At 69.1% G+C, this 228,290-nt stretch carries 190 protein-coding genes and 13 pseudogenes (2 of these 203 cut by a window edge); 123 read left to right on the plus strand and 80 right to left on the minus strand.

Translation table 11 applies throughout. The features are described from left to right. Positions 1-167, minus strand: partial view of a hypothetical protein gene (locus tag I8J32_RS05010; RefSeq protein ID WP_207526799.1) — the beginning only. The gene continues 709 nt to the left of window position 1, outside the view; the window shows 167 of its 876 coding nt (coding positions 1-167); it begins with the start codon at positions 165-167; the stop codon falls past the left edge of the window. A 425-nt stretch (positions 168-592) separates the two neighbouring features. On the opposite strand from I8J32_RS05010, the gene I8J32_RS05015 reads away from it, so the two are divergent. Continuing rightward, on the plus strand, positions 593-1,255 hold the full coding sequence (locus I8J32_RS05015) for a peroxiredoxin (protein ID WP_200614708.1): 663 nt from the start codon (positions 593-595) through the stop codon (positions 1,253-1,255). Between the two features lie 42 nt (positions 1,256-1,297). Here I8J32_RS05015 and I8J32_RS05020 read toward each other — a convergent pair whose 3' ends face one another. Next, positions 1,298-3,277 carry a UvrD-helicase domain-containing protein gene (locus I8J32_RS05020; RefSeq protein WP_200614706.1) on the minus strand — a complete coding sequence of 660 codons (1,980 nt, stop codon included), beginning with the start codon at positions 3,275-3,277 and terminating at the stop codon, positions 1,298-1,300. Between the two features lie 167 nt (positions 3,278-3,444). Between I8J32_RS05020 and I8J32_RS05025 the strand changes: the two genes are divergently transcribed. Next, entirely contained in the window at positions 3,445-4,074 is a 630-nt protein-coding gene (locus tag I8J32_RS05025) for a thymidine kinase (protein ID WP_200614704.1), read from the plus strand. A 30-nt stretch (positions 4,075-4,104) separates the two neighbouring features. On the opposite strand, the gene I8J32_RS05030 is transcribed toward I8J32_RS05025, so the two are convergent. From I8J32_RS05030 to mutM, 3 genes are all read right to left on the minus strand, one after another. Beyond that, positions 4,105-6,939, minus strand: coding sequence for a serine/threonine-protein kinase (locus I8J32_RS05030; RefSeq protein ID WP_200614702.1), 2,835 nt, complete (start codon positions 6,937-6,939; stop codon positions 4,105-4,107). Positions 6,940-6,951: 12 nt separating this feature from the next. Beyond that, positions 6,952-7,512 (minus strand): ECF-type sigma factor, encoded by a 561-nt coding sequence (locus I8J32_RS05035; RefSeq protein WP_200614700.1) that lies wholly within the window; start codon positions 7,510-7,512, stop codon positions 6,952-6,954. A 101-nt stretch (positions 7,513-7,613) separates the two neighbouring features. Then, positions 7,614-8,426, minus strand: a complete 813-nt coding sequence (mutM, locus tag I8J32_RS05040) for a bifunctional DNA-formamidopyrimidine glycosylase/DNA-(apurinic or apyrimidinic site) lyase (protein WP_200614699.1) — start codon at positions 8,424-8,426, stop codon at positions 7,614-7,616. Between the two features lie 268 nt (positions 8,427-8,694). Between mutM and I8J32_RS05045 the strand changes: the two genes are divergently transcribed. Further along, positions 8,695-9,882: a DesA family fatty acid desaturase gene (locus I8J32_RS05045; protein WP_200614698.1), complete on the plus strand. Its 1,188-nt coding sequence runs from the start codon at positions 8,695-8,697 to the stop codon at positions 9,880-9,882. Positions 9,883-9,940: 58 nt separating this feature from the next. Further along, on the plus strand, positions 9,941-10,306 hold the full coding sequence (locus I8J32_RS05050; RefSeq protein WP_407061013.1) for an EF-hand domain-containing protein: 366 nt from the start codon (positions 9,941-9,943) through the stop codon (positions 10,304-10,306). Positions 10,307-10,327: 21 nt separating this feature from the next. On the opposite strand, the gene I8J32_RS05055 is transcribed toward I8J32_RS05050, so the two are convergent. Further along, positions 10,328-11,992 (minus strand): MFS transporter, encoded by a 1,665-nt coding sequence (locus tag I8J32_RS05055; protein WP_200614697.1) that lies wholly within the window; start codon positions 11,990-11,992, stop codon positions 10,328-10,330. Between the two features lie 140 nt (positions 11,993-12,132). Between I8J32_RS05055 and acs the strand changes: the two genes are divergently transcribed. Beyond that, positions 12,133-14,106: an acetate--CoA ligase gene (gene acs, locus I8J32_RS05060; protein ID WP_200614696.1), complete on the plus strand. Its 1,974-nt coding sequence runs from the start codon at positions 12,133-12,135 to the stop codon at positions 14,104-14,106. 5 nt (positions 14,107-14,111) lie between these two features. On the opposite strand, the gene I8J32_RS05065 is transcribed toward acs, so the two are convergent. From I8J32_RS05065 to I8J32_RS05080, 4 genes are all read right to left on the minus strand, one after another. Next, on the minus strand, positions 14,112-14,795 hold the full coding sequence (locus I8J32_RS05065) for a nucleotidyltransferase family protein (protein WP_200614694.1): 684 nt from the start codon (positions 14,793-14,795) through the stop codon (positions 14,112-14,114). Positions 14,796-15,001: 206 nt separating this feature from the next. After that, on the minus strand, positions 15,002-15,991 hold the full coding sequence (locus I8J32_RS05070; protein WP_200614692.1) for a lysylphosphatidylglycerol synthase transmembrane domain-containing protein: 990 nt from the start codon (positions 15,989-15,991) through the stop codon (positions 15,002-15,004). Further along, positions 15,988-17,226 (minus strand): cardiolipin synthase ClsB, encoded by a 1,239-nt coding sequence (gene clsB, locus I8J32_RS05075; RefSeq protein ID WP_200614691.1) that lies wholly within the window; start codon positions 17,224-17,226, stop codon positions 15,988-15,990. Before clsB ends, I8J32_RS05070 begins: the two co-directional genes overlap by 4 nt. Beyond that, positions 17,223-17,978, minus strand: a complete 756-nt coding sequence (locus I8J32_RS05080) for an endonuclease/exonuclease/phosphatase family protein (protein WP_200614689.1) — start codon at positions 17,976-17,978, stop codon at positions 17,223-17,225. Before I8J32_RS05080 ends, clsB begins: the two co-directional genes overlap by 4 nt. A 216-nt stretch (positions 17,979-18,194) precedes the next feature. Between I8J32_RS05080 and I8J32_RS05085 the strand changes: the two genes are divergently transcribed. Next, positions 18,195-21,194, plus strand: coding sequence for a bifunctional diguanylate cyclase/phosphodiesterase (locus I8J32_RS05085; protein WP_207526800.1), 3,000 nt, complete (start codon positions 18,195-18,197; stop codon positions 21,192-21,194). A gap of 12 nt (positions 21,195-21,206) precedes the next feature. On the opposite strand, the gene I8J32_RS05090 is transcribed toward I8J32_RS05085, so the two are convergent. Further along, on the minus strand, positions 21,207-22,361 hold the full coding sequence (locus I8J32_RS05090) for a GGDEF domain-containing protein (protein WP_200614685.1): 1,155 nt from the start codon (positions 22,359-22,361) through the stop codon (positions 21,207-21,209). 74 nt (positions 22,362-22,435) lie between these two features. Further along, complete coding sequence (gene pdxR / locus I8J32_RS05095; RefSeq protein WP_200614683.1) at positions 22,436-23,887, minus strand: MocR-like pyridoxine biosynthesis transcription factor PdxR; 1,452 nt, start codon at positions 23,885-23,887, stop codon at positions 22,436-22,438. Between the two features lie 151 nt (positions 23,888-24,038). Between pdxR and I8J32_RS05100 the strand changes: the two genes are divergently transcribed. The 5 genes from I8J32_RS05100 (at position 24,039) to I8J32_RS05120 (ending at position 33,969) form a co-directional block, all read left to right on the plus strand. Next, positions 24,039-24,842 (plus strand): MBL fold metallo-hydrolase, encoded by an 804-nt coding sequence (locus I8J32_RS05100; protein WP_200614681.1) that lies wholly within the window; start codon positions 24,039-24,041, stop codon positions 24,840-24,842. Between the two features lie 165 nt (positions 24,843-25,007). Further along, positions 25,008-26,180, plus strand: a complete 1,173-nt coding sequence (locus tag I8J32_RS05105) for a GAF domain-containing protein (RefSeq protein ID WP_207526801.1) — start codon at positions 25,008-25,010, stop codon at positions 26,178-26,180. A gap of 425 nt (positions 26,181-26,605) precedes the next feature. After that, a complete protein-coding gene (locus I8J32_RS05110) occupies positions 26,606-28,741 on the plus strand; it encodes a proprotein convertase P-domain-containing protein (RefSeq protein ID WP_200614678.1) in 2,136 nt (711 codons plus the stop codon). Positions 28,742-29,060: 319 nt separating this feature from the next. Further along, positions 29,061-31,562: a M4 family metallopeptidase gene (locus I8J32_RS05115; protein WP_200614676.1), complete on the plus strand. Its 2,502-nt coding sequence runs from the start codon at positions 29,061-29,063 to the stop codon at positions 31,560-31,562. A 196-nt stretch (positions 31,563-31,758) separates the two neighbouring features. Then, complete coding sequence (locus I8J32_RS05120) at positions 31,759-33,969, plus strand: M20/M25/M40 family metallo-hydrolase (RefSeq protein WP_200614674.1); 2,211 nt, start codon at positions 31,759-31,761, stop codon at positions 33,967-33,969. A gap of 83 nt (positions 33,970-34,052) precedes the next feature. Here the strand turns inward: I8J32_RS05120 and I8J32_RS05125 are convergent, their stop codons facing one another. The 10 genes from I8J32_RS05125 to I8J32_RS05170 all read right to left on the minus strand — a co-directional run bounded on the left by I8J32_RS05125 (position 34,053) and on the right by I8J32_RS05170 (position 41,491). Further along, positions 34,053-34,535 (minus strand): hypothetical protein, encoded by a 483-nt coding sequence (locus I8J32_RS05125; protein WP_207526802.1) that lies wholly within the window; start codon positions 34,533-34,535, stop codon positions 34,053-34,055. A gap of 410 nt (positions 34,536-34,945) precedes the next feature. After that, positions 34,946-35,110 carry a 50S ribosomal protein L33 gene (rpmG, locus tag I8J32_RS05130; protein WP_200614670.1) on the minus strand — a complete coding sequence of 55 codons (165 nt, stop codon included), beginning with the start codon at positions 35,108-35,110 and terminating at the stop codon, positions 34,946-34,948. Positions 35,111-35,125: 15 nt separating this feature from the next. Further along, on the minus strand, positions 35,126-35,362 hold the full coding sequence (rpmB, locus tag I8J32_RS05135; RefSeq protein WP_200614668.1) for a 50S ribosomal protein L28: 237 nt from the start codon (positions 35,360-35,362) through the stop codon (positions 35,126-35,128). Positions 35,363-35,923: 561 nt separating this feature from the next. Continuing rightward, positions 35,924-36,265 carry a lipid-A-disaccharide synthase N-terminal domain-containing protein gene (locus I8J32_RS05140; RefSeq protein WP_200614666.1) on the minus strand — a complete coding sequence of 114 codons (342 nt, stop codon included), beginning with the start codon at positions 36,263-36,265 and terminating at the stop codon, positions 35,924-35,926. Between the two features lie 4 nt (positions 36,266-36,269). Beyond that, a complete protein-coding gene (locus I8J32_RS05145; protein WP_407060989.1) occupies positions 36,270-36,998 on the minus strand; it encodes a glycosyltransferase family 2 protein in 729 nt (242 codons plus the stop codon). A gap of 136 nt (positions 36,999-37,134) precedes the next feature. Then, complete coding sequence (locus I8J32_RS05150) at positions 37,135-38,103, minus strand: NAD-dependent epimerase/dehydratase family protein (protein ID WP_200614663.1); 969 nt, start codon at positions 38,101-38,103, stop codon at positions 37,135-37,137. Positions 38,104-38,267: 164 nt separating this feature from the next. Next, entirely contained in the window at positions 38,268-39,167 is a 900-nt protein-coding gene (locus I8J32_RS05155; RefSeq protein ID WP_207526803.1) for a ParB/RepB/Spo0J family partition protein, read from the minus strand. Beyond that, positions 39,164-39,985: a ParA family protein gene (locus I8J32_RS05160; RefSeq protein WP_200614659.1), complete on the minus strand. Its 822-nt coding sequence runs from the start codon at positions 39,983-39,985 to the stop codon at positions 39,164-39,166. The genes I8J32_RS05155 and I8J32_RS05160 overlap by 4 nt, the downstream gene beginning before the upstream one ends. A gap of 197 nt (positions 39,986-40,182) precedes the next feature. Further along, positions 40,183-40,830 (minus strand): 16S rRNA (guanine(527)-N(7))-methyltransferase RsmG, encoded by a 648-nt coding sequence (rsmG, locus tag I8J32_RS05165; RefSeq protein WP_200614657.1) that lies wholly within the window; start codon positions 40,828-40,830, stop codon positions 40,183-40,185. A gap of 49 nt (positions 40,831-40,879) precedes the next feature. Beyond that, complete coding sequence (locus tag I8J32_RS05170) at positions 40,880-41,491, minus strand: 4'-phosphopantetheinyl transferase family protein (RefSeq protein WP_200614655.1); 612 nt, start codon at positions 41,489-41,491, stop codon at positions 40,880-40,882. A gap of 92 nt (positions 41,492-41,583) precedes the next feature. Between I8J32_RS05170 and I8J32_RS05175 the strand changes: the two genes are divergently transcribed. Both I8J32_RS05175 and I8J32_RS05180 read left to right on the plus strand, forming a co-directional pair. Continuing rightward, complete coding sequence (locus I8J32_RS05175) at positions 41,584-42,984, plus strand: AMP-binding protein (RefSeq protein ID WP_407061014.1); 1,401 nt, start codon at positions 41,584-41,586, stop codon at positions 42,982-42,984. 223 nt (positions 42,985-43,207) lie between these two features. Then, positions 43,208-43,480, plus strand: coding sequence for a GlsB/YeaQ/YmgE family stress response membrane protein (locus I8J32_RS05180; RefSeq protein ID WP_200615092.1), 273 nt, complete (start codon positions 43,208-43,210; stop codon positions 43,478-43,480). Between the two features lie 108 nt (positions 43,481-43,588). Here I8J32_RS05180 and xth read toward each other — a convergent pair whose 3' ends face one another. Next, positions 43,589-44,377: an exodeoxyribonuclease III gene (gene xth, locus I8J32_RS05185; protein WP_200614651.1), complete on the minus strand. Its 789-nt coding sequence runs from the start codon at positions 44,375-44,377 to the stop codon at positions 43,589-43,591. Between the two features lie 90 nt (positions 44,378-44,467). On the opposite strand from xth, the gene I8J32_RS05190 reads away from it, so the two are divergent. The 7 genes and pseudogenes from I8J32_RS05190 to I8J32_RS05220 all read left to right on the plus strand — a co-directional run bounded on the left by I8J32_RS05190 (position 44,468) and on the right by I8J32_RS05220 (position 52,205). Continuing rightward, positions 44,468-45,040 (plus strand): gamma carbonic anhydrase family protein, encoded by a 573-nt coding sequence (locus I8J32_RS05190; RefSeq protein WP_200614649.1) that lies wholly within the window; start codon positions 44,468-44,470, stop codon positions 45,038-45,040. Between the two features lie 163 nt (positions 45,041-45,203). Beyond that, positions 45,204-45,897, plus strand: a pseudogene (locus I8J32_RS05195) (RDD family protein). Beyond that, positions 45,894-46,881: pseudogene (locus I8J32_RS05200) on the plus strand (stage II sporulation protein M); the annotation flags it as partial. The pseudogenes I8J32_RS05195 and I8J32_RS05200, both read left to right, overlap by 4 nt. A gap of 101 nt (positions 46,882-46,982) precedes the next feature. Further along, positions 46,983-48,587: a DUF4129 domain-containing protein gene (locus I8J32_RS05205; RefSeq protein ID WP_200614646.1), complete on the plus strand. Its 1,605-nt coding sequence runs from the start codon at positions 46,983-46,985 to the stop codon at positions 48,585-48,587. Continuing rightward, entirely contained in the window at positions 48,584-49,816 is a 1,233-nt protein-coding gene (locus tag I8J32_RS05210; protein ID WP_200614645.1) for a DUF4350 domain-containing protein, read from the plus strand. Before I8J32_RS05205 ends, I8J32_RS05210 begins: the two co-directional genes overlap by 4 nt. Continuing rightward, entirely contained in the window at positions 49,813-50,853 is a 1,041-nt protein-coding gene (locus tag I8J32_RS05215) for an AAA family ATPase (RefSeq protein WP_200614644.1), read from the plus strand. The genes I8J32_RS05210 and I8J32_RS05215 overlap by 4 nt, the downstream gene beginning before the upstream one ends. Continuing rightward, positions 50,850-52,205, plus strand: coding sequence for a DUF58 domain-containing protein (locus I8J32_RS05220; protein ID WP_200614643.1), 1,356 nt, complete (start codon positions 50,850-50,852; stop codon positions 52,203-52,205). The genes I8J32_RS05215 and I8J32_RS05220 overlap by 4 nt, the downstream gene beginning before the upstream one ends. A gap of 274 nt (positions 52,206-52,479) precedes the next feature. On the opposite strand, the gene I8J32_RS05225 is transcribed toward I8J32_RS05220, so the two are convergent. The 4 genes from I8J32_RS05225 to aroE all read right to left on the minus strand — a co-directional run bounded on the left by I8J32_RS05225 (position 52,480) and on the right by aroE (position 56,857). Further along, positions 52,480-53,328, minus strand: a complete 849-nt coding sequence (locus I8J32_RS05225; RefSeq protein WP_200614642.1) for a right-handed parallel beta-helix repeat-containing protein — start codon at positions 53,326-53,328, stop codon at positions 52,480-52,482. Between the two features lie 421 nt (positions 53,329-53,749). Continuing rightward, positions 53,750-54,592, minus strand: coding sequence for a right-handed parallel beta-helix repeat-containing protein (locus I8J32_RS05230; protein WP_200614641.1), 843 nt, complete (start codon positions 54,590-54,592; stop codon positions 53,750-53,752). 199 nt (positions 54,593-54,791) lie between these two features. After that, positions 54,792-55,487: a right-handed parallel beta-helix repeat-containing protein gene (locus I8J32_RS05235; RefSeq protein ID WP_207526804.1), complete on the minus strand. Its 696-nt coding sequence runs from the start codon at positions 55,485-55,487 to the stop codon at positions 54,792-54,794. A gap of 512 nt (positions 55,488-55,999) precedes the next feature. Then, on the minus strand, positions 56,000-56,857 hold the full coding sequence (aroE, locus tag I8J32_RS05240; protein WP_200614638.1) for a shikimate dehydrogenase: 858 nt from the start codon (positions 56,855-56,857) through the stop codon (positions 56,000-56,002). Positions 56,858-57,079: 222 nt separating this feature from the next. Here aroE and I8J32_RS05245 point away from each other — a divergent pair, with 222 nt between their 5' ends. After that, complete coding sequence (locus tag I8J32_RS05245; RefSeq protein WP_245156422.1) at positions 57,080-58,006, plus strand: TolB family protein; 927 nt, start codon at positions 57,080-57,082, stop codon at positions 58,004-58,006. A 138-nt stretch (positions 58,007-58,144) separates the two neighbouring features. Here the strand turns inward: I8J32_RS05245 and hemB are convergent, their stop codons facing one another. The 5 genes from hemB to I8J32_RS05270 all read right to left on the minus strand — a co-directional run bounded on the left by hemB (position 58,145) and on the right by I8J32_RS05270 (position 63,345). Next, the gene (gene hemB, locus I8J32_RS05250; protein ID WP_200614629.1) at positions 58,145-59,137 is read right to left on the minus strand and encodes a porphobilinogen synthase; all 993 of its coding nucleotides are present in this window, start codon (positions 59,135-59,137) and stop codon (positions 58,145-58,147) included. 143 nt (positions 59,138-59,280) lie between these two features. Continuing rightward, the gene (locus tag I8J32_RS05255) at positions 59,281-60,321 is read right to left on the minus strand and encodes a sulfate/molybdate ABC transporter ATP-binding protein (RefSeq protein WP_200614627.1); all 1,041 of its coding nucleotides are present in this window, start codon (positions 60,319-60,321) and stop codon (positions 59,281-59,283) included. A 235-nt stretch (positions 60,322-60,556) separates the two neighbouring features. After that, positions 60,557-61,435: a sulfate ABC transporter permease subunit CysW gene (gene cysW, locus I8J32_RS05260; RefSeq protein WP_200614625.1), complete on the minus strand. Its 879-nt coding sequence runs from the start codon at positions 61,433-61,435 to the stop codon at positions 60,557-60,559. Next, positions 61,428-62,291, minus strand: coding sequence for a sulfate ABC transporter permease subunit CysT (cysT, locus tag I8J32_RS05265; RefSeq protein ID WP_200614624.1), 864 nt, complete (start codon positions 62,289-62,291; stop codon positions 61,428-61,430). The genes cysW and cysT overlap by 8 nt, the downstream gene beginning before the upstream one ends. A 25-nt stretch (positions 62,292-62,316) precedes the next feature. Next, entirely contained in the window at positions 62,317-63,345 is a 1,029-nt protein-coding gene (locus I8J32_RS05270) for a sulfate ABC transporter substrate-binding protein (RefSeq protein ID WP_407061015.1), read from the minus strand. A gap of 694 nt (positions 63,346-64,039) precedes the next feature. Between I8J32_RS05270 and I8J32_RS05275 the strand changes: the two genes are divergently transcribed. After that, positions 64,040-64,876, plus strand: a complete 837-nt coding sequence (locus I8J32_RS05275) for an ABC transporter permease (RefSeq protein WP_200614621.1) — start codon at positions 64,040-64,042, stop codon at positions 64,874-64,876. Continuing rightward, a pseudogene (locus I8J32_RS17550) lies at positions 64,873-66,132 on the plus strand (ATP-binding cassette domain-containing protein); the annotation flags it as partial. The gene I8J32_RS05275 and the pseudogene I8J32_RS17550, both read left to right, overlap by 4 nt. 317 nt (positions 66,133-66,449) lie before the next feature. Here I8J32_RS17550 and I8J32_RS05290 read toward each other — a convergent pair. The 4 genes and pseudogenes from I8J32_RS05290 to I8J32_RS05305 form a co-directional block, all read right to left on the minus strand. Continuing rightward, positions 66,450-66,699, minus strand: a pseudogene (locus tag I8J32_RS05290) (hypothetical protein). Positions 66,700-66,794: 95 nt separating this feature from the next. Then, complete coding sequence (locus I8J32_RS05295; RefSeq protein ID WP_200614615.1) at positions 66,795-67,802, minus strand: chorismate transformation enzyme, FkbO/Hyg5 family; 1,008 nt, start codon at positions 67,800-67,802, stop codon at positions 66,795-66,797. Then, the gene (locus tag I8J32_RS05300) at positions 67,799-69,199 is read right to left on the minus strand and encodes an NAD(P)/FAD-dependent oxidoreductase (protein WP_200614613.1); all 1,401 of its coding nucleotides are present in this window, start codon (positions 69,197-69,199) and stop codon (positions 67,799-67,801) included. The genes I8J32_RS05295 and I8J32_RS05300 overlap by 4 nt, the downstream gene beginning before the upstream one ends. Before the next feature lie 94 nt (positions 69,200-69,293). Beyond that, entirely contained in the window at positions 69,294-70,712 is a 1,419-nt protein-coding gene (locus I8J32_RS05305; protein ID WP_200614612.1) for an NAD(P)/FAD-dependent oxidoreductase, read from the minus strand. Positions 70,713-70,800: 88 nt separating this feature from the next. On the opposite strand from I8J32_RS05305, the gene I8J32_RS05310 reads away from it, so the two are divergent. The 9 genes from I8J32_RS05310 to I8J32_RS05350 all read left to right on the plus strand — a co-directional run bounded on the left by I8J32_RS05310 (position 70,801) and on the right by I8J32_RS05350 (position 78,367). Then, positions 70,801-71,085 carry a phosphopantetheine-binding protein gene (locus tag I8J32_RS05310; protein WP_200614610.1) on the plus strand — a complete coding sequence of 95 codons (285 nt, stop codon included), beginning with the start codon at positions 70,801-70,803 and terminating at the stop codon, positions 71,083-71,085. 5 nt (positions 71,086-71,090) lie between these two features. After that, positions 71,091-71,795, plus strand: coding sequence for a COG4648 family protein (locus I8J32_RS05315; RefSeq protein WP_200614609.1), 705 nt, complete (start codon positions 71,091-71,093; stop codon positions 71,793-71,795). Between the two features lie 137 nt (positions 71,796-71,932). After that, complete coding sequence (locus tag I8J32_RS05320) at positions 71,933-72,220, plus strand: beta-hydroxyacyl-ACP dehydratase (RefSeq protein ID WP_200614607.1); 288 nt, start codon at positions 71,933-71,935, stop codon at positions 72,218-72,220. Then, positions 72,217-73,188 carry an LpxL/LpxP family acyltransferase gene (locus I8J32_RS05325; RefSeq protein WP_200614606.1) on the plus strand — a complete coding sequence of 324 codons (972 nt, stop codon included), beginning with the start codon at positions 72,217-72,219 and terminating at the stop codon, positions 73,186-73,188. Before I8J32_RS05320 ends, I8J32_RS05325 begins: the two co-directional genes overlap by 4 nt. Next, positions 73,112-73,798 (plus strand): LolA-related protein, encoded by a 687-nt coding sequence (locus I8J32_RS05330; RefSeq protein WP_200614604.1) that lies wholly within the window; start codon positions 73,112-73,114, stop codon positions 73,796-73,798. Before I8J32_RS05325 ends, I8J32_RS05330 begins: the two co-directional genes overlap by 77 nt. Before the next feature lie 188 nt (positions 73,799-73,986). Continuing rightward, complete coding sequence (locus tag I8J32_RS05335; RefSeq protein WP_245156423.1) at positions 73,987-76,590, plus strand: MMPL family transporter; 2,604 nt, start codon at positions 73,987-73,989, stop codon at positions 76,588-76,590. Beyond that, positions 76,587-77,033 (plus strand): phosphotransferase, encoded by a 447-nt coding sequence (locus I8J32_RS05340; RefSeq protein WP_407060990.1) that lies wholly within the window; start codon positions 76,587-76,589, stop codon positions 77,031-77,033. The genes I8J32_RS05335 and I8J32_RS05340 overlap by 4 nt, the downstream gene beginning before the upstream one ends. Positions 77,034-77,094: 61 nt before the next feature. Beyond that, positions 77,095-77,832: a 3-oxoacyl-ACP reductase FabG gene (gene fabG, locus I8J32_RS05345; protein ID WP_200614602.1), complete on the plus strand. Its 738-nt coding sequence runs from the start codon at positions 77,095-77,097 to the stop codon at positions 77,830-77,832. A 76-nt stretch (positions 77,833-77,908) separates the two neighbouring features. Continuing rightward, the gene (locus I8J32_RS05350; protein ID WP_245156424.1) at positions 77,909-78,367 is read left to right on the plus strand and encodes a hypothetical protein; all 459 of its coding nucleotides are present in this window, start codon (positions 77,909-77,911) and stop codon (positions 78,365-78,367) included. A 21-nt stretch (positions 78,368-78,388) separates the two neighbouring features. On the opposite strand, the pseudogene I8J32_RS05355 reads toward I8J32_RS05350, so the two are convergent. The 6 genes and pseudogenes from I8J32_RS05355 to I8J32_RS05380 form a co-directional block, all read right to left on the minus strand. Then, positions 78,389-79,649: pseudogene (locus tag I8J32_RS05355) on the minus strand (cation:proton antiporter). A gap of 11 nt (positions 79,650-79,660) precedes the next feature. Then, on the minus strand, positions 79,661-79,987 hold the full coding sequence (locus I8J32_RS05360; protein ID WP_207526805.1) for a hypothetical protein: 327 nt from the start codon (positions 79,985-79,987) through the stop codon (positions 79,661-79,663). A gap of 146 nt (positions 79,988-80,133) precedes the next feature. Continuing rightward, positions 80,134-81,810, minus strand: a complete 1,677-nt coding sequence (locus tag I8J32_RS05365) for an NAD(P)/FAD-dependent oxidoreductase (protein WP_200614598.1) — start codon at positions 81,808-81,810, stop codon at positions 80,134-80,136. Continuing rightward, positions 81,807-82,622 (minus strand): glycosyltransferase family 2 protein, encoded by an 816-nt coding sequence (locus I8J32_RS05370; RefSeq protein WP_200614597.1) that lies wholly within the window; start codon positions 82,620-82,622, stop codon positions 81,807-81,809. The genes I8J32_RS05365 and I8J32_RS05370 overlap by 4 nt, the downstream gene beginning before the upstream one ends. Then, positions 82,619-83,458 carry a beta-ketoacyl synthase chain length factor gene (locus tag I8J32_RS05375; RefSeq protein ID WP_200614596.1) on the minus strand — a complete coding sequence of 280 codons (840 nt, stop codon included), beginning with the start codon at positions 83,456-83,458 and terminating at the stop codon, positions 82,619-82,621. Before I8J32_RS05375 ends, I8J32_RS05370 begins: the two co-directional genes overlap by 4 nt. Further along, positions 83,455-84,648, minus strand: a complete 1,194-nt coding sequence (locus I8J32_RS05380) for a beta-ketoacyl-[acyl-carrier-protein] synthase family protein (protein WP_200615087.1) — start codon at positions 84,646-84,648, stop codon at positions 83,455-83,457. The genes I8J32_RS05375 and I8J32_RS05380 overlap by 4 nt, the downstream gene beginning before the upstream one ends. A 236-nt stretch (positions 84,649-84,884) precedes the next feature. Here I8J32_RS05380 and I8J32_RS05385 point away from each other — a divergent pair, with 236 nt between their 5' ends. Both I8J32_RS05385 and I8J32_RS05390 read left to right on the plus strand, forming a co-directional pair. After that, on the plus strand, positions 84,885-85,292 hold the full coding sequence (locus I8J32_RS05385) for a hypothetical protein (protein ID WP_200614595.1): 408 nt from the start codon (positions 84,885-84,887) through the stop codon (positions 85,290-85,292). A 58-nt stretch (positions 85,293-85,350) separates the two neighbouring features. Continuing rightward, positions 85,351-86,031, plus strand: a complete 681-nt coding sequence (locus tag I8J32_RS05390) for a YdcF family protein (RefSeq protein ID WP_207526806.1) — start codon at positions 85,351-85,353, stop codon at positions 86,029-86,031. 136 nt (positions 86,032-86,167) lie between these two features. On the opposite strand, the gene I8J32_RS05395 is transcribed toward I8J32_RS05390, so the two are convergent. The 5 genes from I8J32_RS05395 to I8J32_RS05415 all read right to left on the minus strand — a co-directional run bounded on the left by I8J32_RS05395 (position 86,168) and on the right by I8J32_RS05415 (position 96,428). Then, on the minus strand, positions 86,168-87,979 hold the full coding sequence (locus tag I8J32_RS05395; protein ID WP_207526807.1) for a DUF885 domain-containing protein: 1,812 nt from the start codon (positions 87,977-87,979) through the stop codon (positions 86,168-86,170). Between the two features lie 210 nt (positions 87,980-88,189). Then, entirely contained in the window at positions 88,190-90,787 is a 2,598-nt protein-coding gene (locus tag I8J32_RS05400; RefSeq protein WP_207526808.1) for an EAL domain-containing protein, read from the minus strand. Next, positions 90,784-91,230 carry a response regulator gene (locus I8J32_RS05405; RefSeq protein WP_200614591.1) on the minus strand — a complete coding sequence of 149 codons (447 nt, stop codon included), beginning with the start codon at positions 91,228-91,230 and terminating at the stop codon, positions 90,784-90,786. Before I8J32_RS05405 ends, I8J32_RS05400 begins: the two co-directional genes overlap by 4 nt. After that, positions 91,227-93,497 (minus strand): PAS domain S-box protein, encoded by a 2,271-nt coding sequence (locus tag I8J32_RS05410; protein WP_200614589.1) that lies wholly within the window; start codon positions 93,495-93,497, stop codon positions 91,227-91,229. Before I8J32_RS05410 ends, I8J32_RS05405 begins: the two co-directional genes overlap by 4 nt. Positions 93,498-94,229: 732 nt before the next feature. Next, positions 94,230-96,428: a S9 family peptidase gene (locus I8J32_RS05415; RefSeq protein ID WP_245156426.1), complete on the minus strand. Its 2,199-nt coding sequence runs from the start codon at positions 96,426-96,428 to the stop codon at positions 94,230-94,232. Between the two features lie 192 nt (positions 96,429-96,620). Here I8J32_RS05415 and I8J32_RS05420 point away from each other — a divergent pair, with 192 nt between their 5' ends. Together I8J32_RS05420 and I8J32_RS05425 are read left to right on the plus strand one after the other, a co-directional pair. Continuing rightward, entirely contained in the window at positions 96,621-97,697 is a 1,077-nt protein-coding gene (locus tag I8J32_RS05420; protein WP_200614587.1) for a saccharopine dehydrogenase family protein, read from the plus strand. 157 nt (positions 97,698-97,854) lie between these two features. Continuing rightward, a complete protein-coding gene (locus I8J32_RS05425) occupies positions 97,855-98,505 on the plus strand; it encodes a TIGR00645 family protein (RefSeq protein ID WP_200614586.1) in 651 nt (216 codons plus the stop codon). Between the two features lie 19 nt (positions 98,506-98,524). Here the strand turns inward: I8J32_RS05425 and I8J32_RS05430 are convergent, their stop codons facing one another. After that, positions 98,525-99,640 carry a M61 metallopeptidase family protein gene (locus I8J32_RS05430; protein WP_200614585.1) on the minus strand — a complete coding sequence of 372 codons (1,116 nt, stop codon included), beginning with the start codon at positions 99,638-99,640 and terminating at the stop codon, positions 98,525-98,527. Between the two features lie 47 nt (positions 99,641-99,687). Between I8J32_RS05430 and uvrD the strand changes: the two genes are divergently transcribed. Together uvrD and I8J32_RS05440 are read left to right on the plus strand one after the other, a co-directional pair. After that, complete coding sequence (gene uvrD, locus I8J32_RS05435; protein WP_200614584.1) at positions 99,688-101,874, plus strand: DNA helicase II; 2,187 nt, start codon at positions 99,688-99,690, stop codon at positions 101,872-101,874. Positions 101,875-102,069: 195 nt separating this feature from the next. Beyond that, positions 102,070-102,438, plus strand: a complete 369-nt coding sequence (locus I8J32_RS05440; protein WP_207526879.1) for an HU family DNA-binding protein — start codon at positions 102,070-102,072, stop codon at positions 102,436-102,438. Between the two features lie 226 nt (positions 102,439-102,664). On the opposite strand, the gene I8J32_RS05445 is transcribed toward I8J32_RS05440, so the two are convergent. Beyond that, entirely contained in the window at positions 102,665-102,862 is a 198-nt protein-coding gene (locus tag I8J32_RS05445) for a DUF2782 domain-containing protein (RefSeq protein WP_407060991.1), read from the minus strand. A gap of 409 nt (positions 102,863-103,271) precedes the next feature. Between I8J32_RS05445 and polA the strand changes: the two are divergent. Further along, a pseudogene (gene polA, locus I8J32_RS05450) lies at positions 103,272-106,050 on the plus strand (DNA polymerase I). A gap of 486 nt (positions 106,051-106,536) precedes the next feature. Continuing rightward, the gene (locus I8J32_RS05455) at positions 106,537-107,034 is read left to right on the plus strand and encodes a DUF421 domain-containing protein (RefSeq protein ID WP_200614579.1); all 498 of its coding nucleotides are present in this window, start codon (positions 106,537-106,539) and stop codon (positions 107,032-107,034) included. Positions 107,035-107,070: 36 nt separating this feature from the next. Here the strand turns inward: I8J32_RS05455 and hemF are convergent, their stop codons facing one another. From hemF to I8J32_RS05470, 3 genes are all read right to left on the minus strand, one after another. Next, positions 107,071-108,003 carry an oxygen-dependent coproporphyrinogen oxidase gene (gene hemF / locus I8J32_RS05460; RefSeq protein WP_407060992.1) on the minus strand — a complete coding sequence of 311 codons (933 nt, stop codon included), beginning with the start codon at positions 108,001-108,003 and terminating at the stop codon, positions 107,071-107,073. Between the two features lie 30 nt (positions 108,004-108,033). Further along, positions 108,034-108,765, minus strand: a complete 732-nt coding sequence (locus I8J32_RS05465) for a hypothetical protein (RefSeq protein ID WP_200614577.1) — start codon at positions 108,763-108,765, stop codon at positions 108,034-108,036. Between the two features lie 116 nt (positions 108,766-108,881). After that, complete coding sequence (locus tag I8J32_RS05470; RefSeq protein ID WP_200614576.1) at positions 108,882-111,266, minus strand: S9 family peptidase; 2,385 nt, start codon at positions 111,264-111,266, stop codon at positions 108,882-108,884. A gap of 433 nt (positions 111,267-111,699) precedes the next feature. Between I8J32_RS05470 and I8J32_RS05475 the strand changes: the two genes are divergently transcribed. From I8J32_RS05475 to I8J32_RS05495, 5 genes and pseudogenes are all read left to right on the plus strand, one after another. Beyond that, the gene (locus I8J32_RS05475; RefSeq protein WP_200614575.1) at positions 111,700-113,121 is read left to right on the plus strand and encodes a cytochrome ubiquinol oxidase subunit I; all 1,422 of its coding nucleotides are present in this window, start codon (positions 111,700-111,702) and stop codon (positions 113,119-113,121) included. Continuing rightward, the gene (gene cydB, locus I8J32_RS05480; protein WP_200614574.1) at positions 113,118-114,131 is read left to right on the plus strand and encodes a cytochrome d ubiquinol oxidase subunit II; all 1,014 of its coding nucleotides are present in this window, start codon (positions 113,118-113,120) and stop codon (positions 114,129-114,131) included. Before I8J32_RS05475 ends, cydB begins: the two co-directional genes overlap by 4 nt. Before the next feature lie 233 nt (positions 114,132-114,364). Next, a complete protein-coding gene (locus I8J32_RS05485; RefSeq protein WP_200614573.1) occupies positions 114,365-114,634 on the plus strand; it encodes a YcgL domain-containing protein in 270 nt (89 codons plus the stop codon). Then, a pseudogene (locus I8J32_RS05490) lies at positions 114,627-117,956 on the plus strand (ankyrin repeat domain-containing protein). Before I8J32_RS05485 ends, I8J32_RS05490 begins: the two are co-directional and overlap by 8 nt. 77 nt (positions 117,957-118,033) lie before the next feature. Next, positions 118,034-118,339: a hypothetical protein gene (locus I8J32_RS05495; protein ID WP_200614571.1), complete on the plus strand. Its 306-nt coding sequence runs from the start codon at positions 118,034-118,036 to the stop codon at positions 118,337-118,339. 37 nt (positions 118,340-118,376) lie between these two features. On the opposite strand, the gene I8J32_RS05500 is transcribed toward I8J32_RS05495, so the two are convergent. Beyond that, complete coding sequence (locus I8J32_RS05500) at positions 118,377-120,197, minus strand: monovalent cation:proton antiporter-2 (CPA2) family protein (protein ID WP_200614570.1); 1,821 nt, start codon at positions 120,195-120,197, stop codon at positions 118,377-118,379. 778 nt (positions 120,198-120,975) lie between these two features. After that, positions 120,976-121,836 carry a hypothetical protein gene (locus I8J32_RS17555; RefSeq protein ID WP_245156427.1) on the minus strand — a complete coding sequence of 287 codons (861 nt, stop codon included), beginning with the start codon at positions 121,834-121,836 and terminating at the stop codon, positions 120,976-120,978. On the opposite strand from I8J32_RS17555, the gene I8J32_RS05510 reads away from it, so the two are divergent. The 9 genes and pseudogenes from I8J32_RS05510 to eda all read left to right on the plus strand — a co-directional run bounded on the left by I8J32_RS05510 (position 121,808) and on the right by eda (position 130,801). After that, positions 121,808-122,134, plus strand: a complete 327-nt coding sequence (locus tag I8J32_RS05510; protein WP_207526809.1) for a hypothetical protein — start codon at positions 121,808-121,810, stop codon at positions 122,132-122,134. The genes I8J32_RS17555 and I8J32_RS05510 overlap by 29 nt on opposite strands. A gap of 104 nt (positions 122,135-122,238) precedes the next feature. Continuing rightward, a complete protein-coding gene (locus tag I8J32_RS05515) occupies positions 122,239-123,087 on the plus strand; it encodes a hypothetical protein (protein WP_200614566.1) in 849 nt (282 codons plus the stop codon). A 187-nt stretch (positions 123,088-123,274) separates the two neighbouring features. Further along, positions 123,275-124,885: an MFS transporter gene (locus I8J32_RS05520; RefSeq protein ID WP_200614564.1), complete on the plus strand. Its 1,611-nt coding sequence runs from the start codon at positions 123,275-123,277 to the stop codon at positions 124,883-124,885. An 89-nt stretch (positions 124,886-124,974) separates the two neighbouring features. Further along, positions 124,975-126,447, plus strand: coding sequence for a glucose-6-phosphate dehydrogenase (gene zwf, locus I8J32_RS05525; RefSeq protein WP_200614563.1), 1,473 nt, complete (start codon positions 124,975-124,977; stop codon positions 126,445-126,447). 52 nt (positions 126,448-126,499) lie between these two features. After that, entirely contained in the window at positions 126,500-127,087 is a 588-nt protein-coding gene (locus tag I8J32_RS05530; RefSeq protein WP_207526810.1) for a 6-phosphogluconolactonase, read from the plus strand. After that, entirely contained in the window at positions 126,994-127,209 is a 216-nt protein-coding gene (locus tag I8J32_RS18045) for a 6-phosphogluconolactonase (protein ID WP_207526811.1), read from the plus strand. Before I8J32_RS05530 ends, I8J32_RS18045 begins: the two co-directional genes overlap by 94 nt. A 23-nt stretch (positions 127,210-127,232) precedes the next feature. Further along, a pseudogene (edd, locus tag I8J32_RS05540) lies at positions 127,233-129,099 on the plus strand (phosphogluconate dehydratase). Next, the gene (glk, locus tag I8J32_RS05545) at positions 129,096-130,148 is read left to right on the plus strand and encodes a glucokinase (RefSeq protein WP_200614559.1); all 1,053 of its coding nucleotides are present in this window, start codon (positions 129,096-129,098) and stop codon (positions 130,146-130,148) included. The pseudogene edd and the gene glk overlap by 4 nt, the downstream one beginning before the upstream one ends. Further along, positions 130,145-130,801, plus strand: a complete 657-nt coding sequence (gene eda, locus I8J32_RS05550; protein WP_200614558.1) for a bifunctional 4-hydroxy-2-oxoglutarate aldolase/2-dehydro-3-deoxy-phosphogluconate aldolase — start codon at positions 130,145-130,147, stop codon at positions 130,799-130,801. The genes glk and eda overlap by 4 nt, the downstream gene beginning before the upstream one ends. A 563-nt stretch (positions 130,802-131,364) precedes the next feature. On the opposite strand, the gene I8J32_RS05555 is transcribed toward eda, so the two are convergent. Both I8J32_RS05555 and I8J32_RS05560 read right to left on the minus strand, forming a co-directional pair. Beyond that, on the minus strand, positions 131,365-132,786 hold the full coding sequence (locus tag I8J32_RS05555; protein WP_200614556.1) for a solute:sodium symporter family transporter: 1,422 nt from the start codon (positions 132,784-132,786) through the stop codon (positions 131,365-131,367). 110 nt (positions 132,787-132,896) lie between these two features. Next, positions 132,897-135,611 (minus strand): TonB-dependent receptor, encoded by a 2,715-nt coding sequence (locus I8J32_RS05560; RefSeq protein WP_200614555.1) that lies wholly within the window; start codon positions 135,609-135,611, stop codon positions 132,897-132,899. 421 nt (positions 135,612-136,032) lie between these two features. Here I8J32_RS05560 and I8J32_RS17800 point away from each other — a divergent pair, with 421 nt between their 5' ends. Continuing rightward, positions 136,033-136,395, plus strand: coding sequence for an alpha-amylase family glycosyl hydrolase (locus I8J32_RS17800; protein WP_207526812.1), 363 nt, complete (start codon positions 136,033-136,035; stop codon positions 136,393-136,395). Further along, the gene (locus tag I8J32_RS17805; RefSeq protein WP_207526813.1) at positions 136,341-138,551 is read left to right on the plus strand and encodes a glucodextranase DOMON-like domain-containing protein; all 2,211 of its coding nucleotides are present in this window, start codon (positions 136,341-136,343) and stop codon (positions 138,549-138,551) included. Before I8J32_RS17800 ends, I8J32_RS17805 begins: the two co-directional genes overlap by 55 nt. Before the next feature lie 10 nt (positions 138,552-138,561). Here the strand turns inward: I8J32_RS17805 and I8J32_RS05575 are convergent, their stop codons facing one another. From I8J32_RS05575 to I8J32_RS05590, 4 genes are all read right to left on the minus strand, one after another. Further along, positions 138,562-140,274 carry an alpha/beta hydrolase-fold protein gene (locus I8J32_RS05575; protein ID WP_207526814.1) on the minus strand — a complete coding sequence of 571 codons (1,713 nt, stop codon included), beginning with the start codon at positions 140,272-140,274 and terminating at the stop codon, positions 138,562-138,564. A gap of 183 nt (positions 140,275-140,457) precedes the next feature. After that, positions 140,458-141,165 (minus strand): DUF6445 family protein, encoded by a 708-nt coding sequence (locus tag I8J32_RS05580; protein ID WP_200614550.1) that lies wholly within the window; start codon positions 141,163-141,165, stop codon positions 140,458-140,460. Next, positions 141,165-143,201 (minus strand): glycoside hydrolase family 97 protein, encoded by a 2,037-nt coding sequence (locus tag I8J32_RS05585; protein WP_200614549.1) that lies wholly within the window; start codon positions 143,199-143,201, stop codon positions 141,165-141,167. Before I8J32_RS05585 ends, I8J32_RS05580 begins: the two co-directional genes overlap by 1 nt. A 165-nt stretch (positions 143,202-143,366) precedes the next feature. After that, positions 143,367-146,117: an alpha-1,6-glucosidase domain-containing protein gene (locus I8J32_RS05590; RefSeq protein WP_245156428.1), complete on the minus strand. Its 2,751-nt coding sequence runs from the start codon at positions 146,115-146,117 to the stop codon at positions 143,367-143,369. A gap of 136 nt (positions 146,118-146,253) precedes the next feature. On the opposite strand from I8J32_RS05590, the gene I8J32_RS05595 reads away from it, so the two are divergent. Next, positions 146,254-147,786 carry a tryptophan halogenase family protein gene (locus I8J32_RS05595; RefSeq protein ID WP_200614547.1) on the plus strand — a complete coding sequence of 511 codons (1,533 nt, stop codon included), beginning with the start codon at positions 146,254-146,256 and terminating at the stop codon, positions 147,784-147,786. Between the two features lie 19 nt (positions 147,787-147,805). Here the strand turns inward: I8J32_RS05595 and I8J32_RS05600 are convergent, their stop codons facing one another. Further along, positions 147,806-149,455, minus strand: a complete 1,650-nt coding sequence (locus I8J32_RS05600; protein WP_407060993.1) for an alpha-amylase family glycosyl hydrolase — start codon at positions 149,453-149,455, stop codon at positions 147,806-147,808. Positions 149,456-149,627: 172 nt separating this feature from the next. On the opposite strand from I8J32_RS05600, the gene I8J32_RS05605 reads away from it, so the two are divergent. Together I8J32_RS05605 and I8J32_RS05610 are read left to right on the plus strand one after the other, a co-directional pair. After that, positions 149,628-151,133 (plus strand): MFS transporter, encoded by a 1,506-nt coding sequence (locus I8J32_RS05605; protein ID WP_200614545.1) that lies wholly within the window; start codon positions 149,628-149,630, stop codon positions 151,131-151,133. Positions 151,134-151,137: 4 nt separating this feature from the next. Further along, on the plus strand, positions 151,138-152,838 hold the full coding sequence (locus I8J32_RS05610; RefSeq protein ID WP_200614543.1) for an alpha-amylase family glycosyl hydrolase: 1,701 nt from the start codon (positions 151,138-151,140) through the stop codon (positions 152,836-152,838). A gap of 9 nt (positions 152,839-152,847) precedes the next feature. On the opposite strand, the gene I8J32_RS05615 is transcribed toward I8J32_RS05610, so the two are convergent. The 3 genes from I8J32_RS05615 to trxA form a co-directional block, all read right to left on the minus strand. Next, a complete protein-coding gene (locus tag I8J32_RS05615; RefSeq protein ID WP_200614541.1) occupies positions 152,848-153,882 on the minus strand; it encodes a LacI family DNA-binding transcriptional regulator in 1,035 nt (344 codons plus the stop codon). A gap of 242 nt (positions 153,883-154,124) precedes the next feature. Next, a complete protein-coding gene (gene rho / locus I8J32_RS05620) occupies positions 154,125-155,804 on the minus strand; it encodes a transcription termination factor Rho (RefSeq protein ID WP_407061016.1) in 1,680 nt (559 codons plus the stop codon). Between the two features lie 370 nt (positions 155,805-156,174). Continuing rightward, positions 156,175-156,507: a thioredoxin gene (trxA, locus tag I8J32_RS05625; RefSeq protein WP_200614538.1), complete on the minus strand. Its 333-nt coding sequence runs from the start codon at positions 156,505-156,507 to the stop codon at positions 156,175-156,177. 248 nt (positions 156,508-156,755) lie between these two features. Here trxA and rhlB point away from each other — a divergent pair, with 248 nt between their 5' ends. The 7 genes and pseudogenes from rhlB (at position 156,756) to ung (ending at position 162,150) form a co-directional block, all read left to right on the plus strand. Continuing rightward, on the plus strand, positions 156,756-158,561 hold the full coding sequence (gene rhlB, locus I8J32_RS05630; protein WP_200614536.1) for an ATP-dependent RNA helicase RhlB: 1,806 nt from the start codon (positions 156,756-156,758) through the stop codon (positions 158,559-158,561). A gap of 201 nt (positions 158,562-158,762) precedes the next feature. After that, positions 158,763-159,450, plus strand: a pseudogene (gene ftsE / locus I8J32_RS05635) (cell division ATP-binding protein FtsE). Then, on the plus strand, positions 159,447-160,379 hold the full coding sequence (gene ftsX / locus I8J32_RS05640) for a permease-like cell division protein FtsX (RefSeq protein WP_200614532.1): 933 nt from the start codon (positions 159,447-159,449) through the stop codon (positions 160,377-160,379). Before ftsE ends, ftsX begins: the two are co-directional and overlap by 4 nt. 83 nt (positions 160,380-160,462) lie before the next feature. Next, positions 160,463-160,970, plus strand: a pseudogene (locus I8J32_RS18050) (response regulator); the annotation flags it as partial. Continuing rightward, a pseudogene (locus tag I8J32_RS18055) lies at positions 160,949-161,047 on the plus strand (response regulator); the annotation flags it as partial. The pseudogenes I8J32_RS18050 and I8J32_RS18055, both read left to right, overlap by 22 nt. Next, positions 161,036-161,306, plus strand: a pseudogene (locus tag I8J32_RS18060) (response regulator); the annotation flags it as partial. The pseudogenes I8J32_RS18055 and I8J32_RS18060, both read left to right, overlap by 12 nt. Positions 161,307-161,427: 121 nt before the next feature. Then, positions 161,428-162,150, plus strand: a complete 723-nt coding sequence (gene ung / locus I8J32_RS05650; protein ID WP_200614529.1) for a uracil-DNA glycosylase — start codon at positions 161,428-161,430, stop codon at positions 162,148-162,150. 127 nt (positions 162,151-162,277) lie between these two features. On the opposite strand, the gene I8J32_RS05655 is transcribed toward ung, so the two are convergent. From I8J32_RS05655 to I8J32_RS05665, 3 genes are read right to left on the minus strand one after another with little or no spacing between them, the layout of a single operon-like run. Then, on the minus strand, positions 162,278-163,213 hold the full coding sequence (locus I8J32_RS05655; RefSeq protein ID WP_200614528.1) for a DUF4097 family beta strand repeat-containing protein: 936 nt from the start codon (positions 163,211-163,213) through the stop codon (positions 162,278-162,280). Positions 163,214-163,270: 57 nt separating this feature from the next. Continuing rightward, positions 163,271-163,855: a hypothetical protein gene (locus I8J32_RS05660; RefSeq protein WP_200614527.1), complete on the minus strand. Its 585-nt coding sequence runs from the start codon at positions 163,853-163,855 to the stop codon at positions 163,271-163,273. Next, positions 163,852-164,439, minus strand: coding sequence for an RNA polymerase sigma factor (locus I8J32_RS05665; RefSeq protein WP_207526816.1), 588 nt, complete (start codon positions 164,437-164,439; stop codon positions 163,852-163,854). The genes I8J32_RS05660 and I8J32_RS05665 overlap by 4 nt, the downstream gene beginning before the upstream one ends. A gap of 315 nt (positions 164,440-164,754) precedes the next feature. On the opposite strand from I8J32_RS05665, the gene rpoH reads away from it, so the two are divergent. Then, a complete protein-coding gene (gene rpoH / locus I8J32_RS05670) occupies positions 164,755-165,630 on the plus strand; it encodes an RNA polymerase sigma factor RpoH (protein WP_200614525.1) in 876 nt (291 codons plus the stop codon). 57 nt (positions 165,631-165,687) lie between these two features. On the opposite strand, the gene I8J32_RS05675 is transcribed toward rpoH, so the two are convergent. From I8J32_RS05675 to tal, 4 genes are all read right to left on the minus strand, one after another. After that, entirely contained in the window at positions 165,688-167,031 is a 1,344-nt protein-coding gene (locus tag I8J32_RS05675; protein WP_245156429.1) for a M1 family metallopeptidase, read from the minus strand. Beyond that, positions 167,028-168,353 (minus strand): NAD(P)/FAD-dependent oxidoreductase, encoded by a 1,326-nt coding sequence (locus I8J32_RS05680; protein WP_200615076.1) that lies wholly within the window; start codon positions 168,351-168,353, stop codon positions 167,028-167,030. Before I8J32_RS05680 ends, I8J32_RS05675 begins: the two co-directional genes overlap by 4 nt. A 72-nt stretch (positions 168,354-168,425) precedes the next feature. Further along, a complete protein-coding gene (locus I8J32_RS05685) occupies positions 168,426-169,757 on the minus strand; it encodes an MFS transporter (RefSeq protein WP_245156430.1) in 1,332 nt (443 codons plus the stop codon). Positions 169,758-169,810: 53 nt separating this feature from the next. Then, on the minus strand, positions 169,811-170,812 hold the full coding sequence (tal, locus tag I8J32_RS05690; protein WP_200614524.1) for a transaldolase: 1,002 nt from the start codon (positions 170,810-170,812) through the stop codon (positions 169,811-169,813). Positions 170,813-170,918: 106 nt separating this feature from the next. Between tal and I8J32_RS05695 the strand changes: the two genes are divergently transcribed. Continuing rightward, positions 170,919-171,686, plus strand: a complete 768-nt coding sequence (locus tag I8J32_RS05695) for a protein-L-isoaspartate(D-aspartate) O-methyltransferase (protein WP_200614523.1) — start codon at positions 170,919-170,921, stop codon at positions 171,684-171,686. Positions 171,687-171,721: 35 nt separating this feature from the next. After that, entirely contained in the window at positions 171,722-174,172 is a 2,451-nt protein-coding gene (locus I8J32_RS05700; RefSeq protein WP_207526817.1) for a polyamine aminopropyltransferase, read from the plus strand. A 106-nt stretch (positions 174,173-174,278) separates the two neighbouring features. On the opposite strand, the pseudogene I8J32_RS05705 reads toward I8J32_RS05700, so the two are convergent. The 3 genes and pseudogenes from I8J32_RS05705 to I8J32_RS05715 form a co-directional block, all read right to left on the minus strand. Then, positions 174,279-176,464, minus strand: a pseudogene (locus I8J32_RS05705) (primosomal protein N'). A gap of 511 nt (positions 176,465-176,975) precedes the next feature. Further along, complete coding sequence (locus tag I8J32_RS05710; protein ID WP_200614517.1) at positions 176,976-177,326, minus strand: DUF4286 family protein; 351 nt, start codon at positions 177,324-177,326, stop codon at positions 176,976-176,978. Then, positions 177,323-178,558, minus strand: a complete 1,236-nt coding sequence (locus tag I8J32_RS05715; RefSeq protein ID WP_200614515.1) for a DUF3667 domain-containing protein — start codon at positions 178,556-178,558, stop codon at positions 177,323-177,325. The genes I8J32_RS05710 and I8J32_RS05715 overlap by 4 nt, the downstream gene beginning before the upstream one ends. 298 nt (positions 178,559-178,856) lie before the next feature. Here I8J32_RS05715 and I8J32_RS05720 point away from each other — a divergent pair, with 298 nt between their 5' ends. Together I8J32_RS05720 and sppA are read left to right on the plus strand one after the other, a co-directional pair. Beyond that, a complete protein-coding gene (locus tag I8J32_RS05720) occupies positions 178,857-180,272 on the plus strand; it encodes an MATE family efflux transporter (protein ID WP_200614513.1) in 1,416 nt (471 codons plus the stop codon). 126 nt (positions 180,273-180,398) lie between these two features. Further along, positions 180,399-182,246, plus strand: a complete 1,848-nt coding sequence (gene sppA / locus I8J32_RS05725) for a signal peptide peptidase SppA (protein WP_207526818.1) — start codon at positions 180,399-180,401, stop codon at positions 182,244-182,246. Between the two features lie 387 nt (positions 182,247-182,633). Here the strand turns inward: sppA and I8J32_RS05730 are convergent, their stop codons facing one another. Both I8J32_RS05730 and I8J32_RS05735 read right to left on the minus strand, forming a co-directional pair. Then, on the minus strand, positions 182,634-183,941 hold the full coding sequence (locus I8J32_RS05730; RefSeq protein ID WP_407061017.1) for a sensor histidine kinase: 1,308 nt from the start codon (positions 183,939-183,941) through the stop codon (positions 182,634-182,636). Between the two features lie 82 nt (positions 183,942-184,023). Then, on the minus strand, positions 184,024-185,373 hold the full coding sequence (locus I8J32_RS05735) for a sigma-54-dependent transcriptional regulator (RefSeq protein WP_200614510.1): 1,350 nt from the start codon (positions 185,371-185,373) through the stop codon (positions 184,024-184,026). An 848-nt stretch (positions 185,374-186,221) separates the two neighbouring features. Here I8J32_RS05735 and glmS point away from each other — a divergent pair. Continuing rightward, entirely contained in the window at positions 186,222-188,057 is a 1,836-nt protein-coding gene (glmS, locus tag I8J32_RS05740) for a glutamine--fructose-6-phosphate transaminase (isomerizing) (RefSeq protein WP_200614508.1), read from the plus strand. A gap of 147 nt (positions 188,058-188,204) precedes the next feature. Here the strand turns inward: glmS and I8J32_RS05745 are convergent, their stop codons facing one another. Then, a complete protein-coding gene (locus tag I8J32_RS05745) occupies positions 188,205-188,675 on the minus strand; it encodes a hypothetical protein (RefSeq protein WP_245156431.1) in 471 nt (156 codons plus the stop codon). Between the two features lie 709 nt (positions 188,676-189,384). Then, on the minus strand, positions 189,385-190,407 hold the full coding sequence (locus I8J32_RS05750) for an integron integrase (RefSeq protein WP_200614507.1): 1,023 nt from the start codon (positions 190,405-190,407) through the stop codon (positions 189,385-189,387). A 1,956-nt stretch (positions 190,408-192,363) separates the two neighbouring features. On the opposite strand from I8J32_RS05750, the gene I8J32_RS05755 reads away from it, so the two are divergent. The 19 genes from I8J32_RS05755 (at position 192,364) to I8J32_RS05845 (ending at position 207,965) form a co-directional block, all read left to right on the plus strand. Beyond that, positions 192,364-192,645 carry a hypothetical protein gene (locus tag I8J32_RS05755; RefSeq protein ID WP_200614505.1) on the plus strand — a complete coding sequence of 94 codons (282 nt, stop codon included), beginning with the start codon at positions 192,364-192,366 and terminating at the stop codon, positions 192,643-192,645. 413 nt (positions 192,646-193,058) lie between these two features. Next, positions 193,059-193,370 (plus strand): hypothetical protein, encoded by a 312-nt coding sequence (locus I8J32_RS05760; protein WP_200616256.1) that lies wholly within the window; start codon positions 193,059-193,061, stop codon positions 193,368-193,370. A 2,185-nt stretch (positions 193,371-195,555) separates the two neighbouring features. Further along, the gene (locus I8J32_RS18065) at positions 195,556-195,984 is read left to right on the plus strand and encodes a DUF4265 domain-containing protein (RefSeq protein ID WP_200616261.1); all 429 of its coding nucleotides are present in this window, start codon (positions 195,556-195,558) and stop codon (positions 195,982-195,984) included. 57 nt (positions 195,985-196,041) lie between these two features. After that, positions 196,042-196,485: an Imm50 family immunity protein gene (locus I8J32_RS05770; protein ID WP_200616260.1), complete on the plus strand. Its 444-nt coding sequence runs from the start codon at positions 196,042-196,044 to the stop codon at positions 196,483-196,485. Between the two features lie 787 nt (positions 196,486-197,272). Continuing rightward, on the plus strand, positions 197,273-197,755 hold the full coding sequence (locus I8J32_RS05775) for a hypothetical protein (protein WP_200616259.1): 483 nt from the start codon (positions 197,273-197,275) through the stop codon (positions 197,753-197,755). 443 nt (positions 197,756-198,198) lie between these two features. Then, positions 198,199-198,516: a hypothetical protein gene (locus I8J32_RS05780; protein ID WP_200616257.1), complete on the plus strand. Its 318-nt coding sequence runs from the start codon at positions 198,199-198,201 to the stop codon at positions 198,514-198,516. Between the two features lie 423 nt (positions 198,517-198,939). Then, entirely contained in the window at positions 198,940-199,251 is a 312-nt protein-coding gene (locus I8J32_RS05785; protein WP_200616256.1) for a hypothetical protein, read from the plus strand. Between the two features lie 530 nt (positions 199,252-199,781). Continuing rightward, positions 199,782-199,997, plus strand: a complete 216-nt coding sequence (locus I8J32_RS05790) for a DUF4287 domain-containing protein (protein ID WP_200616254.1) — start codon at positions 199,782-199,784, stop codon at positions 199,995-199,997. A 57-nt stretch (positions 199,998-200,054) separates the two neighbouring features. Further along, entirely contained in the window at positions 200,055-200,498 is a 444-nt protein-coding gene (locus I8J32_RS05795; RefSeq protein WP_200616253.1) for a hypothetical protein, read from the plus strand. A 29-nt stretch (positions 200,499-200,527) separates the two neighbouring features. Next, entirely contained in the window at positions 200,528-201,010 is a 483-nt protein-coding gene (locus tag I8J32_RS05800) for a hypothetical protein (RefSeq protein WP_200616252.1), read from the plus strand. Between the two features lie 111 nt (positions 201,011-201,121). Beyond that, positions 201,122-201,706 (plus strand): DUF7010 family protein, encoded by a 585-nt coding sequence (locus I8J32_RS05805; RefSeq protein ID WP_200616250.1) that lies wholly within the window; start codon positions 201,122-201,124, stop codon positions 201,704-201,706. A 24-nt stretch (positions 201,707-201,730) separates the two neighbouring features. Further along, positions 201,731-202,012 (plus strand): hypothetical protein, encoded by a 282-nt coding sequence (locus I8J32_RS05810; RefSeq protein WP_207526819.1) that lies wholly within the window; start codon positions 201,731-201,733, stop codon positions 202,010-202,012. Positions 202,013-203,317: 1,305 nt separating this feature from the next. Next, positions 203,318-203,749, plus strand: coding sequence for a hypothetical protein (locus tag I8J32_RS05815; RefSeq protein ID WP_200616249.1), 432 nt, complete (start codon positions 203,318-203,320; stop codon positions 203,747-203,749). Positions 203,750-204,234: 485 nt separating this feature from the next. After that, positions 204,235-204,768, plus strand: a complete 534-nt coding sequence (locus I8J32_RS05820) for a hypothetical protein (RefSeq protein WP_200616248.1) — start codon at positions 204,235-204,237, stop codon at positions 204,766-204,768. A 70-nt stretch (positions 204,769-204,838) separates the two neighbouring features. Continuing rightward, positions 204,839-205,261 (plus strand): hypothetical protein, encoded by a 423-nt coding sequence (locus tag I8J32_RS05825; RefSeq protein ID WP_200616247.1) that lies wholly within the window; start codon positions 204,839-204,841, stop codon positions 205,259-205,261. After that, on the plus strand, positions 205,258-205,752 hold the full coding sequence (locus tag I8J32_RS05830; protein WP_207526820.1) for an MmcQ/YjbR family DNA-binding protein: 495 nt from the start codon (positions 205,258-205,260) through the stop codon (positions 205,750-205,752). Before I8J32_RS05825 ends, I8J32_RS05830 begins: the two co-directional genes overlap by 4 nt. 9 nt (positions 205,753-205,761) lie before the next feature. Next, positions 205,762-206,052 (plus strand): hypothetical protein, encoded by a 291-nt coding sequence (locus I8J32_RS05835; RefSeq protein WP_200616244.1) that lies wholly within the window; start codon positions 205,762-205,764, stop codon positions 206,050-206,052. Positions 206,053-206,438: 386 nt separating this feature from the next. Continuing rightward, complete coding sequence (locus tag I8J32_RS05840) at positions 206,439-207,128, plus strand: YoaK family protein (RefSeq protein ID WP_200616242.1); 690 nt, start codon at positions 206,439-206,441, stop codon at positions 207,126-207,128. A gap of 72 nt (positions 207,129-207,200) precedes the next feature. Further along, positions 207,201-207,965, plus strand: a complete 765-nt coding sequence (locus I8J32_RS05845) for a hypothetical protein (RefSeq protein ID WP_200616240.1) — start codon at positions 207,201-207,203, stop codon at positions 207,963-207,965. Positions 207,966-207,992: 27 nt separating this feature from the next. On the opposite strand, the gene I8J32_RS05850 is transcribed toward I8J32_RS05845, so the two are convergent. After that, on the minus strand, positions 207,993-208,364 hold the full coding sequence (locus I8J32_RS05850; protein ID WP_200616239.1) for a hypothetical protein: 372 nt from the start codon (positions 208,362-208,364) through the stop codon (positions 207,993-207,995). A gap of 1,092 nt (positions 208,365-209,456) precedes the next feature. On the opposite strand from I8J32_RS05850, the gene I8J32_RS05855 reads away from it, so the two are divergent. Both I8J32_RS05855 and I8J32_RS05860 read left to right on the plus strand, forming a co-directional pair. Further along, positions 209,457-209,867 carry a hypothetical protein gene (locus I8J32_RS05855; protein ID WP_207526821.1) on the plus strand — a complete coding sequence of 137 codons (411 nt, stop codon included), beginning with the start codon at positions 209,457-209,459 and terminating at the stop codon, positions 209,865-209,867. A 27-nt stretch (positions 209,868-209,894) separates the two neighbouring features. Beyond that, positions 209,895-210,419, plus strand: coding sequence for a GNAT family N-acetyltransferase (locus I8J32_RS05860; protein ID WP_200616236.1), 525 nt, complete (start codon positions 209,895-209,897; stop codon positions 210,417-210,419). 112 nt (positions 210,420-210,531) lie between these two features. Here I8J32_RS05860 and I8J32_RS05865 read toward each other — a convergent pair whose 3' ends face one another. Further along, entirely contained in the window at positions 210,532-211,662 is a 1,131-nt protein-coding gene (locus I8J32_RS05865; protein WP_200616235.1) for a low temperature requirement protein A, read from the minus strand. 447 nt (positions 211,663-212,109) lie between these two features. On the opposite strand from I8J32_RS05865, the gene I8J32_RS05870 reads away from it, so the two are divergent. From I8J32_RS05870 to I8J32_RS06015, 30 genes are all read left to right on the plus strand, one after another. Beyond that, positions 212,110-212,589 carry a hypothetical protein gene (locus tag I8J32_RS05870; RefSeq protein ID WP_200616234.1) on the plus strand — a complete coding sequence of 160 codons (480 nt, stop codon included), beginning with the start codon at positions 212,110-212,112 and terminating at the stop codon, positions 212,587-212,589. Between the two features lie 659 nt (positions 212,590-213,248). Further along, entirely contained in the window at positions 213,249-213,638 is a 390-nt protein-coding gene (locus tag I8J32_RS05875; RefSeq protein ID WP_200616233.1) for a hypothetical protein, read from the plus strand. A 63-nt stretch (positions 213,639-213,701) separates the two neighbouring features. Beyond that, on the plus strand, positions 213,702-214,346 hold the full coding sequence (locus I8J32_RS05880) for a hypothetical protein (RefSeq protein WP_200616232.1): 645 nt from the start codon (positions 213,702-213,704) through the stop codon (positions 214,344-214,346). Between the two features lie 571 nt (positions 214,347-214,917). Further along, positions 214,918-215,280 carry a GFA family protein gene (locus tag I8J32_RS18185; RefSeq protein WP_455423543.1) on the plus strand — a complete coding sequence of 121 codons (363 nt, stop codon included), beginning with the start codon at positions 214,918-214,920 and terminating at the stop codon, positions 215,278-215,280. Positions 215,281-215,356: 76 nt separating this feature from the next. After that, positions 215,357-215,809: a DUF6714 family protein gene (locus I8J32_RS05890; protein WP_200616229.1), complete on the plus strand. Its 453-nt coding sequence runs from the start codon at positions 215,357-215,359 to the stop codon at positions 215,807-215,809. A gap of 70 nt (positions 215,810-215,879) precedes the next feature. Continuing rightward, complete coding sequence (locus tag I8J32_RS05895) at positions 215,880-216,200, plus strand: hypothetical protein (protein WP_200616227.1); 321 nt, start codon at positions 215,880-215,882, stop codon at positions 216,198-216,200. Positions 216,201-216,266: 66 nt separating this feature from the next. Continuing rightward, positions 216,267-216,707, plus strand: coding sequence for an HIT family protein (locus I8J32_RS05900; protein ID WP_200616225.1), 441 nt, complete (start codon positions 216,267-216,269; stop codon positions 216,705-216,707). A gap of 81 nt (positions 216,708-216,788) precedes the next feature. Then, entirely contained in the window at positions 216,789-217,076 is a 288-nt protein-coding gene (locus I8J32_RS05905) for a hypothetical protein (RefSeq protein ID WP_200616224.1), read from the plus strand. A gap of 88 nt (positions 217,077-217,164) precedes the next feature. Further along, positions 217,165-217,449, plus strand: coding sequence for a hypothetical protein (locus I8J32_RS05910; protein ID WP_207526822.1), 285 nt, complete (start codon positions 217,165-217,167; stop codon positions 217,447-217,449). Positions 217,450-217,572: 123 nt separating this feature from the next. After that, entirely contained in the window at positions 217,573-218,094 is a 522-nt protein-coding gene (locus I8J32_RS05915) for a DUF1993 domain-containing protein (RefSeq protein ID WP_200616223.1), read from the plus strand. Between the two features lie 64 nt (positions 218,095-218,158). Beyond that, the gene (locus tag I8J32_RS05920; RefSeq protein WP_200616221.1) at positions 218,159-218,404 is read left to right on the plus strand and encodes a hypothetical protein; all 246 of its coding nucleotides are present in this window, start codon (positions 218,159-218,161) and stop codon (positions 218,402-218,404) included. A gap of 188 nt (positions 218,405-218,592) precedes the next feature. Then, positions 218,593-218,919, plus strand: a complete 327-nt coding sequence (locus tag I8J32_RS05925) for a hypothetical protein (RefSeq protein ID WP_200616220.1) — start codon at positions 218,593-218,595, stop codon at positions 218,917-218,919. Positions 218,920-218,968: 49 nt separating this feature from the next. After that, on the plus strand, positions 218,969-219,337 hold the full coding sequence (locus I8J32_RS05930; protein ID WP_245156432.1) for a YciI family protein: 369 nt from the start codon (positions 218,969-218,971) through the stop codon (positions 219,335-219,337). Positions 219,338-219,403: 66 nt separating this feature from the next. Next, entirely contained in the window at positions 219,404-219,730 is a 327-nt protein-coding gene (locus I8J32_RS05935; RefSeq protein ID WP_200616218.1) for a nucleoside triphosphate pyrophosphohydrolase family protein, read from the plus strand. Positions 219,731-219,869: 139 nt separating this feature from the next. Next, positions 219,870-220,136: a hypothetical protein gene (locus tag I8J32_RS05940; protein ID WP_200616216.1), complete on the plus strand. Its 267-nt coding sequence runs from the start codon at positions 219,870-219,872 to the stop codon at positions 220,134-220,136. Between the two features lie 66 nt (positions 220,137-220,202). Further along, positions 220,203-220,595 (plus strand): hypothetical protein, encoded by a 393-nt coding sequence (locus I8J32_RS05945; protein ID WP_200616215.1) that lies wholly within the window; start codon positions 220,203-220,205, stop codon positions 220,593-220,595. Positions 220,596-220,625: 30 nt separating this feature from the next. Beyond that, on the plus strand, positions 220,626-220,967 hold the full coding sequence (locus I8J32_RS05950) for a hypothetical protein (RefSeq protein ID WP_200616214.1): 342 nt from the start codon (positions 220,626-220,628) through the stop codon (positions 220,965-220,967). Positions 220,968-221,018: 51 nt separating this feature from the next. After that, a complete protein-coding gene (locus I8J32_RS05955) occupies positions 221,019-221,324 on the plus strand; it encodes a cupin domain-containing protein (protein ID WP_200616213.1) in 306 nt (101 codons plus the stop codon). 50 nt (positions 221,325-221,374) lie between these two features. After that, on the plus strand, positions 221,375-221,764 hold the full coding sequence (locus tag I8J32_RS05960; RefSeq protein ID WP_200616211.1) for a VOC family protein: 390 nt from the start codon (positions 221,375-221,377) through the stop codon (positions 221,762-221,764). A gap of 251 nt (positions 221,765-222,015) precedes the next feature. Beyond that, complete coding sequence (locus tag I8J32_RS05965; RefSeq protein WP_200616210.1) at positions 222,016-222,477, plus strand: hypothetical protein; 462 nt, start codon at positions 222,016-222,018, stop codon at positions 222,475-222,477. Continuing rightward, positions 222,467-222,940 carry a hypothetical protein gene (locus tag I8J32_RS05970; protein ID WP_200616208.1) on the plus strand — a complete coding sequence of 158 codons (474 nt, stop codon included), beginning with the start codon at positions 222,467-222,469 and terminating at the stop codon, positions 222,938-222,940. The genes I8J32_RS05965 and I8J32_RS05970 overlap by 11 nt, the downstream gene beginning before the upstream one ends. A gap of 82 nt (positions 222,941-223,022) precedes the next feature. Next, entirely contained in the window at positions 223,023-223,754 is a 732-nt protein-coding gene (locus I8J32_RS05975; protein ID WP_200616207.1) for a hypothetical protein, read from the plus strand. A 175-nt stretch (positions 223,755-223,929) separates the two neighbouring features. Continuing rightward, the gene (locus tag I8J32_RS05980) at positions 223,930-224,211 is read left to right on the plus strand and encodes a hypothetical protein (protein WP_200616206.1); all 282 of its coding nucleotides are present in this window, start codon (positions 223,930-223,932) and stop codon (positions 224,209-224,211) included. 262 nt (positions 224,212-224,473) lie between these two features. Next, positions 224,474-224,842, plus strand: a complete 369-nt coding sequence (locus I8J32_RS05985; protein ID WP_200616204.1) for a hypothetical protein — start codon at positions 224,474-224,476, stop codon at positions 224,840-224,842. 93 nt (positions 224,843-224,935) lie between these two features. Next, a complete protein-coding gene (locus I8J32_RS05990; protein ID WP_200616203.1) occupies positions 224,936-225,367 on the plus strand; it encodes a bleomycin resistance family protein in 432 nt (143 codons plus the stop codon). Positions 225,368-225,489: 122 nt separating this feature from the next. Continuing rightward, positions 225,490-225,792, plus strand: a complete 303-nt coding sequence (locus I8J32_RS05995; RefSeq protein WP_200616201.1) for a hypothetical protein — start codon at positions 225,490-225,492, stop codon at positions 225,790-225,792. A 409-nt stretch (positions 225,793-226,201) separates the two neighbouring features. Continuing rightward, the gene (locus tag I8J32_RS17570) at positions 226,202-226,705 is read left to right on the plus strand and encodes a hypothetical protein (protein ID WP_245156433.1); all 504 of its coding nucleotides are present in this window, start codon (positions 226,202-226,204) and stop codon (positions 226,703-226,705) included. A gap of 87 nt (positions 226,706-226,792) precedes the next feature. After that, complete coding sequence (locus I8J32_RS06005) at positions 226,793-227,383, plus strand: alpha/beta hydrolase (RefSeq protein ID WP_200616200.1); 591 nt, start codon at positions 226,793-226,795, stop codon at positions 227,381-227,383. Positions 227,384-227,445: 62 nt separating this feature from the next. Next, on the plus strand, positions 227,446-227,799 hold the full coding sequence (locus I8J32_RS06010) for a DUF3147 family protein (RefSeq protein WP_200616199.1): 354 nt from the start codon (positions 227,446-227,448) through the stop codon (positions 227,797-227,799). A gap of 183 nt (positions 227,800-227,982) precedes the next feature. Next, positions 227,983-228,290: the 5' portion of a VOC family protein gene (locus I8J32_RS06015; protein ID WP_200616197.1), read on the plus strand. The gene runs 61 nt beyond the window's last position; 308 of the gene's 369 nt are visible here — the first part of the coding sequence; it begins with the start codon at positions 227,983-227,985; its stop codon lies off the right edge, out of view.

Genomic DNA, 228,290 nt, shown 5'->3' on the forward strand with positions numbered 1-228,290 from the left:
AGGTCGTTCCGCCGAAGGTCGTCCACCAACTGTTCCACCGCCGCCACCGGGGCGGTGGGGGCGCGCTCCCCGAACGGCGCGGAAGCACGGTCACAGCCCCCGGACAGGACGGCCAGGCACAGCACGGCGGCGCCGGCGATGGCGCGCGGGAGAGAGGGCTGGAACATGTTTCGGGTGGTTCCCCAATCGCTGGGGCATCTTCGCGGGCGGCGGGGGACCGGACAAGCGCACGCCGTCCCGCTTCACACCAGCCGCCGGAAAAGAAAAGGGAGGCCAAGAGGCCTCCCGCAAGTCCGGCCGGAGCCGGAGGACTCGGTTGTCGCAAGGGTCCGGACGCACCGGATGGGTGCAGCGTACGGCGGATCTGAACTTGATGCAACACTTGATGTTGTCACCAATAAGTCATTGATTTCATGAGAATGCATTGACAGCCGACACCCGGTCTGCCGACCGGTCACCGCCGGCGTATAACGAAGCGGCCGCTATCACCGGCGGTCACGGACCGGCGAACCGCGCGCCGCCAGGCGGCGCTCCCTGCGTGCGCGGCGCCCCCGAACTTCCCACCCCGGGCGCCCCACGCCGGAGATCCCCCATGGCACTGCGCATCGGCGACACCGCCCCCGACTTCACGGCCGACACCACCCAGGGCCGCCTCGCCTTCCACGATTGGCTCGGAGACTCGTGGGGCGTCCTGTTCTCCCATCCAAAGGACTTCACCCCGGTGTGCACCACCGAACTGGGTTGCATGGCCCGCCTGAAACCGGAGTTCGACAAGCGCAACGTCAAGGTGATCGGATTGAGCGTGGATTCGGTGGATGACCACGCGCGCTGGGCGCAGGACATCCGCGACACCCAGGGTCAGGCACCCAACTACCCGGTCATCGGCGACTGCGACCTGTCCGTGGCCAAGCTTTACGACATGCTGCCGGCCGAGACCACGGGCACGGCGACGGGCCGCACGCCTGCCGACAACCAGACCGTGCGCACCGTGTTCGTCATCGGGCCGGACAAGAAGGTCAAGCTCGAACTCGTCTATCCGATGACCACCGGGCGCAATTTCGACGAGGTGCTGCGCGTGATCGATTCGATGCAGCTGACCGCCAAGTACAAGGTGGCCACGCCGGCGAACTGGCGGCCGGGTGAGGACGTGATCATTGCCGCGTCGGTGTCGGATGCCGATGCGCGCACGATGTTCCCGCAGGGCTGGCAGGCGCCGCGCGCCTACCTGCGCATCGTGCCGCAGCCGCGCGGCTGACCGGTTCGATCAGGCCGGGCGCGACGGCCCGACGCCGCGCGCTCAGCCTTCCAGCAGGGCCTTGATCGCCGCGAAGCCCGCACTGGCGCGTTCCTGCTTGCGCACCGCGTCGGCCGCCGGATCGGCGCCGTCGCGCTGCAGTTCAGCGGGCGGCAATTCGTCCAGGAAACGACTGGGCTTGAGTCGCATCTTGTCGCCCCAGCGCGAGGCCTCGCGCGAATGGGAGAGCCACAGTTGTTCCTTGGCGCGGGTGATCCCCACGTAGAGCAGGCGGCGCTCCTCGTCGAGGCTGCCTTCCTCCAGCGCCATCTCATGCGGAAGCGTGCCGTCCTCGCAGCCGATGATGAAGACGTAGCGGAACTCCAGGCCCTTGGCGCCGTGCATCGACATCAGCCGCACCTGGTTGCCCGCCTCGCCCTTGTCGGCGTGCGACAGCAACGCCAGCTGCGCCGCAAGCTCGCCGGGGCCCGAACCTTTGCCGCCCTCGAACCAGCCCGCCAGTTCCTCGAGGTTTTCCCGCCGGCGCTGGAAGCTGGCCTCGTCCTTGCACTGGGCGCGGATGGACGCGAGCATGCCGGACTTCTCGCCCAGCACGCGGACCAGTTCGGCCGGGCTCAGGCGCTGCGCATCGGCGCGCAGGGCGCGCACGACGCCGACGAAACCATCCAGCGCATTGGCCGCGCGCGGCGCCAGTTGCTTGAGCGCGCCCACCGATTCGGCCGCGCGCGACATCGGCATGTGCGCGCCGTGGGCCAGTTCGGCCAGGCGGGCCAGCGTCGTGGCGCCGACCTCGCGCTTGGGCGCCTGCACCGCGCGCAGGAACGCCGCGTCGTCGTCGGGATTGGCGATCAGGCGCAGCCACGCCAGCGTGTCCTTCACTTCCTGGCGTTCCAGGAACGCCGTGCCGCCACTGAGGTGGTAGGGAATGCGCAGCAGCTGCATCGCCTTTTCCAGCGGCCGCGACTGGTGGTTGCCGCGGAACAGGATGCAGAAGTCGCTCCAGGGCGCAGCGTGCTTCTGCGCGATGAAGTGGATCTCCGAGGCCACCTTCTCGGCTTCATGGGCATTGTCGCGGCACTCCCACACGCGGATGCGCTCGCCGTCGGGCTGGTCGCTCCAGAGCGTCTTGGGATGCTCGTGGAAGTTGTGCGCGATCAGCGCGTTGGCCGCGCGCAGCACGCGGTTGCTGCACCGGTAGTTCTGTTCGAGCTTGACGATTTCCAACGCCGGGTAGTCCCTGCCCAGCTGCAGCAGGTTTTCCGGGTTGGCGCCGCGCCAGGCGTAGATCGACTGGTCGTCGTCGCCCACGCAGGTGAACAGGCCCTTCTCGCCTGCAAGCGCCTTGAGCAGGCGGTACTGCGCGTCGTTGGTGTCCTGGCATTCGTCCACGAGCAGATAGCCGATGCGCTCGCGCCAGCCCAGGCGCAACTCCTCGTCGGCTTCCAGCAGCTGCACCGGCAGGCGGATGAGGTCGTCGAAGTCCACCGCGTTGAACGTCGACAGCCGTGCCTGGTACCGCTCGTAGAGCAGCGCCGCCTCCATCTCGCGCGGGCTGCCCGCGGCGGCCAGGGCCTCGGCGGGTGACAGGCCGGCGTTCTTAGCGCGCGAGATCAGGTTGCGCGCGTTGTCGAGCACGTCGGGCTTGCTGCCGGGCGGCAGCAGGTCCTTGATCTGGGCGGCGCTGTCGTCGCTGTCGAAGACGGAAAAGCCGCGTCGCAGCCCCGCCCTGGCGTGCTCGATCTGCAGGAAGCGCAGGCCCAGCGCATGGAACGTGCAGATCGTCAGGCCTTCGGCCGCGTCGCCGCGGATGCGCTTGGCCACGCGCTCCTTCATCTCGCGCGCGGATTTGTTGGTGAAGGTGATCGCGGCGATCCGACGGGCCGGAAAGCGGCCGGAGGAAATCAGGTGGGCGATCTTCTCGACGATGACACGGGTCTTGCCGCTGCCGGCGCCGGCGAGCACGAGCAGGGGACCTTCGCAGTGCATCACCGCGGCGCGCTGGGGGGGATTGAGACCGTGCATGAACGAGTCCGGAGGGGCGGCCAGTTTACCCGGTCGCCGGGCGCCGCCGACGGCGCCGCGTCGCGCTTTCGCGCGGCCCCCGCAGGCGCGGGTCCGGCCACTGTCAAGCCCTCCGCGCGGGCCGCCGCGGCTGCAGTGCGGGCGCTCCGCGCGGGTAAACTGCGCGCATGGCCAAGCTGTACTTCTACTACTCGGCGATGAACGCCGGAAAGACCACCACCCTGCTGCAATCGGCGCACAACTACCGCGAACGCGGCATGCGCGTGCTGATCCTCACCCCGCGCCTGGACCACCGCGCCGGGAGCGGCACGGTGGCCTCGCGGATCGGCCTCACGGCCGCCGGCACCGCCTTCGATGCCGGTGACGACCTGCAGCGCATCGTCCAGGCCGACATCGACGCACACGGGCGCCTGCACTGCGTCCTGGTCGACGAGGCGCAGTTCCTGAGCCGCGCGCAGGTGTGGCAGCTGAGCGAAGTGGTCGATGCGCAGCGGGTGCCGGTGCTGTGCTATGGCCTGCGCACCGATTTCCGCGGCGAACTGTTCGAAGGCAGCCAGTACCTGCTGGCCTGGGCCGACGAGATCAACGAGATCAAGACCATCTGCCACAGCGGCAGCAAGGCGACGATGACGGTCCGCGTCGATGAAGCCGGCCGCGCCGTGCAGCAGGGGCCGCAGGTGGAGATTGGCGGGAACGACCGCTACGTTTCGGTGTCGCGCGCGGAGTTCAAGAAAGTGATGCGTGGCGAGAGCACGGTCGAAGGCATTCCGGAACCCCAGCAGCCGCGGCTGCTGTAGGTCCTGCAGTCCGTCGCTCCACCGCGCGCCTCAAGGCATCGCCTCCGGCGGAGCGCCGGCGCAGGCCGTGTGGATCGCCGACACCTCGCGCATGACCGCGCCGCCTTCCGGCAGCGCCGCCTGCATCTGTGCCAGCGCGTCGTCCAGCATCGCCCGGGCCTCCTCGGGCTCGCTGCCGCAGCGCAGCTGCGCCGAGTAGGCGCGCGCCAGCCAGATCACCTTGCGCAGTTCGCCGTCGGTCGACCGCCGGGCGCCGATGTCGGCGAGCAACTGCAGGGAATTGGTATGGCCTTCCGACGCCAGCAGCCTGGCCTGCGAGACCTGCGCACGCAGGGTGTGCGAATGCGCGGCGCCGTAACCGTTGGCCGTCAACCTGACCGCGCTACGCAACGCGGTGCGGGCCGCATCGTGCTCGCCGAGCGCCGCCTGCACCTCGCCCAGCAGGCGGTCGGTGTCGCCCACGATCTCGTGGTCGGCGCCGTAACGCTCCACGCGCAAGCGGCGCGCCTCGACCAGCAGCGACCTGGCGCGCAGGTCCTCGCCGGACTCGTGCAGCACCATCGCCAGGTTGAACATGCCCGCCGCGAGCAGCGCGGTGTCATCGTCCTTGCGCCAGATGGCCACGGCCTGTTCCAGCGCCACCAGCGCCGCCTTGAGGTCGCCGCGCTCCCAGGCGGTGACGCCCAGGCTGTTGTAGTTGCGCGCCACTTCCCGATGTTCCTGCCCGAGTCGCGCCACCAGCCACGACTGGGTCTGCGCGAATTCCTCCTGCGCCTGCGCGAAACGCCCCTGGTCGACGTAAAGCGCGGCCAGCTGCCGGCGCGCATCGATGCTGGCGCGATGGTCCTTGCCGTGCAGCTGCAGCGCGAGCGACAGGGCCGCGCGGCAGTCGCGTTCGGCACTGCCCTCGTCGCCCTGCGAACGGTGTAGCGCGCAGCGCGCGCGCTGGATGTCGATGGCCAGGCGATGGCGTCCGCCCACCTCGCGTTCCAGGTGGGCCATGGCGCTGTTGAGGCCCTGCAGCGCCTCGCGCGTCTTTCCCTCGTCGCCACGCAGCGTGGCCATGTCGACGAGGTTCTCGACGATGCCGACGTCGTCGGCCGGCGACTGCCTGCGGATCGCCAGGGAACGCTCGTACATCTGCGCGGCGCCCTGGCGTTCGCCCACCGCGCGCCGGCAGCGGCCCAGCTGCGAATAGAACTCGCTGACCTGCGGCGGCAGCTGGGCCTGTTCCTTGCCGGCCAGCGACAGCACCGGGTCCATCAGGTCGATGCAGTTGCGCGCCTGGCCGCCCAGGCTCATCAGGCGTCCCCGCAGCGTCAGTGACTCCAGCAGCAGGCTGGAGGGGATCTCGTCGCCAGCATCCACGATCACCGCCTGCCGCTGCAGCAGGTTCTCCGCTTCCGGATAGTCGCCCAGGCCCAGGCGCAGGCGGGCGAGCAGGCCGAGCAGTTCGGCGCGCGTGCGCGGCTGCGCAGTGGGCTGGTTGATGTCGCGATCCTCTGCGGTCCGCAACAGCGCGCGCAGGTCCATCGGCTCGCCGGGTGCGGCGCCACCGGCGTTCTCGAACAGCCCGACCATGAACTCCTGCATGGCCTGTGCGCGCGCGGCTTCGGCCAACGCCTCCTTCGCCTGCCAGGTGACCAGGCTCAGGGCGATGGCGAGCACGGCGGTCACCACCGCGGCGGTGCCCAGCGCCCAGTGGTGGCGGGTGACGTACTTGCGCACGCGGTAGCCGACGCTTTGCGGGCGCGCCAGCACCGGGCGGCCATCCTCGTAACGGCGCAGGTCGAGGGAGAGCGCCTCCACCGAGGGGTAGCGCTGCTCGGGCTTCTTCGACAAAGCCTTGAGCACGATGTTGTCGAGGTCACCCGCCAGCATGCGGGCGCGCCGACGCAGGTCGGCGGCGTTGTCCTGGTGGGTGGTGTCGTTCTCGATGCGCCGGATCACCGTCTGCGACGGGCGCACCGCGTCGTGCACCAGGATCGCCTCCTCCCACGCCGCGTCGCTGTCCCGCGCAAGCCGGTAGGGCTTGCGGTCGGTGAGCAGTTCGTACAGCACCACGCCCAGCGAGTACACGTCGGTCATCGTCGTGACCGGCTCGCCGCGGATCTGCTCGGGCGCGGCGTAGTGCAGGGTGAAGGCGCGCATGCCGGTGCGCGTCTGCTCCACCACCGGGACCTCGGTGTCCAGCAGCTTGGCGATGCCGAAATCCAGCAGGCGCACGTCGCCGGCCGGCGTGACCAGGATGTTGGAGGGCTTGAGATCGCGGTGGACGATCAGGTTCGCGTGCGCATGGCTGACCGCGTCGCACACCTGCGCGAACATGTGCAGCCGCTGCGCGAGAGGAGTGTCCATCGTGCGGCAGTAGTCGGTGATCGCCTCGCCATCGACGTATTCCAGCGCCAGGTAGGGCAGGCCGTCGGGCGAAACGCCGGCGTCGAGCAGGCGCGCGATATGGGGATGCGCCAGCCGCGCGAGGATCTGCCGTTCGCGCGTGAAGCGCAGGCGCAGGTTGGTGTCGGTTAGTCCCGGCCGCAGCAGCTTGAGCGCAACCCGCCGCTGATACAGCCCGTCCGACCGCGCCGCCAGCCAGACCTGGCCCATGCCGCCCTCGCCGAGCATGCGTTCCAGCCGGTAGGGCCCGATCTCGCTGCCGGGCTGGGCGCCGCCCAGCGAGGAGACCAGGGGTTCGGCGAGGAAGTCCGTGCGCTCTTCTTCCAGCGCGATCAGCGCTTCCAGATCGGTGGCGAGGGCTGGGTCTTCCTCGTGCAGCTGCTGCAGGCGTTGGGTGCGTGCGTCAGGCGACAGGTCGAACAGGGCGTCGAGCAGCGGAGACAGCCGTTGCCATCGCTGCGCGTCCATGGGCGGGTGCGCTCAGCTGTCGAGCGAGGCCAGGAGGAACAGGCGGGCCTTCTGCCAGTCGCGGCGGATGCTGCGCTCGGAGCGCTCCAGAAGGCCGGCGATTTCCAGTTCCGACAAACCGGCGAAGTAGCGCAGCTCCACGACCTGGGCCAGCTTGTGGTCCACCGCCGCCAGCTTGGTCAGGGCGACATCCAGGCTCAGGGTGTCTTCGTCCAGGCGCACGCCGCCTTCGACGTCCTCGGGCAGGTCGGTGACGCGATGCAGATCCCCGCCGCGCTTCTGCGCCAGGCGCTGGCGAGCGTAGTCGACGACCACGCTGCGCATGGCGGAGGCGGCGTAGGCGAAGAAGTGGGCGCGGTCGTCGAACTGCGCCTCGCGTCGGCCGATCAGCTTGAGGTAGGCCTCGTGCACGAGCGCGGTGGCGTCGAGCGTGTGGCCGTGCTGGCCGGCCAGCTGGCGCCGGGCCATTGAATGCAGTTCGGAATACAGCCGCGCCAGCACGCTGTCGAGCGCACCGCGATCGCCCCCACGGGCGGCATCGAGCAACATCGTGATGTCCGCGCTGTCGGCCATGTTTCCCCCGGAACTGACCCGAATATAAACCCTTTCGCCCACCGCGGCGGTAGTGGGGCAGTGCGGGTGAAACGCGCGGTCGCCACGGGCCGCTGAGTGGTTCAGCGCTGGCAGTGCCCGCACCACACCGTCGCGCGCTGGCCGATGGTGGCCTGCTTCAGAGGTCGGGCGCAGCGCGGGCAGGGCTGGCCTCCGCGGCCGTAGGCGGCCAGTTCCAGCTCGAAGTAGCCCGGCTCGCCGTCGGGACTGATGAAGTCGCGCAGCGTCGTCCCCCCGCGCTCGATGGCGTAGGCCAGGATGTCCTTCACGGCCGCCGCGAGCCCCGCGTAGCGCTCCCGCGACACCCGGCCTGCGGCCCGCAGGGGCGAGATGCCCGCCTCGAACAGGGCTTCGGCGGCGTAGATGTTGCCCACCCCGACCACCACCGACTGGTCCATCAGGAAAGTCTTCACCGGCGCGCGGCGGCCGCGGCTGAGGGCGAACAGGTAATCGCCGTCGAAGGCCTCCGACAGCGGTTCCGGGCCCAGGCCGCGCAGCAGCTCGTGGGTAACGCCCGGAGGCTGCCACAGCAGGCTGCCGAAGCGGCGTGGGTCGTTGAAACGCAGCACACGGCCGCCTTCCAGCGCCAGGTCGACGTGGTCGTGCGGCCCGACCGGCGTCCTCGCTGGCAGCACGCGCAGGCTGCCGGACATGCCCAGATGCAGCAGCGCGCTGCCCACGGCGGTGTCCAGCAGCAGGTACTTGGCCCGGCGCCGGACCGCGTCGATCCGCTCCCCCGGCAGGCAGCGGGCGATCTGCGGCGGGATCGGCCAGCGCAGGTCGGGCCTGCGCAGGGTGACGCCGGTGACCCGGCGACCCTCCAGATGCGGGGCCAGGCCGCGGCGGGTGGTTTCGACTTCGGGCAATTCGGGCATGGGACGCAGGTTATCCGCAGCCGGACGCCACGGGCACGGGCGGGCCCGACCAGGGGGTCTTCCCGACGGGGACGCCGTCCGTCGCCATTCATGAATGTTTTCAAGGGCGTAGACCTTGCTGAACCCCCCGGCGATCCCCATCCCATTTCATGATCCGTACGGGCGCGGACGGCACCGGGCCGATGTCATCATCCCTGCCAGGCGCCGCCCACCCTTCTTCCTCGACACGCTCCGCTCCGGCGGGGCCGGGCACGCCGCCGGAGCCTCCATGTCCGCATCGATCCTCGACTTCCTCACCGGTGGCCTGCTGCAGGCCGGTTGGGGCGCATTGGCGATCTACTTCCTGATCGCCACCCAGCTGACCATCTTCTCGGTGACGCTGTACCTGCACCGCAGCCAGGCGCATCGGGCGGTGGACTTCCATCCGCTGCTCGCGCATGTGTTCCGGTTCTGGACCTGGCTGTCGACGGGCATGGTCACGCGCGAATGGGCGGCCATCCACCGCAAGCACCACGCCAAGTGCGAGACCGAGGAAGACCCGCACAGCCCGCAGATCAAGGGCATCGGCACCGTCTTCTGGCGCGGCGTGGAGTTGTACAAGGAAGCGCGCGACGACCGCGCCTCGATCGAGCAGTACGGCAAGGGCTGCCCCGAGGACTGGATCGAGCGCCATCTCTACTCGCGCTTCCCCACTCTGGGCCCGACGGCCTATCTCCTGGTGAGCTTCACGCTGTTCGGCTTCTGGGGTGTCGCGCTGTGGGCCATGCAGATGGCGTGGATCCCGTTCTGGGCGGCGGGCGTGGTCAACGGACTGGGCCACTGGTGGGGCTACCGCAACTTCGAGACGACCGACACCGCCACCAACCTGTCGCCCTGGGGCGTGTGGATCGGTGGCGAGGAACTGCACAACAACCACCACGCCTTCCCGTCCTCGGCCAAGTTCGCCCTGCGCCGCTTCGAAGTGGACATCGGCTGGGTCGCCATCCGCCTGTTCCAGTCGGTCGGCCTGGCCAAGGTGCTGCGCGTGGCGCCGACGCTGGACGTGCGACCCAACATCGCCATGCCCGATGGCGAGACGCTGCGGGCGCTGCTGGCCATCCGCTTCCAGGCGATGACCGACTACTACCGCACCGTGACCCTGCCCGCCCTGCGCGACGCCAAGCTGCGCCTGCCGCGCGCGCTGCGGCGCGGCCTCGCGGACGGCGGCCGCTGGCTCGACGAGGACAAGCGCCAGCGCCTGCAGGCCTGGCTGGCCGAGCAGCCGCAGCTGGCCCAGCTGGCGGAGTTCCGCGCCCGCCTGGCGCAGGTGCTGGAAGAACGTTCCAGCGACGCCCAGGCCACGCTGACCCGGCTGCACGCGTGGTGCGCCGAGGCCGAAGCCACCGGCAACGCCGCGCTGCGGGCCTTCTCGATGCGCATGAAGGGCTATGCGCTGGCGCCTTCGCGCCTGGCCTGAGCCTGACGTGGCGAACGCGCGCGTGACTCCTCCCGCCAAGCCGGCCCGCATCACGCGGATGGCTGCCGCGCGGCCGCGCCTCGCGATCACCCGCGGCATGGCCGTGCTGGCGGTTGCCGCCAGCCTGTCGGCACCGGCCGCGATGGCGCAGGTGACCGGGACCGACCAGTACGTCGCGCGAATGGACATCGACCGCGACGGCCGCGTCGCCCTGACCGAATACCAAGCCTGGATGGGGTACGCCTTCGAACGCATGGACCGCAATGGCGACGGTCAGCTCACGGCCGACGAACTGCCCGGTGGCCGGGGCGCCGCGATCAGCCTGTCGGCGCATCGCGAAACCCTGGCCGCGGCGTTCCGCCGGCAGGACGCCAACCGCGACGGCTTCCTGAGCGCGCGCGAGCTGGCCGCGCCGCCGCAGTAACCGCGCGGCCCCGGAGCGGCGTCAGTCGCGCAGGTCGACGCCGCGCGTTTCCGGCAGGAACAGCGAACCCACCACCACCGTCATCAGCGCGACTCCGATGGGATACCACAGGCCCTGGTAGAGGTTGCCGCTGGCCGCCACCAGCGCAAAGGCAATGGTCGGCAGGAAGCCCCCGAACCAGCCGTTGCCGATGTGGTATGGCAGCGACATCGACGTGTAGCGGATGCGGGTGGGGAACAGTTCGACCAGCCACGCCGCGATCGGGCCGTAGACCATCGTCACGTAGATCACCAGCACCGTCAGCAACAACAGCACCATCGGCTTGTCGATGCGCGCCGGGTCGGCCTTGTCCGGATAGCCGGCTTCCACCAGTGCGGCCTTCAGCGTGCCCGCGAACGCGCCCGCCCGCGCCTTCGCCGCAGCCGCGTCGAGCCCGCCGACATCGACCGATGGCACCTGCACCGCGCCGACGTGGACGATGGCGCCATCGGTACCCGGGGCGGCCTGCACGGTGTATGGCACGCCCGCCTTGGCCAGCGCCGCCGTGGCGACGTCGCAGGCGCGTGTGAACTGCTTCTTGCCCACCGGATCGAACTGGAACGAACAGGTCGACGGGTCGGCGTGGACCACGACGGGCTGCGCCGCGCTGGCCTGCTCGATGGCGGGATTGGCGTAATGCGTGATCGCGCGGAACAGCGGGAAGTACGTCAGCGCGGCGAGCAGGCAGCCGGCCATGATGATCTTCTTGCGCCCGATCCGGTCCGACAGCCAGCCAAACACGATGAAGAACGGCGTGCCGATCGCCAGTGCGCCGGCCAGCAGCAGGTTCGCGGTGGTGGCGTCGACCTTCAGCGCCTGGGTCAGGAAGTACAAGGCGTAGAACTGCCCGCAATACCACACCACCGCCTGGCCCGCGGTCGCGCCCAGCAGCGCCAGCAGCACGACGCGGCCGTTGCGTGAGAAGAAGCTTTCGCGCAACGGCGCCTTCGACTGGCGTCCTTCGGCCTTCATCTGCTTGAACAGCGGCGACTCGTCCAGCTGCAACCGGATCCAGACCGAAATACCCAGCAGCACCGCCGACAGCAGGAAGGGAACGCGCCAGTACGTTGCTTCGAAGGCTTCGTCGCCCACCCAGGCGCGCAGGCCCAGGATCACCAGCAGCGACAGGAACAGGCCCAGCGTCGCCGTGGTCTGGATGAAGCTGGTGTACAGGCCGCGGCGACCGTCGGGTGCGTGCTCGGCGACGTAGGTGGCCGCGCCGCCGTATTCGCCGCCCAGCGCCAGGCCCTGCAGCAGGCGCAGTGCGATCAGGATCACCGGCGCCGCCACGCCGATCTGGTCGTACGAGGGCAGCACGCCCACCAGGAAAGTCGATGCGCCCATCAGCACGATGGTGATCAGGAACGTGTACTTGCGGCCGACGAGGTCGCCGAGCCGGCCGAACACCAGCGCGCCGAACGGTCGCACGGCAAATCCGGCCGCGAAGGCGAGCAGGGCGAAGATGAAGGCGCTGGTCTCGTTGAGGCCGCTGAAGAACTGCCGCGCGATGATGGCGGCGAGCGACCCGTACAGATAGAAGTCGTACCACTCGAACACGGTGCCCAGGCTGGACGCGAAGATCACCTTGCGGTGCCCGGCCGACAGCGGGACGGATGCGTCGGCAGCGGTGGCGGCAGTGCTGGACATGGGCGGCGGGCTCCGTCGTGACGGCCCGGTGCGCGCGCCCGGGCAACGCCGGGCAGTAGAACAGATCGGCGCGCGTCCGGCGTGGCCGCGATGCGGCGCTTGCGGCACACTGGTTGCCCCATGCTCCCGAGTGCGCGCGCATGACGCAGCCCCCCACGGTTTCGATCCGCCCGGCAACAGGATCCGACGAAGGCGCGGGCCGCCTGTCCCGCAGCGAGTCCGACCGCCTGTACGCGCAGTCGCTCGACGATCCGGATGGCTTCTGGCGCGAAGTCGCCGGACGCCTGGACTGGATCAGGCCGCCGACGCGGATCCGCGACGTCAGCTTCGACCTGTCCGACTTCCGCATCCGCTGGTTCGACGACGGCCGGCTAAATGCCAGCGTCAACTGCGTGGACCGCCACCTGGCCACGCGCGGCGACAAGACCGCGTTGATCTTCGAACCCGACGATGCCGCCGCCGAGGCGGTGCACGTCACCTACCGCGACCTGCACGCCCGCGTCTGCCGCCTGGGCAACGCCCTGCGCGCGCTGGGCGTGGCCAAGGGCGACCGCGTCACGATCTACCTCCCGATGATTCCCGACGCCGTCGTGGCGATGCTCGCCTGCGCACGCGTCGGTGCGATCCATTCGGTGGTGTTCGGCGGTTTCGCCCCGCAATCGATCGCCGACCGCGTGCACGACTGTGCGTCCAAGCTGATCATCACCGCCGACGAGGGGCTGCGCGGCGGCAAGCGCGTCGCCCTCAAGGCCAATGTCGACGCCGCGCTGCGCCTGCCCGGCACGAACTCGGTAGAGACGGTGCTGGTGGTGCGCCACACGGGCGCCGCGGTGGACATGCAGATGCCGCGCGATCGCTGGTTCGATGCCGTCGTGGAAGGCCAGCAGGCGCAGTGCGAGCCCGAACCGATGGACGCGGAGGATCCGCTGTTCATCCTCTACACCTCCGGCTCCACCGGCAAACCCAAGGGCGTGCTGCACACCACCGGCGGTTACCTCACCTACGCCAGCTACACACACGAAGTCGTGTTCGACCTGCGCCAGGACGACGTGTACTGGTGTACGGCCGACGTCGGCTGGGTGACGGGACACAGCTACATCGTCTACGGACCACTGGCCAACGGCGCCACGTCGGTGGTGTTCGAGGGCGTCCCGCACCATCCCGACGTGTCACGTTTCTGGAACGTCATCGACCGGCATGGAGTAACGATCTTCTACACCGCGCCCACCGCGATCCGCGCGCTGATGCGCGAGGGCGACGCCCCGGTCAAGCGCACCTCGCGGCGGTCGTTGCGGTTGCTGGGCACCGTCGGCGAACCCATCAACCCGGAGGCCTGGCGCTGGTATTTCGAGGTGGTCGGCGACGGCCGCTGCCCCGTCGTGGACACCTGGTGGCAGACCGAGACCGGCGGCATCCTGATCTCGCCGCTGCCCGGCGATGGTGCGTTCAAGCCCGGTTGCGCCACGCGTCCCTTCTTCGGCGTGCGGCCGGCGCTCGTCGACGCGCAGGGCGCGTTGATCGAGGGCGCCGCGGAGGGCAACCTGGTGCTTCTGGATTCCTGGCCGGGCCAGATGCGCACCGTATACGGCGACCACGCGCGTTTCCTGGACACCTATTTCCGCACTTACCCGGGGATGTACTTCACCGGCGACGGTTGCCGCCGCGACGCCGATGGCGACTACTGGATCACTGGCCGCGTCGATGACGTGATCAATGTCAGCGGCCACCGCATCGGTACGGCGGAAGTGGAGAGCGCCCTGGTCTCGCACCCGAAGGTGGCCGAGGCCGCCGTCGTCGGCTTCCCGCACGACATCAAGGGGCAGGGCATCTACGCCTATGTGACGCTCAAGGCCGGCGAGGCGGCGGACGAGGCGTTGCGCCGCGAACTGCTGCTGCATGTGCGGCAGGAAATCGGCCCGATCGCGGCACCCGACCACCTGCAATGGGCGCCCGGATTGCCCAAGACACGCAGCGGCAAGATCATGCGGCGCATCCTGCGCAAGATCGCCGAAGCCGGCGGCGAAGAACTGGCACCCGGACAACTGGGCGACACCAGCACGCTGGCTGATCCGGCCGTGGTGGAGACGCTGGTGCGCGACCGTCGCCGCGGCTGAGCGGCCTACACGCCGTAGCGTTCCTGCAGGGTCGGCATGAACTGCAGGGCGATGCCCGCGCCGAACTCGATCTCGTCGTCGTCGATCCAGCCGCGGTTGATCGCCGCGCGCAGATCGCAGGCGTCGTCGACGTCGAACTGGAGTTCGGGCGCTTCCAGCCGCGCCACGTCGCCGACCGGCAGCGCACTGAGCCGCGCCGCGACCCCGTGTTCCCCGCGCAACCGGGACAGGTAGCGCAGCACGCCACCGGGCACCACAGCCGGCAGGCCCACCCGCGTGCCCTCGTGTGACACGGCCGCGTAGCCGCGGGGATTGGCGGCCGCCAGTTCAACCAGCCTGCGCAGGTGGCCCAGGTGCAGTGCCGGCTGATCACAGCCCACCAGCAACACGGGACCGTAGTGGTGTCCGAGCGCCTGGCTGCCGCGAGCGAGGCTGGTGGCCAGGCCCTGCGGCCAGCGCGGATTCACGGCAATATCGAGGCGCATGCCGTCCAACGCCAGGCTCACGGTTTCCGAATGGGCGCCGACAACCACGATCGTTCGTGCCGGCTGCGTATCCCGGACCAGGCGCGCCGTGCGGTGTACCAGCGTTTCGCCGCGCCGCATCAACAGCTGCTTGGGCGAACCGCCCATGCGCACGCTGCCGCCCGCGGCCAGGATGATGGCGACGTGGCGTTCGACAGTCTTCATGGCGCCCACCCGGGCCGCCCGCGGCGATGCAGGCCGGCGCGGGGAGTGGCCTGGCAGGTGGTCCGCGCGGTACGCGGGCGTCGGCTCGCGCTTGCAACGATGCCGCGGGAGCCGTTGAAATCCGGGACGGATCCGGTCGGGAGCATGGGGCGGCCCTCGGGGGACGGGCCCGTCGAGTCTAGAACGCGGTGATGCCAAAGCGCGCGTCACCCGGATGGGGGAGCAGGCGCGCGTGAGGGCACCTGCGGGTCGGCACCGGTGCCCACCTGGGGCCGCTTTCCGCGCGCCTCGAAGACCAGGTACATCACGACGGCGACGAGCAGCGGCGCCAGGTAATACAGGCCGCGATAGCCGAGCAGGGCGGCCAGCAACTGGGCGGGCGGCACGAGGTGCCCGAGCATCGCCACGAACACGGCCTCGAGCACGCCGATGCCCGCCGGGATGTGCGCCATGGCCGAGGCGATGCCGGCCAGCAGCAGCACGCCAAGCACTGTCGGATACGGCACCGCGGGCGGCAGCAGCAGGTCGATTATCCAGGCCATGAGCGACCAGTTCGCGCACGACAATCCGAACTGCACCACCGCCATCGGCAGCGTCGGCACGCGGAAGTGATGCCCGCGCAGGTGGTACACCCGCTCGTGCAGCCAGTGGCAGGCGGCCAGGTAGGCCGCCGTCAGCAGCAGCATCGCCATGCCCACCCATTGCAGGCCGGTCGTCCCCATTTCCCAACCCGGCGGCGCAGCGACGCTGCGGGTGGCGAACAGCACGCCCCCCAGCAGCACGTAACCGAGCCAGTTGGTGGCGACGCTGAAGGCGATCACCCGGCTGATCGGGCCCACGCCGAGCCCCGAATGCGAGTACAGCCGGTAACGGAACCCGGCGCCGCCCACCAATGCGCCGATGTTGAGGCTGAACGCATAACTGATCACGGCAATGGCGACCACTCGTGGGGTGGACAGCCGGTGGTGCGCATAGCGTCGCGCTGCCAGGTCGTAACCGGCGTACACGGCGTAGCTGGCCACTACCAGCGCGCCGGCGGCGCCCAGCGTCGCCGGGCCGTAACCCGTGAGCGCCGCGCCGACCTCGTCCCACGCGATCGCGCGCGCGGCCCGCACGAGCAGCCAGCCCACGAGCGCGAGGAAGGCGAAGAACGCGATGCGCGCAACGCGCCGCCAGCGCCGATGCCGTGGCTTCATCCGGGCTTCTCCGCTCCGTCCGCAGTCGCACCCGCGTCACCCGCCGGCTGCAGCAGCGCCGTCCGGGGCGCGTGCGCGGGCAGCCAGCCGGCCCAACTGGGGAAATGCCTGAGCACATGGAACAGCAGCGGCCGCGTCAGCCACTGCCACCACCGCCGCCGTGGCACCTGGGCCGGATCGACGGTCCGGCAATGGTTCGTCAGCAGCACCTGCAGGCGGGCACGAAGCTCGCGCACGAACGCCTCGTCCCGGACGAACACATTGGCTTCCAGGTTCAGCGCCAGGCTCAGCGGATCCAGGTTGCTGGAGCCCACCGTCGCCCAGTCATCGTCCACCAGCGCGACCTTGCCGTGGAAAGGCTTCTCGCAGTATTCGTGCAGGTTGATGCCGGCGTCGACCATGTGCCGGTACAGGGCACGCGCCGCGACCAGCACCACAGGCATGTCCGGCTCGCCCTGGAACAGCAGCGTCACCTTGACGCCGCGCCGCGCCGCGCGACGCAGGTCGCGCAAGAACCAGTAGCCCGGGAAGAAATATGCGTTGGCGATGATCACTTCGCGCCGCGCCGAACGGATGGCGCGTCGATACTCGCGTTCGATGGTGCTGCGATGACGACGGTTGTCGCGCAGCGCGAACATCACCTGCGCATCGCCCGCCGCCGGCACCGCTTCGGGAGTCTGCGCAGCGCGCCAGGGTTCGCCGGTGCCGCGCGAGGCCAGCGCGGTCTTCGCGAAGCTGCGGATGTCGGCGACGATCGGCCCGCGCAGTTCCACCGCGTAGTCCTGCTTGGCCTCCGGCCCGAAGTCGGCCAGATGATCGGCCGAGTAGTTGATGCCGCCGACGAAGGCCAATTCGCCGTCGACCACCAGCAGCTTGCGGTGCATCCGGCGGAAGATGTGCAGGCGCATGCCCAGCACGGGCCGCTGCGGATCGAAGGCGCGCAGGCGCACGCCGGCATCCGTCAACGCCGCCAGGTACCCGTCGGAGAAATGCGGCGAACCGTAGCCATCCACCAGCACGTCGACCTGCACGCCGCGTTGCGCGGCCTCGATCAGCAGGCCGTGCAGCCGCTTGCCCACCTTGTCCTCGAACAGGATGAAGGTCTCGACCATCACTTCATGACGGGCGCCGGCGATCGCCTGGAAAGCGCGCGCGAAGAATGCCTCGCCGTTCTCGAGCAGTTCCACGCGGTTGCCCGCGCGCCATTGGAAGTCGCCGTCGGAAGGACGCTTCACAGCGCCACCTGGACCATCAGCGGCGCGTGGTCGGACAGGTGCGACCAGGGCCGGGCGCTGAGCACGCGCGGCTGGGTCGCCGCAAGGTTGCGCACGTAGATCCGGTCCACGGGCAACAGCGGCAGCCGGGCGGGGAAGGTCGCCGCCAGTCGGCCATGCGCGGCCAGAAACACCTCGCCCAGACCGCATTCGGCCATCCGCGCGTGGCCGCGCCTGCGCCAGTCGTTGAAGTCCCCGGCCACGACCAGCGCTGCGTCCGGCGGCACGGCCTCGCGAATCACTTCGCAAAGCAACTGCAGCTGTCGCTGGCGATGGCTTTCGCGCAGGCCCAAGTGCACGCAGATGGCGTGCACGGGCACGGCCGGCCGGCCGGCCCCACCGGGAACGCCCAGTACGCAGTGCAGCAGCCCCCGCTCTTCGTGGCCGCGGACGGACACGTCGCGGTTCTCATGGCTCAGGATGGGAAACTTCGAGAGCAGCGCGTTGCCGTGGTGGCCGTGCGGGTACACCGCATTGCGGCCGTAGGCGAACTGCGTCCAGATGGTGTCGGCAAGGAACTCGTACTGCGGACCCTGCGGCCAGTTCAGATGGCGGCGCGCATGGCGGGCGTGCTCGCCAAGCACTTCCTGCAGGAACACCACGTCGGCCGAGACCGAGCGGATCGCCTCGCGCAGCTCCGGCAACACGAAGCGTCGATTGAGCAGGTTGAAGCCCATGTGGGCGTTCAAGGTGAGCACGTTGAACGCAGGCATGAGGGGCACGCAACGGGACCAGCGGCCATTGTCGTGCCAGGCGGCGGCAGCGCAGGTGAAGCCGGCGCGGATGCGCTGGCCCAGCCGCCGGCGCCGGGCATGCGGACCGTCACTTTCAGCCCGGCCTGGCGCGGACGGGGCATCTTCACGGAGCGGGAATCGCCGACGGCGTCTGATCACGCCAGGGCCCCGCCGTCGCGGGGAGGGGGTATCTGCATGGCTGCTCCGTCGACCATCGCCACCGCGCCCAAGACCCGTGCCTGGGGCTCCGACCGCGCCGTGCTGTGGTTCGGGGTCGTGCTGGGCGTCGTGTTGGCGCTGGCCCTCGCCGCGGCGATCGCGAACGACCGCGCGTCCCGCCTGGCCGCGGCACGCCACCAGGCGTCGGCGCTCGCCAGCGGGACCGAGCGGCTGGTGTGGCTCGAACTGCGCAACCTGGAACGCGCCATGCGTGGCATCGCCAGCGACGCGGAGGCTTTCAGCGACATGTCCGACGAGGACATCGCCGTGCCGGTGGCCGCGATGATCGAGGGCGTGGCGGCGCGTCAGCACGAACTGGCGCAACTGGTGCTGCTCGACCGCGAGGGTCGGCCGCTGACGCCCGCCCCCGCCCCGGCGGACGCGACGCCGGCCTTCGAACCGCAGGCGGGACGGGCTGGACGCATGGTCATGGGGCCGCCGCAAGCAGACAGCACGGGCTGGACGCTGCCGCTGTACCTGCCCATGCGCGACGGGCGTGGACTGCTCGCGCACCTGCGCGCGGACGAACTGCAACGGCGCGTGCGCGACCTCGACGCCGGCCGCGACGGCCTGGTGCAGCTGGGCTGGATCGGTGGCGAGATCGTGGCCGACAGCCGCGGTGAGGCCTACATCGGCCGCCCGCTTGCTGCCGGCATGCCGGATGGCGAGATCGCCCACATCGTTGCCAGCCGCGACGTGCAGGGCTATCCGTTGCGCGTGCGCGCGGGCCTGTCAGAGGCGGCGGTACTCGCGCCGTGGCGCCGCGTGCTGCTGGCAGGCACCGTGCTGTACCTGCTCTACTGGGTCGGATTGGTCGTGCTGGCGCGGCAGCTTGGCCGCAACGCGCGCTCGCGCGCCCACCTGATGCGCACGCTCACCGCGACGGCCGGCGGCCTGCGCCTGGCGCAGCAGCTGGGACGCACCGGGAGCTGGGAAGTCACGCGGGGCGGGCCGATCTCCTGGTCCGAACCGGTGGCCGCCATCGTCGGTGCCGATCCCGCCCAGACTTCGGCCACCGTCGCGGAATTCTTCGGACGCGTGCACCCGGAAGACCGGCAGGCCGTCGCCCGCACGCTGCGCGGTGCCTGGCGCAGCTGCGAGCCATTCGCCATGGATTTTCGCGTGGTGGCGACGCCGGGCAACATCGTGCGCTGGCTGTCGGTGCGCGGCCAATGCATGCCCGACGAACGCGGCCGCGCGCACATGGCCGGCACCGTGGTCGATATCACCGGGCGGGTCGAGGCCGAACGTCGCCTGGCCGATGCCGAGCGGCTGTTCCGCATGCTGTTCGAACGCAACCCGTTGCCGTTCTGGGTGTTCGACGTCGGCACGCTGCGCTTGCTGGAGGTCAACCAGGCCGCCATCGATCAGTACGGCTACAGCCGCGAGGAGTTCCTCGCGATGAACATCCTGGACATCCGTCCGGTCGAGCAGCGTGGCAGCGCGGTTGCCGACGTCGCCCGGCGCGGCACGCGCGACGCCGACGACCGGCAGATCTGGCTGCACCGGCGCCGCGACGGGCAGACGCTCGAGGTACGCATCTACACCGCCGACATCGACTTCCGTGGGCGCCCGGCGAGGCTGGTCCTGGCCGAGGACGTCAGCGAGCGCATGGCGCACGAGCGCGAACTGGCGTGGCGCGCCAGCCACGACATGACCACGGGCCTGATCAACGCACGCGCGCTCGCCGACGAAATGAAGGCCCACTGCGAGCCGGGCTGTCGGGTCGCCTACGCGCAGCTGCGCGGGCTGGAGCTGATCGAGGACAGCCTGGGGCGGCGCGCCGGCGCCGACACCCTGCGTGCCATCGCCCGCCGGCTGGAGCGGCTGGGCCACCGTTACGGCAGCGCCGGGCACGTGCGCGGAGACGAGTTCGCCCTGCTCGTGCACGATCCGGCCCAGTGGCCCCAGGCGCTGGCCGATCTGCGTGCGGAACTGGCGCGGCCGGTCACCGGCGAGGACTACCTGCAACGACTGGAAGCCTGGGTCGGTACCGCCGACTATCCGGCCGACGGCGAGGATGCCGCCGTGGTGCTCGGCAACGCGGGGCTGGCGGCGCACCAGGCCCGCAGCGAAGGCACGCCCCTGCTGCGCTTCGACCGCGAGATGGCGCAGCGTGCCAGCGACCGGCTGCAGCTGGCCGGACGGATCCACGAGGCGCTGGATGCCAACCAGTTCGAGCTGTATTTCCAGATCATCCGGTATGCCGGCAATGGCCAGACCGCCGCACTGGAAGCGCTGCTGCGCTGGCCGCAGGCCGACGGCAGTTTCATCCCGCCCAGCCAGTTCATCCCCATCAGCGAGGACTCGGGAATGATCGTGCCGCTGGGCCAGTGGGTCCTGCGCGAGGCCGGTCGTGCGCAGCGCGCGATCAGCGATGCGGGATTCGCGGGCGTGCCGGTCGCGGTCAATATGTCGCTTGCCCAGTTCATGCATGGCGACCTGGCGGCCGACGTGGAACGTGTCATCGCCGAGCACGGCCTGCGCCGCGGCGCGCTGCACCTGGAGCTCACCGAGTCGATCCTGATGACGCGGCCGGAGGCGGCCCTGGGCGTGCTGCGCCGCCTGCGCCAGGGCGGCGCGTGCGTGTCGCTGGATGATTTCGGTACCGGCTACTCGAGCATGTCCTACCTGCGCCACCTGCCACTGGATGCGCTCAAGATCGACCGCTCCTTCGTCGTGGACGTGCACCAGGACGAACGCAATGCCTCGATCTGCCTGGCGCTGCTCGCGCTGGGCCGCAGCCTGGGACTGACGGTGGTGGCCGAAGGCGTGGAAACGGCCGGCCAATACGAATGGCTGCGCACGCATGGCTGCGACCAGGTGCAGGGTTTCGGTTTCGACCGGCCCGCGCCCCTGGGTCAGGTGATCGAAAGGCTGCGCACGCTGCAGCGCAACCGCGGCGCCGCGGTGGTCATGGCCGGTGCCACGCCGCCTGGCGAAGCTGCCCCGCCCGCGCGCGCGCGCGGGCCATGAACCCCACGCCGATCAGACCTGCGACACCACCATCGCGTTGCGCCCGCCCTGCTTGGCCGCATACAGCGCCTGGTCGGCGCGGCGCAGGTGCTGGCTGAAGCCCTCCCCGGGCTCGCGATGCGCCACGCCGGCGCTGACGGTGGCCTGCTGGTCGCGCGCACCCTCCTCGAACTCGCGCCGCACGCGCTGCACGTAGCCTTCGACCGCGTCGGGCGTATGGCCCACGAAGAGGGTGACGAACTCCTCTCCGCCCAGCCGCGCGCACCAGGTGTTGGCACCCGCGCGGCTCTTCATCAGGCGGCCCAGTTGCTGCAGTACGCGATCGCCGGTGTCATGCCCGTAGCGGTCGTTGACGGCCTTGAAGTGGTCGATGTCGAAGAACACCAGGCTCACCGGATGGCCCCGCCGTGCGGCTGCGGCATACGCGGCGCTGGCGTCCTGGTTCCAGCCGACCCGATTGAACAGGCCGGTGAGTTCGTCGGTGACCGCCTGCCGGCGCAGCCGGGCCTGCATCCGGAACACCGCCACCGCGAAATCGGTCTTGTAACCGGCCAGCAGCAGCCCGAAGCCGATCGAGGTGAACGCATACAGCCAGTACAGCGCCGAGCCGCTGCTGGGGTCGCCATGCAGGCGGACCCGCCACCACGACAGGCCCAGCAGCACGGCGATCATCGACAGGATCGATGTCGGCCGCGCCAGCAGTGCCAGCAGCGCGATCGGCCACAGATGGAAGAGCGCGGTGCGCAGGGCCAGCTGCGAACTCGTGCCGGGCAACGGTACCGACATGAACACGCCGATCAGGACCGTGCTCAGCAGCGTCAGCACCAGGCGCACGCGCCAGTCCTCGAGCAGCCAGACCGCCGCCGCCAATGCGCCGACCGTCAGCGCGGCCAGTTCCACCAGCCACCATGCGTAGCCGATGCCGGGCACCAGGCCGACCGCTTCGAACAGTCCGGTCAGCGACAGGATCATCGCGCCGGCGCCGATCACGCCGCTGACGATCGGGCGCGTCGCCGCGACCTGCGCATGGGTGAGCGCCTGGCGCTCCAGTGGCGACAGGTTGCGCATCGAACGGCGCATCCAGAACCCGATGACCCTCTCGCGCAGCGCCGCCCGCCCGCGCGGCTGGGCTCGCGGCGGTGCGGCCTGGGTGGAACGATCCGGCATGGTCATTCCGCGGGGAGAAGTGGCGGCATTCTTCCGGTGACGACGTGAAGGCCCGGGAAAGCTGCCCGCACGCATCAGATGGTCTCCAGCGCCGCCCGCAGGCGCGACAGCGCCGGCCTGATCGCCGCCACGTCGATGACGCCGTAGCCGAACGTCACCGCGCGCTGCGGCAGCGGCGCCATCGCGTAGTCGTCCAGGGATTGCGCGCCGGGCGCGTGCTGCCGAATCCGCGCCAGGATCGCGGACGCCTGCGCCGGATCGCGGATGCGGGCGGACAGATGCAGTCCGGCCTCCGAGGGCCAGGGCTGCAGCCAGCGCGACAGCTCCTGCTGCAGTCCGTCGAGCAGGGCCTGGCGCCGCGCCGCGTAGATCGGCCGCATGTGGCGCACGTGGCGGGCGAGGTGGCCTTCGCGGATGAAGGCGGCCAGCACGCTCTGGCTGATCGCATCGCCATGGGCATCGGCGCAGTGCTTCACCCGCACCAGCGCGTCGCGTGCCCACGCGGGCGCGACCACGAAGCCCTTGCGCAGGGCGGGAAACAGGCTCTTGGAGAACGTGCCGACGTAGAACACCCGGCCCTCGCGGTCGAGCGTCTGCAGGGCGTCCAGCGGGCGCCCGCCAAAGCGGAACTCGCCGTCGTAGTCGTCCTCGAGGATCACCGCGTCATGGGCGCGCGCGAACTCGAGCAGCGCGCGCCGCCGCGGTGCCGACAGCGCCACCCCGGTGGGCGACTGGTGCGAAGGCGTCACCGCGACGATGCGCACGTCGGCGGGCACCTGGTCCACGCACAGGCCCTGCTCATCCACGGGCACCGGCACCAGGACCGCGCCGGCGGCCAGGAGCGCCGCGCGCGCCGGCGGATACCCCGGCTCCTCCACCGCCACTCTGGTCTGGCCGGGGGTGATGAGCAGGCGACCGAGCAGGTCGAAGGCCTGCTGCGCGCCGGAGGTCACCACGACGTCGACGGGCTGGCACACCACCGCACGGGCGAAGGCGACGTGGTGTGCGATCGCCTCGCGCAGCGGCGCGAGCCCTTCCGTGGGTGGGTAGGTGAAGGGCTGTTTCGACCAGGCCCGCAGGGTCTGCGCCGACAGCCGGCGCCACACCGCATGGGGAAAGTGGTGCGGGTCGGGCACGCCGAGGCGGAAACTGCGTTCGGGCAGCGCCCGCGGCGATTCCGGTTCCAGTGCGGGCGCGCGCCACACGGGGTTCAACCGCCGGTCGCCCAGCGGCACCTCCAGCGCCGCGGCGGGCGCTGGCCGTCGCAGGGCCAGATCGGCCACCTGTGCCGGTGCACCGCGTCGCGGCTGCACGTAGCCCTCGGCCATCAGCAGGTCGTAGGCGGCGACCACCGTGTTGCGGGCCACCCCCAACGCAGAGGCCAGCGGGCGTGTCGCCGGCAGCCGGGCCCCGGGCGGCAGGCGCCCATCGAGGATCGCGGCGCGCAGCTGGCCGTGCAGGGCCTGCATCCGGGCGCCTTCGCCGCGGGGCGGCAGGTCGAGGGCGAAGGGCAGTACTGGTTCCATGCAATCAATGAAAACTGGTGTCCCAGGAGGGCCAGCATACCCCTAGCCTTAGTGGGCGCCGGACATCGCCGGCGCGGGAATCCCGGACCGCGCGGTTTGCGACGCACGCAGGTCCGGTCCCCCAGCCGCGACACCCGCCCGAGCCCACGCCATGCACGCCATCTGCGAAACCTGCGGCACCCAGTTCGACGATCGCCCGGCTGCGCCGGCGCACTGCCCCATCTGCGAAGACGACCGCCAGTACGTCGGCTGGGAAGGGCAGCGCTGGACGACCCACGAGGCGATGGCCACCCGGTACCGCAACCGCCTGGAAGACGACGGGGGGCTGCTCGGGCTCGGCCTCACGCCTGCGTTCGCGATCGACCAGCGCGCGCTGCTGCTGCCCACCCAGGGCGGGAACGTGCTGTGGGAATCGCTCAGCCTGGTCAGCGACGAGGCCGTGGCGGCCCTGCGCGCCCGCGGCGGCGTGGACTGCATCGCCATCTCGCATCCGCACTTCTACGCCTCGATGGTCGAATGGAGCCGCGCGCTCGGCGACGTGCCGATACTGCTGCACGAAGCTGACCGCGCGTGGGTGCAGCGCCCGTCGCCCGCGTTGCGCTGGTGGAGCGGCGACCGGCTCGAACTCTGGCCCGGCGTGCGCCTGCTGCGATGCGGGGGCCATTTTCCCGGCAGCACGGCGTTGCACTGGCGCGATGCACGCCGTCCGCGCGGCGCGCTGTTTCCCGGCGACGCGCTGCAGGTGGTGCAGGACCGGCGCCATGTCTCCTTCATGTATAGCTATCCCAACCTCGTGCCGATGAATGCGGCGGATGTGCGCTACATGCGCTCGCTGCTGCGGGACTGCCGCTTCGACGACGTGTACGGCTACACCTGGGGTCGCAACATACGGGGTGATGGACGCGCCGCCGTGGACGCATCGTTCGACCGCTATCTCGCCGCCGTGGCGGCATGAACGGGTAGACGGGGGCCTGCATCCGCCGCTTGCCACCCTTGCAACGCGCAAGCGTTGCGCGTGCGGAACGGACAAATCCGGGGGCACCCGCACGGGCAGGTCCCGTGGCGCCGCCAGTCGTGCAGAATGACTCGTTGAGATATACCGCGCGCCACGGCGTGGCGCGTGCTGGTCATCACCAGAAGAAAGCCGATCGCGATGGCGAGTTTCCACTCCGCGGATCGGGGGCCTTTCGTTCCAGCGTATCGGCCGGACGCGCCACTGCGCGTGCTGATGGTGGGCCTGGAGGCCCATGAATGCGAACGCGTGCAGGGCTGGTTGCGCCTGCCGCACATCGTGCTCCGCACCTGCATCGCGGAGACGGCATCGGCGCAGGCACGCGCGTTGGGTCCGAACGTTCTGATCGTGGAAGCCCGCGAGGAACTCCGCACACAGGTGCTCCAGCGTCTGCTGGACGAGTGCAGGTCGGCCGAGCCCGGCGTCCTGCTGCTGCTGGAACCGCACGACGCGGCGCCGGCCATCGCCGCCGCGCGTCCATTGTTCCTGCGCCGTCCCTTCAACCGCGCGCGCCTGGTCGCCGCGGTGGAACAGGCCGCGATGCCCTGGCAGGCGTCGGCGGCGGCGCAGTGGCACGAGCGCCAGCAACGCGAGGAAGTGGAGACGCTGCTCGATCTGGCGCTGGACCTGACCTCGCAACTGGAGTTGCCCGAACTGCTGCAGCACCTTGCGGACGCGGCGCGGCACCTCACCGGCGCGGCGTACGCCGCGCTCTTCCGCCACGGCGGCGGCGAAGGACGCCCATGCACGCTGGCGGCACTGTCCGGTGCGCCGCGCGCCGCCTTCGAGGGCTTCGGCATGCCGGGCGAGACGTCCCTGCTGGCGCCGACTTTCGCCGGCGAGCGGATCACCCGTTGCGACGACGTCCATGTCCATCCGCGCTACGGCCGTGACGAGCCCCACCATGGCCTCCCGCCCGGTCACCTGCCGGTACGCAGCTACCTGGGCGTGCCCGTCGTGTCGCGCGAGGGCCAGATATTCGGGGCCTTGCTGCTCGGCCACGGCGAGCCCCGCGTGTTCACCCGCCGCAGCGAGCGCCTGGCCGAGGCGATCGCCGCCCAGGTGGCCACCGCGATCGACCACCACCGCCACAGCGCAGGCAGCGAAGCGACGGCGGCGACGCAGGCGACGGGGCCGGGTGCGCGGGACGAGCTCGCGCGATTCGGCCTGGATGCGCCCGTGCAGGCACCCGCGCCGGCACCTGCGCCGCCCATGGGCGCGGGAGGGCGCAGCCTGTCCGGCGGACCGGGCCGCGACGCACCGCGGCCAGCCCCTTACTGAGCCGGGCGGCTGCAGCCGCTGCTGCGCAGCATGCCCCGGTGCGATGTGTGGCGGTCCGCCGACCAGCGGAATCCGGCGGCCCGCCCTGCGCGGGTCGCCGCTCGTCGAACCGCACCTGCCACCCGTCGGCCGGTCACATACGCCCCCCATTTGTTGCGGCGCGGCGTGCGCCCTTGGCAGCGGGTGTGCAGGATGCCCCGCTGCGGTCGTCAGGCCGCAGTGATTTGAGAGGGGACCTGGGCCGGTCTGCCGCTCGCAGCGGTCGTCGCTCCACGCGACGCCGGCGCCAGCTGGTGTCGTGCTCGACAAGGAAGCCACAGGGGGAAGTTCTCTCATCATCCGGCGCGCCACGCGCGCTGGCAGTGGGGCACTGTGTTTCTGCGTCCTGGATCGACGGCCAACCGCCGTCCCATCCCGGAGTCCGCATGAACCGCGTCAAGCCCCTCACCCTGCTGTCCGTCGCCGTCCTGATGGCGCTTCCCGCGCTGGCCCATGCCGGGCTGCTGCCGCGGCCAATCCGCGCCGCCGACACGCGCACCGTCGACATCCGCCTGGATGGCCGCATCGCCGGCGACGTGCGCGCCCACGCCGCGCCGGTCCGCATCGCCACGCCGGATGCCGCCTTCATCAAGGTCGAGTTCGAACATTTCCACCTGCCGCGCGGCGTGACGCTGGAAGTGTCCAACCCGGCCGGCACCGAGGTGTACCGCTACAGCAGCAGCGCACGCGATGGCTTCACCGTCGACCGCAAGGCCGGACAGAACGGCACCACCCGCTTCTCGGCGATGTCGATCACCGGCAACACGGCCCTGCTGCGCCTGGTCGGCACCGCGCAGGAGCCGTGGACGTCCGCGCATGGCGTCAGGATCAGTCGCTACCAGGAAGGCATCCCCGAGGCGCTGATGCCGCAGCTGGCCCATGAAGGCCTGCTCGATCCCGGCGCCGGCACGATGTCGCTGTGCGGCACCGACGACAAGAAGCCGGCCGTCTGCTACGCCGGCACCGACGCCGCCGCCTACGACCGCTCGCGTCCGGTCGCCCGCATGGTCACGCCCGCCGGCTACTGCACGGCGTGGCGCGTGGGCCCGACCAACCGCATGTTCACCAACAACCACTGCGCCGCCGTGGCCTCCGACATCAGCGGCTCGGAGTTCTGGTTCAACTACCAGGTCACCACCTGCACCGGCAGCACGCAGGCCACGGTCGTCAAGGTGCCGGGCGACGTGCTGCTCAAGACCGACGCGAACCTCGACTACACCCTGTTCACCGTCAAGAACTTCGACACCATCGCCAGCTTCGGCTACTACGGCCTGGATCCGCGCGCGCCGCAGCTCAACGAGGAAATCTTCATCGCCGGCCACCCAGGCGGCCGGATGAAGGAACTGGCCATTGTCAGCGACCAGGACGGCGGCGGCCGCTGCCGGGTCAACGACACCCAGACCACCGGCAACGGCGGCAACGTCGACATGGGCTACTACTGCGACACCGAGGGCGGCAATTCCGGCTCGCCGGTGCTCGCGCGCTCGAGCAACAAGGTCCTAGCGCTGCACCACCTGGGCGGCTGCCTCAACGAGGGCGCGCGCATGGAACTGATCTGGCCGCAGGTGGCCACGCACTTCGGCAACCAGGTTCCCGACGGCGACACCGGCGGCGGCAACGCGGCGCCGGTGGCGAACTTCACCTACACCGTGAGTGCCCGCACCGCCAGCTTCACCGATGCCTCCAGCGACAGCGACGGCACCATCGCATCGCGCAGCTGGAACTTCGGCGACGGCACCACGTCGACCGCCACCAGTCCCAGCAAGACCTACAGCGCCGACGGCAGCTACACCGTCACGCTCACCGTCACCGACGACGACGGCGCCACTCACACGAAGTCCCAGGCCGTGGTGATCGGCACCAGCGACACCGTGCTGGCCAACGGCGTGGCCAAGACAAACCTGTCGGCCGCAGCCGGCGCCTCGCTGAACTACACGATGGTGGTGCCGGCCGGCACCACCAACCTGGCCTTCACCACCTCGGGCGGCACGGGCGACGCGGACCTGTACGTGAAACTCGGGAGCGCGCCCACCGACAGCAGCTACGACTGCCGGCCGTACAAGTCGGGCAACGCCGAGACCTGCACCTTCGCCACGCCGGCCGCGGGCACCTACTACGTGCGCGTCAAGGCCTTCAGCGCCTTCAGCGGCCTGTCGCTGGTGGGCAGCTTCGGCAGCGCGCCGCCGCCGCTGACCAACGCCACCAACGTCAACATCACCGACAACGCCACGGTCGAAAGCCCGATCACGGCCAGCGGCCTGAGCGGCAATGCATCGGCGAGCGCCAAGGTCGCGGTCGACATCAAGCACACCTACATCGGTGACCTGAAGGTCGACCTGGTGGCGCCGGACGGCACCGTTTACACCTTGCACAACCGCGCCGGCGGCAGCGCCGACAACATCAACCAGACCTTCACCGTGAACCTCTCCAGCGAGTTGAAGAACGGCACGTGGAAGCTGCGCGTCAACGACAACGCCGGCGGCGACACGGGCTACATCGACAGCTGGAGCCTCACCCTGTAATCGCGCTTTGCGAGAAGCCGCTCCCGCCCAAAGCGGGGGCGTCCATTCCGGCGATCCAGCTCCCGGCCTCGGGTCGCCGTTCCCCTGCAGCATCTGCTCCTCCTTGCGCGCCGACCCCACCGCGGCGCGCCCTCGCACCACCCCTCGCCGGGCGCTGTGATCGACCGAAGCCAATTCCACTGGAGCCTCCATGCCGTTGGGCGGCATGGCAGGAAGCGGCCCGGTGCAGACGAGCCGCCGCGATTCCGCGGCGGCGCGGACGGCGCGCAACCCGTGCGTCGTCCGTCCCATCGGACATACCAAGGAGAGAGAGACCGTGATGAAGTCGAACAACCGCAAGCGCGGCATCGCCGTGCTGACGCCCCTCGCGCTTGCGATGGTGATGGCACCCGCCGCCCATGCCGCCCAGCGCGTCGACCTGCAGATGCAGGACGCCGCCCGCCTCAACGCCCAGTACCAGTCCGCCATCGCGCGTACCGGCGCCCCCACCCGCGCGGCCGACCGCCACGCCGAGATGCTGACGCTGGAGAGCGGCTCGGCGCTGCGCCTCGTGCGCACCACCGGCACCAACGGCGTGCGCAACCACCGCTACCAGCAGACCTTCAACGGCCTGCCGGTGTTCGGCGAGCAGGTCATCGTCAGCGAAGGCCGCGATGGCAAGGTGCGCGCGCTGTTCGGCCGCAAGGTCGAAGGCCTGGCCGCCGAAGTGCCGGCCTCGGCCGCCAAGCTCGACAAGGGACAGGCCCTGGCGATCGCCAAGAAGGCTCACCTGGGTTCGCGCCTGACCGCCATGACCACGCGCAACGAGCGCAGCGAACTGATGATCTACGTCGACGACAACGGCCGCGCCCACAAGGCCTACGTCGTGTCGTACTTCGCCGACGTCTCCCAGGGCGGCGCGCCGACGCGTCCGACGGTCATCGTCGATGCCAACAGCGGCCGCGTCCTGAAGAAGTGGGAAGGCCTGACCCACGCCCTGATCGGCACCGGCCCCGGTGGCAACCAGAAGACCGGCCAGTACGAATACGGCAGCGGCGGCGCGCACGGCTACAACGACGTGACGCAGAGCGGCAGCACCTGCACCATGAACAACACCAACGTCAAGACGGTGAACCTCAACGGTGCGACGAGCGGCAGCACCGCCTTCTCGTACACCTGCCCGCGCAACACGGTGAAGACCATCAACGGCGCCTATTCGCCGCTGAACGACGCCCATTACTTCGGCGGCGTCGTCTTCAACATGTACAGCTCGTACATGAACACCGCGCCGCTGACCTTCCAGCTGTCGATGAAGGTGCACTACAGCAGCAACTACGAGAACGCCTTCTGGGACGGCTCGGCGATGACCTTCGGCGACGGCGCCAGCACGTTCTATCCGCTGGTGAGCCTGGACGTGTCCGCGCACGAAGTCTCGCACGGCTACACCGAGCAGCAGTCCGGCCTGACCTACTCCGGCCAGTCCGGCGGCATCAACGAAGCCTTCTCGGACATGGCCGGTGAAGCCGCCGAGTACTTCATGCAGGGCAGCAACGACTGGCTGGTCGGCGCCCAGATCTTCAAGGGCACGGGCGCGCTGCGTTACTTCGACGACCCGACCCGCGACGGCCGCTCGATCGGCCATGCCTCCGACTACACCAGTGGCATGGACGTGCACCACTCCTCGGGCGTCTACAACAAGGCGTTCTACACCCTGGCCCGCAAGGCCGGCTGGGACACCAAGAAGGCCTTCCAGGCGTTCGCGGTGGCCAACCGCGACTACTGGACCAGCAGCACCAACTTCAACCAGGGCGCGTGCGGCGTGCAGCGTGGCGCGGCCGACCTGGGCTTCAACGTGAATGACGTGATCGCGGCCTTCCAGGTCGTGGGCGTCACCGCCTCGGGCACCAACTGCGGCGGCACCGGCAACGCCAACCCGGTGGCGAACTTCACCTCCAGCGTCAGCGGCCTGACGGTGGCCTTCACCGATACCTCCACCGACAGCGACGGCACCATCGCCTCGCGCAGCTGGAACTTCGGCGACAGCACCACCTCGACGGCGACCAACCCGAGCAAGACCTACTCGGCGGCGGGCACCTACACCGTCACCCTGACCGTGACCGACAACGGCGGCGCCACCAACACCAAGACCTCCTCGGTCACGGTGGGCTCCTCCGGCGGCACCGTGCTGACCAACGGCGTGCCCAAGACCGGCATCGCCGGTGCAGCGGGCTCCTCGCAGGTGTTCAGCCTGGACGTTCCGGCCGGCGCCACGGGCCTGAAGTTCGTCAGCTCCGGCGGTACCGGTGATGCGGACATGTACGTCAAGTTCAACGCCACCCCGACCACCACGTCGTACGACTGCCGCTCCATCGGCAGCACCACCGCCGAGACCTGCAACATCGCCACCGCGCAGGCCGGCACGTACTACGTGCTGATCAGCGGCTACTCCGCGTTCTCGGGCATGAGCCTCACCGGCAGCTACACCACCGGCGGTGGCGGCACGCAGACCTACAGCAACACCACCGACTACACGATCGCCGACAACGCGACCGTGGACAGCCCGATCACCGTGTCTGGCCGCACCGGCAACGCTCCGAGCACCGCCTCGGTCACCGTCGCCATCGTGCACACCTACATCGGTGACCTGAAGGTCGACCTGGTCGCCCCGGATGGCTCGCTGTACAACATCCACAACCGCACCGGCAGCAGCACCGACAACATCAACAAGACGGTCACGCTGAACCTGTCGACGGAAGCCCTCAACGGCACGTGGAAGCTGCGCGTCAACGACAACGCCAACGCCGACACCGGCAAGATCGACAGCTGGAGCGTCACGTTCTGATGACCCCGGACCCGGGCCGCTCGGCCCGGGTCCATCCCGCTGCACCCGTTGTATCCGCGTGGCCGGCCTGCGGGCCGGCCGCGCATTCCCCTTTCGCGTGGCCGCTGCAGGTCACGCGCACACGTTCCGGACCGCCGGGCAGCCAGCGCCTGGGCCAGCTGCAGGACGCCGACGGTCCCATATGGAGATGTCCCCAATGAACCGACTTCATCCGGCCGCGGCCTTCCAGGCAGCGCTCGTGGCCGCCATGGCCTGCGCATTACCGGCGCAGGCACAGCAGCGCGTCGCCCAACCTCGCGTCGAGGACGCGCACGCCCCCGTCTACATCGTCAGCTCGCGCGCCACCTTCGACCACGGCCTGCAGGCGATCGCGCTGGAAAGCAGCGCGCGCCGCGACCCACTGGGCCGCGAACTGGTGCTCTCGCGCGTGCGTGCCCACCAGGTCGGCGACCTGGCCCGACACGTGCATGAAAAGGAAAATCGTTGCGGCGGCTTCTTCGCCTTCGACAGCCAGGCGCAGGCCGAAGCCTTCATCCGCAGCGACCGGAGCGCGCGGGCGCTGACCAAGGCCGCCTTCGCCGCGCCGCCGATCGACAACGCCACCACGGTCAACCCGTGGCTGGGCGCCGTCGACGCCAGTCGCATCCGCGGCACGATCGCGTCGCTGTCGGCCTACACCAACCGCTACTACGCCGCGCCGACGGGCAAGACCTCGGCCGAATGGATCCGCGGCACCTGGGACACGCTGGCTTCCGGGCGCAGCGACGTCAGCAGCGAGCTGTTCAACTGCAGCAACTGCTCCACCCAGCCCTCGGTGATCCTGACCATCCAGGGCGCCGAACTGCCCAACGAGATCGTCGTGCTGGGCGCGCACCTGGACTCGATCAACGGCAGCGCCGGCGGCAGCACCACCCAAGTGGCACCGGGGGCCGACGATGACGCCTCCGGCATCGCGACGCTGACCGAAGTGCTGCGCGTGGCCATGGCCAACGGCTGGCGGCCCAAGCGCACGGTCAAGTTCATGGGCTACGCCGCCGAGGAAGTCGGCCTGCGCGGCTCCAACGCCATCGCGCAGTCCTTCCTGAGCGCCAACCGCAACGTCGTCGGCGTGCTGCAGCTGGACATGACGAACTACCAGACCGGTGCCACCGAGATGCGCATCGTGTCGGATTACTCCAACGCCGACATGAAGCAGTTCCTGGCCAACCTCTTCGACACCTATCTGGCACCACTGGGCATCCAGCGCGGCACCTACACCTGCGGCTACGGCTGCAGCGACCACGCGTCCTGGACCAGCGCCGGCTATCCCGCGGCGATCATGTTCGAAGGCGGCAACAGCAGCGGCGGCTACAACCCCAACATCCACACCACGGCCGACACGCTGGCCAACATGGGTGACAGCGCCGCGCCGTCGGCGCACTTCGCCAAGCTCGGCCTGGCTTTCATGGGCGAACTGGCCAAGACCGCGGGCGGGGATGCCAATTCGCCGCCGGTGGCCAACTTCAGCTCGAGTGTCAGTGGCCTGACGGTGGCGTTCACCGACACGTCCACCGACACCGACGGCACCATCGCCTCGCGCAGCTGGAACTTCGGCGACGGCACGTCCTCGACGGCCGCCAACCCGAGCAAGGCCTATGCGGCGGCGGGCACCTATACCGTCACCCTGACCGTCACCGACGACGACGGCGCCAGCCACACGAAGACCGCGTCGGTCACCGTGGGCACCAGCGGCGGCACCGTGCTGACCAAGGGCGTGCCGAGGACCGGCATCGCCGGCGCGGCCGGCAGCAGCCAGTACTTCACCCTGGCCGTGCCCGCGGGTTCGAGCGGCCTGCGGTTCACCGGTTCGGGCGGCAGCGGCGACGCCGACCTGTACGTGAAGTTCGGTTCGCAGCCCAGCACCACGGTGTACGACTGCAAGTCCGAAGGCAGCACCAACGCCGAGACCTGCAACATCGCCACCGCGCAGGCCGGCACCTACCACGTGCTGGTCAAGGGCTACTCGGCGTTCTCGGGCATGAGCCTGGTCGGCGACTACACGCAGTGCGGCGACTGCGGCCCGGGTCCCATCCCCTACACCAACAACACCGACTTCACGATCAGTGACAACGCCACGGTGGACAGCCCGATCACCGTTTCGGGCCGCACCGGCAATGCACCGTCCAACGCCACGGTGGCGGTGAACATCGTGCACACCTACATCGGCGACCTGAAGGTCGACCTGGTGGCGCCGGATGGCTCGCTCTACAACATCCACAACCGCACCGGCAGCAGCACCGACAACATCAACAAGACGGTCACGCTGAACCTGTCGACGGAAGCCCTCAACGGCACGTGGAAGCTGCGCGTCAACGACAACGCCGGCGGCGACACCGGTTACATCAACAGCTGGACGGTGACGTTCTGATCTGACCGCGACCGCAACCACAACCGTGGTACCTGAAGGCCCCCGGCTTCGCCGGGGGCCTTTCTCGTTGGAACGCGGCCTGCTCAGCCGCGCTCGCCCGGCCGGGCCACGCCATGGGCGAGGTAGTGGTTGAGGCGGTCTTCCCAGTCGCGCATGAACTGCCGGTAGTACTCAGCACTGAAGGCGGCGACGAAGGCGTCGCCGGCGGGCGTGCCCAGGCTCGTGTGCAGGTAGGTCACGGTCGCGTCGCAGCCCTGCGGCGTCGCCTCGAGCTGGATGGACAAGCGGCAGGCGGTCACGCCCGGCGTGACCTTGAGCATCTCGACGAAGCCGGCATCCGCCTCGTGCCGGGTGATGTACCAGATCGCGTCCGCGGGTTCGGCGGCGGTGACGAACACGCAGTCGCGTTCGGCCACGCCGGTGGCGCTCGTCACCTGCAGCGGGTCCCAGCCTTCTATCCAGTCGGCTTCGCGTACGGGGCACAGCAGGGGAAACACGCGATCCGGACTGGCGGCCAAGTGCTGCACATAGCTGTGCGTGGCGCGGGTGGGCGGCTGGATGATCATGTCGTCTCCTGGGCGGTGGGTGGGGCGCACAAAGAAAAAGCCCGCCTTGCGGCGGGCTTTCAAAGCTCGTCGTTCCCGCGTACGCGGGAACCCAGTGACTTGGCTTCAATGACCGCCGGTTGCTGGGATGCGGAGCTTCAGAAGCAGAAGCCCGCGTTGCGGCGGGCTCGATGACCGGACATGCGTCCGTTGAAAACTCCGCCTTCGCGGGGATGACCTTCTGACAGAGCCATGCGCGGGGCGCGTGGGTCGGGGTGTCCTAAAAGAAGAAGCCCGCCTTGCGGCGGGCTTCTTTAGGTCAACGTCCAGGGCAAAGTCCCTGGATCCCCGCTTGACCGGACATGCGTCCGTTGAAAGCCGCGGGGATGACGTTTTGACAAAGCCGCGCGCTTTGCACGCGGGTCAAAACGTCACTTGATCTTGCCTTCCTTGTACATCACGTGCTTGCGAACGACGGGGTCGTACTTCTTGACCTCCATCTTGTTCGGCGTGTTCTTCTTGTTCTTGTCCGTGGTGTAGAAGTGGCCGGTGGCGGCCGAGGAGATCAGGCGGATCTTGTCGCGCTTGGAAGCCATGGTTCAGATCCTCCTTCAGATCTTCTCGCCGCGCTTGCGCAGCTCGGCCAGAACGGAGTCGATACCGTTCTTGTCGATGGTGCGCAGGCCAGCGGTGGAAAGGCGCAGCTTCACCCAGCGGTTTTCGCTGGCAACCCAGAACCGGCGCTCATGCAGGTTCGGGAGGAAACGGCGGCGGGTCTTGTTCATGGCGTGCGAGACGTTGTTGCCAGCCGTCGTTCGCTTGCCAGTCACTTGGCATACTCGGGACATACGCACCTCGAGAGGTAATTGATGCTTCCCTTGGCCAGGGAGGCGGCGGCCCCGCCGGGCGCGGTGTTCTGCGGCCGGTTCACGATTCGGGTCGGAATGTCCGCTGCCGGCGGCGGGGCGGAATCGTGATTCCGGACCCCGCCCGGTCCCTCGCCCGACCCCGTGGGGTGGTGCCGACCGGACGCAGCGAGCCGCGCATTATGCCGCTCCGGATGGCTCCGGGCAAGGCTTATCCACAGGCCCCGGCCGGCCTGGGCTGGCGAGCCCCTCAGGCGCCGGCGCGTTCCCCGTGCTCGGCCGATCTGCCGGGGACCGGTTCGACTATTTGTTCCCCGCACGGGCCGGGAAGTCCCGGCGGAGGGGCTCGGGAGTTCCGGCGCCGGGACAAAAAGTCGCGGCCGGGGGGCGCGCGAGGCCCGGCGGCGGGGCAAAAAGTCGAACCGGGGCGGCGCGCAGACCCCGTCGCCGGGACGGGAAATCGCATCCCGCCGGGCAGCGACGAACGGCCCCGCAGCTCAACGGGCAGGGTTCCGGCCCGGGCAGGCCCGCCGGCCCCCACGCCTAGTGGCTGGCCCGGTCCCGGTGCCAGCCGCGGTGCTTGATGTCCAGGTACAGGCTGTAGGCGGCGGTGAAGGCCGGGAACAGGTTCTGGATGATCCCCACCGAGTCGCGCTTGTGGGAGAACACGAAGTAGGCCAGCGTCATGACGCTGCCGACCAGGCTCATGTACCAGAACACGCGCGGGATCACCGGCTTGCCGTGCCGGCGCGAGGCCACGAACTGGACCACCCAGCGCCCGCCGAACATCAACGCGCCGGTGAGGCCGATGATCTTCCACGGCGACATGTGCAGGCCGGTCCAGGCCAGCCACGCCACGGGAGCATTCATGAAGTCGGCGGCCATGGCGTCAGACCTCCCGGACCGAGGTGATCTTGGCCCGCCGGATCAGCCAGGCCACGCCGCGCAGGTCGGCGACGCCGACCAGTGCGCGGTTGAGGTTGTTGTACTTCGACACCCCGGTGGTGCGGGCGCGGTGGTTGACCGGGACGCTGACCGTCTGCCACCCGGCGCGCTGCATCAGCGCGGGCAGGTAGCGGTGCATGTGGTTGAAGTAGGGCAGCTCGAGGAAGGCCTCGCGCTCGAACAGCTTGATGCCGCAGCCGGTGTCGGGCGTGTCGTCGCGCAGCATCCGGGTGCGGATCGCATTGGCGATGCGCGACGCCCAGCGCTTGCTGCCCGAATCCTGCCGGTTGACGCGCCATCCCGCGAACATCCGGACCTCCGGCGGCGAGGCATCGCGCTTGGCCAGCAGGCGCGGGATGTCGGCCGGATCGTTCTGGCCGTCGCCGTCCAGCGTGGCGATCCATGGCGCGCGCGCGGCCTTGACGCCGGTGCGCACGGCGGTGCTCTGTCCGCTCTGGGTGGTGTGCTGCAGCACGCGCAGCTCCGGCACCTGGGCCTTGAGCTGCTGCAGGATCGCCAGCGTGTTGTCGCGCGAATGGTCGTCGACGTACACGATCTCGAACGGCGTGACGCCGCGCAGCGCCCGCACGATCTCCTCCACCAGGGACGCGACGTTGTCCTGCTCGTTGAACACGGGCACGACGACGGACAGCTGGGGCATCGGTGAATTCATGCGCGAAAGGTCCTGCAGGGGGCGCCGACGGCTGATGGGGGAACGTGGCGGCGGGGACGATATCAGGGCGTGAATCGTACCCGCCTGCGACGGCAATGGCGCACATGCGGCGGTTCAGCCAGGCGCCGTCGCGGGCTCAGGCCCGGCCGCCAAAATACTCGCGGCACCAGGCCACGACCTGCGGCAGTCCGGTCTGGATCGGCGTGCGCGGCTCGAAGCCCAGCGCGGCCTTCGCCCGCGAGGTGTCGGCCATGGTCTCCACCATGTCGCCCGGCTGCATGTCGCGATAAAGCTTCTGCGCGGGGCGTCCGGCGGCCTGCGCGATGACCTCGATGAAACGCTCCAGCTCCACCGGCGTGTGGTTGCCCAGGTTGAACACGCGATGGGGCGCCGGCCCGGCCGGCGGCGGATGGTCCAGTGCGGCCAGCACGCCGGCGACGATGTCGTCGATGAAGGTGAAGTCGCGCCGCATGCGTCCGTGGTTGAACACCTCGATCGGCCGACCCGCGAGCACCGCCCGCGAGAACAGCAGCGGCGCCATGTCCGGACGGCCCCAGGGACCGTACACCGTGAAGAATCGCAGGCCCGTCGCATGCAGGCCGTAGAGGTGCGCGTAGGTGTGCGCCATCAGTTCGTTGGCGGCCTTGGTCGCGGCGTAGAGCGAACGCGGCTGGTCGACGCGCTGGTCCTCGGAGAACGGCGGCGTGGCCGAATCGCCGTAGACCGACGACGAGCTGGCGTACACCAGGTGCTGCACGCCGCGATGGCGGCACAGCTCAAGCATGTTGACGAAGCCGGCGAGGTTGCTCTCGACGTACGCGTGCGGGTGCGTGAGCGAGTAGCGCACGCCGGCCTGCGCGGCCAGGTGGATGACCCGCGTGGGCGCGACTTCCTCGAACAGGGCGGCCAGCCCCTCGCGATCGGCCAGGTCCAGCGTGCGGATGTCCACCTGCGGGCACAGCGCCTGCACGCGGTCGCGCTTGAGCTGCGGGTCGTAGTAGTCGTTGTAGCTGTCCAGCCCCACGACGGACTCGCCCCGCGCAGCCAGCGCACGACAGACGTAGGCACCGATGAAGCCGGCCGCGCCGGTGACGAGGATGGTCATGGGGGCAGGAGTGAGTGATCAGGAGTGAGAAATGAGAGGGAGCAGGATGACCGGCGCGGACGGAGCTTCGCCAAATCTATTGCTTGTCACCGCAGATGAACCGGAACGACCAGCAGAACGAAACGAGATTGGCCCAGCGGCCTCCTCTCATTTCTCACTCCTGATCACTCACTCCTCGCCCTCAGCCGCTCCAGCACGCCGTCGAGCGCATCCAGGTCGTGGTAATGGATGACCAGGCGACCCTTGCCGCCGCGGCCGTGCAGCACGCTGACCTGGGTGTTGAGCGATTCGGACAGTTCGCGCTCCAGCGCGGCGATGTCGGCCTGGGGCTTGGCCTTGGCCGGCCTGGCGCGATCGCCCGTGGCGACCTTGCCTGCCGCCAGCAGCTGCGCGCGGTGTTCGACCTCGCGCACCGACCAGCCGTTCTCGGCGGCCTGGCGGGCCAGCGCGATCGCCGCCTGTGGCGCCAGCGTCAGCAGGGCGCGGGCGTGGCCCATCTCCAGCGCGCGGGTTTCCACCAGCACGCGGATCTCGGCCGGCAGCTCCAGCAGGCGCAGCAGGTTCGACACCGCCGCGCGCGAGCGGCCGACGGCGTCGGCCGCCTGCGCGTGGGTGAGGTCGAATTCGTCGATCAGCCGTTGCAGCGCGATGGCTTCTTCCAGCGGATTGAGGTCCTCGCGCTGGATGTTCTCGATCAGCGCCATCGCGACCACGGTGCGGTCGTCGACTTCGCGCACCACCACCGGGATCGTGGCCAGGCCGGCCAGCTGCGAGGCGCGCCAGCGGCGTTCGCCGGCGATGATCTCGAAGCGCTTGCCGCCGACGTCGCGCACGACCACTGGCTGGATCACGCCCTGCGCCTTGATCGATTCGGCCAGCTCGGCGAGCTTGCCCTCGTCCATCGTGCGGCGCGGCTGGTACTTGCCCGGCATGAGCGAATCGACCGGCACCGTGCGCAGCACGTCGCCCGGCGTGGCTTCCAGCGGCGGTGCCTCGGCGGCGGCCTTCGGGCCGAGCAGTGCTTCCAGTCCGCGGCCCAGGCCGCGCTTCTTGGCGACGCTCATGCCGCGGTCTCCTTGGCGGCGGTGCCGGCGGTGCCGGCCTTGCCGGCCTGTTCGCGTTCGCGCTGGCGGCGCAGCACTTCGCCGGCCAGGCCGAGATAGGCGATGCCGCCGCGGCTGGCGCGGTCGTAACCGACGATGCTCTGGCCGTGGCTGGGCGCCTCGGCCAGGCGCACGTTGCGCGGCACGATGGTGCGGAACACGCGGTCGCCGAAATGCTTGGTCAGTTCCGCCGACACCGCGTTGGCCAGGTTGTTGCGCACGTCGAACATGGTGCGCAGCACGCCCTCGATCTCCAGTTGCGGGTTGAGCCGGCCCTTCAGGGCCTCGATCGTGTCGATCAGGGCGCTGATGCCTTCCAGCGCGTAGTACTCGCACTGCATCGGCACGATGATCGAATCGGCGGCGGTCAGCGCGTTGAGCGTGAGCAACGACAACGCGGGCGGGCAGTCGATCAGGATGTAGTCGTAGTTCGCCCGCAGCGGCGCGAGCGCGGTCTTGAGCCGCTGCTCCCGCTCGCCCTGGTTCATCAGGCTGATCTCGGCCGCGGTCAGCTCGATGTTGGCCGGCAGCAGGTCGAAGTCCTCGGCGGTGCGCATGAGGATCGCGGCGGCGTCGGCTTCGCCCAGCAGGACGTCGCAGATGGTCTCCTCGATCTGGCGCTTGTCCACGCCGCTGCCCATGGTGGCGTTGCCCTGCGGGTCGAGGTCGACCAGCAGCACGCGTTTGGGCGTGCGCGCGAGCGCGGCGGCCAGGTTGACCGCGGTGGTGGTCTTGCCGACCCCGCCTTTCTGGTTGGCGACAGCGATGATGCGAGCCATGCGGCGCGTTGCCTCGGGGGTTGCGTGGGAAGACGGAGCGCGGCCGGGAGGGCCCGGGCCGGACCGGGGATTATGCGGTATCCCCTGCCCGCCAATCGGCCGGCGGGCGGCCGGCGCGCTCCAGCCTGCCGGCAATGGCCGCCGCCGTCGGTGACGCGGCGCACGCTGCGCGGCTGGCGCCGCGGCGCCCGGCCCGTTCAGACGGCGACGCGGCCCACCACGACCAGGTGGCGTTCGGCGTCCAGGCCCGGTACGGCCAGCCGATGGCTGCCGCGGGTGGCCCAGCCGGCCGGCAGGTCGGCCAGCTCCTCGGCCGGGTGGGCGCCCTTCATGGCCAGCAGCACGCCGTCGGGCTTGAGCAGGTGACCGCCCAGTTCCAGGATCAGCGGCAGCGTGGCCAGGGCCCGGGCGGTGATGGCGTCGTAGGCCCCGGGTTCGTCGACCGCCTCGATCCGCGATTCGGCCACGCGTACTTCGGCCAGGCCCAGCTGGCGCACGCACTCGCGCATGAAGCGCGCCTTCTTGCCGTTGCTTTCGACCAGCGTCACCCGCAGGCCGGGGGTGACGATGGCCAGCGGGATCCCGGGCAGGCCGGGCCCGGTGCCCAGGTCGGCCAGCGTGCCCACGCCCTGTACCCAGGGGTGCATCGCCAGCGAATCGAGCAGGTGCTTGGCCACCATCTCGCGCGGGTCGCGGACGGCGGTGAGGTTGTAGGTGCTGTTCCAGCGGACCAGCAGGGCCAGGTAATCCAGCAGCGGCGTCGCCAGGGCCGGGTCCAGCCGCAGCGTGCGCAGGCCGGCTTCCAGGGTGGGCCGCAGGTCGGGAGGGAGGGTCGGAGTGCTCATGCGCGGCGAAGTATGCGGGAGGCCCCCGCGCTTCCGGCGGACCGCGGGCTCAGCCGCGCCACGCCAGCGCCGCCACGTAGCCCGCGGCGGGCTCCAGTTCGTGCAGGGTCCAGGCGGCGGCGTCGCCCAGTTCGGGGTCGCACTCGATCAGGCGCAGCCGCTCGCCCTGCACCTCGAACCGCAGGCGTTCCAGCCCGAACGACAGCCCGTGGCCGTGGGCCTTGAGCACCGACTCCTTCGCGCACCACAGCCGCAGGAAGGCCCGGTCGCGGGGTTCGCCCGCCGGCTGGGCCGCGAGCCAGTCGTGCTCGGGGGCGGTGAAGAAGCGCCGTGCCAGCGCCAGCGCCCGCGGGCGCGCGTGCAGGCGCTCGCAGTCGGCGCCGACGATCACGCCCTGCGCCAGCACCACCAGCAGGCCCTCGCCGCTGTGGCTCCAGCTGCAGTCGATGCCGGCCGATAACAGGTGGGGACGGCCGCGGGCATCGCGCTGCAGGGGCAGGGTGTCGGGGGAGTGCCCCAGCTGGCCGGCCAGCCAGTCCCGTGCCGCCGGTTCGGCGGGTTCGCCGCGTCGATGGGGGTGCCAGGACCAGCGCAGCGGTCCGACCGGCAAGGCCGGAGGGGCCGGGGCGGTGCTGACCGGCGGATCGGGCCGAAGGGGCATCGGGTCGGTTCGGGGACGCAATGCACGTAAAATAACCGGTGGGGGAGCGGTCCGGCACCGGAGCGCGGGAAAACAGAAGAATGTCGGCAGCAATCGATGCAGTACCGGAACCGGCGCGCGGCGCCCGCAGCGCACTGGCCCTCGGCCCGGATGCGCGGGCCATCGCCTTCGGCCCGCAAGGCTCCATCGACCTGGCCCGGTTCGCGCGGGAAGTCCGCGGCGTGGCGCAGACGCTGCCGCCCGCCCGCCACGCGGTGAACCTGTGCGAGGACCGCTACCGGTTCCTGGTCGCCTTCTGCGCCGCCGCCCTGCGCGGCCAGACCACGCTGATGCCGCCCTCGCGCGCGCCGGCGGTGGTGGCCGAAGTGATGGCCCAGTACGGCGACAGCTACTGCCTGGGCGACCGCGGCCCCTGCGGCGACGAGCCGATGCCGCACGACTACCGGCTGCTGCCCGACGTGCTGCCGCAGGCCGATGGCGACGCCCTGGTCCTCGACGACGACTTCCACGTGGCGGTCGGCTTCACCTCCGGCAGCACCGGCCGGCCGAAGTCCAACCTCAAGACCTGGGCCGCCTTCCGCGCCGGCACGCTGCAGAACCTGGCCGCGCTGGCCGACCTGCTCGATGCGGACGCGGTCACGCCGCTGATCGCCACCGTCCCGCCGCAACACATGTACGGCATGGAGATGTCGATCCTGCTGCCGCTGCTGGGCGCCATCGCCGTGCACGGCGGCCGTCCCTTCTTTCCAGGTGATGTCGCGCGCGCGCTGTGCGACGCGCCGACGCCGCCACTGCTGGTCACCACGCCCGTGCACCTGCGCGCGCTGGTGGAATCGGATGTCGCGATGCCGCCGCTGGCGGGCATCGTCAGCGCCACCGCGCCGCTGTCGGCCGAACTGGCGCAGGCGGCCGAAGCCCGCTTCGGCTGCCAGGTGCGCGAGCTGTTCGGCTCCACCGAAACCTGCGTGATCGCGCGCCGCCGCACGGCGGTGGAAACCGCCTGGACGCCCCTGCCGGGCGTGCGCGTGTCACCGCAACCCGACGGCGCCGCCGTTCAGGCCACACACCTGGCGCAGGCCGTCGTCCTGTCCGACCTGGTGGAAGTGCACGCCGACGGACGTTTCGAACTGCGCGGACGCAACGCCGACCTGCTCGAGATCGCGGGCAAGCGCGCATCGCTGGGCGACCTCACGCGACGCCTGCTGGCCATCCCCGGCATCCACGACGGCGTCGTGTTCCAGATGGATCCCTGCGCGCGCACCGGCGTGCGCCGCATCGGCGCCGTCGCCGTGGCGCCGGGCCTGGACGAGGCGCACGTGCTGGCCGCGCTGCGCACGCAGCTGGACCCGGTCTTCCTGCCGCGCGCGCTGCGCTGCGTGGCGGACCTGCCGCGCAACGAAACCGGCAAGCTCACGCGCGAGACGCTGGCGAACCTGCTGCGCACCCCGGTCGCCGACGGCGACGGCGACCTTGCCGTGTCCCCCGCCTGCTGATCCGGCCGGACCTTCCACGCGGCCGCGCGCCTTCCTCGACTTGTAAAGAAGTTGTGACCGGACGCGCGCTCACTTGGTGATCACGCCAGATAAGCCGGGAAAACAAGGCAAAAACGTGCCGTTCATCTCGCTGACGCGCCCATCACGGATGCGCGCCCATGCTTCAGTCGCCCCACGACAGGGCCCCTATTTTCCGCTGTAGAACTGAAGGAGAGCGCACATGATTGGTTTCATCGTTTGGCTGATCGTCGGCGGCATCATCGGCTGGCTTGCCAGCCTCGTCATGAAGACCGATGCCCAGCAGGGTGTGTTCCTCAACATCATCGTCGGCATCGTCGGCGCGTTCCTGGGCGGTTGGCTCGGCAGCGTGATGGGCATTGGCGGCGCGGACATCAACGACGGCGCCTTCAACCTGACCAGCCTGCTGCTCTCGCTGGTGGGCGCGATCGTCCTGCTCGCCATCGTCAACCTGTTCCGTCGCGGACGCGTTCGCTAAGCAACGACAGGGTTGTGACAACAAAAGGCCCGGCTTGTCCGGGCCTTTTCTTTTTGGCGGCATTGCATCAAGGCGTCATGCCACCGGCCGCGTCCCGGCGTCGCCTCGCTACGTCACTTCCACCCACACCGGCGTGTGGTCGCTGGGCCGCTCCCAGGCGCGCGGGCCGGTGTCGATTCCCGCCCCGGTGCAGCGGGCGCGCAGCGCCTGGCTCACCAGCACCAGGTCGATCCGCAGGCCCCAGCCGCGGTCGAAGGCGTTGAGCCGGTAATCCCACCAGCTGTGGTGGCCCGCCTCGTCGTTGAACAGCCGGAAGCTGTCGTGCAGGCCCAGGTCCAGCAGTGACTTCAGCGCCTCGCGCTCGGGCGTGGAGCACAGGATCTTCTCGTGCCAGCGTTCGGGCTTGTAGACGTCGCGGTCGTCCGGGGCGATGTTGAAATCGCCCAGCACCACCAGGTTGGGGTGCTGCACCAGTTCCTCGCGCAGCCACTCGCGCACGGCGGCCAGCCAGCGCAGCTTGTACTCGAACTTCTCGCTGCCCACCGATTCACCGTTGACCACGTACAGGTTGACGATGCGCAGCGCCTGCGGCGAACCGGGCTCACTGCCCACCGTCGCGGCCAGCACGCGCTTCTGCGGATCGTCGAAGCCCGGGATGCCGGTGACGCACTCGCTGGTGAAGGGCAGTCGGCTGAGCAGGGCGACGCCGTTGTACGTCTTCTGGCCGCAGAACATGCTGCGATAGCCCAGTTCGGCCAGGGCCGCGTCCGGGAACTTGGGGTCCTCCAGCTTGGTTTCCTGCAGCGCCACCACGTCGGGGGTGGCTTCCTGCAGCCAGCGCTGCAGGTGGGGCAGGCGGACGTTGAGCGAATTGACGTTCCAGCTGGCGATCTTCATCGCGCCAGTGTAGCCGCCGCGCTCCACCCGTTCAGCCGATCGCGACGCCGCGCGAACCGCGACCCGGCCGCGCCCCTTAAACTGCCCGCCATGAGCACGCGCCCCGCCCATGTCGGCCCCTCCCATATCCGTCCCTACCTCGACCACGTCCCCGTCCTGGGCGAACGCAGCTATGTCGACCCGGCGGCGACCGTCATTGGCGACGTCATCCTCGGCGAGGACGTCTCGATCTGGCCGGGCACGGTGGTCCGCGGCGACGTCAACTTCATCCGCATCGGTGCGCGCACCAACATCCAGGACGGCACCGTGGTGCATGTGAGCCACGACGGCCCGCACGCCAAGCTGGGCGGCTTCGCCACGGTGATCGGCGAGGACGTCACCATCGGCCACAAGGCGATCATCCACGCCTGCCGGATCGAGGACGCGGTGCTGATCGGCATGGGCGCGGTGGTGCTGGACGGCGCGGTGGTGCGCAAGCACGGGTTCGTCGGCGCCGGCGCACTGGTGACGCCGGGCAAGGTGGTGGGCGAGGGCGAGCTGTGGCTGGGCAACCCCGCGCGCCTGTCGCGCATGCTCAGCGATGCGGAAATCCAGGCGCTGTACTACTCGGCGCAGCACTACGTCCGCCTGAAGGACCAGTACCTGGCGATGGCCTGCGCATGAGGGACGCGAAAGCTGGCGCCGTCGCTCCGGCGCGGTGGTCGCGGTGCGCGCGGGCCGATCAGGGTGGCCTCATCCGGGGCGCGTCGCCGGGCCGGTCCCGTCGTGGCGCCGGCATGCCCACGCCCGCCGGGGTGAAGTGATGCGTGCCAACGCCCCGCCGGCGATGCTCGACACCTTCCGCGAAGTGGTCACGCCCGAAGGCGTGCCGCTGCACCTGCCGGCGGCGGGCCCGGTCCCGCGCGCGCTGGCCTGGTCGATCGACCTGGGCATCCGCTTCGTCATCATGATCGCCACCGGGATGGTCATGGGCATCTTCGGCGTGGCCGGCAACGGGCCGTACCTGATCGTGGTGTTCATCGTGTTCTGGCTGTACCCGGTGCTGTTCGAGGTGCTGGACCGCGGCCGCACGCCCGGCAAGCGGGCGCTGGGCCTGCGCGTGATCGCGACCAACGGCGCGCCGGTCGGCTGGCTGGCCTCGTTCTCCAGGAACCTGCTGCGCGTGGTGGACATGCTGCCGGTGGCCTATGCCGTCGGCCTGGTAACCAGCCCTGGCCGACCCGTGGGGCCGCCGGCTCGGCGACATGGTGGCCGGCACGCTGGTGGTCCATGCCGAGCCGCGCGAGCCGGACGTCGGCGACCTGCAGGCGGCCCAGGCCGTTCCGCTGGCGCCCGCCGCGCCGCTGCTGCCGCACGAGCAGTCGGCGATCGTCGCCTTCGCCGAGCGCGCGCCCAATCTCACCCAGGAGCGGCGGATCGAACTGGCCGACCTGGCCGAACCGCTCGTGCGCGCACAGGGGCCGCTGGCCGTGACGCGGTTGTACGGGATCGCCAACTGGTTGCTGGGGCGTCGGGCATGAAGCAGGAAACCTTTGTCCAGCGCTACCAGGCGCAGTGGCAGGCGCTGGAGCAATGGACCCAGGCGCGCGGGCAGAACGCCCGCCGTGCCCGCAAGGAACGGCGGCAGTGGGCGGGCCTGCCCGACGACGACTTCCCGACCCGCTACCGGCGCCTGTGCCAGCAGCTGGCCCTGGCGCGCCGGCGCGGCTACAGCCCGGTGGTGACCGGCCGCCTGCAGCGGCTGATGCAGCAGGGACACGGCGTGCTCTACCGCAGCACCACCCTGCACTGGCGGCGCGCGCTGGATTTCCCTGGTCGGCGGGTTCCCGCGCCTGGTGCGCGAGGAACGGGCCGTGATGTGGGCCGCCACCGCACTGTTCGTGCTGCCGGCGATCGCCATCTTCGTCGCCATCCAGCTCGATCCCGACCTGTCCAGCAGCCTGTGGGATCCACTGCAGCTGGCCGACTTCGAGGAGATGTACAACCCCGACGATCCGGACCGCAAGCTGGGCCGCGACAGCGGCACCAACCTCGCCATGTTCGGCCTGTACGTCTGGAACAACGTCAGCGTCGGCTTCCGCGTGTTCGCCAGCGGGCTGCTGGCCGGACTGGGGCCGGTGCTGGCGCTGGGCTCGGAGAGCATCCGCCTGGGCTCGGTCGCCGGCCACCTGCAGGCCGTCGGCCACGGCGATCCGTTCTGGCGCTTCGTCTGCGGCCACGGGGCGCTCGAGCTCACCGCCATCGTCATCTCCGGCGGTGCCGGACTGCGGCTGGGCCTGAACCTGATCGCCCCCGGACAGCGCCGCCGCATCGACGCGCTGCTCGACGGCGGGCGACGCGGCGCGCTGCTGTGCGCCGGCGTGCTGGCGATGCTGGTGTTCGCGGCCTTCATCGAGGCGTTCTGGTCGTCGATCGCATGGATGCCCGCGTCGATCAAGTACAGCGTCGCCGCTGTGCTGTGGGGCGGCGTGTTCCTGTGGCTGGGGCGGGGCGGCCGCCACGGCGCGCAGTTCGACTTCACCGGCGCGGACCGCCGTGACCAGGCCAGCCGAGACGAAGCCAGCCGTCGCGGCACGGGCGGTCCACAGGCACCGGCAGGCCAGGGATGAGGATCGAAGACCTCACCGTCGCACTGCGCCCGCGCAATCCGTGGGAAGCGGTGGAACTGGGCACCGCGCTGGCGCGCCGCCACCTGGGCGCCGTGCTGCGCCCCTGGCTGGCGCTGTCGCTGCCGGTCCTGGTCCTGGTCAACCTGCTGTGCTGGTCGCTCGACGTGCTGTGGCTGGCCGCGCTTTTGATGTGGTGGCTCAAGCCGCTCTTCGACCGCGTGCCGCTGTTCGTCCTCTCGCGCGCCGTGTTCGGGCAGCCGCCCGGCGCGATGGCGACGCTGCGTGCGCAGTTCAACTGGGGCCTGCGCTGGATGCCCGGCTATCTGGTCTGGCGCCGACTGAGCCCGCTGCGCTCGCTCAACCTGCCGATCGACCTGCTGGAAGGCTCCCGTGGCGAGCAGGCCAGCACCCGGCGCAGCGCGCTGGGGGCTCCGGTCTACGGCGTGGCCTGCCTGCTCACCCTGGTGTTCCTGAATTTCGAGGCGGTGCTGCTGGCGGGCCTGTTGTCGGGCGCGCTGATCTTCGTGCCCAACGATGTGATCGTCGAGACGGCGGCGCGGATGTGGAACGTGTTCGTGTCGCAGCCGGTCTGGTTGCAGTCGCTGGTCAACCTGGCGGCGTGGCTGGTGACCACCGTGCTGGAGCCCTTCTACGTGGGCGCCGGCTTCGGCCTGTACCTGAGCCGGCGCACGCAGATCGAAGGCTGGGACATCGAGATGGTCCTGCGCCGGCTGCGGGCCCGTCTGGCCACCGCGCCCGTGGTGCTGCTTGCGGCGCTGGGCCTGGCCATCGGCACCCTGGCCGCACCGGCGGTGCACGCCGCGCCTGCGCCCGAGGAGCGCGCGCCGGTGGCGGCCGCGGCGCCCGCGGAGCCGGCCGCGCCGCGGCACCACCGGGAAGCGACGGTGCAGGAAGTTTTCGGTGACGAGACGGTGCGCGACGCGGGCTGGGAACAGGCGGTCAAGCGCGCCTACGAGGATCCCCAGGTCAGCCCGACGCGTCCGGTCAAGCAGTGGGTCCCGCGCGAGCAGGACGCGCCCCCGAAGCCTCCCTCGGGCGACTGGGCCTGGCTGGGCAAGGCGATGGGCCTGGTGGGCGAGTACGGCATGTGGGTCGTGTTCGGCGTGCTGGCGCTGGCCTTGCTGCTGACTTCGCCGCGCTGGCTGCGCTGGATGCGCGGCGCGGTGTCGCGCGAAGGTCGCGAGCCGTCGCCGGTGCAGGTGGACGCGGCGGCCGGCGAAGTCGTCCCGCTGCCTGCCGACCTTCCCGCCGCGGCGCTGCGCCTGTGGCACGAGGGCCGCGGACGCGATGCGCTGGCGCTGATGTATCGCGCCAGCGTCGAGGACATGGCGCGCCTGGCCAACGTCGTGCTGGTGCCGGGCGCCACCGAGGCGCACACGCTGCGCGCGTCGCGCCGGCTGCCGCGTGAGCACGACCGCGAGGTGTTCGCGCGCGCCGTGCGCACCTGGCAGACCGCGGCGTACGCGCACGGCCTGCCCAGCGCGCAGGAATTCGACGCCCTGCTGCGGGCGCTGGTCCACGCGTTCGGCTGGAAAACCGCCACCGGGCTGGATGCACCTGCCGCGGAGGGCACCGCATGACCGCCATCCCGCGCAAGTCCGGTGCGCGCGGTTCCGCGATCGCGCTGTGGTGCGTGCTGGCCGCGGTGGTGATCGTGGCGGTCGTGGCCTGGGTGAACCACAACTACGTCCGCGTGGAGCGCACGGTCAAGCTGCCGCGCGTCGGCGAAGCACGCAGCAATCCGCTGTTCGCGCTGAAGGTCGCACTGGTCAAGGACGGCGTCGTGGTCAACGCCCGTCGCAACCTGCAGCTGTTTCCCGACCGCGATGAACCCGCCGTGCCGCTGGGCGCGCGCGACACGGTGGTGCTCTACAACGACCCGCGCACCCTTCAGCCCCGCGAAGTGACGCGCCTGCTGTCGTGGGTGGAAGGCGGTGGCCACCTGGTCATGCGCACGCCATCGGATGGCATCTTCACCCGCGGCAGGCTCCAGGGCGCGCCGCTGCTGGAAGCGCTGGAGCTCGCGCCCAAGCGCCAGAACGAACACGCCGGTTGCCAGACCTACCTGCATGCCAACTCCGCCGACGACGATGACCCCGGCGGCCCGGCCGAGGCTTCGCGTGCGTCCGTGCACGAGCACGTGATGTTCTGCGGGGGGCAGCGTTTCACCCTGGCCGGCGCCAACCCGGTGCACAGCTGGGGCGACCTGCGGGCCGGCTATGTCTTCGCGCGCATCGCCCGGGGGCGCGGCAGCGTCGACGTGCTGTCCGACCTGGCCCTGATGAGCTCCGACGACCTGGAGTCGCGGGCCGACCAGGAGTTCACCCGCCAGCTGCTGGCGCCCAATTACCGCGCCGGCACCATCCATCTCGTGTACGCGGTGCAGATGCCCTCCCTGTGGCGCACGCTGGTCGAACGCAGCTGGATGGCCTGGGCGCCGCTGCTGCTGGCCTTCGCCGCGTGGCTGTGGCTGCGCATGCAGCGGTTCGGCCCGCGCCTGCCCGCGCCGGCGGACGAACGCCGTTCGCTGCTGGAGCACATCATGGCCAGCGGCGAGCACGCCTACCGGTACGGCTACGCGCACCTGCTCTACGACGCCGTGCGCGAAGCCTTCCTGGCCCGCCTGCGCCGCCGCGACCCGCAGGCCGCGGCATTGACCGGCGCGCCGCAGATGGCGTTGCTGCAGGCGCGTTTCCCGGACGTGCCGGCCGCGCAGATCCGCGACGCGCTGATGGCGCCCTTCGCCAACGACCACGCCAGCTTCCGTTCCCGCATCGCCACCCTGATCCGACTGAGAAACCGACTATGAGCGACACCCCGATCTCCCAGGTGCTGGTCCCGCCGCTGGCGGCCGACCACGCGGCCGCATCGCCCGCGGTCGCTCCGATCACCGGCGATGCGCTGACCCGGCGCGCCGCCGCGATCCGCGACGAAGTGAGCAAGGCCTTCATCGGCCAGGCCGAGGCGCTCGACCAGGTCCTGATCGCGCTGCTGGCCGGTGGCCACGCGCTGATCGAGGGCGTGCCCGGGCTGGGCAAGACGCTGCTGGTACGCGCGCTGTCGCGGGCGCTGGACTGCAGCTACGCCCGCGTCCAGTTCACCCCCGACCTGATGCCCAGCGACATCAGCGGGCATGCGGTCTACGACCCGAAGACGGAAACCTTCAACGTCCGCCGCGGTCCGGTGTTCACCAACCTGCTGCTGGCCGACGAGATCAACCGCGCGCCGGCCAAGACGCAGTCGGCATTGCTCGAGGCGATGCAGGAACAGCAGGTGACCATCGAAGGCCACGGTTTCGAACTGCCACCGCCTTTCCTGACCCTGGCCACGCAGAACCCGGTCGAGCAGGAAGGCACCTATCCGCTGCCCGAGGCGCAGCTGGACCGGTTTCTGCTCAAGGTGCTGATCGGCTACCCGACGCGGGAGGACGAGATGCGGATGGTCGTGGCCGTGAGCCAGGGCCGGATGGCCTCGGACTTCGACCTGAGCCAGGTGCAGCGCGTGGTCGGGCCGCAGGAGATCGTGGCGATGCAGCTGGGCACGGCGCTGGTGACGGTGGATGAGGCGGTGATCGACTACGCCGTGCGCATCGTCGCCGCCACGCGTGGCTGGGCCGGCATCGCACTGGGCGCCGGTCCGCGCGGCAGCCTGGCGCTGGTGCGCGCGGCGCGCGCGCAGGCCGTGTTGTCCGGGCGGGATTTCGTGACCCCCGACGACGTGCGCGAGATCGCCAAGCCGGCGCTGCGGCACCGCATCGCGCTGGCGCCCGAGCTGCAGCTGGAGGGCCAGTCGCCCGACGACGTGCTGCATGCCCTGCTGTCCAAGGTGGAAGCGCCGCGGCAATGAGACCGGCCGTCGTCGCCACCGCACCCGACGCCGCCCTTTCGCGGCCCAGCTGGCCGCGTCCGGCACCGCCGCTGATGGCCGGGCTCGGGGTGTGGGGTGCGCTGGGGCTGGCGGTCAGCCTGGGTTTCGCGCCCGTGGCGGCCTGGTTGGCGGCGGGCGCGGCCCTGGCCGCGCTGGCGGCGCTGGATGCCTGGCGCGTGGTCCGGCGGCCCGCCCCCACGGTGGAGCGTCAAATTCCCGACACCTGGCCCATCGGTGTCGAGCGGCCGGTGACCTTGCGGCTGCAGTCGCCGGTCGCCCAGTCGCTGGACGTGTTCGACCTGCATCCGGGCAGCTGGGCGATGCAGGGCCTGCCCAGGCGGCTGCGCCTGGCGCGCGGCCAGGCGACGAGCGTGGACTACGCCCTGCGCGCGCACGACCGCGGCGACTTCCGCTTCGACGGCGTGCAGCTGCGCCTGCATTCGCCCTGGCGCTTGTGGTCGCAGTCGCGCGTGGCCGGACCGGCCCAGAGCGTGCGGGTGTTCCCCAACTTCGCCCCGCTGGCGCGCTTTGCGATGTTCAGCGCCGAACAGGCCTCGCGCCTGGTCGGCGCGCACGTGAAGCGGCGCCGCGGCGAGGGCACCGATTTCCACCAGATGCGCGAGTACCGCGTCGGCGACAGCCTGCGCCAGATCGACTGGAAGGCCACGGCACGCGCGCGCCGGCTGATCTCGCGTGAATACCAGGACGAGAAGAACCAGCAACTGGTGCTGCTGCTGGACACCGGCCGCCGCCTGATGGCGCGCGACGGCGAACTGGCGCACTTCGACCATGTGCTGGACGCCGCGCTGGTGGTGTCCTACCTCGCCCTGCGCCAGGGCGACGGCGTCGGCCTGCTGGCCAGCGGGGGCGCGACGGCGTGGGTGCCGCCGCAGCGCGGCGTGGGGGCGATCGACAACCTGCTGCGCGCGACCTACGCCCTGCAGCCGGCGCCGGTGGCCACCGACTTCCTGCAGGCGGCGACGGAACTGTCGCTGCGCCAGCGCCGGCGCGCGCTGGTGATGCTGGTCACCAACCTGCGCGACGAGGACATGGAAGACCTGCTGCCCGCGGTGAAGATGCTGCGCCGCCGGCATCTGGTATGCGTGGCGAGCCTGCGCGAAGCGGCCCTGGACCAGGCTTTGTCGCAGGAGGTTCACGACCTGCCCGGCGCCATCCGCGCCGGCGCCACCGCGCAGTACGTCGCCCAGCGCAATGCGGCGCACGAGGTGCTGCGAGGCCACGGGGTCATGGTGCTGGACGTCGCCTGCGACCAGCTGGCCGCGGCCCTGGTCGACAAATACCTGGCGGTGAAGCGCGACGGACTGCTGTAGTCGTCCGGGCGGCTTCGCGAACGAGTCAGCGGCGGGATTGCCGGATCGCAGGCGCGGGCGACTGCGATTGCTGCATCGACAGCGGGTGACCCCGGACGACCTCGCGGGCTCGAGGATGGATCGCGGCGAACTCACCCAGGTGGTTTGTAACCCGTGCCCTGCGTGTGCCTGGCGCAGCTACCGGCGGGAGACAGGGCCGCACCGCCCACCGTCCCGCGACCCCCAAAAGCAGAACGGCCCGCCAAGGCGGGCCGTCCGGGTCGAACGTTGCGGCTTACTTCCGGCTGGAGTTGTTGCCGCCGTTGGTGCAGCCACCGACGAAGGCCCAGTTGTAGCCGATGATCTTGTTTTCCGAGCAGACGTTGCCGGCGCTGGCGTTGACGCCATAGCCCATCAGCAGCGAGCCGCTCAGCAGGACGTTGCTGCGGATCGTGCTGGCCTTGGAGTTGCCGACCGTGATGCCGCGGCTCGGACCCTGGTTCGGGACCAGGCCGGTGACCATGTTGCGGGAGATTTCCGAGGTGCCGCCGGTGGCGTTGATGCCGACCACCAGGCCGCCGGCGTTGGTCACCATCAGGCCGCTGATCAGGTTGTCATTGACCTGCGACTCCGAACCGGTGACCTGGATGGCGACGGTGCTGCCGGAGTTCGGGCGGCCGCCGGTGTCGACGATGCGGTTGCGCTGGATGACGTGGCCGCCACCATGGATTTCGATCGCGCGGTAGGTGTTCTGGTCGAAGCGGTTGTCTTCGATCAGCGTGCCGGCGTTGTTGGCGCCCGACAGCAGGATGCCGTAGGAGAAGCCGCGGATGCCGCAGCGGCGGACCGTGGTGTTGAGCTTGTCGGCCGAGAAGATGCCGACCGCGTTGGTGGCGTCGCCGGCGGGCAGGCCGCCCAGCTTGTAGTCGTTGCAGTCGATGGTCACGTTGTTGGTCGCGACGGTAATCGCGTTGCCGGTCGTGATCGCCGTCGAGAGGTTGCTCTTCAGGCACCAGGTGCCCTGGGTGCTGATGGTGGCCGGCAGCGTGGTGATCACGCCGGTGCAGTTGTCGTAGCTTTGGGCGGCGTTGGCGCACGGCACCACCGCAGCGGCCAGCAGAAGGCCGATGAACGAACGCAACATGACGATTTCCCCTGTCGAGCGCGGGCCGGGATCGGCGCGCGTGGCAGGAGTCTAGTGTGATGTGGTTCACGGTCTAGGGGTGATGCGTGTCTCGGCGTCAAAAAGCCGACGAACGGTCGAATGCCGGAAAACCGTCTTTCCTGCCACGACAGATCCCGCCAGCGGCAGGGCAGGAACTGACGCATTCGGACCCCTGCCAAAAGTCATGGTTCTCGCGGACTGCGCAAAGTCGTCGCGGCCGCGGGGCCGCCCATGAAGGCTTGCCGCCGCGCAGGTGGGCTGGCGTCCGCAGGCCTTCCCGCGTCCCATGGGCCTTGCCGGCGTCCGGGCCGTCGCCCCGGACGAACGGGCGACGGGGCTGGCTGGCCATCCCCGGACACGCCGACGGCCCGCCGGGGCGGGCCGCCGCGGGGTCTGCCGTTCAGTTGCCGAAATTGCCGCCGGCGTCGGTGCAGCCGACCACGCCGCTGTCCCAGCCGGTATGGCTGTTGTTGCCGCACTGGTTGCCGGGCCCGGACACGATGGCCGTGCCGATCACCGCCGGGTAGGAGAGCAGCTGGTTGCGGTGGATGGAGCCGCCCACGCTGGCGCCGGTGGCTATGCCGAAGGCGTCACCGTCCTCCCCGGGCACCAGGGCGCTGACGTAGTTGCGGGCCACTTCGGTGGCGTTGCCCGTGGCGGTGATGCCCACCACGTCGCCGGTGATCAGGGTCACGGTCATCCCGATGATGCCGTTGTCGGTGATCTGGCTGTGCGAGGCCGCGGAGAGAATGCCGTCGGTCTGGGCCGAGGCGGGCCGCCCGCCGGTATCCACGATGCGGTTGAAGATGACCTGGTGGTTGTTGCCCGACACCACGATCCCGGCATCGGTGTTCTGGTCCAGCCGGTTGTGCTCGATCAGCGCGCCGGAGGAGCCCGTGCCGGCCAGGCGGATGCCGATCTGGAAGCCGCGGACGCCGCAACGGCGCACGACCGTGTTGAGCATGTTCGTGGCCAGGATGCCGGTGGCATTGGTGGACAGGCCGGCCGTCAGGCCGCCGATCCGGAAGTCATTGCAGTCGATCGTCACGTTGTTGGTGTTGATGGTGATCGCCGCGCCGGTGTTGATGGCGGTGGACAGGTTCGCCTTCAGGCACCAGGTGCCCTGCGTGTTGATGGTCGCCGGAAGCGAGCTGATCGTGCCGGTGCAGTTGTCGTAACTCTCCGCCGCCTGCGCGGGCGACAGTACCGCGCAGGCAAGCAAGGCAAGAATGGTCCGCAGCATAGATACCTCGATCGATTGATTCGCTCCCCTGCATACGGGCCAACGCCGTCGGGACGATCAGGCGGTCACCGCAGATGCAGGCCACGTGCGCGGGTTCGCGCGACGCTGAACTCATTGATGAAATCCGGAAAATTCCCGGCGCCACGCCGCCGCGAAATGCGGACGGCCCGCGGGGCGGGCCGTCGCATCGCAGTGTCGATCAGTTGCCGAAGTTCCCGCCGGCATCCGCGCAGCCAACGATGCCGCTGTCCCAGCCGGTGTGGTTGTTGTTGCTGCACTGGTTGTCGACGCCGGACAGGATGGCCGTGCCATTGACGTCGGGGAACGACAGGATCTGGTTGCGATGGATCGAGCTGCCCACGCTCAGACCGGCGGAGATGCCGAACGCCTCGCCGGTATCGTCGGGCACCAGACCGGTCATGTAGTTGCGGGCGACCTCGCTGGCGTTGCCGAACGAGGAAATGCCGACCACGTCGCCTTCGTTCTCGGTCACCGTCATGCCGATGATGGTGTTGTCAGTGATCTGGGTCTCGTCGGCGGTCGAGGCGATGCCGTCGGTCTGCGTCGACGCCGGCCGTCCGCCGGTATCCACGATGCGATTGAAGCGGACCATGTGCCCGGTGCCGGCCAGCGTGATGCCCGCGTCGGTGTTCTGGTCCAGGCGGTTGTGCTCGATCAGCGCGCCCGAGGCATTGCCGGCAATACGGATGCCTTCCAGGAAGCCGCGCACGCCGCAGTTGCGGATCGTGGCGTTGAGGTGGTTGTTGACCAGGATGCCGATGGTGTCGGTCGACACGCCCGCGGCCAGCCCGCCGATGCGGAAGTCGTTGCAGTCGATGGTGACGTTGTTGGTGCCGATGACGATGGCCGCGCCGGAGGTGACGGCCGTCGACACATTGGTGGCCCAGGCACCAGGTGCCCTGGGTGTTGATCGTGGTTGGAACCGAAGTGATCGTGCCGGTGCAGTTGTCGTAGCTTTCAGCGGCCTGCGCGGCCGGCGAAAGAAGCGCGATGCCCATCAGGGCAATAAGCGGACGAATCATGGAGGAACCCCCCGTTGTGGGCCGGAGCCCGATGCTCCAGCAAGGAAGCCAACGACCTAGGTCCGCAGAAGCGGACACACACATGGGCTTCACATCGGGGCCTGAACGCTTTACAAGGCCGGCGCACGGGGCAGATGGCGGCTGCCGCCGCCATAGTGCGTGCGCATCACAAAGCCCCCGCACACATCGGCTTCACATCGTGCCGTGACGGTCTGTCGGCCGATGGCAGATGACGAGGTGGCGCGTACGCGGGCGCCGTCCGTCCCACTGCGGGGCGAGGCGATTGCACTTCAACCTGGTGCCCACGCGTTGTCCTGTGCGGCCGCGGGACGGAGCCCGACGACGCGGCCGACGACGGGCGTCCTCAGTCCGCGGTCACCAGCAGCGCGTCGTGTTCGCGCAGCTTGGCGTACACCGCGTCGGTCTCCGGGCGCACCTGGTGCCAGCGCTGGAAACTCTCGGCCGCCTGCTCGACGAGCATGCCCAGGCCATCGGTGCGCTCATGCGCGCCGGCGGCGCGGGCCCAGGACAGGAAGGGGATGGCGACCTCGCCGTAGCTCAGGTCGACGGCCGCGCTGCGGCGCCCCATCAGGCTCATGGGCAATGTCGGCAGGCCGCCGTCGCGGGTCGCCGAAGTGGCATTGATGATCAGGTCGAAGCTGCCCAGCCCGCGCAGGTCGTCGAAGTAGCGCGGATGCACCCGGCCCGGCTGGCCCAGCGCGTCGGCCAGCGCGTCGGTCCGCTCCGGCGTCCGGTTGACGATGAACAGATCGCCGATACCCGCATCGAGCAGGGCCGGTGCCACGCCGCGCGCGGCGCCGCCCGCGCCGATCAGCAGCGTGCGCCGCGATCGCAGGTCCAGGCCGTGGCGATCGGTGAGGTCGCGCACCAGGCCGGTGCCGTCGGTGTTGTCGCCGTGCCAGCCCGTGGCGCTGCGGATCAGCGTGTTCACCGCACCGGCGCGCTCGGCCGCTTCGCTCAGGTGCGTGCAGATCTGCGCGGCGCGGGTCTTGTGCGGCAGGGTGATGTTGGCGCCGACGCCGCCCTCGGCCGCGAACTCGGCGAGCACGGCGTCGAATTCCTCCGGTGCCGCATCGATGGCGACGTAGGTCAGGTTGATCCCGGTCTGGCGCGCGAACGCCGCATGGATCCGCGGCGACAGCGAATGCGCGACGGGATGGCCGATGACGGCGAAGCGGGACGGCGCGTGCGGGTCGGACATGGCGGCTCCTGGGCGGCGGCGGGGCACGGCGACGGCGCGGCCCGCAGGTGCAAAAACCGCGGGGGCCTCCACTACAACGCGAAGGTCACGCCCGGGCGGCCGCAGCGCGCGAAAAGCAGTCTACTCCGCGATGTCGCAAGTGTGCGTGCAGCCACGCTTTGCCCTTCGCCGCGACGCCGCATTTGCGGCACATTGACACCCTGCTCACACCGGTGCCCCGCCATGACCCTGCAGTGCCATTCCCCCGCGGCCCGACGGTTGCACGCGATGCGCCTGCCGCTGGCCGCCGCGCTGCTGTGCGCGTGCGCCTCGGCGGGCGCCTGGCTGGCCGAGTTCGGCATCGAAGGCATGGGCGTGGTCTCCACGCCGCACACCGAGGTGCGCGCGACGCTGTCGCCCGACGGGCAGCACATCGTCTGGGGCAGCACGGACCGTCCCGGTGGCGCGGGCGGGTGGGACCTGTGGCAGGCCACGCTGCGCGACAAGCGCTGGCAGGACGCGCGCCCGGTCGCGCTCAACAGCGCGGCCAACGACTTCGACCCGGCCTTCAGCGCCGACGGACGATGGCTGTACTTCTTCTCCAACCGTCCTGGCGGCCAGGGCGGCGACGATCTGTACCGCGCCCCGGTCAAACCCGATGGCGGCTTCGGCAAGCCCCAGAACCTGGGACCCGGCATCAACAGCCGCGGCGACGAATGGGCGCCCACGCCCAGCCGCGACGGCAAGGCGCTGCTGTTCGCCAGCGACGGCCGGGGCGGCGCCGGCCGGCACGATCTGTTCATCGCGAACCGGGACGGCGAGGTCTTCGGCGATCCGCATCCGGTGCCCGGCGTGAACACTCCGCACGACGACTTCGACGCGGCGTGGCTGGACGACGGCAGGGCGATCGTGTTCGCGCGATCCGACGATGCGGCCTCGGCGCCGATCCGGCTGCTGGTGGCCCAGTGCGAGGGCGCGCGCTACGGACGTGCCCAGCCACTGGCCGTGTCGTTCAACACCGGCGAGTCGGCCACGCTGGCGCCGGTGGTGGACTGGAACAAGCCCGGGGAACTGCTGGTCAGCGCGATGGCGAAGGCCCCGCGCGCGGGCAAGCTGGACATCTACCGGACGAAGGTGCCGGCGGTGACGGGGCAGGCCGGCTGTCGCTAGCGCCGGCCGACGCGGATGTCGGTCCTGTCCAATTCCCGGCGCGCTTCAGTCCGGTGCGCTTCAGTCTGGCGCGTTTGAGCCCGGCGCGTTTGGGTCAGGGGCGTTTGGGTCAGGCGCGTTTGAGCCAGGCGTGTCGCGTCAGTCCTGCTCGCGCAGCCACCGCGCCGCGTCGAGCGCGAAGTACGTCAGCACGCCGTCGGCGCCGGCGCGCTTGATCGAGGTCAGCGCTTCCAGGGCGCACGCGCGCTCGTCGATCCAGCCGTTCTGCGCGGCGGCCTTGAGCATCGCGTACTCGCCGCTGACCTGGTAGACGAAGGTCGGCACGCCGAACTCGTCCTTCACCCGGCGCACGATGTCCAGATACGGCAGGCCCGGCTTGACCATCACCATGTCGGCGCCTTCCTCCAGGTCGGCCGCCACTTCCTGCAGCGCTTCGTCGCTGTTGGCCGGGTCCATCTGGTAGGTGTACTTGTTGCCCTTGCCCAGCGCGCCCGCGCTGCCGACCGCGTCGCGGAACGGGCCGTAGAAGGCGCTGGCGTACTTGGCGCTGTAGGCCAGGATCCGGGTGTGGATGAAGCCCTCGCCTTCCAGCTCGCCGCGGATGGCGCCGATGCGACCATCCATCATGTCGCTGGGGGCGACGATGTCGGCGCCGGCGCGTGCGTGCGAGAGCGCCTGCTGCACCAGCGCTTCGACGGTCTCGTCATTGAGCACGTAGCCGCTGTCATCGACCAGCCCGTCCTGGCCGTGCGAGGTGTAGGGGTCCAGGGCCACGTCGGTGATCACGCCCAGCTGCGGGAACCGCTGCTTGAGCGCACGCACGGCGCGCTGCACCAGGCCGTCGTCGTCCCAGGCCGCGTGCGCGGTCAGCGACTTGGCATCCGGCGCCGTCACCGGGAACAGCGCCAGCGCAGGCACCTTGAGCTCGCTGGCCGTTTCGGCCACCCGCATCAGTTCGTCCACCGACACGCGGCTGACGCCGGGCATCGAGGCGACGGCCTCGCGTCCGGCCAGTTCGTGCACGAACACCGGATAGATCAGGTCGTTCGCCGTCAGCACGGTCTGCCGCATCAGGCGGCGCGAGAAGTCGTCGCGGCGCATCCGCCGCGGGCGCGAGTAGGGATAGGTCATGGAAACATTCTACCGGCCCCCGAGGAGCAAACACCCCGCCCCCGAGGAACACAGGCCGCCGAGGATTTGCGGGCCGCGGCGGCGGCCGACGTAGGTGAACCGCTGCGTGGCTCGGCCGCGTGGTGCTCACCCACCCGCGTCACCTACCGCGAATACACCCTGTAGCGCAGCGGCTTCACCGCGATCGTGCGCCCCACGGCCGGCGTCTCCACGTCGGGCGTCGCGGCCACGTCGAACTCCAGCGTGCGCGACTGACCCGGCAAGTCCAGTTCCAGCGTGATGCGGTCGGCCAGGCGGTGGGCGGCCAGTACGCGGGCCGGCCAGCCGTCGTGGCCCGGCGCCAGCGACAGGTCGTGGGGCCGCGCGTACAGGCGCGCGGGGCCGTCGGGCAGGTCCACCGGCACGCCGAAGCTGGTGTCGCCGGCCAGGAACCGGCCCTGCTCCACCCGCCCGTCCAGCGTGCTGGCGCGGCCGATGAAGTCGAACACGTACTCCGATACCGGCGCGCTGTAGATCTCGTCGGGCGTCCCGACCTGTTCGATGCGGCCTTCGCGCAGCACCACGACGCGGTCGGCCAGTTCGAGCGCCTCTTCCTGGTCGTGGGTCACGAACAGCGTGGTCTGCCCGGTCTGTTCGTGCAGGCGGCGCAGCCAGCGCCGCAGGTCGACCCGCACCTTGGCGTCGAGTGCGCCGAAGGGTTCGTCGAGCAGCAGCACGGTCGGATCGATCGCCAGCGCGCGCGCCAGGGCGACGCGCTGGCGCTGCCCGCCGGAGAGCTGGTCGGGATAGCGCTCGCCCAGCTCGGCGAGCTGGATCAGGCCCAGCAGCTCCTCCACGCGGCGCGCGATGGTGGCCTTGTCGGGGCGGCGCGCACGCGGCCGGCTGCGCAGGCCGAAGGCGATGTTCTCGGCCACGGTCATGTGGCGGAACAACGCGTAGTGCTGGAACACGAAACCCACGTTGCGCTCGCGCAGGCTCAGGCGCGTGGCGTCGGTCTCGCCGAACAGCACCTGCCCGCGGTCGGCGTGCAGCAGCCCCGCGATCACGCGCAGCAGGGTGGTCTTGCCCGACCCGGACGGGCCGAGCAGGGCGACCAGTTCGCCCGACGCGATGTCCAGGTCGACCGCGTCCAGCGCGGCGACGTCGCGGTAGCGTTTGCTCAGCTGGCGGATGTGCAGGTCCATCCCGCGCGCCTTGTGGGGGGGCGGCACCTGTTGTACCAGCCCGCCCCCGCCCGGCGCATGAGGGTGGCGGGGAGGCTGCGGGGTGACGGGAAGGCGGACGACGTTCATCGGCGGGACTCGAAAGGGAAGGTGCGCGAGGGCGTCGCGTAGCCGCGGCGGCAGGTCGCGTCGCCGGAGCAGGCGGCCGCCGGCGGCTGGCTGCCGGCCGGCGGGGGGAGGAATGCGGCCGACGTCATCAGTGCCTCCGGTGGGTACGCGCCAGCGCATCGCCGTGGCGCGACTCCAGCCAGAACTTCACCAGCAGCGTGACCAGCGCCATGCCCGCCAGCAGCGAGGCGACCGCGAACGCGGCGGTGGCGCCGTCGAACTGCTTGTAGAGCACCTCGATGTGCAGCGGCAGCGTATTGGTCTTGCCCTGGATGTGGCCGGACACCACCGACACCGCGCCGAACTCGCCCATCGCGCGGGCGGTGCACAGCAGCACGCCGTACAGCAGGCCCCACTTGATGTTGGGCAGGGTGACGCGGCGGAACATCGTCCACGCGCCCGCGCCGAGCGAGCGCGCCGCCAGTTCCTCGTCGGCGCCCTGCTGTTCCATCAGTGGGATCAGCTCGCGCACGACCAGCGGGAAGGTGATGAACAGCGTCGCCAGCACGATGCCGGGCGGCGCGAACAGGATCTTCAGCCCGACCTGGTTCAACCAGTCGGCGAACCAGCCGTGGGTGGGGCTGAACAACAGCACCAGGCACAGGCCGGCGACCACCGGCGATACGGCGAAGGGCAGGTCGACCAGCGACAGCAGCACGCGCTTGCCGCGGAAGTCGAAGCGCGTGACGGCCCAGGCCATCAGCAGGCCGAAGACGGCATTGACCGGCACCACGACGGCGGCGGTGAGCAGGGTGAGCTTCAGCGCGGCGAACGCATCGGGTTCGACCAGCGCATTGGCCCAGACCGCCAGCCCCTTCTCGAAGGCGGCGCCCAGCAGCATGGCCAGCGGCATCAGCAGCAGCAGCGCCAGCAGGGCGACGGCCAGCGCGGTCAGCAGCCAGCGCAGCCAGCGCGGCTCGGCCAGCGCGTCGCGGTCGTCCGATGCGATGACGGTGCGCTCAGCCACGGCCCTGTTTCCTGCGCTCGTGGGCGAACAGCAGCGGCACGGCGTTGATCACCAGCAGGCAGACGAAGGACATGCCCAGCAGCAGTGCGGCGATGGCGACCGCACCGGGGATGTTGCTTTCCTCCAGGCGGATGGTGATCAGCAGCGGGGCGATCTCGGTGCGGTAGGGCAGGTTGCCGGCGATGAAGATCACCGAGCCGAACTCGCCCAGCGCGCGCGCGAAGGCCAGCGAGAAGCCGGTCAGCAGCGCGGGCGCCAGTTCGGGCAGCACCACCCGCCGCAGCGTGGTCAGTCGCGACGCGCCCAGCGAGGCGGCGGCTTCCTCCTGTTCGCGGCCCAGCGCTTCCAGCACCGGCTGCACCGTGCGCACGGCGAACGGCAGGCCGACGAACACCAGCGCGACGACGATGCCGACGGGGGTGTAGGCGACCTTCAGCCCCAGCGGCTCGGTGATGCGTCCCACCCAGCCGTTGCCGGCGTAGATCGCCGTCAGCGCGATGCCCGCCACGGCCGTGGGCAGCGCGAAGGGCAGGTCGACCAGCGCGTCGAGCAGGCGCCGGCCCGGGAACCGGTAGCGCACGAGCACCCAGGCCACCAGCGCGCCGACTACCAGCGCCACCAGCGCCGCGGCGAGCGACGCGCCGAAGCTCAGCTTGATCGAGGCCTGCACGCGCTCGTCCTTGATCGCGCGCAGCCAGCCTTCGGCGCCGAGCCCCGCCGCGTGCACCGCCAGCGCCGCCAGCGGCAGCAGCACCACCACGCCCAGCCAGGCCATGCCCAGGCCCAGGCTCAGGCCGAAGCCGGGCAGCGGCGAGGGGCCGCGGCGTGCGTGCAGGGGCAGGGCGAGCGTGCTCATCGCGATGGCAGGACCGGACGCGCGCTCAGCGCGGCCGGTAGATGCGGTCGAAGAAGCCGCCGTCGGCGAAATGCGCGGCCTGCGCCTTCGCCCAGCCGCCGAACGCGCCGTCGATGGTGACCTGGGTGACCTGCACGAAGCGGGCACGCTCGGCGGCGGGGACCTTGTCCGGCTCGGACGGACGGAAGTGGTGACGCGCGGCCAGGCGCTGGCCCTGCGGCGAATAGAGGAAGCGCAGGTAGGCCTCGGCCTGCGCCCGCGTGCCGTGCGCATCGACGTTCCTGTCGACCAGCGCCACCGGCGGCTCGGCGCGGATGCTGACCGAGGGCACGACGATCTCGTAGCGCCCGCGGGCCTGCTCGCTGGCCAGCGTGAGCAGGGCTTCGTTCTCCCACGCGATCAGCACATCGCCGATGCCGCGCTCGACGAAGGTCGTCGTCGAGCCGCGCGCGCCGGTGTCGAGCACCGGCACGTTGCCGAACAGGCGGGTGAGGAAGTCGAGCACCTTGGCGCCGTCGCGGTATTCGCGCGAGGCCCACGCCCACGCCGCCAGGTAGTTCCAGCGCGCGCCGCCGGAGGTCTTGGGATTGGGCGTGATCACCGCCACGCCGTCGCGCGCCAGGTCGTTCCAGTCGCGGATCTTCTTCGGGTTGCCCTTGCGCACCAGGAACACGATGGTCGAGGTGTACGGAGCGCTGTTGTGCGGCAGGCGCGACTGCCAGTTCTGCGGCAGCAGGCCCTGCTTGGCGATGGTGTCGATGTCGGCCGCCAGCGCGAGGGTGACCACGTCGGCCTCCAGCCCGTCCACCACCGACCGCGCCTGCTTGCCCGACCCGCCGTGCGAGGTGCGCACCTTCACGCCATGGCCGGTGTCCTTGCGCCACTGCGCGGTGAAGGCCGCGTTGACGTCGGTGTAGAACTCGCGCGTCGGGTCATAGGAGACATTGAGCAGCTCCGGCTCCTTGGCCGACGCGCCCCACGCCACGCCCAATGCGAGCAGCAGCAGCGCGGCGCGGGCGGCCAGGCCCGGGCGCGGGCCCGGGCGCGGAATCAGCCCGCCGGGCGAGCGGAAGGCGCGCTTCACCCGCGCACCGGGGGGCGGAGGATGGCGGTCGACAGTGGGGTCATGGCGGGCTCCGGGTCGCATCCATGTGGGAGGCGCGAACCAGCCTGACGCAGCGGCTGTAAAGGTCCGGTTAGCCGTCGGGCGAGGATCGCGGGCGGCTGCGGACGATGAGTGCGCCGGGAAGGCGGCGCGGGCGGGCGCGGCAAGGGGGGCGGGCATCGTGGACGTCCGGCGGTTGGGGAGGCCCACAGTGGCCACGCGTCCGCGGGGACGGAAACGGCCATGCCTCATCTGGATATGCCCGCTGCGCATGCCGCGGCGGGCCGGGCCGACCGGGCCCGTGGGCCTGCCGGCGTCCAGGGTGGCTGTCTAATTTTTGTCCGCCAGCTACCAAAAAAGACTCGCGAGCGTCTGATTTTTGGACGCTCGCGTCCGGAAAAGACACGCTCGCGTCCCGAAAAGACACGCCGCCGAGTGATTTTTGGACGCGCGCGTCCCGAAACGAGACGCTCGCGTCCAAAAAAGACACGCTCGCGTCCAGAAATCAGACGCGAGCGTCCAGAAAAGACACGCTCGCGGGCAAAAAAGAGTAGCTCGCGAGTCTTTTTTGGACGGCGGGTTGCCACTTCCCAGGACCCGCGCACCGCCACCGGGCGCGCCGGGCCGCCGTTAAGATGCCGCGATGCTGCCCACGTCCCGACCGCTGCCGCCGCTGGCACGCACCTGCCTGCTGGTGCTGGCGGCGCTGGCCGCGGTGTGCTGGCTCGGCCCCTGGCTGACCGGGTTCGATCCGCACGCCCCGGACTGGAACGCGCTGTCGGTGCGGCCGGGCGTGGCGGGCCACGGTTTCGGCACCGACGCCATCGGCCGTGACGTGTTCGCGCGCACGCTGGCCGGAGGGCGCCTGTCGCTCACTGTCGGCCTGCTGGCCAGCGTGGTCGCGCTGGTGATCGGCGTGGGTTACGGCGCCGTCGCCGGCCTGGCCGGGGGGCGCGTGGAGCGGGCGATGGTGCGGGTGCTCGACGTGTTCAGCGCCCTGCCGTTCCTGCTGGTGGTCATCCTGCTGCTGACCCTGTTCGAGCGTTCCCTCGGCCTGTTGCTGGCCGCGATCGGCGGCTACGTCTGGATCGACCTGGCGCGGGTGATGCGCGCCGAGGCCGCGCGCCTGCGCGAAGCCCCCTTCGTGCTGGCCGCCCGCGCCGCGGGCGCCAGCTTCCGCCAGCGGCTGCACTGGCACGTGCTGCCGCACCTGCTGCCGCTGGCCTTCGTCTACCTGGGACTGATCCTGCCGCAGGCCATCCTGGTCGAGAGCTTCCTGGGGTTCCTGGGCCTGAGCGTGGACGAGCCCTCCGCCAGCTGGGGCACCCTGCTCAGCGAAGGCGTGCAGGAGCTGGACAGCGCGCCGTGGACGCTGCTGTTCCCGGCCGTGTTCCTGGTGACGACCCTGGCGGCCTTCCAGTTCCTCGGCGACGGCCTGCGCGACTGGCTCGACGTGCGCGACACGGGCACGACCGCGTGACGGCGGCGGCGCTGCGCCTGGAGGCGCTGGAAGTCCACGCCGGGGCGCGACGCCTGCTCGGGCCGTTGTCGTTGCAGCTGCAGCCCGGGTGCTGCCTGGGCCTGGTCGGCGAAAGCGGCAGCGGCAAGAGCCTGACCGGGCTGGCCCTGCTGGGCCTGCTGACGCCGGGCCTGCGTGCGACCGGCCGCCTGCACCACGAGGGCGTCGCGCTGCCGCTGGGCGGGCCGGCGCATCACGCGCTGCGCGGGCGCGGCATCGGCTGGATTCCACAGGATCCGCTGGCCAGCCTGCATCCGCTGCGCAGCATCGGCGCGCAGCTGGTCGAGACCCTGACCGCGGTCGGCGGCATCGCCCGCCGCGACGCGCACGCGCAGGCGCTCGCGCTGATCGTGCGCGTGCAGATGCCCCAGCCCGACGCGGCCCTGCGCCGGTATCCGCACCAGTTCTCCGGCGGCCAGCGCCAGCGCATCGCGATCGCCCTCGCGCTGGCGGCGCGCCCGCGCGTGCTGGTCGCCGACGAGCCCACTTCGGCGCTGGATGCGCGCATCGCGCGCGACATCCTCGACCTGCTCGACGGCCTGCGCCGCCAGGACGGACTGGCCGTGCTGCTCATCAGCCACGACCTGCCGCTGGTGGGCGCGTACGCGCAACGCGTGCAGGTCCTGCGTGCCGGCGAGGCGGTGGAGGACGCGGACACCGCGACGCTGTTCGCCCGGCCCGCGCATCCCTACACGCGGGAGCTGCTCGACGCCGACCGCCTGCCCGCGCCCGACGCCGCGCCGCCGCGCGCGCCCGCGTCGGAACCGCTGCTGCGGGCCGATGGACTGCGAGTGCGTTATCGCGGCGCGCCCAGTGACGCGCTCGACGGGGTCGCCATCGAGCTGCATCGCGGCGAAGGCCTGGCGCTGGTGGGGGAAAGCGGCAGCGGCAAGAGCACCCTGGGCCGCGTGCTGCTGCGGCTGCTGCAGGGCGCGTCCGGCCGCGTGCTGTTCGACGGCCAGGACATCACCCGCATGACCGGCCCGGCCCTGCGCCGCTGGCGGGCGAAGGTCGGCGTGGTGTTCCAGGATCCGCACGCCTCGCTGGACCCGCGCCAGCGCGTGGTCGACACGGTGGCCGAACCCCTGCGCATCCATGGCATCGGGGATGCCCGCGCGCGGCGGGAGCGCGTGGCCGCACTGCTGGCGGCGGTCGGGTTGACGCCGGACATGCTGGACCGCCATCCGCATCAGTTCAGTGGCGGCCAGCGCCAGCGCATCGCCATCGCCCGCGCGCTGGCGACCGATCCGGTACTGCTGGTCTGCGACGAGGCGGTGTCCGCGCTGGACGCGCATCACCGGGCGGGCATTCTCGCCCTGCTGGCCCGGCTCAAGCGCGAGCGTGGCCTGGCGCTGCTGTTCGTCACCCATGACCTGGCGGCCGCGGCCGCGGTGGCCGAGCGGATCGCGGTGCTGGAGGCCGGACGCATCGTCGAGCAGGGGGGCGACCGTCGATGTCCTGCGCGCGCCCCGCCACCCGCACACGCAGGCGCTGGTGGCGGCGCGCCGCCTGGCCTAGGACGCCGGAGCCGGCGTCAGATCAGGCCGCCGCCCAGGGTCAGGCGCCACATCGCCACGATGACGACGATGCCGTTGAGCACCAGTCCGGCCTTGGCGCGGCCGCGGTTTTCCCGGGCGGGTCACCGCGATGGCGATCGCGGCGATGATCGCGCCGACGGCGGCGAAGGGAATCAGCAGCCAGTTGGTGATGCCGATCAGCGGGATGAGTGCGATCACCATCCAGACCATCGCGATGATGCCCCACAGCAGGCTGACCAGTCCCATCGATGCTTCTCCAGCGCAGGCCGCGGCGCGGCCGATGCCGACACGATGCGGCCAGCGGGCCACGGGTTCAAGCCAACGTTAGGCAGGGTCGGGGCTCAAGCGCCGTGCGACCCGTCGATCTCCACCCGCAGCTCGCGGCGGCAGATCGCCGCGTGCAGGACGACGTAGCGGACCTGCGGGTCCAGCCGCGTGCGCAGCTGCTCGGCGACGGCGGCCATCTCGTCGTGCTCGCGCACGTACACCTTGAGCACCGTGCCGGCGCCCATGTGCGGCGGCAGCTCCGGGCGCAGCGCATGGGCGGTGGCCAGCAGCGTGTCCAGGTTGACCAGGGTTTCCTCGAGCTGCGCGCTCACCGATTCGGCGTGGCGCGACTCGTGGCCGACCACCGCGGCGGTGCCCGAGATCAGCAGCGGCACCTGCGCGCTGGAGGGCAGCATGCCGCGGGCGAAACTCGGCGGCTGCGGGCCGTACTGGCGCGGATAGCGGTAGGCGCTGATCTGGCGCGGGTTCTCCAGCGGGGTGCCGGGCGTGCGCGCGGCCAGCCAGTACACCAGCAGGCGACGGACGTCATCGCTGCGGCCGACCGCGGTGGCGGCGGGCAGGGCGTGGGGATCGAACTCGCCCAGGCCGCGGGCGCGGCCCACGCAGAACACGCGGTAGCGTTCGGCATCCCCGTCGCCGTGGGTGATGCCGTCCAGGTAGTTCCAGATGCGCAGCAGGTGCGGATAGCCGCGGGCGCGGGTGAAGGCGACGAGCTGTTCGTAGATCCGGCGCGAGGTGACCTCGATCTCGCCGTTGTCGGCCTCCACCGCGCCTTCGTCCAGTTCGATCACGCCGAACTGCAGCGCGCCGTCCTGCGACCACGCGATGTCGCCTTCGCGACCGGACTCCACCGGGCCCTGGCCCCGCCAGATCTCCAGCGGCGCCGGGCCCTGCGGCTGCAGGCCGACGCGCAGGTAGCGCGGGTCCGCGTGCTGCGGCGCCTGGTCGCCGAAACCGAACACCGCCAGCACGTCATCGCCGGCGAGTGCGCGCGCGGGCGTGGTGTCCTGGTAATCCACGTGCAGCCGGGCCGGCAGCACCAGCGATTCGGCCGCGCTCATCGGCCGGCCTCGGCATCGACGGCCACATGCAGGGTGTCGCCGCTGAACTTCGTGCGCGCCGCGCGCCGCCGTTCCAGCCGGCTGCGCAGCGCCGCCGGGGCCAGGCGCAGCGCGGTGAGGGCATAGATCAGCCGGAAGACGCGCAGGCGCCACAACACGGGCCGCGCCTGGAACACATCACCGGCCAGCATCGACACCACCGCTTCCTCGACGCGCAGCAGGTTGCGCGGATCGTTGAACAGCCGCTTCATCGGCGGCGCCGTGAAGCGGTAGATGAACCACTTGAACTCATCCAGGCCCGCGTCCAGGTGCCGCGCGAACGCGCGCAGCAGCGCCGGCTCGCGGGCGGGCTCGCGCAGCGCGGCGTCGACCGCGTCGGCGCCCCGCTGCGCGCCGTGCATGGCCAGGAATACCCCGGAGGAGAACATCGGATCGACGAAGCTGTAGGCGTCGCCGAGCATCAGCCAGCCCGGGCCGTGCATGCGGGTGCACTCGTAGGCGTAGTTGCCGGTGGCGTGCACCGGCGCGACACGCGTGGCGCCGTGCATGCGGGCCTTGATGGGCGCGATCGAGTCCAGCGCGCGCATCAGGAAGGCTTCGGTGTCGCCGCGGCGCTGCTTGAGCAGCTCCGGGGAGCACACCAGGCCCACGCTGGTCACGTTGTCGCGCAGCGGGATCAGCCAGGCCCAGCCATGCTCATGCCGGCAGATGGTGACGTTGCCGGCGTCGTCGCCCTCGCGGCGCACGACGCCGCGGAAATGGCTGAAGACCGCCGCGGAGGCGTGCAGCGCGTTGCGGCGCTTGAGCTTGAGCTGGCTTCCCAGCAGCGTGTCGCGGCCGCTGGCGTCCAGGACGAAGCGCGCCTGCACCTGCAGCGCATGGCCGTCGGCGGTGCGGGCGTGGGCCACGTGCGGGCGGCCGGCCGGGTCGAACTCGACACGCTCGACGGCCACGCGTTCGCGCGCATCCACGCCGTTCTCGCGCGCATTCTCGAACAGGACCTGGTCGAACTCCTCGCGCTTGACCTGGAAGGCGTAGCCGGCGCCCGGCCGCAACGTGCGGTCGAAGCGGAAGACGTTGTAGCGCTCGTCGTTGACCGGGAAGTCGGCGCCACGCTTCACCACGCCGATCGCGTGCACGCGGTCGAGCACGCCCAGCTGCTCCAGGATCGGCGTGCCCATCGGCAGCAGCGATTCGCCGATGTGGAAGCGCGGGTGGGCGTCCTTCTCCAGCATCAGCACGCGCCAGCCCTTGCGGGCCAGCAGGGTGGCCGCCGTGGAGCCGGCGGGGCCACCGCCGATCACGAGCACGTCGGTCTGGATCACCTGGGGGGGCTGGACGGCGCCGTGCGCGCCCTGCGGGATATCCGCCTGCCCGTGGTGTTGCTGGTCAGTCATTGTCGCCATGATATCGGCTGGAAATTCGGTCGCGTCCGCTACCGGGCCACGCGTGCTGAACGGTTGCCGCAGGCAGGCCCGCGGCGCGCGGACGTCACGGGTTGCCCGCCTGCAGGGTGTCGCCGCTGAAATTGTCGTTCGCAGCCCGGCGCCGGCGCAGCCATCCGCGCAGCGCGCGCGGGGCCAGCTGCAGCGAGGTGAACGCGTAGATCATGCGGAAGATGCGCAGCCGCTTGAGCACCTGCGGGTTGTCGAACACGTCGCCTGCCAGCATCGAGATCACCGCCTGTTCCACCTGCCAGATGTTGCGTGGATTGTTGAACAGGTGCTGCATGACGGGCGTGGTGAAGCGGTAGATGAACCACTGGAAGTGCTTCAGGCCGCGCTTGAGGCGCTTGACCATGGCCGCCTGCAGGGCCGCTTCCCGCCCCGGTTCGCGCAGCGCGCCGTCGACCACGTCGGCGGCCTGCTCGGCGCTGTTCATGCCCAGGTAGACACCCGAGGAGAACACCGGGTCGACGAAGGCGTAGGCGTCGCCCACCATCACCCAGCCCGGGCCGGTCATGCGCGAGCAGGTGTAGGAGTAATTGCCGGTGACGTGCACGGGCCCCACGCGCTGCGCGTCGTTCATGCGCGCCGCGACCTGGTGTTCGCCCAGCAGCGTCTTCATCAGGAACTGCTCGCTTTCCCCGCGGCGCTGCTTGAGGTACTCGGGGAAGCACACCGCGCCGATGCTCATCACGTCGTGCTGCAGCGGAATCAGCCACATCCAGCCGTGGTCGAAACGCTGCACGGTGATGTTGCCGCTGTCCTCGCCCGGGCGGCGCTCCACGCCGGTGAAGTGGCTGAAGATGGCCGCCGACTGGTGCTTGTCGTTCTTGCGCTTGAGCTTGAGCTGGCTGCCGAAGAAGGTGTCGCGGCCGCTGGCGTCGACGACGTAGCGGGGCTGGACGGTAAAGGTGCTGCCGTCGTCATTGCGCGCGTGGGCCAGGCTGGGGCGGCCGTCGGCGCCGAATTCCATCTTCTCGACCTTGACCCGTTCACGCGCGTCGGCGCCGCTGGCGCGGGCGTGGTTGAACAGGATCTGGTCGTATTCCTCGCGCTTGACCTGGTAGGCGTAGCCGAACTGCGGGTCCAGGGCGCGATCGAAGCGGAAGGTGTTGTAGTCCAGGCCGTTGCCCGTGCCGTCGCCCACGATCGGGAACTCCGCGCCGGGCTTGTAGGTGCCGATCGCCTTGACCTGCTCGAGCACGCCCAGGCGCTCGAGGATGGGCAGGTTCATCGGCAGCAGCGACTCGCCGATGTGGAAGCGCGGGTGGCTGCCCTTCTCCAGCAGCAGCACTTTCCAGCCCTTGCGGGCCAGGAACGTGGCGGCCGTGGAGCCGGCGGGCCCGCCGCCGATCACCAGCACGTCCACGGCGAGCGCAGGGGCGGCCGGGGACGCGGAATCGGAGGGGGTGGAAGGGGACGGCGAGGCCACCAAATCGGCGGCGGACGGGGTCGGATCGGTCATCGCGCCATGATAGTGGCTGTCATGCTTGCTTGTCGGGGCCTGATGCTGGATCGTTGCGCCCCTTGCACGCGAACCACTGGATTTTCCGATGTCCGATCAGCCCGCAGCCGTCCAGACGGCCCCCGAATCCGAACTGGCCCAGCTACTGGTGCAAAGTCTGAACCTGGAAGGCGTCGAGCCGTCTGGAATCGACCCGCAGGCCCCGCTGTTCGGTGAAGGCCTGGGTCTGGATTCGATCGACGCGCTGGAGCTGGCCCTGGCCATTTCGAAGGCCTACGGCTTCCAGCTGCGCTCGGACAGCGACGAGAACCGTCGCATCTTCGGCTCGCTGCGTTCGCTGTCGGCGCATATCCAGCAGCACCGGGCCGCCTGAGGCCCATGAAGGCGGCGTTGGCGCGCCTGGCGCTGGCGCTCGCCTATCCCCCCCTGGCGCACTGGGCCAGCCACGACGGCGGCGGCGTGCCGGCCGGCATCGCACTGGCGGACCTGGTGCTGGTGATCCTGGTCGAGCCGCTGCTGCGCGGGCGCCCGTGGGCGCTGGCGCTGTTTGCCGTGATCCTCGCCGCCTTGTACGCGCTGGCCGGCACCGGCCACACCCAGACCCTGCTGCTGGCCCCGCCGGTGCTGTTCCTGGGCCTGCTGAGCTGGTTCTTCGGCCGCAGCCTGCGCGCGCCGCGGACCCCGGTGATCAGCCGGATCGTGTGCGCGCTGGAAGGCTACGTGCCGGCGCGGCTGCCCCCGGAGCTGGCCCGCTACACCCGTCGCCTGACCCTGGCCTGGTCGCTGGTGCTGGCGACCCTGGCGCTGGTGAACGCCGTGCTGGCCACCCTCGCCGTGCCGGGTGGCTTCGCCGATCGGCTGGGCCTGGTCGCGGCGGGTCCGCTGCCGGCCTGGGCGGTGCCGCGGGAGCGGTGGTCGCTGATCGCCAACGTGCTCAACTACGGCATCGTCGGCGCCTTCTTCATGGGCGAGTACGTGCTCCGGCGCCGGTTCTTCCCGCATCGCCCCTACCGCCATTTCGGCGACTTCGTTGCGCAGCTGGCCCGGCTCGGGCCCGATTTCTGGCGCGGGCTGTTCCGTTAACCCCGGGCTGCGGCGGCCGATAAGGCCCTGAGACCCGCCTTCGCACAGCAATCGGCCCGCATTCGCCCCGCATTGGGGGCGGCGTGGCCCGGGCGTTGCATAATCCTCCCCGCCAGCAGTTCCGCGCGCCTTTTCCGATGTCTTTCGCCATTCCGCACGACCACCCCTGCCTTCCCGGCCATTTTCCGGGGCACCCGCTGGTGCCCGGGGTGGTCCTGCTCGACCAGGTGGTGGGCCTGATCGAATCGACCCACGGCCCGCTGCGGCCGCTGCGCCTGCCGCAGGTGAAGTTCATGCAGCCGCTGCGCCCGGACGAGCCGGCGCGCATCGAGCTGGACGGCGCGGGCCCGCGCTGGCGCTTCCGGGTGCTGCGCGAGGCCGACGGCGTGCTGCTGGCGTCGGGCGAACTGGTGGCCGGGGCATGAGCGCGAACTGGAAGCAGCGTCCCGAGGGCGGCGGCTATTTCGCGATCTGGTTGATCCGCACCATCGCCCGCCGTGGCGGACGGGTGGTGTCGCGGCTGCTGCTGTACCCGATCACGCTCTACTTCCTGGTGATGCGCGGGCCCGAGCGCCGTGCCTCGCTCGCCTACCTGGCGCGCGTGCTGCCGCACCCGCCCGGCCTGCGCCACGTGGCGCGGCACATCCACACGTTCGCCTCGACGATCCTGGACCGCGTGTTCCTGCTCAGCGGCCAGCTGCAGCGCTTCGACATCCACGTCACCGGCGTGGAACCCCTGCACGAACTGCTCGATCGCGGGCAGGGCGTGCTGGTGTTCGGTTCCCACCTGGGCAGCTTCGACGCGCTGCGCGTGCTTGCCACGCGCAGGCCGGACATCAAGGTGCGCGTGCTGCTGGACAAGAAGCACAACGCGGCCGTGCAGCACATGCTCGATGCGCTGAACCCCGAACTGGCCAACGCCATCATCGACGCCGGCCAGGATGGCCCGTCGATCGTGCTGGCGATCAAGGAAGCGCTGGATGAAGGCGCGCTGGTGGCGCTGCTGGTGGACCGCGCCGGGCCGGGCGAGCCGTCGATGGTCGCGCCGCTGCTGGGCGGCGAGGCCCGCTTCCCGACGGCGCCGTGGCTGATCGCCGCCACCCTGCGCGTCCCGGTCACCCTGGCCTTCGGCCTGTACCGCGGCGGCAACCGCTACGACCTGGTCTTCGAGTCGTTCAGCGCAGGGCTATCGATCCCCCGTCATAACCGCGCCGTGGTGCTGGCCCAACAGGTCCAGGACTACGCCCGTCGCCTGCAGCACCATGCCCAGCAGGCGCCCTACAACTGGTTCAACTTCTACGACTTCTGGCAGACCGATGACGCGACCCCTGCTCCGCATGCTCCCGGCGACGCTCCTGCTGGCCGTCGGCTTCCTGCAGGCCGCACCGCCTGAGTCGGCACACGCGCGCGCCGAAACGACCACCGCCGCGGCGGACGCCAGCTGGATCCTGGCCCGGCTCGCGCGGCCGGCGCCGATGCGCACGGCCTTCGTCGAACTGCGCGGCAGCCGCCTGCTGAAGAAGCCGCTGCGCCTGCAGGGCGAATACCGGCGGCCCGACGCGGACACGCTGGTGCGCGAAGTCACCGCGCCCTACCCGGAGACCACGGTGATCCGCGCCGGCGAAGTGGTGATCACGCGCGACGCCAGGGCGCCGCGCCGCTTCTCGCTGGCCCGCGCGCCGGAACTGGCCGGCCTGCAGGCCAGCTTCGGTGCCCTGCTCGCCGGAGACCGCGTCGCGCTGGAACGGACCTACCGGCTGGCTACCGACGGGACCCGCGCCCGCTGGACCATGACGCTCACCCCGCGCGATGCGGCGCTGGCCGCGCGCCTGCAGTCGGTCACGCTGTACGGCCGCGGCGCCGAACTGCGTTGCATCGAGACCCAGCCCACCCGCGGTGAAACCCAGCGCACGCTGCTGGCCGGCGCCGCCGAGACGGCGCGCAACGTCACCGCCGCCGGTGCCCTCGCCACGCTGTGCTACGGCGGCGCCAAGCCGCAATAGGCCAGAGCGCTGACCGATCGCGCGGTTCCGGCTGGCGCCGGGCCTGCGCGCCGACGCGGCGAGCGATAATCCGGCACCCGCCGACGAAGGATCCCGATGCGCTTCGCCTTGCCCTGTCCCCGCGCTGGAATGCCGGTACCGCCGCGCGCCGTCGCGGCTGCTGAACCGATCGCAGCCGGATCGGGCGCGTGAAATCGAACGCTTCCCGCCTGCTCGTCGCCGTGGCCTGGCTGGCCCTGCTGGTCCTCGCCGGCTGGTCGCTGGGCCAGCGCCTGGAACTGAGCGGCGACCTGCGCAAGTTCATGCCGTCGGCCGAAACGCCCGCGCAGAAGCTGCTGATCGACGAACTCGGCGAAGGCCCCGGCTCCCGCCTGCTGCTGGTCGCGCTGACCGGTGCCGATGCGCAGACGCTGGCCGCGCAGTCGACCGCGCTGCGCGCGCAGCTGGCCGCGCAACCGGATTTCAAGCTGGTGGCCAACGGGGGTGAAGCAGGACTCGATGCCTTCCCCGAGCACCTGCGTCCCTACCGCTATCTGCTCAGCGACACGCTGGACACGCAGGTCTTCGACCGCGAGTTCCTGGCCGGCGAGCTGAGCCAGCGCGCGCAGGACCTGGGCTCGCCGGCGGCCGGCCTGATCGAGCCCCTGCTGCCCGCCGACCCGACACTGGAGACGCTGCGCCTTGCCGAGTCCTGGCAGCCGGCCAATGCGCCCCAACGCCTGCATGGCGTCTGGTTCGACCGGGCCGGACGCGAAGCGCTGCTGGCGATCGAGACGCGCGCCGCCGGCTTCGACCCGACCGGGCAGCAGCTGGCGCTGGCGGCGATCCGCCAGGGCTTCGATGCCGTGCGCGGCGACACGGGCACCCGGCTCACGGTCAGCGGCCCGGGCGCGTTCTCCGAGGAGATCGGCGGCCGCACCGCGCGCGAGGCGAGCTGGATCGGCACCGTCGATGGCGTGATCTTCGCGCTGCTGCTGTGGCTGGCCTACCGCAGCTGGAAGATGCCGCTGCTGGGCGCGCTGCCACTGGCCAGCGGCGGACTGGCGGGGCTGGGCGCGGTGACGCTGCTGTTCGATGGCGTGCACGGCATCACCGTGGCCTTCGGGTTCACCCTGATCGGCGTCGCGCAGGACTATCCGATCCACCTGTTCTCGCACCAGCGCGCCGGGCTGTCGCCATGGGCCAGTGCGCGGGCGCTGTGGCCGACGCTGGGCACCGGCGTGGCCTCGACCTGCATCGCCTACCTCACCTTCATGGTCTCGGGCGTGGAAGGCCTGCGCCAGCTGGCGGTGTTCACCATCTTCGGCCTGGGCGTGGCGGCCCTGACCACGCGATTCGCGTTGCCCGGCCTGATCGATCCGGCGCCGCGCGACGCGGCGGACGCGCGCTGGGTGACCCGCGCGTGGGCGTCACTGGCGCGCATGCCGCGGCTGGGCGTCATCGGCGGCGGCGTGCTGGCCGCGCTCGCCGTGGCGGTCGCCGCGTTCGCGCCCGGGCCGTTCTGGCAGAACGACCTGTCGAAACTGACCCCGGTGCCGGCGGCGGCGCTGGCCCGAGATGCGCAGTTGCGCGCCGAACTGGGCGCGCCCGACGTGCGCTACGTGATGACGCTCGGCGGCGCCGATGCGCAGGCCGCGCTGCGCGCCAGTGAGCGCCTGCTGCCCGCGCTGGAGAAGCTGCGCGACACCGGCAAGATCGCGGGCTTCGACCTCGCCGCGCGTTACCTGCCCAGCCAGGCCACGCAGCTCGCCCGGCAGGCGCGGCTGCCCGAGCGTGAACCGCTGCGGCGGGCGCTGGCGGCGGCGGTCGCGGCCAGCCCGTTCGAGGCCGATGCCTTTGCGCCCTTCCTCGACGATGCGGCGACGGCAAAGGCCGCCGCACCCCTCGCGCCCGCCGACCTGGCGGGAACGCCGCTGGCGGCGAGCGTCGGCGGCCTGCTGCTCGAGCGCGAAGGCCACGCGACCGCGCTGGTATCGCTCAGCGGCCTGCAGGATCCCGCCGCGGTTGCGCGCGTGGCGGCCGCGCACGGGGCGCAGCTGCTCGACATGAAGGGCGCATCCGAATCGCTGGTCGCGCAGTACCGTCAGCGGGTCCTGTGGGCGCTGGCCCTGGCCGCCGTGCTGCTGGCGGCCACCGTGTGGGTCGCGCTGCGCCAGGTGCACCGTGTCGTGCGCGTGCTCGCGCCGATGGCGCTCACCACGCTGCTGCTGCTGGCGATCCTGCGCGGCCTGGGCGTGGAACTGAACCTGTTCCACCTGGTGGCGCTGATCCTGGCCGCCGGACTGGGCCTGGACTACGCCCTGTTCTTCGAACACGCCGGCGACGACCGCGCCGAACAGCTGCGCACGCTGCACGCCGTGGTGGTGTGCAGCCTCACCACGCTGGTGGTGTTCAGCCTGCTGGCGATGTCCAGCATCCCGGTGCTGCGCGCGATCGGCAGCACGGTCGCGCTCGGCGTGGCCTGCAACTTCGTGCTCGCCCTGCTGATCACCCGACAGCCGATCCCGACCCGGGAGACCCGGGAAGCCCCCAAAGGCCCCGGCGATAGCGATGCCGCGTCCGCGGCCGCCGTCAATAAAACAGCGACCCGGGAAGCACCCAAAGACCCCGGCGATAGCGATGCCGCGTCCGCGGCCGTCGCCAATGAAACGACCCGGGACGAACCCAGAATCCCCAGCGACAGCGATGCCGCGTCCGCGCCCGTCGTCAACAAAACAACGACCGGCGAGACAACTCCCGGCGAAAGCGACGCCGCGCCCGCCACCAGTGACGCATCGGCGCGTTCCCCATGACCGCACCGGCCATCATTCCCCGCGACGACATCCTGACCCTCGTCCCCCACCAGGGCGCGATGTGCCTGTGGGACGAAGTGGTCGAATGGGATGCGCAGGCCGTGCGGCTGCGCGCGTTCAACCACATCCATGCCGATCACCCGCTGCGCAGCGCGGGACGCCTGCATGCCGTGCACCTGTGCGAGTACGGTGCGCAGGCGATGGCGGTCCACGGCGGCCTGCGTGCGCGCGAAGGCGGCGGCCGCGCGGCGGCCGGCGTGCTGGTCGCGCTGCGCGGCGTGGAGCTGCACGTCGAGCGCATCGATGAGCTGCACGGTCCGCTCGAGTGCCACGCCCATGTCCTGGTGGAAGGCGAGGGCAGCCAGCAGTACGCCTTCCAGATCCACCACCGCGACACGCTGCTGGCCACGGGCCGCGCGGCGGTCATGCTGCAGCAGCCCTGAGCGGACACACGCGAATGAACGAACCCGGTTTCCCGATTTCCCCGGCCTTCCGGTGGCCGCGATGAGCGCGTCGGCGACGGTCCGGCGCGCGCTGGTCACCGGTGGCAGCGGCGACCTGGGCGCGGCCATCTGCCGCGCGCTGGCGCAGGCCGGCTGCGAGGTGGTCGTGCACGCCAATGCCCAGCTCGGGCGCGCCCAGGCCCTCGCGGATGAGATCGTCGCCGCCGGCGGCCGCGCGCAGGCCGTGGCCTTCGATGTCGCCGACGGCCAGGCCACGCGGACGGCGCTGGAAGCGCTGCTGGCGGACGGCCCGTTCCAGGTATTGGTCAACAACGCCGGCATCCACGACGACGCGCCGATGGCCGGCATGTCCGATGCGCAGTGGAAGCGGGTCATCGACGTGTCGCTGCACGGCTTCTTCCACGTCACCCAGCCGCTGCTGCTGCCGATGGCGCGCACGCGCTGGGGCCGGATCGTCAGCGTGTCGAGCGTGGCCGCGGTGCTGGGCAACCGGGGCCAGACCAACTACGCGGCCGCCAAGGCCGCGCTGCACGGCGCCAGCAAGTCGCTGGCGCGCGAAATGGGCTCGCGCGGCATCACGGTGAATGTCGTGGCGCCGGGCGTGATCGAAGGCCGGATGGCGGCGGCGGCGTTTCCGCCGGAGGCCATCCGCCAGATGGTGCCGTCCGCGCGCGCGGGCCGGCCGGAAGAAGTGGCGGCCCTGGTGGCGTTCCTGTGCTCGGACCTGGCCGGCTACATCAATGGCCAAGTCGTCGGCATCGATGGCGGGATGAGCTGAGCCACGCCCGCGCCGCGCAGCGACGCGTGGTTCATGGTCGCGGGCGGACCATGGGCCCATCTCCGCGGAGGCCGCCATGACGCGCGCGACACTGTTTCAATCATTCCGCCGGCCGCTGTCGATGGGGTGGCCGGCCCTGCTGGCCGTGATGGCGCTGGTGGTCCTGTCGGGCTGCGCCAGCGCGGGCCACGCCATGCTCGGCCCGGCGCGGCCGGCCATCGCACCCGAGCAGGTCCGGGTGTACCACGTGCCGCCCCGTCGTTACGAAACGATCGCCCGGGTCCACGCGACCAGCGCGGTCGGCTTCGGCACCCAGGGCCAGACCGACGCGACCATCGAGCGCCTCGCGCGCGAGGCGGCCAAGCTGGGCGCCAACGGCGTCCTGCTGATGGGCGTCAACACGATGGGCTCGCCGGTGGGCGTGGGCGTGGGCGGCAGCAGCTGGGGCCACCACGGCGGCGTGTCGATCGGCGCCGGCATCCCCACCGCGCAGCAGCGCGTCGAAGGCATCGCCATCCACGTGGTCGAGGAGTAGGCGGCGCGGGACTTGCCTCGGCTAGGGGCCGGGACTGGTCGCGACGCCGGCCAGCGGCGCGCGGCGCAGGCCGTCGCCGCCGAACAGCGTGAGCAGCGGCGACGCCATCACCGTCGTCACCAGCGCCATCACCAGCAGCATGGTGAACAGCTCCGGGCCGATCAGGCCCGCGTCCAGCCCGATCTTGATGACGATCAGTTCCATCATGCCGCGGGCATTCATCAGCGCGCCCACCGCCAGGCTGGCGCGCCACGGCTGACCCGACCAGCGCGCGCCGATCGCGCCGCCGGCGAGCTTGCCCACGGTGGCGACGAGCAGGATCAGCGACAGCGCGGCAAGGCTGCCGGTGCCGAAAGCGTCCGGCGTGGTGCTCAGTCCCGCGAGCACGAAGAACACCGGCATCAGCACGATCACCGCCAGGTGCTCGATGCGCTCGATCAGCGTGTGCAGCAGGCGGTCGTCGCGTGGCAGGCAGGCGCCGAACACGAACGCGCCGAACACCGCATGCAGCTGCAGCCACTCGGCCGCCGCCGCGCAGGCCAGCATCGCGATCAGCAGCGCGGCCAGCACCGACCCCGAGGGCTGCATGTCGTGCGCGTGGCGCGCCAGCAGACGGGCGAACAGCGGGCGCAGCACGCCCATCACCACCGCCACCATCGCCGCCAGGCCCAGCAGGGCACGCGCGAAGCCGCCCCAGCCACCCTTGGCGGCCAGCAGGGTCATCACCAGCGCCAGCAGCACCCAGGCCATCACGTCGGCAATGGCGGCCGAGCTCAGCGAGAGCTGGCCGATCGGCGTGCGCGTCATCCCGCGATCCTTGAGGATGCGCGCCATCACCGGGAATGCGGTGATCGCCATGGCCGCGGCCATGAACAGTGCGAACGGCCAGAAGGGGACGCCTGCGGGCGCCAGCCGCGCGTGCAGCAGCGGCGAGACCGCCATGCCCAGCGCCATCGGCAGCAGCACGCTGAGCACGCCGACGGCCCCGGCCGAGCGCAGCTGCGCGCGGATGCCGTCGGGTGCGCGCAGCTCCACGCCGACCACGAACATGAAGAGCACCAGCCCGAGCGTCGACAGCGAATTCAACGCGGCCAGCGACTGCGGCGCGAACAGCGCGGCATGCACGTCGGGCAGCGCGGCGCCCAGCACGACCGGTCCCAGCAGCAGGCCCGCCGCCATCTCGCCGATCACGGCCGGCTGGCCCCAGGCGCTTGAGCAACAGGCCGCACAGCCGCGCCACGACCAGGATGACGACGAGTTGCAGCAGGAACAGCAGGGACATGGGCGGCTACATCAAGGTGAGGGCGCCGCGCGTCGGGCGCGCCAGCGCTGGGCCAGGTGGGCGCCGGCCAGGCCGGCGACGGCGCCGAGCATGCCTGCGCCGAGCGCCAGGCTCAATGGGCTGACCAGCTGCGAGACGCTGCCCGGCATCGCGCCGTGGAAGGCCAGATCCACCACCAGCGCGCACGCCATCGCGGTGACCGCGCCCAGCCATGCCGGATAACGGCGCGCGAGCCCGCCGGCCAGCAGGGCCGGGACGATCTGCGCAAGCTGGAACAGCACGACCTTGCCCAGGTGGTACCAGACCGGAAACCCTTCGAACGCATCGGGCACGACCATGGCGCCGAACAGCTGGATCAGCAGCTCCCAGGGCGAGCCCGGCGATGCAGCCGGCGAGCACGACCAGGGCGCCGCGGGTCGCCTCGCGCAGCAACACGGGCCACCGCGACGGGCGCAGGAAGGGACGCAGCATCGGTGCGCGCGGCCTAGACCAGGGCGGCCGGTTCGACGTCGCGCACGGCATCGCCCGCGTGGTACCAGGCCTCGTCCATCGAGGGTCGCGGCGTCGGCTCGCCTTCCAGCAAGGCCGCCAGCCCGTGATCGGGCAGCTGCGGATGCTCCTGGCGTGCCAGGCCGAGCAGTTCGGCCGCCAGCGTGCGCATGCGCGCCACGTTGTCGGTGATCCGGCGGGCAAAGGCCTCGTCGTCGAGCGTGTCGTTGAGCGCCCGGTTCATCTCATGGAACCAGCCGATCTCGTGCTGGTCCAGGAAACGTCCGTCGGCCACCAGCGATGCCGCGTTGGCGCGCTGCCAGTCGCGCAGCAGCGCCTGCATCGCCAGGTTGAGTTCGCTGCCGAGCATGAACTGCGGGCGCAGCCGGCCCAGCATCGCGATGTCGGTCTGGCGCCCGGCGAAGAACACCGGCGCCAGCAGCGCCCAGTAGAAGGTGTAGTCCCAGATCACCTTCAGCGGCATGACCTGCGCATCGCCGAAGATCGGGTACTGGTCCTGGTAGAGGGACAGCGTGTTCTCGTAGAACGACATGTACAGCTTCTGGTAGATCTCGGCGTAGGGCGCGAAGGACTGGCCGCGCATGTCGCGTTCGACCAGGTCGCACACGTAGGTGTTGGACAGCGCGATGAAGTCGCTGCCGGGCGAGTAGAACGGGTCCAGGAACACGCCCGACTCGCCGGTGAGTGCCCAGCGGTCGCCCGAGAACACCTGCTTGCAGCCATGCGAGAAGTGGCGCAGGAACAGGAAGTCCTGCAGGCCATGTTCCGGGCGGTCGACCGCGGCCGCCACGCCGGGCTGGTGGCGGCGCAGCCAGTCCATCGCCTTGGCATGCGTATTCATCGTCTCCAGCGGGTGCATGTCGCCGTCGCAGACGATGCCCAGCGAGTGCGAGTCCGACGCCAGCGGGATCAGCCAGAACCAGTACCCCGGCCCGCACATGTGGTTGGTGGACCGCCAGCGTGCCGGTGGCGTGCAGCGCGCGAGCCAGGCCGGATCGTCCGACCAGTCCTCCGGCTTGATGCAGCCGTCCACGCGCCACCACGCGGCGTTGGCGTTGTGCGCGTTGGCCTGCGCCAGGTCGAGCTTGCGCTTGATCAGGCCGGCGCGTCCGGCCGCGTCGACCAGCCAGCGCGCACGGAGCACGCTGCGCTGGCCGTCGTGTTCGCAGGTGACGGCATGGTCGCCATCGCATCCGTCCAGTTCCAGGCCGCGCACGACCGTGGCATCGCGGAAGTCCACGCCCAGCGCGCGCGCCTGCTCGCCCAGGAAGTTCTCGAAACGGCCGCGGTCGATCTGCCACGAAGGCGTGGGCAGCAGCCGGCTGACGCCCAGTTCGGTGCAGCGGTCCAAGTCGGTGCGACCCTCGCTGAAGAAGAAGCGGAAGCCGAACTTGCGCAGCTGCTGGTTCTCCAGGTGCTCGCGCAGGCCCAGCACGTGCGCGAAATAGTGCGCACCGATCTCCACCGTGGATTCGCCGACCTTGAAGGCGGCCTCGCGCACCGGATGCGCGTTGCGTTCAACGACGGTCACGCGCAGCGAAGGATTGCGCTGGCGCAGCTGGATCGACAGCGTCAGGCCGGCCAGGCCACCGCCAAGAATAAGGACATCGCAGTCGTTCGTGGCGGAAGCGGGGTCGGCGTGGTCGGTCATTGTCGTACCGTCAGGTCTTCGTGGGGGTGGGCGGTCTCGAACTCGCCCGTGGGATCGTGGATCACGGGCGGGCACGCCCGCGTGCGCCGGTACTCGTCCACCACGTGGCCGTAGTTCCACACCTGCTTTACCACGTGCGACGTGATGCGGTAGAGGTCGCGCAGCGGGCGGAAATGACTCTTGCGGAACTGCGGGCCGTCGGCGTGGGCTTCCTGGTAGCGCGATTCGATCGGGATCGACACGCAGCGCACGCCCAGGCCGCGGGCGGCGGTGATCAGGATCTGCGCCTCGAACACGAAATCCTCGCCAGGCACGTCGCCCAGCGCGGCGACGTTGGCCGGGTAGAAGCGCTGGCCGCTCTGGGTGTCGGCGATGAGGAACCCGCAGCCCCAGGCGATGCCCCAGTCGCCGAACTCGTTGGCCAGGCGCCGGTAGGCCGGCTGCGAGGCCCGCCTGCGCAGGCGGGCGCCGATGACGATGTGGCCGGGGTAGGCATTGGCCGCGGCGAGCAGCCGCGGGATGTCGGCGGCATGGTGCTGGCCGTCGCCGTCCATCGTGATCACGCCGCGCGCACCGCGCCGCAGCGCCTCGGCGAAGCCATCGCGCAGGCCGGCGCCCTTGCCCAGCCGCTGCGTGTGGCGCAGCACCGTGACGGGCAGGTCGGCGATGCGCTCGGCGGTGCCGTCGTCGGAGCCGTCGTCGACGACGATCACATGCGGGCATTCGCGCAGTGCGCCCTCGACGACGCCGCGGATGCGCAGCGCCTCATTGAGGGCGGGGATGACGATGCAGATATCGTCGCGCGTGATCATGCCGGCGCTCCGGTCGGTGCATCGATGGCCGCGGCGGCCGGCACCAGCCGCAGCTGCAGGTGCTGGCCGGGACCGGCGTGCACGCTCGCCTGCGTGGCGGACTGCGCCAGCGCGTCGAACAGCGGCAGCATCGGTGCCATCGCGTTGCCGCCCAGGCGCCGGGCCAGCGGGCCGTCCGCGACGGCGCTCGTGGCGTCCGCGGCGATCTGCGCCAGTTCCAGCGTCGCGGCACCCTCGCGCGGGTGCAGCGAGAGCACCAGTGCCGCGCCCAGCACGCCGACGCTGGGCGAAACCGCGGCCAGCGGTCCGCAGGCCTGGCTGTCGTAGGCCACCAGCAGCACGGCTTCGCTGCCGCTGTGCAGCTGCGCGAGTGCGTCGAGCAGACCCTGGGCGAAGCTGGCGTCGCCGGCGCTGAGCGCCGTGGCCGGCTGCATCGCACCGGTGCCGATGGTCCAGTAGCCCGCGGCGGCGTTGTGCACGGAATTGTGGAACCGGGTGGGCGACACGCTGGCCGGATCGGCGGCCAGGGTCGCGCACATGTAATCGGTGATCGCCAGGTCGCCGTGCATCGAAGCGAACACGGACGGCAGCGCGGCAGGTTCGCGGCCGGCGGCGCGGCAGGCGGCCAGCGCGACGTCCAGCGCCACCGCGACCGTTTCCGGCGCACGCCGGCGTTCGTTGGGCGCCAGCAGTTGGGGCGATGGACGGGCCGGCGCATCGGCGGGCAGTTCGCCGTCGCGCACGAACCGGCATGCGGCTTCCCAGGTGGGCAGGCCCGGTGCCCAGAAGCCGATGCCCTCGATCGTGGCGTGCAGCGGAGTCGTGGCGGCCGTCATGCGCGACCGAACACCAGGGCGGCGTTGTTGCCACCAAAGCCGAAGGAGTTGTTCATGGCGTAGCGGATGGTCCGTTGTGCGTTGTCCAGGCGGATCTGCGGCCCGCAGGCCGGATCGGGCGTGGCGCTGTTGAGGATGCCGGGGAGTTCGCCGTGTTCGAGCGCCAGCAGCGCCACCGCGGATTCGACGATGCCCGCCGCGCCCAGCGTGTGGCCGGTCCAGCCCTTGGTCGAGCTGGCGTGCAGCGTCTCCGGGAACAGTGCCGACACCGCCAGCGCTTCGACCGCATCGTTGGCCGGCGTCGCGGTGCCGTGCAGGTTGAGGTAGCCCACGTCTTCCGGCGCGATGCCGGCGCGCGCCAGCGCGTCACGCATCGCCAGCTGCGCGCCCAGCCCCTGCGGGTGCGGCGTGGACATGTGGTGGGCGTCGCTCGACTCGCCGTAACCGCACAGCCGCAGCCCGGATTCGCCATCCCCGGCACGCTCGACCACCGCGTAGCCACCGGCTTCGCCCAGCGAGAGTCCGTTGCGCTGCGCATCGAAGGGCCGGCAGGGCTCCCCGGATACCAGCTGCAGCGAGTTGAATCCAAACAGCACGCTGCCGCACAGCGTGTCGATGCCGCCGACCAGTGCCGCGTCGCACAGGCCGGCGTCGATCAGGCGCGAGGCCTGCGCGAAGACCTTCGCACTCGACGAACATGCGGTGGCCACGGTGACGCAGGGACCGCGCAGGCCGGTCGCATCCTGCACGAAGCCGCCCAGCGAATGCGGCGTATGCACCTGCGAGCGCCGCAGGTCGGCGGGAAATCCACCGTCCTCCAGCCGCGCATAGGCTTCCTCGGTGGCGGCGATGCTCGCGGTCGAAGTGCCCAGGACCACGGCGACGCGCCCGGCGCCGTGGCGCGCGACGACGCCGGCAATCGCGTCGAGCATGCCGTCCTGCTGCAGCGCCATCCAGGCCAGGCGGTTGTTGCGGCATTCCCACTGGGCGAGCCGGCTCGGCAGCGCTTCGTCCTCGAGCCCGTCGACCCGGCCGATCCAGCAGTCCAGGGGCGCCTGCCCGGGGGCCAGCACCGGCAGGTCGTTGCGCCGCAGGCCGCCGCGCCGTGCGGCCAGCGCCGCACGCTGGGCCTGCAGGCCGCGACCCAGCGCGGTGGTGGCGGTATAGGCACGGATCGCCAGCGGCGCCATCGGCGACGGGCGGATTTGCGACGACATTGGCGACACGGAAGGCTCCCTTGGTGCAGGCCGAGTATAGCGACGCCGACCCCACGGCCGGTGCCGCGGCGACACCGGCGGTGTGAACGTGAACGGCTGAACGGCTGCGATCGCGCGGGCAACGGCTTATCCTGTGCCACTGGCCGCCGCGGTCTTTCCGGACGCCACGCGACCGCCACATTCATCCATTCATCCAGGGGAAAATCTCGATGCGTTTTGCTTCCGTCGTGCTCGCGGCTCTGTCCTTGTTCGCTTTCGCTCCGGGCGTGCAGGCCCGTTCCCAGGAACTGGTCGACCCGGCGCCGGTCAGCGTCCCGGCCGGCATGGAGCAGGAGGCGCTGGTCAAGGACATCAAGCGCGCGCTGATCGGTCGTGGCTGGGCCGTGGCCAGCGAACAGCCGGGCGTGATCGAATCCACGCTCCACCTGCGCGACCACGTCGCCCGCATCAAGGTCACCTACGACACGCAGCAGGTGCAGTTCACCTACGTCGACAGCACCAACCTCGACTACAAGGAGCGCAAGGGCAAGCGCATGATCCACGGCAACTACCTGGGCTGGATCTCCTACCTGGTGGCCGACCTGACCACCAACATGCAGGTCACCGCTCTCCAGTAACACCGACGCCGCGGGCGGATCCCGCCCGCGGCCGTTTCCGAGGCGTACCGAGTCACCCATGAGCAGCCGCACCGCCCACCGCCTGTCCATCGCCGTCGATCGCGACGTGCTGCATGCCGGGGTGGTGGCGCTGTCGGCCTGCGTGCTCAGCGCCGGGCTGGTTTACGTGGGCTACCTGGTGCACGTCTGGCGCGTCGCCCGGCGTGCGCCCTGCGCGCCTGCGCACGGCGAATGCGTGCTGCTGTTCGGCAAGAACGCGCCCGGCGGGCGCATCGACGCGGATTTCGCCGCGCGGCTGGACCGCGCGATCGCCGTCGCGCAGGCCCATCCGCCGCAGCGCTTCGTCCTGCTGGGGGGTGGCGCGCGGGACGAGCTGACCGAGGCCGAACTCGCACGCGAGCAGCTGCTCGCCCGCGGACTGGACCGTGCCTTGCCGCTGCAGCTGGAATCACGGTCCCGCGACACCCTGCAGAACCTGCGCAATGCACGCGCGCTGCTGGGTGCATTGCCCGCATCGCCCGCGCCACGGGTCACGCTGCTGAGCAGCCGCTACCACCTGGCACGCTGCGCGCTGTTCGCGCGCCAGCTCGGCTTCGACTGGGAACTGTGCGCTGCCGAACCGCGCCTGCCGGCCGGCCTGCAGACCGCATGGCGGCTGGCAGGCGAGGCCGCCTATGTGTGCTGGATCGACCCTGGGGACACGCTGGGCGCGGCTGATCCGCCACCGGCGGATGCTTGAACGGGTGACCTGAGCCGCTTCAGCTGGGTCGGACACGAAAACGGCGCGCCTTCCTGCGAAGGACGCGCCGTCGAAGGGATCGCGCCGGACCACCAGTGCGGCCGGCGCGGGTTCTCCGGATGTGGCGGGCCGGCCCTTACTTCTTCGCTGCCTTGCCGCTTCCCTTGCGCGCGGAAACGAATTCGTCGCGCACGGCCTTGGCCAGCAGGTCCGGCGGCAGCATGCCCTGGTCGAGCAGGAAGTCGTTGAAGGCCTTGCGGTCGAACTGGTCGCCCAGGGCCAGTTCGGTTTCCGCACGCAGCTGCATGATCCGCGAGTAGCCGTAGAAGTAGCTGCCGGCCTGGCCGGGTGAACGCACCGAATAGCGGTCCACTTCCTGCCGCGCCATCGCCTTCGACAGGCCCACCTCGTCGGTGAGCACGGTGAAGGCCGTATCGCGGTCGGTCAGGCCCAGGTTGATCATCGGGTCGAGCATCGCGCGCGCGGCGCGCAGCAGGCGGAACTGCAGCGCGAACAGCTGCCCTTCCAGCGGCTCGTACGGCACCATCTCGGCCTCCGCGTACAGCGCCCAGCCTTCCACGTTGACCGAGTTGAACGCGTACAGCGTGCGCGCCAGCGAAACGCCCCGCTCGACCATCGCGGTGAACTGCAGCTCATGGCCCGGACGGCCCTCGTGCGCGGTCAGCGTCCACGCGACGCCCGGGAAGTTGAAGTCGTCGTAGCCGCCGTCGGCGCCGGCGTTCGGGTTGCCCACCGGCAGGATGAAGGTGCCCTGCTGGCCGGTGTTGCCCACCAGCGGCGCCGGACGGAAATTGGGCGCCGGCTGCGCCGCGCTCTCGGCTTCGGAACTCAGGCGCATCTGCATCGGGCGCTGGGGCAGCGACACGACAGCGTGCTGCGCGATCAGGCGGTCCAGCTCCGGCATGACCACGTTGCGGTAGTGGGGCTCGATCTGGTCGTTGCGGAACTGCGGCTGCTTGAGCTCGCGGATCACGCCGATGTAGTCGGTCGACTTCAGGCCTTTTTCCTTGGCTACCAGCGGCGCCAGCTGCTGCATGGCGTTGCGGGTCTCCATGAATTCCAGCTGCGCGCGCTCGATCAGCGTGCGCGGCGCGATGTCGATGCCGAAGCCCTTGAGCTGCAGCGCGTACAGTTCGTCGGGCAGCTGGTAGGTGGTGCGCGAGGTGGGCAGCACCGTGGCCTTCGACCACGCGGCGTAGTCGGTGAGCTGCTTGTCGAGCGCGTCCAGCGCGGCGCCGGCCTCGCCGTCGAGCTTGTACTTGGCGAACAGCTCGCGGATGCCCTTGAGGTAGGTCGGCAGGTTGTCGAGCGACTGCTGCACTTCGATCTGCGTGGGCTGCACCAGGCCCGGCTGCTTGCGCTCGTCGTAGCGTTCGCGCGCGAGCGTGGCCAGCGGCGTGCTGCCCGGCGCCAGCCCGGCGTAGCGTTGCAGGCGCACCACGGCCTGGGCGCGGCGCTCGGCCGGCGTCTGGTCCGACAGCAGCGCCTGGATGCCCTGGAACACCGTCTGCCCGGCGTCGAGCCACGGGCGGGTGAGGCGCTCGTTGGTTTCGCTGGCCTCGATCGCGTCGTCGGCGGCCTGCAGCAGGATCGCGATGTCCTGCTTCACGTTCGGATCGCGCTCGCTCGCCGCCTTGGCCTGGATCGCGGCCTTGGCCTTGGCCGTGGCGTCGCGGAAGCGCCTGGCGTAGTCGGCGCGGTAGTCGAACACCTGGTCGTCGAAGCCCGGCACGCCGAAGAACGAGACCTGCTCCGGCTGGAACGGCGCCTGCGCCGCGATCAGCATCTGGGTGTATTCGTTGCTGCGCGCAACCCACGCCGGCGCGGCGGGCGCGGTCTTGTGGGCAGCGGGTGCGGCGTCCTGTGCGAAGGCAGCGGCAGGCGCGAGCAGCGCCAGGGCGACGGCGAGGGTAAGCGGCTTGAGCATGGCTGGGCACCTGGAGAGAGTCCCGGGAGCATGGCCGGGATCGCGGCTGATGGGAAACGGTCGAAGGTCACGGGTGCGGCGTCCGCCCGGGCCCCCCTTCGATGCGGAGACGGGGTGGCCCACAGCGGTCCAGGGCCATGGTCCGGCAAGCGCGGCCGGAGGGCGCGCGCGGTACCGCTGTCCGGCACGCCACCGGTCGCGGCAGTGCGCCTAGCCCTCGGCCGCCTGCAGCGGCTGTCCCAGGAACAGCCGCCGGTCGAAATCCTCGGCCGACATCGGCTTGCCCAGCAGGTAGCCCTGCAGCACGTCGCAGCGCAGCAGGCGCAGCAGCTTGGCCTGCTCGTGCTCCTCCACGCCCTCGGCCACGACCTTGAGCGACAGCGAATGGGCCAGGCCGATGATGTTGGTCACCAGCGCCAGCGTCTCCGGGCTCTCGGTGATCAGCGCGATGAACGAGCGGTCGATCTTGATCTCGTCCGACGGCAGCCGCGCCAGGTAGTTGAGCGAGGAGTAGCCGGTGCCGAAATCGTCGATCGACACCCGGCAGCCCAGGTCGCGCAGCGCATCGAGCACATGCATGCTGTGCTCGATGTCGTCGACCAGCACGCTCTCGGTGATCTCCACGTCCAGCGGTTGATCCATCGCATGCGGCTGCAGCAATGCGCGGCAGTCGTCGAGGAAGCTGGTGCTGCGCAGCTCCTGGGCCGAGACGTTCACCGCGATGCGGAACCCGGGATGCCGTTCGCGCCACGCCAGGGCGGTGCGCAGCGCCTGCGCCATCGCCCAGCGGCCGGCGTGGACGATCAGGCCGCTGTCTTCCAGCACCTGCATGAATTCGCCCGGCGACACCAGGCCGCGCGTGGGGTGCCGCCAGCGCAGCAGGGCCTCGGCACCGATCAGCGACTGGCTGGCGGCGCTGAACTTGGGCTGGTAGTGCAGCTCGAACTCCTCCGCCTCGACCGCCGCCCGCAGTTCGTGTTCCAGCCGCAGCCGGCGAGCCGCGCGGCCGCGCAACTCGTCGTTGAAGGCGTACACCCGCTGGCGCCGGCGCTTGGCTTCGATCAGCGCCGCGGCGGCGTTGTGCTCGAGCACCTCGGGATCGTCGGCCAGGCCCGCGGCCAGTGCGTGGCCGGCGCGCAGCGAAATGCGGATCTCCTCGCCGCCGATCTGGAAGGCCTCGTGGTGGATGTCCTGCAGCAGGCGTTCCACGCGCTCGCCTTCGGCCTCGGCCGGACCGGCGGCGGGGTAGGCGATGGCGAACGCGCCGGCCTCCAGGTGCGCGACCAGGCCCGCCTCGCCGATGCGGTCGTACAGGCGCTGGCCGACCTGCCGCAGCAGTGCGTCGCCGAATGCGCGGCCGCGTGATTCGTTGACGGCCGCCAGGTCGATGTCGGCCAGCACGAACACCGTCGGTCCCTGGCGCAGCCGCGCCCGCAGCCGTGCCTGGAACGCGGCGCGGTTGGGCAGGCCGCTCACGGGGTTGTGGTAGGCCAGGTACGCCAGCTGCTCGCTCTTGGCGATGAATTCGACCGCGAAGTCGATCTCGTCCACCAGGCGCTCGAACAGCGCGGCTTCCTCGGGACCGAAGGTCTGCGGCTCCGCCGCGTAAAGCCCGAGCGCGCCCCATGCCGGGCGCCCGATCGGCAACACCGCCATCGCGCCGATGCCGGATTCGCGCAACGGCTCCCGGGCCCAGTCGGGCACGACGCGATCGCGCGCCACGTTCGACACGATCGTGGCCCGTGTTTCGTCCAGCGCGCGCCGCGACGGGCCGCGCAAGGCCGGATCGGGTTCGCGCTGGGTGGCATGGCCGACCGTGGAGGTCGTTTCCAGTGCGGCCGCATCGCCGGCGCCGGCGACCATCATCAGGTGGCCCTGCGAATCCACCTCGCGGATGCATGCGGCCAGGAATCCGCCCTGTTCCACGGCCACCCGGCAGGCGGCATCGAGCACGCCCTGGCGGGTGCCGGCCCGCAGCACGGCGTTACCCAGCGCGCTGAGCACCGCATGCAGCCGCGCCAGGTGCCGGATCCGGCTTTCCTGCGCCAGGTAGGCGGTGATGTCGCGATTGATGCCGCGGAAGCCCAGCAGTTCGCCATCCGCGCCGTAGCGCGGGCCGCCGGTGCTTTCCAGCACGCGGTAGCCGCCGTCGGCATGGCGGAACCGCAGGCGCAGGCCCTGCCAGGGCGCCTCCCCTGGCTGGTACGCCTCGCCGGTGCCGTCCTCGAACAGCAGCGAGGTGCAGCTGCGGCCCAGCATCTGCTCGGGCGTGAAGCCCAGGATCGGCTGCACCGCGGGATTGCTGTAGCTGACGTGGCGGCTGGCATCCATTTCCCAGATCCAGTCCTCGCTCGATTCCACGATGCTGCGGAAGCGCTCCTCGCTTTCGCGCAGCGCGCCTTCCATGCGTTCCCGGCTACGTCGTTCCTCGGCGCTGCGCAGCGCACGCTCGACCGCGGGCGGCAACCGGCGCAGGTTGTCCTTGAGCACGTAGTCGTCGGCGCCCAGCCGCAGCGCCTCGATGGCGACGTCCTCGCCGATCGTGTTGGAGACGAAGACGAAGGGCACCCGCGGCGCCAGTTCGCTGGCCAGCGCCAGCGCATGGTGGCCGCTGAACCCGGGCATGGTGAAGTCGCTGAGGATCACGTGCGGCAGGAACGAATCGAGCGCGCTGCGCAGCTGCGGCTCGTCGGCGACGCGCCGGTGTTCGATGGGAATGCCCATCCGGGCCAGCGAATGCAGTACCAGGTCGGCGTCGGCGCGCGAGTCCTCCACCAGCAATACACGAAGGGGCGAGGGGATCTTCATGTCCGCATCGGGGTCTGGTTGGCGATCACCCAGTACATCCCCACCTGCGAGATGCGTTCGGCGAAGTCGCCGAAGTCGACCGGCTTGACCACGTAGCTGTTCACGCCCAGGCCGTAACTGGCCAGCAGGTCGCCCTCTTCCCGGGAGGAGGTCATCATCACCACCGGGATGGCGCGGGTGTCGGGGTCGGCCTTCATCACCTCCAGCAACTGCAGCCCGTCCATGCGCGGCATCTTCAGGTCCAGCAGGACCAGCTTCGGGTGTCCGTTGCGCCGCTGCGCGTACTGGTTGCGGCAATGCAGCCAGTCCAGCGCCTCCGCGCCATCGCGCACCCACTCCACGCTGTTGGCGATGCCGCGCCGCTTGAGCGTGCGCAGCGTCATCTCGGCGTCGGCGGCGGAATCCTCCACCAGGAGCACTTCAACCTGCTGGTAGCCGTTCATGCAGCCTCCCTGGGCGGGTGATCGGAGTGGACCTGGACGTGGCGGCCCTGCGCCTGCGGTTCGTGGGTGGGCAGTTCGATGGTGAACTGCGCGCCCTGGCCCGGCTGCGCACTGGCGGCCACCTGGCCCCGGTGCCGCGCGACGATGCGCTGCACGATGGCCAGGCCGACACCCGTCCCCTCGAACTCGTCCTGCGCATGCAGGCGCTGGAACACCCCGAACAGCTTGTCTGCGTAGCGCGGGTCGAAGCCGACGCCGTTGTCGCGGATGCGGTAGCGCACGTGCGTGCCGTCCACCTCGCCGTCGATCCGCACCAGTGCCCGGGCGCCCTGCGGGGCGCTGTACTTGACCGCGTTGGAGATCAGGTTGATCCACACCTGCCGCAGCAGCACCGGGTCGGCCTGCACCGGCGGCAGCGGCGCGACCTCGATGGTCGCCAGCGGATTGGGCGCGACCCCGGCGTCGGCGATGGCGTCGCGCACGACGGTGTTCATGTCGACGGCCACCAGGGTCAGCGCCTGCCGGCTCAGGCGCGAGAACGCGAGCAGGTCGTCGATCAGCGCGCCCATCCGGCGGGCGCTGGCCGCGATCTCGTCGATGTAGCGCTGGGCGGAGGCGTCGAGCTGGTGGCCGGCCTCCTCGCGCAGGATCTGCGCGTACCCGCTCATGTGGCGCAGCGGGGCGCGCAGGTCGTGGGAGACGCTGTAGCTGAAGCTTTCCAGCTCGCGGTTGGTCTGGCTGAGCTGCTCGGCCTGCTCGGTCAGTTCGCTGTTGAGCGCGCGGATCGCTTCCTGCGCGGCCTTGCGGCCGGTGATGTCGTGGATGAAGGCGTTGAAACTCAGCCGGGCATGGGTGCGCAGCGGCCACACCGTCAGTTCGATCGGGAACTCGCGCCCGCTGCGGTCCAGCGCGGTGATCTCGATGCGGCGGTTGAGCACCGGGCCGTGGCCGTCGCGCAGGTAGCGTTCGAGCCCGCGTATGTGCGCCTGGCGGAACTGCGCCGGCACCACCAGCTCGGCCAGGCTCTGGCCCACGGCCTCCTCCCGGCTCCAGCCCAGGATGCGCTCGGCCTGCGCGTTCCAGTCCTGGATCACGCCGGCCGTGTCGATGGCGATGAAGGCGTCCGAGGCCGTATCGATGATGGTGCGCAGGTGCTGCTCGTTCTGGCGCAGCAGGTCGTGCGCGCGCTCCTGCTCGGTGATGTCGTTGGCGATGCCGACGAAACCCACCAGTTCGCCGTCGGCGCCGTGCACGGCGCTGACCGCCAGCTGCACGCGCAGGCTGGAGCCGTCGCGCCGCACGTAGGTCCAGTGGCGGGTGTCCGTGCGGCCGTCGCGGGCGAGCGCGACGAAGGCCTCGAAGCCCGGCTCGACGATGCGGCCCAGTTCGGTGCTGAGCTGCGCGGCCCGGGCCTGCACTTCCACCGGGTCATGGAACAGGCCCGGCTGGTGACGGCCGATCACCTCGCCCGGGCTGTAGCCCAGGGTCTGCGAGGCCGTGCGGTTGAACACGGTGATCATGCCGGTGGTGTCGGTCGCGATCACCATCGTGCCGGCGCTGTCGAGTACTGCATGCTGCATCGCATCCGAGTGCGCCAGCGCCGCGCGCAGGCCGCGGCTTCGCCGGCGTTGCAGCCAAAGCGTGCCGGCGCCATGCAGCAGCAGCAGCGCCAGGGCGATCGCACCCAGGGTCAGCGCCTGGTTGAAACGGGCTTCGTCGGCGGCCGAATCGACGTCGATGGCCAGCAGGCGGGCCTGCTGCTGCCCGCGCAGGTCGGCCACCGCCTGTGCCGCGCGATGCGAGGTACCGGTGCCGTCGATGGTGAAGGCGTCGCGGGCCGCGGGCAGGCCCTGGGTGGCCGCGATGGTCGAAGTGCGGCGCATCTGCGCGTGACGTTCGCGTAGCAGTTGCTCGGCCCGCGCCAGCCTGGCGCGCTGCGCGGATTGCGTCAGCAGTGGGCGCAACTGGGTCGTGGCCCGCAGCGCCAGGGCGAAATCGGCTTCGCGTGCGACTTCCATGGCGGGCAGCCCCGCCACCAGGAAGCCGCGCTGGTCGGCTTCCATCCGCATCACCAGCATCTCCAGCTGCTGCGCCTGCTGGAGCGCGCGTGCAGTGAGGCCGGCGGCGGTACGCGCGGCCTCGGCGCGGCGCGCGGTGCGGTAGCCATGGACCGCCAGAGCGGCCACGGCGAACAGCGTCAGGCCAAAGCCGACGCTCCAGAGTCCCTGGCTGATGCGCCCCCGTTGAATCCTCACGGCATCCTGCATCGTGTCCCTTCCTTGGGAGTCCACGGCATGCAATCCGGATCGCGGACAGCCTAGGCCGCCACGCGGGCCGGCGCCAGTGGCCGGCCCGGCCGGATATCGTCCGTCATGGCCAGCCATGGCGCCGGCACCGCGGCCCCGAAGAACCAAAGCAGCGGGCCGGCGCCACGGACCCTACGCGGCAGGCAGGCCGACCTGCGTGAAGGCGGGGCGGGCGGGCTGGACTGCATCCGGCGACCAGGTCCAGGTGCGATGGGTCGGTAGTCCACGCCGCCATCGGAATCGACCAATGGCTGGGGCCCGCCCGTCACCGGGTGCCGACGAGCCGCGTCGTCCTGGAACCCCGGGCTGGTTGGGGTCCTGGAGTTCGACTTTCAGTCCCTCCGGCGGCGCGCGAAGTCCCGGCGCCGGGACAATCACGCGGGCCGGGTGGGACTTTTTGCGGCGCGAACGGGGTCAGGTCGTCCCGGTGCCGCGACTTCCAGTGCCGAGCGCGCCGCGAAAAGTCCCGTCGTCCCCGCTTCAAGTGCAGCGTTCGCGGCAGTGCAGTCCCGGCGCCGGCACCAAATGTCGCGCGCGCGGGACTTCGAGGTGGCGCCGGCGGGACTGGAAGTCGAACCGCCGGGGGTGCATGAGCGCGGGCGTTGGTCTTCCCGGTCTCCGCTACGTGCCCGTCCGTGACCGGGCGGCCGCGCGGCCGGGACGATCACCGGCGCGCGCAGGCCGGGGTCGGGGTCACTGTCCCGGCTTCAGGCAGCGCGCCAGGAAATCCTCCGAGGTGAGCAGGCGATGCAGCAGGTCGTTGCCCTTCAGCCCGTGCTTGGCGCCCGGATACGTCATCAGCTCGAAGGGCTGCGCGCGCTTCTGCAGGGCGCTGATCAGCCCGGTGGAGTTGGAGAACAGCACGTTGTCGTCGGCCATGCCGTGGATCAGCAGCAGGCGCGAGGTGAGGCCGTCGATGTGTTCCAGCACGCGTCCGGCGCGGTAGCCGGCGACGTTTTCCGCCGGCAGGTTCATGTAGCGCTCGGTGTAGTGGGTGTCATACAGGCCCCAGTCGGTGACCGGCGCGCCTGCCACGCCGCAGGCGTACTGGTCTGAGGCCTGGGCCAGCAGCATCAGCGTCATGTAACCGCCGTTGGACCAGCCGTGCACGCCGATGCGGTCATCGGCGACCCACGGCTGCGCCTTGAGCCACTTCACGCCTTCCAGCTGGTCGGCCACTTCGACCGTGCCCTGCTTGCCGTACAGCGCGCCACCGAAGGCGGCGCCGCGCCGCGGCGTGCCGCGGTTGTCCAGCGAGAACACCACGTAACCCTGCTGCGCCAGGTACTGGTTGAACCAGTGGTCGCCGCGGCCGGGCCAGCTGCGCGTGACCGTCTGCGCAGCCGGTCCGCCGTACACGAACACCACCACCGGATAGCGCTTGGCCGGATCGAAGTCGGCGGGCTTGAGCAGGCTGTAGTGCAGCGGCGTGCGGCCGTCGGCCGCGGTGAGCGTGCCGAACTCCAGCGGACGATGGGCGGCGCGATAGGGCGCGTACGGGTGCGCCGGATCGTCGAGGTCATTGGCCAGCAGCGTGGCGACCGGCGTGCCGTCGTTGCGGAACAGCTGCAGCTGCGGCGGCGTGACCGGGTCGCTCCAGCTGTCGACATAGATGCTGGCGTTGTCGGCGAAGCTGGCGTCGTGCTTGCCGTCGGGCCTGGATAGGCGTTCGATCGCGCCGCCGGCCAGGGGCACGCGGTAGACCTGCACGTCCAGCGGGGAATCCTTGCCCGCGGCGAAGTAGACCTGGCCTGCGGCCTCGTCCACTGCCAGCAGCTTGTCCACCGGCCAGTCGCCCGAGGTCAGGGCCGTCGCCTTGCCCTTCGCGTCGACGATGTACAGGTGCTCGAACCCGCTGCGCTCGCTGCTCCACAGCCAGCGGCCGTCCTTGAGGAAGCGAAGGTTGCTGTGCAGCGGCACCCACGTCCTGCTGGTTTCGGTGATCAGCGTGCGCTGGGCGCCGGTGGCCGGGTTGGCTTCGACCAGCTCGAGCTTGCGCTGGTTGCGCGACTGGCGCTGGAAGGTCAGGTGCTGCGGGTCGCGCCAGTCGACGCGGGCCAGGTAGATGTCGGTCTGCTTGCCCAGGTCGATCCACGTCGGCTGCGCGCCCTTGGCCGGCGCGATGGTGGCCAGCGTCACCCGTACGTTGTGGTCGCCCGCGGCCGGGTAGCGCTGTTCGACCACTTCGGTGCGGTCGGGATAGACCTCATAGCGCTTCTGCACCGGGACCGGGGATTCGTCGATGCGCGCGAACGCGATGGCCGAATCGTCCGGTGCCCACCAGTAACCGGTGTGGCGGTCCATTTCCTCGTCGGCGACGAACTCGGCCACGCCGTTGGCGATCACGTCGCTCGCATCGGAGGTGAGCTGGATCTGCTCGCCGCTGGCCAGGTCGATCACCCACAGGTTGCGCGCGCGGACGAAACTGACGAACCCGCCCTTGGGCGAGATCTTCGGATCGGTGGCGAAGCCTTCGCCATGGGTGAGCTGGCGCACCGCGTCCTTGCCGCTGCGCGCCAGGTCGTACAGGTACAGTTCGCCGCCCAGCGGAAACAGCAGCGAACGGCCATCGGGCGCCCACTGGTATTCGACGATGCCGCTCAGTGCCGCCGTGCGCTGGCGTTCCCGGCGTGCCTTCTCCTCGTCGCTGAGCACTTCCTCGCCGGGCAGGACGACGTCGCTGTCCACCAGCAGCGTCGTCTGGCCGCTGGCGACGTCGTAGGCCCACAGGTCGAGGCGGTTCTTGTTGGTCGCCTTGCCGCGCAGGAAGCTGACGCGGCTGCCGTCGGGCGCGATGCGGGGCTTCTCCAGACTTGGCCCCGACAGTGGCGCGTCGCCGGCAATGGCCTGGAGGGTGAGCTTGCGGGCGGGAGTCTGGGCGTGTGCGCTCATGGCGAATGTGACGGCAGCGAGGAAAGCGAGCCAACGCATGTGTGCGTGCTCCAAAGGTTGGATAGGATCGGATTGTAGAGGCCGGGAGGCGGGCGCACGGGCCCGCCCGCTCATGCCATTTGCGGATCGTGGCGGGAAGGCGAATCCGGCGTGGCCCGCCGGCCATCATGTTCAGCCCAGGAGGCGCGCCCCATGCAGTGGATGATCTATGGCGCCAACGGCTATACCGGCCGACTCATCGCGGCCGAGGCGGTGCGCCGCGGGTGGACGCCGATGCTGGCGGGCCGCAACGAGGCGGCGCTGCGCGAAATGGGCGAGGCCCTGGGCCTGCGCTGGCGCCAGTTCGGCCTGGAGCACGAGAGCGGCGTGCGCGAAGGCCTGCGCGACATCGGCCTGGTGCTGCACTGTGCGGGACCATTCTCGGCCACCAGTGCGCCGATGCTCGAAGGCTGCCTGGCCACCGGCACCCATTACCTGGACATCACCGGCGAGATCGACGTGTTCGCGCATTGCCATGCCCAGCATGGCCGCGCGCAGCAGGCCGGCGTGGTGGTGATGCCGGGCGCGGGCTTCGACGTCGTGCCCAGCGACTGCCTGGCCGCCCAGTTGTTCCGTGACTGCCCGCAGGCGACCTCGCTGGTGATCGGTTTCGAGGCGGGCGGCGGCTTCAGCCCCGGCACTGCCAAGACCAGCGTGGAAGGCCTGGGGCAGGGCGGGCGCGTGCGCGTGGGCGGCCAGATGCAGCGCGTGCCGCTGGCCTGGAAGACCCGCACCTTCGAACGCGACGGCGTGCGGCGCATGGCGATGACCATCCCCTGGGGCGATGTCTACACCGCGTGGGTCAGCACCGGCATCCCCGATATCGAGGTGTATACGACGGCGCCACCGAAGGCGATCGCGCGCCTGCGACGGCTGCGCATGCTGGGCCCGCTGCTGCGCACGCAGTGGGTGCAGCGATGGCTCAAGGGACGCGTCGAGAGCAGCGTCAGCGGGCCGGACGAAAACCTGCGTGCGCGGACGGAAAGCTACTTCTGGGGCGAGGTGCGCGGCGGCGGTCGCGCGCAGGTGCGGCGGATGGTGACGCCCAACGGCTATGACCTGACAGTGTCCGCGTCGCTGGGCATCGTCGACGCCTTCCTCACCCAGGACCCGCCACCGGGCGGCTACTACACGCCTTCGCAGCTGATGGGCGCCGATTACGTGCTGGAGCTGCCGGGCGTGCGAATCGACGGGCCGGTCGACGACAGCGCCGCCACCGCGGCGGAATGACGCGCGCTGCAGGACGCGGAAGCAACGAGACGCTGTTCCTGCGGCTGCGGCTGCGGCTGCGGATCGGCGCTTCCCTGCGCATCCCCCGCGCGCGTGCTTGGCACGGTCACGCCCGCCCGCTACCCTGCGGCGTCCGCACCCAGGCCCGACACCCCACATGTCCGACGTCCGCCCCAACGCCCGGCTCAACCCGCTGCCCGCGCTGATCTTCTCCTCGCGCTGGCTGCAGCTGCCGCTGTACCTAGGCCTGATCGTCGCGCAGGCGGTGTACGTGTTCCTGTTCGCCAAGGAACTGTGGCACCTGATCCACGAGACGCCCCGGCTCAGCGAGCAGGACATCATGCTGATCGTGCTGGGCCTGATCGACGTGGTGATGATCTCCAACCTGCTGATGATGGTGATCGTCGGCGGCTACGAAACCTTCGTCTCGCGCCTGCGCCTGGAAGGCCACCCCGACCAGCCCGAGTGGCTCAGCCACGTCAACGCCAGCGTGCTGAAGGTGAAGCTGGCGATGGCGATCATCGGCATCTCCTCGATCCACCTGCTCAAGAGCTTCATCGAGGTGGGCATGGTCGACGGAGTGCCGCTGTGCGGTACGGTGGACGGTCGCGCGGCCCTGGATCTGTTGCAAGCGGCTGTCGCGGCGGGCAAGGACTCGTACAAGGCGTGCACCACGGTCACCTCCGCCGGCGTGATGTGGCAGTCGATCATCCACGGCCTGTTCATCCTCTCGGCCATCGGCATCGCCTACACCGACAAGCTGATGACGGGCACCTCGAGCCGTCGCGAGAAGGAAGCGCACCACTGAGGAACAGCAGGCGCGGGCCTCACTTCGTCGTGGGGCGGCGTCCCATCACGGCCCGGCGCAGCGCGCGCGGGCCTTCGTCCGCGGACAGCTGCAGTTCGCCGTCCCGTGTCGACAGGCCCAGCGCCGCGTAGGCCTCCTCCAGCGGCGGGAACGTGGTCGCTTCGGCGTAGCGCGCAAAGCGCGAGGCAAACAGGTCGCCCCCGGCGATGCGGTCGAGTTCCGCCACAAACGTTTCGGGCGCGACCTCGCCGGTGCCGCGCAGGCAGCAGCGGTCGTATTGCGACAGGACGGCTTCCAGCGTGCTGCCGCGTTCGCGCCGCAGCGCCAGGTCGGCCTCCAGCCAGTACGCCGCGCCGGCCCAGTAGACCCGCATCGTGCCGCGATGGTCCTGGCTGAGTTCCCGCAGCGGCAGGCCGCTGTCTTCGCGTCGCCCGCGACCAAAGCCGGCGTCGAGCCGACGCCACGCGTCCTCATCATCCAGCAGGCCGGCCCGCGCGCGCAGCACGTTCTGGTAGTAGCTCGCCAGCCCTTCGGACAGCCAGCGGCCCTGCGCGCCCAGGTAGGGATGGAACAGGTGCGCCAGCTCGTGCACCGCGGTCCAGTCCTCGCGCAGTTCCTGCAGGGTGGCGTCCTCGCGCACGTACAGCAGCACGGCCACGCCGTCGCGCCGGGAGGTCTGGCCCCACGGCACGGGACTGCGCGCGTGGCTGGCCGACTGCTCGATGCGGATGCGCGCCTGTCGGAGCGGAAAGCGGCCATAGGCCGTGAGCGTCGCCCGCGCGGCCTCGGCGGCCCAGCGATGCAGGTCATCCGCGCGCTGCGGATCCGTCGTGCCGAGCACCTCGACCTGCAGGGCGCCGCCGGGCACGTCGAGGCGGCGCAGGTCGCCGGCTTCGGCCGGCTCGCGGGTGTCGTCCATGGCCCATGCGGCCGGCGCCGCGAGCTGCGCGGCCAGGCCCAGCATGGCCAGGCCACGCCCGACGGCGCCCCGCACGCGTCGGCGCACGTTGCCGGCGGCCGAGGGCACGGACATCGAGGGCGAGGACATCGACAGGGTGGGCAACGGGAGCGGGGAGCGCGGATCCTGCGACATGAACCGTTGGTCCTGGCCGATGCGAAGGAAGTTCCAGCACATGCCGGCGTTTCTCCTGTGGCGCGACGCCCGCCCGCTAGAATGCACCCATGGATGTTTCGCATTTGCTCGACGCGCTGAATCCGGCCCAGCGCGAGGCCGTCAGCGCCCCTCCCGGTCACCATCTCGTCCTTGCCGGCGCCGGCTCGGGCAAGACGCGCGTGCTCATGCACCGCATCGCCTGGCTCAACGAGGTCTTCGGCGTGCCGCCCCACGGCATCCTGGCGGTGACCTTCACCAACAAGGCCGCCGGCGAAATGCGCGCCCGCGCCGACCATCTGCTGCGCCATGGCGCGCGCGGGATGTGGATCGGCACCTTCCACGGCATCGCCCACCGCCTGCTGCGCCTGCACTGGCAGGAGGCCAAGCTGCCCGAAGGCTTCCAGGTGCTCGACAGCGACGACCAGCTCCGCCTGGTCAAGCGCGTGGTGCAGCAGCTCGAACTGGACGACACGCGCTTCCCGCCGCGCCAGATCGTGTGGTGGATCAACGCGCAGAAGGACGAGGGCCGCCGCCCCGCCCACATCCAGCCCGACCCACGCGACGAATGGGCGGACGTCATGCACCGCGCCTACGCGCTCTACCAGGAACGCTGCGACCGCGCCGGTCTGGTGGATTTCGCCGAACTGCTGCTGCGCGCGCACGAGCTGCTGCGCGACAACGCGGCCCTGCTGGCGCACTACCGCGCCCGCTTCCGTGAACTGCTCGTCGACGAGTTCCAGGACACCAATTCGATCCAGTACGCCTTCGTGCGCGTACTGGCCGGCGACACCGGCCACGTGTTCGTGGTCGGCGACGACGACCAGTCGATCTATGGCTGGCGGGGCGCCAAGGTCGAGAACATGCAGAAGTTCCTGCGCGACTTCCCGGATGCGCGCACGCTGCGGCTGGAGCAGAACTACCGCTCCAGCGCCAACATCCTCGACGCCGCCAACGCGGTCATCGCGCACAACCCGGACCGGCTGGGCAAGAAGCTGTGGACCGACACCGGCACCGGCGAGCCGATCGACCTGTACGCCGCGTACAACGAGATGGACGAGGCGCGCTTCGTCGTCGAACGCATCCGGCAGTGGGTGCGCGACGGCGGCGACCACGGCGACGTCGCGATCCTCTACCGCAGCAACGCGCAGTCGCGGGCATTCGAGGAAATCCTGCAGGAAGAGCCAAGAATCCCGTTCCGCGTCTACGGCGGCATGCGCTTCTTCGAGCGGGCGGAAATCAAGGACACCCTGGCCTACATGCGCATGGTCGCCTCGCGGGTGGATGACGCCGCCTTCGAGCGTTCGGTCAACACCCCCGCGCGCGGCATCGGCGAGCGCACGCTGGACGAGGTGCGCCGGCGTGCGCGCGAGGACGGGGTGGCGCTGTGGGAGGCGGCGCGGCGCACGGTGCACGAGACCACGCTGGCGGCGCGGGCCCGCAATGCCCTGTCCGGGTTCCTCACCCTGATCGACGAACTGGCGCAGCAGGTGGCGTCCCTGCCACTGCCCGAGAAGGTCGACCACGTCCTGGCCCGGTCCGGCCTGCGGGAGCATTACGCCAACGAGTCGCGCGGCCAGCTCGACTCGCGCACGGACAACCTGGACGAGCTGGTCTCGGTCGCCTCGCGCTTCACCGGCGCCGACTCGGACGAGGAAGCCGCCGCGATGCCCGAGCTGGTCGCCTTCCTCAGCTACGCCGCGCTGGAAGCCGGCGAGGGCCAGGCCCAGGCGGGCGAGAACAGCGTGCAGTTGATGACGCTGCATAGCGCCAAGGGCCTGGAATTTCCGCTGGTGTTCCTGGGCGGACTGGAAGAGGGCCTGTTTCCGAGCATCAAGTCCAGCGAGGATGCCAGCCGCATCGAGGAGGAACGCCGGCTGGCCTACGTGGGCATCACCCGTGCGCGCCAGAAGCTGGTGCTCAGCTACGCCGAGACCCGGCGCATCCACGGCCAGGACATGTACGGCATGCCCTCTCGCTTCATCCGCGAGATCCCGGCCACGCTCGTCCACGAGGTGCGGCCGAAGGTCCAGGTTTCCCGGCCGATGTACGCCGCCTCGCCGCGGCGCGGCGCCATGCAGTCGGTGATCGAGGTGCCGGCGTTCAAGCTGGGCGCGCAGGTCAGCCACCCGAAATTCGGCACCGGCACCGTGGTCGACTACGAAGGCGCGGGCGCCCACGCGCGCGTGCAGGTCAACTTCGACGATGCCGGCGCCAAGTGGCTGGTCCTGGCCTACGCCAACCTCCAGCCGGCCTAGAACACCCCCGCCGGGCCGGCGCGCGGCGTCCCGCGAGCCTTCCGCGGGCGCCGGTCGTCGCCGTCTGGCAAAAAAGTCTGCATTTCCCGCCGAAAATCACTTGGCGCAGCGAATCTTATGGCCTACATTCCGCTTGCCGAGGGGATTTTCCAGGCACACCTCATCAAACACACTCCATCCGGGGGATACGTAAAAATGGCGAAGAAGAAAGCTGCTCCGAAGAAGGCCGCTGCCATGCCGGCTGCTCCCAAGCCGATCAAGGAAGTCCTGGGCAAGTCCGGGCTGGTCGCCCACCTGTCCGAATCCACTGGCGTGGCTGCCAAGGACGTCCGCGCGGTGCTGTCGTCGCTGGAAAGCGCCGTGCACGCTTCGGTCAACAAGAAGGGCGCCGGTGCATTCACCCTGCCGGGCCTGCTGAAGATCAACGTGGTCAACGTTGCGGCCAAGCCGAAGCGCAAGGGCATCAACCCGTTCACCAAGGAAGAGCAGTGGTTCGCCGCCAAGCCGGCCTCGGTGAAGATCAAGGTTCGCGCCCTCAAGAAGCTGAAGGACGCCGCGGCCTGATCCTCCGGCACGGCGCGCTGACTGCGCCGTGCACCGCGATCGACACGACAGCCTGCAGTGCGAACTGCAGGCTGTCTTGTTTTGGGTGGACCTCGATCCGGCGCGTCGCGACCCGTGGCAGGAGCGGCCGCGCGGATGGTGCGCGACCCGCCGCAATCACGGCGCGCAGGGTGCGCCGGCGGGCGTCAGCCAGATCCGGACCGACCGGGGCGCTGTCGGACCTGCGTCAGTTGCCCCACTCGAACAGCTTCCACATCACCGGCGACACGGTGCCTTCGCCTTCGCTGCTGTCCAGGCGTCCATCGCCATTGCGATCGACCAGGTAGTACGTGGGGCCGCGCCGCGGGGTGACCTTGACCACGTGCAGCTGGCCCTGGACCCGGTACTCCTCGATGCGGTCGCCATCCACCTCGCGGGTGGTCACGTCCGCGCCCTCCAGGCCGGCGGTGGGATCGTTCGCTGCAGGTGTACTCGCGCAGCCGGCCAGTGCGGCCGCGAGCACGAGGATGAGGGCAGGGCGGCGCATGGACGTTCTCCTGGAGTAGGTGGGGCAGGGCCCGGGGGCCGGGCGGAACGTGCGGATCGCAGACCCATCCGCGATGCCGCCAGCATACGCCCGCGGCCATGAAGCGGCCGTCGGAATGCCGGCCGGCCATCGGCGCGCAAAGCCGCGGGGTCGACGTCCTGGCGACGCTTGTCTTCGGTGGTGGCCAAGGCGCCACGCCGGCACGGTCCATCGCGCATGCCTGTTCCGCCGTCACGCCTGCACCCGGATCGCCGCATGCCGCGCCACGGTCCGCGGCGCGGCAGGGGATCGCCGCTAGAATCGCCGGATGAAGCGACTCGTCCTGATCGATGGTTCCAGCTACCTCTACCGCGCCTTCCACGCGCTGCCGCCACTCAACAATGAGCAGGGCGAGCCTACCGGGGCCCTGTTCGGCGTGGTCAACATGCTCCGCGCCACGCTCAACGAGCGGCCCGAGTTCATCGCCTTCGTCGTCGACGCGCCCGGCCCGACCTTCCGCGAGGCGCTGGACCCGCAGTACAAGGCCAATCGGCCGCCGATGCCGGACGACCTGCGCTCCCAGGTGCAGCCGATGTGCGAGATCGTGCAGGCGCTGGGCCTGACCATCATCCGCATCGAGGGCGTGGAGGCCGATGACGTCATCGGCACGCTGGCACTGCAGGCCGCCGCCGACGGCATCGACGTGACGATCTCCACCGGCGACAAGGATTTCGCCCAGCTGGTGCGGCGCAATGAAGCCGGCGCCGGCGTGGCGCTGGTAAACACGATGAGCGGCAGCCGGCTGGATTCGGACGAGGCGGTGATGGCCAAGTTCGGCGTGCGGGCCGACCAGATCGTCGACTTCCTGGCCCTGATGGGGGATAGCGTCGACAACATCCCCGGGGTCGAGAAATGCGGCCCGAAGACCGCGGCCAAATGGCTGGCCGAATACGACACGCTGGACGGCGTGATCGCCCACGCCGATGCGATTGGCGGCAAGATCGGCGAGAACCTGCGGCGCGTGCTCGACCGCCTGCCGCTCAACCGCACGCTGACGCAGATCCGCACCGACGTCCCGCTGCCGTTCGCCCCGTCCGAGCTGGTGCTGCGCAACCGCGACGCCGATGCGCTGCGTGGCCTGTACGCGCGTTACGGCTTCCGCCAGGCGCTGCGCGAACTGGAAAACGCCGGCGCGACGGTCGAGGACACGGCGCCGCCCGGCGTGCGCAACACCGCGGCCGGCTATGCGCGCTCCAGCGCGCCGGCCGCCGAAGTGCTCGACCCCCGCGCTGGCCGCGCCCGGCAGCTACGAGTGCCTGACCAGCGCCGAAGCGCTGGACACCTGGGTGGCCGCGCTGCAGGCGGCGCCGGCGTTCGCCTTCGACACCGAAACCGATTCGCTGGACCCGATGCGCGCCACCCTGGTGGGCATCAGCTTCGCGATCGAACCCGGCCGCGGCGCCTACCTGCCGCTGGGCCACACCTATCCGGGCGCGCCCGCCCAGCTCGATCGCGCGCGCACGCTCGCCCGCCTGGCGCCCCTGTTCGCCGATCCGGCCAAGGCCAAGATCGGCCATCACGGCAAGTACGACCTGCACGTGCTGCGACGCCACGGCATCGAAGTCGCCGGCTACGCCGACGACACGATGCTGGAAAGCTTCGTGTTCAACGCGACCGCGACCCGCCACGACATGGATTCGCTGGCCAAGCGCTACCTGGGCTACGACACGATCAAGTACGAGCAGGTGGCCGGCAAGGGCGCCAAGGCGATTTCCTTCGCCCAGGTCGGCCTCGACGAAGCCACCTGCTACGCGGCCGAGGATGCCGACGTCACCCTGCGCCTGCACCGCGCGCTGTCCGCCCGCCTGGCCACCGAGCCGGCGCTGGAGGCGGTCTATCGGGACATCGAAATGCCACTGGTGGGCGTGCTCGAGCGCATCGAGGCCAACGGCGTGCTGATCGACGCGGCGGAGCTGCGGCGGCAATCGGCGGACCTGGGCAAGCGCATGCTCGCGGCCCAGCAGAAGGCCACCGAACTGGCCGGCCGGACCTTCAGCCTGGACTCGCCCAAGCAGCTGGCCGCATTGCTGTTCGACGAACTCGGCCTGCCGGCGCTGGTGAAGACGCCCGGCGGCCAGCCGTCGACCAACGAGGAAGCGCTGGAGGCCATCGCCGACCAGCACGAACTGCCGCGCGTGATCCTGGAATACCGCGGCCTGGCCAAGCTGCGCAGCACCTACACCGACAAGCTGCCGGAGATGATCAATCCCGATACCGGCCGCGTGCACACCAGCTACCACCAGGCGGGCGCGGCGACCGGCCGGCTGGCTTCCAACGATCCCAACCTGCAGAACATCCCGATCCGCACCGATGACGGCCGGCGCATCCGCCAGGCGTTCATCGCGCCAGAGGGCCGCAAGATCGTGTCCTGCGACTACTCGCAGATCGAACTACGGATCATGGCGCACCTGTCGGAGGACGAAGGCCTGGTGCGCGCCTTCGAATCCGGCGCCGACATCCACCGCGCGACCGCCGCGGAAGTGTTCGGCCGTCCACTGGATGATGTCACCGGCAACGAGCGGCGTGCGGCCAAGGCGATCAACTTCGGCCTGATGTACGGCATGAGCGCCTTCGGCCTCGCGCGCCAGCTGGGCATCGCCCGCGGCGAGGCGCAGGACTACATCGCGCTGTACTTCTCGCGCTATCCGGGCGTGCGCGAGTTCATGGAACGCACGCGGCAGCAGGCCCGCGAACGCGGGTTTGTCGAGACCGTGTTCGGCCGGCGCCTGTACCTGGACAACATCAATGCCCGGAACCAGGGCCTGCGCGCCGGCGCCGAGCGTGCTGCCATCAACGCGCCGATGCAGGGCACCGCCGCCGACATCATCAAGCGGGCCATGGTGGACATCGACGCCTGGCTGGCCGACCACGGCGACGCGGCCCGGATGGTCCTGCAGGTCCACGACGAACTGGTCTTCGAGGTGGATGCCGGTTTCCTGAACACGCTTCTGGAGCAGGTCCCCCGCCGCATGGTCGAGGCGGCCCGCCTGCGCGTCCCGCTGGTCGTGGACAGCGGAGTGGGCGACAACTGGGACCAGGCGCACTGACTCGACAGTGGATGACAGCCCATCCGCCACGAAATCCCTGTTCAACTCCGATCGCACCAATTGCGGTAAAAAACCGCGCTATTTGCAGAGAATTGTGGGAATGAACACCCCCTGAATCCAACAAATTATTAACTGTTTTCTTCACGAACCATCCATGCGCGGGATGGTCATATTGTTCGCGACAGGTGCAACGCCTGTCGTGATCCTCCCTCCCCTGGAGCGATCCCGGAAGCGACGACCCCTCCCCAGGTCCCGCTTCTCCAGCCCCGCCGGCCCCCCCTGCCTGCGGGGCTTTTTATTGCCCGCGTTTTCCAGTGACGCTGTGTCGTCCGCGATTTTCCGGCGACGGGATGCTCCTCGTGGTGGCGTTCTCCGCCATGATGTTCCCGGCCGCGGCCGCGGCCGTGGGCGGCCACGAAGCGGTCGGGCATGCAGGCGCTGCCGACGCGCGCGCAGGTACAGGACATCCAGGCTCCGGGGGGTTGCATGAGCGATCTGTTTGACATGGCGATGCCGTGGTGGGAGTTCGTCCTGCGGGCCGTCATCGTGTACACGGTGCTGCTGCTGCTGATCCGCGTGTCCGGCAAGCGGACGATGGGCCAGTTCACGCCCTTCGACATGGTCCTGATCGTGCTACTGGGCAACGCCGTGCAGAACTCGCTGCTGGGCCGCGATACCTCGCTGGCGGGCGGCCTGCTGCTGGCGGCCACGCTGATCAGCATCAACTGGCTGGTGGGCTACATCACCTCGCGCAGCCGGCGCGCCGAACGCGTCCTGGAAGGCGCGCCGGTGGTGCTGGCGCGCGACGGCAAGCTGTTTCGCGGCGTGCTGCGCCGGGAACTGGTGAGCGAGGACGACTTCAACGAAGCGCTTCGCCAGAACGGTGAACTCGACCTTGCCGACGTGCGCATGGCCCTGCTGGAAACCAACGGCGCCATCAGCATCGTTCGGCGCGAGGGAAACGGCCGGAATTGCGGCGAATAGGACGCCGCACACGCGCCGGTGCAGGCCACCCGACCGTCAGGTCGTCGTGTCGATCTCGTCCACGAGCCAGTCCCGCGGCTTCAGGTAGTCCGCCAGGCGCGCTTCCGCACTGCCGGCGGCGGGCTCGAAGCCGTATTCCCAGCGCACCAGCGGCGGCAGGCTCATCAGGATCGATTCGGTGCGGCCCCCACTCTGCAGGCCGAACAGCGTGCCGCGGTCGAAGACCAGGTTGAATTCCACGTAGCGTCCGCGGCGGTACAGCTGGAACTGGCGCTCGCGCTCGCCCCACGGCATGTCGCGGCGCCGTTCGACGATCGGCATGTAGGCATCGAGGAAACCGTCGCCGACCGCGCGCAGGTAGGCGAAGTCGCGGTCGAAGTCCTCGTGCAGGTCGTCGAAGAACAGGCCGCCGACGCCGCGGGTCTCGTTACGGTGCTTGAGGAAGAAGTACTCGTCGCACCATTGCTTGTGTGCCGCATACCGGCCCTGTCCGCCGAACGGCTCGCACAGCGCGCGCGCCGTGCGGTGCCAGTGGCGGACGTCCTCGTCGACCGGATAGAACGGGGTGAGGTCGAAGCCGCCACCGAACCACCAGGCCACCGTCTCGCCATCGCGCATGGCGCGGAAGTGGCGGACATTGGCGTGGGTCGTGGGCAGGTGCGGATTGCGGGGATGGAACACCAGCGAGACGCCGGCCGCACGCCAGGTGGCCCCCGCCAGTTCCGGGCGCGCCGCGCTGGCCGAGGGCGGCAGGCGCGTGCCCGACACGTCGGAGAATCCGATCCCCGCCTGCTCGAACACAGCGCCGTCGCGCAGCACGCGGGTGCGACCGCCGCCGCCCTCTTCGCGCCGCCAGGCATCCTCCACGAAGCGGGCGCCGCCATCAGCGGCCTCGATCCGGGCGCAGATCCGATCCTGCAACCCGGTCAGCCAGGTGCGGATTTCGTCGAATTCGGGCAATGCGGTCATCCGCGCATTGTAGCGACGCGTCGCCCGGTTTCAGCCCGCTGGCTTGCCGTCCAGCACCAGCCGGGCAAGCGCGGCCTCGCCCTGCGAGAGCAGCTGCGCGGGCGTCTGCTGGAACCCCGTCAGCACCATCGCCTCGCCAATGCACCATTCGCGCTCGTGCGTGGACAGCGCGCGCTGCCCGTCCACGACCGCCTGCAGGGTGGTGCGCGTGGGTGCATGGCCGCTCTCGGGCGTGGCCAGCTGCTTGCGCAGGCCGCCTCCGGTGGAGACCGCCTGCAACAGGATCTGCATGCGCTCCTGCGCCAGCGCGGCCTCGGAGCCGCCGACGGTGTCGGCCAGCGGCACCGCATTGGCGAGCGCGGCGCGCAGCGCCGACAGTTCGGCCACCGCCTTGCTTTCCTGCGTGTCGCGCAGACGCAGTTCGTCCTCGAGCGCCTGGATCTCGTCGCTCGCGTCGCCGATCACTTCCGTATCCAGGCGCTTGAGCACGCGCGTGGACAGTTCCTGGAACAGCGCCGGGTGGGAATGTCGCAGTTCGCGCGTCACGCTCTGCCAGGCATACGCCACGCGCTGCGCGGCGGGCGCGTCCTGCGCGCCGGCGCGCCGGACGAGCTGCTGGCGGTCACGCGATTCGCCCAGCGCGATGATGGTGTCGTCGAGCAGTTCGCGCAGCGCCGACTGTTCGAAGTTCTTGTCGGCCTTGCGCAGCGCCGTGCGGCAGTCAAGCAGAAGGTTGCGGAGGTTGACCGGGGTGATTTCCATCGCGGGGACCTCCCGGAGCCTGAGCCAATGCCGGCTGTCATCCTCTCAGAACGCAGGACGGTCCGCACAGTCGCCACCGCTCCCCGGACAGGGGTGGGGGAGCGGTGGCGGCGGTTCTACTTCAGCACCCGTCCGAACAGCTCGTGGATGCGGCGGTACTCGTCGTACCAGGCATCGGAGTGGCTGAACGCGTGCCGCTCAAGCGGGTAGCCGGCAAGCTCCCACTTGTCCTTGTGCAATTCGATCAGGCGCTGCGCGAGCATCACCGAATCCTTGTAGAACACGTTGTCGTCGATCATCCCGTGGGCGATCAGCAGATGGTCCTGCAGCCCCTGGGCGTACTCGATGGGCGAGGAACGCAGGTAGGCCTGCGGGTCGAGCTCGGGCGTGTTGAGGATGTTGGAGGTGTACTCGTGGTTGTACTGTGACCAGTCACTCACCGGCCGCAGGGCGGCGCCGGCCTTGAACGTGCCCGGCTCGCGGAACAGGGCCATGAAGGTCAGGAAGCCGCCGTAGGAGCCGCCGTAGATGCCGGCGCGGTCGCGGTCGCCCTGGCGCTGCGCGACCAGCCAGTCCAGGCCGTCCAGGTAGTCCTCGAGCTCGGGATGGCCCATGCGCTGGTAGATCGCCGTGCGCCAGTCGCGGCCATACCCTTCCGAGGCGCGGTAATCCAGGTCGAGGACGATGTAACCCTCGTCGACGAGCAGGTTGTGGAACATCTGCTCGCGGAAATAGTTCGGATAGCGGTGGCTGACGTTCTGCAGGTAGCCCGCGCCGTGCACGAACATCACCACCGGATAGCGGCGGCCCGGCTCCAGCGTCCTGGGTCCGTAGAACTTGCCCCAGATGGTGCCCGCGCCGTGCTTGCTGGGCACCTGCACGTACTCGGGCTGGATCCACGGATACGCGCGGAACTTCGCCGAGCGCGTGTCGGTGAGCTGGCGCGGCTGGCTGCCGTCGATGCCCACCACGGACACCTGCGGCGGCAGGTAGCTGCGCGAGTGGCGCGCCAGGACGCGGCGGCCATCGGGCGAGAGCGCGAAGTCCTCGACGCCGTCCAGCGCGGTCACCTCACGCACTGCGCCACCGGCCCGGTCGACCGCGCACACCTCGTAGTCACCCGGGGCGCTGTGGTTGCACACGAAGAAGAAGCCCTGGCCGTCGGCGGACAACTGCGGCGCGGAAACTTCCCACTGACCCGAAGTCAGCGCGCGCGGCTTGCCGGCCGCGTCGAGCACGTACAGGTGCGAGTAGCCGCTCTGCTCGGAGAGGAACCACAGCGTGTTGTCCGGCGTCCAGCCGAAATCGTTGAAGCCCCAGTTGATCCAGGCTTGATCGGTCAGGCGGTGGCGTGGCTCCAGGCGGGCGCCGTCGATATCCACCGTCGCTATCCAGCGGTCCTTGTTGTCCACCGCGCGCACCAGCACCGCGGCCTGGCGGCCGTCGTCGCTCCAGTGGATGGCCGGACCGGTGCCGTCGCCGTCGGTCTCGATGCGCACCGCGCGCGCGCCCTTGAGCGGCTCCTGCTTGGCCGCCTTGCGCATCGCCGCGAGCGGGTCGGTGGTGATGCCGGGCAGCACGTCGAACTTCAGCTCCTTCACGCCGCCCGTGCGGGTATCGACCAGCCACAGCCGGTGCGGCAACGGGTTGCCACGGCCCACGCGGGTGCGGACTTCCTCGAACTCCTCGTAGCCCGATTCGGTGACATAGCGCGGCATCTTGCCGGCCTGGCCCGCATCGGCGTCCTTGGGCTGGGTGACCACCAGCAGCAGGCGGCCATCGGGCGCCAGCGCGCTGTCGACGATGGCGACGTCGGCGCCCAGGTAGGCGGTGGCGGGCGCGCGGGTCGGGTCGGCCTGGCGCCAGGCCTTTTCCTGCGCACGGGCGGCTTCGTTGCGACTGCGGTCGTCCTGCAGCGTACGGATCAGGCGCAACTGGCGCTCGCGCAGGTCATCGGGCTTGGGCGCCGCGTCGGGATCCTTTTCGGCCTTCACGATCGCGGCCTGGCTCACCCCGGCGCCGGCGCGCCACTGGAACCAGTCGTTGCCGGCGCGGAAGACGAGATTGCCGTCACGGCTGAACTGCGGCAGCGCCTCTGCCGCCTCGGTCCGCGTGACCTGCGTCAGCCCGCCGCTGCGCAGTTCGCGCACGAACACGTCGCCGTTGCGCACGAAGGCCATGCGCGTGCGCGCGGCATCGAAGACCGGGGCGGCGGCGTCGAGTCCGGCCAGCGCGGCGCCATCGACCTTCGTCCCGCTCGTCTCCTCCACGCCCTGTTGCCAGGTGTCGCGGATCGCCGTGCCGCTGCGCTTGAGCAGGTACTGCACGTGCTGTCCATCCCATGACCACCAGGCCTGTTCGACGGTCGGTCCGATCCAGTCCGGATCGGCCATCGCCTGCTCGAGCGTGATGGACACCGGTGCGGCCGGGGCGGCGGGCTGGGGTGTCTGCGCGAAGGCGGGGACGGCCAGGAGCAAGGCGGACAGCGGCAGCAGACGCATCGACGGACTTCCGGAAAAATGACCGCCGCAGCGTATCAGTCCGGCCGCGGTCGGACCGGGCCGGAAGTCATGGCCTGGCCCAGTGGAGAGTCGGCACAGGCGTGGGACGACTGCGAGGGTTTCGCCGAACGGATCCGGCAGGCCTGCGTGCCACGCGCGGGCATGCACCGCCGCACGTCTGGCGGCCTTGTGACTGGGCCGACTTTGCCGGATCAGCTGTGCCCGATCGACCTGGCCGGACCCGCTTTGCCAGATCGGCCTTGTGAGATCGTCCTTGTGAGATCGGCCGTGTGAGATCAGCCCTGTGAGATCGGCGTTGCCAGATCGGCGTTGTCAGATCAGGGCACGCGCGCATCGCGGATTACAATAATTCGCCTTGCAGCGCACAATGTCCGGCGCGGCGCCCCACCTGCGCGCCGCGGAGGCGTGATGCGTGGACGCGTTGCTGCTGTCGCGGATCCAGTTCGGGTTCGTCATCTCCTGCCACATCGTCTTTCCGGCCTTCACCATCGGCCTGGCGAGCTGGCTCGCGTTCCTTGAGTGGCGCTGGCTGCGCACGCGCGACGCCCTCTGGCGCGACCTCTACTTCTTCTGGCTGAAGATATTCGCCGTGTCCTTCGGCATGGGCGTGGTGTCGGGCATCGTGATGAGTTTCCAGTTCGGCACGAACTGGTCGGTGCTCTCCGAGAAGGCGGGCAACATCCTGGGGCCGTTGCTCTCGTATGAGGTGCTCACGGCATTCTTCCTCGAAGCCACGTTCCTCGGCGTGATGCTCTTCGGCTACAAGCGGGTGCCGGAAAAGCTGCATTTCCTGGCCACCTGCATGGTGGCGCTGGGCACGCTGATCTCGACCTTCTGGATCATCTCGGCCAACAGCTGGATGCAGACGCCGCAGGGCTACACCCTCACGGCGCAGGGCGTGTTCGAACCGGCGGACTGGTGGGCGATCGTATTCAATCCGTCGTTCCCCTACCGGCTCGCGCACATGGTGCTGGCCGCCTTCATCACCACCTGCTTCGTGATTGGCGGTGTGAGCGCGGGCTATCTGCGGCGCGGCCAGCATGTGGCGGCGGCGCGACGGATGCTGGTGCTTGCGGTCGCCTTCGCGGGGATCGCGGTACCGCTGCAGGTGTTCGTCGGCGACCTGCACGGCCTCAACGCCCGCGAACACCAGCCCACCAAGGTCGCCGCGATGGAAGCGCACTGGCGCGCGGGCGAGCCCGGCGAGGGCGTGCCGCTGGTGCTGTTTGCCGTGCCCAACCCGGCGGCGGAGCGCAATGACTACGAAGTGGCGATCCCGCGCGTGGGCAGCCTGATCCTCACCCACACGCTCGACGGCGAGATCCAGCCGCTGACCGCGGTGCCGCCCGATCAGCGCCCGCCGGTCGCCCCCGTGTTCTATGCCTTCCGCGTCATGGTGGGGCTTGGCATCGCGATGCTCCTGCTGACGCTGGCCTCGGCCTGGCTGTGGTGGCGACGCCGCCTGTTCGAATCGCGCTGGATCCTCGATGGCTGGCGCGCGATGACGCTGGCCGGTTTCGCCTGCATCCTGGCCGGCTGGTACGTGGTGGAGATCGGGCGCCAGCCCTACGTGATCTACGGCCTGCTGCGCACCGCCGACGCGGTGACGCCGACGCTGGCGGTGGGCAGCGTGCTGACCTCGCTGCTGGTGTTCGCGGCGGTTTACTTCACCGTGTTCGGCGCCGGCATTTGGTACCTGCTCAAGCTGATCCGCAAGGGGCCGCAGCCGCACGAGCCGATGCCGCAAAGCGATTCGGGCGAACGCACGCCGGCGCGACCGCTGTCGGTAGGCAATCGCACGCCCGACGACGCCACGCCGGAGGCCGCGCCATGAACTGGGCACACGTTTTGCCGGTGATCTGGTTCGGCGTGATCGGGCTGGGGGTGCTGATGTACGTGCTGCTGGACGGCTTCGTGCTCGGCCTGGGCATCCTGGCGCCCTTCGCCGAGGACGAGCACCAGCTCGACCACATGATGAACACCGCCGCGCCGATCTGGGACGGCAACGAGACCTGGCTGGTGCTGGGTGGCGCCGGCCTGCTGGCGGCCTTCCCCAAGGCCTACGCGGTGGTGCTGTCGGCGCTGTACCTGCCGGTGCTGCTGATGCTGATCGCGCTGGTGTTCCGTGGCGTCGCGTTCGAGTTCCGCTTCAAGGCCACCCGCGCCAAGCCGGCGTGGGGCGCCGCCTTTGCGCTGGGCTCGATGTTCGCCGCCTTCGCGCAGGGCGTGATCCTGGGCGCGCTGGTGGAAGGCATGCCGCTGCAGGGCGGCAAGTACCTGGGCGGCGCGTTCGGCTGGTTCAGTCCGTTCTCGATGCTCACCGGCGTCGCGGTGGTCTTCGGCTACGCGCTCCTGGGTTCCACCTGGCTGATCCTGAAGACCGAGGGCCGCATGCAGCTGATCGCGCGCACGCTGACCCGGCCCCTGGTGCTGGTCGTGGTCGCCTTCATGGGGCTGGTGAGCGCGTGGCTGCCGTTCCTGGACTCGCACATCATGGCGCGCTGGTTCGAGAGTGGAAATTTCTGGTGGCTCGCGCCCGTGCCGCTGCTGGCCCTGCTCAACGCGTTCGCGCTGTGGGGCGCGGCGATGCGCGAGGGCCGCGACGCCGCCCCGTTCCTGCTCACGCTGTGCTTCTTCGTGCTCGGGTTTGCGGGCCTGGTGCTGGGGATCTGGCCGAACATCGTGCCGCCGTCGATGAGCATCTGGGACGCGGCGTCGCCGCCGTCCTCGCAGGGCTTCGTGGCCGTGGGGCTGATCGTCCTGCTGCCGGCGATCCTGGGCTACACGTGGTGGTCCTACAGCGTGTTCAAGGGCAAGGTGGCGGCGGATTCGGGGTATCACTGAGCCGAAGCGGCGCGCGGGGCCGGGCCGGCGTGCTGGAACCGGGGCCCCCGGTCGGGCCATCCGGTCAGGCTCGGGCGCCCCGGGAACACCGACTCACCGGGGCTGATTCACGCGGATCGATCGATGTGACGCGTGTCCGCGGATCGGGGCTGTTCACGTTTCGCGTTTCCACGAGCGGCTCTCCCGGCCTATCCTGTGGCCTGTCACGCGGCCAGGCCGTCCCCCGATCCCGCATGCAAGCCTACGTCTACAAGAGCCTTCGCAAGGCCGACACCTACGTGTATCTCAGCGCGCGCGATGATTTCGCGCGCCTGCCCGAGCCGCTGCGCGCGCAGCTGGGCAACCTGCAGTTCGTCCTGGAAGTCACCCTCACGCCCGACCGTGCGCTGGCCCGCGAGGATGCCGGCGTGGTGCGGGCGAACCTCGCCTCGCGCGGGTTCCACCTGCAGTTCCCGCCGACCGTCCTGGATCCGATGACCGAGGACTGGGGCACCGATGCCTGAGGCCGTCGCCCCTCCGGCTCCGCGCGCGCGCTTGCCGATACTGGCCACGCTCGGAGCCGGTGCCCTGTTGACGCTCCTTGCCGCCCTGGGTGGCGCGGTGGCCGCGATCGCACTCGCGCTGGCCCAGCCTGCATTTGCCCTCGCCGTATCGCAGTGGCGGAGCCAGCCCATGGCACCGCGCGCCCTGCTGCGCGAGGCCGCATGGCTCGCCGCCCTGTGGGGCGCAGCGTTCGCCGTGAGCTTCGTGATCGTGGCCTGGCCGCTGCAGGCCCTGCTTCGCGGCGGCTCGCTGGCGGCCGCGCTGGGCTTGAGCTTCGCCGCCGGCCTGCTGCTGATCGCCGCGTGGCGCGTGTGGCCCGTGTGGTTCGGGCAGGAACGCGACGGCGGTCTGCTGCCGGAGCACTGGCGTGCGCTGCCCGATTTCGTTCCCGGCGCCTGGCGCGGACTGGCGGTCGCCGGGCTGGTCGCAGTGCCGGTCGCGGGCGCGGTCGTGCTGGCGTGGCCGGAGGTGCTGACCAGCGGCACCGCGCGCTGGACGCTCGCCGGGCTGCTGCTGGTCGCCTCGCCGGTGATCCATGGGGTGCTGCAGCGCGTCGCGCCGCCCGAACGCATTCCCGAGAACGAGCCTGTCCCCGCAGCCGAGGATTTCGACGGCGCCGAGGATGTCCTGCTGTCCGGCCTGCACCTGGAATCGGAGCTGTACGCCGCCGCGCGCGGCGGACGCGTCGAACAGGCCCTGCAGCTGATCGATGCCGGCGCCGACGTGCATGCCGGTCCGTCGCCCGACGAGCGCGACCAGCGCAGCCTGCCGGTGCTCGCCGCGGTACTGCCTGACCTGCGCCTGCTGCGGGCGCTGATCGCGCGCGGCGCCGACCTCAACCTCGCCCACGCCGGCATGACGCCGCTGCTGGCCGCCACGCGCGACAGCTGGCACGGCCGCCCCGACGCGGTGATGACACTGCTGGCCAATGGCGCCGACCCGCGCGCGGTCGACCATGACGGCAACACCGCGCTGCACCACGCCGCGCGCAGTTCCGACCCGGGCGTGGCGGCGCTGCTGCGCGATGCGGCCGCCGAGATCGACGTGCTCAATGTCGACGGCCTGTCCCCGCTGGGCGTGGCCTGTGCCGCCGGCAACTGGCGCCTGGCCAAGTTCCTGCTCGAGCGCGGGGCCAAGCCCGAGCCCGCCGGCGGCCAGCCGACGCTGCTCGCCGCGGCCGGCACCGAGGAGGACGACGCCGCGGGCGTCGGCCTGCTGCTCAAGCACAAGGCCAAGGTCGACGCGCGCGATGCGCAGGGCCGCACTGCACTGATGGAGGCCGCCCACGCCGGCCACGCCGAGATCGTCGAGGCGCTGCTCGCCGCCGGCGCCGACGCCGCCGCGGTCGACCGGCTCGGCCGCACGCCGCTGCTGGAGGCCGCGCGCGGTGGTCGGCTGGCCGTGCTCGAACGGCTGCTCGCGCACCTGCCGCGCGGCGGTGCCCAGGAAGCTGCGGCCGTCGACGCCCACGGCCGCGGTGCGCTCGCACTTGCCGCGATGTCGGAGAACGCCACCACCGGCTTGATCGAGCGCCTGCTGTCCCTCGGCCTGGACGCCGACGCGCGCGATTTCGAGGACAAGCGCGCGATCGACCGCGCGGCCGAATCCGGGCGCTGGGCGCTGGTGGCGGCACTCGACCGCGCCTACCCGCTGCCCTCGGCGGTGAGCGACGCCGGCGACACGTCCGACGCACCGCTGCCCGACCGTGCGCCGGCCGCCTTGCTGCGCGAAGGCCTGCACGAGCGCCGCGGCACCGAACTGGGCGGCCCTGGCACACCTGCTGTCGCCGGCCGAACTGGGCGCGCTGCTGCATGACGAGCCGCCCGCGCCGTCGCCCGAGCAGGTCGATCGCCTGCTGGCCTGGGGCGCGGATCCGGGCGTCCGTGACGTCCACGGCGACACTCCGCTGTTCGCGCTGCTGACGCGTGGCCCGTCCGCGCTGCCCGCGCTGCAGGCGCTGCTGCGCCGGGGCGTCTCGCCCGCCGGCGCCGGCGGGCTGGCGCGGTTCCTGTCCGCGTGTTCGGCCAGCGAACAGGCCGCGCGCGGGCTCGAATACTTCGCCCTCGACCTGCTCGAACGCGGCGCCGATCCCTTCGCCCCGTCGGCGTCGGGTGATCCCCCGCTGGCCCTGTCCGTGCGACTGGGCTGGTCGCGGCTGGTCGACCGGCTGCTGGCCATCGGCGTCAACCTGGATGCGCGCGACAGCCATGGCATGAGCCCGCTGCACCTCTGGCGGCGGCGCTGGGCCGCGAGGCGATGCTGAAGAAGCTGGTCGCCCATGGCGCGTCGCCCGATCTGCTGGCCGCCGACGGCCAGACCCCGCTGGGCGTGGCGCTGGCCTCGGGCCGGCGCGATCTGGCCGACTGGCTGGACTGGCGCGGCTGGCCACTGCCGCGTCGTCCACTGCACGCGCAGGACGTCCCCGCCGCCGCCATCGTCGGCGACGCCGATGCGGTCCGCCGCCTGCTCGACCTCGGCCTGCCGGTGGACGCGCTCGACAGCCAGGGTTGCAGCGCGCTGCTGCGCGCGGCCGGCGGCGGTCATCGCGCGGTGGTCGACCTGCTGCTGGCGCGTGGGGCCGACGCCCAACGCGCCGCTCATTCGGGCGCAACGCCGCTGTCGGCGGCGGTGAGCATGCGCCACGTGGAGATCGTCGATCGCCTGATCGCCGCCGGCGCCTCCCTCGAACAACGCCTGCCGGGCGACCTGACCGTCCTCATGGTCGCCTGCGCGCTCGGCCTGCCCGACATGGCCGCGCGCCTGCTCGCCGCCGGTGCCGACGTGCATGCGAGCGACGCGCAGGGCCGCATGGCGCTGCATTGCGCATCGATGTTCGGTTTCACCGCCCGCGAGCGCGCCCGCCTGGTCGCGCTGCTCGACACGCTGCTGCTGGCCGGCGCCGAAGCCGACCTGCCGGCGGGCGGCGCCACGCCGCTGCTGCTGGTGCTGGGCGCGCGCGCCGAACCGGGATCGGCGGCGGACGAAGACGTGCTGATGGCCGGCCTGGACCAGCTGCTCGATCATGACGCGCGCCTGGACGCGCAGGACCCGCGCGGCTTCGGTCCGTTGCACCTGGCGGCGCTGCACGGCCTGCTGCGCGTGACCCAGAAGCTGCTGCGCGCCGGCGCCGACCCGATGCAGCGCGACACGCTCAACCGCACGCCGCGCGAGATCGCGGTGATGCGCGGCTTCGTCGACATCGCCGCCGAACTGGCGCCGGTACCGTCCGCGCAGGGCGGCGGTAGCGACGTCTCGATGGCGCGCTACCTGCGCGACAACTGACCGCCCCGATCGCACCGAGCGCGTCGGAAGAATTTGGCGCGGCCCGGGCGCGGTCCCCTGCGTGGCACAATCCGCGCATGACGCACGACGATGAATCGCCCCGCCCCGACCGCTCCCGCGCGTTCCGCGCCCAGTGCGTGATGGCCGCCGGGTTCGCGGTGGTCGCGCTGGTGGCCTGGTGGAGCAGCGGCACGGCGCCCGACGTCGAGGACACGATCGCCGGGCAGATCCGTGCGCTGACCATGCCCGCCCTGCTGGCGGCGGTGTGTGCCACGGTCAACGCGCTGGCCCTGCATCGCGGACGCACGCTGTCGCTGATGCTGCGGGCTTCGCCGATGCTGGTCTTCCTGGCCGCCCTGGTGTCGCTGAGGCTGCTCGGCTAGCGCGTGGTGCCGTCGTCCCGGCCGCGCGCCCCGGCGTTCATTCCTCTTCTTCCTCGTCGACCTCGGTGATCGTGCCCAGCACGCCCTCGCCGACGTCGGCACTGAACAGGTTCTCCAGCTCCCGCCGCGCGTCCTGCACGGTCTGCAGCAGCGCGTCCTCGTCGTCCTGCACCAGGTACTGCGCACGCAGCAGGCGTTCGTCGTGTTCGCGGAAGCGGCGCACGTGGTCCGACGCGACCGCCGGTGCGACCCCGACGTCCACCAGCACGCGCTCACCCATGATCAGGCTGGAGTGGAGCAGCTCGCGTATCGCGTGCGCGCCGGTGTCCATCAGTTCCCAGGCGTGGCGGCGATCGCGGGCGCGCGCATAGACCACCGCCTTCGGATACAGCTGGCGGATCAGCTGCACGGTGCGCAGGTTTTTTTCCTGGTTGGCGATGGCCACCACGAACACCCGCACGTGTTCGGCGCCGGCCGAGCGCAGCAGGTCGGCCCGCGCCGGGTCGCCGTAATAGATCAGGTTGCCGAAGCGACGCGAGAAATCGACCTGCTCGATGTCGTCCTCGATGGCGATGAAGGGCGTGCGGTGGGCGGCGAGCAGGCGGCCGACGACCTGCCCGAAACGGCCGAAGCCGGCGATCAGCACCTGCGGATGCCCCTCGGGGATCGTGTCGAACGCGCGCGCCGGCCGGCGCGCCGGATGCGCGGCGAGCACGCGCGACACGGTGAACACCAGCAGCGGCGTCAGCGCCATCGACACGCCGACCGCGGCGACCAGCCGGTCCCGCACGGCCAGGTCGATGAGTCCGGCCCGACTGGCTTCGGCGAAGATCACGAAGGCGAATTCGCTGCCCAGGGCCATGATCGCCGCCAGCTGCCACGCCTCGCGCCGGTCCAGGCCGCCCGGACGCAGCCCCACCACCCACAGCAGCACGAACTTGACCCCCATGAAGCCGGCCACGAGCGCGGCGATGAGCATGGGTTCGGCCAGCACCCGGACCAGGTCGATGCTCATGCCCACGGCCATGAAGAACAGGCCCAGCAGCAGGCCCTTGAATGGATCCACCTGCGACTCGAGCTCATGGCGGAATTCCGAATCCGCCAGCAGCACGCCGGCCAGGAACGCGCCCAGGCCCGCCGACAGTCCCACCGCCTGCATCAGCCACGCCGCGCCCAGCACCGTCAGCAGGGCCGCGCCGGTGAACACCTCGGGCATGCGCGTGCGCGCCACCACGCCGAACATCCAGCGCAGCACGAAGCGGCCGCCGATCACCACGATCGCGATGGCGCCGATCGCCTTGGCGATGGCCAGCCAGGCCGGGCCGGTGCCTTCGGCCTGGGCCTGGCCCATCAACGGGATCGCCGCCAGCAGCGGGATCGCGGCCAGGTCCTGGAACAGCAGGATGGCGAAGGCCAGGCGGCCGTGTTCGCTGGTGAGCGTCTTGCGTTCGGACAGCAACTGCAGGCTCACCGCGGTCGAGGACAGCGCCAGGCCCAGCCCGACGATCAGCGCGGCGCGCCAGTCCAGCCCGCCCCACAGGCCGGCGCCGACGGCCAGCACCGCACCGCAGGCGACGAACTGCGCGCCACCGGCCCCGAACACCGGCTTGCGCATCACCCGCAGGCGCGAAGGCGACAACTCCAGGCCGATCACGAACAGCATCATCACCACGCCGATCTCGGCCGCGGTCAGTACCGGCGCCGCATCTCTGACCACGCGCGCGCCGTACGGACCCAGGGCCACGCCGGCCGCGAGATAGCCCAGCACCGCGCCCAGGCCGAAGCGACGGAACACCGGCACGGCGATCACCGCCGCGAGCAGGAATACCAGTGCCAGTTCCAGACCGCCGCCGTGCATGCGCACCTCCGTCCGGTGATTATGCCGCGCCCGGAACGTTAGACTGCGCCGTCGACAGATGGCCCGGAGGGCAAAGCATGGCGCTGTACCAATGGATGATCGCGGGAATCCTCGCACTGGGCCTCTCCACCGGCGCCCATGCCGCGGCGCGGCCGCGCGCCGAGGGCAGCATGCTGGTCCAGGGCACGATCGAGGTGGACACCCAGGGCGCGGTCACGCGCTTCTCGCTGGACCACCGCGACGCGCTCCCGGCGGACGTCGTGAAGATGCTCGACGGCACCATCCCGCTCTGGCGCTTCGAGCCGGTGCGGGTGGATGGGCAGCCGGTGGCCGCGCGCAGCGACATGAACGTGCGCGTGGTGTTGAAGCCCCTCGAGAAGGGCAAGTACTCGCTGGGCGTCAACGGCGCGACCTTCGGCGACCGATCGGCGCCGAAGGAAACCCGGCCGGTCTCGAAGAAGCTCACGCCGCCGGATTACCCCATCGGCGCCGGGATGCAGCGCGGCGAAGGCACCGTCTACGTCGTGGTCAAGGTCGGTCGCGACGGCAACGTCGAGGACGCCATCGACGAACAGGTGAACCTGACCGGCTACAACAAGTCCTACCGCGAGAGCGTCCGCGCCGAACTGGCCAAGGCGGCCCGCATGGGCGCCCGGCGCTGGCATTTCGATCCGCCCACCGCCGGCGAAAAGGTGGACGCGCCGTACTGGACGGTGCGCGTGCCGGTGGTCTTCAGCCTGGGCCTGCCTGGCCCGCCCAAGCCGGGGCAATGGGAAGTCTATGAGCCCGGCCCGCGCAAGCAGGTGCCGTGGGACGACAGCAATAAGGACATCGCCTTCAGCCCCGACGCCCTCCCGCCGGGCGCCGCGCACACGATCGGCGACGGCCTGCGGATGCTGGGCGCCGCGCCCTGAGGCCAGGGGGCGCGTGCTTGAAGCACGTGCCTTCCCGCTTCGTGCTTTTCCTGCTTCGGGTGCGTGAGCTTCCGATGCGTGCCCCATACGTCCACGCGCTCGAAGTTCTCGCCCCGCGCCGGTATCCTCGCGCGCTTCGGAATGCGGGCGAACGGAACACGATGAAGCTGCGGACGGTGCTGCTGGCGGGGCTGGCGTGGGCAATGGGCGGCGCGATGGCGATGGCGGCCGAGCCCGCGCCCATCCGCGATGGCCTGGAAGCCTCGTTGCTGGTGACCGGATTCGTCGAGGTCGACGCCTCCGGCCACGTCACCCGGTTCGGCGTGGACCGGCGCGAGATGGTGCCCCAGGCGGCACGCGCGCTGGTCGAGACGGCCGTGCCCACCTGGCGTTTCGAACCGGTGCGCGTCGACGGCCGGGCCGCCGCCGCGCGGCGCGAGATGAGCCTGCGCGTGGTGGCGCGCCCGGATGCGACCGGTCAATCCTTCACCCGCGCGATCACCAGCGCCGCGTTCGGCGAGCGCATGGACGATCGGGCGCAGCGCCGCTCCGCGGGGCGGATGAAGCCGCCGGACTTCCCGCAGCTGGCGATGCAGATGCGCGCCTCGGGCGCCGTCCACCTGCTGGTGAAAGCCGGCCCCGACGGCCGGGTGCAGGACGTGTTCGTCGAGCAGGTCAACCTGATCCACATCGACGATGGCCGCGTCCTTGGACGTGCTGCGCACGCAGTTGTCGGAGGCCGCGCGCAGCGCCGCCCTGCAGTGGCGCTTCAAGCCTTCCGCGCGCCGGGAGCCGGCGCAGTCGCCGTTCTGGCTGCTGCGCGTGCCGGTGCTCTTCAACTATTCCGGCCTGCCCTATCCGCCCTATGGACAGTGGCAGGGTTACCTGCGCGGCCCGTGGCAGTTGTCGCCCTGGTTCGCGCAGCTCGATCCGGACGATGTCGTCGCCCCGCCCGATGCCTTGCCCTCCCACATCCGGTATCGCGCGGGCAGCGGCCTGAAGCTGTTGACCCCGCTCCAGTAGCCCTCGTCACCCGGGCGCTGTCGCGCCTGCGACCTCGCCGCCGCGTCCGGAGGCCGCCGCCGATTGCGTGTAAGGTTAGGACGAAGCCAAGGGAGAGACCGGGGATGACCCGATTCGCACGCAGGCTGCTGCCGTGGTGCGCGTTGTACGGCGGCATTTTCGGGCTGTCGGTCGTGATGGCCGCCAACCCCGCCAGCGGGTATTTCCGCATCGGCGAGTCCCGCCTGGACGTGCGCCACGCGATCGCGGTGATGGTCGAGCCCAACGACAACCCCGACGATCGCCAGACCTTGATCTACCTCAGCGCGCAGCCGCTGGACGCCGCGCGCGCCGCGGCCGCCTTCGATGCCGACGACGGCGTGCGCGAACAGGAGCCCGACGGCGGCTACGTCCGCATCTGCCTGGACGCGTCGGGTGAGGATTGCGGGCTGTTCTATTCCCCAGAAGGCTTCAACAGCGGCGGCTACGGCGAACTCGCACTGGAGGCCGGCGACGCGCGCCGCGTGGCCGGCCGTTACCACCTCGACCAGCCCGAGGAGTTCTTCGGCAAGGACTACCAGTTCGACCTGCGCTTCGATGCACCCGTCACGCCGGCGCCGGGCACGGCCCTGCCGGCCGGGGGCGCCGCGCCGGGCCAGGCCTACAACGCCTATCTGGCCGCGCTGGCCAAGGGCGACCTGCCCGCGCTGCGCGCCATGGCCGGTGACGAAGGCCGCTGGCGCTATCCGGAGGACGATGCCACCGCCGCCAAGGAGGCCCTGAAGTCCGCGCGCGACGGACAACCCGTGGTGGCGGAGATCTCGCGCGGACGCCAGCACGGCGACGAGGCGGTGTTGTGGGTCACCGGCGTCGACCGTGACGAGATCCCCCGCGCCGGCCGCGTGCTGATGCGCAAGGGCCCGCAGGGCTGGGTGTACGAGGAATCCGACCTCGACAGCGTCGAGGAGCAATAGCCCGGCAGGGCCCGCCGCCCGTCGGCCGGCGGCCCCGGTTCCGCCCCCGCGCAATCGAATTCAACGTCCCGGGCCCGCCGCGCCGTTGGCGGATCGCCCCCGACAGCCCAGAATCACGGTCCGCCCGTGGAGGGATCGGGCCGATCCGCGGCTGCGAGTTCCGCCGGCTGCAGGATCCTCCCGCCCCATGCAATCCAACGGTCTGTCGTTCCACCACCCGATCGCCTTCTGGTTCGGCTGCCTGCTGATCATCGCCGGCGTGTTCTCGCATGCGCCGATGTTCCTGATGGGCCAGCACACCCACTGGCAGATGGTCGGCATGCCGATGGACGGCCTGATGATGGCCGGCATGGCGGCCATTCCGGTCGGCCTGGCCTTCGCCACCTACGGCCTGATGCCGCGGCTGGAACAGATGCGCCTGGCGCGCCAGGGCGATGCCGGCCACCTGCACTTCCACGTCGCCGATGGCGTCGCCCTCAACATCGAGCACTGGAAGCTGGTCGCCGTGCTGGTCATCGCGCTGGCCGTCGATGTGATGAAGCCGGCCACGCTGGGCTTCGTCATGCCCGGCATGAGCGCCGAATACGCCATCACCAAGCCCACCGCGAGCCTGCTGGCGCTGGTGGCGCTGACCGGCACGACGGTCGGCTCGGTGGTGTGGGGCCGCGTCGCGGACCTGTTCGGCCGGCGCGCGGCGATCCTGCTGGGTGCGCTGATGTTCATCGGCACCGCGATCTGCGGCGCGATGCCCGCGTTCGAGTGGAACCTGGTGATGTGCTTCCTGATGGGCGCCTCGGCCGGCGGCCTGCTGCCGATCACCTTCACCCTGATGGCCGAGACCGTGCCCGCCGCGCACCGCGGCTGGCTGCTGGTCGCGCTGGGTGGCATCGGCACGTCGGCGGGTTACCTGCTCGCAGCGGGCGCGGCCGCCGTGCTGGAACCGATGTTCAGCTGGCGAGTGCTGTGGCTGCTGGGCCTGCCCACCGGCGCGCTGATCGTCGTGCTCTACCGCTACATCCCCGAATCGCCCCGCTTCCTGTCCAACGCCGGCCTGGAAGAACAGGCGCGCGCGGTGCTGCGCAAGTTCACCGGCGGCGCCAGCGACGCGGTGGAGCCCGACGACGCCCGGCATCCCGGCGCACCGCACATCGACGACCAGCACCCCGTGATCGGCGTGCGCCAGCTGCTGCGCGGGCGCCATGCCAGCATCACCTGGGGCCTGCTGATGTGCGGCGTGGCCTGGGGCCTGGCGAATTTCGGTTTCCTGCTGTGGCTGCCGGTCAACCTCACCGAGCTGGGCGTGGATCCCAAGGCCGCCAGCGGCCTGCTGGCGAAGTCGGCCATCTACGCGCTGCCCGGCATCGCCGTGGTGATCTGGCTGTACCACCGCTGGAGCAGCTTCAAGTCGCTGGTGCTGTTCATCGGGCTGACCACGCTGTCGCTGCTGGCCTTCTTCGCCATGGGCATGATGTCGGTGCGTTCGGAGGCGCTCACGGTGGTGGCCACCGCGTCGCTGCTGATCAGCATCAGCGGCGTCATCGCGATGCTGATTCCGTACGCGGCCGAGATCTACCCCGTGCATCTGCGCGGCACCGGCTCGGGCGTCATCGCCGCCAGTTCGAAATTCGGCGGCATCCTCGGTGCGGGCCTGGGCGTGCTGGGCTTCTTCAGCCATTTCGCGTGGTCGGCGCTGCTGATTGCCGTGCCGATGGCCGTGGCCGCCGTGATGCTGCTGCGCAGCGGCATCGAGACCCGCGGCCACCGGCTGGAAGACATCCAGGACGCGCTCACGGGCTGAGCCGCGCCCGCGGCGCCGGGCCGCAGAGCCGTCCGGGCTGCAAACGTATGCAGCCATCGCGTCGACGCCGGCGCGGTTAGGCTGTGGGAATGACCCCGACGAGCCTGACGCGCACTTCCGCCTCGCTGCTGGTGATCTTCGGCGCCACCGGCGACCTGGCCCAGCGGATGCTGTTTCCTTCGCTGTATGGCCTGGCCCGCGACGGCCTGCTGGCCCCGGCGCTGCGCATCCTGGGCACCGCGCGCAGCGAACTGGATGCGGCCGATTTCCGCCATATCGTCGCCGGCGCCGTGCAACGCCACGTGCCGGCGGCCGAGTTCGACGCGACGGTGCTCGAAGCGCTGCTGGCACGCATCGACTACCGCAGCGCCGACACCGCCGATGCCGCGTCGATGCAGCAGCTGGGCGACACCATCACCGGGCTGCGCCACGGTGATGTGGTCTATCACCTGAGCACCGCGCCGCGCTTCTACGCCCCCATCTGCGACGCCCTGGGCGCGCAGGGCCTCGCCGGCGAGGGCACGCGCGTGCTGCTGGAAAAACCCATCGGCCACGACCTGGCCAGCGCGATCGCGATCAACGATGGCGTGACGCGCGTGTTCGACGAGGCGCGCGTGTTCCGGGTCGACCACTACCTGGGCAAGGAAGGCGTGCAGAACCTGCTGGCGCTGCGCTTCGGCAACGCGCTGTTCGAGCCGCTGTGGAACGCGCGCCACATCCAGCAGGTGCAGATCACCCTGGCCGAGACGGTGGGCGTGGAAGGGCGGGGCGACTACTACGACCATTCCGGCGCCATGCGCGACATGGTGCAGAACCACCTGCTGCAGCTGCTCTGCCTGACGGCGATGGAGCCGCCCTCGCAGTTCGAGCCCACCGCGGTGCGCAACGAGAAGCTGAAGGTGCTGCGTTCGCTGCGTCCGATCGGCGCGGCCCAGGTGGCCACCGAGACCGTCGCCGGGCAGTACACCGCCGGCGCGGTGAACGGCCAGCCGGTGCCGGGGTACCTGGATGAGCTGGGCCATGCCAGCCGCACCGAGACCTTCGTGGCCCTGCGCGCGCACGTGGACAACTGGCGCTGGTCGGGCGTGCCGTTCTACCTGCGCACCGGCAAGCGGCTGCCCAGCCGCACCACCGAGATCCACCTGCAGTTCCGCGCGGTGCCGCATTCCATCTTCGGCGGCGTGCAGATGGCACCCAACTCGCTCACCATCCGCCTGCAGCCGCAGGAGCAGATCGAGCTGCGGCTGATGAGCAAGACGCCGGGGCTGGACCGCGCGGGCCCGCGGCTGTCGCAGGTCGCGCTCGACCTCGACATGCACGAGGAGTTCGCCGCGCATCGGCGACGGCCCGCCTACGAACGTCTGTACCTGGATGCGATCGAGGGCAACGGCACGCTGTTCGTGCGCCGCGACGAGACCGAGGCCGCCTGGGAATGGGTCGACGGCGTGCTGGATGGATGGCGCCATGCCGACCTCGCGCCGCGCCCGTACGCGGCCGGCACCTGGGGTCCGTCGAGCGCGCTGGCGATGGCCGAGCGCCACGGCCACAGCTGGCGCGAATGAACACCCGCCCGCCGTCCGGCGGCGCGCGCCGCCCTGCGCAGGAGCCGACCTGATGGCCTGGTCCGAACACGAGCACCACGACACGTCCGCGCTGGCGGTCGCCCTGGCCGTCGCGCTGGCCCAGGCCGTGCGCCATGCGCTGGAGGCCCGCGGCCATGCGTGGCTGGCCCTGGCCGGCGGCCGCACGCCCCTGCCCGCGTACGTGCTGCTGGCGGCGGCCGACCTGGACTGGGCGAACGTGTCCATCCTGCCCACCGACGAGCGCTGCGTGCCCCACGCGCATCCGGACTGCAACGGACGCGCGCTGGAGGAGGCCTTCGCGGCGGCGTCGGGCGTGACCATCCAATCGCTCACCGTCGCCGACGGCGATGCCGCACGCTCGCTCGCCCATGCGCGCGCGCTGCTGGCGCCGCGCCACGCCACGCCGTTCGACGCGGTTGTGCTCGGCATGGGCGGTGACGCGCATACGGCCTCGCTGTTCCCCGGCGCCGACGGCCTGCTGCGGGCGCTCGACCCGCAGGGCCAGCAGGACGCCTGCCACCTCTGGTGCCACGGCCGCTGCCGCCGGAAGCGCCCTTCGACCGCATCAGCCTCACCGCGTCGCGCCTGCTGCGGGCGCGCGAAAGCCTGCTGGCGGTGACCGGCGAGGGCAAGCGCGCGGTGCTGCATCGCGCACAGGCGGGCGCCGACCCCGCCGTCATGCCCGTCGCGGCGATACTGCACGCGCCGTTGGCCGCCCTGCAGATCCACTGGAGCCCCTGAACGTGCCCCGCGCCCCGCATCCCATCGTCCTGCATCCCGTCGTGGAGCGCGTCACCGCCCGCATCGCGCAGCGCAGCGTCGCCACGCGTGCCGAATACCTGGCGCGCATGGACGCGGCGCGCGACCAGGGGCCCGCGCGCACGCGCCTGGCCTGCGGCAACCTCGCCCACGGCTTCGCCGCGGCGGGCCCGGACAAGCCGCAGCTGCGCGGTGGCGCCGGCGGCAACATCGGCATCATCACCGCCTACAACGACATGCTCTCGGCCCACCAGCCGATGGAGCAGTACCCGACCCTGATCCGCATGGCCGCGCGCAACGCCGGCGGCACCGCGCAGGTCGCCGGCGGCGTGCCGGCGATGTGCGACGGCGTGACCCAGGGCCGCACCGGGATGGAGTTGTCGCTGTTCTCGCGCGACACCATCGCCCTCGCCACCGCCGTGTCGCTGTCGCATGACATGTTCGATGCCGTGCTGTGCCTGGGCGTGTGCGACAAGATCGTGCCAGGCCTGCTGATCGGGGCGCTCAGCTTCGGCCACCTGCCGGTGATCTTCGTCCCGGCCGGCCCGATGACCAGCGGCCTGCCCAACAAGGAAAAGGCCGCGGTGCGCCAGCGCTACGCCGAAGGCCTCGCCACGCGCGAGGAACTGCTCGAAGCCGAGTCGGCGTCCTACCACGGTGCGGGCACCTGCACGTTTTACGGGACGGCGAATTCCAACCAGATGCTGATGGAGGTGATGGGCCTGCACATGCCCGGCACCGCCTTCGTCAACCCGGGCACCACGCTGCGCGACGCGCTCACCGTGGCCGCGACCGAGCAGGCCCTGCGCATCACCGCGCTGGGCGAGCACTACCGCCCGCTGGCGCGCACGCTGGACGAGAAGGCGATCGTCAACGGCATGGTCGGGCTGGCCGCGACCGGCGGCTCCACCAATCACGCGCTGCACCTGGTCGCCATCGCGCGCGCGGCGGGCCTGCTGATCGACTGGGACGACCTGGACGAACTGTCGCAGGTGACGCCGCTGCTGGCCCGCATCTATCCCAATGGCAGCGCCGACGTGAACCATTTCCACGCCGCCGGCGGTGTCGGCTTCGTCATCCGTGAACTGATCGGTGCCGGCCTGCTGCATCCGGACATTGCCTGCGTCCACGGCGGCGACCTCCTCGACCAGGCCCGCGAACCCTGGCTCGACGGCACCGCGCTGGCCTGGCGCGAGCCGCCCGCCGCGTCGCTGGACACGCAGATCGTGCGCCCTGTGGGTGAACCCTTCGATCGGGAAGGCGGCCTGCGCCGCCTGCACGGCAACCTCGGCCGCGCCGTGGTGAAAGTGTCGGCGGTGGCGCCCGAACTGCGCGCCATCACCGCCCCGGCGCGCGTGTTCGACGAACAGGACGCCCTGCTGGAGGCCTTCAAGGCCGGCCGGCTGACCGACGACTTCGTCGCCGTCGTGCGCGGCCAGGGGCCGCGTGCGAACGGCATGCCCGAGCTGCACAAGCTCACCCCGCCGCTGTCGGTGCTGCAGGATCGCGGCCAGCGCGTCGCGCTGCTCACCGACGGCCGCATGTCGGGCGCGTCGGGCAAGGTGCTGGCCGCCATCCACGTCTCGCCCGAGGCCGCCGACGGCGGCGCCATCGCGCGCATCCGCGATGGCGACCTGATCCGCATCGACGCCGACGCCGGCACGATGGAGGCCATCGTCGACCCGGTGGTGTGGAACGCGCGCCTGCCCGAGCACGCGCCACTGCAGCCGCATCGCGCGGGCCTGGGCCGGGGAGCTGTTCGCGCTGATGCGCAACCAGGTCGGCACGGCGGAGCAGGGCGGCTGCAGCCTGTTCGCCGCCGAGCCTGATGGACCGCGGCCGCCTGCCGCGCAGCGGGGAGTGCCGACGTGAGCGGCGCGCCGGCAGGCGCGCTTGCGCTGGTGGCCGACATCGGGGGCACCAACGCGCGTTTCGCACTGACCGACCCCGGCGCGGCCTCGGCCGAACTGCGCGAATGCCGCGCGCTGCGCAACGCCGACTTCGCCAGCCTGCAGCATGCGGCCGAGCATTACCTGGACAGCGTCGGCGTGCAGCCCGCGCGCGCCGCCATCGCGGTGGCCTGCCCGGTCAACACGGACGAGATCCGGCTGACCAACCGCGCCTGGTCCTTCAGCCGGCGCGAGCTGCAGCACGCACTGCGGCTGGACGAACTGTGCATGCTCAACGACTTCGGCGCCGTCGCCTGGGCCGTGCCCGCGCTGCAGGCTACCGACCGCGCGCACCTGTTCGGTCCCGTCGCCGCGACGCTGCAGGGGCCGGTCACGGTGATGGGCCCGGGCACCGGGCTGGGCGTGGCGATGCTGGTCGGTGACGCCGCCGAGGGCTGGCGCGTGGTGGAAACCGAAGGCGGCCACGTGACCTACGCGCCGATCGGCGAGGAAGAGGAAGCCATCGCGCGCTGGATGGCCGCGCATTTCGGCCGCGCGTCCAACGAGCGCGTGCTGTGCGGCAACGGCCTGGCCCACATCGACGCCGTGCTGCGCGGCGCGGTCAACATGGACACCGGCAAGCCGACCTCGCTGCGCGAACCGGCGCAGATCGTCGATGCCGCGCTGGCCGGCCATGACGTCGCCGCGCGGCGGACGCTGGCGCGCTTCTGCGCGGTGCTGGGCAGCGTGGCGGGCGATGCGGCGCTGATCCACGGCGCGCGCACTGTCGCCATCGCCGGCGGCATCGTGCCGCGCTTTATCCCGTTCCTGCGCAGCAGCGCGTTCCGCGAGCGCTTCCTGCTCAAGGGGCGCTTCGCCGCCTACCTCGAATCGGTGTCGATCTTCGCCGTCACCCATCCGCAACCGGGGCTGCTGGGCGCCGCCATGGCCCTGCGCACACCCGCGCCCGGTGCCGGCGCCGCGGCGCCGCGCACGCCCTCACAGGACACGCCCCTACAGAGCACGCCATGAGCCTGGACTCCGAACAGATCGCGCGCCGCCTCGACGACGTGCTGACCCAGGCGCCGGTGGTGCCGGTGCTGGCGATCGACCGCATCGACCAGGCCGGCCCGCTGGCGCGCGCGCTGGTGGACGCCGGCCTGCCGGTGCTGGAGGTGACACTGCGTACCCCGGTCGCGCTCGACGCGATCCGCCGCATCCGCATCGAGGTGCCGGCCGCCGTGGTCGGCGCCGGTACCGTGCTGACGCCCGCGGACCTCGCGGCGGTCGACGCCGCCGGCGCCGCGTTCGCCATCGCCCCCGGCGCCACGCCCGCGCTGTACGCGGCGGCGCAGACCAGCGCGATTCCGTTCCTGCCCGGCATCGCCACCGCCAGCGAACTGATGACCGGGCTCGAGCAGGGCTACACGCGTTTCAAGTTCTTCCCGGCCGAATCGGCCGGCGGCGTCGGCGCCCTGCGTGGCTTCGCGGGGCCGTTTCCGCAGGTGAAGTTCTGTCCCACCGGCGGCATCGACGCGGCGCGCGCGCCGGCCTACCTCGCCCTGAAGAACGTGATCACCGTGGGCGGCTCGTGGATGGTGCCGACCGACGCCCTGGCGGCGGGCGACTGGGACCGCATCGGCGCCCTGGCGCGCGAAGCGGCGGCCCTGCGCCCGCCGCGCTGACCCCGCCAGCCCGCGGCGGCGGTCTGGGCCCGGTCGCCTGAGCGAAGGCCGCCGGACCGCAACGTTTGGCTTTCAAACCCCGGCGTTTGGCTTTCGCAGCCCAGCGTTTGGCTTTCAAAACCCAGCGTTTGGCTTTCAGAGCCCAGCGTTTGGCTTTCAAAGCCCAACGTTTGGCTTTCAGACCCCAGCATTTGGCTTTCAAAGCCCAAGGTTTGGCTTTCGGACCCCAGCGTTTGGCTTTCAAAGCCCAACGTTGGGCTTTCAGACCCCAACGCTGGGCTTTCAAAGCCCAACGGTCGGCTCTCAAACCCCATAGGGCGGGTCTTGACCCGCCGCGGGGACCTTCGGGATGGGGGCGATGGCGGGTCGAGACCCGCCCTGTAGCAAGCGCCCAAAGGCAAGGAATCTTCGGGGGATGGGCGATGGCTGGTCGAGACCCGCCATATACCAAGAGCCCTCAAGGCAGCGGCGCTGGATCCGCTGCCTCCGGGAAAACCGTGCGCGGCCCATGTCGCGCGGTCGTCCGAAGGCAGCGGATCCAGCGCCGCTCCCTGATTCACACGTCAGCCGGCCGGGCTGGCGGCCACGTTGCGCGAGCCCAGCAGCCGGCTGCCGATCACCGCGAAGGCGATCGTCGCCACCAGCGTGATGGCCATCAGGTGCAGGTAATGCAGCGGCGTCCAGACGAAGGTGAACACCGCGTACAGCGCCACCCCGAACACCAGCGCCCAGCGCAACGCGCGCGCATTGGCGCCACGCACGAAGATGGCGACGATGAAGGCGGCCAGCACCGGCATCGAGTACAGGCCATTGAGCTGCTGCAGGGTGGCGATGATGCTCTTGGCCTGCGCGTACAGCGGCACCAGCGCCAGCGACACCAGCAGGAACACCACCTGCACGATCTGGCCCAGCCGGCGCGCGTCGGCCTTCGGGTTGATCATCGGCAGGTGCAGGTCGACGGTGTACAGCGCGGCGGCCGAATTCAGGCCGGCGTTGTAACTGGAAAGCACCGCGCCGGCGATCGCCGCGGCAAACGCGCCCGACAGCCACGGCGGCAGCACGTCGGCGACCAGCCGGCCGTAGGCCACGTCGTCGACGTCGCCGTACAGCTTGAAGGCGATGATGCCCGGCAGCACGACGATGAAGGGCGTGAGGAACTTGAACAGCACCGCCGCGTAGATGCCCTTCTGCGCCTCGCGGATGTTGCGCGCCGCCAGCGCGCGCTGGGCGATCACCATGTTGGTGCCCCAGTAGAAGATGTGCGCGAACACCATGCCGGTGAACAGCGTCGACAAGGGGATGTCCGAATCAGGCGCGCCCCACAGCGTCAGCCGCTCGGCGGGAATGCCCGAGAAGTCCCAGCCGATCGCCTGCAGCGCGAAGAAGGTGACCAGTCCGCCCATCACCAGCAGTACCACGCCCATGTAGGTGTCGGAGATGGCCACGCCGCGCAGTCCGCCCAGCGCGGCGTAGGCCAAGCCGACCAGTGCGAACAGCACCGAGATGGTCATGATCGACAGGTCCGGCTGGAACATCGACTGCATGAAGCGCGCGCCGGTGTAGAGCACCATCGGCAGCAGGATGAACATGTAGCCCAGCAGGAACAGCAACGACACCGCGCGCCGCAGGGCCGGGTCGCCCAGGCGCTTCTCCAGCAGTTCGGCGGTCGTGGTGCACTTGTACTTGTAGTACATCGGCACCAGCACGTGCGCCAGCACCAGCAGGCCGGCGGCGGCGCCGAACTCCCACCAGACCTGCAGCATGTTCTGCGCGCCGTTCATGCCGACGATCTGCTCGGCACTGATGTTGGTCAGCAGCAGCGAGCCGGCGATGAACGGCCACGACAACGTGCCGCCGGCGAGGAAGAACTCGTGCGCCGCGTCGGTCGTGTCGCGCCGGGCGTGCCGGACCTTCCACCAGGTGGCCACGGCCACCGCGGCGGTGAGCGCCAGGAACACGAAGATCTGCACTGCATTGGAATCCATGGGGTCTCCCTGGGCCGGTCAATACGCCGCGGCCACCGGCAAAAAAAAGCCCCTGCCCGCGAGGAGCAGGCAGGGGTGTTGCTTCACAGCTCGCGCATGCGCCTGCGCGGTCAGAACTTGTAGTTGACGCCGAGCAGGTAGGTGCGTCCGTATTCGGAGAACGTGTTCGGGCGACCGGAGCCATCCAGCGTCTGGTACGGCTCGTTCTCCAGGTTGTTGACCTGCAGCAGGAAGGACAGGTCCTTCATCGGGCCGCTCTGCAAGGTGTAACCCAGCTGCACGTCCGTCACGGTCTCGGCGCCGAAGACCCGCTTCTCGCGGTCGCCGCCGAAGCCCTGCACCTCGCCCACGAAGTCGGAGCGATGGCGTGCGCTCACGCGCGCCGCGAAGCCCCAGCGTTCGAAGTAGACCGTGCCGTTGGTGACGTACTTGGACAGGCCCGGCAGCGGTTCGTTGGGCCGGGTCGGGCCGTAGGGCTGGATGCTGCTGTCGTTGTCGGCGTAGTTGGCCTGGATGCCGAAGCCCAGCAGCGGCTCCCAGAGCAGGTCGAGGGGAATCGACACCGCGATCTCGTGGCCGCGGACATAGCCGCCGGTGCCGTTGGCCGGCCGCGAGAAGCGGCCGATGGGCGACAGCGACGGATCGATCAGGTTGGGCGGGAACGCGGTGTCGCGGATGTCGAAGAAGCCTTCCTGCGTGTAGATGTAGGTCTTCAGGTCCTTGAAGAAGTACGCGGCGCTGACATAGCCCTTGCTGCCGCCGAAGTACATCTCCCACGACAGGTCGTAGGCGTTGGCGAGCCACGGCTCCAGCTGGGTGTTGCCGCCGGTCATGGCGTAATGCGGGACCTGGAACTCGTCCGGGTAGTTGGGGTTGGGCGGATTGGCGAAATCGATGGCGATGTCGTTGTTCACCCGCAGCTCGTCCATGCGCGGACGCGCCATCTGCCGGGCCGCGCCGAAGCGCAGGTACTGGTCCCAGGGCAGCTGGAAGGACAGGTTGAGGCTGGGCAGGTAGTGGGTGAAGCTGGCGCTGTCGGAGACCGGACCGCCTGAGGCGCCCAGCGGCAGCGACTGGAAGCCATCCGAGCTCTGCTGCGCATTCACCACCTGCAGGCCGACGTTGCCGCGCACCGGGACCGGGCCCAGGTCGGTGTTGATGTTGCCCTGCACGTACAGCGTGGTGACTTCCTCGTGGACGTCCCAGTTCTTCTTGGAGATGTCCGGGTGGTTCTTGGGATTGAGGATGTAGACGTCGTTGAGCAGGCCCAGCGCATCCAGGCCCAGGAAGGTGATGCCGGCGAAGTTGAGGTCCGAGGAAGTGATGTACTGCGGCGGTATCGCCATGCCCTGGTTTTCCGCCGACGTGCAGCCCACCGTCAGGCACAGGGTGTTCTCGAACGACGAACGGGTCTTCTTGCGGTCGGTCAGGTTGACGCCGAACTCCAGGCTGCTGAACATGCCTTCGTCGAACGTGCGTTCCAGGTCGAAGCGCACCGAGGTCAGGTTGTCGGTGACGTCGAAGTCCTTCAGGTAACCGGCCTGCGCGCGATCACCGCCCCAGCCACCCGGATCCATCAGCAGGAAATTCGCCGGGTCGGTCAGGTCGAGGCTGAAGTCGAAATCGAAGTAGCCGTCCGGGTTGTGGGTGGCCACGACGTTGTCGTCTTCCACGCCCGGTGCCAGCCGGGCGTAGGTCTCCAGGATGCGCTCCTCGCGCTTGGTGCTGGAATTGCTGATGTCGGCACGCAGGGTCCACTGGTCGTTGAGGCGCAGCTGGTGGTTCCAGCCAATCGCGAACAGGTCGTCGTAGGACGCATTGACGTCGTTGCGGATCACGCCGAAGTTGACGTTCTGGAATTGCACGCGGGTGGCCAGGTCGGCGTCGCCTTCGCGCGAGACGACGTTGCCGGTGCCGCCGGTGGAGAACTGGAAGCCGCGCTTGGTCTCCTCGCGGTCGAACTTGGAGTAGAACAGGTCCAGCGTCGTCGAATACATCTCGTTGGGACGGAACTCCAGCACCCCCATGAAGCCCTTGCGGGTGTTGTCGCCTTCCACGTCGAAGATGTTGCCGCCGTTGATCACGCCGGAGTCGTAGCCCCAGCCCTCGAAGACGTGCGACTGGGTCGGGTTGTTGAGCTGGGCGTAACCCAGCGCCAGGCCGACGGTGTTGTCGGCGAACTGGTCGATGTAGGACGCACTGAAGCGGCTGCCGTGCAGCTTGTCGTCGTCGTGCTCGATCTCGTTCATGTCGCCGCGCAGGTTCAGCGCGACCACCGGTTCCTTGAAGTCCAGCGGACGCACCGTATGCAGGTCGATCGTGCCCGACAGGCCCTGGCCGATCAGCGAGCCGTCGGGCGTCTTGTAGACGACCACCGAGTTGATCAGCTCCGACGGGTACTGGTCGAACTCCACGCCGCGGTTGTTGCCCGGGCTGACCTGTTCGCGGCCGTTGAGCAGGGCCGTGGAGAAGTCGCCGGCGAAACCGCGGATGTTGATTTCCTGCGGGCGGTTGCCGAAGCGCTGGGCGGTCAGGCCCGGCAGGCGCGCGATGGAGTCGGCGATGGAGGTGTCGGGCAGTTTGCCGATGTCCTCGGCCGAGATCGCTTCCACGATCGAGGTCGAGCTCTGCTTGGTGTCGATCGATTTCTCGATCGAGGCGCGGATGCCGGTGACGGTCACCGTGTCCAGCGTCTTGGCATCCTCGTCGGAGCGTTGATCCGGCTGCGCCTGTTGCGGCGGCGGCGGAGTGTCCTGCGCGTGTGCCGCGGTGGCCAGCATCAGTGTGGCCGAGGCCAGCGCCATGCTCAGCAGATTACGTTTCAACTGCACCATCATCCCCTCCGGTCATGAACATCGAATCGCGCGCCGGGCCCCCTGTCGGCCCGTCGCGCGTGAACGGATCGACCGTTGCCGGGATCCGCTGCGCCCCTGTATCGCCCGGCGATGGTAGTCCCGGCGCACCCCGCACAAATTTCCCTGCATACGTATTCATGACAAGGTCATGGCAAGCGCGGGCGGTCGCGACCGCCACGGCGTGGAATAGTCCGGCGGCCGGCAGGTCGCGACCGGCCGCTGCACGCACGGGAGGAATGCCGATGGACACGCACGCACTGGGCAACGCACTGGGCAGGCGCGCGTCGGGCAGGGGCGGCGCGATCCGCGCGCGCGCATGGGCCTGCGCGTTGGGCCTGTTCGCGGGCGCCGCGAGCGGCGCTCCCGCGCCGATGGACGGCCGCCTGCACACGTGCCCTCACCCGACTGGCGCGACCAGGTCGTGTATTTCGTGATGCTCGACCGCTTCGACGACGGCGACCGCGGCAACAACGACCAGGGCGGCGGCGAGTACGACCCGGCCGATCCCGCGCGCTACAGCGGCGGCGACCTGGCCGGCGTGACGCGGCGCCTGGATTACATCGCCGGCCTGGGCGCCACCGCGGTCTGGGTGACGCCGCCGGTTGCGCACCAGTGGTGGAGCCGGGTGTCGCGCTACGGCGGCTACCACGGCTACTGGGCGCAGGATTTCAGCCGGGTCGACCCGCACTTCGGCACCCTGTGGCCGACTACCAGCGGCTCTCGCGCGGCCTGCATGCCCGCGGCATGTACCTGATCCAGGACGTGGTCGTGAACCACGTCGCCGACTACTTCGGTTACGCAGGCCAATGGAATGCGCAGGACCCGGCGGCGAACTTCGTGCTGCATCCGGCCGGGGGCGGGCCGCAGGCGCCGACGCTGCCGCCGTTCTCGCTCAACGACGCGCGCGACCCCGCGCAGCGCGCGGCGGCGATCTACCACTGGACCCCGCCGATCCGCGACTTCGCCGACCGTCGCCAGGAACTGGACTGGCAACTGGCGGGGCTCGACGACCTGAACACGGAAAATCCGCGCGTCCAGGCCGCGCTGCGCGCCGCGTACGGCAAGTGGATCGGGGCGGTCGGGGTGGATGCCTTCCGCGTCGACACCGCCTTCCACGTGCCACCCGCGTTCTTCGACGGCTTCATGCATGCGCCCGATGCGACGCAGCCCGGCATGGCGGTGGCGGCCGCCGCCGCGGGGCGCAGTGATTTCCTGGTCTTCGGCGAGGGCTTCGGCATCGACCGGGCGTTCGAGGAAGGCAATGCCCGCAAGCTGGAAACCTACGTGCGTGGCGAAGATGGCCGCGCGCTGCTGTCGTCGATGATCAACTTCCCGCTGTACGGCACGCTGGGCGATGTGTTCGCGCGTGGGCGGCCGACCGCGGAACTGGCCCATCGCATCGGCAGCGTGATGCGTGTGCACGCGCGCCCGCACCTGATGCCCAGTTTCGTCGACAACCACGACGTCGACCGTTTCCTGGCCGGCGGCAGCCAGGCCGCACTGCGTCAGGCGCTGCTCGCGCTGATGACCCTGCCGGGCATTCCGACCATCTACTACGGCACCGAACAGGGCTTCACCGCGCAGCGCGGCGCGATGTTCGCCGCCGGCGTCGACGCCGGCGGGCGCGACCACTTCGACCCCGCGAGCCCGCTGTACCGCTACCTGCAGCGCGCCATCGCCCTGCGCCGCGGCGAGCGCCTCTACTCACGCGGCGTGCCTACCGTGCTGGCGCACAACGCGGCGGCGCCTGGCGCGATCGCCTGGCGCATCGACCACGAAGGGCAGTCGGCGCTGGTCGCCTTCAACAGCGCCGACACGCCGGCCCTGCTGGACAACCTCGGCGTCGGCCTGCCGCCCGGCACGGTGCTGCGAGGCGCGTTCGCAATCGACGGCGAAGCGCCCGCGATCGTGCTCGACGCCGCCGGCCGCGCCAGCGTGGTGCTGCCGCCACGCGCCGGTTTCGTCTGGCGCCCCGACGCCGGCGCGCGCGCGGATGCCGGGGAAGCTGCGGCGGCAACACTCGCACTTGAGCCCGGTCCGGCGCGCGCCGACGAGGACTTCGATCTGCGTGGCCGCGCGACAACGGAACTGGCCCCGAAGCTGGTCGTCGACGGTGACCTCGCGCGCGCCCTGCCGCTGACCGTCGGCGCCGACGGCCGCTTCGCCGCGCGCGTGGACACCCGCGACATGCTCGATCCGGCGACGGAACATTGCGCGGTCGCCTGGGACGAGGCGAGCGGCACGACCTCGGCGCGCCACTGCTTCACCGTGGCGCGAAACTGGCGGCGCGCCGTCGATCACACCGATCCCGCGGGCGACGACCGCGGGCCCGGCGGGCGCTACAAGTACCCGCTCGACGCCGGCTGGCGGGCCCACCATCCGGCCGACCTGCGCGGCGTGCGCGTCTGGACTTCGGGCGGCGCGTTGCGCGTGCAGATGACTATGGCGTCGCTGAGCCGCGCCTGGAATCCGCCCAACGGCTTTGACCATGTTGCCTTCACCGTGTTCATCCAGGTGCCCGGCCGCGACGGCGGCGCGACGGTCATGCCGCAGCAGTACGCGACGCTGCCCGGCGGCATGCGCTGGCATTACCGCCTGCGTGCGAACGGCTGGTCGAACGCGTTGCACGACTTTACCGGGGCATCGGCCACGCTCGAGGGCCGCAGCGTGACGCCCGGTGCGCGGATCGACAGCGACCCGGCCGCGGGCACGGTGACCTTTACCCTGCCGGCGCGCGCGCTGGGCGATCCGGCGACGCTGGCCGGCGCGCGCGTGTACGTCAGCACCTGGGATTACGACGGCGGATTCCGCGGACTGGAGCCGCAGGCCGGGCCGCACACGTTCGGCGGCGGCGACGCGGCCCGCGATCCGCGGGTGATGGACGACTCGGGCGTCCTCGTGCTGCCCTGAGTCGTGCCCCTCAGGGCGTGCGCTCGCTCGCCGCGGGCGGCAGCAGGAAGCGCAGCGGCCGTTCGAGCCGGCCACGCCAGGCGCGCTCGTTGTGCTCGGCGCCGGGGTCTACGAAGCTCGCCCAGTTGTCGCCCTCCACGTAGCCTGCCGTGCGCATCAGCGCGTCCATCCTGCGCTGGAAGGGCGCGTACTGGGCATCGAGGGTGGCGGTGCCGTGGTCGAACCAGATCCGGTGCGTGCGCGGATCGGGCAGGTGGGCGCCGAACCAGTCGACCATCACCCCGTCGCCGACGGGCCAATGCGTGGACACCGCGCCGACGCCGCCGAAGACCTGCGGATGCTGCGCCATTGCGTAGAGCGAGATCAGACCGCCCAGGCTCGAGCCCATGACGAGCGTGTCCCCGGGCCCCGTCTGCGTGCGGTAGCGGGCGTCGATGAAGGGCTTGAGTTCGTCGACCAGGAAGGTGACGTAGGCGTCGGACGCATTGCCGTCGATCGGCAGCCCTTCGCGTGCCGCGGCGGGCCGTGTCTGGAGCGGTGCGAGCGGCGTGTACTCCAGCCCGCGCAGCGGCGTGTTCCAGATGCCGACCACGATCGCCTCGCGGACGTCGCCGCGTGCGATCAGGCGCGTCATCGCCTCGTCGACGCCCCAGTCGATGCCGGTGTAGGACAGCGCGGGATCGAACAGGTTCTGGCCGTCGTGCATGTAGAGCACGGGATAGCGGCGCTGCGGATGCGTCGCGTAGCCCGGCGGCAGCCAGACATCCACCGTGCGCGCCGCGACGTGGCGCGAGGGCAGGTCCTGGTAGCTCTCCACCGTGCCCGTGGCGTTGATCGGCGGGGCCTGCACCGCATAGGCCCAGCGCAGGAAGCCCGGCAGCATGCGCGCCCACGCGGCCTGGTTGTGCTCGCCCGCCTCCAGCACCGCCAGCGCGACGTCGGCGCGCGTGGGCTGCACGGCAGCGGCGGTGTTCACGCCGTAGCCCAGTTGCCGCAAGCCCTTGGCGCGCAGCTGGCCGTCCTCGTGCCAGCCTTCGACCAAGTCGCGTGCGTCGTCGAGCGCGTCGTTGACGCCGTCGCCGTCGCGGTCGTCGGCCTCCTCGCGCGTGCCGACCGCGATGTACTGCTTCAGGCCCCAGCGCGCCTCGCCCGTGGCCACCATCGTCTGCGCCAGCCGGGTGCGCTGCACCGCGGCGGCGTCGCTGCGGTCGGCGGAGAGCCAGAACGAGGGCGAGAACGCACCGACGCGCGAGAAGGTGTCGGGATACTGCCAGCCCAGGTTGAACGCGCTCAGCGCGCCGAGCGACCAGCCGAGCACGCCGCGCGCGTCGGGTGTGGTCCGGGTGCGGTAGCGGGCGTCGATCGCCGGCAGCAGCGTCTGCACGACCCACTGCGAATAGGCATGCGCCTGCGCGCCGACCGGGCCGTACTTCGTCTGTGCGACCACGCTGCGGCCGGCGGCGCGGTCGGACAGGCCGTATGCACCCATGCGATCGGTCGGCATGTCGACGGCGACGACGATCACCGGGCGGATGTCGCCGGCGGCATACAGCGATGCCAGCGTCGCCTGCATGCCGACGGCTTCCATGTCCTGGCCGTCGTTGACCAGCAGCACGGGATAGCCGACCTGCGCGGCGGCGTCATAAGCCGGGGGCAGGTAGACGCGTACGCGCAGCGGATCGGTCGACAGACCCGGTGCCGCCAGGGCCAGGGTGTCGACCACGATGTCGGATGCGGCGCGGGCGGTGGATGCGCCGGCGGGCGTGGGGGAAGGTGCCGAAACCGAGGCCTGCGCCGGTCCGTGCGTGCAGCCCGCCAAGGGCCAGCATGCCCGCGGACAGCGCGCCCACCACAAGCGCGCGCATGACCGCGCGGCGGGCGAACAGGGTGGGTGCAGCGTGATCGCTCATGCGAGATTCCGTCGACAGGTGAAGAAGCCATTGAGCGTCAACCGACCCTGGCGCGGGTCCGCGCTCAGCCGTTCTGGCGCCAGGATGTCGGCGGCGTGGAAGATGCCGCCGGAGTAGAAGATCAGCCGGTTGAAGCGCGCGGGCACCGAGAGGATTTTCTCGAACCACTCGTTGCCCGCCGTCATGTATCCCGGCGGCCACCGGTGCTGCGCGGCGAAGGCATCGGCATCCATCGAAGAAGAATCCTGGACCAGCCGCGCGATCCGCTCCGGCGGGTGGCGCGGACGATAGAAGCCGGTGCCGCCCAGGCTCGCGTCGCGGAACAGATACAGCACGCAGGCGACGATGCACTGGCCGGGCTGGGTGTTGAGCCGGTCGACGTGGCATATCCACTGCCGCGGCGCGAGCGCCGGCGGCGGCAGGGTCACCAGCGACAGCCGGCTGTAGCGCTCCAGGGTGCGCCGCGCGTCGAAGGCGCCGCGCAGGTGCTGGCCGAACCACGCATCCAGCTGCGCGGTGAACGCCTCGGGCAGGCGCAGTTCCACGCCTGGATAGGCGTTGTGGTCACCGCCCTCGAAGGCTGCGGCATGCGCCGCCGCGAACTCGACCCAACGCTCGGGCTCCAGCAGCGCGTCGTCGACCACGTGGCAGACCGGCCGGTGGTCGACCTGCAGGGTCTGGATGCGGGGCGCGGGATTGAACATCAGCGCTTCGCCGGGCCCGCCATGGGCACGAAGCGGATCGCCTGCCCGCCGCCGGGCGCCAGGCGCAGGGCGAGGATGTTCTCGCGCGTCACCTCGCGCGACTGGCGGACGAACGCGAACGGCTGGGTCTTCCAGTCCGCCGCATCGCCGTCGCGGTAGATCTGCGCCAGGTAGCGGCGGCCCGGGTCGAGGAAGTCCAGCTTCACGTCCAGCGTGCGGGCCTGCTCGTCGCTCACCGCGCCCAGGTACCAGTCCTCGCTGTTGCGGTCCTTGCGCGCGATGGTCACGAAATCACCGACCTCGCCGTTGAGCACGCGGGTGTCCTGCCAGTCGGCGGGCACGTCCTTGATGAACTGGAAGGCCTCCAGGTGCTGCTCGTAGTGCTCGGGCAGGTCGGCGGCCATCTGGATCGGGCTGTACAGCACCACGTACTGCGCCAGCTGCTTGGCCAGCGTGCTCTGGATCGGCTGGCCGCCGCGGCCCTTCAGGCTCAGCACGCCCGGCGTGTAGTCCATCGGTCCGGCCAGCAGGCGGGTGAACACCAGGTTGGCCTCGTGCTCGGGCGGGTTGGGCGGGTTGCCCCAGGCGTTGAATTCCTGGCCGCGCGCACCCTCGCGGGCGATCCAGTTGGGATACGTGCGGCGCAGGCCGGTGTCCTTGATCGGCTCATGCGCGTTGATGGCGATGTGGTGCCTGGCCGCGGCCTCGACCACGCGCAGGTGGTGGTTGCTGTTCCACTGCCCCTCGTGCCATTCGCGCACCACCGGGCCGCCGGCCGTGTCCTGCCGTTCGATCTGGCCCGCGTCGCAGACGTAGCCGGTCTTCACCGCGTCGACGCCCAGGCGCTCGAACAGGGTGAAGGCCGCGTCCATCTGCCGCTCGTAGTGGCTGGCGGCGCAGCCGGTCTCGTGGTGGCCGATCAGGTGCACGCCCTTGGACGCTCCGTACGCGGCGAGGGCTTCCAGGTCGTAGTCCGCGGTGGGCTTGCTGAAATCGAAGTCCCAGCCGTTGGCGAACCAGTCGCCGTCCCAGCCCACGTTCCAGCCTTCGACCAGCACGCCGCGGAAGCCGTGCTGCGCGGCGAAGTCGATGTAGCGCTTCGTCTCGGCCGTGGTCGCGCCATGTTTCGGCCCCGTCGCCCAGGACTGCGTGTCCAGGTGCAGCGACCACCAGATGCCGACGTACTTGTGCGGCTTGAACCAGCTCACGTCGCCGAGCTTGTTGGGCTCGTTGAGATTGAGGATCAGGCTCGACTCGACCAGCCCGCCGGCGCGATCGGCGATCTGGATCGTCCGCCACGGCGTGTTGAACGGCGTGTGCCGCACGACCTTGGCGGGGCTGCCTGGCGTGAGCGAGGCGCGCAGGTGGTTGTCCTCGCCCTTGGCCAGGTTCATGCCGGCGTAGTCGACCAGCGCCGCCTCGTGCAGCGACACGTGCACGCCGTCAGCCGTACGCAGCGTGATCGGCGTCTGTGCCACGCCGACCTCGGCCAGCGGCGTGCGCGCGTACAGGTATTCCTCGCGGTTCCACTCGTAGGCGGGGATCCACCAGGCGGTGGCCGGGCGTGCGATGGCGAACTCGGTCAGCTCCTCCTGGATCTGCACCTCGTCCATCGCCGCCTGCTTCGGGAATTCGTAGCGCAAGCCCAGGCCGTCGTCGAACACCCGCAGCACCACGTCGAAGCGCCGCCGGTCATGGTCGCGCTCGACGAAGCTGGCGCGCAGTTCGTTGTAGTGCTCGCGCACGAACCGGCGCTCGCCCCAGGGCAGCTCCCAGGTGCCGTCGTGGCTGCGGGACACCTGCTTCTCCAGTTGCAGGCCGCGCAGCAGCTGGCGGCCGTTGCGCAGGATGAAGCCCAGGCGCGAGTCCCCGATCAGCGGCTGGCCGCGATGGGACACGCGATAGGCCAGGCGGCCTTCAGCATTGACGTCCAGCTCCACCGCGATCGCGCCGTCGGGCGAGGCGACGCTGGCGACGGTGTCGGCGTGGGCGGGGAGGGTGACGACAAGTAACGCAAGCGGCAGGAACGAACGCATGGATTGGCCCCAGGATTGAACTGTCAGATCGTCATCCCCGCGAACGCGGGGATCCAGTGACTTGCGCTCCAATCGCTGGAATGCGCGAAAGCCAGTCGCTGGATTACCGCCTTCGCGGGAATGACGGGCAAGGAAATTTCGGCTGCGAGCAGGCCGCAACCCGCGTCACTCCACCACATACACCACCACCGCCCGCGCCGGCACCACGAACTTGCCGTTCGTTGCGTCGTACTTGGTCTCACGCACCCGCGTGTCCGCGCCCCCGCGCAGGACCGGATGCAGCACATACCGCTTGTCCTTCTCCTCCGGAAGCACCAGCGACTGCGCCTGCGGCGAAACGTTGAGCAGGTACAGCACCTCGCGGAAATTCGCACCCGGATAGCCCGCGCCGTCCAGGTGGCCCGCGATCACGACCGGGTTCTGTGCAGGTCCGGTGTTGCCGAACCGCAGCAGCGCCTCCACCTCGGCGGCCGAGCGCAGGCGGAACAGCGAGGAACTGCGCCGGATCCGCAACAGGTCGCGGAAGCCATCGCGCATGAAGGCGATGTCGGCGGGCGTCGGCCGGATCGCCGCCGCGTCGGCTAGGGCCGGGCGCAGCAGGTCCCAGTCCTTGCCGTTGTCCGCCGCGGGCGGCAGGCCGGTGCCGAAGAAATTGTCGCGGCCCTCCCAGTCGATGCGGTTGAACCAGTCCCCGGAATCGAAGCTGTTGCGGTCCAGCGACTTGGAGCGCAGCAGGTCCATGCCGGCGTGGAAATACGCGATGCCCTGGCTGAAGGCCACCAGCGCCGCGCCGAGCAGCTGCACGCGGGCGCGGTCTTCGCGCGGGGTGTCGCGCGGCAGCTTGAGCACGCCGATGTCGAACAGGGTCGGGTTGTCGTGGTTCTCGACGTAGTTCACCACCTCGCCCGGCTGCGTGGCGTACCCGGCCGGCTGTCCCTTGTAGTCCAGTTGCGACAGCGGGCGCACGTCGCCCGTCGCCGTCTGCAACGGGTAGTCGCGCAGGGTGCCGGCCAGGCCCGCGCGCACCAGGTCGGCGCCGGCCAGCAGCGCGGACCGGGTCGCGTCGGCGTGGCCATTGGGGGCGTAATGCAGGCCAGTGAGCCAGCCCTGCGCCTGCAGCGCCGCGCCGCTGTCGCAGCAGCCGCCACCGCGGGCTGCATCGCGCATGCGATCACTGAACGTGCCGATCCCGCTGCCGCCCAGTGAACGCTGCGAGGCCTGCACGAAGCGCCGGCCGTCGGCGACCTCGCCGAAGTTCCAGCCCTCGCCAATGAGGTCGACATGGCGCCCGGCCGCGGCGTCGGCGCGGCGCTGCACCTGTTCCATCGCCGCGCGCGGCTGGTGGCCCATCAGGTCGAAGCGGAATGAGTCGATGCGATGGTGTGCGGCCCACAGCGCGACCGAGTCGGCCATCAGGCGCGCCATCATCGCGTGCTCGGTGGCCGTGTTGTCGCAGCAGGTCGAGCGCTCCACGACGCCCTTCGCATCCAGCCGGTGGTAATAGCCGGGCACGATGCGGTCGAGCACCGAACGCGCCTGCTGCCCGGCCACCGTGGTGTGGTTGTAGACCACGTCCATGCCCACGCGCAGCCCGGACGCGTGCAGCGCGGCGACCATCGCGCGGAATTCGCGGATGCGCACCGCGCCGTCGGCGGCATCGCTGGCGTAGCTGCCTTCCGGCGCGCTGTAGTGATAGGGGTCGTAGCCCCAGTTGAAGCAGTCGTGCGCGGCCTGCGCCATGACCAGGGCCTGTTGCGACGCGCTGTCGGGCGCGGCGGCGGGCACGCGCGGCGTCGCGCAGCCGGCCTCGGGAATGGTGGCGATGTCGAACACCGGCAGCAGGTGCACGTCCGTCAGGCCCGCCCGGGCCAACTTGCGCAGGTGGCGCATGCCCGCCGATCCGGCATGGGTGAAGGCGCGGTAGCGCCCGCGGTCGGCGGCCGGCACGGTGGGGTCGTCGCGCGAGAAGTCGCGCACGTGCAGTTCGTAGATCGACATGTCCGTGGCGGCGGCCAGCGGTCGCGGACGCGGCGCATCCGACCAGCCCGGCGGCGCCAGTGCGGGGTCGGCGAGGTCCGCCAGGTAGCTGCGCCGCGAGTCGGTGGTGAGGCTGACCGAATACGGGTCGGTCACCCGGTTGCGCACCACGCCCACGCCGGGGACGTAGACGTCGACCAGATAGGTGTAGTAACGCCCCCGCTGGTCACCGCGCAAGGTTGCCGACCAGGTGCCGGACGCGTCGTCGCGCCGCAGGGTGTACACCTCGCGCGACGCGCCCGCGCCGGTGTCGTGCAGGCAAGCGGCGACCTGGCGGGCGGTGGGCGCCCACACGCCCAGCTGGGTCGATGCGGCGGTTACCTCGGCCCCGAGCGGGGCTTCCAGCGCGGCCCGGTGGAGATCGTCCAGCGCGCCCGGCCATTGCACGTGGGTGGCATCGAGCACGCGGCCCTGCGCGTCCTCGCGTGCCAGCAGCAACTGGCCACGCAGCCATCGTGCCAGCGGCGCGCCGTCGGGCAGCGACAGTACCGGGCCCGGCGCGAGGAAGGCCAAGCGCGCCGCGGCTGCGGCCGGTGCCTTCGCCAGGCTCAGCGTGATCGAGTCATCGGCCCCGCTCACGGCCTGGCCGGGCCGGGCCTGCAACTGCGCGTCGGCCGAGTGGTGCAGGCGGTAGCGACCTTGGGCCGGCGCGTCGGGCCACTGCAGGTGGCGGCCGTCCAGTGCGTAGGCGCGCGCATCAGCCGCCGCATGTGGAGCCGCATGCAGGGTCTTCGCCCACCCGGGCGCGTCGCAGGCGGCGCGCAGGGCGGCCGCGTCGGCCGCGTCCGCGCGTGCGGAGGACGGGTGCGCGAGCGCCGGGAGCGGGACGGTCGCGGCCAGCACGGCCGCCATCACGACGGCGGTCACAACGTCGATCACGTTCGCCGCCGATCCCGGCATGAATACGTTTGCATGACGCCGTTCCACGCCGGTCGACGGTTGCGGGCGCGAAGCACAATGGGCCGGCGCCTGCGGGCGGGCATACTCCGGTTCGACGGCGGGCAGAGGATCAGTCATGAGTGAAGGCAGTCAGGGGCGCGTGCGGGACATCGTGATCGTGGGCGGTGGCACCGCCGGCTGGATGGCAGCCGCGGCGTTGTCGAAGCTGCTCACGCGCGAGTACTCGATCCGCGTGGTCGAATCGGAGGAGATCGGCACCGTCGGCGTCGGCGAGGCCACGATCCCGATGATCAAGCTGTTCAACAACGCGCTGGAGATCGACGAGAACGACTTCATCCGCCAGACCAAGGGCTCGTTCAAGCTGGGCATCGAGTTCGTCGACTGGGGCCGGCTGGGCGAGACCTACATCCACGCGTTCGGCAAGATCGGCCAGGACCTGGGCATGGTGCCCTTCTACCAGTACTGGCTGAAGATGCGCCAGGCCGGCAAGGCCGCGCCGCTGGACGAGTACTGCATCACCGCGTGGGCCAGCCGGCACAACAAGTTCATGCGGGCGATGCCCGAGCGGCCCAATTCGCCGCTGGCCGACATCGCCTACGCCTATCACTTCGACGCCAGCCTTTACGCGCGCTACCTGCGCGGCTATTGCGAGGCGCGTGGCGTGGTGCGCACCGAGGGCAAGGTGGTCGACGTGCAGTTGCGCGGCGAGGACGGCTTCGTCGAGTCCGTGCAGCTGGAAAGCGGCGAGCGTATCGGCGGCCAGCTGTTCATCGACTGCTCCGGCTTCCGCGGACTGCTGATCGAACAGGCGCTCAAGACCGGCTACATCGACTGGAACGAGTGGCTGCCCTGCGACCGCGCCGTGGCCGTGCCCTGCGCGAGCGACCGCGCGCTCACGCCGTTCACCCGCTGCACCGCGCGTGAATCGGGCTGGCAGTGGCGCATCCCGCTGCAGCATCGCGTCGGCAACGGCTATGTGTTCGCCAGCCGCTTCATCAGCGAGGACGAGGCCACCGCCAAGCTGCTGGCCAACCTGGAAGGGGAAGCGCTGGCGCCGCCGCGCGTGCTGCGCTTCGTCGCCGGCAAGCGGCGCAAGTTCTGGAACCGCAACGTGGTCGCGATGGGCCTGGCGGGCGGCTTCATGGAGCCGCTGGAATCGACCAGCATCCACCTGATCCAGTCGGCGATCGCGCGGCTGACCGCGTTCTTCCCGCACGCCGGCTTCGACCAGGCCGACATCGACGAGTTCAACGCGCACTCCGATTTCGAGTACGACCGCATCCGCGACTTCCTGGTGCTGCATTACAAGGCCACGGCGCGCGACGACTCCGCGTTCTGGAACCACTGCCGCACGATGCCGATCCCGGACAGCCTGCAGCGCAAGATCGACCTGTTCCGCACCAGCGGCCGGGTGTTCCGCGAGAACAACGAGATGTTCACCGAGATGAGCTGGGTGCAGGTGATGCTCGGCCAGGGCATCGCGCCGCGGGGCTACCACGCGCTGGTCGACATCTATCCCGAGGCGCGGATCACCGAGTACCTGGACAGCGTGCGCCACGTCATCGGCAACTGCGTGGAGGCCATGCCCTCGCACGACGCGTTCATCGCGCGGTATTGCGCGATCGACAAGGAGACGATGGCGGCCTGAGGCCGCCGACCGCCCGGCCTCAGCCCAGCGTGGCGTACAGCACGCCATGCGCGGGCAGGTGCACGAGGACGCCCGGGCCATCGGCCCCGTCCGCCTTGCCGTCGACGATGCGGCCATTGCGCACGCCGGGCGCGTCCACCGACTGGGCAGGCTGCGCCAGCGGCAGCCAGCATTCCACCGGCGCGCCGGACAGATTGAACACGGCCAGCAGGGCGGCGTGCCCATGGGGCTCGCGAACGAAGGCCAGGACGGGCTCGGGCGCGTCGACGAAGGCAATCGCGCCGGTGCAAAGCGCCGGCTGCGCGCGTCGCCAGTGCAGGAACGCGCGGGTGGCGTTGAGCACAGAATGCGGATCGTCTTCCTGCGCGGCCACATTGCGGGCGACGTGTTCGGGCGGGACCGGCAGCCACGGCTGGCCCGTACCGTCGGTGAATCCCCCGTGCGCGGCGCCGGTCCACGGCATCGGCGTGCGGCAGCCGTCGCGGCCCTTGAAGTTCGGCCAGAACGCGATGCCGTACGGGTCGCGCAACGATTCGAACGGGACGTCGGCTTCCGGCAGGCCCAGTTCCTCGCCCTGGTACAGGCAGACCGAGCCGCGCAACGAGCACACCATCGCCACCAGCTGGGCGGCGAACTCCGGCGGCGGATTCGCGCCACCCCAGCGCGTCACCGCGCGGCGCACGTCATGGTTGGAAATCGCCCAGCACGGCCAACCCTGGGTCATCTTCGCTTCGAGCGCCTCGACGGTGCCGCGGATGTAGCCGGCGCTGAAGTCGTCGGTGAGCAGCTCGAAGCTGTAGCCCATGTGCAGACGGGCGTCGTTGCAGTATTCGGCGGTGGTCGCCAGCGAGTCCTCGGAAGAGATCTCGCCCAGCGCGGCGGCGTCCGGATAGCGGTCGAGCAGGGCGCGCAGATCCTCCAGGAAGGCAAGGTTCTCCGGCTGCGTGTTGTTGTGCCAGTGGTACTGGAACGCGTACGGATTGTCCGCGCTGAAGCCGCGGCCGGTGCGCAGGTGCGCGGGCTTGGGCGGGTTGTCGCGCAGCTGCGCGTCGTGGAAGCAGAAGTTGATCGCGTCCAGCCGCAGCCCGTCCACGCCCTTGTCCAGCCAGAACCGCACGTTGTCCAGCGTTGCCGCCTGCACGTCGGGGTGGTGGAAGTTGAGGTCGGGCTGCGAGGTCAGGAAGTTGTGCAGGTAATACTGGCTTCGTCGTGGTTCCCACTTCCAGGCCACGCCGCCGAAGATCGACAGCCAGTTGTTGGGCGGCGTGCCGTCCTCGCGCGCGTCGGCCCACACGTACCAGTCCGCGCGCGGATTGACCCGGCTCTCGCGGCTCTGCCTGAACCAGTCATGCTCGATCGAGGTGTGGCTGAGCACCTGGTCGATCATCACCTTGATGCCCAGGCCGTGCGCCCTGGCGAGCAGGCGGTCGAAGTCGTCCAGCGTGCCGAACAGCGGATCGACCGCGCGATAGTCGGCGATGTCGTAGCCGTAATCGGCCATCGGCGACTTGAAGAAGGGCGAGATCCAGATCGCGTCCACGCCCAGGCTGGCCACGTAGTCCAGCCGGTCGATGATGCCGGCCAGGTCGCCGACGCCATCCCCGTTGGTATCCAGGAAACTGCGCGGGTAGATCTGGTAGATCACCGCGCCTTGCCACCAGCGGTTCATCGCGATCGCGTCCCCGGCCCGAAAGCGGGGACTATTCCACGCCGCGCCGTGCCGGGCGCGGGCGCGGAGTCATGCACGGGCCTGAATACGATTACATTTCATGGTGCAGTGCGGGCACTGACTACCATGCCGCACCGCACACCACCACGGACACCGCGTGAGCGAAATCCGCATGAGCCCGACCGCCCCGTCACACAAGCCGCCGCTGTCGTTCTGGCAGATCTGGAACATGTGCTTCGGTTTCCTGGGCATCCAGTTCGGGTTCGCCCTGCAGAACGCCAACGTCAGCCGGATCTTCCAGACGCTGGGCGCGCCGATGGACGACATCCCGATGCTGTGGATCGCCGCGCCGCTGACCGGGCTGCTGGTGCAGCCCATCGTCGGCTACTTCTCCGACCGCACCTGGACTGGCCTGGGCCGGCGCCGGCCATATTTCCTCGCCGGTGCGGTGCTGACGACCCTGGCGTTGCTGTTCATGCCCAACTCGCCCACGCTTTGGATCGCCGCGGGCCTGCTGTGGATCCTGGACGCCTCGATCAACATCTCGATGGAGCCGTTCCGCGCATTCGTCGGTGACCAGCTGCCCGTGCGCCAGCGCGCCAGCGGCTATGCGATGCAGAGTTTCTTCATCGGCGTGGGCGCGGTAGTTGCCAGCCTGCTGCCGTGGCTGCTGGAGAAGGCGGGCGTGGCCAACACCGCCGGCCCGGGCGAAGTGCCCGACACGGTGCGCTATGCCTTCTACGCCGGCGGCGCGGTGCTGATGGCGGCCATCGGCTGGACGGTGCTGCGCACCCGCGAGTATCCGCCCGAGACGCTGCGGGCGTGGGACGAGGCGCCCGCGCTGGTGCGGCGGGCGAAGGATCCGGCGCGCATGCGCGGCCTGGCGCTGGCATGGCTGGCGGTCGGCGTGCTGGGCATCGCGCTGGTCGCGGGCCAGGGCTGGGCGAAGGAGCTGTACGTGTTCACAGGGCTCATCGCCTCCTATGGCCTGCTGCTGTTGCTGCGCACCCTGTGGCGCGGCGAGAGTGCCTTCACTCACATCATGGACGACCTGCACGACATGCCGGGCACGATGCGGCAGCTCGCCGTCGTCCAGTTCTTCTCCTGGTTCGCGCTGTTCGCGATGTGGATCTACACCACCGGCGCGGTCACCAGCGTGCACTACGGCAGCAGCGACCCCACCGCGGCTGCGTACAACGAGGGCGCCAACTGGGTCGGCGTGCTGTTCGCGGCCTACAACGGCTTCGCCGCCCTGGCCGCGATCGTCATCCCCTGGATGGTCAAGCGCTGGGGCCTGCGCGTGAGCCACCTGGTCAACGCCACCCTGGGCGGGCTGGGCCTGCTGTCGTTCGCCTTCATCCGTGATCCGCAGTGGCTGCTGCTGTCCATGGTCGGCGTGGGGTTCGCCTGGGCCTCGATCCTGTCGCTGCCGTATGCGCTGCTGTCCGACAGCGTGCCGGCGGCCAAGATGGGCGTGTACATGGGCATTTTCAACTTCTTCATCGTGATCCCGCAGCTGGTCGCCGCCAGCCTGCTGGGCGTGCTGCTGAAGGTGTTCTTCGGCACGCAGCCGATCTACGCACTGGTGATCGGCGGCGTCAGCATGATCGTCGCCGGGCTGTGCGTGCTGCGCGTGCGCGAACCCGCCCGCCAGCCCGCCGTCGCGGCGGCTTCGTGAGGACATGACCTTGCACATCCGACTGGCCGCGCTGCTCGGAGGCGCCTGCGCGCTGAGCGCGTGCGCGCATACCGCCACTGCCCCGACGCCCGCACCTGCACCCACCGCCGAGTACTACGGCACGCGCGAACCGTTCGCCCAGCATGCGGTGTACTTCGTGCTCACCGACCGTTTCGTCAACGGCGATCCGTCCAACGACCATCGCCAGCAGGGCGGCGCCCATCCCACCTTCGACCAGCCCACGCCGGGCGCGCCGGCGGGGCGGACGGACAACGTCGGCTACCTGGGCGGCGATTTCAAAGGCCTGCTCGACCACGCCGACTACATCCGCGGCCTGGGTTTCGGCGCGGTGTGGGTGACCCCGATCGTCGACAACCCGGACGAGGCCTTCACCGGCGGCGACCCGGTGACGTGGGGCGCGATGTTCACCGATCGCGGCAAGACGGGTTTCCACGGCTACTGGGGCGTCAACTTCTACGAACTCGACGAACACCTGCCCAGCGCAGGCCTGGACTTCGCCGGCCTGACCGCCGGCCTGAAGCGGCACGGCCTGAAGACGGTGCTCGACATCGTCTGCAACCACGGCTCGCCCGCCTACACGATGCCGAAGGACCAGCCCAAGTTCGGCGAGATCTACGACCGCGACGGCACGCTGCTGGCCGACCACCAGAACCTGCATCCGACGAAGCTCGACCCGCAACACAACCCGCTGCACGCCATGTACAACACCAAGCCCGGCCTGGCCCAGTTGTCGGACATCAACGAGAACGACCCGCGCGTGCTGGAGTACTTCGTCGGCGCGTACTCGCAGTGGATCGACCAGGGCGCCGATGCCTTCCGCATCGACACGATCCCGTGGATGCCGCACGCGTACTGGCATGACTTCGTCACCCGCATCCGGGCAAAGCACCCGGGCTTCTACATGTTCGCCGAGGCCTTCGACTACGACGCCGGCAAGATCGCCGAACACACCTGGCCGCAGAACGCCGGCGTCAGCGTGCTGGATTTCCCGCTGAAGGAACGCCTGGCCGAAGTCTTCGGCCCCAAGGGCGGCGGCTACGAGCGCCTGGCCGAACGCCTGTACCTGGAGAACGGCCCGTACCAGAACCCCTACGACCTGGCGACGTTCTACGACAACCACGACATGGCGCGGCTGGATGCGAAGGACACGGGCTTCATCGACGCGCACAACTTCCTGTTCACCGCGCGCGGCATTCCGGTGATCTATTACGGCTCGGAGACCGGCTTCGAACGCGGCACTGCCGAGCACGCCGGTAACCGCAACTATTTCGGCGCCGACCGCATTGCGGCGGCTCCACGCAGCCCCATCTTCGCCCCGCTCCAGCGCATCGCCAACATGCGCGCGCGCCTGCCCGCCCTGCAGCGCGGCTTGCAGGCCAATGTGGAGATGCAGGGCGACCGCGCGGTGTTCTACCGCGTACTGCAGGAAGGGCCGCAGCAGCAGATCGCGCTGGTGCTGCTCAACAAGGGCGATGCGCCGGCGGATTTCGTCGTCACGCAATGGCTGCAGCCGGGGCGCTGGCAGGCGTCGATGGCCGGTGGCGAACTCGAGGTGAACTCCACGGGACTGCGCACTTCGGTGCCCGCGCACGGCGCGGAGGTCTACGTGCTCGACGCCGCGGTCACCGACCCCGGACTGCGCGCGGAGCTCGACCGCATGATGACGACCGCGCGCAGGCCGTAGCGCGCGGCCTCACACCGCTCCGCTCGACCGTCGCACCACCAGTTCGGGCGGCAGCATCACGGCCTCGGTGGCTTCGCCGCGTACCTGGCGCAGCAGGGTCTCCACCAGCAGTTCGCCGGCGCGCACGGTGTCCTGCGCCACGGTGGTCAGTGGGGGGTTGGCGAAGCGGGCCATGGGGATGTCGTCGAAGCCGACGACGGCCACGTCCCAGGGGACGTGGCGGCCATGTTCGGTGAGCGCGCGCATCGCGCCGACGGCGATGAGGTCGCTGGCGGCGAAGACGGCATCGAAGGGGCGGCCGCGCTCCAGCAGTGACACCGCCGCGGCGTAGCCGGCTTTCTCCTCGCTCTCCGCGTCCACCTGCAGGTCCGCCTGCATGCCGCCGCCGGCGCGTTGCAGGGCCGCGTCGCAACCGCGGTAGCGCTCGAAGAATTCGGGCGAGTGGGCCGAAGCGTTGCCGAGGAAAGCGACCTTCTTGCGGCCGCGTTCGATCAGGTGTTCGCCGACCAGTTGGCCGCCCTTGAAGTTGTCGCAGCCGATCGATACCCCCGGCTGGCCCTCCTGCACCGCGCCCCAGCGCACGAAGTGCGTGCCTTGCCCGACCAGCTGCTCGAGCTTGCTGTGGTAGGTGACGTAGTCGCCATAGCCGAGCAGGATCAGGCCGTCGGCCTTCATGCTGTCCTCGTAATCGGCGTGCCAGTCGTCCGACAGCTGCTGGAACGACACCAGCAGGTCGTGTCCGTGCTTGGCGCAGGCGCGCGTGATCGAACCCAGCATCGACAGGAAGAACGGGTTGATGTGCGACTCGTCCGGCGTCGGGTCTTCGAACAGCAGCAGGGCAAGCGTGCCCGAGCGCTGCGTACGCAGGCTGGAGGCGCGGTGGTCGACCTTGTAGTTCAGCTCGCGCACCGCGTCGAGCACGCGCTGGCGCGTCTCGGGATTGACCAGCGGACTGCCGCGCAGCACGCGCGAAACCGTGGCCTGGGAGACGCCCGCACGGTGGGCGATGTCGACCGAGGTAGCCCTGGATTTCTTGCTGCGCATGCGGACATCGGCGGCGGGGACGGCCGAGTGTATTCCGAAAGCGGGGACGGCAGGCAACGTGCGGAACGCGGGCTCCAGGCGTCCGGGCGCAGGCGTCGGGATCGGGCCGCGCGTAGCCCCAACCCTGCGGACGGAGGGACCGGTCACGCGGTCCCGGACCGGCGCATGGCCGCTTGGCGCGCCCGCAAACGACGACGCCGGCCCAGGGCCGGCGTCGTGGTGGTGCCGCGGGAGGCGATGCCTCAGCGCTTCATCGAACTGAAGAACTCGTCGTTCGACTTGGTGGTTTTCATCTTGTCCAGCAGGAACTCCATCGCGCCGATCTCGTCCATGCCGTGCAGCAGCTTGCGCAGGATCCAGATCTTCTGCAGCAGTTCCGGTTCGATCAGCAGGTCCTCGCGGCGGGTGCCCGAGCGGTTGATGTCGATGGCCGGGTACACGCGCTTTTCGGCGATGCGGCGGTTGAGGTGGACTTCCGAGTTGCCGGTGCCCTTGAACTCCTCGTAGATCACCTCGTCCATCTTGCTGCCGGTGTCGATCAGCGCGGTGGCGATGATGGTCAGGCTGCCGCCTTCCTCGACGTTGCGCGCAGCGCCGAAGAAGCGCTTCGGGCGGTGCAGGGCGTTGGCGTCGACGCCGCCGGACAGCACCTTGCCCGAAGAGGGCACGACATTGTTGTAGGCGCGCGCCAGGCGGGTGATGGAGTCGAGCAGGATGACCACGTCCTTCTTGTGCTCGACCAGGCGCTTGGCGCGCTCGATCACCATTTCGGCGACCTGCACGTGGCGGGCGGCGGGTTCATCGAAAGTCGAGGAGACCACTTCGCCGCGCACGGTGCGCTGCATTTCGGTCACTTCCTCGGGGCGTTCGTCGACCAGCAGGACGATCAGGTGCACGTCCGGGTGGTTGTGCGTGATGGCCGTGGCGACCTGCTGCATCATCATGGTCTTGCCGGCCTTGGGCGGCGAGACGATCAGCGCGCGCTGGCCTTTGCCCTGCGGCGCCATCAGGTCGAGGATGCGGCCGGTGATGTCCTCGGTCGAACCGTCGGCGCGCTCGAGCTTGAACTTGCGGCGCGGGAACAGCGGGGTGAGGTTCTCGAACAGGACCTTGTTCTTGGACGCTTCCAGCGGCTCGCCGTTGATCGTGTCGACCACGGCCAGGGCGAAGTAGCGTTCGCCGTCCTTCGGCCAGCGGATGCGGCCGGACAGGTGGTCGCCGGTGCGCAGGTTGAAGCGGCGGATCTGGCTGGGCGAGATGTAGGTGTCGTCCGGGCCGGCCAGGTAGCTGGCCTCGTGCGAGCGCAGGAAACCGAAGCCGTCGGGCAGGATCTCCAGCACGCCGTCGGCGGCAACGCCTTCACCGTGGCGGGTCAGCACCTTGAGCAGGGCGAAGATGACGTCCTGCTTGCGGGCGCGGGCGACGCCTTCCTGGATCTGCAGCTGGTCGGCCAGTTCCAGCAGCTTGTTGGCCGGCATGCGCTTGAGGTCGCCCAGCGAGTACTGCGGGAAGCCTTCAGGCACCTGCGGGTGCGGGCGCGGCACGAAATTCTCGCCATTGCCGCCTTCGTCGGGCATGCCGCCGTCGCGGAATCGTTCGCGCTGGCGGTCGCGCCGGTTGCGGAAGCGGTCGCGGCGGTTGCCACCGCGGCCGTCGAAGTCGCCGCCACCACGCTCGCCGTGGTCGCCGCCGCCTTGGCCGCCCTGGCCACCTTGACTGCCCTCGCCACCTTGACTGCCCTGGCCGCCCTGACCGCCCTGGGGCTTGGCGGACCCGGCGTCGCCGGAGGTCTGCTGCTGCGGGGGTGGAGCGCTGTGCTCGGAGGGCGGCGGGGGAGCCGCGGGCGCGGGCGCCGCAGGGGCGGCCGGGGCGCTGGTAGCGGCGGCCGGGGCGTCGGCCTTCACGACGCGTGCTTTGCGCACGCGCTTCTCGGCGGTTTCGCCGGAATCGGGGGTGTTATCGGACAAGCAGGGAATCCTCGCTAAGCGGCGAGCGCTCGCGGACTGCGAGCGGGACGTCAGGGACGTGGGTCACGGGAGAAGAGGGGCGCGGCCCCGATAACTGAATCGGTCGGCCTGCGCGGTGGAAACTAGCACCGCCGGCGCGGGGCGGCAAGCGGGGCGGGCGGTTTGATTCATGCGGCGGCGCCGGACGGCGGGTGCTGCGGGCCGGCGGCCGGTTCAGGTTCCGGGCCCGCCCGGGGATGCCCCGGGCGGCACCGCCGACGGACGCAAGGCCCGCCGGGGGGAGCGCGGCGCCGTCGGGGACCCCGAGGCGCCGGGTGCCGGCGCCTTACAGCGCCTTGTCGATCATCTGGGTCAGGATGGTCTTGATGTTCGGCGGGGCCCCCATCTGGGAGCTGTGCACCTGCCCGTCCTTGAACATCAGCAGCATCGGGATGCTGCGGATGTTGTACTTCACGCCCAGGGTGGGGAATTTCTCGATATCGACCTTCACCACGCGGGCCTTGCCGTCGTAGCTGTCCGCCAGCTGGTCCACGATCGGGCCGATCGCCTTGCAGGGACCGCACCAGGGGGCCCAGAAATCGACCAGGACCGGCTCCTGCGAGCCCAGCACGACGGCTTCGAAATCGGCGTCGCCGACATGCATCACTTTCTCGCTCACGCAGATCTCCTGGGGTCTGGCCCCGGCAAATCGGGCGGGGCGGGGGTACTGGGTTAAACTGGGGCGTTTCGCGCCGGCTTCAAGACCTGGCGCCTACGACCGACCGGTGCCGGCCGGCCGTGGACCGTACGCCTGAAGACGGCGTATCGGCTCTCACGCCCGCCACGCCCGGCCCAGGCAGTCTGCGATGCGGGCTGCCTCCCATGCAAGCGCGCCCGTCGCGCCAGAGCGAACACGATTCCCTAGTAATGAGCGACAAGCCCCTCACCGATATCACGTTCGATTCGTTCGAACTGCACCCCTCCCTGCTCGCAGGCCTCGAAGCCGCCGGCTTCACCCGCTGCACGCCCATCCAGGCCCTCACCCTGCCGCTGGCCCTGAACGGGCGCGACGTCGCCGGCCAGGCCCAGACCGGCACCGGCAAGACGCTGGCCTTCCTGGTGGCGGTCGTGAACCGCCTGCTGACCCGTCCGGCCCTGGCCGAGCGCAAGCCCGAGGACCCGCGCGCGCTCATCCTGGCGCCCACCCGCGAGCTGGCCATCCAGATCCACAAGGACGCGGTGAAGTTCGGCTCCGAGCTGGGCCTGAAGTTCGCCCTGGTCTACGGCGGCGTCGACTACGACAAGCAGCGCGACCTGCTGCAGAAGGGCGCCGACGTCATCATCGCCACGCCCGGCCGCCTGATCGACTACGTCAAGCAGCACAAGGTGGTCTCGCTGCATGCCTGCGAGATCTGCGTGCTCGACGAAGCCGACCGCATGTTCGACCTGGGCTTCATCAAGGACATCCGCTTCCTGCTGCGCAAGATGCCCGAGCGCACCACGCGGCAGACGCTGCTGTTCTCGGCCACGCTCAGCCACCGGGTGCTGGAGCTGGCCTACGAGCACATGAACGAGCCGGAGAAGCTCGTCGTGGAGTCGGAGTTCATCACCAACGCCAAGGTCAGGCAGATGATGTACTACCCCTCCGACGAGGAGAAGCTGCCGCTGCTGATCGGCCTGCTCTCGCGCAGCGAGGGCGCCCGCACGATGGTGTTCGTCAACACCAAGGCCTTCGTCGAGCGCGTGGCGCGTGCGCTGGAACGCGCCGGCTACCGCGTCGGCGTGCTCTCCGGCGACGTGCCGCAGAAGAAGCGCGAGTCGCTGCTGAAGAAGTTCCAGGCCGGCCAGCTGGAGATCCTGGTGGCCACCGACGTGGCCGCGCGCGGCCTGCACATCGACGGCGTGTCGCACGTCTACAACTACGACCTGCCCTTCGACGCGGAAGACTACGTCCATCGCATCGGCCGCACCGCGCGGCTGGGCGCCGAAGGCGACGCGATCAGCTTCGCCTGCGAGCGCTACGCGATGTCGCTGCCCGACATCGAGGCCTACATCGAGCAGAAGATCCCGACCACGCCCGTCGACGCCGACCTGCTGGTCCCGCTGCCGCGCCCGGTCCGCGAGCTGCCCGCCGCTGGCGCGGACGACGAGGAAGAGGAAAGCATCGGCGCCATCTTCAAGGAAGCGCGCGAACAGCGCGCGGCCGACGAGGAGCGTCGTGGCGGTGGCCGCGGCCATGGCGGCAAGCCCGGTGGCGGCCGTCGCGAAGGCGGTCCGCGCGGCGCTCCGCGTGATGCCTCCCGCGGCCCGCGCCGGGAGCGTCCGGCCGGCGAGGCCGTGGCCGGCCATGCAGTCGCCGCGGGCGAGCAGGCCGCTGCAACCGCGGCCGCGCCGCGTCCGCCGCGCCCACCGCGTCCGGAAGGCGCCACCACGCCGGCCGTCGAAGGCGAGCACGCGCCGCGCAAGCGCCGTCGCCGTCGCGGCGGTCGCCGCATCGACGGTGGCGAGGCGGCCGTGACCACGGCCTCCGCCGCACCCGTCGCCCCGATGCAGGTCAAGGCGTCCCAGCCGGGCCGCGACAAGCCGGCGCACGACAAGGCCGCGGCTCAAAAGGGCGCGCATCAGAAGGGCACGCACGAGAAGGGCGCGTCCGAGCCGAAGGCCGGCCTGCTGTCGCGCCTGGGTCGTGGTCTGAAGAAGCTCGTCACCCGCGCGCCCAGCTCGCAGCACTGACGCGTGCCACGCCCTTCCCCGTACGCGGGGGAGGGATGGGCGGGCTGGCGGTTCGCCGACATGCCCGCTTTCCTGCGGGTCTCCGGTCCTGCGGGCTTCCCCGTCCTGCCGGCTTCCCGTCATGCAGTCCGGCGTCGCCGCTGGCCGCCGCGCACCCCGCAGGCGATACTCGCCGCGACTCCGTCTTCCAGCCCGCACTCGATGCCCGTCCTGCGTTTCGACAACGTCAGCAAGCGCTACGACAGCGGCCACCACGCGCTGACCGACGTCAGCTTCCAGGTCGATCCCGGTGAAATGCTCTTCGTGACCGGCCATTCCGGCGCCGGCAAGAGCACGCTGCTGCGCCTGATCCACCTGAGCGAACGCCCCAGCCGCGGCGCGGTCATCTTCGGCGAGAAGAACCTGCTGAAAGTGCGCGGCAGCCGCGTGGCGCTGCACCGGCGCGAGGTCGGCGTCGTGTTCCAGGACCACCGCCTGCTGACCGACCGCACCGTGGCCGACAACGTCGCCCTGCCGCTGGTGCTGCGCGGCATGCGCCGCGGCGAAATCGGCAAGCGCGTGCGCAGCGTGCTGGAGAAGGTCGGGCTGGCTGCGCGCGCCAACGCGCTGCCGGCGCAACTGTCGGCGGGCGAGCAGCAGCGCGTCGGCATCGCGCGCGCCATCGTCGGCGAACCGCGCCTGCTGGTGGCCGATGAACCCACGGGCAACCTGGACCCGACCCTGTCGGCCGAGATCCCTGGCCCTGTTCGCCGCCCTGCCCGAGCGCGGTACCAGCGTGCTGGTCGCCAGCCACGACCTGGCCCTGCTCAAGCGCATGAAGAAGCGGGTGCTGGTGCTCGACCAGGGCCGGCTGGTCGACGACATCGCCCCGCAGGACCTGGCCGAATGAACACCGAAGCCGCCCCGCGCCCGTCCCCGCTGCGCACCTGGCTGGACCACCATGGCTACAGCGTCGTGGCCAGCCTGGGCCGCTTGTTGCGCCGTCCCGGCGCGACCCTGATCACCGTGGGCGTGTTCGCTGTCGCCCTGGCGCTGCCGCTCGGCCTGTGGGCCAGCCTGGCCAACATCGCGCGACTGGCGGGCAGCGTGCAGCAGGCCCAGGAGATCAGCGTCTTCCTGCGGCCCGAGGTTCCGGTCGAGCGTGCACGCGTCGTCGCGGACTCGCTGCGCACGCGCCGCGACGTGGCGGCGCTGCAGGTGCGCACGCCCGCGCAGGGGCTGGAGGACCTGCGCGCCAGCGGGCTGGAGGAGGCATTGGCGGCGCTGCCCGGCAATCCCCTGCCCAGCGTGCTGGTCGTGACCCCGCGCGGCGCGCCCGAGGCACTGGTGGCGGCGCTGGAGGCGCTGCCCGAGTCCGAGCACGTCGTGCATGACGCCCAGTGGCGCGAACGGCTGCAGCGATGGCTGCAGCTGGGCATGCGGCTGGGCTGGGTGCTCGCGGGCCTGCTGGGCCTGGGCGGCCTGCTGGTGATCGGCTCGGCGGTGCGCGCGGACATCCAGGCGCGGCGCGAGGAAATCGGCGTGCTGCAGTTGCTGGGCGCCAGCGACGGGTTCATCCGCCGGCCGTTCCTTTATCTGGGCGCCGCCTACGGGCTGCTGGGCGGCGCGCTGGCCCTGGGCCTGCTGACTGCGGCCGACCTGGCCCTGCGCGAACCGCTGGCCGCGCTGTCGGGCAGTTATGGCGGCCGCTTCGCGCTGCAGGGTTTCGGACCGCTGCACGCGGCCGCCATCGTGGCCGGTGCGGGCCTGCTGGGGTGGCTCGGCGCGGGGCTGGTGACCGGGCATTACCTCCGCCAGACCCGTCCGACGGAAACCTGATCAAACGCGGACGGGCGTTGCCTAATCGCGCGACGCAACGCGTACACTCCGGCTTCCGCCAACCCTGGCAGCGTCCAACGTCCATGTCTTCGCAAGACCTGCGTCACCTGCAAGATGCTGCGCCGCGGGTCATGGTCGTGGATGGCAGCAAGCTCGTGCGCAAGATGATCGGCGACGTGCTGGTGCGCGAAGTCGCCGACGCCGAGCTGGTCACCTGCGCCAGCATCGACGAAGCGCGCGCCGCCCTGGCGCAGGGCGCGGTGAACCTGGTCACGACTTCGCTGCTGCTGCCCGACGGCGACGGCATCACGCTGGCGCGCACCGTGCGCGAAGCGTCCGGGCAGGCCTACGTGCCGATCATCGTCGTGTCCGGCGGCGCGCAGGACGCCCTGGAATCGCGTCGCTTCACCGAGGACGTCACCGATTATTTCGACAAGGGCCTGGGGTACGGCGCCCTGGCCGCGTTCATCCGCGGCTACGTGCAGCCCGAACCGATCCCCGGTGCGCGCGTGCTCTACGTCGAGGACAGCAAGGTCGTCGCGCTGGCGACCAAGCGCATGCTCGAGCGCCACGGGCTGACGGTGCGGCATTTCGTCGGCGTCGAGGAAGCGCTGGAATACCTGGAGCAGCACCGCGGCCAGGACGATCCCGGCGCCGACCTGGTGCTGACCGACGTGTACCTGAAGGGCGAGCTCAGCGGCAGCGACCTGCTCGACCGCCTGCGCAACGGCTTCGGCTACGGCAAGCGCCGGCTGCCGATCCTTGGTGATGACCGGCGACGCCAATCCGCAGAACCAGAGCGACCTGTTGCGTGCCGGCGCCAACGACCTGGTGCTCAAGCCGATCGAAGAGCGGCTGCTGGTCACCAAGACGCTGTTCCAGCTGCGCGTGGCGCGCATGCCCGAACAGCGCACGATGGACTCCTGATCGTCCACGGCCGGTCCTGCAACGCCCGGTCCGGCCACGGCCGATCCGTCCGGGCCTGATCCACACCGACCCCCCGCGATGCCCTGCCGGCCCACAGGTGCCGCCGGCTATCCTGTGGCGCATGAACGAAACGGTCGACCGCATCCGCCTGCACCCGTCCTGGAAACAGGAAGTGGGCGACTACCTGCAGCGCGAGGACATGCAGGCCCTCGCCGCATTCCTGCGCGAGGCCAGCGCGCGCGGCAGGCGGGTCTTTCCGCCCGGCCCGCAGATCTTCGCCGCGCTGGACGCCACGCCGTTCGACGCGGTCAAGGTGGTGATCCTCGGCCAGGACCCGTACCACGGCGCCGGCCAGGCGCACGGCTTGTGCTTCTCGGTCCAGCCCGGCGTGCCGGTGCCGCCTTCGCTGGACAACATCTACAAGGAACTCCAGCGCGACCTCGGCCTGGCCCGTCCCGACCATGGTTGCCTGACCCGATGGGCCCGCCAGGGCGTGCTGCTGCTCAACGCCGTGCTGACCGTCGAGGAAGGCCGCGCCGGCGCGCACCAGGGCAAGGGGTGGGAGGGCTTCACCGATGCCGTGGTGGCCGCGCTCAACAGCCGGCGCGAGCACCTGGTCTTCATGCTGTGGGGCAGTTACGCCCAGGCCAAGGGCAAGGTGATCGACCCGCGGCGGCACCTGGTGCTGAAGGCCCCGCATCCCTCACCGCTGTCGGCCTACCGCGGCTTCATCGGCTGCGGGCACTTCTCGGCCGCCAACGCGTATCTGGTGCGCCACGGGCAGGCGCCGATCGACTGGTCGCTGGCGGGAAGCGAAGAGCTGGAAGGTGGACGGGCGACGTAAGGGCCCGCGCGGCCCGACGTGAGCCGGGCCGCAAGCCCGGCGTCCGCGTGCCGCTTTGCCGTGTCACGGCACCGCTTCAACGGGTCCGCTTCACCGGTGCTGCTGCCCGGCGGTCACGGCCGGGAACTCACTCGCCCTTGCCCAGCTGCAGCCGGGCGTCGCCCGAGAAGGTTTCCAGGCTGATTTCACCGTCGCCGCCGCCATAGCTGTGCTCGAAGCTTGAGCCGGGGCCGTGCTTGGGGCGGCTGATCTCCACGCCCGGCGCGCTCAGGTCGCCACTGAAGCTTTCGCCGCGCACCTGCGCCGACAGGTTCGCCGGCAGGTTCAGGGTGAGGTTGCCGCTCACGCTTTCCAGTTCGATCCGGCCGCCCTTGGCCAGGCTGGAACCGATGCGCATGTCGCCGGAGACGGTGGTGCCGCTCAGGCGCTCCACGCTGCTCTGGTGACCGGACATCTCCACGTCGCCCGACACCGTCTCCACGTGCACTTCGCCGCTGAGCCGGCCGCGCAGGTCGATGTCGCCGCTCACGCTCTCGGTGCTGACCTGCGCACTGTTGAGGATGAGGTTGAGGTCGCCGCTGACGCTGTCGATGTTCGCGTTGCGCGGCGCGCCGACCACCTTGATGTCGCCGCTGACGCTGTCGACGTTCATCTCGCCCGAGGCCATGCCTTCGATGTCGATGTCGGCCGACACGGCTTCGACTTCCAGGTCCGCCTGCAGCGGCACCATCAGGCGCAGCTCGGAGGGTTCGCTCTTGTCGCTGCCCGAGAAGAAGCCCAGGCCGCCGCTCTTGGGATAGCGCACGCGCACCGACAGGTGCTCGGCGTCGCCGGTGATCTCCAGCTTCTCCACGCCGGCGCCGAGGCTGCCTTCAATCTTGACCTCGCGGCGGTCCCAGGCCCGCACCTCGATGCGGCCCTTGAGGTTTTCAACTTCCAGCCGGCCACGCGCATCCAGTGGCCGCGACTCATTGATGGGGGTGGCCGACCAGGCCGGGGAAGCCAGTCCCAGGCATGCCAGCACGGCGCCGACGAGGAGGAGGGGGGTAGGGGTGCGGTACATGGGAGTTCTCCGGGAAATACGTGCGTGCGGCGTTGCGGCGTGCATGAAAGGAAGGGGTCAGGTGTAGGCCAGGCGCTGGGTCAGCGCGATCCGGTGGGCGTAGGTGCGGCGCAGCTGCTCCAGCAGCAGCGTGGAATCGGGGTCGCGCGCCAGGGCCTGACGGATCAGGGCGGCGTCGCGGTCCAGGGCGTCGAAGGTCGGGCGCAGGCTGGCCGGCACGCGGGCGGTCGGGATGATCCCGGCAACCGGATCGCGCCGGTCGCGCTGACCCAGTTCCTGCAGCGCGGCCTGGTACTGCTGCGTCAGGCTCGCCGCCTCGCGCTGGACCAGGGTGGCCTGCGCGGTGGTCGGCGAAGACGGGGGGCTGCGGAAGCCGTCGCCGCTCAGCCAGCCGACCGCGCCCACCACCAGCAGCACGCTGGCGGCCATCGCCACCGGCTGCAGCCAGCGCGCCCGTCGCGGGGCGGCGGCCTGTCGGGGATGCGTCGCCAGGCGCGCGGCGATGCCGGGCCACAGGTCGTGGGCGGGCGCCGCATCGCGCCGCAGCGCGCGCAACTGCCAGCGCAGGGTGTCGTCCAGCGGCGTGGCATCCATCGCGCCGTCCGGACCCGGACCATTGTCGTTGCGGTGATCGTGCGTCATGCGTGTCCCTCCAGCCGGGCGCGCAGCAGGCCGCGCGCGCGATGCAATTGTGCTTTTGAACTACCGACCGCCATGCCCAGTTCGGCGGCGATCTCGTCGTGTTGCCAGCCCTCCACGTCGTACAGGACCAGCACCGCGCGGGCACGCGGCGGCAGGCTCGCCACGGCGCGCTCCAGGTCCATCGACAGCGCCGTCGCGTGGCCCGCCGAATCGGTGGTGCCCAGCAGCTCGAAGGCGTCTTCGTCGCCCTCGTCGTGCGGCCGGCTGCGGCGGCTGCGCAGGTCCATCAGGGCGGTGTTGACCGCCAGGCGGTGCAGCCAGGTGTTGAAGGAGGATTCGAAGCGGAAGGCGGGCAGGGCCTGCCAGGCGCGGACGAAGGCGTCCTCGGTGAGGTCCTCGGCGCGGGCGCCATGGCCGCCCACCAGCCGGGCGATGACGCCATGGACCCGCCCCGCGTGGCGGCGATACAGCGCCTCGAAGGCGGCCACCTCGCCGCGCGCCGCCGCGCCGATCAGGGCGCGGTCGTCGTCGGCCGGGGTATCCGGGGCCTCGTCGGCGGGGTTGAGGGTCACGGCGGTCAGCATAGTCACTGGGATGCGGCGCCGGCCGCTCGCGTTTAAGCCGGCTGGACCATGACCTTCGACCGGGACCCATTGCGCCCGGCCGGGACCGGCCCCAGTTCAGGATTTCGCGGCGTCACGGCCGCTTCGCCCGCCCCGTCACGATCGTTCCGCTATCGTTTCATCTAACCGTCCTGTCCATTAGAACCAATTGATTCCAAAGGACTTTCCGGCCGTGCATCCCGCCGCGCCGGGCTGGAGCACCGTTCCAGAGCCGCAACAGTGCGGAACTTGAACGGGCTTTAGCAGTCCCACAACCCGACTGCTAAGATGACCTCCATGAGCCAGAACGCCTCCACCGCCCTCATCGCCAACAACCTGCCGATCCCCAGCGCGCTGGGTTCGCTGGACGCCTATATCGGTGCCGTCCACCAGATCCCGGTGCTCACCGCCGAGACCGAGCAGGACCTGGCGCGCCGCTTCCGCGACCAGGACGACCTCGACGCCGCTCGCGACCTGGTGCATTCGCACCTGCGCTTCGTGGTCCACGTGGCCCGCGGCTACAACGGTTACGGCCTGCAGATGGGCGATCTGATCCAGGAAGGCAACATCGGCCTGATGAAGGCGGTCAAGCGATTCGACCCCGAGCAGGGCGTGCGCCTGGTGAGCTTCGCGGTGCACTGGATCCGTGCCGAGATGCACGAGTTCATCCTCAAGAACTGGCGCATCGTGAAGGTCGCCACGACCAAGGCGCAGCGCAAGCTGTTCTTCAACCTGCGTCGCAGCAAGACGCGGCTGGGCTGGATGAATGCCGAGGAAGTGCGCGCGGTCGCGGCCGACCTCAACGTCTCCGAGCGCGAAGTGCTGGAGATGGAGTCGCGCCTGTCCGGTCGCGACATCGGTTTCGACGCACCCGCCGACGAAGACGACGACCACGCGCCGCCGTCGCCGGCCGCCTACCTGCGCACCGATGCCGAGGATCCGTCCCAGGCCTACGAACGCGCCGACCACGAGGACAGCCAGCTCGAGCTGCTGCGCGAGGGCATGGCCAATCTCGACGCCCGTTCGCGCGACATCATCAAGCGCCGCTGGCTGGATGCCGACAGCAAGATCACCCTGCAGGAACTGGCCGACGAATACGGCGTGAGCGCCGAACGCATCCGCCAGGTCGAGGCCAACGCGCTGAAGAAGATGCGCGCGCTGTTCGCGGCGTAAGCCACACGACGAAAAAGACGGCCCGGGAAACCGGGCCGTTTTCGTTTGCGGCGGCGCTCAGCGCCGCGCTGCAGCCGGTAGCGGCGGTCCTTCGACCCACTCGCGGAAGAACGGTCCCAGGTCCTGCCCGCTGGTCGTTTCCATCGCCGCGCGGAAGTCGGCAGTGGTGACGGAGCGGCCGTCGTGGGCGCGCGAGTACGTGCGCACGCCGCGCCAGAAGGCCTCCTCGCCCAGCTGCTCGCGCAGCAGGTGCAGGACGTAGGCGCCCTTCTGGTACACCACGGCGCGGTCGTCGCCGCTGGGCGAGGTCCATTGTGCGTAGACCAGGGCATGGTCGGCGCCCTTGCTGCGCAGCGCCTGCAGGCGCTCGTGCCAGCGCTCCACCTGGGCGCGATAGGCCTGCGGCCCGAAGCGCTGCTCGATCCAGGCCGCCGCCATGAACGTGGCCATGCCTTCGTTGAGCCAGAAGTGGCCCCAGTCGCGGCAGGTCACGCGGTTGCCCCACCACTGGTGCGCGGCCTCGTGCGCGATGAGCGCCTGCGCAGTCGGGTCGTCGAGCACGCGGCGGCCGTACTCCTCCGAGAGCAGCGACAGGCCCGCCAGTTCCTGGCCGACGGTGCTGGCCACGAGGGCCTGGGTGTAATCGCCACGATACCGGCGACCCGCGCGCATCCCGAAGAACCGCAGCATCCGCGCCGTGTCGCCGAAGACGCGGCGCAGCTCGTCCGGCGATCGTTCGATTGCCAGGTAGTGCAGCCCGATGCCGTCGACGCGCTCGGACGCCGCCGCGTAGCGGGCGGCGGCAAAGCCGTACACGTAACTGGGCATCGGCTCGACAAGTCGCCAGCGGTGCAGCGAGCGGCCGCCCTCGCCCGCGCGGACGGACACCAGGCGGCCATTGCCCGCCGAACGCAGGCCGGCCGGCAGCTCCAGCGACAGCGTCAGCGTCGCCCGCTCGTCCGGGGCGTCGACGCAGACCAGCCATTGGCTGGTGGAGAAAATCGTGTAGACCTCGTCGCGTTCGGGATGGAATTCCAGGCCGTACCGCGGCGTGCCCGCGTAGTCGACCGCAAGCTGGCCGCGGCTGCCGGGGCGCAGTGATTCCGGCACGTGCACGCGCAGCACGTGACCCGTGCGCTCGAATGGCAACGCTGCCTCGCCCAGCCGCACGCGTGTCACCGCCAGTTCGCCCGCATCGAACTGGAGCGTGCGTGCCGGCGCCAGCACCCGGAAGTCGATGCGCACGCGGCCGTCCAGGCGGCGGGCCGGGATGTCGGGTCGGAGCCGGGCCTCGTAATGCAGCACGTCGATGCTGCGCGGGGAGGACGGCTCCGCAGCGGCAGCCGACAACGGCGCCATCGCGACGAGCAGCGCGATGGCCAAGCCCGCGACGGGCTTCATTCGCCGCCGCCCGGCTCGCCGCGGCCCAGGATGATCCGCGCGTGCCGCTGGTAGCTCCAGTACGCCCACGCCCAGTTGATCAGGACGATCAGGCGGTTGCGGAAGCCGATCAGGAAGAAGACGTGGATCAGCAGCCAGAACCACCACGCAGGCAGGCCCGACAGCTTCATCCGGCCCAGGTGCACGACCGCGGCCATGCGTCCGATGGTGGCGAGGTTGCCGACGTCCTTGTAGCGGAACGCGGGCGGCGGGGTAGCGCCACGCAGGCGCGCGCGGATCACGTGCGCGACATGGGCGCCCATCTGCTTGGCCGCCGGCGCGACGCCCGGCACGGGCCGGCCGTCCTGCTGCACGCTGGCCAGGTCGCCGGCCACGAAGATCACCGGGTGGCCTGGCACGCTGAGGTCGGGGGCGACCAGCACGCGGCCGGCGCGGTCGCGCGGCGCGTCGAGCAGCGCGCCCAGCGGTGAGGCGGCCACGCCCGCGGCCCACAGCACGGTGCGCGCGGGAATGCGGCGTTCGCCCAGGACGTAGCCCTCGCTGTCGATCGCACTCACCGGCGTGCCGGTGATCACTTCCACGCCCAGGCGTTCGAGCTGCGTGCGTGCACGCGCCGACAGCGACTCGGGAAAACTCGGCAGCACCCGCGGCCCGGCTTCAACCAGGCGCACGCGCGCGGCCGCGGGGTCGATGTGGCGGAACTCGTGGCGCAGCGTGTGCCGCGCGATCTCCGCCAGCGTGCCGGCCAGTTCCACTCCGGTGGGACCGCCGCCGACCACGGCGAAACTCAGCCAGGCTTCGCGCTCGGCCTCGTCGCGCGCGATCTCGGCGCGCTCGAAGGCCAGCAGCAGGCGGCGCCGGATCCCCAGCGCGTCGTCCAGCGTCTTCAGCCCGGGCGCATGCTCGCTCCATTCGTCGTGGCCAAAGTAGGCGTGGGTGGCGCCGCTGGCGAGCAGCAGCAGGTCGTAGTCGAGCGCTTCGCCGGCGCCGTCGCCGTGCGCGGACGACAGGATGACGCGGCGCGCGCCCATGTCCACGCCGACCACTTCGCCCAGCCGCACGTCGACATTGGCCTGCCCGCGCAGGATGTGGCGCAGCGGCGCGGCGATGTCGGGCGCGGACAGGCCGGCCGTCGCCACCTGGTACAGCAGCGGCTGGAACAGGTGATGGTTGCGGCGGTCCAGCAGGGTGATGCGGACCTCGTCCCGCGCCAGCGCGCGCGTGGCCCACAGGCCGGCGAATCCCCCGCCGACGATCACCACGTGCGGCACGCCCGCACCCGCCCTCGCCCCGGAATCGGCGCGTGGCGCCGGCGCATGCATCGCAGTCATGCGCGCATTGTTTCAAACCTGGAGCAGTCGCGCGAATGTCCGGCGTCCGCGCGCCGCGGCACGCTACACCGGGTCGCGGTCGATCGCCGAGATCCGCCGCGTGTCGGGCATCCACAGGTAGACCAGCAGCGAGCAGGCGATGCACGCGGTCACGTACCAGTAGAAGCCGCGTTCCAGCCCCGCGTCCTTGAACCACAGCGCGATGTACTCCGCGGTGCCGCCGAACAGCGCCACGGTCAATGCGTAGGGCAGGCCGACGCCCAGAGCGCGGACCTCCACCGGGAACAACTCGGCCTTCACCACCGCGTTGATCGCCGTGTAGAAGCTGACCACGGTCAGCGCGGCCAGGATCAGCCAGAACGCCTGCGCCGCCGTGCGCACGTCCTCCAGCTGGGTCAGGATCGGCACGGTCAGCAGCGTGCCCAGCACGCCAAACGCGATCAGCACCGGACGGCGCCCGATGCGGTCGGACAACGCGCCCACCAGCGGCTGCAGCAGCATGTAGACGAACAGCGTCGAGGCGTTCAGCACGGACGCCGTATGCGCGTCGAGCCCGGCGCTGTTGACCAGGAACTTGTGCATGTAGGTCGTGTACGTATAGAACGCGAGCGTGCCGCCCATCGTCAGGCCGACGACGGTGAGCACCGCCCGCGGATGCCGTGCCAGCGCGCGCAGCGAACCCTGCCGCTGCTGCGCCGGCGCATCGGCGGCATCCTCGCTGCGCATGAACGCCTGCGTCTCGTGCATGCCGCGGCGCAGCCACAGCGCGGTGACCGCGGCCAGCGCGCCGATCAGGAAGGGGATGCGCCAGCCCCACGCGTACAGCTGCGCGTCGGTGAGGAAGATGCGCTGCAGCGCGATCAGCACGCCCAGCGCGATCAGGTGGCCGCCCACCAGGGTGACGTACTGGAAGCTGGACCAGAAGCCGCGGTGTTCGCGCGTGGCCATCTCGCTCAGGTAGGTGGCCGACGCGCCGTACTCGCCGCCCACGCTCAGGCCCTGCAGCAGGCGCGAGACCACCAGCAGCACGGGCGCGGCGATGCCGATGGTCGCGTAGCCGGGTGTCAGCGCGATGATCAGCGAGCCGGTGCACATCATCAGCACCGACAGCATCAGCGCCCGCCGTCGCCCGTGCCGGTCGGCGTAGCGGCCCAGCAGCCAGCCGCCCAGCGGCCGCATCAGGAAGCCCACCGCGAACACCGCGGCCGTGCGCAGCAGCTGCGAGGTCGGGTCGCCGGCGGGGAAGAAGGCCTGGGCGAAGTACAGCGAGAACGCCGCATAGGCGTACCAGTCGTACCACTCCACCAGGTTGCCGATCGAACCGGCGATGATGCTGCGCAGGCGCCGCGCGGGCGTCATCGCCGCCGTGGTGGCGTCCGCGCCCGCATCCGTCACGCCCGCGTTCGACTCACCCGCATTCGGCACGCCCGCATTCGGCGCTCGGGTATTCAAGCCGGCAGCCGTTGCGCGAGCAGGCGTTCCAGCGCGTCCTGGTCGATCGCGAAACGGCGGATGCCATCGGCCAGCTTCTCGGTGGCCATCGCGTCCTCGTTGTGCCGCCAGCGGAACTGCGCTTCGTCCAGTTCCGGCGGCGGCGGCACGCGGACGCCGTCGTCGCGCAATGTCGGCGCGACCGGCAGCGCGATGCTCGCCGGCGCATCCAGCGCGTCCAGCAGCTCGGGCGCGATGGTGAGCCGGTCGCAGCCGGCCAGCGCCAGCACCTGGCCGATGTTGCGGAAACTGGCGCCCATCACCACCGTGGCATGGCCGTGGCGCTTGTAGTACTGCCAGATGCGCGTGACCGAGGCCACGCCCGGGTCCTCCTGCGGCGACGCCGGCGCGGGCGCGCCCTGCGCCAGGTGCCAGTCGAGGATCCGCCCGACGAAGGGCGAGATCAGGTACACGCCCGCCTGCGCGCAGGCCACGGCCTGGGCGAAGGAGAACAGCAGGGTGAGGTTGCACTGGATGCCTTCGCGTTCCAGCGCGCGCGCGGCCTGGATGCCTTCCCAGGTCGCCGCCATCTTGATCAGCAGCCGCTCGCGCGACACGCCGGCCTGCGAGTACAGATCGACCAGGCGCCGGGCCTGCAGCATCGTGGCCTCGCGGTCGAAGCTCAGTCGCGCGTCGCACTCGGTGGACACGCGCCCGGGCACCAGCGCCGCGATGCGGCAGCCGATCGCCACCGCGAACCGCTCGGCCGCGTCGCGGACGCGCGCCGCTTCATCGCTGCCACGCGCCTGCGCGAGGGCTTCGTCCAGCAGCGGCTGGTACTCGGCCTTGCCGGCCACCTTGAGCAGCAGCGAGGGATTGGTGGTGGCGTCCTGGGGCCGGAACCGCGCGATGGCGTCGATGTCGCCGGTATCGGCGACCACCGTCGAGCTGGCGCGCAGGCGTTCGAGCGCGGTGGCGGGCGGGGCGGCGAGGGGTGCGGGAGTCAGGGGAGCATTCATGTCCCGATGATGCCCAGCGATGCGCGCGGGGACAAATCGCCGGCTGCATGACGCGGCGCTGCGGCGCTTGCCGGAGCACTAACGCGCGCGGGCTTACATTCCGCGCATGCGCACCCTGGCGCCTCCCGTGGCTGGAGAACGACCGACGCCGCATCCGCGCGCGCCGGCGCGCAGGGCCGCGCTGCTGGCCCTGCTCCCGGCGCTGCTCCTGACCCTGCCGGCGACCGCCGAGCCGCCGGCGGATCCGTACGCCGCGCAGCGCCACGCGCTCGTCGACGCCCTGCGCGAGGAACACGACCCGCGCCTGTCCGCGCAGGCGCTGGCGGTGATGGAACAGGTGCCGCGCCACCTGTTCGTCCCCGAGGACCAGCGCGACGAGGCCTACGAAAACCGGCCGCTGGGGATCGGCTACGGCCAGACCATCTCGCAGCCCTACATCGTCGCGCTGATGACCTCGCTCGCCCGTCCCGCGCGCGACCAGCGCATCCTGGAGATCGGCACCGGCTCGGGTTACCAGGCCGCCGTGCTGGGCGCCTTCGGTGCGCAGGTGTATTCGATGGAGATCATCGAGCCGCTGGCGCGCGCCGCGGCCCCGCGCCTGCAGGCGTGGCCGAACGTGCATACGCGCGTGGGCGACGGCTACTACGGCTGGCCGGAGCACGCACCCTTCGACGCGATCGTGGTCACGGCCGCGGCCGGCTCGGTGCCGCCGCCGCTGGTCGCGCAGCTCAAGCCAGGTGGACGGATGGTGATCCCGGTCGGCGGCAGCTTTTTCACCCAGGTGCTGATGGTGGTGGAGAAGGACGCGTCGGGTCTGGTCAGCGCCCGGCAGATCGCGCCGGTGCGGTTCGTGCCGCTGACACGATCGGACTGAGCCTGGTCCGCGCGCACGGGAGCCGGGCCATCACGATGCAAGCGCACGCCACGCCCGCGCTGCCCACGACCCGCCTGGTGGTCGCCATCGCGCTGGTATCGGCCGGCGCCCTGGCCTACCAGCTGCTGCTCATGCGCTGGCTGGCGATCGCGCACTGGTATCCGTTCGCCGCGATGATCATCAGACTGGCGCTGCTCGGCCACGGCGCCAGCGGCACCTGGCTCTCGCTGCAGCGCACGCGCGCGCAGGCACGCTTCCACGCGTGGTTCCCGGCCTGCGCGCTGGCCTTCGCGGCCAGTGCCGTCGCGGTGCTGCCGCTGGCGGCGCGCATTCCCTTCAACGGCCTGGAACTGGTGTGGAATGCGCGCCAGCTGCTGTGGCTGGGCGCGCTGTACCTGCTGCTGGCGCTGCCGTTCTTCTTCGCCGCGGGCTGTTTCGGGCTGGCCTTCGCGGGGCACGGCGAACGCATTCCGCGGCTGTATGGCGCCGACCTGCTGGGCGCCGGCGCCGGCGCCTTGCTGGGCCTGGGGCTGATGTGGCGTCCGCTGTCGCAGGCCCTGGCGCTGGCGGCGGCCTGCGGCGCGCTGGCCGCGCTGATGACCCTGCCGAGCGTGCGCAGTCGGAAGCGATGGCTGATCGCGACCTCGGGCGTGCTTGCCGGCGTGCTGCTGGCGGCGGGATCGGGCCTGCTGGAACCGCCGGTCAATGCGTGGAAAGGACAGTCGCGCACGCTGCTGCTGCCGCAGGCGCGGGTGATCACCCAGTCCGACAGTCCCTACGGCCGTCTCACCGTGGTCGAAAGCCCGCGCGTGCCGCTGCGCCACCAGGTGGGGCTGAGCCTGGCCAACACGCGCGAACCGGCGCCACAACTGGCGGTATTCGTCGATGGCGACGCCATGTGGACGATCACCCGCGCCGCGCCGCCGGACCGGCTGGACTACGTCGACCGCACGCTGGCCGCCTTGCCCTATCGCCTCGTGCCGGCGCCGCGCGTGCTGGTCATGGGCGCCGGTGGCGGCACCGATCTGCGTCTGGCCAAACGCCACCGTGCGCGCAGCATCGACCTGGTGGACGCCGACGCGCGCCGCCTGCGCTGGCAGTGCGAGCGCTTGGTCGCCTACGCCGGTGCGCTGTGCGACGGCGTGCGCACGCATGCCCGCGGGCCGCGCGCGTTCGTGCGCGGGCAGCCCGGGCGTTTCGACCTGATCGTGCTGGCCGGCGAGGAATCGATGACCGGATCCAGCGCCGGCGTGCAGGCCGCCAGCGAGCAGTTCGCGCTGACCCGTGAGGCCGTCGGCGAGTACCTGCATGCGCTCGCGCCGGGCGGCATGCTGGTGGTGACGCGCCTGCGCAAGCAGCCGCCACGCGACGAACTCAAACTGTGGGCGACGCTCGTCGCGGGCCTGCGCGATCGCGGCGGTGCCGCGCCGGCCGCGCACCTGCTGGCCCTGCGCGGCTGGGATGCCAGCCTGATGCTGGCCACGCGCGATCCGCTCACGCCGCGCCAGTACCGCGCCGCGCGTGGCTTCGCCGCGGCCAACGGTTTCGAGCTGCTGCCTGCGCGCGCCCCGATGGCCGCAGCGAAGACAGGCGACACGCCGGACGACCTCGCCGCGGGGCTGCGCGCGCTGCTGACGCCGCAGGCCGACGCCTTCGTGACGCGCTACCGCTTCGCCATCGCCCCGGCCACCGACGACACGCCGTACTTCGGCGATTTCTTCCGCTGGCGCAGCCTGCCGGAGCTGTGGCGGCTGCGCGAGGCCGGCGGCGCGGTGCTGCTGGATTCGGGCTACCTGCTGCTGTGCGCCGCGCTGGTGCAGGCGGTGCTGCTGGCGCTGGCACTCGTGCTGCTGCCGCTGCGCCTGCGCGATCTCGCCTCGGCGCGGGCAGGCCTCCCGCGATGGCGCGTGGCGATGTATTTCATCGGCCTGGGGCTGGCGTTCCTGGTGATCGAGATCGCCTGCCTGTCGCGGCTGGCGCTGCTGGTCGGCCACGGCCTGGTGGCGACCGCGGTGGGGCTGGGCGGCTTCCTGGTGTTCGCGGGCCTGGGCAGCCTGGCCGCGCCGCGCGCGGGTACACCGGCGCGCGCAGTCGCCGCGATCGCGCTGGGCGTGCTGTGGCACGTCGCCACCGCCGCCCTGGTCGCGCTGGTGGCGCCGGCCTCGCCGCTCGGCCTGCGCGCCGCCGCCGCGCTGGTGAGCATCGCGCCGCTGGCCTTCGCGATGGGGATGCCGTTCCCGCTGGGGCTGGCCCGGCTGGCGCGACAAGCGCCGGCGCTGGTGCCGTGGGCGTGGGCGCTCAACGGCTTCGCCAGCGTGGTCGCGGCCATCGCGGCGCTGCTGCTGGCGATGGCGGTCGGCCTGCAGGCCACGCTGGGATTCGCGCTGGCGCTGTACCTGGTGGCGGCGTGGGTGTGGCCGGCGTCCGACGACGCACCGCCACCCGCGCCGCGCAGCGCGGATCGGTCGGCAGGGGCCGATGAGTGAGATCAGTCAGTGAAGATCGGTCAGTGAAGATCGATCAGTAAAACTCGATCAGTGAAACTCGATCAGGTGAGAGCGATCCGTAGCTGTCCGACCACTAGCCCTTCGATCAGTACAGATCGACCGGATCCACATCCAGCGACCAGCGCACGCGCCGCGCCAGCGGCAGCGCGTGGATGACGGGCAGGGCGGCATCGAGCGCGGCGTGCAGGCGCGGACGCTCCGTCGCCGACAGCAGCAGCTGGCTGCGCTGGTAACCGGCGCGCCGCGGCATCGGCGCCGGCAGCGGGCCGTGCAGTTCCAGCTCCAGCTGCGTGTCGGCCAGCGCCTGGCGCGCGGCCTGCAGGAACTGCGTCGTCGCTTCCACCTGCTGCGCCTCGGCGCGCATCAGCGCCAGGTGCGCGAAGGGCGGGAATCCCGCCGCCTCGCGCTGCTCCAGCTCGGCGTGCGCGAAGGCGTGGTAGCCGCCGGCCAGCAGCGTCGACAGCAGCGGGTGCTGCGGGTGGTGCGTCTGCAGCAGCACTTCGCCCGGACGCGCGGCGCGGCCGGCGCGGCCGGCGACCCCTGGATCAGCAGCTGCGCGAGCTTCTCCGGCGCGCGGAAGTCGGCGCTGAACAGTCCTTCGTCGATCCCGACCACCGCCACCAGCGCCAGCTGCGGCAGGTCATGGCCCTTGGCCAGCATCTGCGTGCCGACCAGGATGCCGGGCGCATCGCCGAACTGCGCCAGCAGCGTCTCCAGCGCATCGCGCCGCTGCGTGGTGCCGCGGTCGATCCGCAGCACGGGCACATCGGGGAAGCGCGCGGCCAGCGCTTCCTCGATGCGTTCGGTGCCGGCGCCCTGCGACTGCAGCGCCAGGCCGCCGCAGTCCGGACAGGCATCGGGCGCCGGCCGGCGCGCGCCGCAGTGGTGGCACTGCAGGCGGCGTCCGCCGGCGTGCACGGTCATCGGCGTGGCGCTGGTCGGCGTGCTGCAGCGCGCGCAGTGCGCGGTCCAGCCGCAGTCGTGGCACAGCAGCACGGGGGCGTACCCGCGGCGGTTCTTGAACACCAGCGCCTGGCCGCCGCCGGCCAGCGTGGCCTCGACCGCGGCCAGCAGTTCCGGCGACAGGCCGGCCTCGAGCGGGCGCTTGCGCACGTCCACCACCCGCACGCGCGGCGCGCGCGCCACGCCCGCCCGCGTCGGCAGGCGCAGGTGCGTGTAGCGGCCGGCCTGCGCATTGCGCAGGCTCTCCAGCGACGGCGTCGCGCTGCCCAGCACGATCGGTACATCCAGCGCCCGCGCGCGCACCAGCGCGAAGTCGCGCGCGTGGTAGCGGATGCCATCGAGCTGCTTGAAGCTGCCGTCGTGTTCCTCGTCGATCACGATCAGCCCGGCGCGCGGCAGCGGCAGGAACACCGAACGCGTGCCCACCACCACCTGCGCCTCGCCGCGCGCGCACGCGGCCCAGGTGCGCGCGCGTTCGCCGTCGCCCAGGCCCGAGTGCAGCGCGCGCACCGGCACGCCCAGCCGCTCGCGGAAGCGCCGCAGCGTCTGCGGGGTCAGGCCGATCTCCGGCACCAGCACCAGCGCCTGGCGGCCGCGGGCGAGGCAGTCGGCGATCGCCTGCAGGTACACCTCGGTCTTGCCGCTGCCGGTGACGCCGTCCAGCAGCAGCGGGGCGAAGCCGTCGCGGGCGGCCAGCACTGCATCGAACGCCGCGCGCTGCTCCGGGTTGGGCGCGGGGCCGGTGGCCGCCTGCGCCGGCACCGGCGCGCCCGGCGCCACGACGCGTTCGACCAGGCCGCGCTTGAGCAGCGCCCGGGCGGCCGCGCGCCAGTCCTCCACGGTGTCGGCCAGCAGGTCCTCCTCCTGCTGCCCGCCCTGGAGCACTTCGGCCAGCCGGCGTGGCCGGCCGCGCAGCCGGGCCAGGCCGGTGGCGCCGCTTTCGGTCAGGCGCCAGGCCCAGGCGTGGGTGTCGGGCAGCGGCTCGCCCTGGCGCAGGGGCGCCGGCAGCGCGGTGGCCAGCACCTCGCCCAGCGGCGCATGGGTGTAGCGGGCCAGCCAGCGCAGGGATTCCAGCAGCTCGCCCTGGAACAGCGGCGCCTCGTCGAGCCGCTGCCCCGTCTTCAGCACGCCGGTCCCGGCCGCCGGGCCGATGCCGGCCACCACACCGACCAGCTCGCGCGGGCCGAAGCCCACCCGGACCCGCCGGCCGATGTCGCCCGGCACGGCCGCCTGGCCGTCGTCGGGGCGGTAGTCGAACAGCCCCGGGACGGGGACCGGGAGGGCCACCTGCCAGACGGGGCCGGTCATGCGACGGCACCGCGTTGGAAGCTGTGAGGACCGCCGTTGCCGGCAAGGGCTGAACAGGGCCCCGGGGCCCGGCCCAGAACCCCTCCTTCCTCCCCCGAGCGGGGGAGCAAGTTGCGCGCCATTGCTCCGGACTTTGTGACGTAACGCACGCAACTATCGGATACGAAAAGAGATTCCCGTTTATCCACACGATCTGTGGATAAATCTGTGGACGGCGCCTCGCCAGAGATGCGCAATGCCGTAAAGACAAGCCCCGCAGACAGGTTGGCGAAAAAAGTGCCAACGCGGCTAATCGCTTTTAAATCAACAGCTTGAGCGTGAAACCTTTTCGTCACATCGAGTGAAGAGCCGGTTACGCCGGCGTGCATGACGGCCGCGTTACTGCTGTGCACAACCGATTTCGTCGCAACCCGCGTCGCCATTGGAGGAGCACGTAAAACGCCCGTGTCAAGACGTTCCGGGCCGCCCGGGCTGAACGCGCCGCGTCCGCGCCGGATCGCCCCCCGATCGCTCACGCCAGCGCGGCCAGGACGCGGCGGCTGGCGGTGAACCGGCCGCCGAACCGGGCCTGTCCGTCGGCGCGCAGGCGGGGGGCGTGGTCGCGCAGGTAGGCGTCCAGCGCCGCCTGGTCGACCAGGGTGTACTGGACGCACAGGCTGACCCGTCCCGGAAGCGGGGCGGGGTCGGTCACCTCGAAGCGGCGCGCGCCGGCGAAGCCGGGCAGGGCGCGGATCTCCGCCACGTGGTCGGCCAGCCAGGCCAGGTAGGGCCCGCGGATGCCGGCCTCCACGTCCAGGTTGACCTCGTACACCACCCCGCCCGGCGCGGTCATGGCACCCGCGGTCGCGGCCGGCGCGGTCACGTCACCATCCCGGCCAGGAAGGCCATGGCAGTGGCGAAGCTGATCATCATCACGTAGATCGCGCCGATGACCAGGTACTTGGCCAGCGTGACCGCCCAGTGCTGGCCGTAGACCCGCCGCTGCATCACGAACAGGTAGATCGGCATCCAGATCCACAGCGCGGCCGTGGCCAGGCCGGTCACCACCGACACCCAGCCCGCGCTGAAGGCCTCGCTGATGCCCGACAGCAGGAACAGGCCCATCAGCATCAGCAGCAGCCAGGCGTGGCTGTAGAGCGCGACCGCGACGTGTTCCAAGTACAGCCGGCGCGAGCCCAGGTAGAACACCTTCAGCAGCAGCGCGAACACGGGAATGAAGAGGAACAGCGCGGTCGGCAGGGTGCCCATGAACATCTGCACCAGGCGGTCCGGGTCGGCTTCCAGCGCGCCCACGTTCTCCTTGGCGCGGCCGATCCTGCGGTTGAGCCAGCGGTCGGCGAAACCGGGCAGCCAGCCGACGTCGACGGGGTTGGTCTTCTCGTCCCAGGGGCGGCCGTTGAACGACCAGTCGTCGTCACCCGGGCCGGTCACGATCCGCGTGGTCGGCGGCGAAGCGGCGCCACCCTTGGCCCCCGGGGTGCCGGCCGGCGCCGCGTCGCGACCGCGCGCCGGCGTGGCGGCGCCCGCGGCCGGCTTCGCACCGGTGGGTTTGGCGTTGGCCGCGTTGCGCAGCTCGGCGATGCGGTCGGACGCTTCGCCCTGGATGCGCACGCGCGCCGTCACCAGCGCCGGATTGACCCCGGGCACCTTGGCGGCCTCCTTCTCGGCCACCGCCAGTTCGGCCAGGGTCTGGTCGCGGATGCGTTCGACCTCGGCGACGGTCCGCGCCGCCTCGATCCGCGACTCGTAGCCGTTGCTCGAGAACGAGCCCTGGTCCAGGTGCACGGTGAGCTTGCCGACGAAGAAAGTCAGCAGGCTCAGCAGTACGAACAGCCGGATCGGCGCCACGTAGCGCACGCGCTGGCCGGCCAGGTAGTTGCAGGCGACCCGGCCGGGCGACATCAGGTCGCGCAGGGTCTGGAACACCCGTCCGTCCAGGTGCCAGAAGGATTCGAAGATCTCCTCCAGGGCATGCGCGAAACTGCGCACCGGGCTGTGCACGCCCTGCCCGCAGGCGTGGCAGAACTCGCCCTGCAGGGGGGTGCCGCAGTTCTCGCAGTCCGTGGCGGCCGCGTGGGTCGTAGATGCGCTCATGCCTTCCGCTCGAGTCCTGTCCGTCAGTGCGAGGCCGCGCCGGCCGGCGCGCCGCGGAGTGCGTTGTCGTGTCGGCCTGCCTGTGCATGCGACGGCGAACTTCGCGGCGGCGAACAACTGGTGGCCGACATCCGGCGGCTAAGATAGCGGGCCGCCGCGACCCGGCGCCAGCGCGCGCTCCCATCAGCGCGTTCCAGTAACCGTGTTGTCATGGACGCGCCCTCATGAGTGCGTCCTCATGGGCGCGCCCTCCTGGGCGCGTCCATCGACGCGCCGCCGCAGTCGCCACCCCCACGCCATGTCCCTGCCCACCGCCACACCCGCCCCGCTGTCCGCCGAGGTGCGCACCACCGCCGTGCTGGCCGCGCCGCTCGTGGCCGGGCACGTCTCGGCGGGCCTGATCGGTTTCGTCGACAGCGTGATCGCCGGCCACCACGGCACGCAGACGCTGGCCGCGGTCGCCGTGGGCACGGCGCTGTTCTGGCTGCCGGTGACCATCCCGATGGGCACGCTGATGTCGCTGCCGCCGGCGGTGTCGCAGCTGGACGGCGCGGGCCGCCGCGCCGAGATCGGCCCGCTGTTCCGCCAGGGGCTGTGGCTGGCCGCGCTGCTGGGCGCGCTGCTGTTCGGCTTCATGAGCCTGGCCGTGCACGCGCTGGAACCGATGGGCATCGCGCCGGAGATCCGCACCGGCGCGCGTGCGTTCCTGGAAGGCATCCGCTGGGGCGTGCCGGGCTTCACCCTGTACCTGACGATGCGCTACCTCAGCGACGGCCTGCACTGGACGCTGCCGACCATGCTGCTGGGTTTCGGCGGCCTGGTGGTGCTGGTGCCGCTGGGCTACGCGCTCACCTGGGGCGTGGCCGGCCTGCCGGCGATGGGCGCCGGCGGCCTGGGCGTGGCCTCCTCGATCATGATGTGGACGCAGGCGCTGGCCTTCGCGCTGTACCTCTCGCGCGCACGCCGCTTCGCCGACCTGCGCCTGTTCGCCACCTTCGACCGCCCGCACGGGCCCACGCTGCGCGGCCTGCTACGCAACGGCCTGCCGATCGGGGTGACGGTGGCGATGGAGGGCGGGCTGTTCATCGCCACCGCGCTGCTGATCGGCCGGCTGGGCGGCGTGCCCTCGGCCGCGCACCAGATCGCGATCAACGTGTCGGCCCTGTGCTTCATGGTGCCGATGGGCGTCGCCGAGGCCACCACCGTGCGCATCGGCCACGCCCTGGGCCGCGACGACGCGCAGGGCCTGCGCCGCGCGGCGCGCGCGGGCCTGCTGATCGTGCTGGCCACGCAGGCGGTCTCCGCGCTGGTGCTGATGACCGCCAACGACCAGCTCGTGCGCGTCTACACCTCCGATGCGGCGGTGGCCTCGCTGGCCGCGACGCTGCTGCTCTACGCCGCCGCCTTCCAGTTCCCCGACGGCGTGCAGGTGCTCTCGGCCGGCGCGCTGCGCGGGCTGCGCGACACCCGGGTGCCGATGCTGCTGGCGGCGCTGGCCTACTGGGGCATCGGCATGCCGGTCGGCGCCGGCCTGGGCCTGGGCCTGGGCTGGGGCCCGCGCGGCATGTGGATCGGCCTGATCGCCGGCCTGACCGTGGCCGCCGTGCTGCTGGGCACGCGCTTCCTGCGCTCCAGCGCCCGCCTGGGCCGCGTGCCGCTGCCCGCCGGCCCGCCCGTGGCTGAACCCGTCGGGGACGGCCGATCCGCCCAGTGACCATCGGCGGGTGAAACGCCGGGGGGCAGCGGGTACCCTGACGGCATCGTTTTGGAGTCAATCAGATGAATACCGCCCCCCCGCCGCGGCCCGGTCGTCGAATTCTTCGTCGGCCTGTGGAACGTGATGAATTTCACCCGCCGGCTGATCGTCAACATCCTCTTCTTCGGCCTGCTGGCCCTGCTGCTGCTGTTCCTGCTGGCCCTGGCCGGCAGCGGCGGCGCCAAGCCCATCCTGGACGACACCGCGCTGGTGATCGAACCCACCGGCGCGCTGGTCGAGCAGTACTCCGTGGACCCGGCCACGCGCATGTTCAACCGCGCGCTGGGCAGCCACGAAGGCGAGGAGATGCAGCTGCGCGACCTGCTGCGCGTGCTGGAGGCGGCGCAGAAGGACGATCGCATCGAACGCATCGTGCTCAAGCTCGATCGCCTGGACGCGAGCGGCTTGGCCTCGCTGCGCGAGGCGGCCGGCGCGATCGCCAAGGTCCGCGCCAGCGGCAAGGAAGTGGTGGTCTTCAGCGAGGCGATGGACCAGAAGCAGTACCTGCTGGCCGCGCAGGGCAGCGAGGTCTACCTGGATCCGATGGGCGGCCTGATGCTCGAGGGCCTGGGCCGCTATCGCCAGTACTACCGCCAGGGCCTGCAGGACAAGCTCGGCGTCGACGTGCACCTGTTCAAGGTCGGCACCTTCAAGTCGGCCGCCGAGCCCTACGTGCTCGACGCCGCGTCCGATGCCGCCAAGGAAGCCGACCTGTTCTGGATGAACGACGTGTGGCAGCGCTACCTGGCCGACATCGCCCGTGCGCGCAAGCTCGATCCGGCGCAGCTCGCCGCCGGCATCGACCAGCTGCCGATGGGCGTGGAAGCCAGCCACGGCGACCTGGGCCAGTACGCGCTCAAGCAGAAGCTGGTGGACGGCCTGAAGACGGCCGAGGAAGTGGCCGACCTGCTCGCCGAACGCGGCGCACGCGACGAGGACGCCGACGGCGGTTTCCGCCAGGTGTCGTTCGAGGAATACCTGGGCCACCTCAATGCCAAGGTCAGCCCGGTCGACCCGCGGCCGCAGGTGGCCGTCGTCGTCGCCGAAGGCGAAATCGCCGGTGGCGAACAGCCGCCGGGCGCGGTCGGTGGCGTGTCGACCTCGCAGCTGCTGCGCGAGGCGCGCGAGGACGACAAGGTCAAGGCGCTGGTGCTGCGCGTGGACTCGCCCGGTGGCGAAGTCTTCGCCAGCGAGCAGATCCGCCGCGAGATCGTCGAACTGAAGAAGGCCGGCAAGCCGGTGGTCGTCTCGATGGGCGACCTGGCCGCCTCGGGCGGCTACTGGATCTCGATGAACGCCGACCGCATCTACGCCGACGAATCCACCATCACCGGCTCGATCGGCATCTTCGGCCTGATCCCCACCTTCCCGCGCGCGCTGGACAAGATCGGCGTGCACAGCGACGGCGTGGGCACCACGCGTTTCGCCGGTTCCTTCGACGTCACCCGTCCGCTGCAGCCCGAAGTCGGCCAGGTGATCCAGTCGGTCATCAACAAGGGTTACCGCGACTTCACCGGCCGCGTCGCCACCGCCCGCAAGCGCAGCGTCGAGCAGATCGACGCCGTCGCCCAGGGCCGCGTGTGGTCCGGCGCGCAGGCGAAGGAACGTGGCCTGGTCGATGCCTTCGGCGGCGTGCAGGTCGCCATCGAGGATGTCGCCAGGCGCGCCAAGCTGGGCAAGGCCGGCGAGTACCAGGTGCGCTACGTCGAAAAGGCGGCCCCGCCGTTCACCCGCCTGCTGTCGGAATTCGCGGCCAGCCGCGCCGGCGCGTACGTCCTGCAGGAGTCCGCCACCGCCCAGGGCCTGGCCCGCACCCTGCTGCCGCGCGCGCTGCCGCAAACGGCCGCCGACCTGCGCTTCCTGGAATCGGCCATCGCCCCGACCCGCGGCGTCCCGGTCCGCGCACTGGCGTACTGCTTCTGCGAGTTGTGATGCGCTGAGGCGCCTCAGCCCCTTCCCCCGCTCCGCGTTTGGCCCCTTCCCCCGCTCCGCGGGGGAAGGTTGGGATGGGGGCCGACGATCGCCGCGCCCTCAACCCACGCCGCGCCCTGCTTGTTGGGCGCGCTCAAGATCAAATGCAAAAGAGTGGACAAGCCAGTTCCAAGGCTTCCGCCTCGCGGCGGGTTACTTTCTTTGCTCGCACAAAGAAAGATAACCAAAGAAAGTGCGAGGGAGTCCACTTCTAACCGGCCGCATCGTTGACGCGGGAATTTTCCGACGCGCCATCCATGGCGCGGCGGAAAACGTCCGGCATCCATGCCGGCCGCCCTCCGGGTCTACGGTTAACGAGGAAGCAGCGTAGTAGCCCAGGCCACCTTGCTACGCCGGCAACGTCACCGCCACGCACAACCCACCGCCCTCGCGGTTGGCCAGCGCGATGCGTCCGCCATGCGCCTCCGCAATCTCGCGCGCCAGCGCCAGCCCCAGCCCGGTGCCGTGGCGCTTGGTCGAATAGAACGGCAGCAGCGCGTTGGCCAGCACCGCGTCGTTCATGCCGCCGCCGCGATCCAGGATCTCCAGCCGCCAGGCCTCCGGCAGGCGGCGCAGCGCCAGCACCACCTCGCGCGGCGCCGAGCCCGACTCGTGCGCGTTCTTGATCAGGTTGATCAGCCCCTGCTCCAGCTGCGAGGCATCGATGCGCGCACTGGCCTCCGGTGTCGTCGGCCCCTCGTAGGTGAACTCCACCTGCGCGCGCAGCCGTTCGATGAAGCGCGCCCACGGCACCGTCTCCAGCCGCGGCGCCGGCATCTTCGCGAAGTGCGCGTAGTCGCGGATGAAGGCCTCCAGGTGTCGCGCGCGTTCCTCGATCGTCGCCAGCGCCGTGGGCAGCCGTTCCAGCTGGCCGCGCTGGAGCAGCTGCGCGCCCGAATGCGCCAGCGAGGCGATCGGCGCCAGTGAGTTGTTGAGCTCGTGGCTGATCACGCGGATGACCTTCTTCCAGGTCTGCACTTCCTGCCGGCGCAGTTCCGCGGTCAGCTGGCGCAGCAGCACCAGCTCATGGCGGCGGCCGTTGAGGCGGAAGCTGCGGCGCGCGAGGTGGTGGATCTCCTCCTCGTCGTCCACGCCCACGGTCACGATGCCGTCGTCGCCGCGTTCGAAGGCCTCGCGCAGCGCATCGGGCGCGTTGGCGAACACCGCGTCGATGGCTTGCCCTTCCAGCTTTGCGCCGTCGCCCAGCAGCTTGCGCGCGGCGACATTGCCCAGCACCACCCGGCGCGACGGGTCCACCAGCAGCATCGCCACCGGCGTGTTCTGCACCATCGTGTCGAGCAGCAGTTCGCGCTGCACCAGCGCCAGGCGCTGTTCGCGCAGCGCATCGCCCAGCGCGTTGTGGCTGTCCACCAGCGCGCCCAGCTCGCCCTTGCCCCGCCACGACAGGCTGAACGCATAACCGCCGTCGCGATAGCTGGCCACGGTGCCGGTCAGCGCGCGGAACAGCGAATGCATCGGCGCGAACGCGCGTCGCACGTGGTAGACCAGCAGCGGCGCGAGCACGGCGAACACGATCAGCGCCACCAGCCAGGGCCGCGCGATCCACAGCCCCAGCACGCCGGCCAACAGCAGCCCCGCCGCCAGGTAGCCCACCGCGATCGCGCCGAACACCAGGCTCAGCGGCAGGCGTTGCAGCCACGCGGTCACGGGCGCGCGACCCCGCGTGTTCCCAGCGCAGTCGCGCGGGCACGCCGACGCATGTGCACGGCGCGGCCGCTCATGGCCGTTCGATTCCCAGCCGCTCCAGGCGGCGGTACAGAGCCTGGCGCGACAGCCCCAGCTCGCTGGCGGCCTGGGCGAGCACGCCGCCGGCGCGCGCCAGCGCCGACTCGATCGCCGCGCGGTCGGGTTCCTCGACGCTCGCCGGCGTCGTCGCCGGCAAGCGGCCCGTCGGCGCCGGCAGCGCCAGGTCGGCCGCGCCGATGCGCTCGCCCTGCGCCAGCAGGCTGGCGCGCTGCATCGTGTTGCGCAGCTCGCGCACGTTGCCCGGCCAGGCATGCGCCAGCAGGGCGCGTTCGGCGCCCGCATCCAGCGCCTTGCCGGCGGGCAGGAAATGCCGCGCCAGCGGCAGGATGTCGTCGGGCCGCTGCGCCAGTGCCGGCACGCGCACCTCCACGCCGTTGAGGCGGTAGTAGAGGTCCTCGCGGAACTGCCCGGAGGCGATCGCCGCCGCCAGGTCGGAATTGGTGGCGCTGAGCACGCGCACCTTCACCGCGCGCTCGCGGTTGCCGCCGAGGCGTTCAAAACGACCGGTTTCCAGCACGCGCAGCAGCTTGACCTGGCCGGCCAGCGGCAGCGTGCCGATCTCGTCGAGGAACAGCGTGCCGCCGTCGGCGGCCTCGAACTTGCCCTCGCGCGCCCGCTGCGCGCCGGTATAGGCGCCCGCCTCGGCGCCGAACAGCTCGGCCTCGATCAGCTCGGTCGGCAGCGCGCCGCAGTTGAGCGCGACGAAGGGCCCGTCGCGCACCGCCGAGTTGGCGTGGATGATCTGCGCGTACAGCTCCTTGCCCACGCCGTTGGGCCCGGTGATCAGCACCGGCAGCTCCGAGCGCGCGACCTGGCAGGCCAGCGCCAGAGTGGCCTCGCTCGCCGGATCGGCGTGGACCAGCCCGCGCAGGTCGAAGTCGCGGGCCAGCGCGTCGTGGCGGCGCTGCTCGTGCGTGCGCCGCCGCGCCAGCTCCTGCCGCGCCTGCGACAGCGCCAGCAGGTTGTTGACCGTGGCCAGCAGCTTGCGGTCGTCCCAGGGTTTGGCCAGGTAGTCGGCGGCGCCGGCCTTGACCAGCTCGACCGCCGATTCCAGGTGGGTCCAGGCCGTGAGCAGGATCACCGGCAGCTCCGGGTGCGCGGCACGGATCTTCGCGAACAGCGCCAGCCCTTCCTCGCCCGAGGTGGTATCGGTCCGGAAGTTCATGTCCTGCACGACCAGGTCGATGGGCTCGCGCGCCAGCAGCGCCAGCCCCTCCTCCGGCGAGCACACCGCGCGGGTGTCCAGGTCGTGCAGGCAGAACAGCGTTTCCAGCGCGGTCGCGACGCTGCGGTTGTCGTCAATGACAAGGATCGTGGGCATGCGCTGGTGATACCGCTCCGTGGCTGCGCGGATTTTCGCAGAACCGGGGGAGGCGTGCTGGCCCTGCGCTCGTCGCCCCGGCTTCAGCGACTTCGCGTCACCAAATGCCCGTCACCCCGCGAAGGCGGGGATCCAGCGACTTCGCTCCTACCGTCCGTCATCGCCGCCCCCACAACCGTCATCCCCGCGAAGGCGGGGATCCATGGACGTGGCTTTTGCTCGTCATCCCCGCGAACGCGGGGATCCAGCGACTTCGCTCCAACAGTCCGTCATCGCCCCCCCACAGCCGTCATCCCCGCGGATGCGGGGATGACGAGCTCTGAGGCCGACTCAAGCATCGTCCATGGATCCCCGCCTTCGCGGGGATGACGAGCAGGAGCGGAAGTCGCTGGATCCCCGCGTTCGCGGGGATGACGAGCAGGGGGCGGGGATGACGAGCAGGAGCGGAAGTCCCTGGATCCCCGCGTGCGCGGGGATGACGAGCAGGGGGCGGGGATCGCGAGCTCTTGAAGCCGACGCAAGCAACGTCCATGGATGACCAGCTTCGCTGTTGAAAGCCCCGCCTTCGCGGGGATGACGAGCAGGAGCGGAAGTCGCTGGATCCCCGCGTTCGCGGGGATGACGGGCTCTGAGGCCGACGTAAGCAACGTCCATGGATCCCCGCCTTCGCGGGGATGACGAGCAGCGGAGCGGGCATGGCGAGCAGGGGGCCGGGATGACCAGCAGCCCCCCACCACCAGCGCCCCCCGCTTTTCCCCCCGGCCCCGCGACACTGCAGTCCACCCCCCGACCGGAACCCCCACCCCGCCGCGTTAAACTGACGTATCCCCTCAGCGGAATGAACCTCCATGTGCGGCATCGTCGGCGCGATCGCTAATCGCGATGTGGTTCCCCTCCTGATCGAAGGCCTCAAGCGCCTGGAATACCGCGGCTACGATTCGGCCGGGCTGGCCGTCGTCGACGACGGCCGCGAGGTCCGCCGCGTGCGCCGGACCGGCCGGGTGGCCGAGATGGAAGCGGCCGCGAAGTCCGAGCAGTTCACCGCCCACCTGGGCATCGGCCACACCCGATGGGCCACCCACGGCGGGGTCACCGAGGCCAACGCCCACCCGCACGTCAGCCACGGCGTGGCGCTGGTCCACAACGGCATCATCGAGAACCACGAGGAACAGCGCGAGCGCCTGCGCCGGCTGGGCTACGAGTTCGAATCGCAGACCGACACCGAGGTCATCGCGCACCTGATCCACCACCACCTCAAGCAGGACGGCGACGACCTGCTCGGCGCGCTGCAGCGCACCGTCGGCGAGCTCACCGGCGCCTACGCGCTGGCCGTGGTCAGCCGCAAGGAACCCGGCCGCCTGGTCTGCGCGCGGATGGGCTGCCCGCTGCTGGTGGGCCTGGGCGAGGGCGAGAACTTCGTCGCCAGCGACGTCTCGGCCATCATCCAGGCCACGCGCCGGGTGATCTTCCTGGAAGAGGGCGACACCGCCGAGGTCAGCCGCGAGGGCGTGCGCGTGTTCGACGGCAGCGGCGATTTCGTCGAGCGCGACGTGCACGTGTCCGACGTCTCGCTGGCCTCGCTGGAGCTGGGCCCTTACCGCCACTTCATGCAGAAGGAAATCCACGAACAGCCGCGCGCCATCGCCGACACCATCGAGGCGGTGATGGACAACGGCGCGTTCACCGCCGAACTGTTCGGCAAGGACGCCCGCCAGGTGCTGGCCGACATCGACGCGGTGCAGATCATCGCCTGCGGCACCAGCTATTACGCCGGCATGGTCGCGCGCTACTGGATCGAGTCGATCACCGGGCTGCCCTGCGCGGTCGACATCGCCAGCGAGTACCGCTACCGCACCGTGGTGGCCAATCCGAAGCAGCTGGTGGTCACCATCTCGCAGTCCGGCGAAACGCTGGACACGATGGAAGCGCTCAAGTACGCCAAGCACCTGGGCCACGAGAAGACGCTGTCGATCTGCAACGTGCCCGAAAGCGCCATCCCGCGCGCCAGCCGGCTGGTCTACTACACCCGCGCCGGCGCCGAGATCGGCGTGGCCTCCACCAAGGCCTTCACCACCCAGCTGGTCGCGCTGTTCACCCTGACCTGCACGCTCGCCCAGCTGCGCGGCGTGCTGAGCGAAGAGCAGGCCGCACGCTACCTGGACGACCTGCGTCAGCTGCCCGGCAGCGTGCAGCACGCGCTCAACCTGGAGCCGCAGATCACCGCCTGGTCGGAGCGTTTCGCCCCCAAGCAGCACGCGCTGTTCCTGGGCCGCGGCGTGCACTACCCGATCGCGCTGGAAGGCGCGCTCAAGCTGAAGGAAATCTCCTACATCCACGCCGAGGCCTACCCGGCCGGCGAACTCAAGCACGGCCCGCTGGCCCTGGTCGACGCGCAGATGCCGGTGGTGGTGATCGCCCCCAACGACAACCTGCTGGAGAAGGTGAAGTCCAACATCCAGGAAGTGCGCGCGCGCGGCGGCGAGATGTTCGTCTTCACCGACGCCGACAGCCACTTCGGCGAGTCCGAACAGGTCCACGTCATCCGCACCCCCCGCCACGTCGGCGTGCTGTCGCCGATCGTCCACGCGATCCCCGTGCAGCTGCTGGCCTACCACGCCGCCCTGGCCCGCGGCACCGACGTCGACAAGCCGCGCAACCTCGCCAAGTCGGTAACCGTCGAGTAATCAGCCCCGCTCCGCGGATCAGCCCCTTCCCCCGCTTCGCGGGGGAAGGTTGGGATGGGGGCCACCGATCGCCGCGCCCCCCAAACAGACCCAAAGAAAAAGGCCCCGCACCGCGGGGCCTCTTCTTCATCCCAACTCACCCGACGATTACACCTTCGCCGGCTCCTCCGTCCTGCGCTGGCCCCGGAAGCGTCGGGACAGCAGCTTGCGCAGCCCGTCCACGCCCTCGGCCTTGCCGGCCACCTTCAGGTGCGCGTAGGCCTCCAGCGACGCAGCCATCGCGTCGCTGCCCAGCGCCAGGTCGGTGTCGCGCACGCGCTCCATCAGGTTGCTCAGCACCACGAAGCGCTCGGCCAGTGCGTCGTGGGACGCCAGGTCGCGCGCCATCTCCTCGAGGTCGAAGTCGCGCGGCAGCAGCCCGGCGTTCTTGCGCGCCACGTCGCAGGCGATGCGGCAGAACGCCTGCGAGCCGTCGCCCATCTTCACCGCACGGCGGCGCTGGCGCTCGGTGAGTGACACCAGCGCCGGTACCAGCGCGTCTTGCAGGGCGGCGATGGCCTGGTCGACGGCGACCCATTGGTCGGCGGACAGGTGCTGGAATGCGAGATTCTGGTTCATGTCTTCCTTGTCTCCATTGAACTGCGATCCATGACCGGCCTTCGTGGCCGGCACAGGCACGAGTGCGCCTGCATCCAGATCAGACGGGAAGGCGCCCCTGACACGGACGGCGTGGAAAGGAATCGTTAAAGTTTCGTTCATGCGAGACCCCCTGGGTGCGACAGACCGGCGCGGCCGGCGGCCCGATGGCCCCGGCCATCCCCGCACGGGGACTGGATCCCGCGCCGTCACGCCGCGCGCCCGCGCCTGAGTCCGAACGGGCCGGTCGCCCGCACTCCCGGGCGCCGCCACCCTGTAGGCCGCGTCCAATGGCGGAGTCCTTTCACTCGCGGGGAGGGTAGGGCGAGAACCGACAGCGGTCCTCCCGGTCGCCGCCGCCGTCCTGCACTGCACGGCGCAGCGTGCTGCGTTGGACCCGCTGCACCCGTCGGTGCACCAGATCGGTGCACCGGCGCACGCGCGTGGATGCTGCCGAGCACCGCCGGGGCGCGGCCGCGGACCGGCGCTGTCCTGTCGAGGACGCCGGCCGGTGCTCGCGAGAACCGACGGGGCGCACCCGAGCACGCCCGGGCATGCGTCGCCGGGCCGCGACGGCGCAACGTCGGGCCGCCGCGGCGAGTCCGAGGACACCGCGGCGTCCTGCCAGCAACCAAATTCGGTTGCCGGACCACCCGCTGAGCAGGCGCCCCAACGCATCCAGCGGCCCGAATCACCGATCGAGCGGACTGAGCACCCCGCCCGCGCCGCGATTGAGCACGTGGGTGTAGATCTGCGTGGTGGCGACATCCTTGTGACCCAGCAGCTCCTGCACGGTGCGGATGTCGTGGCCCGCCTCCAGCAGGTGGGTGGCGAAGGAATGCCGCAGGGTGTGGCAGGTGGCGGGCTTGACGATGCCGGCCCGCGTCCGCGCCTGCTTGATCGCCCGCTGCAGCACGCTGTCGTCCAGGTGGTGCCGTCCGACCCGCCCGGAGCGCGGATCAACGGACAGATGCGGTGAGGCGAACACGTACTGCCAGCCCGGCTCCCGCGCCGCGCTCGGGTACTTGCGCGCGAGCGCATGCGGCAGCCACGCCTCCCCGTGCCCCGCCGCCAGGTCAGCTTCGTGCCGCAGCCGCGCCCGCACCACCGCGGCCTCCAACGCCTCATGCAGCCGCTGCGGCAAGGGCACGCGCCGGTCCTTTCCACCCTTGCCGTCGCGCACGCAGATTTCACGGCGCGCGAAATCCACGTCCTTGATGCGCAGGCGCAGGCATTCCATCAGCCGCATCCCGGTGCCGTACAGCAGCGACACCATCAACCCCAGGCTGCCGTCCATTGCTGCGAGCAGGCGCGTGACCTCGTCGCGCGACAGCACCACTGGAATCCGTCGCGGACGCTTGGCGCGCACCACCGATTCCATCCACGGCAGGTCGAGCCCAAGCACTTTCCGGTACAGGAACAGCAACGCCGCCAACGCCTGGTTCTGCGTCCCCGGCGCCACGTTCTCCTCGGTTGCGAGCCGGGTAAGGAAGCGCTCGACCTCCACCGCCCCGAGCTCGCGCGGATGCCGCTTGCCGTTGGCCAGCACGAACCGTCGCACCCAGCCCACGTAGGCCTGCTCAGTCCGCCGGCTGAAGTGCCGTACCCGCACCGCCTCGCGCACCTGGTCGAGCAGACGCGGCGGCGAAGCGCCATCCCTGCGAACCTCCGGAACCTGACCCTGCGCCCCCGCTCGATCATCGGCGTAACCCATACACCCTCCCAAGCAACCCTGTAACAGCAGGATTGCGCGGCGGAAGGTGCCGCCGATATCAGCTAAACGCTTGATCCACGGTGGGAATCCATCCCGGCGTGCGGCGTTACACCGCCTATAATCCAGGCAAGGCCTCTAGGGGCATAGATAATTGTTAGGCCCCATGACAATTGACCGTGACAAGGTGCAGTGCGAGCGAGACGGCGAAGGTTACGAGACCTGGGTCTGCCGCCACCTGTTCGAAAACCCGGCTCAAGTCTGGCACTCCCGGGAAGAAACTCCAGACAATCCCTCGCCAGACGCATGGTGCGCGCACTGCGATGAGGTGTTTATGCGCGACGGCGAGTGGACCGATACGAACTCCGGCTGCACGCAGATTCAACTCATCTGTAACTTCTGCTATGAAAGGCGCCGGTCCCAAGAGGTATCAGATGGGCCCTAACAGTTCATTCAAGCCGAAGCCGCTTCGCGGCTCGGCTTAATTCAGGCGTTAGGCCTACATGGCAAGACTGTCGCTAATTGCCCTAGTTCTCCTGCAGGCTGCCTGCTCTGCAGACTCGGATGCCACCTGTGGCACCAGGCCCCTTGCAAGTACGCTTACCCAGGTTGAGTCAAAGATCCTGCAGGAGTCAGTCCAGAGGGCGAGCCGCACCTGCGGAGAGAGTGGCGAAAGATGCCACTTCTCTGTCCGCTCAGCGCCAAGGGATGAGCTTCGAGTCTTCGGACAGATTGCTCCACTACGCGCGGGCAAGTGCGTTCGGGTGTCGGGCGGCAACTGGATAGATCGCTATGATGCAGAGGGTCACTTCATTGAACACCTGTCTGGGCTGTAGGCCTAACAATTCATTCAAGCCGAAGCCGCTTCGCGGCTCGGCTTAATTCAGGCGTTAGGCGACAGCGCCACGATTTCCGTCGCAGCCTCTCCTCGGATGCTGGCGTCGCAGGTTGAGTGCGCCACGCACTGCTCGGGCGCTGGCTCCGGGACCTCTTCTTCGGAAGCACTTTCCCGGTCTTGGGTTCCCTGGCCTCGGTGCCCCGGCGTAATCATTGGGTAGCCATCTCCGGTGCCATGGCGCGTCACGGGTTCCGGGGCAAGCACCGGGGCAGGGCGCTGTGGCACCCTTGGCGCGGGCCGCGCATCGCAGCTCAGCGGGCGGCAGGTCGTCCCCTTTGCTGGGGCATCGCCGCCTAACAATTCATTCAAGCCGAACGCCACTTCGTGGCGTCGGCTTAATTCAGGCGTTAGGCGGCAGCGCCACGATTTCCGTCGCAACCTCTCCTCGGATACCGGCGTCGCAGGTTGAGTGCGCCACGCACTGCTCGGGCGCTGGCTCCGGGGCCTCTTCTTCGGAAGCACTTTCCCGGTCTTGGGTTCCTGGCCTCGGTGCCCCGGCGTAATCATTGGGGAGCCATCTCCGGTGCCATGTCGCCTCACGGGTTCCGGGGCAAGCGCCAGGGCAGGGCGCTGTGGCACCCTTGGCACGGGCCGCGCATCGCAGCCCAGCGGGCGGCAGGTCGTCCCCTTTGCTGGGGCATCGCCGCCTAACAATTCATTCAAGCCGAAGCCGCTTCGCGGCTCGGCTTAATTCAGGCGTTAGGCGGCAGCGCCACGACTTCCGTCGCAGCCTCTCCTCGGGTACTGGCGTCGCAGGTCGAGTGCGCCACGCACTGCTCGGCCGCTGGCTCCGGGGCCCCTTCTTCGGAAGCACTCTCCCAGTCTTGGGTCCCTGGCCTCGGTGCCCCGGCGTAATCATTGGGGAGCCATCTCCGGTGCCATGTCGCTTCACGGGTTCCGGGGCAAGCGCTAGGGCAGGGCGCTGTGGCACCCTTGGCACGGGCCGCGCATCGCAGCCAGCGGGCGGCAGGTCGTCCCCTTTGCTGGGGCAACGCCGCCTAACAATTCATTCAAGCCGAACGCCACTTCGTGGCGTCGGCTTAATTCAGGCGTTAGGCCTCATGAAGCAGCCGCTTCCAGAAGTGTTCTTCGATCCGAACGCGCGCATGACTGAGAATGGCTACGCGTTGACTAATGGTTCTATCGAGGACTTGGCGAGAATTGGCTTGACGCCCGAGCAAGCCGTGGGAATGGCTTTCACGTTCAATGGCGGGGATGATTCGGCAGAGGGCGAAGAGCCCGTCGAGATCGTTTTTGATGGAACCGTTGAGAGGCACCCCAAGTGGGGCTACTTGGCAATTTCGAACTCCCAAGGCATCTACTGGCGGGCCAGGCAGGCCTAACAGTTCATTCAAGCCGACCACCACTTCGTGGTGGCGGCTTAACTCAGGCGTTAGGCGGCAGCGCCACGAATTCCGTCGCAGCCTCTCCTCGGATACCGGCGTCGCAGGTTGAGTGCGCCACGCACTGGTCGGGCGCTGGCTCCGGTGCCTCTCCTTCGGAAACCTTTCCCGGGCCTGGGGTTCCTCGCCTCGGTGCCCCGACGTAATCATTGGGGAGCCATCTCCGGTGCCATGTCGCGTCACGGGTTCCGGGGCAAGCGCCAGGGCAGGGCGCTGTGGCACCCTTGGCACGGGCCGCGCATCGCAGCTCGCGTGGCGGCAGGTCGTCCCCTTTGCTGGGGCATCGCCGCCTAACAATTCATTCAAGCCGAACGCCACTTCGTGGCGTCGGCTTAATTCAGGCGTTAGGCAGCATGAAAGAGCATCGTCACCCAGCTAAATCATTCATTGCCTGGCTTCTGCTCTTTGCTGGAAGCTACGCATTGGGTGCTGGGTTGAGCGGCTTCGCCTCGACCTTTGGAATTACGGACTTTCCAAATGATCGCAGAGGGGAGTGGGGGCTCATCGCTACACCAATTGTTCTTGCGATTGCTTTGGCAATTGGGTTATGGCCGTTTCGCTATCTGCTTCAGCGAACACCCCGCTGGTTCCTCTTGCTGGCAACAGTTCTCGCAACGTCGGTATCCTTTGCTTGGATCACGTGGCGGTTCGCTACTGCCACCTAACAGTTCATTCAAGCCGACCGCCACTTCGTGGCGGCGGCTTAACTCAGGCGTTAGGCGGCAGCGCCACGATTTCCGTCGCAGCCTCTCCTCGGATACTGGCGTCGCAGGTTGAGTGCGCCACGCACTGCTCGGTCGCTGGCTCCGGAGCCAGCTCTTCGGAAGCATTTTCCCGGTCTTGGGTTCCTGGCCTCGGTGCCCCGGCGTAATCATTGGGGAGCCATCTCCGGTGCAATGTCGCGTCACGGGTTCCGGGGCAAGCGCCAGGGCCGTGCGCTGTGGCACCCTTGGCACGGGCCGCGCATCGCAGCCCAGCGGGCGGCAGGTCGTCCCCTTTGCTGGGGCATCGCCGCCTAACAATTCATTCAAGCCGAACGCCACTTCGTGGCGTCGGCTTAATTCAGGCGTTAGGCGGCAGCGCCACGATTTCCGTCGCAGCCTCTCCTCGGATACTGGCGTCGCAGGTTGAGTGCGCCACGCACTGCTCGGCCGCTGGCTCCGGGGCCAGCTCTCCGGAAGCATTTTCCCGGCCTTGGGTTCCTGGCCTCGGTGCCCCGGCGTAATCATTGGGGAGCCATCTCCGGTGCCATGTCGCTTCACGGGTTCCGGGGCAAGCGCTAGGGCAGGGCGCTGTGGCACCCTTGGCACGGGCCGCGCATCGCAGCCCAGCGGGCGGCAGGTCGTCCCCTTTGCTGGGGCATCGCCGCCTAACAATTCATTCAAGCCGAACGCCACTTCGTGGCGTCGGCTTAATTCAGGCGTTAGGCGGCAGCCCCACGAATTCCGTCGCAGCCTCTCCTCGGATACCCGCGTCGCAGGTTGAGTGCGCCACGCACTGCTCGGGCGCTGGCTCCGGTGCCTCTCCTTCGGAAACCTTTCCCTGGTCTGGGCTTCCTCGCCTCGGTGCCCCGGCGTAATCATCGGGGAGCCATCTCCGGTGCCATGTCGCGTCACGGGTTCCGGGGCAAGCGCCAGGGCCGGGCGCTGTGGCACCCTTGGCACGGGCCGCGCATCGCAGCCCAGCGGGCGGCAGGTCGTCCCCTTTGCTGGGGCATCGCCGCCTAACAATTCATTCAAGCCGAACGCCACTTCGTGGCGTCGGCTTAATTCAGGCGTTAGGCCGCAATGGCAACAGACTCGTCAACTTTGTGGCTCCCATTCTTTGCGCTGCTCGCGTACGCCGTTGCTTGCCAGGCCGTGTTGGTAGCGCGCTTAGTCCACGCCCAGATTCCGGTGCCTTGGCTCTTTCTAACGGTGCCGCTCCATCTTTTCCAGCGTTGTCGTGAGTATCGATCCGCAATTGGACCAAAGCTGCAATGGTGGGCACTAAGTGTCGACTTTGCCATTCTGGCCTGCCTTGGTCTTTTCGTTGTTCTCCATTTCCGGGGCAGCTAGGCTTGCGGCCTAACAATTCATTCAAGCCGACAGCCCAATCGCTACGCGATTGGGCTGCGGCTTAATTCAGGCGTTAGGCGGCAGCGCCACGAATTCCGTCGCAGCCTCTCCTCGGATACCGGCGTCGCAGGTTGAGTGCGCCACGCACTGGTCGGGCGCTGGCTCCGGTGCCTCTCCTTCGGAAACCTTTCCCCGGTCTGGGGTTCCTCGCCTCGGTGCCCCGGCGTAATCATTGGGGAGCCATCTCCGGTGCCATGTCGCGTCACGGGTTCCGGGGCAAGCGCCAGGGCAGGGCGCTGTGGCACCCTTGGCACGGGCCGCGGCATCGCAGCCCAGCGGGCGGCAGGTCGTCCCCTTTGCTGGGGCATCGCCGCCTAACAATTCATTCAAGCCGAACGCCACTTCGTGGCGTCGGCTTAATTCAGGCGTTAGGCGGCAGCGCCACGAACTCCGTCGCAGCCTCTCCTCGGACATTGGCGTCGCAGGTTGAGTGCGCCACGCACTGGTCGGGCGCTGGCTCCGGTGCCTCTCCTTCGGAAACCGTTCCCTGGTCTGGGGTTCCTCGCCTCGGCGCCCCGGCGTAATCATTGGGGAGCCATCTCCGGTGCCATGTCGCGTCACGGGTTCCGGGGCAAGCGCCAGGGCAGGGCGCTGTGGCACCCTTGGCACGGGCCGCGCATCGCAGCCCAGCGGGCGGCAGGTCGTCCCCTTTGCTGGGGCATCGCCGCCTAACAATTCATTCAAGCCGAACGCCACTTCGTGGCGTCGGCTTAATTCAGGCGTTAGGCCTCTGATGACAGCTCCACCTCTAACCAAAGTTGCATTCACCGACGACCAAGGGGATGTAGAGACACTCTGGGCGTTCGATCTTGGGGATGGCCGCTACAAGCTAGATAGCACTCCTTGGTACCAATACGGCGTGTCATACCAGGACATTGTCTTGGCGGTCGATCGGGACGGACAGCTGCACTTTGACCGGGTAATAATCAAATCCGGTTACCGGACTCTGCGTGTTCGTTCTAACAATGCAGTGCCGCAGAGCCTCTTGGACTCTGTGGTCGCGCTGGGCTGCAAGTACGAGGGCGCAAATCCTGCCTTTGTCGGCATTGACGTCCCTGCAAACGTGGAGCTATCTACGGCGGCGGACCTACTGATTGCGTCTGGCCTTGAGTGGGAGTACGCGGATCCAACCTATGAGCAGATTTACGGGCCAGAGGCCTAACAATTCATTCAAGCCGAAGCCGCTTCGCGGCTCGGCTTAATTCAGGCGTTAGGCGCGATGGATAGTTCACAGTTGGTCAGAAACGGAAAGAGCCTCGTTGAGGCGATGGGCTATTGGCCGTCATTTCACGATGCGAATGTCATGGAGGCTTCCCGCAGCGGGGACTCCTTCTCCGTTACTGTCCATCTTTTCGCAATGACCGACCAAGTGGATTCAGCTGGCTACTACGTTCTGGAGAAGCACCACTTGGTAACAATTGTCATGCGTGGCGTGGAGAGCAACTCCCTGCCGTGCGACTACTCCGGCGACTGCTTGGATAGCCTCTCTTTCCAGAGCACGGACGGCCTTCTTCAGGTCGACTTTGGCTCGCATATGGACCAGGACGGCACCATCGTTTGCTCAGAGGCCGAGATCGCCAGCGTCATACCCTGTTCCTCCAAGGGTGTCGCACTCGCGCCTAACAATTCATTCAAGCCGAAGCCGCTTCGCGGCTCGGCTTAATTCAGGCGTTAGGCGGCAGCGCCACGATTTCCGTCGCCGCCTCTCCTCGGATACCGGCGTCGCAGGTTGAGTGCGCCACGCACTACTCGGGCGCTGGCTCCGGAGCCTCTTCTTCGGAAGCACTCTCCCGGTCTCGGGTTCCTGGCCTCGGTGCCCCGGCGTAATCATTGGGGAGCCATCTCCGGTGCCATGTCGCGTCACGGGTTCCGGGGCAAGCGCCAGGGCAGGGCGCTGTGGCACCCTTGGCACGGGCCGCGCATCGCAGCCCAGCGGGCGGCAGGTCGTCCCCTTTGCTGGGGCATCGCCGCCTAACAATTCATTCAAGCCGAACGCCACTTCGTGGCGTCGGCTTAATTCAGGCGTTAGGCCGCACACCAGCATCAGGGGGATTTGTGAAGAACACTATTCGTGCAGTCGTGATTGCAGCTGCCGTCGCAATTCTTGCCGCGTGCACTGGCAGCAACCCCGGCCCTCTCGCCGGCACCTGGCATATGTCTGGGGCAGTCCCAATGACGGTGACGTTCCGTAACGGGGAGACTGAGGCAATGGGAATGATCGAGAAGGTTTCATATAGGACGGAGGGCAATGATGTCCTCGTCACTTACGTTGACGGGATTGCCAAGGGCACTACCTTCCGTTACACGATGACGGATCCTGACACTGCTCGCAGCGAGTTGGGCACGCTTCGGCGCATTAAGTAGCTCTGGGTGCGCCCTAACAATTCATTCAAGCCGAAGCCGCTTCGCGGCTCGGCTTAATTCAGGCGTTAGGTTGCTAGGGGAGCACCATGAGTCGTTTCGAGAAGTTTCTTTCGATCTATCAGATCTTGGGTGGTGTCGGCGGGCTCATTATCGGATTGGTGTGGCTTCGCGCCAATCCCGACTACACAGCTTTAATCAGTGTGTTCCTTCTGATGAGTGTTGCCTCCTGTATTGCTGGCGTCCTCGTCTGGCTCAAAAGAAGGGCGGCATTCCCTTTCTCTCTCGCAGTTCAGGCTGTCCAGGTTCCGGCTTTCGCTGTAGCGTCGATTGCGTACACCTTGGGCCTAGGTTTGGTGTTTGTCCTTGGCCCGGAGTTCGGGCTGTCCTCAGACGGCACGATTAGCTTTGGCTTCCCCCTTGACTTCCAAGTCGGTGGAGTATTCGCCCTATCTTTTGGGGATCAATTTGCTAGTACCCTCCTTAGGGTTAACGTGGTCCCGCTGGTTCTAGTTGCCGCTGTCGTTCGTCATTACAAACGTCAAGTTCCGGTTGCGGCGTACGCAACCTAACAATTCATTCAAGCCGAAGCCGCTTCGCGGCTCGGCTTAATTCAGGCGTTAGGCCCACAAGCTTGACTACGCACTTCTACTTCATCTTCGACTACGCGACAGGTGTGCCTCGGGAGGTGTTTCGGTCCACTCTTCCTGGAAATGCCTTCTGCGATGGCTTGCTTATGCGGGCGAAGTACGACGGCAGCTGGTCTTCTGAAGAAGGAGAGGTCCGTCCCTTGGTAGATTATTGGCTTAGGGGCGACTTCGATCCTGAGGAAGACGAGATATCCGAAGCTCAGGCAGTCAAGTACTTGTCGCAGTGGCGTGGCGGAAGTTGGCCAGGGAGGCCATGATTTGTCGCAAGGTCTTTGCAGTGGAGTCCCGGGCGAGGCCTAACAATTCATTCAAGCCGAACGCCACTTCGTGGCGTCGGCTTAATTCAGGCGTTAGGCCCCACTTGGATGCGTAACTGCAACTGGTCCAACATTGTGCTCGGCGCGTCTTTGCTTCCCAGCGGGCTGCTCGTCGGCTTCATCTGTTGGTACATGTTCGTGTTCCGCCCTTCCGGCGAGGAGCAGTGGGGAGACGGCGTCGCAATCTTTTACCTCGGCGCGGTCACTTATCCGCTCTCCATCATGCTACTTGCAGTTGGTGTGGTTCTTTCAGTCCGCTGGCGGCGCAATCATCCAGGGCAACCAACAGCGGGGCCGCTTCTGTTTGCAGCGTCCTTGGGCCTGCTCGCCGCACCTTGGCTTCTATTGCTCGCACAGGTGCGCTAGCGTGGGCCCTAACAATTCATTCAAGCCGAAGCCGCTTCGCGGCTCGGCTTAATTCAGGCGTTAGGCGGCAGCGCCACGATTTCCGTCGCCGCCTCTCCTCGGATACCGGCGTCGCAGGTTGAGTGCGCCACGCACTACTCGGGCGCTGGCTCCGGAGCCTCTTCTTCGGAAGCACTCTCCCGGTCTCGGGTTCCTGACCTCGGTGCCCCGGCGTAATCATTGGGGAGCCATCTCCGGTGCCATGTCGCGTCACGGGTTCCGGGGCAAGCGCCAGGGCAGGGCGCTGTGGCACCCTTGGCACGGGCCGCGCATCGCAGCCCAGCGGGCGGCAGGTCGTCCCCTTTGCTGGGGCATCGCCGCCTAACAATTCATTCAAGCCGAACGCCACTTCGTGGCGTCGGCTTAATTCAGGCGTTAGGCAGCATGAAAGAGCATCGTCACCCAGCTAAATCCTTCATTGCCTGGCTTCTGCTCTTTGCTGGAAGCTACGCATTGGGGGCTGGGTTGAGCGGCTTCGCCTCGACCTTTGGAATTACGGACTTTCCAAATGATCGCAGAGGGGAGTGGGGGCTCATCGCTACACCAATTGTTCTTGCGATTGCTTTGGCAATTGGGTTATGGCCGTTTCGCTATCTGCTTCAGCGAACACCCCGCTGGTTCCTCTTGCTGGCAACAGTTCTCGCGACGTCGGTATCCTTTGCTTGGATCACGTGGCGGTTCGCTACTGCCACCTAACAATTCATTCAAGCCGACAGCCCAATCGCTGCGCGATTGGTCTGCGGCTTAACTCAGGCGTTAGACCTATGCGCAGGATTCTCGTAGTTTCGGCCGCACTGCTGTTTGCCTCTGCCAGCACTGCAGAGACTGCGCGCGCGCCTGAAAAGCTCACACCGACACAACTTGCTGCGTGTAAGGCCAAGGGCGGACGCCCCGAAATGGTGCTGTACTACGTCGAATCGTGCGTGTGGCCAACGCGGGATGCAGGCAAAGTCTGCCGGGGCAAATCCGACTGCCAAGGATTTTGCGAGGCGCCATTTGGCACCGAAGTTAATGCCAGGGCTGTCGGACAATGCTCCAAAGAAGCAGCGGACCGGGCCGGCGGCTGTGTCAACCACGTCGAGCGTGGCAGGTCCACGGGAGACATGTGTGTTCACTAGGCCTAGGTCTAACAATTCATTCAAGCAGAAGCCGCTTCGCGGCTCGGCTTAACTCAGGCGTTAGGCCTCGCGGCGGAAACCACCTTCTTCACACAGAGGGATATGTGTATGGCAGCAGATCAAAAGGTGAAAGGTCCCGCATCGTATTTTCCGTCGATCGAAAAGACTTACGGCAAACCCATCAGCCACTGGCTGAAGCTCTTGGATGCCATGAAGGACAAGAAGCACATGGAGCTGGTGGCCTTTCTCAAGTCGGAGCATAAGATTGGGCATGGACATGCAAACGCTTTGGTTTCTCACCATCGTGCCCAGGGCGAGGCCTAACAATTCATTCAAGCCGAAGCCGCTTCGCGGCTCGGCTTAATTCAGGCGTTAGCACCCATGACAGATTCCAAATTTCGTTGGCTTCTCATCCTGTACGTCATAGTCACTTTCGCTGCTGCGTGGGCTGCTACTGCTCCATCCGACTATTCGCAATCACTCGCGGACGCCTATGCAAGTGAGCCTACACCATTCCTATACCGCCACGCCGGCCTCGCCTCCGGGATTGGCATCACGCTCATGCTGGCAGCCGTTGCGAGTGTTATTGGCTTGTTCTTCTTCAAGCGCTGGGGCCGGACAGTGCTGCTTTGGGCAGTAGTTGCCGAGCTTGTCGTCTATTTGTTCTCGGGCCCCACGCTGCACTCAGCATTGGAGGACAGACTTGTTGAGATAGCCATACTCATGCGCGGAGCAATTCTTGCCCTTGTTTACTACTCGCCCATAGCTGGCCGCCTGAGTGCTAACAATTCATTCAAGCCGAAGCCGCTTCGCGGCTCGGCTTAATTCAGGCGTTAGCTCTGCTAAGGGAAGTTATGACCTGTTTGAAGTATCTAGCTGCCGGTTTGCTCGCGCTCTCCGCCAATGTCGCTGCAGCGGAAATCACTGACCCGTATTGCCCGCTCACATTCGCGCCGCCTGGCAAATGGGAACAGTCGGAATCTGGCTATTTCAGGTTGGCCGCTGCGGATGGCGCGGAACTGACGGGAATGCCTATTCCAGACTCGGCTCACGGCGAGCCGCTCGAACAAGTGGACCAAAAGGCTTCCTATTTCCATAGCATGTCTTTTGGCAGCACTAATCCGTCGGCCCCTGAGCAGGTTTCAGGCAAAGGCTGGAAGGGGTTGCTGCGGCAGCAAACAACCGCGCTTGGACCAGAGTTCCAGTTCGTGGTCCGGTCGGAGCAAGCAACGTGCCTTTACTACCTGCGTGTGCCAGCGGATGCGTCGCCAACTCGGGCGCAGGAACTTCGGCAGGTTCTGTTATCGGTTCGTCCCAGTGCCGGGCCGCAGAGCTAACAGTTCATTCAAGCCGAAGCCGCTTCGCGGCTCGGCTTAATTCAGGCGCTAGGGGCCCATGAACAAGCACACAATTCAGGCGTTAGACCGCACGCAACCTTATGGAGGCTCATGGGTACTGATCTTGAAGCAGCGCAAGCTGATATGCGCTTCGGCTACTACAGTGGTGCGCCCGGCATCTTTGCATCCTCTGCAGCATGGCTGGCGGCAGCCATCGTTGCCTTGCAAGTCTCTGCAAAGCAGGCGGTTTGGGTTCTCTTTGCCGGTGGCGTCGTGATTCATCCGGTCGGTGTTTTGCTTGCCAAGGCGCTGGGCCGTCCCGGAAGACATGAGCCTGGCAATCCGCTGGCGGCACTGGCCTTTGCCACCACGCTCTGGCTGATACTTAGCCTGCCGCTCGCTTATGGGGCATCAATCCTCCGCTTAGAGTGGTTTTTCCCCGCGATGCTGCTTGTGATCGGCGGCCGATATCTAACGTTCGGCTCGCTCTTTGGCATGCGGGTGTACTGGGTCCTGGGCCTTACCCTTGCAACGGCGGGCTACTTTCTCGGCAGCACAGGCGCGCTTCCTGCAGTGAGCGCTTTTGTTGGCGCCGCCATCGAGGCTGCGTTTGCAGTCTCTGTGCTGGCTCTTGGGCGCCACGAGGTGCGGGCAAACAATTCATTCAAGCCGAAGCCGCTTCGCGGCTCGGCTTAATTCAGGCGTTAGGGCCCAAAGAGCATGACTTCTCAATCCCGCGCTTTTGTCGCTATTGCGAACTTCCTAGTGGCTGTTGCCGTCGGCGCTTGGAGTCTCTACCTCATCTCAATGCCACTGCATCCATTGGCCGGCGACTCCCACGGCGGTATCCTCGCGGCCTTCTCGGGGTTGTTCCTGGCGCCCGTGGCGCTTTCCGCCTTCGCAGCCGGCCGGCTCTTCCAACGGCAGTCCCAACGCGCCTGGCTCATGCAAGGAGTAGCGTTGGCGCTAGTGGCCGCGCTCGTGCTGGTGCTCGTGCTGTGATGGGGCGCGCGGGGCCTAACAATTCATTCAAGCCGACCACCACTTCGTGGTGGCAGCTCAGGCGTTAGGCCTCAGCAATGAGAATCTTGCGACCAAATCCTCAAGCAGTCCGGATACTCGCCCAGACAGAGGGCTGGCTACTTCTCGTTGCGCTCATTCCGTCAGTCGTCTGCGCCTATGCAGACGGCCTTTGGGTGGGGCTCAAGTTCTTTGCGGGATTTGTCGCGGTCATTACGCCCGCGCTCGTGTGGTCGTTCTGGGCGTACCTCTATCCAAAGCAGCCCCCGAATGGCTAGCCTTGGGCCTAACAATTCATTCAAGCCGAAGCCGCTTCGCGGCTCGGCTTAATTCAGGCGTTAGGCACCTGTGAAAGCTCTGCGTCGACCGATAGTTCTGATAGCCCTCGCGATTCCACTCGCAGTGGCATTAGCCATTCTTTTGCACTACCAAGTCTGGCTTCGCTCTTTTACGGGCGAGGCGGTCACGGTCACTCCTGGAAAGTGGGTATGGGTTGAGTGCCATACCCAACCGTTCAAGGCGAGCATTGAGAGCATCGACCAAGACGGGGTCACTATCGAAAGTCAGGGAGTAGTCTCAGGCCTGCCATGTCCCAGTGTTGGTATCTCAAGCTTGGGCAATAATCGCTACTTCTTTCCGTTCCGGACGATTTTGGCTGTGGAGCAAAAGGAGAGTTGCGGTTGGCGCAATCCGTTCCCGATCTAGGCCGGGTGCCAAACAATTCATTCAAGCCGACAGCCCAATCGCTGCGCGATTGGTCTGGGGCTTAACTCAGGCGTTAGGGCCCACAGGAAAGTTCTATGCGATTCGTCCCATTCCTCGCGCTGGTACTATTTCCATCGGTCTGTGCGGCTGGCGGTTCTGTACAGTTCGGCCGCATTGATCGTCTCTTGCAGCAAGAGCCTGAGATCCACGCAGTTCTGCGCCAATCCTTAGAGATGCCAACTGAGGCCCTTGCGCAGGTTCGCTTGGGTCCACACTTCAAGCACCTTGGCGGCGATCGAATTGGCCCTTACACATTCGAAGCCTCCCCCAAGACCCACGGCTTGCCCGTTCTAGTGACTCTCTGCACTTCAGCGATCTTCCTTGATAGCGCAGGCAGAGTTCTCCCAACTGGCAGCGACCTGGAGTTTGGCGCAACCCACGTGCGGGAGCTGCTAAATGCGGTCGTTCTTCGGGATGTCGGTGTGAGCAGCGCGGCGGCTTGTCCCTGATGGCGGTGGGCCCTAACAATCCATTCAAGCCGAAACCGCTTCGCGGTTCGGCCGAATTCAGGCGTTGGGCCTCATGAAGAAATTTCTCGCGAACGCAGCAACGTCACTGGTTACCGGCGTGTTCTTCTGCCTGGGCCTGGTCTTGACCTATTTGGTGTTCGATCATTTCGTACCTGGCGACCCTGTTCCGAAGGATCTGGTCTATGTGCGACTTCCTGGCGATCTGAAAGTAACCCGCCACCTGAAGGTCGCCGGTCGACCGCACATGACAATTCAAGGAGTTGTCCAAAACACAGGACGAACCACTTGGGAGACAGTCAATGTAGAGGTGGCTGTAAAGGCGGGCGGGGCGCTTGTGAACCAATGTGATAGCGACATTCGAGGAGTGTTTCTACCTGGGGAGAGTCGGACGTTCGAGATCAGCTGCTTCTACGTGGCTGGGTCCGGCCTCCCGGACAACATTTCTTATGAAATCGCTATCAGGTCGGCCGGCAAGCAGGCCTAACAATTCATTCAAGCCAACCGCCACTTCGCGGCGGCGGCTTAACTCAGGCGTTTGGCCGCATGACAGATTCCCGCAGCTTGCTCAGATGGCTTCTCCTGATTGCCGGAATTGTTTGGGGCTGCCTCCAACTCAACGGAGCTATTTTTGCCGCTTGGGTCGCGGGTGGTCCGCCCACGCCAAATCCCGAAGCTTGGCTCTTCGTTGCGGGTAACCGCTTTGCCTAGGCCACCGCGTCTTCTCTGGCGGGTGTCAGCTTGTTCGTCCTGCTGCACCGCGGCCGCCCCACAAGCCGGTATGCTTTTGCGGCATTGGTCGCAGCAGTTCTCCTTACAGCGTATCCCTATGTCCGCGAGTTCATGGCTTCGAATGCTTGCCTAGACTCAGGTGGCCGGTGGTCTGATCTGCGCTGTGTTGAGCCGGCTGCGGCCTAACAATTCAATCAAGCCGCAGTCGCTTCGCGGCTCGGCTTAATTCAGGCGTTTGACATGCTTATCAACCTTCTTCGCGCACTGTTGTTGATCTTGGCTTCATGGCCGTCCCTGTCCATGGCCAGTTCTTGCACCTTCGGCGAGGTCACTGATGAGGCCTTCTCATCTGCCAAGTACATCTTTGTGTTTCGCGTGCTTGGGACAGAGATCCGTGAGGGCAATAGCACTCCAGTAGGCGCAGAGCCTGGCTTCGGACGCCTTCGCGTCGTCGAGAACTTTCGGGGCAGAGCCCCGTACGAGGGCTTCACGTTCAGCGCTCATCGTGGCTGCGGATCAAAGCTAGTTCCTGGGCATTATTACGTCGGCGTTTCGTCCTCGTCCAAAGGCGAGTTTGTTGCCGGCCCCGCCACAGTCCTGGATCTGGGGAGTGAGTACCGCGAGGGGATAGATAACGCTCATGCCTTCGTTACGTTCTCAAACATTGCTTCCGCGGCGACTGGAATGGCGAAGCTTTCTGTGGTTCTTCCGCCCGGGGACCGGATGCCGATCGAGTACTTTCCGCTACCGCCTCCGCCGCCCGAGGATCCCTAGTACATGCCCAACAATTCATTCAAGCCGAAGCCGCTTCGCGGCTCGGCTTAGTTCAGGCGTTAGGTGCCGCATGAAGTACGCCTTTCTCTTGTTGTTCGTGCTGGCTACTTCTCCGCATGCAACAGCATGCTCGGTAGTCATTTTTCCTCCTGAGTACGAGTTTGAGAGGAGTGAGATAGTCTTGATGGCACGGCCGGTGGCGATTTCATTGCGTCCAAAAGAAGCGGCCGATCTTCGTTACACCGGTGAGTTTCGCGAGACCGTTCAATGGGAAGTGCTTCTTAGCTGGAAGGGCGAACTGAAATCTGGCGATACGTTCACCACGCGCCGTACCTTTGATGCCTCACCGTGCAGCTACGAGATTCGCCTGGCCGACAGAAACACGTATCTCCTGTACGGGAATGGATCTGAGCCGTACAAGTACTTTCGCTTGATTCCTGCTCAGCAATCGTCCAGATACATGCAGCACCTGTCCAAGAGGATCGTGCAGTGAGCCGCGCGGCACCTGACAATTCATTCAAGCCGACAGCCCAATCGCTACGCGATTGGCCTGAGGCTTACCGTCAAATGGATGTTGCCGCTGTCAAAGAGCACTGCAGCGGGTATCCCGGAGCTTCCTCGAAGCTGTACGGACCTCCCAGCAACATCCTTGTCTACTATGTCGGTGGCAGAAAGTTTGCCTACTTCAAGACCAGCGAGCCGGAGAAATGGCGCTTTAGCGTTTGCACCTCCTCAGAGCGCTTCCTGGAGTTGACTGACGTGCCGGGCATCAAGCCCGCCCGCTATCTGGCCAAATTCCGGTGGGTCACAATCGTAGACGTAGGTACGGTTCCAGCGGACTACCTTCAAGAGTTGATCACGTGGTCCTACACCAAGGCGCTCTCCGGCCTTTCAAAACGGCAGCAATCCGCTATCGCGGGTAAGCGGCCCAACAATTCATTCAAGCCGAAGCCGCTTCGCGGCCCGGCTCAGTTCAGGCGTTAGGACGCATGCATGGACCACCGCAACCTCAAAGACTGCGCACTGCTTGTCGGGTACAACCCCGAGGGACTTTGCGTTTATTCCACGCAGCTTCCCCTGGCGGACTACTGGGATGGGGAGCATGTCTGGGACACGGACACTGGGGTGCAGGACCTTCGCCTGGAGCGAGTTCATGGCTATCTGTTCGAGCCATCTGGCGAGCTCATGCAAGAGTTCGAGAGCATCTTTGACATCGCCACTGGCATCTACAAGTCTGGTTGGCAAAAGCATTCCGATGGCACGTATCACGTGGATGCGGCCTAACAGTTCATTCAAGTGGAAGCAGAAGCTCGACGCACCTGCTCCTGTTGGCGCACGTCGGTGTCTGCTGGTCCGGGCCTATGAAGAGATGTCATCTGATTGCAAACATTCCGCCGACACGCTTCCGTTCGTTTGACGGAAGCGCTCCACAGGTCGGTGATGTGGTTGTGCTTGATCAGGGCTTTACCTTTCCGGACGGGAAGCCCGGAGGCCTCGTGTACTGTATGGGTCAGGGCGGGAGGTTCGGATGGGAGGCACAGGTGTATGAGTCGGAGATCGGCCCGGGCATTGCCACCTGACAACTCATTCAAGCCGACACTCCAATCGCTCCGCGATTGGTCCGCGGGTTAGTTCAGGGTTAGACCGCTCATAGGCATCGCGCGAGAACGATGATTTCAAAGCTTCCCCGGTGGGTGTGGACTGGCGCGTGGATGCTCGCTTTCATAGCAGGCATCGTCAATGTTGTCGGCCTGCTCGGCTTCCAGCATCAAGCCATCACCCACCTGACAGGAAACACGTCCTTGCTCGCGGAGGCCCTGGCAGAGCGAGACCTTGCGGCAACACTCCACTTTGCGGCTCTCATCGGCGCGTTTGTTGCAGGCGCCACCATTAGCGGGTTCCTCATCCAGGACAGCGCATTGCAGCTCGGCCGTCGTTACGGCGTTGCGCTTCTCCTGGTATCGCTGCTGCTGTTTGCCTCAGTTCCCCTGCTTCAGCATCAAAGCGCCTATGGCATGTATGCCGCTGCGTGTGCCTGCGGCCTTCAGAACGCAATGGTCAGCACCTACAGCGGAGCTGTCGTTCGCACCACGCACGTGTCAGGAATGTTTACGGATCTCGGCATATTCCTTGGTCATGCATTGCGTCGCCTTCCCGTGGATAGTCGGCGCCTGAAGCTTTGTTTCCTGGTTATCTCTGGTTTCTTGTGTGGTGGTATTGCGGGCACATTCGCTTTCAACACCTTCGGCTATTCCGCCCTGCTGTTTCCCGCTAGTCTTACTGCCGCCGTGTCCATCGCCTACGGGCTGTTTCGGCTTCGCAGGGTCCGCGCAAAGCCAGTTCATGGCGACGCGGCCTGACCGTTCGTTCAAGTGAAGCAACTTCGTGGCTCGGCGTAACTCAGGCGTTAGGCGGCAATGGAGAGTGTCGGCATGCTGATACAAACCCTCCTTCTAGCCGCGGCGGTCACCGCCGCACCATCGATTGCTCTCCGTGATGCCGGACTGCCTCCAAAAGGCTGGACTGTGGTTCAGCAACCCAAGAATGAAGCTGAGTGGATCTGCGCCAACTACTCCCAGCTAGAGTGGGCCGTCTCGGGGGACTCTACTCAACGCGCCAGCATCTCCCCCTATAAATACGGGAGTGAAATCAGGCTAGCGCTATCTGATGGCGAACTGATCGGAACCAACCACGGCGAGTTCGGCGGAAGGATTGAATGGGCAGGGCGAGATGCCGTGCCTCGGGTACTGGTTCCTGACGAGAATCCTGTTGCGCTTACCAGGCGAGGTGAGGACGTTTTCGTCGCAACGGGCTTGGCGCACATGTCTCACAGCTCCGGAAAGATCATAAGGCTTCGTCGGAATGGCCGCGGTTCTTGGCAGGTATCGACAGTTGTTGATCTTGGTGAGGCTGCAAATGCGGCGACTCGGATCGACGACGTCACATGGTTGGTTCTAACCACTACCGGCCTGACCAGGATTGACCTTTCCAAGCTCACCAAAGAACAGGTTTACCGCAACAACAACTGGCGGATGCTCTATGCGAACTCCATACGCCCGTTCGGCAACTCGTGGCTGGTTGGTGCACGCCGTGCGGTCATACGAATCACGCCGGATAAGGGCCGCTACACGGAGGAGTGGCTGGCCCCTGCTGGCTGTCGGCTCCTTTCCGGGCCCAACTGCGAGTGCAGCCCATGAATGGCAAGTTGCTGCCTGACAATTCATTCAAGCCGAAGCTGCTTCGTGGCGCGGCCCAATTTCAGGCGTTAGCCCGCTATGGATGACAGCGACATCGTCCAACTGGAAGACTTGGCCGCAGTTCGGGGCGTCACGGCTCGGGCCGCTCGTCGAACGCTGTTGTTCGCTGCCCTGATCGGACCCGCTGCTGGGGTAGTTGTGCTTGGGGTCATCTACCTGTTGTATGGCTCCGAGCGCATGGACGTAGGCTATTCTGCCGCGGGAATCTTTGCTCTCCTGGGTGTTCCGCAGTTTGTCCACTGGTTTCGCCACTTTCGATGCATCATGCGCCAGCTTGATTCGCTGGAAATTCGCGTCAAGAATGGAGAGCGCATTTATGGGGCACAGGTTGGGTTTCATTCCTACCGCTAGTGGCCTAACAACTCATTCAAGCCGAAGCCGCTTCGTGGCGCGGCCCAATTCAGGCGTAAGGCGTCATGCGAATCATCCTGGCTGTTGTGGGCATATCGACGGCTATCCTCGGCATAGGATTTGGCGCTTACATCGTGAGGGTCAGAGCTGAGAACTCCGAAGTTCAGCGGCTCGCCGCAGCAGTGTGCCACGTAGCCAGAGTCGGCCAATCAGTCAATCCGCCGCTTGCTCTAGGGGCAAAGCTTGGGGGAGTGCGCAGCTCAGAGGACGGCACCTTGGTCATCTCATTCACTCGCCCTTCCAGCGAAACCATGCGATGCCTTATTGGCCAATCGTCGGGCATCGTTGAGTGGGCTGAGACGCACGAGTTGGACGACTAAGGGCCCTTGCGCCAGGCTTGTGGCCTGACAGTTCATTCAAGCGAAAGCCGCTTTTTGGCTCGGCTAAATTCAGGCGTTAGGCCGCATGGATACTCCTCTGGACATTGCCACCTTCACGTCCGAACGGTTCGTCCCCTTCCTGCCGGACGAGTGCCAAAGTCAACCCAGAGGTATATGGCGCAGAGCTCGCCTGCTGGCTCTCTGCGGAGTTGGCCCGCCGTGGGGTTTTCACCAGCTATCCCGAGTCCGAAGACTGGGGTTGGTACATCGGGTTCATCACCGCCACGGGATCCGAGTTTGCAGTTATCTGTGGCAACGTGACGGGCACCAGAGACCGTTGGTCCCTGGTGCTTCGGCGCCATGCCAGAAAGATGTTCGGCCGTGATAAGCCGTCGTACTGCGAGGCAGGGCAGTTGATTTCCGCCACACGCGATGCACTTGAGTCTGTGGTTCCATCCTCGGACATTGAGTGGCATTTCCCGGATGCGGCCGCCTGAGTTCTCAGTGGGCGCCCTGCTGGGCGGCTCCTGCTCCACTGCTGGCAGCTCGCGCAGAACTACTCCAAGATGTGGCTTCAGACACGGCGCGGCAATTGCAGCATCCACGCGCAGGTCACCGGCCATGACAACTAGGCAGCCGCCTGACAATTCATTCAAGCCGAAGCCGCTTCGCGGCTCGGCCTAATTCAGGATTTAGGCTCATGAAGGCATCCGCACTTCTGTTCGCAAGCCTCTTCACTTCCGGCGCCGCATTGGCCCAGGTTGCCGACAACCTAGCCACTCCGGCCAGCCTGCTCCGGTATGTGGATACAACGGACGGCGTCAGCCGAAGTGAGGCCAATGACATCGCGGAAGCCTACTTCCTGCGACACGTTGGTTGCGGCAACTATTCCGGCATTGCTGAGTCTGCGGACTCCTGGGTGGTAGAGGGCGAGTTCGGCTATACCGGCGCGCCGATTCGCGGCTTCCTCATCAACAAGAAGACCGGCGCGATTGCATCGCCCGTGGGCCCTAGCTACGCACATCCCGGCGACATGCTGGGGTCCAACAGTTCATCCAAGCCGACAGCCCAATCGCTACGCGGTTGGGCTGTGGCTGAATTCTGGTCTTAGTTTGCCAGTGAGGACTTGTCGCAGCTCATGATTGAACTGAGAAGACCTCGGCCAGACGACGAGGACGCCTTCCTGAGTGCGCGTTCCGCAGTTCCTGCCGACAACCCTACATTCCTGCGGGACTACCGCCAGGAAATGACATACGTCGATTTTCTGCAGGTCCTGGACGATCATCGCACCGGGCGTGGACTGCCGCCTGATGTGGCGCCCTCTTCTTTTCTTTTCGCGTTTGACCATGGGTGCATTGTTGGACGCGCCTCCATTCGCCACACTCTCACTCCATTGATCGGGAAGGTGGCGGGACACATTGGCTACGCGGTTCTTCCGGCGTTTCGGAACCGCGGCTACGCGACGCAGATTCTTCAAGCGTCTGTCCGCTTCGCACACAATGAGCTTGGCCTGGATCACATCCTGGTCACCTGCGACGACGACAACGCCGCTTCCATTCGCGTGATCGAGAAGAGCGGTGGCGTCTTTGAGGATACTTATCAGGACGCTACGTTGCGCCGTCCCAAACGACGGTATTGGATTGACGCATCCGGGGCGACCTGACAGTTCATTCAATCCGAGATCGGCCAAACTCAGGCGTTAGGCAGACCGCAGATGCGCGTTCGCCGCATGCTCAATAGATCCGTCCACATCTGACGAGATCGTAGCCAGCGGCTCAGGGCGGCGCCTGCCAGCCGCGCACCAGGTGGCGGTAGCGCAGGTTGAGCAGCACATAACAGATCATCGTCGCCGTGATGCCCACCAGCATGCCCTGGAGCCCGAGCGGCAACGTCAGCACGAGGGCCGTCAGGGCGAACACGGCCGCGGTATTGGTCAGCAGGTAAGGCCGCAACTCGGGCACCTCCATGTAGTAGCCGTACTGCTTGCCCAGGAAGAACAGCACCGTGCCTGCGGCGGCGAGCTGGCGGAAGTCACCCGGGTCGAGGTCGTCCAGGATCGCGTGCCGGATCAGCGAGGCCAGGATCGCCAAGCCGCTGAACAGGAAGAAGTGCGAATAGAGGATCGAGTGCCCGGTTGCCAGCTTGCGCTGTTCCAGCAGGTGGAAGCTGTCGTAGTAGATCCACCAGATGGCCGAGACCATGACGAAGCCGCTGACGGCGGCGATGACATTGGACGGGTTCCAGGCGATGCCCGCCAGGGCCGCGGAGATGCCGATCACCGATTCGCCCAGCATGATGATTGTCAGCAGGCCGACCCGCTCGACCAGGTGCGGCGTGTGCGCCGGCACGACATGCAGCCGTCGGTTCAGCAGCACCAGGGCCGCCATGTCGAACACGATCCCGGCATAGAAGACCGGGTAGCTCCACGGCGGCGCCAGCAGGACCGAGCAAAGGCTGATCGCGGCGCCGACGGCGAACACGGTGCCCACCGTCGTCGCGAACCCACCCCGGTCGTTGTGCTTGCGCCTGGAGACCAAGTACATCCCGGCGATGATCAGCCGCGCGCCGCAGTAGCAGGCCACGGCCAGCGCGTAATGGTCCTGGACCCCGGCCGAGACCTGCGCGGAGATCACGATCAGCAGGAACATGATCAGCAGTGTCGACAGGCGGTGCTGGCGGCTGTCGGTGTCGAAGCGATTGGCGTAGATCGTGTGGCCCGCCCAGATCCACCACAGCGGCAGGAACATCAGCACGAAGTGCAGGAACTGCCCGAGCGGGATGTGGCCGTCATGCGTCTCGCTCAGGATCTCGCCGGCGTCACTCAGGGCGACGACGAAAATCAGGTCGAAGAACAGCTCCAGCCAGGTCGCCCGCCGGTGCGCGTCGAAGTATTTCAGGTCCTTCATGCGGCCACCGTAGGTCTTCGGGCCCTGCCATGCAATCCCGGTTGTACACGTCGATCGGGACGATTAGGGTGAGCCCTATCAATCCAGTCAAGCCGAAGCCGCTCCGCGGCTTGGCTTAGCTCAGGCGTCCGGCCTTTGCCCACCACTCGTGCAAACTTCATTAGACCGGCAGTTATCGCCGGGTTCTTGTGCATGGCGATCCTGGCGCTTAGATTCGTCGCTCATGGGTGGCCTCAAGGAAAGTGCCTTGACGAGGCTGGCTAGGCCTGCGGCGCCGCGTTGGCGGTTACGCGATGGTGGTGGGTCAGCCTCGTGTTTGGCGTTGTTGCCATGTAGCTATCTTTGCATGCGGGTCTTCGGCAATCGTCGCCAGGCTTGACAAGCAAGCCGACCACGACTTCGTTGTGGTGGCTCAACTCAGGCGTCAGGCATCAGGGGGAAAGTTTGGTGCAACTCCGACCATTCATCGGGACTGCGGTGTTCTGTGCAGTCGTAGCGTTCCTGACCGCTCAGGTGCACGCCGGCTTCATGCTTATATTTGTGGCGCCGATTCTTGCAATATGGCTCCTCTACAGCATCTACATTGCCGTGAAGCAACCCGCCAGGCGTCGGACTCAATCGATCAAGGCAGGTCTCTGGCTCGTGATGGTCGGTGGCGTCCTGCTTACTCATTGGCATTATCACAGGGCGGCGCGAGACGCGGCAGATGCTGCCGTTGGTTCGATCCTTCGTTACAGGGCGAGCCACGGGGCATTTCCCGAGTCCTTCGAGGCAGCGGGGGTGCACGGCCTTCGGAAAGACTGGCGGGTGATGTATCTGCGTAGAAAGGACGGCAGGCCCATCTTGTTCTATCCAGCAACTTTTGTGGCATTTGACAAGTATTGGTACGACTTTGAGGACCGGTCATGGGTCTATCAGCCGGACTGATGCCTGACAATGCATTCAGCCGACCGCCACTTCGTGGCGGCGGCTTGACTCAAGCGTGGCAATCAGGATGAAGCTCTCGTCAATCATGGCGGCTACTCTTCTATCGGCGACCGGTGCCTGTGCCTCCTATCAGCCATCCTCCGGCGAGTGTCACCCCGGTTACTCGGAGACCAGGCTCGGTGATGGGTCATATCAGATTCGTGTCGAAGCTCGGGGAAATTCAAGCCGGTCATCTCTTGTTGAAAAACTCAACCGGAGGGCAAACGAGTTGTGTCCCAATGGCGTCTCGGTAACCTCGGTAGTGGTCGAGGCTGGCGCATGCATGCACAGGTCCCCGCCTGAGTTCGCCTATGCGACGGCAGTCGCCAAGTGCGCTCGCTGAGTGCCAGTAATTCATTCAAGCCAAAGGCGCTTCGCGGCTCGGCTTAGTTCAGGCCACGCTCGTCCGCGGCTGATGTCCAATTGCAAGAGAGCCGCACCTGCATCGACAAATTTGTTCCGGGCCGAGAGGCTGCGGACTGTGAGTACTACTTTCCTGAAGCAGTCATTCCCCTTCGCTGGCACTAGCGCTAGAGTGCCGGCTGACAATTTGTCCATGCCGACCGCCCCTGGGTGCGGCGGCTGGAATCAGGTGTTAACCGTCACGGAGTGGTCCCAGGATGACCCGGTCAAAGATCATCTTTGCGCTGGCACTCGCTTCCGCAACAGTACTTGGTGTATTCGCCTTCGGTGCTGCAGAGCAAAAGGTCGCGCAGCCGGTGCCCGCATCGCCGGCGCCATTCCCATGCGAGCGGGTTGGGCCCGACTTCACACTTGGTTCCGGACGAACGATTGAGGAGGCGGAAGAGGAAGAGTCTGTCGTGATCGCCGACTCGGGCGGAATCAGAAGCGTGCCGTTCGGCCATGCCAATGAGGATTGGCTCAAGCTAAGGGCAAGTCTCCATTCGGGGGACGTGCTGCACTCCTTCGAGCGTGGAAGCTCGTACGGAGGGTATCTGGCACTTCGTTCTGGATGCGTTGTCGGTCAACTGACCCTATGGGTAAGCTGAGGCCTGTCGATTCATTCCAGTCGAAGCCCCGCGCGGCTCGGCATATCCCAGGCGTCAGGCCCCATGTACAGCGATCTCGAGTACAAGCTGACAGTAGCGCTGGTCGTGGGCTGGCTGCTCCTGACCTTTCTGGCCGTCCTCCTGTCACGGTTTGGTCGCTACGGCAAGAACATCGCGATCGGTGCGTTTGCTCTGCTTGCCTTAGCCATAGCCTTGTTCCCTTTTCTGTCAATTTTCAACCTGGCCTCAGCGATAGCCAACCCTGCTACGGAATACATCTCATACCGGAGGGGTTCGGACGTCGTGTTCTCTCTGGCGTCCGACCCGGCCATCTTCTGGGGCCATGCCTTGATTACCGTCATGGCGAGTTGCTGCATCCTCGTTCTCGCCATCCGACTCTGGCGCCTAAGGAAACGGGAACTTCAGGTGCCGGGGCGCATCGCATACCTGCGTTACTCGCCCTCATGCGAGTGGTACGTTTTTGAGCAATCGGACGATTCACTCGCCGTGTGGCACAAAGACCGCCGCAGCAATGCGTCCTTCACCAGGGCGCAAGTTCAATCAATGCTCCAGACAGGGAACCTTTCATCGATTCCTGGCTTTGAGTCCAGGCATCACGCCCAACTTGAGCGGGCGTTACTTGCCTGGGTTGCGGAGAAGCAGGGCGGTACCAAGGCAGCGGATCATGTTGCGTCGGGTGCGGGCTGACAGTTCACACAAGCCGGAGCCACTTCGCGGTCCGGCCAACTCAGGCGTGAGGTGCCAAAGATGCTGCGCTGCTTGCTGACCATACTTCTAGGGTGCCTGTTGGGCTCCTGCGCTTTCGAGCCTCCTCGTCCGTCCTGGGACTACAAGGCTCTTTCCGCACAGCCGACTCCCCAGCATTGGAAAGCTGGCTCAGTCTGGGCATTCGTCATCACTCCGCGATCCGGGAAGCCCGAGACACTCACATTCCGCGTAACGGGCGACCCAGCAGATACCTGCGTTTCTGGCGACTGGCGCAACCTCGAGCTTGTGGACGGGCATCCCGGCTCATTTGCCGGCACCCCGTCGAAAGCGGCCTATAGCGTCGAGGGCAGGTTCCTGTGGATCAGCCTCAACTCGAGCTGGTGCGACGCAAACGACGACGTTCGAGGCGGGCTTGACGGGGGTGCCTTCAAGGGTGAGCGCGCCGTGGGCGGAGCTACTGGCAGCTCCGTCATTGGTACAGTGCAAGGTCGGCGGGTGCGCTAGGCCGCACCCGGCATTCCATTCAGGCGTTGGCCCCCACAGCACAACCATGTCTACTCGGCCGAACAAGACTTACTCTGGCAGTTGTCACTGCGACTCGGTCCGGTTCGAGATCGCCACGGACTTCCCCGAGCTGACGACTTGCGATTGCTCCATCTGTCGCCGCAAGAATGCCCTGATGGTCAAGGTCCATGAGAGTCAGTTCCGTCTTCTCTCCGGCGAAGAGTCTCTGAGTGCCTATCAGTTCCACACCTATACGGCCACGCACTACTTCTGCAGAACCTGTGGCATCTATCCGTTCCACCGCAAGCGTGTCACACCTGACCACCTCGGGGTCAATGTCTTCTGCCTGGATGACTTTGATCCATCCAACATTCCAGTGCGTGCCACCGTCGGCGCGGGCATGCCGTGAGGCGGTCGGTGGGCGCTGACCATTCATCCAGGTCGAAGCCGCTGCGCGGCTCGGCCTGATTCAGGTGTCAGGTGCCATGGACAGCATCGCCGCAAGCCTGGCCACGTGCTTCAGCGACTTGCCCGTCATTCCAGCCATGTCGCTTCGGGCTGGAAACGCCGTGGATGGGTATGAGGCCGCGCGCCAATATGACCCGGCGATGGATGGAGTCACGCCGGAGTACCTGGAGGCGTACTTCTGGGGTATTGCGCACCTGGATAGCCAGTCCTGGCGCTATTACCTGCCCCACCTGCTGGGCTACGCGCTCCAGAACATCTCCAACCCAGCCTCCAATGCCACGGACGCCTTCCTGTTCTCGCTCCGGCCGCCGGACCGGGATCCACCTCGCTTCGGCTCCCTCTCGGGCTCCGAGGAGCAGGTGGTGGTGGAGGTGCTCGAGAAGCTTGCCTTCTCGGGGGAGTCCGCGTGGCGAGAGCCGGCTATGATCGCGCTTGAGGAATACTGGGCGCCCGGGGCCACTTACCGGTGAGCCGGCTGGCAACCAACAGTTCATTCAAGCCGAAGCTTCGCGGCTCGGCCCAGGTCAGGCATCAGGCCTCATGAAACGTATCCGCACGCCCCAAGAGAAAAAGGCACTTAGCCTCGAGAACGATCGGCGTAATGTCGTGGCCGAGAGCCAGTGGGGTGCCCGCGACGCAATCGCCAAACGCAAGCAATGGGTCAACCAATCCCATCGCAAGGCCGTGCATCAGGAGCTGTCTGCTCTGTCTGGCGCAAGCCCCGCTGATCCGGAGGCCGTGGAATCTTCCGTGGCTGCTGCGAAACGCCACAATTGGCGCAAGCATCCAGATGTGCCGCTCAAGCAGGCGCTCTTGGTGCGCCGGTCCCGCAAGTCGAGCGGCGCCGGCAATGAGCCCTGAGCATTCATTCAAGCCGAAGCCGCTTCGCGGTGGGGCTTTCAGGCGTTGGATTTGCTTGGAGTGTTCATGAGCGAAGGATGCATCTTCTGTCGGATCGTCGAAGGGATAGAGCCTGCCAGCGTTGTTTGCCAGGATGACCTGGCCGTGGCATTTGTCGACCTCAGGCAGTTTCACCCTGGACATGTGCTGGTCATACCGCGGCAACACGTTCCCGATGTTCGCGGCCTGGATGCGGCTACCGGCTCAGCGGTCATGGCCATGGTGTCCCGGGTCACGCAGGCAGTATCCGAGGCGTTTCCGAATCAGGGCATCAGTCTCTGGCACTCGATCGGTGAAGCTGCGTTCCAGGAGGTTCCACATCTGCACATCCACGTGCACCCCCGGCTTGCGGGCGACGATTTTCTGCGCGTCTACCCCCGGGCGCCGGATACTCCGTCAAAGGCGGTGAGGGACGAATACGCTGAAATGGTAAGGTCGCGATTGAAGCTTTCCGGGCAGCAAATCTAGTCATTCGTCCACGCCGCTGCCCTTTGGCGGCGCGGCTTGATTCAGGCGTTGGGAGCCATCTTGTTGCGAGGATTCCTGGCAGTGATTGGCCTGGCTTCCCTGCTGATCGCAGGGCTGTTCGCCTGCATGGCCTATTCCAATGGCAAAGCCGAGAAGGCGGCCGTGGCGGTGTGCGCCGCCGCCGTCCCGGGTCAATCCCTCAGCGCTTTCCGCAAGGCTGCTGCCAGCTATCCCAACGCGCGGCTGGACGAATTCGAGGAAGTCGTCCAGTTCACTGCAGGGGGCTTTGGCATGTACCGGACATACTGCAGAGTGCGGCGGAGTGGCGACGTGGTCGCGAGCAAATCCATGGAGTTCGTGTACGAGTAGTATCCTGAGCATTCAATCAGGGACGCAGGCAAAAGTGGTTCTGTCTGCCCCTTGTGGCACCCGCCAGGCTTGGTACCGGGAGTTCATCGTGCTGGACAAAGAGCAGGCCAGTCGCACCGCAGAAGCCGTCCTGCAGGCTGCCCTCGCGGAGCAGGCTGCCCAGACGGCAAAGCATGCCAGGCGAAAAGCGTTTGGCGGGAAGTGGACTGGAGTGGGCGCCTTGGTCGGCCTGGCTACCGGTAGCCTGGTCGCCTACCTTGTTACAGGCCGTACGTTTCCCTGGAGCATTGTGGGTATCTCGTTCGGCGGAGCCATAGGCGGGTTCATCGATCAGCGCATTCGGGCCGCCGGTAATCGCCGCAGCGGGGCCTGACATTGCATTCAAGACGGCAGTCCGATCGCCGCTCGATTGGTCTGACAGTTTGATTCAAGGCGTTTTCACGGCTCGACAGAACCCAGGCGCAAGGCATCACAGCCACCTTACCCGGAGTCCTCCATGGCAACTGACGAAATCGCCGAACTGCAAAGGGTCTTCCTGTCCCGACTCGACACGCTGAGTCACATTCTTGATGCCGGCGAGAAGCATCTCCCCGATTTCGACGCCGCCATGCAGGAACGTCTTGCTCCGGACATGCTCCCTCTCGGGGCCCAGGTCGCATTCGCATGCAACCAGCCACGCGGCCTTTCCCAGTGGCTCGCGGGAAACGCGGTGGAGAACCTGCCCCCGGAAGTGGACTCCGCGCAACTGGCACGGTCGTATATCCGTCAAACAAGGGAGCTCGTCGCCGGCATCACGGCCGGCGATGGCAAGCTGGATGAGGTCAAGCGCATTGGCCTTGGCCCGGGCAGGTACTGTGAACTTCCGGCGCGCCAGTACATCAGCGATTACCTCTTGCCGAACCTCTACTTCCACATCACCACCGCCTACGCAATCCTGCGCAAGCTCGGGGTGCCTCTGGGCAAGGCCGACTACATGAGTTTCCTGGCTCCCCATATAAAGCTCGAGGGTGCTGCCTGACAGCTCATCAAGGCCGAGGCCGCTTCGCGGCTCGGCGCAACCCAGGCGCCAGGGGGAGGGCCGCTTGAAGCAGCAACTCGTAGCATTAGGCGCCGCAATCGGGATATTCCTGGTCGCCCTTCTCCCGTTTGCATTCGGCTACTTCCTGATGGCCATGTTCCTGTTCTCGGGCCATGGCAGATCGCCACCTTTCGCCAACGAGTTGGGCTATCTCTGGCTCGCCTTGTCGATCGCCGTGCCGCTGTGGGCGGCCGTCGCAAGCTATCGCAAAGTCCTCGCTGGCGATGCGGATGCCTCGGCTTCCCGCTGACAGTCGGTCACGCCGGCTATTGGCGTGTGCTCGGCAAAGCGGACCGGGATCAGGGCGCCCAATTGCGTTGCCTGCGTCGCCGACGGCAAGGTCGCCCTTGCGGATTGCGCGGACCAGGCCCGACAATTCCTTCAAGCCGCCAGTCCTCGCCACGCGCTCGGCCTGCCCCGATCCAGACGTGAGCCCCTATGTCATTTCGTGCCAGGAAGTTCGCACCCTTCATTGGGATCTTCCTTCTCGTCATTTTCGGCTGGAACTGCCTTGCCTGGTACAAGGGCTCGCTTCTTTCCGAAATGGCAGCGCCGTATTTCCAGGCATGCCAGACCCGTTCGGGTTGCATACTCGCCCCCGAAGGCTGGAGGCCTGACGGTGCCGGTGGCTACTACAAGGGGCGCTACGATTACAGGGCGATCCCGGACAGATTCACGTTGCGCCAGCATCTGGCCACCGACGTGTGGCTGGTAGCGGAAGGAGGCAAGGGCATGCCGGTGCGCACTCGTCGAGACGTAGACTGAGTCGGTCCCGACAGTCCATCCAAGCCGAGCCGCAACTTCGGGGAGCGCCATGGCCAAGTACCTGATCTCTTTTCCAAGCGCGGCGATGGCTGTGCCCGATGGCGAACTGGAAGCGGTGGGTCGCGACGCACAGGCTGTGATTGAGGCGGCGAAAGCCGAGGGTGTTTACGTCTTCGCCGGCGGAGTCGACGAAGCCGTGCCGCCCGTGCTCGTCTCTGCTGACGGCGCGGTTGCAATGGGTGGCTATCCCTGGGCGCCCACGCTCGATGGGGGCTTTACCGTGCTGGAGCTGCCTTCGCGGGATGAGGCCGTTGCGTGGGCGGCACGCATCGCCAGAGCTTGTCGCTGCGAGCAGGAACTGCGCGTCTTCGGAACGGAGCCGCGATCCCAGGGGCAGGGGACGGATCGGGATTCCTGATCGGCCAGCCCCTGGCAGGTCATTCAAACCGTAGCCGCTTCGCGGCTTGGCTCCAGGCGTCATGACATGAACTTCAGCGATCTTCAAAAGTCAGCCCTGCAGCTCAATGAGCTCTACGAACAGCTTGAGCAGGCGAGGTATGGCCGCGTCTGGACCACGCAGGAACTGGCGCTTGGCTTCATGGGGGATGTGGGCGACCTGGCGAAACTGATCCAGGCGCACGCCGGTGTCCGGGATATCGATGACTGCAAGGCGAAGCTTGGCCATGAACTGTCGGACTGCCTGTGGTCGATCATGGTCCTGGCACACAAGTGCGGAGTTGACCTGGAGGCGGAGTTTGTCAGGAACACCAGGGAGATTGCCGCCCATGTATCCAGCGAGCTCGGAAAGTAACCGACCGCTGTCCGACAATTCGTCCAAGCCGGGGGCGCCTCGCGCCTCGACTCAATCCAGGCGCCAGGCTCGAGTGGAAAGACTCTGCCGCTTCGCGGATCGCTACAGCCAGGGCGTTGAACCCAGGGGACAAACACTCATGCACTCAGAATTCGAAGACTGGAACAACGGGTGGTACGGGCTCAGGCTTGCCCTCCGGCCGGCAGAGATCGATCGTCTGCTTGTCCTGCTCCAGAGGCTTCGGCAGGATCCTGATCAGCACTTCCACATCGCTTCCGACTACACCGGCAGCGGCGGCCTGGGGGACATCGAGGTGTCGGTTGCCTCGCAGAGCGAGGTGGATAACATGCACCTCGGCGGACTCGCGGTGGCGCCGGATTCGACCCTGCCACCGGCCGGGCACTAACAGTTCATTCCAGCCGATGCCGCTTCGCGGCTCGGCCTGATCAGGCTTCAGGCGGCCAAGACCATCATGCGGGCATTTTGTGGATTTCTTCGATTCTTCGGCATCCTGCTCGGCGCGCTTCTGGGCCTGCTTGGCCTCGTCGACGCGACCGGACTCATCCCCGACTCCGAGGATCCGGGCACGCTCGTGCAAAGGCTGCGCGTGGACGTCCCGCTGGTGATCACCGGGATTGTGCTGCTGCTTCCCTATGCCCGGCTGCGCGGCGGGCCGTACATGGTGACGTTCTGGGGCCTGGCACTGCTTTCGTTCCTGCTGGCGGGACTATCGGCCTGGGTCGTGTACCACGCGGGCGGATGGCATTGGCTGGCGGTACCGGCCACGCTCCTGCTCTTTGGGATCATTGCCGGGAACTGCTTCGTGCTGTGGTACTGGCGGCGGCATTCCCGGACCGCGTCCTGACAAGTCACTTCAATTCGAAGCTGGGCGCACATGGAGTTCATTGCACGCTTTCATGATCCTGACGAGCTGGCCCGTGTCAGGCATCTCCTGCGGTCAAAAGGCATCCCAACCTACGTGCGCGGCATCGAGGGGCGCAGCATGGGGACTCAGGACGCGCTGTTTGCATGCCTGAACCATCAGGCAGAAGATGCCAGGCGTGTCATCCACAACCCTGATTTCGAGCCCGCCCATCCCGTTGACGCCCGTGAGGTCGAGCGGGCAATGGAGAATGCGGACTACAGGGTCATCCTCAAATGGGCCATTGTCGTGCTGGGTCTAGTGGCCCTCCTGTTCGGTGCGCTCATGTACCTGCAGTTCGGCAACCGGGTGTAAGCAGGTCCAGGCAACGCCATCCAGGCGCCAGCACCGAATGGAGATCGTCGCATGCGGATCGGCAACCTCTTCGCGGGTATCGACGTGCCGGCCACCGGGGAGCGCTTTGAGGAGCTCCTCAAGCACAGGAACCTGGTCATCGAGCGCATCGTCAGCTCGGCGGCAGTGACACCGACCGAGTATGTGCAACCGCAGGACGAATGGGTGGCGATGATCCAGGGAGACGCGATGCTTGAAGTGGCCGGCACCCCGGTCGAACTGCATGCCGGCGACTACCTGTTCCTGCCTGCCGGCACGCCGCACACCGTCCGGCGTGTTTCGCAGGGCGCGCTCTGGCTGGCCGTTCACCTACACTAGTACCGGGCGCGCGGCTCAGTAGGGCGCCCTGCATGCCACGGGAGCCTGTCATGAAGCGCTTGTGGACAATCATCGGCGTAACCGACGTGGCCCGCGCCTTCGGGTGGTACCAGTCGCTGCTGGGACTGCCCCTCACGGCACCCGCGCACGTGCACTTCGGGCAGGTGCTCGACAGGGATGGGACGGTCCTGCTGTGCCTGCACCAGTGGGGCGCGCACGAGCATCCCACCCTGGCCAGTCCGGACCGGGCGGGGACCGGGAACGGTCTGCTTCTGTTTTTGCGCGTGGATGACTTTGACCAGGCGCTCGAGCGGGCGCGTCATCTTGTGACCGCCCTGGCGGAGGAGCCCGGTATCAATCCCAATACGGGCACCCGGGAGTTCGCACTGCGCGATCCCGATGGCTACTACGTGATGGTCAGTGCGCTGTCCGCGGACTGACCATGCCTCCAAGCTCTCCGCGTGGCTAGAATCAGGCGTCAGGGCGCGCCACGTACAAGCACCTCATCGACGGGACCTATTTGTTGCGGGTTGGCTGGTGCTGCCTGCGCTGCACTTCAGCCCGGCCGGGCAGCCTCGTCCACGGGGGGCAGGCTCAGAGCTTCAGGTCATCTCCAGTGAGATTGCTTTCCACGTATCCGCGGTCACCCCGGCTGATGCTATTCCGCTACTCGGTAACACCCAGGCCACAGATGACAACACTTCCTGCCATTGCCGTTTTCCTCTCACTCACCGTTGCGGGCCAGGCAAGCGCAGCGGAAGTCTGGCATTGGCAGGAGTGCAGCGATCCGACCATGATCAGGGCCACGGTGGAGGCCGATCGCAGGGGCGTTGCCGAGCTGGTCATTCCTGCGTGCAGGCTGGACCGCGCCGAGTTCGCGGTGGAGCAGCAGCAAAGGACCTTTGACTTCCCCGCCGCTCCGGCCGCTGTCCGGCTGGGTGCGAAGGACGCCGCGAACGTCACCGGAAGCATCTGGGAGGCCGGCGCGGAAGCCTCCGGCCTGGTGCTCGGGGTCTCGTTCCAGACCAGCGACCGGATCCTGCTCAACAGCCTCCATGTCGTGAGCGTGTCTGCGGGGTCCAGCGCGGAGATAGCACCCGGCATCGTCGTGCGCAGCAGCGTCGAGCGGACCAGGCGTGACGATGGGCGCTGACAGTCCATGTCGCGCCAGGTATGGCCAATACCTGGTCTGTTCACTGCTGGCGGTGCTGGCCGGCCTTCCCGTGGGATCACTGGCAGGTGGCTTTATTTTCGCCTTCTACAACTTTGCCACTCAGTCAGGGAAGCTCGAAGACCTGGCCGGCGCCATGGGCCTGGGCTTGTTCGTGGCCCTGGTGGCGACGTTCCTTGGCATCCTTCCTTCATTCTTGTACGGCGCGCCGCTCTACGCGTTGCTCGCCAGAAGAGGCCTTGCCAACTCCCTGTCGGCGCTGATCGTTGGTGCTCTGCCAGGCGGCGTGCTGATCATCGTCTCCGACGCCCAGCTCGGCGGGCTTGTCCTGGTCTTTGGCGCCTGCGTTGCCGTGGCTACCCACGTTCTTGCAAGGCGACGCATGTCCAGCCTTGGTGGAGCCGGGGCCGAACCTTCCAGTCTGGAAGGCGTGACAATTCACTGACGTCGACGGCCCGGTTCGGGCATCAGGAGTGGGTGTGGGTGCATGGGGCGCAGGACTGTACTCGGATGACACCACCTGCGATGTGCGCGACGCCTTCGTCACGCACCTCAAGCACGGAAAGTCCGCGGAGGAGGCGATTCAGGCGATTCTCGTCGGCTACGGCCGATCGCTTGAAAACCACGAGGTCGAATGCCTGGTGCTGTTCTCGCTCGCCGACACGGCGTGGAAGCACGGAAGGCTGACAGCGGACGTGCGTGACCGGGCGCTCGCGCTGATTGCCCAGGGAGGCGATATGGCCGTCTGGGAGCGGGACGCACCCGGGGATGCGCCGCTAAGGCGGCAGGCGCTGGACAGGCTCAGGGCCAGACTGCTCTCGCCTCAGCCGGCGCCGAAGAGGATCATGCTGTCGTCGCCCAAGCCCAAGCGCATCATCTGCACGGACCCCGTCGGGACCGTCTTCCTGCTGGATCTGCCGACCCAAGGCAAGGCCGCGATGGTTGTCGTGGCCTACGTGGATCTTGGCAGCAGCGTGGAACCCATTTTTTCAGTCCTGGACTGGCGTGGCCCGGATGTTCCGGCCCGGGCCGAACTCGGGCGTTGCAGCGCGAAGTCCCTCGTCTTTTCTTCCGGGCTCGGAAACAGGAGACACGTCGGGATCCTCTGCTTCGACAAACGCAAGAACCCGATCAAACCGCTCGAGAGGACCGGACTCGTACTGCCGGACCTTCCATACGACAATGAAGGCAAGGTCTTCGTAACACTCAGTCGTATTGCACAGGAGGCGGACGCCCAGCTTGGCGCGCCCGCGCTCTGACAGTCCCCAACCGGTCCAGCCGTTTCCGCGGCTCCGCTCAACCCAGGCGCAGGTCCCCAGCGACCCGGCCGAAACCAGGCATCAGGCCAGCATGTCAGTTCCCCAGAATCCTTACGAACGTCCGGAATCTGCGCCTGCAACGGCCACGGTGGCCTCGTCACATGGCAACCCCGTAGTGGCCGCCATGGGCTTCGGGTGCCTGGCCACGTTCCTGACCTACGGCGCGGCGTTTTGCGTGGGCATTCTGGGGTTGGGCTTTGCAGCGCGGATGTTGGCCTGGCCCAGTGCTCTGCTGGTGTCCCTCGTCCCGGTGCACAACATCGGCACCGCGCAGGACCCGGTCGGGGAGGGCACGCCACTGCACGTGCTTGCGTGGATCGCAGGCATTCCGCTGGCGGCAGGCATCTATGCCCTGGGCATCTACCTCTGGCTCAGGCTTCGCCGGCGCAGACCGTAGCATTGACAGCCGGGCCATCCCCGCGATTGCCCACGACACAGGCTCGGCTGGCTGAGCGCCACTGCTTGCCGGGCGTCCACCGGGTCTGGCATCTTCATCGCGCAGGTAATTGGCCGGCCGGCAGAAGCGGCAATGCACTTCCCGCTCAGGGGGGGGCGTGCCCGGGTCGAGGCCTGACAAAGATTCAACCCAAGCCGTCACGTGAGGTGAGGCTCGGTTCGTGTGTTTGGTCGCATTCCCGGCATCGTCACAAGGAATTGCAATGAAGATTTCAATAGCACTGGCAGTCGCACTTTCGCTGAGTGCCTTTGGCGCGCGCGCGGAGACCGCGGTGATTCCGGTTTCCGGCTCCTTCTGGGAGGACGGAATGATGCGGGCCCACTTCGATCTGAAGGTCGGCCCTGGCCAGACCCAGCGTCTTCCCGTTGGCGACGATCGCATCATTGAAGTTGCGCGCTCAGGCGATGACGGCCCCACGATCCGCCTGCTTGATGCCAAGGGCCGTGAGCTCCAGTCAGCGACGCTCGGGAACAATGCGACCGACAAGAGCGTCCGTGTTTCCGTCTGCGGCGCGAGCATTGCCATTTCAAGTCCGGAGAGCGCGGGCAAGCCGCTTTGCTCCAGGTCGTGACAACGACGGGTTCGCGAGGCCGACATTTCACTTTCGTCGCAAGCGCCCGGTGTTCCGGTCTGACCCGGGCACCAGGCGTCAGGTGAGGCCAGCATGCTCGTCAAACATCTGACCCCGATCCTGAATGTCTCGGACGTTCAACAGTCGTTCTCGTGGTTCGAGAAGCTCGGCTGGACGAAGGGATGGGACTGGGGTTCGCCGCCCACTTTCGGTGGCGTCCGTTCCGGGCACTGCGAAATCTTCCTTTGCCAGGACGGACAGGGAGGGCGGGGAACCAGTGGCTATGCGAGCACGTTCGGACCGGACTCCAACGAGGCCGCAGAGAAGGGCGTGTGGATGTCGATCTGGGTGGATGATGTCGATGCGCTGCATCGTCACTGCCTGGAGCAGGGGATCGAAGTGACCTGGCCTCCGACCGACATGCCTTGGAATGTCCGGGAGATGCATGTCCGCCATCCGGATGGCCATGTGTTCCGGGTCAGCCGCGGCATCGAGAGTCCAGGCAAAACATCGGGTGGTGCGTGACCAGCCCTTCGAGGCGAAGCCGCGTCGCGGTCGGGCGCAGTCCAGAGTCAGGCGTGCCAAAGACGCTACCCATCCTCGTCATCGCACTTGCGTGCGTTCCAGTCGTTTGTCGGGCATCGGACATGACCGGCATATCCACGCTGATTGCATTGGTCTACGTGGTCGGACCGTGGGCGCTCGCCAATCTCATGGCGTTCACCGTGTTGGCACTGCGTCGCACCTACGCAAGCCGCACGGCCGCGTTTGCTCATGGCGCAGTCGCCGCGCTCGGCCCGGCGTATGGCCTCAGCGTGGTAGTTCGCGATTTCGCCGGGAGCTACCATGTCGCGGACCGGAATGTCGGACTCACCATCATGGCCGCGCTTTTCCTGGTGGCCTGTCTCCCACTGGTGGCGTACCGGTTTCAGCGCACGATCTGCGGCTGACCGGCCCGAGGTCCCCATGGCAACAGCTCGATCGTTCGCAGTGCCCAGCGCGCTCATCTTTGGCGCCATTGCCACGTCGGTGGGGGCTGCTGCCGTGCTCATTGCGTTCCCGGGCAACCTGGCCGTCTGGCGGTGGGGCTCATGGACGCTCGCATCGGCGCTGCTGGCCCTTCTGGTGCTGGTTCCGGCTTCCGCCTACTCACTGGCTACGAATCCAGCGGCCCGGACCTGGCCGCGGATCCTTACATTCGTCCTTGGCCTGGCCTGCCTGTCCGTCATCGCCTTCGGGGCGTCCTAGCCGCCTGCCTGGGTATCATCTGCAGGGGCCAAGGCCGTCTGCAGCGCGATCGTTCGGGCCGAAGCTGCAGTACGGTTTCGCACACGGTCCTCCCGGGCACTCATCCAGACCATGAAACTCATCGCCGAGAAGCTCGGAAAGAGCGACAAGAACGACCGCCTGCGGTTTGTCCGCGCGGACGGAACGCAGACGCAGACCGTCATGCCCCGCCAAGGCACCTTGCCCCATGATCTCGTGCACTTTGTCATCGAGTCCGCCGTGCCTCTGGAGCATGGCTTCCTGAGCCAGATCGCGTCGGGATCGGACGCCGGCTTTGTCATGCAGGCCGTCCATGACCGCGCAGATGCCACGGTGGATGCAGAAGCGATCCAGGTGGAGGCCATGGTGGAGGCCCTGCAGACGCAACTGTGGGCAGGCTCGTTCGAGGTCGACGCCTTCCTGGATGGCGTTCGTTCGGCCAGTGCGGCCCGCGGCAAGGCCGCGTTCGATCTGTCGGACATGGATCCACAGGCGATGTTGTATGAGCCGGCGCTTGCACTGCTCGAGCGCTGGAACCGCGTGCCGTATTACCAGGGCATGGAACTCAGCTTTTGTCCCGGCAAGCCGTCACCTTGATGCGCGGCAGGGCGATTCGCGGCCCGGCTTGATTCCAGCGTCCGTGGGCGTGACGATTCTCCAGCGGATCGGCCAGGAGGAACCGCCATGCCTGTCACGCGTCAGGTCCTGTTCGTCCAGGGCGGCGGCGAGGGCGTTCACGACGACTGGGACGCCGCACTCGTGGCGAGCCTGAAGTCCGAGCTGGGACCGGGCTACGAGATCCGTTACCCACGCATGCCCCACGAAGGTGATCCCGGCTACGCCTCCTGGAAGGTGGCGCTCGACAAGGAGTTCGCCGCCCTGGACGACGGTGCGATCCTGGTCGGTCACTCCATTGGCGGCACCCTGCTGATCCATGCGCTCGCCGAGCGGCCCCGCAAGCAGGGGTTCGGTGCGATATTCCTGGTCGCGGCGCCCTTCGTGGGCGAGGGCGGCTGGAAGAGCGATGGGTGGACGCCACAGGAGGCGCTGGGCGACAAGCTTCCGGGGGGTGTCCCGATTCATCTCTACCACGGCCTGGACGACGACACCGTGCCACCGTCGCACGCGGTACTGTTCGCGGACGCCATTCCGCAGGCCCGGCTGTGTCGGTTGCCAGGTCGCGATCATCAGCTCAACAATGACCTGCGCGAGCTTGCCGCGGTGATCAGATCGCTGGGGGCCGCCGCGGTCCCCCGGCGCGAGGGTGGTGCGTAGTGTCGAAGCACCTGCATTGCAGGTCGGCGACATCCAGATGGCAGGCCGTTCGGGAGATCACCATGGGCTGGCTGTTCACCAAGTACCTGCTCACCGCCGCCGTTGTCGTGCTGGTGTCGGAAGCGGCCAAGCGCAGTGACCGGCTCGGCGGCTTCATTGCCGCGCTGCCGCTGGTCACCTTCCTCGCGCTGATCTGGCTCTATGTAGAGAAGCAGCCCCAGTCGAAGATTTCCAACCATGCCTGGTACACCTTCTGGTACGTACTGCCGACACTGCCCATGTTCCTCGCGTTTCCGATGTTGTTGCCCCGCCTCGGGTTCTGGCTGACGCTGCTGGCCAGCATCGGCATCACGGTGGTGTGCTTTGGCCTGTTTGCCCTGGCCGTTCGTCCATTCGGCATCCAGTTGCTGCCGTAGGCGGGTCCGGGCATTTCCCGCACGCACGTGCAGCCCATCGCTGTCCTGGCCTGGCACCAGGCCGGCGATGACGTGGACGCGGCTGGACAGGTGGCGCGTGCCACCTGACAATCGGACGCGAACCGCTTCGCGGCCCGCCTTGATGCGGTTCGCCACCCTCCTTTCGCCATGAAGAGCGCTGCCATGACAGGCACTTCCGTCGGTTGGTTCGAGATCTACGTGCAGGACATGGAGCGCGCCAGGAAGTTCTATGAGGCGGTGTTTGCCGTCCGCCTGGAACGACTGGACAGCCCCAGCATCGAGATGTGGGCGTTTCCGATGCAGCCCGAGCGCGGCGCTTCCGGGGCCCTGGTCAGGATGGAGGGCTTCCCGTCCGGCGGGAACAGCACGATCGTCTACTTCACCTGCGTGGATTGTGCGACCGAGGGCAAGCGCGCCGCCGAGAAGGGCGGCAGGATCTTCAAGGACAAGTTCTCCATCGGGCAGTACGG

The sequence above is a fragment of the Lysobacter solisilvae genome (assembly GCF_016613535.2).
Lineage (GTDB): Bacteria > Pseudomonadota > Gammaproteobacteria > Xanthomonadales > Xanthomonadaceae > Agrilutibacter > Agrilutibacter solisilvae.

Excerpts from the sequence above, each read along its gene's own strand:
- I8J32_RS05500 (WP_200614570.1), bottom strand. The coding sequence starts at position 120,197 with ATGCACGGCGGCGGTCTGGAACTGGCACTGGTATTCCTGCTCGCGGCG.
- I8J32_RS05810 (WP_207526819.1), top strand. The coding sequence starts at position 201,731 with ATGACTTCTCAATCCCGCGCTTTTGTCGCTATTGCGAACTTCCTAGTG.
- I8J32_RS05520 (WP_200614564.1), top strand. The coding sequence starts at position 123,275 with ATGCAATCCAACGGTCTGTCGTTCCACCACCCGATCGCCTTCTGGTTC.
- I8J32_RS05660 (WP_200614527.1), bottom strand. The coding sequence starts at position 163,855 with ATGACGCACGATCACCGCAACGACAATGGTCCGGGTCCGGACGGCGCG.
- cydB (WP_200614574.1), top strand. The coding sequence starts at position 113,118 with ATGAACTGGGCACACGTTTTGCCGGTGATCTGGTTCGGCGTGATCGGG.
- aroE (WP_200614638.1), bottom strand. The coding sequence starts at position 56,857 with ATGTCCGACCCGCACGCGCCGTCCCGCTTCGCCGTCATCGGCCATCCC.
- I8J32_RS05835 (WP_200616244.1), top strand. The coding sequence starts at position 205,762 with ATGGACCACCGCAACCTCAAAGACTGCGCACTGCTTGTCGGGTACAAC.
- I8J32_RS05945 (WP_200616215.1), top strand. The coding sequence starts at position 220,203 with ATGCGGGCATTTTGTGGATTTCTTCGATTCTTCGGCATCCTGCTCGGC.
- I8J32_RS05425 (WP_200614586.1), top strand. The coding sequence starts at position 97,855 with ATGTCCGACGTCCGCCCCAACGCCCGGCTCAACCCGCTGCCCGCGCTG.
- I8J32_RS05750 (WP_200614507.1), bottom strand. The coding sequence starts at position 190,407 with ATGGGTTACGCCGATGATCGAGCGGGGGCGCAGGGTCAGGTTCCGGAG.
- I8J32_RS05900 (WP_200616225.1), top strand. The coding sequence starts at position 216,267 with ATGAGCGAAGGATGCATCTTCTGTCGGATCGTCGAAGGGATAGAGCCT.
- I8J32_RS05360 (WP_207526805.1), bottom strand. The coding sequence starts at position 79,987 with ATGGTCGTGCCCGATGCGTTCGAAGGGTTTCCGGTCTGGTACCACCTG.
- I8J32_RS05655 (WP_200614528.1), bottom strand. The coding sequence starts at position 163,213 with ATGTACCGCACCCCTACCCCCCTCCTCCTCGTCGGCGCCGTGCTGGCA.
- I8J32_RS05470 (WP_200614576.1), bottom strand. The coding sequence starts at position 111,266 with ATGCGTCTGCTGCCGCTGTCCGCCTTGCTCCTGGCCGTCCCCGCCTTC.
- I8J32_RS05825 (WP_200616247.1), top strand. The coding sequence starts at position 204,839 with ATGAAGTACGCCTTTCTCTTGTTGTTCGTGCTGGCTACTTCTCCGCAT.
- I8J32_RS05515 (WP_200614566.1), top strand. The coding sequence starts at position 122,239 with ATGACCCGATTCGCACGCAGGCTGCTGCCGTGGTGCGCGTTGTACGGC.
- I8J32_RS05815 (WP_200616249.1), top strand. The coding sequence starts at position 203,318 with ATGAAGAAATTTCTCGCGAACGCAGCAACGTCACTGGTTACCGGCGTG.
- I8J32_RS05530 (WP_207526810.1), top strand. The coding sequence starts at position 126,500 with ATGGCCTGGTCCGAACACGAGCACCACGACACGTCCGCGCTGGCGGTC.
- I8J32_RS05400 (WP_207526808.1), bottom strand. The coding sequence starts at position 90,787 with ATGAAGATCCCCTCGCCCCTTCGTGTATTGCTGGTGGAGGACTCGCGC.
- I8J32_RS05580 (WP_200614550.1), bottom strand. The coding sequence starts at position 141,165 with ATGTTCAATCCCGCGCCCCGCATCCAGACCCTGCAGGTCGACCACCGG.
- rsmG (WP_200614657.1), bottom strand. The coding sequence starts at position 40,830 with ATGAGCACTCCGACCCTCCCTCCCGACCTGCGGCCCACCCTGGAAGCC.
- rpmG (WP_200614670.1), bottom strand. The coding sequence starts at position 35,110 with ATGGCTTCCAAGCGCGACAAGATCCGCCTGATCTCCTCGGCCGCCACC.
- pdxR (WP_200614683.1), bottom strand. The coding sequence starts at position 23,887 with ATGGAACCAGTACTGCCCTTCGCCCTCGACCTGCCGCCCCGCGGCGAA.
- I8J32_RS05795 (WP_200616253.1), top strand. The coding sequence starts at position 200,055 with ATGACAGATTCCAAATTTCGTTGGCTTCTCATCCTGTACGTCATAGTC.
- eda (WP_200614558.1), top strand. The coding sequence starts at position 130,145 with ATGAGCCTGGACTCCGAACAGATCGCGCGCCGCCTCGACGACGTGCTG.
- I8J32_RS05960 (WP_200616211.1), top strand. The coding sequence starts at position 221,375 with ATGAAGCGCTTGTGGACAATCATCGGCGTAACCGACGTGGCCCGCGCC.
- I8J32_RS05895 (WP_200616227.1), top strand. The coding sequence starts at position 215,880 with ATGAAACGTATCCGCACGCCCCAAGAGAAAAAGGCACTTAGCCTCGAG.
- rhlB (WP_200614536.1), top strand. The coding sequence starts at position 156,756 with ATGAGCGACAAGCCCCTCACCGATATCACGTTCGATTCGTTCGAACTG.
- I8J32_RS05225 (WP_200614642.1), bottom strand. The coding sequence starts at position 53,328 with ATGTTGCGTTCGTTCATCGGCCTTCTGCTGGCCGCTGCGGTGGTGCCG.
- I8J32_RS06010 (WP_200616199.1), top strand. The coding sequence starts at position 227,446 with ATGGGCTGGCTGTTCACCAAGTACCTGCTCACCGCCGCCGTTGTCGTG.
- I8J32_RS05140 (WP_200614666.1), bottom strand. The coding sequence starts at position 36,265 with ATGGCCGCCGACTTCATGAATGCTCCCGTGGCGTGGCTGGCCTGGACC.
- I8J32_RS05035 (WP_200614700.1), bottom strand. The coding sequence starts at position 7,512 with ATGGCCGACAGCGCGGACATCACGATGTTGCTCGATGCCGCCCGTGGG.
- ftsX (WP_200614532.1), top strand. The coding sequence starts at position 159,447 with ATGAACACCGAAGCCGCCCCGCGCCCGTCCCCGCTGCGCACCTGGCTG.
- I8J32_RS05675 (WP_245156429.1), bottom strand. The coding sequence starts at position 167,031 with ATGAAGCCCGTCGCGGGCTTGGCCATCGCGCTGCTCGTCGCGATGGCG.
- I8J32_RS05780 (WP_200616257.1), top strand. The coding sequence starts at position 198,199 with ATGCGTAACTGCAACTGGTCCAACATTGTGCTCGGCGCGTCTTTGCTT.
- I8J32_RS05940 (WP_200616216.1), top strand. The coding sequence starts at position 219,870 with ATGCACTCAGAATTCGAAGACTGGAACAACGGGTGGTACGGGCTCAGG.
- hemB (WP_200614629.1), bottom strand. The coding sequence starts at position 59,137 with ATGACCTATCCCTACTCGCGCCCGCGGCGGATGCGCCGCGACGACTTC.
- I8J32_RS05615 (WP_200614541.1), bottom strand. The coding sequence starts at position 153,882 with ATGCGCAGCAAGAAATCCAGGGCTACCTCGGTCGACATCGCCCACCGT.
- I8J32_RS05860 (WP_200616236.1), top strand. The coding sequence starts at position 209,895 with ATGATTGAACTGAGAAGACCTCGGCCAGACGACGAGGACGCCTTCCTG.
- I8J32_RS05055 (WP_200614697.1), bottom strand. The coding sequence starts at position 11,992 with ATGTCCAGCACTGCCGCCACCGCTGCCGACGCATCCGTCCCGCTGTCG.
- I8J32_RS05145 (WP_407060989.1), bottom strand. The coding sequence starts at position 36,998 with ATGAATTCACCGATGCCCCAGCTGTCCGTCGTCGTGCCCGTGTTCAAC.
- I8J32_RS05245 (WP_245156422.1), top strand. The coding sequence starts at position 57,080 with ATGACCCTGCAGTGCCATTCCCCCGCGGCCCGACGGTTGCACGCGATG.
- I8J32_RS05440 (WP_207526879.1), top strand. The coding sequence starts at position 102,070 with ATGGCGAAGAAGAAAGCTGCTCCGAAGAAGGCCGCTGCCATGCCGGCT.
- I8J32_RS05385 (WP_200614595.1), top strand. The coding sequence starts at position 84,885 with ATGCGTTTTGCTTCCGTCGTGCTCGCGGCTCTGTCCTTGTTCGCTTTC.
- rpmB (WP_200614668.1), bottom strand. The coding sequence starts at position 35,362 with ATGTCCCGAGTATGCCAAGTGACTGGCAAGCGAACGACGGCTGGCAAC.
- I8J32_RS05415 (WP_245156426.1), bottom strand. The coding sequence starts at position 96,428 with ATGAGCGCACACGCCCAGACTCCCGCCCGCAAGCTCACCCTCCAGGCC.
- I8J32_RS05760 (WP_200616256.1), top strand. The coding sequence starts at position 193,059 with ATGAAAGAGCATCGTCACCCAGCTAAATCATTCATTGCCTGGCTTCTG.
- I8J32_RS05950 (WP_200616214.1), top strand. The coding sequence starts at position 220,626 with ATGGAGTTCATTGCACGCTTTCATGATCCTGACGAGCTGGCCCGTGTC.
- I8J32_RS05375 (WP_200614596.1), bottom strand. The coding sequence starts at position 83,458 with ATGACGGCCGCCACGACTCCGCTGCACGCCACGATCGAGGGCATCGGC.
- tal (WP_200614524.1), bottom strand. The coding sequence starts at position 170,812 with ATGAATGCTCCCCTGACTCCCGCACCCCTCGCCGCCCCGCCCGCCACC.
- hemF (WP_407060992.1), bottom strand. The coding sequence starts at position 108,003 with ATGACCGCATTGCCCGAATTCGACGAAATCCGCACCTGGCTGACCGGG.
- I8J32_RS05430 (WP_200614585.1), bottom strand. The coding sequence starts at position 99,640 with ATGTGCTGGAACTTCCTTCGCATCGGCCAGGACCAACGGTTCATGTCG.
- I8J32_RS05875 (WP_200616233.1), top strand. The coding sequence starts at position 213,249 with ATGACCCGGTCAAAGATCATCTTTGCGCTGGCACTCGCTTCCGCAACA.
- I8J32_RS05365 (WP_200614598.1), bottom strand. The coding sequence starts at position 81,810 with ATGACCGACCACGCCGACCCCGCTTCCGCCACGAACGACTGCGATGTC.
- I8J32_RS05800 (WP_200616252.1), top strand. The coding sequence starts at position 200,528 with ATGACCTGTTTGAAGTATCTAGCTGCCGGTTTGCTCGCGCTCTCCGCC.
- I8J32_RS05325 (WP_200614606.1), top strand. The coding sequence starts at position 72,217 with ATGAGCGCGAACTGGAAGCAGCGTCCCGAGGGCGGCGGCTATTTCGCG.
- I8J32_RS05925 (WP_200616220.1), top strand. The coding sequence starts at position 218,593 with ATGTCATTTCGTGCCAGGAAGTTCGCACCCTTCATTGGGATCTTCCTT.
- xth (WP_200614651.1), bottom strand. The coding sequence starts at position 44,377 with ATGAAGATCGCCAGCTGGAACGTCAATTCGCTCAACGTCCGCCTGCCC.
- I8J32_RS05210 (WP_200614645.1), top strand. The coding sequence starts at position 48,584 with ATGACCGCCATCCCGCGCAAGTCCGGTGCGCGCGGTTCCGCGATCGCG.
- uvrD (WP_200614584.1), top strand. The coding sequence starts at position 99,688 with ATGGATGTTTCGCATTTGCTCGACGCGCTGAATCCGGCCCAGCGCGAG.
- mutM (WP_200614699.1), bottom strand. The coding sequence starts at position 8,426 with ATGCCCGAATTGCCCGAAGTCGAAACCACCCGCCGCGGCCTGGCCCCG.
- I8J32_RS05030 (WP_200614702.1), bottom strand. The coding sequence starts at position 6,939 with ATGGACGCGCAGCGATGGCAACGGCTGTCTCCGCTGCTCGACGCCCTG.
- I8J32_RS05600 (WP_407060993.1), bottom strand. The coding sequence starts at position 149,455 with ATGAACCGCTGGTGGCAAGGCGCGGTGATCTACCAGATCTACCCGCGC.
- I8J32_RS05410 (WP_200614589.1), bottom strand. The coding sequence starts at position 93,497 with ATGCAGGATGCCGTGAGGATTCAACGGGGGCGCATCAGCCAGGGACTC.
- I8J32_RS05805 (WP_200616250.1), top strand. The coding sequence starts at position 201,122 with ATGGGTACTGATCTTGAAGCAGCGCAAGCTGATATGCGCTTCGGCTAC.
- I8J32_RS05695 (WP_200614523.1), top strand. The coding sequence starts at position 170,919 with ATGCGCACCCTGGCGCCTCCCGTGGCTGGAGAACGACCGACGCCGCAT.
- I8J32_RS05315 (WP_200614609.1), top strand. The coding sequence starts at position 71,091 with ATGAAGGCGGCGTTGGCGCGCCTGGCGCTGGCGCTCGCCTATCCCCCC.
- I8J32_RS05495 (WP_200614571.1), top strand. The coding sequence starts at position 118,034 with ATGACGCACGACGATGAATCGCCCCGCCCCGACCGCTCCCGCGCGTTC.
- I8J32_RS05820 (WP_200616248.1), top strand. The coding sequence starts at position 204,235 with ATGCTTATCAACCTTCTTCGCGCACTGTTGTTGATCTTGGCTTCATGG.
- I8J32_RS05995 (WP_200616201.1), top strand. The coding sequence starts at position 225,490 with ATGACCGGCATATCCACGCTGATTGCATTGGTCTACGTGGTCGGACCG.
- I8J32_RS05405 (WP_200614591.1), bottom strand. The coding sequence starts at position 91,230 with ATGAACGGCTACCAGCAGGTTGAAGTGCTCCTGGTGGAGGATTCCGCC.
- I8J32_RS05395 (WP_207526807.1), bottom strand. The coding sequence starts at position 87,979 with ATGCTCAAGCCGCTTACCCTCGCCGTCGCCCTGGCGCTGCTCGCGCCT.
- I8J32_RS05510 (WP_207526809.1), top strand. The coding sequence starts at position 121,808 with ATGGCCGCGTCCTTGGACGTGCTGCGCACGCAGTTGTCGGAGGCCGCG.
- I8J32_RS05065 (WP_200614694.1), bottom strand. The coding sequence starts at position 14,795 with ATGAAGACTGTCGAACGCCACGTCGCCATCATCCTGGCCGCGGGCGGC.
- I8J32_RS05220 (WP_200614643.1), top strand. The coding sequence starts at position 50,850 with ATGAGACCGGCCGTCGTCGCCACCGCACCCGACGCCGCCCTTTCGCGG.
- I8J32_RS05770 (WP_200616260.1), top strand. The coding sequence starts at position 196,042 with ATGGATAGTTCACAGTTGGTCAGAAACGGAAAGAGCCTCGTTGAGGCG.
- I8J32_RS05305 (WP_200614612.1), bottom strand. The coding sequence starts at position 70,712 with ATGACCGATCCGACCCCGTCCGCCGCCGATTTGGTGGCCTCGCCGTCC.
- I8J32_RS05295 (WP_200614615.1), bottom strand. The coding sequence starts at position 67,802 with ATGAGCGCGGCCGAATCGCTGGTGCTGCCGGCCCGGCTGCACGTGGAT.
- I8J32_RS05455 (WP_200614579.1), top strand. The coding sequence starts at position 106,537 with ATGAGCGATCTGTTTGACATGGCGATGCCGTGGTGGGAGTTCGTCCTG.
- I8J32_RS05015 (WP_200614708.1), top strand. The coding sequence starts at position 593 with ATGGCACTGCGCATCGGCGACACCGCCCCCGACTTCACGGCCGACACC.
- I8J32_RS05605 (WP_200614545.1), top strand. The coding sequence starts at position 149,628 with ATGAGCCCGACCGCCCCGTCACACAAGCCGCCGCTGTCGTTCTGGCAG.
- I8J32_RS05045 (WP_200614698.1), top strand. The coding sequence starts at position 8,695 with ATGTCCGCATCGATCCTCGACTTCCTCACCGGTGGCCTGCTGCAGGCC.
- I8J32_RS05215 (WP_200614644.1), top strand. The coding sequence starts at position 49,813 with ATGAGCGACACCCCGATCTCCCAGGTGCTGGTCCCGCCGCTGGCGGCC.
- I8J32_RS05150 (WP_200614663.1), bottom strand. The coding sequence starts at position 38,103 with ATGACCATCCTCGTCACCGGCGCGGCCGGCTTCATCGGTGCCTACGTC.
- I8J32_RS05665 (WP_207526816.1), bottom strand. The coding sequence starts at position 164,439 with ATGCTGACCGCCGTGACCCTCAACCCCGCCGACGAGGCCCCGGATACC.
- I8J32_RS05100 (WP_200614681.1), top strand. The coding sequence starts at position 24,039 with ATGCACGCCATCTGCGAAACCTGCGGCACCCAGTTCGACGATCGCCCG.
- I8J32_RS05930 (WP_245156432.1), top strand. The coding sequence starts at position 218,969 with ATGGCCAAGTACCTGATCTCTTTTCCAAGCGCGGCGATGGCTGTGCCC.
- I8J32_RS05120 (WP_200614674.1), top strand. The coding sequence starts at position 31,759 with ATGAACCGACTTCATCCGGCCGCGGCCTTCCAGGCAGCGCTCGTGGCC.
- I8J32_RS05125 (WP_207526802.1), bottom strand. The coding sequence starts at position 34,535 with ATGATCATCCAGCCGCCCACCCGCGCCACGCACAGCTATGTGCAGCAC.
- I8J32_RS05275 (WP_200614621.1), top strand. The coding sequence starts at position 64,040 with ATGCTGCCCACGTCCCGACCGCTGCCGCCGCTGGCACGCACCTGCCTG.
- I8J32_RS05115 (WP_200614676.1), top strand. The coding sequence starts at position 29,061 with ATGAAGTCGAACAACCGCAAGCGCGGCATCGCCGTGCTGACGCCCCTC.
- I8J32_RS05700 (WP_207526817.1), top strand. The coding sequence starts at position 171,722 with ATGCAAGCGCACGCCACGCCCGCGCTGCCCACGACCCGCCTGGTGGTC.
- I8J32_RS05205 (WP_200614646.1), top strand. The coding sequence starts at position 46,983 with ATGAGGATCGAAGACCTCACCGTCGCACTGCGCCCGCGCAATCCGTGG.
- I8J32_RS05680 (WP_200615076.1), bottom strand. The coding sequence starts at position 168,353 with ATGCATGCGCCGGCGCCACGCGCCGATTCCGGGGCGAGGGCGGGTGCG.
- I8J32_RS05845 (WP_200616240.1), top strand. The coding sequence starts at position 207,201 with ATGCTGATACAAACCCTCCTTCTAGCCGCGGCGGTCACCGCCGCACCA.
- I8J32_RS05330 (WP_200614604.1), top strand. The coding sequence starts at position 73,112 with ATGACGCGACCCCTGCTCCGCATGCTCCCGGCGACGCTCCTGCTGGCC.
- ung (WP_200614529.1), top strand. The coding sequence starts at position 161,428 with ATGAACGAAACGGTCGACCGCATCCGCCTGCACCCGTCCTGGAAACAG.
- I8J32_RS18065 (WP_200616261.1), top strand. The coding sequence starts at position 195,556 with ATGACAGCTCCACCTCTAACCAAAGTTGCATTCACCGACGACCAAGGG.
- I8J32_RS05190 (WP_200614649.1), top strand. The coding sequence starts at position 44,468 with ATGAGCACGCGCCCCGCCCATGTCGGCCCCTCCCATATCCGTCCCTAC.
- I8J32_RS05890 (WP_200616229.1), top strand. The coding sequence starts at position 215,357 with ATGGACAGCATCGCCGCAAGCCTGGCCACGTGCTTCAGCGACTTGCCC.
- I8J32_RS17570 (WP_245156433.1), top strand. The coding sequence starts at position 226,202 with ATGAAACTCATCGCCGAGAAGCTCGGAAAGAGCGACAAGAACGACCGC.
- I8J32_RS05790 (WP_200616254.1), top strand. The coding sequence starts at position 199,782 with ATGGCAGCAGATCAAAAGGTGAAAGGTCCCGCATCGTATTTTCCGTCG.
- I8J32_RS05970 (WP_200616208.1), top strand. The coding sequence starts at position 222,467 with ATGGGCGCTGACAGTCCATGTCGCGCCAGGTATGGCCAATACCTGGTC.
- glmS (WP_200614508.1), top strand. The coding sequence starts at position 186,222 with ATGTGCGGCATCGTCGGCGCGATCGCTAATCGCGATGTGGTTCCCCTC.
- fabG (WP_200614602.1), top strand. The coding sequence starts at position 77,095 with ATGAGCGCGTCGGCGACGGTCCGGCGCGCGCTGGTCACCGGTGGCAGC.
- acs (WP_200614696.1), top strand. The coding sequence starts at position 12,133 with ATGACGCAGCCCCCCACGGTTTCGATCCGCCCGGCAACAGGATCCGAC.
- I8J32_RS05370 (WP_200614597.1), bottom strand. The coding sequence starts at position 82,622 with ATGATCACGCGCGACGATATCTGCATCGTCATCCCCGCCCTCAATGAG.
- sppA (WP_207526818.1), top strand. The coding sequence starts at position 180,399 with ATGAATTTCACCCGCCGGCTGATCGTCAACATCCTCTTCTTCGGCCTG.
- I8J32_RS05340 (WP_407060990.1), top strand. The coding sequence starts at position 76,587 with ATGACCGCACCGGCCATCATTCCCCGCGACGACATCCTGACCCTCGTC.
- I8J32_RS05085 (WP_207526800.1), top strand. The coding sequence starts at position 18,195 with ATGGCTGCTCCGTCGACCATCGCCACCGCGCCCAAGACCCGTGCCTGG.
- I8J32_RS05485 (WP_200614573.1), top strand. The coding sequence starts at position 114,365 with ATGCAAGCCTACGTCTACAAGAGCCTTCGCAAGGCCGACACCTACGTG.
- I8J32_RS05390 (WP_207526806.1), top strand. The coding sequence starts at position 85,351 with ATGAGCAGCCGCACCGCCCACCGCCTGTCCATCGCCGTCGATCGCGAC.
- I8J32_RS05420 (WP_200614587.1), top strand. The coding sequence starts at position 96,621 with ATGCAGTGGATGATCTATGGCGCCAACGGCTATACCGGCCGACTCATC.
- I8J32_RS05785 (WP_200616256.1), top strand. The coding sequence starts at position 198,940 with ATGAAAGAGCATCGTCACCCAGCTAAATCCTTCATTGCCTGGCTTCTG.
- rpoH (WP_200614525.1), top strand. The coding sequence starts at position 164,755 with ATGAGCCAGAACGCCTCCACCGCCCTCATCGCCAACAACCTGCCGATC.
- I8J32_RS05755 (WP_200614505.1), top strand. The coding sequence starts at position 192,364 with ATGAAGCAGCCGCTTCCAGAAGTGTTCTTCGATCCGAACGCGCGCATG.
- I8J32_RS05110 (WP_200614678.1), top strand. The coding sequence starts at position 26,606 with ATGAACCGCGTCAAGCCCCTCACCCTGCTGTCCGTCGCCGTCCTGATG.
- I8J32_RS05155 (WP_207526803.1), bottom strand. The coding sequence starts at position 39,167 with ATGAGCGTCGCCAAGAAGCGCGGCCTGGGCCGCGGACTGGAAGCACTG.
- I8J32_RS05735 (WP_200614510.1), bottom strand. The coding sequence starts at position 185,373 with ATGCCCACGATCCTTGTCATTGACGACAACCGCAGCGTCGCGACCGCG.
- I8J32_RS18185 (WP_455423543.1), top strand. The coding sequence starts at position 214,918 with ATGTCTACTCGGCCGAACAAGACTTACTCTGGCAGTTGTCACTGCGAC.
- I8J32_RS05915 (WP_200616223.1), top strand. The coding sequence starts at position 217,573 with ATGGCAACTGACGAAATCGCCGAACTGCAAAGGGTCTTCCTGTCCCGA.
- I8J32_RS05840 (WP_200616242.1), top strand. The coding sequence starts at position 206,439 with ATGATTTCAAAGCTTCCCCGGTGGGTGTGGACTGGCGCGTGGATGCTC.
- I8J32_RS05080 (WP_200614689.1), bottom strand. The coding sequence starts at position 17,978 with ATGCCTGCGTTCAACGTGCTCACCTTGAACGCCCACATGGGCTTCAAC.
- I8J32_RS05855 (WP_207526821.1), top strand. The coding sequence starts at position 209,457 with ATGAAGGCATCCGCACTTCTGTTCGCAAGCCTCTTCACTTCCGGCGCC.
- I8J32_RS05255 (WP_200614627.1), bottom strand. The coding sequence starts at position 60,321 with ATGGACCTGCACATCCGCCAGCTGAGCAAACGCTACCGCGACGTCGCC.
- I8J32_RS05300 (WP_200614613.1), bottom strand. The coding sequence starts at position 69,199 with ATGACTGACCAGCAACACCACGGGCAGGCGGATATCCCGCAGGGCGCG.
- I8J32_RS05715 (WP_200614515.1), bottom strand. The coding sequence starts at position 178,558 with ATGAGCGCATCTACGACCCACGCGGCCGCCACGGACTGCGAGAACTGC.
- I8J32_RS05380 (WP_200615087.1), bottom strand. The coding sequence starts at position 84,648 with ATGGCGCCGCTGGCGATCCGTGCCTATACCGCCACCACCGCGCTGGGT.
- I8J32_RS05230 (WP_200614641.1), bottom strand. The coding sequence starts at position 54,592 with ATGCTGCGGACCATTCTTGCCTTGCTTGCCTGCGCGGTACTGTCGCCC.
- I8J32_RS05160 (WP_200614659.1), bottom strand. The coding sequence starts at position 39,985 with ATGGCTCGCATCATCGCTGTCGCCAACCAGAAAGGCGGGGTCGGCAAG.
- I8J32_RS05850 (WP_200616239.1), bottom strand. The coding sequence starts at position 208,364 with ATGAAACCCAACCTGTGCCCCATAAATGCGCTCTCCATTCTTGACGCG.
- cysT (WP_200614624.1), bottom strand. The coding sequence starts at position 62,291 with ATGAGCACGCTCGCCCTGCCCCTGCACGCACGCCGCGGCCCCTCGCCG.
- zwf (WP_200614563.1), top strand. The coding sequence starts at position 124,975 with ATGACCCCGACGAGCCTGACGCGCACTTCCGCCTCGCTGCTGGTGATC.
- I8J32_RS05985 (WP_200616204.1), top strand. The coding sequence starts at position 224,474 with ATGAAGATTTCAATAGCACTGGCAGTCGCACTTTCGCTGAGTGCCTTT.
- I8J32_RS05880 (WP_200616232.1), top strand. The coding sequence starts at position 213,702 with ATGTACAGCGATCTCGAGTACAAGCTGACAGTAGCGCTGGTCGTGGGC.
- I8J32_RS05585 (WP_200614549.1), bottom strand. The coding sequence starts at position 143,201 with ATGCGTTCGTTCCTGCCGCTTGCGTTACTTGTCGTCACCCTCCCCGCC.
- I8J32_RS05955 (WP_200616213.1), top strand. The coding sequence starts at position 221,019 with ATGCGGATCGGCAACCTCTTCGCGGGTATCGACGTGCCGGCCACCGGG.
- I8J32_RS05745 (WP_245156431.1), bottom strand. The coding sequence starts at position 188,675 with ATGAACCAGAATCTCGCATTCCAGCACCTGTCCGCCGACCAATGGGTC.
- I8J32_RS05965 (WP_200616210.1), top strand. The coding sequence starts at position 222,016 with ATGACAACACTTCCTGCCATTGCCGTTTTCCTCTCACTCACCGTTGCG.
- I8J32_RS05070 (WP_200614692.1), bottom strand. The coding sequence starts at position 15,991 with ATGAAGCCACGGCATCGGCGCTGGCGGCGCGTTGCGCGCATCGCGTTC.
- I8J32_RS05865 (WP_200616235.1), bottom strand. The coding sequence starts at position 211,662 with ATGAAGGACCTGAAATACTTCGACGCGCACCGGCGGGCGACCTGGCTG.
- I8J32_RS05465 (WP_200614577.1), bottom strand. The coding sequence starts at position 108,765 with ATGGAAATCACCCCGGTCAACCTCCGCAACCTTCTGCTTGACTGCCGC.
- I8J32_RS05595 (WP_200614547.1), top strand. The coding sequence starts at position 146,254 with ATGAGTGAAGGCAGTCAGGGGCGCGTGCGGGACATCGTGATCGTGGGC.
- I8J32_RS05170 (WP_200614655.1), bottom strand. The coding sequence starts at position 41,491 with ATGCCCCTTCGGCCCGATCCGCCGGTCAGCACCGCCCCGGCCCCTCCG.
- I8J32_RS05020 (WP_200614706.1), bottom strand. The coding sequence starts at position 3,277 with ATGCACGGTCTCAATCCCCCCCAGCGCGCCGCGGTGATGCACTGCGAA.
- I8J32_RS05610 (WP_200614543.1), top strand. The coding sequence starts at position 151,138 with ATGACCTTGCACATCCGACTGGCCGCGCTGCTCGGAGGCGCCTGCGCG.
- I8J32_RS05025 (WP_200614704.1), top strand. The coding sequence starts at position 3,445 with ATGGCCAAGCTGTACTTCTACTACTCGGCGATGAACGCCGGAAAGACC.
- I8J32_RS05050 (WP_407061013.1), top strand. The coding sequence starts at position 9,941 with ATGGCTGCCGCGCGGCCGCGCCTCGCGATCACCCGCGGCATGGCCGTG.
- I8J32_RS05555 (WP_200614556.1), bottom strand. The coding sequence starts at position 132,786 with ATGGATTCCAATGCAGTGCAGATCTTCGTGTTCCTGGCGCTCACCGCC.
- I8J32_RS06005 (WP_200616200.1), top strand. The coding sequence starts at position 226,793 with ATGCCTGTCACGCGTCAGGTCCTGTTCGTCCAGGGCGGCGGCGAGGGC.
- I8J32_RS05935 (WP_200616218.1), top strand. The coding sequence starts at position 219,404 with ATGAACTTCAGCGATCTTCAAAAGTCAGCCCTGCAGCTCAATGAGCTC.
- I8J32_RS05350 (WP_245156424.1), top strand. The coding sequence starts at position 77,909 with ATGACGCGCGCGACACTGTTTCAATCATTCCGCCGGCCGCTGTCGATG.
- I8J32_RS05310 (WP_200614610.1), top strand. The coding sequence starts at position 70,801 with ATGTCCGATCAGCCCGCAGCCGTCCAGACGGCCCCCGAATCCGAACTG.
- I8J32_RS05090 (WP_200614685.1), bottom strand. The coding sequence starts at position 22,361 with ATGCCGGATCGTTCCACCCAGGCCGCACCGCCGCGAGCCCAGCCGCGC.
- I8J32_RS05775 (WP_200616259.1), top strand. The coding sequence starts at position 197,273 with ATGAGTCGTTTCGAGAAGTTTCTTTCGATCTATCAGATCTTGGGTGGT.
- I8J32_RS05720 (WP_200614513.1), top strand. The coding sequence starts at position 178,857 with ATGTCCCTGCCCACCGCCACACCCGCCCCGCTGTCCGCCGAGGTGCGC.
- I8J32_RS05990 (WP_200616203.1), top strand. The coding sequence starts at position 224,936 with ATGCTCGTCAAACATCTGACCCCGATCCTGAATGTCTCGGACGTTCAA.
- I8J32_RS05320 (WP_200614607.1), top strand. The coding sequence starts at position 71,933 with ATGTCTTTCGCCATTCCGCACGACCACCCCTGCCTTCCCGGCCATTTT.